The organism is Clavibacter capsici, assembly GCF_001280205.1.
Classification (GTDB): Bacteria; Actinomycetota; Actinomycetes; order Actinomycetales; family Microbacteriaceae; genus Clavibacter; species Clavibacter capsici.
In genome coordinates, this window is sequence record NZ_CP012573.1 from 2,717,975 (window position 1) to 2,940,774 (window position 222,800).

A 222,800-nucleotide genomic window follows, 5' to 3' on the forward strand; every position below is an offset into this window, starting at 1 on the left:
CGCGGGCGTCGGGCCGCTCGGCGAGGGCGGGCTGCTGGGGATCGCGACGCGCCAGGCGGACGGCGGCACCCAGCTCTACGCGTACCTCACGAGCGACACCGACAACCGCATCGTGCGCATGGACGTGACGGGCGAGCCGGGGTCGCTCGGGCTCGGGCCGGCGGAGGACGTCGTGACGGGGATCCCGCGCGACGCGAACCACAACGGCGGCCGCATCGCGTTCGGCCCCGACGGCATGCTCTACGCCACCACCGGCGACGCGAACCTGCGCGACGCCGCGCAGGACCCGATCTCGCTCGCCGGCAAGATCCTGCGCCTCACGCCCGACGGCCAGGGCCCCTCGGACAACCCGACGCCCGGGTCGCCCGTCTACTCGATGGGCCACCGGAACCCGCAGGGCATCGCGTGGGACGCCGAGGGGAACCTGTGGTCGTCGGAGTTCGGCCAGGACACCTGGGACGAGCTCAACCTCATCGAGCCGGGCGGGAACTACGGCTGGCCGGTCGTGGAGGGCGCGACCGACGACGCCGCGGACGACGCGTACATCGACCCCGTGCGCCAGTGGCGGACCGACGACGCGAGCCCCAGCGGCCTCGCGGTCTCCGGCGACACGATCTTCATGGCGGGCCTCGGCGGCCAGCGCCTCTGGGTGATCCGGCCGGGCGCCGTGGTCACCGACCCCATCCCCGACGACCGCGTCACCGAGTTCTACACGCGCGAGTTCGGGCGGATCCGCGACGTGCAGGCCGCGCCGGACGGCTCGCTGCGCATGCTCACGAACAACACCGACGGCCGCGGGACGCCGCGGGACGGCGACGACAAGCTGCTCCGGGTCGAGCTCATGCCGATCCAGGCGGGATAATCTCTACCTCGTGACAGGCACCGCGATCATCATCGGCTACGACAGGGACACCCTCCGGGAGAAGGTGGACCTGCGGGCGGCCGGCGAGCGCCTGGACGAGCTGGAGGCCCTCCGCAGCCTCTCCGCGATCACCGAGAAGGTGGCGCTCCTGCGCATGCTCGGCCGGCTCGACGAGGCGTGGGACATGGCGAACGCGGCCGTCCGCCAGGCGCGCTTCACGGGCGACCGGGAGACGCTGCTCGCGTGCCGCATCCGCCGCGCGCAGGTGCAGCAGTACCAGGGCAAGCTCGACATCGCGCTGCAGGACCTGGGCGGCTGCGTCGACGAGGCCCGCGCGCACGAGTGGTACGCGCTGGAGGCGTTCGCGCTGCAGCACCGCGGCAAGGTGCACTTCGACCGGGGCGAGTACCGCCTCGCGCTCGGCGACTTCGAGGACGCGTACACGCTGCGCACGCGCGAGGGCCTGCCGAGCGACCAGCTCGAGAGCTCGGCGCTCGCCATCGACGTGGCCAAGGAGCGCATCGCCGCCCAGCCCGCGTGATGGGCGCGCTCCCTCCCCGGCCTCGGACCGCCGGCCGTGGCTGACCTCGCCCGCGTGCGCGTCTGGGCCGAGGCCCTCATCGCGCTGCACCTGGATCCCTCGTGGACCTTCGCGTTCGACCACGCCCGCACGCGCGCCGGCGCGTGCCACTACGGCGACAGGCGGATCACGGTCTCGCGGCACCTCGCCGGGCGGTTCGAGGACGACGAGATCCACCAGGTGCTGCTGCACGAGGTCGCGCACGCGCTCGCCGGATCCCGCGCCGGGCACGGGCCGAGGTGGAAGCGGACGGCCGCCGAGCTCGGCTACGAGGGGTCGCGGCTGCACTCCGGCCAGGTCGCCGAGGAGCTCGCGCCCTGGGTGGGCGCCTGCCCCGCCGGCCACGCGCACTTCCGCTACCGGAAGCCCACCCGGCCGCTGGCCTGCGGGCTGTGCTCGAGGCGGTTCGACGCCGCGCACCTGATCGCGTGGACGAGGCGCGAGGTGCCGTCGGGCGCGGTCGCGTCCGGCCGGACGGACGGCAGTCGCGAGGGAGCCGCGTGAGCCGGGCGCCCGGATCCGAGCGGTCGACCGGCCAGTGGATCGACGACCCCGACGGCCTGCGCTGGTTCCTCGACACGGGAGCCGTGAGCCTCGACCTCGCGTACACGGGCGCGCTCGGGGATCCGGAGCCGCGCGAGACCCTGCCCGACGCGGCGGCCCTCGGGGCCTGGCTGAGCGAGCACCTGTCGCCCGTCTCGGAGCCGACGGAGCGCGACCTCGCGGACGCGCGCACGCTCCGGCAGGCCATCGGCGACATCGCGGCGGCCATCGCGGACGGCCACGAGCCCAGCCCGCGCGACGTCGACGTGCTGAACCTCTACGCGGCGACCCCCGACCTGCCGCCCGCGCTCGGCGGCGGATCCCGCCAGGCCGGCCGCGCGCTCGCCCGGCCCGCGCAGGCGCTGGCGTCCGCCGCGCGCGACGCGGTGGCGGTGTTCGGGGCGGGATCCGAGCGGATCCACCGCTGCTCGGCCGACGACTGCACCGTGCTCTACCTCGACACGACCCGCTCGGGCACGCGCCGCTGGTGCTCCATGCGCCGCTGCGGCAACCGCGCGAAGGTGCGCGCCCACCGCGCCCGGCAGCTGCGGGAGCGGCGGACGGGGATCCCGGCGCGCGTGGCCCCCGTGCGTCCCGCGGTCGCGCCGGCGCCGACCCCCGGACACGACGACGGCCCGGGAGCCGCAGCCCCCGAGCCGTCGTGACGGATCCGCGTCACTCGCCGACGCGGACCTCCTTCCAGAACGCGACGTAGCCGCTGTAGTCCCGGCCGACGCGGTCGAACGACGACGGGATGGGCGTCGGGTACGACCAGGCGCGGTCCTGGAGCACGGTGTCGCCGTCCTTGACGGAGTAGTACTGCGTGTCGCCCTTCCACGGGCAGTGGTACGGCGTGCTCGTCTCGGCGAGGAGCGACATGTCGACGCTCTGCGGCGGGAAGTACCAGTTGCCCTCGATCTCGATGAGCTCGTCCTGGGGGGCCTCGGCGACGGTGACGCCGTTGATGACTGCCTTCATGTGATGACCTTCCGGTTCCGTGGCGTCGTGACGGTGCGGCGCCTGATGCCCAGGGGAACACGCGCCCCTGGGCGCCCATTCCGGGCGGACGGCGAGCGGATGGCCGGCGGACCCGAGGCGGCCTCAGGCGTCGCGGTGGAGGCGGTGCACGACGACGTCGGCGGGACCGGCGGCGAGCGCCTCCGCCACGAGCCCGTCGTGCCCGGCGGCGTCCAGGCGACGGGCCGAGACGCTCGCCGTGAGCAGGTGCCCGACGGCCGGCTCCAGCTGCTGGTACGCGGCGCACGCGACGGCGGCCTCGGGCGAGGTGGCGTCGATCCCCAGGGCGGCGAGCGCGTCGACCACGGCGCCGGCGGCGAGCTGGTCCTCGGCGCACGCGCGCCAGGTTCCGTCGGCCTCGACCGCCCCGGCGGCGACGACGGCCACGTACGCGCGGCGGCCGAGCGCCTCCTGGAGGGCGAGGATCCACGCGGCGACCGCGGGCGCGTCCCGGAGGCCGGCGCTCACGACGGCCGGGCGCGCGGGCAGGGTCGCGAGGACCTCGTCGCGGCGGGCGGCCGTGGGCGGCGGGACGGAGGGCAGGGCGTCGACCCAGACGATGACGTCGGCGCCGGTCGCTATCCGGCGCGCGCCGGCGATGCCGCCGTCGAGCCGGACCTGGTAGCGGGCCTGCGTCGACGGGTCGGGGTGCGCGGCGTCAGCGGAGGAGGTCACGATCCGATGCTACGGGCGTCCACGGGCCCGCCCCTCCGCGGATGACGCGGCGCGACGGCTCGGGCGCCCCGCGGCGCATCGCCTGGCGGATCACCTCGAAGTCGTCGCGCGTGATCTCGAGGAGCCCGGGCGCCAGCTTCCTGCCCCACTCGAGGGAGTCGCGCGTGAAGTCGAGCACGGGGACGAGCGGGCGGATCGGGGCGTCGACCGCGCCGAGGTCCCAGTCCATCCGGCGCCGCCACGGCCGCCACTCGCCCACGCGGCCCTGGTACGGCGCGGCGTCGGCGACCCGGCCGATCGCGGTGAACGCGCGGAGGAGCTGCCCGTCGGGGTACGACTCGCGCGGCGAGTAGTAGACGAAGCCGTCGGCCTCGCCCAGCCGCTCGACCGGCTCGCGGGCGCCGCGGTTCACCTGCGCGATGCCGAGGTCCAGGCCGTCGAGCACGCGGTCGCGCGAGACGACGCCCACCCAGTACCTGATCATGTCCGTCCCATCCTGTCCCCCGGCGGCCGGACGCCGGGCACGCCCAGCCGCGCGGAGCATGCTGGGGGCATGCGCGTGCTGCTGAAGACCATCCTCGACTGCGATCCCGACGCCGCCTGGCGCGCGCTCCACTCGCCCACCGTGATGCGGGAGGTCGCGGGCCCGCTCGTCGACTTCGTGCCGCTGGAGGACGGCGGCTTCCCCACCAGCTGGGACGGTCGCGAGCACGTCGCCGTGATGCAGGCCGGGCCGTTCGCCGCCGGGCGCCAGGGCATCCGGCTGCGCGACATGAAGCCGCGCGTCGAGGGCGTGCGCATCGTGCGCGACGACGGCCACGGGCTCTCCGGGCTCATGGCGATCCCGACGAGCATGCGGCACAGCATGGCCGTCTCGGCGGATCCCGCGGGCCCCGACGCGGACGGCCGCGTGAAGACGCTCTTCCGCGACCAGCTCGAGTACGAGGCCGGCCTCCTCGGCCCCGCCATGTGGCCGACCTTCTGGGCCTTCTGGCAGTGGCGCGCGTTCCGGCTGCGCCAGCTCGCGCCGACGTGGGCGTACGACTGGGAGCCGGCGGCGGCGGACGACGCGGACGGCGCCCCGGCCGACGACGCGGGGCTGTCCGCCCGCTGACGGCCCGCGCCCCACGCGGGCGCCCGGCGTCGGCCGACGCGTACGGTGGCTGCATGCCCTCCGCCGAGACCGCCCTCCACGTCGCCGACTGGCGCCGCCGCACGCACGAGATGTACGCGGAGGTGCGCTGGGTCGCGCAGACGGATCCCGCGGCCGCGCACGCGCTCTGGCGCCGGACCCGCGACGACATGTTCCGCAGCCACCCGGCGACGCCGCTCCTCCCCGAGCACCGCGCGGACTTCGACCGGCTCGACGTCGCGGAGTACGACCCGGCCTGGCGGTTCGAGCTGGAGATCCACGACGACCGCGGCGACGAGCGCCACGAGGTCGAGACGGGCACCGACGGCGTCGTGCCGTTCGAGCTGCTCGGATCCGTGCACATCCCCGCCGCCGACGGACGCGAGGCCGGCACCCTCGACGTCTGGCGCCTCGCCAGCTACGGCGGCGGCCTGCACCTGCCCGTCAAGGACGCCTCGCACCGCCGCGCGGGCGGCACCTACGGAGGCGGCCGCTACCTGCTCGACACGGTGAAGGGATCCGACCTCGGCTCCCCCGCGCCGGGGTCGATCGTGGTCGACCTCAACTTCGCCTACAACCCCTCCTGCGCCTACGACCCGGAGTGGGCCTGCCCCCTCGCCCCGGCCGGGAACGTGCTCGACTTCGAGGTCCCCGTCGGCGAGATGGGCTTCTCCCCGGCCTGACCTGCTACGGTGGCACCACTTGCGAGCACATCTCCGTGCTCCCTGCGTCGAGAGAACGCGTTCCCTCCTCGCCCCGATCAGATCGCCGAACAGGCCGACGGGTGCGAGTGACATCTTTCTTACGGCGAACGGATGCGCCCATCGGCGCCTTCGCCATCATCCGCTTCCGCGCTGCACCGGCACACCGCCGCGTCAGCGCGTCGGGGCGGAGCCCCTGCCTGGAAGGCAACTCCCCCGCATGACCACTGACACCTTCGGCGCGCTCGGCGTGCCCGCACCCCTCGTCTCCGCCCTCACGGCGAACGGCATCACCACGCCGTTCCCCATCCAGGTGGACACGCTGCCCGACACCCTGAAGGGCCGCGACGTCCTCGGCCGCGGCAAGACCGGCTCCGGCAAGACGCTGGCGTTCGCCATCCCGATGATCGCGCGCCTCGGCGGCGGCCTCGCCGGCGGCCGTCGTCGCCCGGGCCGCCCGCTCGGCCTCATCCTCGCGCCGACCCGCGAGCTCGCCACGCAGATCACCGCCGCGATGGCTCCGCTCGCCGAGGCGTACGACCTCACCACCACGACGATCTTCGGCGGCGTCTCGCAGCAGCGCCAGGTCGCGGCCCTCAAGGCCGGCGTCGACGTGGTCGTGGCCTGCCCCGGCCGCCTCGAGGACCTCATGAAGCAGGGCTTCGTGAACCTCGACGCCGTGGAGATCACCGTCCTCGACGAGGCCGACCACATGGCCGACCTGGGCTTCCTGCCCGTCGTCACGCGGATCCTCGACAAGACCCCGAACACCGGCCAGCGCATGCTGTTCTCCGCCACGCTCGACAACGGCGTGGACAAGCTGGTCCGCCGCTACCTGCACGACCAGGTGCTGCACTCCGTCGACGAGGCGAACTCGCCCGTCGCGGCCATGACGCACCACGTGTTCGAGGCGTCCGACGTCGAGGCCAAGCGCCTCCTCGTGCAGAAGCTCGCGTCCGGCTCCGGCCGCCGCATCCTCTTCATGCGCACGAAGCACCACGCCAAGAAGCTCGCGAAGCAGCTCACCGACTCCGGCATCCCGTCGGTGGACCTGCACGGCAACCTCTCGCAGGTCGCCCGCGACCGCAACCTCGCGGCCTTCGCGGCGGGCGACGTCAAGGTCCTCGTGGCCACCGACGTCGCGGCGCGCGGCGTGCACGTGGACGACATCGAGCTCGTGATCCACGTCGACCCGCCGGCCGAGCACAAGGCCTACCTGCACCGCTCGGGCCGCACGGCGCGCGCGGGCTCCGCGGGCGACGTCGTCACGATCATGCTGCCGGCGCAGCGCAAGGACGTGCAGCTCCTGATGCGCAAGGCCGACATCCACGTCACGCCGCAGCAGGTCACCGAGTCCTCCCCCGCCGTGGCCGAGCTGACGGGCGCCGTCGCGGCGTACGTGAAGCCCGCGCCGCGCGAGACGAAGTCGGTCCGCGAGACCGCCCAGCGCCAGTCGCAGGGCGGCCGCGCGAACGGCGGCGGACGCTCGCAGGGCGCCAACGCGCAGCGCAAGCGCGCGGCCCGCGACGGCGCGCCCGTCGGCGGCGGTCGCCGCGAGGGCGCCGGCTCCGGTCGTCGCGACGGCGCCGCCTCGGGCGGACAGCGCGGCGGCACGCCCCGCACGTTCAGCACCTCCTCCGAGGGCTTCGGCGGCGGCTCGTCCGCCGCTCCCTCGCGTCCCCGCCAGGACCGCCCCGCGGCCTCCGGCGGCGCCGCGGCCGGCGGCCGCGCGCGCACGCACCGCCGCGTCTCCAGCGGACGCTAGACCGCCCGGCGCGCACCCCGCGCCGGCGTGACACCGAGGGCCCCCGTCATCGACGGGGGCCCTCCGTCGTCCCCGTGGGGGCCGGCGACGACGCGTCCGTGCCCCGACCGTCCACAGTCGAGGCGCGACCTGGGGACGGTCGCGCGAACCCGCTGGCGCATCCGGATACGGTGTGCGGATGACACGCGCCGCCCTCGCCACCCGTGGCCCGTACCGCAAGGGCCTGGAGCGCAGGGAGCTCCTCATCCGCACCGCCATCGAGGTGTTCGCCGAGCAGGGCTACCGCGGCAGCTCGCTCCGCGAGATCGCCTCGCGGGCCGAGATCACGCCGGCCGGCCTGCTGCACCACTTCGCCGGCAAGGAGGAGCTGCTGCTCGCCGTGCTGGAGCGCCGCGAGGAGCGCGTCGCCGCGGCCATCGAGCTGCACCGGCCCCGGAGCGTCGCCGAGCACGCGGCCGTCGTCATCGCCGACGGCGAGCAGAGCGCGTGCCTCACGCGCGTCATCGCGGTCGTGTCCTCGGAGGCGTCCGCCGCCGGGCATCCGCTGCACGCGCTGTTCCGCGAGCGGCGGGCACGCGAGCTGGAGCGCATCACGTCGGGCGTCATCGTCGACCAGGCACGCGGCCTCATCGACCCGCACCTCGACCCGGAGGCCGCGGCCGCCGTGATCCTCTCCGCCATGGACGGCCTGCACGTGCAGCGCTGCTACGGCGTCGGGGCGGGCGCGAGCGAGGCCTTCGAGGACCTGCGCCGCCACTACCTCGAGCCCCCCGAGTTCGCCGAGCGCACGGCGGCCGTCTGAGCCGGGCCGGCGCGAGCCGGGCCGACCCGAGCCCGGGCGGCCCGAGCCCCGGTCGCCGGATGCCGGGCCCTCGGATGCCGGGCGACCGGACGCACGGCTAGGGCAGGACGCCCACCGACGCGAGGGCCGCACGCAGCAGCGCGCCGCGGCCGCCCTCCATGTCGGCGGAGACGGCGTCGGACGCGGCCTCCTCGGGCGTCATCCACGTGATCTCGAGGGCGTCCTGGCGCGGATCGCACGTGCCGGTGACGGGCACGACGTACGCGAGCGAGACGGCGTGCTGCCGGTCGTCCGTGTACGGGCTCGCGCCGGGGAACGGGAAGTACTCCGCGACCGAGAAGGGCGTCGGGTTCGCGGGCAGCTGCGGGAACGCCATCGGCCCGAGGTCCTTCTCGAGGTGGCGGAAGAGCGCGTCGCGCAGGGTCTCGCCGTACATCACGCGGCCGGAGACGAGCATGCGGGTCATCTGCCCGGTGACCGTCGCGCGCAGCAGCACGCCGATGTCCTTCACGCGGCCCATGCCGTCCACCCGCACGGGCACGGCCTCCACGTAGAGGAGCGGCAGCCGCTGCCGGATCTGCGCCAGCTCCACGTCCGACAGCCAGCCGGAGTTCGGGTCGGGGATGTTCGGGTCCGGGGTGCGAACGGTCATGGTCCATTGTGACCCACGGCCGGAGCCCGGCGACCACCCGGCGCGATCCCGTCCAGGGGCAGATGCGAGGATGGGCGCGCCGGTCGGCCCCGCGACCGCGCATCCGCCCCGCCGGCCCGTCGAAGAGGACCCCGTGACCGCTCTCCCGCTGGATCCCGACGCCGTCCTCTGGTCGGCCTCCGCCGCCGAGCTCGCCGACCGCCCGCTGCTCGTGCTGCTGCACGGCTACGGATCCCACGAGGGCGACCTGTTCGGGCTGTCGCCGTACCTGCCGCTCGGGCCCGTGGTCGCGTCGGTGCGCGCGCCGATCGCGCTGCAGGGCGGGTTCGCGTGGTTCCCGATCGTGCCCGGGTCCACCGGCGACCCGGATCCGGACGCCGCCGACGCCGCCGCGCAGGGCGTGCTGGACTGGCTCGACGCGCTGCCCGTGCCGCCGCGCTCGGTGGGTCTCCTCGGCTTCAGCCAGGGCGGCGCGACCGCGCTCCAGCTGCTGCGGCTCGCGCCGGGCCGGTTCGCGTACGCGGTGCAGCTCAGCGGGTTCTCCGTGCGCGGCGAGCACGCCGGCGACCCGGCGCTCGCGGCCGCGCCGACGCCGGTCTTCTGGGGCCGCGGCACGGCCGACCAGGTGATCCCGGACGCCGCCGTCGCCCGCACGCGCGGCTGGATCGGCGACCACACCGCCCTCACCGAGCGCATCTACGAGGACCTGCCGCACTCGGTCTCCGCGCCCGAGCTGCGGGACGTCTCCGCGTTCATCCGGGAGCACGCGGGCTGACGCGCGTGCCGGCGATCCGGCGAGCGCCCCGCCCGGCCCGTTGTCGGCGGTCCGGAGGAGGATGAGCAGATGGATCCCGTCCTCGCGCGCTTCTCCCCGGCCACCCGGGAGTGGTTCCAGGGCGCGTTCCCCGGCCCCACCGCGGCGCAGACCGGCGCGTGGGAGGCCGTGCAGAAGGGGTCGCACGCGCTCGTCGTGGCGCCCACCGGATCCGGCAAGACGCTCGCGGCGTTCCTCTGGTCCATCGACCGGCTCGCGTCGCGGCCCGCGCCGGAGGACCCGATGCGGCGCACGCGCGTCCTCTACATCTCGCCGCTCAAGGCGCTCGCGGTCGACGTGGAGCGCAACCTGCGCTCGCCGCTCGTGGGCATCGTGCAGACGGCCAAGCGGCTGGGCGCCGAGCCGCCCGAGGTCACCGTGGGCGTGCGCTCCGGCGACACCCCCGCGGCCGACCGGCGCTCGCTCGCGAAGACGCCGCCGGACATCCTCATCACCACGCCCGAGTCGCTGTTCCTCATGCTCACCTCGGCCGCGCGCGAGACGCTCGCGGGCGTCGAGACCGTCATCGTCGACGAGGTGCACGCGGTCGCGGCCACCAAGCGCGGCAGCCACCTCGCGCTCTCGCTCGAGCGGCTCGATGCGCTGCTCGAGAGGCCGGCCCAGCGGATCGGGCTGTCGGCCACCGTGCGGCCGCCCGAGGAGGTGGCGCGGTTCCTCGGCGGGCGCTCGCCGGTGAGCATCGTCTCGCCGAAGAACACCAAGGAGTTCGACCTGCGGGTCATCGTGCCGGTCGACGACATGACCGAGCTCGGAACGACGGCGCCGCTCGAGGGGTCGGCGGCGCAGGGCGACGCGCCGCAGCAGGGGTCCATCTGGCCGCACGTGGAGGAGGGCATCGTCGACCTCGTGCTGCAGCACACGTCGTCCATCGTCTTCACGAACAGCAGGCGGCTGGCCGAGCGGCTCACGGCCCGGCTCAACGAGATCTACACGGGACGCATCGAGGAGGGGCGGATCGACGCCCAGGGGCGGGCGATCGCGGGCGGTTCCGCGGAGGCCGACGCGGCCGTGCCCGTGCTGGCGGGCGCCGCGGCCGGCGCCGTCGCGGCCGGCGCCGTCGCGTCACGGCCCGTCGACGCCACCGCGTTCTCCGCCACGCGCCGCACCGCGTCGCGGCCGCCCGCCGAGGTCATGGCGCAGGCGGGGAGCACCGAGGGCGCGGATCCGGTGCTCGCCAAGGCGCACCACGGATCCGTCTCGAAGGAGCAGCGCGCGCTCATCGAGGACGACCTCAAGTCCGGCCGCCTGCGCTGCGTGGTCGCCACCTCCAGCCTCGAGCTCGGCATCGACATGGGCGACGTCGACCTCGTGGTGCAGGTCGAGGCGCCGCCGTCGGTCGCGAGCGGCCTGCAGCGCGTCGGCCGCGCCGGGCACCAGGTGGGCGAGGTCTCGCGCGGCGTCATCTTCCCCAAGCACCGGGCCGACCTCATCCACTCGGCCGTCGCCGCCGAGCGCATGGCGAGCGGGCAGATCGAGTCGCTTCGGGTGCCCGCCAACCCGCTCGACGTGCTCGCGCAGCAGACCGTGGCAGCCGTCGCGCTCGAGTCGGTGGGCGTCGAGGAGTGGTTCGACATCGTGCGGCGGAGCGCGCCCTTCGCCACCCTGCCGCGCTCCGCCTACGAGGCCACGCTCGACCTGCTGAGCGGCCGCTACCCGTCCGACGAGTTCGCGGAGCTGCGGCCCCGCATCGTGTGGGACCGCGACGAGGGCACCATCGAGGGGCGGCCGGGCGCGCAGCGGCTCGCGGTCACCTCCGGCGGCACCATCCCCGACCGCGGCCTCTTCGGCGTGTTCATGGTGGGCGAGAAGGCGTCGCGCGTGGGCGAGCTCGACGAGGAGATGGTCTACGAATTGCGCGTGGGCGACGTGTTCGCGCTGGGGGCCACGAGCTGGCGCATCCAGGAGATCACGCACGACCGCGTGCTCGTCACTCCCGCGTTCGGCGAGCCCGGCAAGCTGCCGTTCTGGAAGGGCGACGGGCTCGGCCGGCCGCTGGAGCTCGGCCGCGCCATCGGGGCGTTCGTGCGCGAGCTGTCCGGATCCGCGGTGGACGACGCCCGGGCGAGGGCCGGCCGCGTGGGCCTCGACGACCGCGCCGTGAACAACCTGCTCGCCTTCCTCGACGACCAGAAGAAGGCCACCGGCCACGTGCCGAACGACCGCACCCTCGTGGTCGAGCGGTTCCGCGACGAGCTGGGCGACTGGCGCGTGGTGCTCCACTCCCCGTACGGGATGCAGGTGCACGCGCCGTGGGCGCTCGCGGTGGGTGCCCGGGTCACCGAGCTGTACGGCATCGACGGCGCGACCATGGCCAACGACGACGGCATCGTCGTGCGCATCCCCGAGACCGACGGCGAGCCGCCGGGGGCCGACCTCTTCGTCTTCGAGCCGGACGAGCTCGATGCCATCGTCACGCGCGAGGTCGGCGGATCCGCCCTGTTCGCGTCGCGCTTCCGGGAGTGCGCCGCCCGCGCGCTCCTGCTGCCGCGCTACAACCCGGGCCGCCGCTCGCCGCTCTGGCAGCAGCGCCAGCGCGCGTCGCAGCTGCTCGACGTCGCGCGGAAGTTCCCCGCGTTCCCCATCGTGCTGGAGACCGTGCGCGAGGTGCTGCAGGACGTCTACGACCTGCCCGCGCTCACGTCGCTCGCGAAGGACATCGAGGCCCGGCGGATCAAGATCTTCGAGACCACCACGGAGGACGCGTCGCCGTTCGCGCGCAGCCTCCTGTTCAGCTACGTCGGCGCGTTCATGTACGAGGGCGACAGCCCGCTGGCCGAGCGCCGGGCCGCCGCGCTCTCGCTCGACGCGGGGCTGCTGTCCGAGCTGCTGGGGCGGGCGGAGCTGCGCGAGCTGCTGGATCCGGCGGTCATCGCGCGCACCGAGCTCGAGCTGCAGCGCCTCGCCCCCGACCGGCGGGCGAAGGGACTGGAGGGCGTGGCCGACCTGCTGCGGATCCTCGGCCCGCTCGACGCCGAGGAGGTCGCCGCGCGGCTCGAGCCCGAGGAGTCCGCCGCCGCGTCCGAGCACCTCGACGCGCTCGTCGCCGGCAAGCGCGCGCTCCGCGTCTCCTTCGGAGGCCGCGCGCGCGTCGCCGCCATCGAGGACGCGAGCCGCCTCCGCGACGCCCTCGGGGTGCCGCTGCCCATCGGCACGCCGCTCGCGTTCGTCGAGCCCGTGGCCGATCCGCTCGGCGACCTCGTCGGCCGGTACGCGCGCACGCACGGCCCCTTCACCATCGCGGACGCGGCCACCGCCATCGGCCTCGGATCCGCCGTCATCGCCGACACGCTCGCCCGGCTCGGCGCCCAGCGGCGCGTGGTCGAGGGCGAGTTCCGGCCGGGCGCCTCGGGCAGCGAGTGGTGCGACGTCGAGGTGCTGCGGCGCCTGCGCAGCCGCTCGCTGGCGGCGCTCCGCAGCGAGGTGGAGCCGGTCGAGCGATCCGCGTACGCGCGCTTCCTCCCCGCGTGGCAGCACGTCGCGGGCGCGGAGCGCGAGCGCGGGCTCCGCGGGGTCGACGGCGTGCTCCAGGTCATCGAGCAGCTCGCGGGCGCGCCCGTGCCCGCCTCCGCGTGGGAGACGCTCGTGCTGCCGGCGCGCGTGCGCGACTACACGCCGGCCTTCCTCGACGAGCTCACGTCCACGGGCGAGGTCATCTGGTCGGGCGCCGGCACGCTCGCGGGCGCCGACGGCTGGGTCAGCCTGCACCTCGCCGACCAGGTCGCGCTCACCCTGCCCGAGCCCGACGCGCACGACACCGACGAGCTGCAGCGCGAGGTCCTCACGACGCTCGGCACGGGCGGCGGCTACTTCTTCCGGCAGCTGAGCGACGCCGTCGGGTCCACGGACGACAAGGCGCTCGTCACCGCGCTGTGGGACCTCGTGTGGGCGGGCCTCGTCACGAACGACACGCTGTCGCCGCTGCGGGCGCTGCTCGCGGGCGGATCCACGGCGCACAAGACGCCGCAGCGGGCGCCGCGCGGGCGCATGTACCGGGGCGGGCGCATGCCGCGGCCCGACATGCCCACGCGCACCGGCCCGTCGACGGCCGCCGGGCGGTGGTCCATCGTGCCGCTCGCCGAGACCGACGCCACCGTGCGAGCCGCGGGCACGGCCGAGCTGCTGCTCGAGCGGTACGGAGTCGTCACGCGCGGATCCGTCATGACCGAGCGCGTGCCCGGCGGCTTCGCGCTCACCTACAAGGTGCTCGCGGGCTTCGAGGACACGGGACGCGCGCGCCGCGGGTACTTCATCGAGACGCTGGGCGCGGCGCAGTTCTCGACCGGCGGCACGGTGGACCGGCTGCGCGGCTTCACGCGCGACCCCGACGCGGGCGAGCGGCCGCTGAACGCGCTGACGCTCGCGGCCACGGATCCGGCCAACGCGTACGGGGCGGCGCTGCCGTGGCCGCGGCTCGACGGGTCGGCGGAGGGCGACGACGCGGATCCGGCGGCGGACGGCGGCGGCAGCAGCAGCAGCGACAGCGCGTCCTCGGCCGTCGCGGCGGCCGGCAGCGTCGACGCGCGCGGCGAGCGGCCCACCGGGCACCGTGCCGGTCGGAAGGCGGGCGCGCTCGTCGTCCTGGTCGACGGCGAGCTCGTGCTCTACGTGGAGCGCGGCGGCAAGACCGTGCTGCAGTTCGACGACGACGAGGCCGTGCTGCGGGCGGCGGCCGAGTCGCTCGGCGGCATCGTGCGGCGCGGCGGCGTCGCGAAGCTCGCGATCGAGAAGGTCAACGGCGCGTTCATCCTCGGCACGCCGCTGGGATCCGCGCTGCAGGAGCACGGGTTCTCGGCGACGCCGCGCGGGCTGCGGATGCGCTCGTGAGCGGCGCCCGACAGACGGGATCCGCCCGTGCCTGAGGGCGACACCGTCTACCGCACCGCCGCGCACCTGCACGAGGCGATCGGCGGCCAGGTGCTCACGCGCAGCGACTTCCGCGTGCCCGCGTTCGCGACCCTCGACCTCACAGGCCAGGAGGTCGACGAGGTGGTCAGCGTCGGGAAGCACATCCTGCACCGCGTCGGCGACCTCACCATCCACAGCCACCTGAAGATGGAGGGCTCCTGGCACATCTACCAGCACGGCACCGCGTGGCGGCGGCCGGCGTTCGAGGCCCGGGTCGTGCTCGAGACGGCGGAGCGCGTCACGGTGGGGTTCTCGCTGGGGGTGCTCGAGGTGATCCCGCGCGACCAGGAGCACACGCTCGTGGGTCACCTAGGACCGGACATCCTCGGGCCGGACTGGGGCGACGAGGCGGCCGCGGAGGTCGTGCGGCGCATCGAGGCGCAGCCCGACCGGGCCATCGGCCTGGCGCTCCTCGACCAGCGGAACGCGGCCGGCATCGGCAACGTCTACCGGGCCGAGCTCTGCTTCCTGCGCGGCGTGCTGCCCACGCGGCCGGTGCGCGAGGTGCCGGACCTGCCCGCGATGGTCGCCCTCGCGCGCCGCACCATGCGCGCCAACCGCGACCGCATCGAGCGCACCACCACGGGTGACCTCCGGCGCGGCCGCACCGACTGGGTCTACGGGCGCAAGGGGAAGCCGTGCCTGCGGTGCGGGACGCGCATCCAGCAGGGCCAGCTCGGCGACCCCGTGCGTCCCGGCATGGGCGCGCAGGACCGGGTCACCTACTGGTGCCCGCGCTGCCAGACCTGACGCGCGGGCACCGGGCGGATCAGTCCCGCGGCGTCGACGCCGACGGCAGCTCGGGCGCGGGCTCGCCGCCCGCCGCGATCCGCGCCTCCTCCTGGCCGAGCACCGAGTGGCGGCGGCCGTAGAGGAAGTAGATCGCGAAGCCGAGCACGAGCCACACGAGGAAGCGCACCCAGGTGAGCGTCGTGAGGTTGAGCATCAGCCACACGCACAGCACGGCCGAGAGGATCGGCAGCCACGGCATGAACGGCACGCGGAACGACGCGCGGATGTCCGGCCGCTTCTTCCGCAGCACGATCACGCCGATGCTCACCAGCACGAAGGCGGAGAGCGTGCCGATGTTGATCATCTCCTCGAGCACGCCCACGTCCGTGAACCCGGCGAGGGCCGCGACCACGACGCCCGCGATGATCTGCACCCGCACCGGCGTGCGGCGCTTGGCGCTCGTGCGGCTGAGGCCACGCGGCAGCAGACCGTCGCGGCTCATCGCGAAGACCACCCGGGCGAGGCCGAGCAGCAGCACCATGAGCACGGTGGTGAGCCCGAGCAGCGTGCCGATGGAGATGACCTGCGCCGCCCATCCGGCGCCCACCGCGGTGAACGCGGTCGTGAGCGACGGGTCCTCCGCGTCGGCGAGCACCGTGTAGGGCACCATGCCGGTGAGCACGAGGGTCACGAGCACGTAGAGCACGGTGACGACCGCGAGCCCGGCGAAGATGCCGCGCGGCAGGGTGCGCTGCGGGTCCTTGACCTCCTCGGCGCTCGTGGCGACGACGTCGAAGCCGATGAACGCGAAGAACACGAGCGAGGCGCCGGCGAGCAGTCCGTAGAGGCCGTACTGCGTGGGCTCCTGGCCGCTCGCCCAGGAGAAGAGGGACTGGGTCCAGACGTCGGCGGACGCGCCCTCGGCGGGACGCTGCGGCGGGATGAAGGGCGTGTAGTTCTCGGCCTTCACGTAGAAGGCGCCCACGACGATCACGAAGAGGACGACCGCGACCTTCAGCACGGTGAAGACGCTCGACACGCGGCTGGAGAGCTTGGTGCCGAGCACGAGGAGCACGGTGAAGATCGCGGTGATGAGCACGGCGCCCCAGCTGATCCCGAGGCCGAGGACCGTGATGGTGGAGGGGATGTCGAGCCCCGCGAGCTCGAGCGCCGACTCCAGGTAGATGCCCCAGTACTTCGCGATGACCGCGGCGGCCGTGAGCATCTCGAGGATGAGGTCCCAGCCGATGATCCACGCGAGCAGCTCGCCCATGGTCGCGTAGGTGAACGTGTACGCGCTGCCCGCCACGGGCACGGCGGAGGCGAACTCGGCGTAGCACATGATCGCGAGGCCGCACGTGACGGCGGCGAGCACGAACGCGAGCGTCACCGACGGACCCGCGTAGTTGCCCGCGGCCTTCGCGCCGACCGAGAAGATGCCGGCGCCGACCGCGACGGCGACGCCCATCAGCATGAGGTCCCAGGTGCCGAGCGACCGGGTGAGGCTGCGTTCGCCTCCCGCGGCGTCGGCGAGCGACGACTCGATGCTCTTGGTGCGGAACAGGCTCATGGGATGTCCGTTCGGGGTCGGGCGGCGGGGAACGGGGATCGAGCCTACCGGCGTGGGGCCCGCGCCCCCGGACGGGGGCGCTGCTCCGAGCTGGTGCGGATGCGCGGGGCATCGACACGCCCGGCCGACGGAGAAGTCGGAGAAGCGCCGAGGAGAAGTGCTCGCCCGACCTAGGCACCCCCGAGAAGCAGTGCTTCTCTGGAGGAGCGGTCAAGCAGCGTGCCGCATCCGTCCCGATCCGGAGGGTCCCGAGTGACCGACACGCTGCGCTCCCGCGCCCTCGCCGCCGCGCCCCCGCCTCCCGCGGGACCGCCTCGACGCGCCCGCCCGCGACCCTGCCGCGCACGGCCGCCGTGCCGTCCGGCCTCGCCGCCGCGCGGGAGGAGAAGCGCCGGGTGACCCACGACCGGTTCGTGCGCGCGGCCGCCGCGACCGAGGATCCGACGGGCGAGGCCGAGCGCCGCCGCCTGCACGACCAGATCGTGCTCGACCACCTCGAGCTCGCCGACCAGCTCGCGCGCCAGCACTCCGGCCGCGCCCACGACTGGAGCGACCTGCGCCAGGTCGGCTACCTCGGCCTGGTCAAGGCCGCGCGCCGCTACGACCCGGGCTTCGGCGCGCCCTTCGTGTCGTTCGCGATCCCCACCATCTCCGGCGAGATCAAGCGCCACCTGCGCGACAACGGCTGGGTGATCCGCCCGCCGCGGCAGGTGCAGGAGCTGCGGCACGCGCTGCTGGCCGTCGTGCCCGCGCTCACGCAGCGGCTCGGCCGCACGCCCACCGACGCCGAGCTCGCGGCCCACACCGGGCACACGCGCGACGAGGTGGCCGAGGCGCTCGCCGCGCACACCAGCCTCCGGCCCGCCTCGCTCGACTTCACGGTGCACGAGGAGGAGGGGACCTCGCTCGCCGAGACCCTCGGCGACGACGACCCCGGCTACGCGCGCGCCGAGCGCACCGTGCTGCTGGACGCGGCCCGCGGGATCCTCAGCGACCGCGACCGGCGCATCCTCCACCTGCGCTTCGTCGACGAGTGCAGCCAGAGCGAGATCGCGGCCGAGCTCGGCGTGACGCAGATGCAGGTGTCGCGGCTGCTCGCGCGGATCCTCGGGGCGTTGCGCGCAGAGCTCACGCGCGGCGAGCCCGAGGCGCTGCCGGAGGCCGCGCCGCTCGCCGCGGTGTCGCCGATCCGCGCGCGCGTGGCGGACCGGCGCTCGGCCTGAGGTCCGGCGGTCGCCGCCCGGCGACCGAGGCGCCCCTAGGACGTGGGCAGCGCGCCCGTCTCGATGACGCGGCGCGCGACCTCGACGAGCTTCACGTTGCCGTCCTGCGAGTGGCGGCGGAGCACCTGGAACGCGCGGTCGGCGTCGAGGGAGAAGCGCTCCATGAGGATCCCCTGCGCCTGCCCGATGACGGAGCGCGACGCGAGGCCGCGGGCCAGGTCGTCGGCGGAGTCCCACGCGGCGAGCGCGACGCGCGCGTGCACGGCGACCTCCTCGGCGACGGCCAGGTCGCCCTCGCCGAGGGCGGCGGATCCGCGGTGCAGCGCGACGGCGCCGGCGGCGTCCGGGCGCGCGGCCGGGTCGTCGCCCATGCCCACGACCAGGAGGCCGGATCCGACGGCCGGCGCGGGCGACCGCAGCAGCTCGGCGAGCGCGGGCCCGGTCTCCCCCGCCACCGCGACGCCGGCCCCACGCGGCAGGACGACGGCGGCCCCCGTCGCGGACGTCGCGTCGAGGAGCGCGGCGAGCAGGAGGTCGACCCCGGCGGACCGGCTCGGGGCGGAGTGGAACGCGGCGACGACGCGGGCGGGCAGGGCGGACCGGCGCTGCTCCATCCCGTTCCTCCCGCGGGTCAGGGGGCGTGGCGGCTCGGCGGGCGCCTGGGCGACCGCGACCCGCGGCATCGCGAGGAGACGCCGAGCCCCGGCTCGACCGTTCGAGTATCGCACCATGGCTTTGCGCCCTAACCGACCGCCGGGAGAACTCACGGGGAGCCGTTCGCTCGGTCCGACGGGAGCCGCCCACCCGCGCCTGCCATGCTCGATGCATGGCCACCCTCATGCGTCCCCGTCGCGGGAAGATCATCGCCGGCGTCTGCGCCGCCCTCGCCGACCGCTTCGGCATCAGCCGCTTCCTCGTCCGCCTGCTCTTCGTGATCTCGATCGTGCTGCCGGGCCCGCAGGTGCTGCTGTACCTGATCCTCTGGATCGTCTTCCCCAAGCAGCGCTGACCCGGCAGGTGGGCACACCGCCCGCGGGCCGGCCGTCGCGCGACGCCGGATCGTCCCGCGCCCGAAACGCCGCCGCAACACCCGGTTCCCAGACTGGGGAGACGCCTCTCCCCCGTCCGGAGGAACCCGCATGCCCGCACGCCGACGTCCCCGCGCGCGGATCCGCCGCGCATCCCGCCGCCTCGCCGGCGCCCTCGCGACCGGAGCGCTCGCGGCCGCGCTCGCGCTGGGCGGGGTCGGGGTCGGCGTCGCGTCGCCGGCCCGGGCGTCCGTCGACGGCTCGGCCGCGGATGACGTCGCGGCGGGCGCGCCCGTGACCGCCCCCGCCGTCGTCGACCTCGGCGTCGCCGACGCGCTCGCGCTGCTCGCCTCCGGCGCCACCACGTCCGTCGAGCTCACCCGCGCCTACCTCGCGCGCATCGAGGCGTACGACGACCGGCGCGGCGACCGGAAGGGCCTCCAGGCCGTCATCACCACGAACGAGGACGCGCTCGCGACCGCCGCGGAGCTCGACGCGGAGCGCGCGGCCGGCACGATCCGCGGCCCGCTGCACGGCGTCCCGATCGTCGTCAAGGACAACCTCGCCACCGCCGACATGCCCACCACCGCGGGCAGCGCGGCGCTCCGCGAGTACCGCACGGCCGACGACGCGACCGCCGTGGCGCGGCTGCGGGCGGCCGGCGCGATCATCCTCGCGAAGACGAACATGTCGGAGTTCGCGTGGCACGGCACCTACACGCTGAGCTCCGCGCGCGGCCGCACGGCGAACCCCTACGACCTGTCGTGGAGCGCGAGCGGATCCAGCGGCGGCACGGGCGCGGCGGTCGCGGCCGCGTACGCGCCGGCGGGCCTCGGCACCGACTCGTGCGGATCCGTCCTCGGGCCCGCCGCGCACCAGAGCCTCGTGGGCTTCCGGCCCACCCTCGGGCTCGTGAGCACGGCCGGCGTCGTGCCGCTCTCGCCCCGGCAGGACGTCGTCGGGCCGCTCACCACCACGGTCGCCGACGCGGCGCTGCTGATGGAGGTGCTCGCGGGGCGCGACCCCGCGGATCCGCTCACCGCCGTCGCCGACGACCAGGTCACCGACGCGTACGTGGCGGGCCTTGGCCCCGACGCGCTCGCGGGGAAGCGGATCGGCGTGGTGCGCTGGTCGTTCGAGGAGGATCCCGAGAAGCCCGGCCTCGCGGAGACGACCGCGCTGATCGAGCAGGCCGTGCGCGACCTCGAGGCGCAGGGCGCCGAGGTGGTGGACGTGCCGTTGACCCGCGAGTTCGTGGAGGGGACGCTGCAGAGCGGCGGCTGGATGGACATGCGGCCGTCCATCGACCGCTTCCTCGCCGAGACGCCCGCCACGTGGCCGGCGCGCGTCGCCGCCCGTACCGCGCCCGAGGACGTGCTCTCGTTCGCCGACGTGATGGCCGACCGTCCAAGTGCGCTCACCGACGGCGACATCGCCCACTTCCTCGGCCAGCGCGACGTGCCGAACCCCGAGTACGACGCGGCGATCGCCGAGCAGGACGCGGGGAGGGCCGCGATGGATGCGTTCTTCGTCGAGCACGGCGTCGACGCGCTCGCGATGCCGACGAGCGCCACCAGCGCCACGCCCACCTGGGCCGGCACCACCTTCTGCGACATCGGCGCGAACACCGGCATCCCCACGATCTCCGTGCCGGCCGGCTTCACGTCGGCGGGCGCGCCCGTGGGGCTCGAGCTCGCCGCCCCGCGCAGCCGCGACGGCGACCTGCTCGCCATGGCCCACGCGTACGAGCAGGCGACGCGGCACCGGGTCGCGCCCGCGGCGACGCCGGAGCTGACGGCGGTCGAGGAGCCGGCCGCGGACGACGTCCCCGCGGCGACCGACGAGGTGGGCCAGGCCAGCGCCGCCGGATCCCCCCTCCCGGCGGCCGGTGCCGCGCGGATCGCGGGCGTCGGCGTGAACACGCTCGGGCAGAACGCGGCCATCGCCGCGGTGCTCGCGCTCGTCGGCGGGATCACGGTCGCGGTCGGCGTCCTCCGTCGCCGCCGCCCGCACGCCGGCTGAGGCGACGGGACCCGCACCCGTCCGCATCCACTGGGAGTCGCCGCGCGGCCCTGGGCGTGTCGTCCGCGCGTCGGCAGGGTGGGGGGACGACGACGAAAGGACGCACCATGACCGACGTCTCCTCCCAGGGCCCCGCCGACGGCGACGACCGCGAGGTCCTCACCAACCGCCAGGGCCACCCCGTCCACGACAACCAGAACTCCCGCACCGTGGGCGACCGCGGCCCCGCGACGCTCGAGAACTACCAGTTCCTCGAGAAGATCAGCCACTTCGACCGCGAGCGGATCCCGGAGCGCGTCGTGCACGCGCGCGGCGCCGTCGCGTTCGGCTACTTCGAGGCCACCGGCACGTGGGGCGACGAGCCCGTCTCCCGGTACACGCGCGCGAAGCTCTTCCAGGAGGCCGGCAGGCGCACCGACGTCGCGATCCGCTTCTCCACCGTGATCGGCGGCCGCGACTCCTCCGAGGCCGTCCGCGACCCGCGCGGCTTCGCCGTGAAGTTCTACACGGAGGACGGCAACTGGGACCTCGTCGGCAACGACCTCGGCGTCTTCTTCGTCCGCGACGCGATCAAGTTCCCCGACGTGATCCACGCGTTCAAGCCCGACCCCGTGACGTTCCGCCAGGACCCGGGCCGCATCTTCGACTTCATCTCGCAGACGCCCGAGTCGATGCACCTGATCGTCAACCTGTTCAGCCCGCGCGGCATCCCGGCGGACTACCGCCACATGCAGGGCTTCGGCGTGAACACCTACAAGTGGGTGGACGCCGAGGGCGGCACGAAGCTCGTGAAGTACCACTGGATCCCGAAGGTCGGCGTGAGCAGCATGACGGCGGCCGACGCGGCCGTGGTGCAGGGCGGCGACCTCGGCCACGCCTCCAAGGACCTCTACGACGCCATCGAGCGCGGCGACCTCCCCGAGTGGGAGCTGCGCGTGCAGCTGATGGACGACCACGACCACCCGGAGCTCGACTTCGACCCGCTCGACGACACGAAGCTCTGGCCCGAGAACGACTTCCCGCCGAAGACGGTCGGGAGGATGGTGCTCGACCGGAACGTGACCAACCACTTCGCCGAGAACGAGCAGCTCTCCTTCGGCACCGGCGTGCTCGTGGACGGCCTCGACTTCTCCGACGACAAGATGCTCGTCGGCCGCACGTTCTCCTACTCGGACGCGCAGCGCTACCGCGTGGGCCCGAACTACCTCCAGCTGCCGGTGAACGCGCCGCAGCACGCGAAGGTGGCGACGAACCAGCGCGACGGGCAGATGACGTTCCACCAGGATCACGGGGGTCAGAACCCTCACGTGAACTACGAGCCCTCCCTCGACGGCGGGCTGCGCGAGGGCCAGTACGCGACGGTGGACGAGCAGGGTCCGGAGATCACCGGTCGCCTCACGCGGAAGCGGATCGCCCGCACCGACGACTACACGCAGGCCGGCCAGCGGTACCTGCTCATGGAGCAGTGGGAGCGCGACGACCTCGTCGCCAACCTCGTGGAGCTCATCGGGCAGGCCTCGCGCGGCGTGCAGGAGCGCATGGTCTGGCACCTCTACCTGGTGGAGGACGAGCTCGGGCAGCGCGTGGGCGGCGGCCTCGGGATCGCGCTCGACGAGGTGAAGGACCTGCCGCCGCTGCAGTCGCAGACGCTCTCCGAGGACGAGCTGGCACGCCTGGCGAACCTCGGGCACAACGGGCCGCGCGACGTCACGGGCTTGGTGCTGACGCACTGCGTGCCGGACGCGCGGCGGAACCTGGTCGACGCGGCCTAGCCTCCGCGACCGACGCGAGACGCCGAGAGGGGCGGGTGGCCATGCGGCCGCCCGCCCCTCTCGCGTGCGCGCATCCGGATCCGGTCAGCGCTTCCCGTGCTTGACGAGCGAGACCGTGCCGTCGGCCGTCACGACCACCTTCGCGGCCATGGCCGCCGGGAGGTCGATGCGCTGCCAGCTGCCCTGGGTGCCCGCGTCAAGCGGCTCGCCCGAGTCGATCGCGGTGAGGGCGAGCACCTGGCGGCGCTGCTCGGGCGTGAGGTCGGGGTGGCTGGTGATGAGGAGCGACTCGGCGCCGGTGGGGACCGTGATCGGCTGGCCCGTGTCGCCCACGCGCGGGAAGTCGTAGCTCATGCGCTGCTCGTAGACCTTCAGCGCCTGCTTCGTGGTCAGGTACGGCTTGTCCTTCGCGATGCAGACGGCGAGCGCTGCGCCGCACTTGGCCTCGAGCACCGTGCGCAGCTCGGTCGACGCCTGCTCGAAGAGCGTGCGGAACTCCGGGTCGGACCAGCGGCGCTCGACGATCTTCTGGCCCATCATGCGGCCGGCCATCACGTCGAGCGGGTAGTGGGCGCCCATGATGATGCGGTTGTTGCCGGCGTCGGAGGCGCGGGCGAGGATCTGCGGCGCGAGCTCCGGCAGCATCGTCGCGAGCGCCGTGCCCTGCCAGAACGCCTGCGAGGTGTGCCCGCTGGGGTACGAGCCGTCCTGACCCGCCCACGCGTTGCCGCCCGGCTTGTCGCGGTACTTCAGCTTCAGCGGGAACGCGACGTAGGGCCGCGGGTTCGCGAAGTGCGTCTTCACCGGGTTGGTGGACGAGTACTTGCCGACGAGGCCGCCGTTCTTCGCGAGGAGCGCGTCGGTCTTCGGGAGCTGGCCCGCCTCGCGCGCCGTGCGGTAGATCGCGCCCAGGTTCCTGCCGAGGCCGTCGCTCATGGTGATCGACATGTCGGCGTACTGGTCGATGATCGCCCGGGCCGACTGCGCCTTCGTGGCGGCCTGGTTGATCCTCACGGTCTTCTTGTCGTTCAGCTTCAGGATGTCGGGGCGGTTCGCCTTGAGCGCCGTGAAGGAGTCGAGCATCGGCACGAAGTCGTAGGTGCTGTTCGACGGGTAGGGCGCGTCGAGCGTGGCCTGGTCGAAGGGGGCGACGGCCGGGGCGGTCGCGGTGCCGGTGGCGGTCGGTGCGTCCGCGGCGGTCGCGGCGGTGACGCCGGTGCCGGTGATCAGGAGGCCGAGGATCGCGGTGGTCGACAGCAGCGTCGCGGTGCGGGCGCGGGACGCCGGGACGGGGTGGGGATGATGATGGTGCCTCTCGTCGGGAGCGGGCGGCCGTGCGGCCTCCGGCACCGTAGGCATCGCGCGTGACGCGGGTCCCTCGGGGAGGTGGAGCGGAGGTGGCCGGGCGGTGCGCGCCGGCCACCCGTCGGATCAGCCGCGCGACCTCGGGACCCACGCGCGCGTCTCGGGCTCCAGCGTCATGCCGCCGCCGCCGCGCAGCCGGTCGACCGATCCGTCCGCCGCCCGGTCGGCCGTGACCTCCTCGCCGACCGATCCGAACCCCTCGCCCTCGACGATGCGCGCCGAGGAGTCGCCCGTGGCCTCGAGCACGTCCACCGACTCGAGCGGGTGCTCGGCCGTCGGGTCGATGCGGAGGAAGCGGTCGCCGACGACCTGGAAGTCCTGCAGGCCCCACATGTTGCCGAAGCGTCCGGTGAAGGGCGCCTTGACGGCGGCGCGCTCGGCGTCGTTCGCGGCGGAGTCGGCGAGGAGCAGCTCGAGTATGCCCGTGCTGAGCGCGCTCGCCGGGCCGTCGATGGCGTTCGTGAGCACGGTGACGGCCCAGCCGCTCGCGGGATCCACCGCCGTGCGCGTGATGTGGCCGGGGTACCCGCCCGAGTGGCCGAGGACGGTGGCCTCGTGCGCGCCGGATCCCACGCGCTCGACGATGAGGCCGTAGCCGTAGCGGCGGGTGCCGGCCGGATCCGCGCTCGTCCCGTACCGCGGCCGCTGCTGGAGGCGCTTGGACGCCGCCGACAGCAGCCGCTCGTCCTCGGGCAGCACCAGCGCGGAGAAGAAGGAGACGAGCTCGGACGCGGTGCTCGTGACGCCGGTGGCCGCCGCCATCGCGCGGGTGTCGACGTGCGGGAGGACGGTGCGCTCGCGCGAGGTGCGGAGCGAGGTGGAGGCCGCCGCGTACTCGGCCGCGCGCGCCGGCACGTACTCCGCGGTGGTGTCGCGGAGGCCGAGCGGCGCGACGATCCGCTCGGCGAGGTAGTCCGCGAAGGAGAGGCCGGACGCCGCCTCGACCACGAGGCCGAGCAGCGCGTACCCGACGTTCGAGTAGTTGAACGCGGTGTCGGGCGCGACCTTGGCGACGCCGGGCGTCGTCGCGATGGCGAGGAGGTGGCGCCGGTCGGGGAAGGGGCCGGAGTGCTGCCAGTGGTCGCCGTCGAACCCGTCGCGCAGCACGCCCGCGCCGTGCTCGAGGAGCGCGGCGATCGTGACGTCGGCCAGCTCGGATCCGCCCTCGGCCAGCTCGGGCACGTGCTGGCCGAGCCGGTCGTCGAGGCGGAGGGCACCCCGCTCGGCGAGCTGGAGGATGGCGGTGGCGGTGAACGTCTTCGAGTGCGACGCGACCCGGAACAGATGGTCGGGGGTGAGTGGCGCGTCGGTCGTGGGATCCGCGACGCCGAACGCCTCCGACAGCACGACCTGGCCGTGCCGGGCGATGGCGACCTGGGCGCCGGGGACGCGGGTCTGCCAGACGCGGAGGTCGAGCCAGGTGCGGACGTAGTCGAGGATCTCGGTCATGGCGGGGCTCCGGCTCGTGTCGGTGTCGGTGTCGTCGTTCGCGGGCATGCGCGACCGGCAGTCGCGGGCGGCGGGTGGACGCCCGGATCCGGGTCGCGCGTGCCGGACTCTACGCGAGCGGCGCCGGCCCGCGTCCGTCCCACCCCGGGCCGGGCCGGCCCGCTCCGGACGCACGAGCGGCCGCCGACCCGGAGGTCGACGGCCGCGGGCGTGCGGGTGGGACTACTCCCGGACGAGCACCAGCTCGGAGAGCGGCAGGCGCGAGCGCGGCGCGGTCTCGCGCTCGGCGAGCGGGCCCTCGAGCGCGTCGGCGGGCGCGACCGTGCCCACGGCGGTGACGGTGAGGGGCTGGAGGTTCTCGGGCAGGTCGAACGCGGCGGACAGCTTGTCGAACTCCACGCCGGCCATCTGGTGCGTGTGGAGGCCCTCGGCCTGCGCCTGCACGGAGAGGTGGGCGACGGCCTGGCCGAGGTCGTACGCGGCGTAGGGGCGCTTCTCGCCCTCGACCGTGGAGGTCTCGGCGATCGCGACGACGAGCGCGGAGGCGTTCACGGCCCAGGCGGCGTTGAAGCCGACGAGCGCGTCGACGATCGTGTCGAACGCGTGCGTGCCGCGGCGGGCGACGATGAAGCGGCGCGGCTGCTGGTTGCTGCCGGACGGCGCCCAGCGCGCGGCCTCGAGGAGGGCGTCGAGCTGCTGGTCGGAGACGGTGGCGTCCCGGTCGAAGGAGCGCGGGCTCCAGCGGGCGTCGAGCTCGCGCACGATCGGCACGGACGTGTCGGCGGTGCGGACGGTGGATGCGGGGGTGGCGGTGTCCTCGGTGAGGGTCATGGCGGTTCCTTCGGTCGATGTCGGGGATGCGGCACTCCGTCGGGCCTCGCGGATCACAATGCGGGACGCCGTCCGGCTATTCCTGGGTGACGTGCGCCCCGAGCGGGGGCCTGGCGCTGCCCGGGCCCGCCCCCGAGACTGGGCCCATGAGATCCGGATCCGCGATGCTCGCACTGGCGGGTTCCGCGCTCCTCCTCGCGGGCTGCTCCCCCGTCGCCCTCACAGGGCCCACGATGCCGCCCGCGGACGAGCTGACCGCGACGGCGACCGTCCTCCAGCGCACCGCCGACGAGAGCCCGATGCTCTGCGCAGGCGCGATCGCCGAGTCCCTGCCCCCGCTCTGCGGCGGCCCGGTCATCGCCGGATGGGACTGGGACGCGGTCGACGACGAGGAGACCGAGAACGGCGTCACGTGGGGCGAGTACGACGTCGTCGGCACCTGGGACGGGACGACGTTCACGCTCACCCGGGGTCCCGTGCCGACGCCGGAGCCGACGGGGAACCCGGCGCTCCCGACGCCGTGGCCGAATGCCGCCGACGCGGAGACGATGGCCCGCGCGACGGCCGACTACGCCGAGGCGATGAGCGCGCAGCTGCAGGATCCGGACGCCGCAGGCACGGGGATCTTCGGCATGGGCGACGCGGGCGGCCGTCTGGTCGTCGACGTCCTCCACGACGACGGCGCGATGCAGGCCGAGGCGGACGCGCTCTACGGCGAGGATGTGGTGGTCATCGAGTCGGCGCTGCGGCCGGTCGGCGAGGAGCGGTGATGACCCGGCGCATCGGATCCGGCGCGGGTCGCGCAGCGGCTCCGGCCGTCAGCGCCCTCGTCGCCGTGCTCGCCCTCGCGGGGTGCGCCGCGGCATCGGGAGCCGAGTCGCCGTTGAGCCCCGACGAGCTGACCGCGACCGCCCTCGTCCGCGAGGAGCCCGGTACGAGCGGGCCGACGATGTGCGTCGGCGTCATCGACACGTCCTTCCCGCCGCAGTGCGGGGGAGCGCCGCTCGTCGGATGGGACTGGGACGCGGTCGACGACGAGGAATCCGCCGTCGGCGTGATCTGGGGCGAGTACGACCTCGTCGGCACCTGGGACGGGACCGACTTCACCCTGACGCGTGCGCCCGCGGCCCCCACCCGTCCCGAGGTCGCCGACGGGTACACGCCGTGGCCGGATCCCGCGGACCAGGCCACGGTGGACCGCGCGCTGGCGGACTACGACGCGCGCGGGATGAGCGTCACGGGCGTCTTCGAGATGGGCGACGGAGCCGGCCGCGCGATGGTCTCCGTCTTCCACGACGATGGATCCATGCAGGCCGAGGCGGACGCGCGCTACGGCGAGGACGTCGTGGTGATCGAGTCGGCGCTGCGGCCGGTCGGGTCGCCGCGCGACTGAGCTGCACGGAGCGGCGGCCGGGATCCGCGCCGTATCCCCGCGCGTCGCGTGGGGATGCGGCGGGGGCCTACCCCGCCAGCGGGTCGCGCACGTCCTCGAAGCGGCCCGACTCCGCCGAGCGGCCCGCGGCCTCCATGAGCGCGAGGCTGCCGAGGTTGTCGCGGCCGCTGGTCTCGGGCGGCGGGCCGCCGAGGATCGAGAGGGCGAAGGCGCGGAGGCCGGCGGCGCGGCCCTTCAGCGGCAGCGTCTCGAGGTCGAGCTCGCGCTCGGTGCCGTCGGCGTCGCGGATCCCGACCCGGTCGGCCGAGACGCCCTCGCCGCGGCTCGTGAAGGTCAGCTCGCCGTCCTCTCCGGAGATGCGCCACTCGCCCGCCCACGGCGTCGCCGGCCCGCGGTGCAGCCAGCTGCCGCGGTAGTCGACGACGAGGCCGCCCTCCAGCTCGATCACCATGCTCGCGACCGCGGGGTCGCGGTAGTGGCTGAACGACGGGTTGCTCGTGCGCGCGAACACCCGGACGGCCTCGCGGCCCGTGACCATGCGGATCAGGTCGAAGTGGTGGATCGCCATGTCGTTGATGATCGGCTGCGGGAACCGGTAGTGCGGGTAGTCGTCGGGCTCGTCGTTGTCCCACTGGCGGAAGTCGATCTCGATGGTCGCGACCTCGCCGAGCGCGTCGGCCGCGAGCAGCTCGCGCACGCGCCGCGGCGCCGGGTACCAGCGGTAGTTCTGGCTGACCTGCACGATGAGGCCGAGCTCCTCGCCCCGGCGGACGACGGCCGCGGCCTCGGCGGTCGAGTTCGCGAACGGCTTCTCGACGATCACGTGCTTGCCCGCCTCGAGCGCCTCGAGCGCGAGCGGCGCGTGCGTGACGGCCGGTGCGGTGACGATGACGGCGTCCGCGTCCACCGCCGCGAGCGCGTCGGCGAGCGAGGCGAACGCGGCGGACTCCGGGAGGCCGAGCAGCGCGCGGACCCTCTCGCGGGTGGGCTCGCTCGGATCCACGATCGCGGCCACCTCGATCTCGGCGACCTGGGGCACGGCGTTGCGCGCCCAGTCGCCTCCCCAGCCGCCGAGGCCGACGTGGATCACGCGCACGCGGCGGCCGGCGGAGGCGGGAGCAGCGGGCGCAGCGGATGCGGCGGACGCGGCCGGCTTCTTCGCGGCGCTCATCGGGCGAGGAACCAGTCGCGCGGGTGCTGGTCGGCCGTGAGGTCGGCGCGGCCGTCCGTGGGCGCGACCCAGCGGGCGGCGTTCGCGAGCACGCGGCGGATGTCGGGGTGGTGGTACACGGGGTACTCCTGATCGCCCGGCGAGAAGTAGAAGACCCGGCCGCGCCCGCGGTGGTACGCGACGCCGGAGCGGAAGACCTCGCCGCCCGCGAAGGTGGAGAGGAACACCTCCTCGTCGGGGCGCGGGATGTCGAACTGCTCGCCGTACATCTCCTGCCGGTCGATGACGATCGGGTGCGGGATCCCCTCCGCGATGGGGTGCTGCGGCGCGATCGTCCAGACCAGCTCGCGCTCGCCGTCGTTGCGCCACTTCAGCGAGCACGTCGTGCCCATGAGGCGCGTGAACACCTTCGAGTAGTGGCCGGAGTGCAGGACGACGAGGCCCATGCCGGCGTGCACGTGGCGGATCACGCGCTCGACGACCTCGTCGGACACCTCACCGTGCGCGACGTGCCCCCACCAGCACAGGACGTCGGTGGCGGCGAGGCGCTCCTCGGTGAGGCCGTGCTGGTCCTCCTGGAGGGTCGCGGTGCTCACGCGCGCGTCGTCGCCGAGCAGCTCGCGGAGGCCGTCGGCGACCACGGCGTGGATCCCGTCCGGGTAGTGCGACAGGACCGTCGCATCCCCCCGGCTCTCGTGCACGTTCTCGTTCCAGACGACGATGTCCATGGCGCTCCTCGTTCCGCGATGATCGGGGGATCGGGCGCGTGCCGCGGGGGTCGGGCCCGAGATCGGCCGTGACGACGCGGCGTGCCCGCGCCTACGATCGTACGCATGCCCCGCGCCGATGCGGGCGACCCGGGAGGCCGCATGAACGCCATCGCCCACGACCGCGGAGCGATCCGGTGACCGGCCCGACCGGCACCACGCGCCCCACCGACAAGGCCGTCCACGCCTGGTCCCTCGACGGCACGCTCGGGCATCCGCGCGTCCCCGGGCCCGACGGATCCGGCTCCCCCACCCGCGCGGACGGCGCCCTCGACCTCCTCGACCTGCCCGCCGAGCTCGCGCGCCGCGGCTACGTCGCCGTGCAGCTCGCCCACTTCCAGCTGCCCACGCGCGACGCGTCGTACCTCGAGGAGCTGCGGTCGTCGCTCGAGTCGTCGGGAATCGTGCTCGACGCGTTCCTCGTCGACGACGGCGACCTCGTGCACCCCGCCGACGCCGACCTGCACGAGCGGTGGATCTCCGACCGGCTCGACGACGCCCTCGCCCTCGGCGCGCACCACGCCCGCGTCGGCGCCGGCCGCAGCGCGCCCACCCCGGAGCTGATCGCGGCGAGCGCCCGGCGGCTGTCGCGGCTCGCGGACGGGCACCCGGGCGTCCAGGTCGTCGTCGAGAACTGGCGCGAGATGATGCCCGACGCCGACTCCGTGCTCGCCCTGCTGGCCGACGCGGGCGACATCCGCCTCCTCATCGACCTCGGCAACTGGACCATGCCCGACAAGCACGAGCAGCTCGCCCGCATCGCCCCGCACGCGGTCACCTGCCACGCCAAGGCGCACCGCCACGAGGACGGCCGCCTCGACGACGTCGACTACGCGCGCTCCCTCCGCGTGCTGCAGGACGCCGGCTTCGCGGGCGCGCTCGCGATGGTGAACGAGTCGAGCCGGCCGGACGGATCCGACGAGTGGGACGGCCTCGAGCAGGAGCACGAGGTGGTGCGGCGGGTCTTCGGCTGAGGCGAGCCGGGGTCAGCCCAGCGACGCCTCATCGGCCGCGACGGCCTTCCGCACCGCGAACTGCGTGCGGTGCAGCTCCTCGTACCGGCCGCCCGCGGCCAGCAGCTCGTCGTGCGTGCCGCGCTCGACGATCGCGCCGTCCTCGACCACGAGGATCATGTCCGCGCTGCGGATGGTGGAGAGGCGGTGGGCGATCACCAGGGCCGTCCGCCCCTCGAGCGCCTCGCTGAGGGCGGCCTGCACCGCGGCCTCCGACGTGGAGTCGAGCGCGGCCGTGGCCTCGTCGAGGATGACGACGCGCGGCTGGGCGAGCAGGAGCCGGGCGATGGTCATCCGCTGGCGCTCGCCGCCGGACAGCCGGTAGCCGCGCTCCCCCACCATGGTGTCGAGCTGGTCGGGCAGGGAGCGGACGAGCGGCTCGAGCCGGGCACGGCGGACCGCGTCCCACACCTCGTCGTCGGTAGCGTCCGGCCTGGCCAGGCGCAGGTTGGACAGGATCGTCTCGTGGAACAGGTGGCCGTCCTGCGTCACCATGCCGAGGGTGTGCCGCATGGAGGCGAAGGTGACGTCGCGCACGTCCGTCCCCGCGAGGCGCACGGCGCCGCTGTCGACGTCGTACAGGCGCGACAGCAGCTGCGCGATCGTGGACTTGCCGGCCCCGGACGTGCCGACGAGGGCCACGGTCTGCCCCGCCTCGATGCGGAAGGACACGCCGTGCAGCACCTCCTCGCCGCCGCGGGTGTCGAGCGTCGAGACCTCCTCGAGGGAGGCGAGTGAGACCTTGTCGGCGGACGGGTAGGCGAAGCGCACGTCGTCGAACTCGACGGCCACCGGGCCCGCCGGGACGGCGACCGCGTCGGGCTTCTCCTGGATGAGCGGCTCGAGGTCCAGCACCTCGAAGACGCGCTCGAAGCTGACCACCGCGCTCATGATCTCGACCCGCGCGTTCGCGAGGCTGGTCAGCGGCGCGTAGAGGCGCGTCAGGAGGAGCGCGAGGGTGACCACCTCGCCGGTGTCGAGCTGCCCGGCCAGCGCGAGGAAGCCGCCGAGCCCGTACACGAGCGCCAGCGCGAGGGCGGAGACGAGCATCAGCGCGGTGACGAAGACGAACTGCAGCATCGCGGTGCGGACCCCGATGTCGCGGACGCGGGCGGCGCGGACGCGGAACTCCGCGGACTCCTCGTCGGGCCGGCCGAACAGCTTGACGAGGGTCGCGCCCGGCGCCGAGAAGCGCTCGGTCATCTGCGTGCTCATGGCCGAGTTGTGGTCGGCGGCCTCGCGGCGGAGCGCGGCGAGGCGACCGCCCATGCGGCGCGCGGGCACGAGGAACAGGGGCAGCATGATCACCGCGAGGACCGTCACGAGCCACGACGTGCTGAGCATGACGGCCAGGGTGAGGATCAGCGCCACGAGGTTCGTGACCACGCCCGACAGCGTGCCGCTGAAGGCCTGCTGCGCGCCGATCACGTCGTTGTTGAGGCGGCTCACGAGCGCGCCCGTGCGCGTGCGGGTGAAGAACGCGATCGGCATCCTCTGCACGTGGTCGAAGACGGCGGTGCGGAGGTCGAGGATCACGCCCTCGCCGATGCGCGCGGAGTACCAGCGCGTCACGAGCGACACCCCAGCGTCGGCCACGGCCACGAGGGCGATGACGACGGCGAGCCGGACGATCGTGCCGACCTCGCCCCGGGCCACGATGACGTCGACCACCTGGCCGGCGAGCACCGGCGTCGCGACCGCGAGGAACGCGCCCACGACGGACAGCGCGATGAAGAGCAGCAGCTTCGCCCGGTACGGCACCGCGAAGGTCAGGATCCGCTTCACGGACTCGCGGGAGATGCCGCGCGACCCGTTCCGCGCGCTCGAGATCTTGTAGAGCGAGCTCCAGGCGACGCCTTCCATGCTCATGGTGGTTCCTCTCGTGGGCGCCCGGATCGATGCGGGCGGGTTGCGCCCGGGGTCGGACGTCCCGGCGTCGAGCCGGGCGGTGCCCGGGTCGATGCTCCGACGGCGGCGTCGTGCCCGGATCCCGACGGGCGTGGACGGGTCGTCCTGCCGGTGGGCGCATGCCCATCATGAGCCACGGACGGCGCGATCACGTCCTCGGTCAGGGAGCCGACACCGGTCGCGGCCGGAGCGGGTGCGGGAGGCCCGTGTCCCTCGCACCCCCGCGCACGCCGGAGGGGCGGGCCGCCTCCTCGGCGACCCGCCCCTCGGCGGCTCCACTACCGGCGATCCTCCGGGGCGCGCCAGCGCGTCCAGGGCTCGCCCGGCCGTGTTCAGCGGCGCACGGACTTGCGGCCGCCGACCTTCACGTAGATGAGCAGCACGATGATCGAGCCGATGATCGAGCCGATGATGCCGGCGGGCTGGAAGAAGCCCTCCATGGCGTCGTGCTGGAAGAGCAGGAAGCCGAGGAAGCCGCCGACGAACGAGCCGACGATGCCGAGCACGATGGTCATGAGGATGCCGATGTTCTGGCGGCCGGGCACGACCGCGCGGGCGATGAAGCCCGCGATGAGGCCGACGACGATGAGGCTGATGATGAGTCCGAGCATGGTGTCCTTCTCTCTGCTGAGCGCGTGTTCGCGCTGCGGTGCCCGGTGGGGCGATGACTTCAACCAACCACCCTCCGGGGTGTGGGAGCACACCCCTGGGGGTGGGATCCTGGATCCATGCCCGCCACCCGCACCCGCCCCGTCACGATCGCGCTCGTCGACGACTACGACGTGGTGCTGAAGGGCCTCGCCCACATGTTCGACGACTACCGCGACCGCGTGGTCGTCGCCGAGATCGACGCGAACGCGGCCCTCTCCGACGAGATCGACATCGTGCTCTACGACTCGTTCGCGCAGCCGGAGTCCGACCACCACGAGATCGCGGAGCTGGTGCGGAACCCGCGCGCACGCCGCGTGGTCGTCTACACCTGGAACTTCCAGCCCGAGCTGATCGCCGACGCGCGCCGGCAGGGCGTGCAGGGCTACCTCTCGAAGGCGCTGCCGGCGAGGGAGCTCGTGGAGGCGCTCGAGCGGATCCACTCCGGCGAGGAGCTCTTCAACGAGGCGCCGCTGCGGGCCGCGAGCGCGCCGTCGCTCGACTGGCCGGGCAAGCGCGAGGGGATCACGGACCGCGAGTCGGAGATCCTCGCGCTCATCACGCAGGGCAAGAGCAACCAGGAGGTCGCGGCGCTCACGTACCTCTCCCCCAACACGGTGAAGAGCTACATCCGCTCGATCTACCGGAAGATCCAGGTGCAGAGCCGCACCCAGGCGGTCATCTGGGGCGTGGGGCACGGGTTCAGCCCGGACCACCACCGGATCGACCACTGGCTGGGTGGGCCGTAGGGGCGACATCTTTTGATATGGGGACAAATACAGTCTTGCAAACTGCGCTTTTCTCTAGCGATGCCTACTGAGCGGCTCCCGAAATGTCGCACCTACATGGCACAGTGGATGCTCCTAGACCAAACGTTACGCCGTTCGCATTCCCCTACAAGGGCCTAGATCATCATCACAATTTATATCTGCCTTTATCAGCATCTCGCGGCTCATTTCGGGCGTTACTAGCTGGTCGACATCAAGCGTCATTCGAACTATTCGCGCTTGGGGATACCTCGGTCTACTTACAAGCGACACTTCATGAAGCACAGCATTTTTTACCTCCTGCGTTGCTACAACGGAGTAAGACGCTCCTTCTTCGTGATGGCACTCAACGGCTCCGCATATGGTACAGCCGAGTTCTTCGTTTCGTGATGCCGTCTTCTCATATGCGATGCCCGGTACATGCTCGCAGTCTTCGATCGCCTTGCCGCAGAACGTACATACAAATTCGCTAATCATTCCCACCGACAGGCCCCGACGGATATGTCCCAATCTGCATCGACAAGATGTCCAAAATCGATCTTGCTCAAATTCAATCTGACACCCAAAGAGGCCGCGTTTTAGAAACGAGGCATCATGAAGCGCCGCATGCGCCTCTTCTGCCCGCGGATGATCTTCAAGGTAGTTAAATGCTGCAAGCGCGGCTTTCTCTGACGCCATAACCGCTTCGTGCAACTCAGCTAGATCCTGGTCGCCTAGGCTGAGCCGCGCGTTGTACCTCTTCCACTCCTCGACCTTGAACAACTGGATGGCTCTAACGGCATTCTCATCATAATTTTCTGCGACGGCCTCTCGTTTCGGCAAAGAGGTCGGCTCCCGCCCAAGCACCATAACGGCATTATCGTAGGTTTCCTTGGCCTCACGCAGGGCATGAAGCCCATTCGCCTCAAGCCAATCGCTCCTGGCAGGTCCCCCCGAAGGAGGAACGTCGCCGTAAGTCAGAATCTGAGCGGTAATCCGCATCCCATTATCAGAGGTTTCCTCACCCATGGTCTCTCGGTCTTCCCTCTTGCTCAAGCCTAAGAGCTTCTAGAACGTCTTTGCCAGCTCCCTTGATCTGAACACTGCGCTCGGTCTCGTTCTCGTATATAGATATCTCTAAAGGAAGATCCAACGCCTCCTCCGGCGTCCACCTCTGCAACTCAGCCCGTAGCAGGACGTACTGTTGCACAGTATGCAATAGCCAGTCATTGGCCAAGGTAAGACAAGTCAGTCCCAGAGCCCAAATATCAGGGTCAATGCTGTACTCCTGTAAGAACTCCCGTTTTCCCTCCGGCAAGGAAAATTGCACAGGCAGGCCGGCGGCTCGTGCGGTCTTGGCCAGATACCTGACGTGCTCTGTGTAACGAGGCGCACCGGCTGAATCAGCGTCCTTGCTCCCATTGCGAGTCGGCAAGATATAGACTACGTTTTCCTCCAGGACGTCGGGAATGCTATTCGCCAATGGGAACCACTTGTCGTACTCAACACTTGCTACCATGCGCAAATGGTACCGCGGATGTGACACAAGAGCGATGGCGGCGCCTGAAATAGCTGGCCCTATTGCAACTCATGCGGACGCCGTAGACCCCCAACTTGGTAGCCATGCGACTTAGACTGGTTCTGGCGCGTGATGTTCGCGACTCCTTCAGCGCGGATCGACAACTGGCTGGGCGGGCCGTAGGGGGACCCCGGCCGCCTCTGGGAGCATGACCCGCATGATCCCCTCCACCTCCTCCCGGTTCCGCAAGTCCGTGCCCAAGGCGAAGGCGGGAGATCGGGTGGCCGTGCTGAGCCCCGCGTTCGCCGCGCCGGGCATGGCGCCCGAGGTGCACGAGCAGGCGATGCGGCGGCTGCAGGAGGCGACCGGGCTGATCCCCGTCGAGTACCCGACCACGCGACGCCTCGGCGCGAGCGCCCGCGACCGCGCCGCCGACATCACGGCCGCGTTCGCCGACGACTCCATCCGCGCGATCGTCTCGACCATCGGCGGCGACGACCAGGTCACGGTGATCCCGCACGTCGACATCGAGGAGCTGGCCCGGAACCCCAAGCCCTTCCTCGGCTACAGCGACAACACGAACCTGCACAACCTGCTCGCGGGGCTCGGCATCCCCTCCTTCTACGGCGGATCCACGCAGGTCCACATCGGAGCCGGGCCCGGCATCGACGACGTGCACCTGCGGTCGCTGCGGGCGGCGCTGATCGAGGGCGGCACGCTCGAGATCACCGAGCCCGGGGAGTCGGAGGACTTCGGGATCGACTGGACGGATCCTCGCGCGCTCACCGAGCACGGCGAGCGGTCGGCGACCGAGCCGTGGAAGTGGGCCGGCCCCGCGACGACGGTGGAGGGGCCGACGTGGGGCGGCTGCATCGAGGTGATCGACCAGATCGCGATGGCCGGGCGCATGCCCGAGGTCGCGAAGCTCGAGGGCGGGATCCTGCTGCTGGAGACGAGCGAGGAGGTGCCGTCGGCCGACAGCGTGCGCCGCTGGGTGCGCGGGCTCGGCGAGCGCGGGATCCTCGACGTCGTCGCCGGCGTGCTCGTCGCCCGGCCGGTGACCACCGTGATGGGTGCGCCGGTGCCGCCGCCCGAGGAGCGCGCGCGGCTGCGGGCGGAGCAGCGCGACACCGTCATCGAGCAGGTCGCCCGCTACAACCCGGGCGCCGTGGTGTGCGTGGGCGTGCCGTTCGGGCACACGCGTCCGCAGTGGATCCTGCCCCACGGCGGGACGGTGCGGCTCGACGGGGCGGCGCGGACGGTGCACGCGGACTACAGCTGAGGCGTCGTGGCCCCCGATGCGGGCGGTGGCGCGGATCCGACCGCTGGCTAGGCTCGCAGGGTGACGCTCCAGAACCACCCCGGCGATGCCGAGTTCCCCGTCCGGATGCGGAACCGGCACGCCCGCGCCGCCGACGCCGCGCGGCGCTCGTCGCCCGCGGCCCTCCGGAAGCGCGCCCTGCTGATCACCGCGTGGTCGGCGCCCTTCGCCATCGTCGCGCTCGTGATCGCGGTGCCGCTCGCCGACCGGCAGGACATGACCGGGCCGCCCGTGGTGGCGGCGCTCGCGTTCATGCTCGGCGTCACGATCGTGAGCGTGGCGTTCCACCTCCGCGACGCCCGCGCGCCGCTGACGCACCAGCGCGCCTACATCGCCGCCGCCGGCCGCTCGGCGTTGACGCTCGAGCAGCAGCAGATCCTGGCGCTGGACGCGGTGAGCGACTTCTCCTACCGGCTCTGGAACTCCTCGCTCGCCTTCCAGCCCACCTTCGCCGAGCTCCCCGCGGAGCATCGCACCCGGCATGCCGACGGCGCCGAGGGGACGGGTCGCTGGGCGGCCCTGCCCATCGCGTCGCTCGCCCAGCAGCGCGCGGCCCTCGACTCCCAGTTCCGGATCGCGTCGCGCGTCGACCTCGAGCTGTTCGTCGCGGATGCGCTCGCGCAGGGCCTCATCTCGGAGCGGTTCGCGGAGGTCGCGGCCGGCCCGGACGCCGAGCGGATGCTCTCGCGGATGGCCGCGCTCACCGGGCGGAGCGAGTTCGAGATCATCGAGCGCACCCGGCCCACCGGCGACCGTCCGCCCGTGCTGCTGCTCGCGGGCGACAGCGAGCGGACGATCGGCGCGATCCGGTTCGCGTACCTCGCGGGCTATCTCCCGGCGGACGACGCGTGGACGCTCCTCCGCCAGGTGGCCGCGCGCGTGTTCGCCGCGTACGACGGCTGGGACGCGTACTGGGCGGACGTCGCGCTCACCCTCGCCTTCCGCACCGACAGCCTGGAGACCGTGCAGGCGGCGCAGCGCGTGCACGAGGGCCTGCGCACATCGGGCTGGCCGGCGGCGAAGGTGCCGTGGCCGGGGACGGACGCGCGGGTCGGCTGACCCGGCCGGATCAGTCGCGCGGCTCGCCCGTGAGGTGCACGCGGACTACAGTTGGCGGCCGTGGAGCACTCGAACCTGCCAAGTGGCGCGACTTTTCGCGGCAACCTGTTGTCCAGATTGACACTCGTTGAGCGCTCTCAACCAGAGGGTGCGTACATAGTCGACGGTATCCTTTTCGAGCAGGACTTCACTCGCTTGACAACAACAGCCGGACGCGACGTTTCTGTACCCGCGTGGTCGACGCCTGAAGAGACCCATCGAGCGATTAGCACGGTGATGCACCTGGCGCCCCTGAACCCCAATTCGTGGACAAGCTTCCCTCCGAAGATGACACCGTGGGCTATATGGCTAACGCTTCACTACGACCTCGCTTCAGCCGAGCGAGATCTCGATCTCAACGTGGCGGGGCTGCACCTTCGCGAAATTCGCAAGCACGGACAAACGGCACAAGTTGTAACCGCTTTGGGCGTGGATTGCTATCACCACACGGTGCCCCTGAACGAACAGCCACTAGCAGTAACGGTTGACCTCGCTTTCGAGGTGATGCGACAGCGGCGAGGTAGATAGTCCGGTGGCCCACCAGGCCATAGGCCTATGGAGTCCTCACATCTTATCTCGGCCACGACCCCAATAGCTGTTTAGTCAAGCCACCTGAATCTGCGGCCACCATGGCCCTCGCGACACTTTCGCCAACTCAACAGACGTCGAATCTCTTCCGAAAGCAGTACATAACCCACACACCAATGGCCCCATTTGGTCAGAAAACCAAGATATTGTCGGCCGAAATGCTCATATATTAATATCTCGCATTCGCAACTCATGCGTTCTACTCGGATGCCGGTGCCGTCACTCAGAACCGGAAACGGCGCAAGGAAGAAACTGGGTCGCGCACCGACTATGGGGTCCGGGTACCGGGTGCCAGCATCCACCGGAGTAAGAGCTTTGTCATCGACTTCTCGCCTCAACGTTCGCGTCCTGGCGGAGCGGCGGAGGAACTCATCAATGCCTGTGGACAAAACTCGTTCTCGATTCATATTGCTGAGTATCCTGCCAGCGTTCTCGCATACCCCCTCCAGCGAATGACTGGTTCATGCAACACGCACGAAAGGCACCAATATGCCAAGGAAGCTCACCATCATTGCGAACCTCGCCATTGCGATGGCCGTCACAGCAGGTGCACCAACTGCCGCCTACGCATCCACGGCCGCTTCGAACCAAAATGCCCCCCATCACTACGTCGTAGTAACAGCAGCTATGCCCAAGAATATGGTCGACGCAGCATTGCGACATGAGGTCATTTCACATCCCGACGAGGCCAGCCAGGTCAGTACTCGCTGGCAGGACTACATGGACCGGCTCGTCGTCATGAGAATTGCGGCACAGTCAAAGATCTACTTCAAGCATAACTTGAACTACACAGCAGTTCGCGTCGCGACCCAACAGCCTGACACTGGTCGCCAGGAGTACGGATCCACGTGGGAGTACATCACCACTTTTGAAAAAATAGAAGAGAACGGGGAAATCTCTGACTCTCAGCAGGTCAGGACACTAGTGGACTTTCGGAATGTGGACGGCGACCCACAGGGGGTAGTCACGTCGTATTGCCTCGGAATTGACGGAGCATGTCCCTCTTGGATAAATGAAACCGTAGGCTAGGACTGTCTCCCCTAAAGACCTTGGTCGTTAGGGCAGATCCGACCCAGCACGACTTTGATACACCTTCGCACACGCTGGCGCCACCCGCTCACCCCGCTTCACGACCCTGACCGAGTAATTACAAAGCCACGCACGTCGCACGATGCTGCCCGGGGCGGCAGCGAAAGCGCGATCTGCGCGGCCTGTCGACAGCTGGCGACTGACCTGAGCGATACATGATGCCGTCGCCACACACCGACCGCCGGATCAGTCGCGCGGCTCGCCCGTGAGGGGGCGGATCACGCGGTGGCCGTCGAGACCGCGCGCAGCCTCGAGGACGTGGGCCGGGGTGATCGCGAGGAGCGCCGGATCCGGGACGCTCGAGAACGTGTCGCCGAGGCGCTGCGACGCGTCGGTCAGCACGATGTGCGGGCCGGAGGCGGGCGGGCCCCACTCCTCGGGCGGGGCCGGGCCGAAGATCACGACCGACGGGATGCCGTAGGCGGTCGCGAGGTGGGCGGCGCCGGTGTCGGCGGAGATCACGAGGTCGGCGGCCGCGATGATCCCGGCGAAGGCGTCGAGGGCCAGCTCGCCCGCGAGCACGGTCTCCGTGGGCATGCCGGCGAGGGCGGCGACCTCGAGCGCGCGGTCGCGCTCTTTGTCGGATCCGGTGAAGACGACCGTGCGGCCCTCGTCGGCGAGCGCGCGGGCGACCTCGGCGAAGCGGTCGACGGGCCACTGGCGGGATCCGTAGGCGGCGCCCACGTGGATCACGACGGCGTGCTCGGCGACGGGCGGCGCGTCGGGCACGAGGATGCCGACGTCCTCGGGATCCGCGGGCATGCCGTGCCAGGAGACGAGCCGGGCCCAGCGGTAGCGCTCGAGGACGTGGTCCTCCCACGCGGGGCCGTCGGCGGCGGGCATCCCGTCGAGCTCGGGCGCCGCGTGGCCGAGCGTGCGGTGCGCGCGCAGCTCGTGGAGGAGGGTGCGGCTCTCGATGCCCGCGCCGTGCAGGTTGATCGCGAGGTCGACCGTGCCGGGCTCGCGCGCGATCGGGTGGTCGAAGCCCTGCTGCGGGAGGTGCTCGTCGACCATGCCGAGGAGCTTGACGACCGGCGCGAGCCAGCCGGTGGTGGCGAGCGCGATGCGGGCGTCGGGGTGCGCGCGGCGGATGGCGCGGAGCGCGGGGACGGCCACGAGGATGTCGCCGAGCTTGATGGCGCGGAGGACGAGGATCTCTTCCGGGTGCGGGGCGTCGTCGGTGCCGGTCGCGGGGCGGGCGTCGTCGGGGAGGGCGGCGGGGTCGCCGGGGGTCTGCATGGGTTCCAGCCTGGCAGAGGGGAGGCGCGACGGTCGGGCGGCGGCGTCAGGCCGCCCGCACCCGCCGGATCAGCCGCGACACCACGAACCACAGCACGAGCAGCGCGATGACGCCGACGGCCGCGTACGAGATCAGTCCGCTCCACTCCTCCAGCACCGGGCGGATCGCCGGGCCGAACGCGAAGCCGAGGCCCACCCAGATGGCGTTCCAGGCGCCGGATCCGATGACCGTGTAGAGCGAGAAGCGCCAGATCGGCATGCGCTCGATGCCCGCCGGGATGGAGATGAAGGAGCGCACGAGCGGCACGCACCGGCCGACGAGCACGGCGGTGCCGCCCCAGCGCTGGAAGAAGGCCTCGGCCTTGTCGAAGTCGGCGTGGTCGAGCAGCGGGATCCGGCCGACGAGGCGGCGCGTGCGATCCCGGCCGAGCGCGGCGCCGATCGCGTACCAGATGAGCGCTCCCAGGAGCGCGCCGACGGTGGCCGCGGCCCACGCGCCCCACGCGCTCATCCGGCCCTCGTAGGCGAGGAAGCCGGCGACGGGGAGGATCGCCTCGGAGGGGATCGGCGGCACGAACGTCTCGATGAGGACCGCGAGGCCCACGCCCACCTCCCCCAGCGTCTCGATGAGCGAGAGGACCCAGCCGACGAAGCCGTCGTACCCCTCGCTCGGATGGATCTCGCCGGGGGTCACTGCCTGGATGGCGCTCATGCGGCCTCTCGTTCGGTCGGGGGGTCGGGCGTCGTGGTGCGGCGGCAGGTGGATCAGGTCACCGCCGCGGATCCCCGCGAGCCTAGGGAACGGATTTCCACAACCGCTGAATCGGTGGCGTCGTCCGAGCGGCGGACGGACGTCGACCCCGCGGGGGACGACGGATGGGCGCGGTCGCGGGAGGCTGGATGCGCGAGCGCGCACCGTGCACATCCCCGTGCCCGCACCTCGCATCCCCCGCACCCGCCGTCTCCCGAGGAACCCCGCCGTGATCCACCCCGCCGCCCGCGCCGTCTCCTCGCGCCCCGCCCGCCCCGCCCGCCTCGCCCTCGCCCTCGCCGCAACCCTCTCCACGACCCTCCTCGCCGGATGCGCGGCCCCCGCCGCCGAGGCCCCGACCGCCCCGCCCGCCTCCGCCGCGCCCTCTGCATCCGCCGCCCCGGAGGTCGACCAGGCGGCCGCCGACGCCGCCTTCGCCGCCCTCGAGGAGCGCTTCGGCGCCCGCCTCGGCGTCCACGCCGTCGACACCGGCTCGGGCGCGGAGGTCTCCTGGCGGGCGGACGAGCGCTTCGCGTACGCCTCCACCATCAAGGCGCCGCTCGCGGCCGCGCTGCTCGACCGCGTCGGCATCGCGGGGATGGAGCGCGCCGTGCCGATCGAGGCGGCCGACATCCTCTCCTACGCGCCCGTCACCGAGACCCGCGTCGGCGGCACGATGACCCTCCGCGAGCTGGCCGACGCCGCCATGACCCGCAGCGACAACACCGCCGCGAACCTCCTGCTCGAGGCGCTCGGCGGCCCTGCCGAGCTGGATGCGGCGCTCGCGGCCCTCGGCGACGACACGACCGTCGTCTCCCGCACCGAGCCCGACCTCAACGAGGCGACGCCCGGCGACGACCGCGACACCACGACCCCGCGCGCGGCCGCCGCGTACCTGCGCGCCTACGCGCTCGGCGATCCGGGCGCCCTCGCGGATCCCCTCGACGCCGACGAGCGCGCCCTGTTCACCGGCTGGCTGAAGGCGACGCAGACGGGCGGCACCCTCGTGCGCGCCGAGCTGCCGGCGGACTGGACGGTCGGCGACAAGTCCGGCAGCGGCGCCTACGCGAGCCGCGGCGACATCGCCGTCATCTGGCGGCCCGACGCCGCGCCCCTCGTGATCGCCGTCCACTCGTCGAAGGACCAGCAGGACGCGGACGCCGACGACGCCCTCATCTCGGGAGCGGCGAAGGCCGCGGTCGAGGCGCTCGGCGCGCTGGGCTGACGGACGCGGGGGCGGGCGATCAGGACGGCGGGATCAGCGCCCGCCGTCCTCCGCGAGCAGCGCCAGCGCCCGGGACAGGTCGTCGACCGCCCGCTCGGCCGCCGCATCCGCTCCCGCGTCGCGGCGCGCGAGCCACGCGCCGACGATCCCCTGCATGCCCGCCACCGCGAGCGCCGCGCAGCGACCGGCGCGCGCGGCGTCGAGGCCGGCCGCGGCGAAGCGGCGACGGGTCTCCTCGACGTAGCGGCCGTGCTCCCAGGCGGGCAGGTCGGCGAGCGCCGGGATCCGCTGCACGGTCGCGGCGAGGTCGAGCAGCACCCGCTGGCGGTCGGGCTCGCGGCGCACCCGGTCGAGCTCGGCGCGGAGGGTCGCGGCGACGACCTCCCCGAGCGGCGCGCCCGCGGGATCCTCGGCGGCCTCCAGCTGCGCGACGACCGCGTCGACCTCCTGCCGCAGCAGCGCGCCGAGCAGCTCCTCCCGCACGCCGAAGCAGTAGTGGAAGGCGCCGTGCGCGAGGCCCGCCTCCGCCGTGATCGCGCGCGTGCTCGCTCCGGCGACGCCCACGACGGCCATCACCCGCACCGCCGCGTCCAGCAGCTCGGCCCGCCGGGCGTCCCGCGAGCCGTACGCGCGGGTGCTCTCGGAGGCGGCCTTCATGGGAGAAAGCTACCAAGCGAGGTGAATTGGGCCAGGTGGCCGAATGTTGGCCGTACCGTCGGAGCATGAGCACCGATCGCCCCTCCTCCCCCGCCATCCGCACGGCCCGTGCCGCCGATCTCGAGGACGTGACCCGCGTGCTCGCCGAGGCGTTCGCCGAGGATCCCGTGATGACCGCCTTCGTGCCCGCAGGTCCTGGGCGGCGCGAGCGCCTGGCGCTGCTGTTCGCCGCGCTCCTCCGCAGCGGCCCGCTCCCCGCGGGCACGGTCGACGTCGCGGTCGACGCCCGCGGGCGGATCCTCGGCGCGGCCGTCTGGGAGGCCCCCGGCGGCATCGCGGCGCACCGCACCCTCGCGCAGGCGCCGACGTTCCTCCGCGCGCTCGGCGTCACCGGCGCGATCCGCGCGGCCGGCCGCCTCCGGGACCTCGACCGCGCGCGGCCCGGCCTCGCGCACTGGCGCCTCGCCGAGGTCGGCGTGGGCGCGGCGGCACGCGGCCTCGGCGTCGGATCCGCGCTCCTCGACCACGGCCTCGCGCGGGTCGACGCCGACGGATCCGCGGCGTACCTGGAGTCGTCGACGGAGCGAAACCGCGCGCTCTACCGGCGGAACGGCTTCGTCGAGCTGGGCATCCTGCCGGGCGTCACGGGGGCGCGACCGGCGGCGATGTGGCGGCCGGCGCCGATGGAGGCGCTCACGCCCTGACGCGCCGGCGCGGATCCCCGGATCAGACGGGGCAGTGCACCTGCGTGCGCGCGCCCGACCGGTCGATGTCGTGGTCGGGCATGGGCTTGCCGCACATGGGGCAGAGGCGCGACTGCGGCTCGGGCACCGGGTCGTCGGTGTACGGACCGAGCGGGGGCGCACCGAGGTAGGGGCGGAGCCGCTGGTTGAACCGCTCGACGGCCGCTCCGAAGCCGCGCTCGCGGCGCGGGCCGTCCGCCTCACCTTTACCTCGTGTCATAGTATTCAGTGTACGCGGTAATTCCCCGGGCGGCGAGGAGCAGAGCATGGCACACGAGCACGCGACGCGCACGGATCCGCTGGCGCTCGAGAGCCAGGTCTGCTTCGCGGCCGTGCTGGCGGCGCGATCCGTGGTCGCGCTGTACCGGCCGATCCTCGAGCCCCTGGGCCTCACGCATCCGCAGTACCTCGTGATGCTCGCCCTGTGGGAGCGCGACGGCCGGTCGATCTCCGACCTCGGCGGCGCGCTCGCGCTGGAGCCCGCGACCGTGACGCCGCTGCTCAAGCGCCTCCAGTCGGCCGGCCTCCTCGAGCGGTCGCGCAGCGACGAGGACGAGCGCGTCGTGCGCGTCACCCTCACCGACGCGGGCCGGGCGCTCCGGCGCGAGGCCGAGCGCGTGCCCGCCCGGGTGGCCGAGCGGACCGGCATGACCCCGTCGGAGCTCGGCCGGATCCGCGACGACCTGCACGCGTTCCTCGCGCGCATCGACGCGGCCCCGGATAGTGCGTCGGAGACCGCTTCGGCATGACCGTCGCGCCGGACCGCTTTCCCGCCGGAAGCGTCGACACGCCATAGCGACCGCGCCGGCACTCAGTCCGAGATGGTCGCGAACGTGACCTTGAAGGGAAGAGAACCGACGAGCACGCTGTCGAGCCGCACTTCCACCACCAGGTCGCCGGGGACCATGATCTGCGGGGCGACCTGGAATTGGAACGTCGAGGGCATCAAGCCCTCCGGGTGGTGTTCATGACCGCCCCTCACCGGCGGGGCGAGTTCGTGACGCGCATTGTTCCGTCGGGGCGGATTCATCGAACCCGGGTCTCGCGGGACAACGGAAATCGCGAGCACATGGCCATAAACCATGTCCTCCTCGCGCCAGTGGATCTTGCCGCAAACGAACACCGGTTCGGCATACGGGGGTTTGGCCCCTCGGGGATCGACCACTTTGCCTGCGATGCCAACGCCGTACCAGTCGGTCAGGAATCCGTGCTCCTCAACATGCCCGACGAGCATCAGGTACTCGATCCTCGGATCCACCGCGCTCCCCCGCTGGCGTCGCTCGTGCACACTGCGGAACCACTCGGCGACGCGAGACGTCTCGACGGCCCCCGCGGCGACTGCGAGCGTGAACACCTCCGCCTCGACCGGCTCGACGACCCCGAGGACGACCCCATTGAGCTCCAGGAACGCGACCGCGGAGAGGAAGGCGGTCCGCTTGTTCCCGTCGTGGAAGTACTGCGTCGTCGCCAACCCGTGCATCAGGGCGGCGGCCTTGTCGAACGTGCTGGGATAGGGATCGACGCCGCCGAATCCGTTGAACGCCCTGCCGACTGCCGCATGCACGCCGTTGGCATCCCGAACCCCGGCCCCACGCCCGCCGAACTCCAGGTTGATCTGGACGACCGCCTCGAAGGAGAGGGCGACGACCATCAGGCCAGGCGGCGGAGCAGCTCTGCGTGTCGCTTCGCGAGGATGCGGGCGACCCTCATGGTCTCCTCGACCGACGCGACACGGTCGTCGCGAGGGGAGTCGACCGCGGAGTCAGGCTGGCTGAAGCCGACCACCTGCTGCTCGCTCTCCCGGACATCCATGGCATCAACGGTAGTCGACCGAGGTAGGGAGGTCCATGGATCTGATCGCACCCGCGGACGAACGGCAGGCTGGTACGTTCTCCGCGTGTGCCCCAGGACCATTCGGCCACGCCGGACTCCTGGGGCGATCGTATTCTCCGGCCTCCGGGAGCGAGCAACCGCACCGTGACGGTTCCCCGGCAGCCGCGGTCGCGGTCCGCGCGCTGGGGGACGATGGATCCATGACCATGCGCGCCGACGGCACCCTCCAGGACGGACGGGCGCTCGTCGGCCCGGTCGACGCCCCCGAGCTGCACGTGATGACGTACAACATCCGGCGCCTGTTCCGTCGCTACCGGCCGGGCAGCCCCGACCGCTGGGCCGACCGCGCGCCGCTCATCGCCGAGGTCCTCCGGCGCGAGCAGCCCGCGCTCCTCGGCACGCAGGAGGCGATGCCCACGCAGGGGCGCGCGCTGTCGCACGCGCTCGGGCGGCACTACCGGCGGATCGGGCACGGCCGCAACGCCGACGGCCACGGCGAGGGCTGCCCCACCTTCTACGACACGCGCCGCCTCGAGCTCACGAGCTGGCGGCAGGTCGCGCTGTCGGACACGCCCGCGGTCGCCGGATCCCGCAGCTGGGGCAACATGGTGCCGCGGATCGCCGTGGTCGCCGACTTCACGGATCGCGCCACGGGCCTGCCGCTCCGGCACGTGAACACGCACTTCGACCACCTCTCGCGCCGGTCGCGCGAGGAGTCGGCGCGGATGATGCTCGAGATCGTCGCCGAGGCGCAGGTGCCCACGATCGTCTCCGGCGACACGAACGCGGGCGTCGACACGGAGCCGCACCGGCTGCTCGTGGAGTCGGGCGCACTCGTCGACGCGTGGGACGGCGCCCGCGAGCGCCTCACGCCCGAGTGGGGCACGTGGTCGAACTACAAGGCGCCGAAGCGCACCACCCGCCGCATCGACTGGATGCTGGTGACGCCCGACATCGAGGTGGAGCGGGTCGGCATCAACACGACGCGCATCGGCGGGCGCGCGCCCAGCGACCACGAGGCGCTGCAGGCGGTGGTGCGGTGCTGACGGATCCCACCGCGCCCACCCCGCCGGACGCGCCGGCGCCGCCCGAGGACGTCGCGGCCTTCGCCGGGCTGGCCGGGCTCACCTTCCTGCAGCCGCCCCGCGGGATCACGGCGGTGCTCGCCGACGCCGTACGGGTGATCGGGTTGCTCACGTTCCTCTTCTCCGTGTTCGCGTGGACGGGCACGACGTCGGCGATGTTCGCGCTCGCGCTGCTCGGCCTCGTCGCGCCGCGCGGCCTCGGGGCGCGGCCGGGGCTCGACCTCGGCATCGGGATCACGACGCTCGTCTCCGCCGCGAGCAACCGGCTCGACCTGTACGAGACGCTGCCGTGGTGGGACATCCCCGCGCACCTCGTCACGACGGCGGCGCTCGCCGCGCTCGTGATCCTGCTGGCCGACCGCGCGGGCGTCATGGTCGACCGGCGGCCGCTGCCCCTCGGGATCCTCAGCCTCACCGTCGGCCTCGCGCTCTCGGCGCTGTGGGAGCTCGGCGAGTGGGCGGGGCAGACGTGGCTGGATCCGGAGATCCTCACCGGGTACTCGGACACCATCGGCGACATGGCGGTCGGCGGGCTGGGCGCTCTGCTCATCGCGCCGCTCATGCCGATGCTGCTGGCCAGGTCGCGGTGGATCACGGAGGCGCCCCGGCGCTGACGGCGCGCGCGGTCCCGCCGTCGCGCCCCCATCCGAGGGCGCTGCTCCCCCAGCGCGCGGAGAAGTGTGACGCCCCGAGGAGAAGTGCTCCGGGGCGGGTTTGGGAGGAGGAGCAGTCGGGTACTGGCCGATCATGCGCTCGCCCGGGAACGACCTCGAGGCCGTCCTGTTCGACCGGGACGGGACGCTCGTCGTCGACGTGCCGTACAACGGCGACCCCGACCTCGTCACGCTCATGCCCGGCGCCCGCGAGGCGATCGACGCCGTGCGCGCCGCCGGCCTCCGCGTCGGGATGGTGACCAACCAGTCCGGCATCGCGCGGGGCCTCATCACCCGGGAGCAAGCCGACGCCGTCAACGCGCGCGTGCAGGAGCTGCTCGGCGCGTTCGACCTCGTGCTGCTGTGCCCGCACGGATCCGACGACGGCTGCGACTGCCGGAAGCCGCAGCCCGGCATGGTGCTCGAGGCCTGCCGGACATGGGGCGTGGATCCGTCGCGCGTCGCGGTCGTGGGCGACATCGCCGCCGACATGGGCGCCGCACGGGCCGCGGGCGCGCGCGGCGTGCTCGTGCCGACGCCCGTCACACGCGAGGAGGAGGTGGCCGAGGCGGAGCTCGTCGCCCCGACGATCCTCGACGCCGTGCACCTCCTCATCCACGACCCCGCGCCCCGCCGCGTGCTCGTCGTGCGGCTCGACTCCGTGGGCGACGTGCTCATCTCGGGGCCCGCGGTGCGCGCCGTCGCCGCCGATCCGCGCGTCGAGGTCCACCTGCTCTGCGGCCCGCGCGGCGCGTCCGCCGGCCGGCTGCTGCCCGGCGTCCACGCGGTGCACGTGTGGGACGCGCCGTGGATCTCCTCCCCCGCGCCCGCCGCCGACGCCGCCGCGGTGGACGCCCTGCACGCGATCCTCGCGGAGGTCGACGCCGACGAGGCTGTCATCCTCACCTCCTTCCACCAGTCGCCGCTCCCGCTCGCGCTGCTGCTGCGGCTCGCCGGTGTGCGGCGGATCACGGGTGCCAGCGTCGACTACGCCGGCTCCCTCCTCGACGTGCGGCTGAAGCCGGGCGAGGACCTCGACGAGGACCAGCCCGAGCCCGAGCGCGCCCTCCGGATCGCGGCCGCGGCCGGCCACGCGCTGCCCGCCGACGACGACGGCCGGCTCGCCGTGCGCGACGCCGAGCTGCCGTCCGACGTGGACGCGCTCCTCCCCGACGGCCCGTTCGCGCTCGTGCACCCGGGCGCCGCGGTCGGCGCGCGCTCGTACCCGGCCGACCAGCACCGGGATGCCGTCGCGCTCCTCGCCGCGCGCGGGATCCCCGTGGTCGTCACCGGCGGGCCGGACGAGCGCGAGCTCACGGCGCACGTCGCCGGATCCGCCGGCATCGACCTCGGCGGACGCACCGACCTCGCCGGCCTCGGCGCGCTCATGCGCCGCGCGGCCGTGCTCGTGAGCGGCAACACCGGGCCCGCGCACCTCGCCGCGGCGGTCGGCCTCCCCGTCGTCAGCCTGTTCTCGCCCGTGGTGCCGCCGATCCGCTGGGCGCCGTACCGGGTGCCCGTGATCCTGCTCGGCGACCAGGACGCGGCATGCAGGCTCAGCCGCGCGCGCGACTGCCCGGTCCCCGGCCACCCGTGCCTCGCCGGCGTCTCCCCCGCGGAGGTCGCCGACGCCGTCGAGCGCCTGCTCGCGACCACCGGCGGCACGGGCGGCACCGGCTCGCGATCGACCTCGGAGGTGCCCGCATGAGGATCCTGATGTGGCACGTCCACGGCGGCTGGACCGACTCGTTCGTCCTCGGGTCGCACGAGATCCTGTTCCCCACCACCCCCGCGCGCGACGCGTGGGGCCTCGGCCGCGGCGGCCGCGCCTGGCCCGCGAGCGCCCGCGAGGTGGATCCGTCGTCCCTGCACGACGCCGACGTCGACCTCGTGCTGCTCCAGCGCGTCGCCGAGATCGAGGAGGCGGAGCGCCTGCTCGGCCGCCGCCTCGGGTCCGACGTGCCCGCCGTCTTCCTCGAGCACAACACCCCGCGCGGCGCCCCGACCGAGACCGTGCACGCGCTGGCCGACCGCGACGACATCCCCGTGATCCACGTCACGCGCTTCAACGCGCTCATGTGGGACACCGGCGTCGCGCCCACGACGGTCGTCGAGCACGGCGTGCCCGACCCCGGCGCGCTGTACACGGGCGCCTCGCGGTCGTTCGGCGCGGTGATCAACGAGCCCGTGCGCCGCGGCCGCATCACCGGCACCGACCTGCTGCCCGCGTTCGCGGCGGTCGCGCCCGTCGAGGTGTTCGGCATGGGCACGGACCTGCTGCCCGGCGCCTTCCCGACGCTCGGCGACCGGATCGTCCCGCGCGGCGACCTGCCGACCTTGGCGCTGCACCCCGAGCTCGCGCAGCTCCGCGCCTACATCCACCCGCACCGCTGGACCTCGCTCGGCCTGTCGCTGCTCGAGGCGATGCACATGGCGATGCCCGTGCTCGTGCTCGACGCGACCGAGGCGTCGCGCGCGGTGCCGGCGGACGCGGGCGCGATCTCCTCCGACCCGGCCGACCTCGTGCGCGTCGCCCGGCTGCTGCTCGAGTATCCCGACGAGGCCGCCCGCCGCGGACGCGTCGCCCGCGAGGCCGCGCTCGCCCGGTACTCGCTCGGCCGCTTCCTCGCCGACATGGACGCCGCGCTGCACGACGCGGTGGACGCCGCCGCCGCGCGCCGCTCCCGTCGCGCACCCGCCGGATCCAGCCCCACGCACTCCCCGCACCACCCGCTCGACGAGAGGACGACACGATGAGGATCGCGATGATCTCGGAGCACGCCAGCCCGCTGGCGACGCTCGGCGGCGTGGACGCCGGCGGCCAGAACGTGCACGTCGCCGCGCTGTCGGCCGCGCTCGCGGACGAGGGCCACACCGTCACCGTCTACACGCGCCGCGACGACGCGTCGCTGCCCGCCCGGGTCGCCTTCGCGCCCGGCGTGGAGGTCGTGCACCTCGACGCCGGACCCGCGCGCGCCGTGCCCAAGGACGAGCTGCTGCCGCACATGGGCGAGCTCGCCGACGGCCTCCTCGCCGACTGGCGCACCAACCGGCCCGACGTCGTGCACAGCCACTTCTGGATGTCGGGCGTCGCGGCCCTCGACGCCGCCGCCCGCCTCGCGTCCTCCCCGGTCGGCGCCGCCGCGGCCCCGCCCGTGCTGCACACCTTCCACGCGCTCGGATCCGTGAAGCGCCGCCACCTCGGCGCCGAGGACACGAGCCCCGCCGAGCGCGCCGAGCTGGAGCCCGGCGTGGGCCGCCGCGCCGACGCCGTCGTCGCGACCTGCTCCGACGAGGCCGCGGAGCTCGTGCGCGCGGGCGTCGACGCGGCCCGCATCACCGTGATCCCCTGCGGCGTCGACATCGAGCACTTCACGCCGCGTTCGTACGCGGACACGGACGCCGACACGGACGCCGGCTCCGGCGCCCCGATGCGCGTCATGGTCGTCGGCCGCCTGGTGCCGCGCAAGGGCGTGGACCTCGCGATCACGGCCCTCGGGATCCTCGCCGACCGCGGCCAGCGGGACGTCGAGCTCGTGATCGTCGGCGGATCCGGCGACGCCGCGGGCGCCACCGAGGACGCCGAGGCCCGCCGCCTGATGGACGCCGCCCGCGCCGCCGGGGTCGCCGACCGCGTGCGCCTGCACGGCCGCGTCTCCCAGGCCGACATGCCCGCCGTGATGCGCTCGGCCGACGTCGTGGTGTGCGCGCCCTGGTACGAGCCGTTCGGCATCGTGCCGCTCGAGGCGATGGCCTCCGGCGTGCCCGTCGTCGCGTCGGCCGTGGGCGGCCTCACCGACAGCGTGGTCGACGGCGTGACGGGGATCCTCGTCCCGCCGCGCGACCCCGCCGCCATCGCGGACGCCCTCGGGATGCTCCTCGCGGATCCCGCCCGCCGCCGCGCGCTCGGCCGCGCCGGCCGCGACCGCATGGAGCACGGCTACTCGTGGGCCACCGTCGCGGCCCGCACAGCAGACGCCTACCGCTCCGCGATCCAGTCCGCCGCGATCGACGACCTCCCCGACGACCCGACCGTGGTCGACGCGCACCTCGACGCGCTCGGCCCGGTGCTCGACGCCCTCCGCACGCACGCGCCGCGCCTCACCGCGTGGGGCAACGAGATGGCCGACCGCCTCAGCCACGGCGCGCGCCTCATCGCGGCGGGCAACGGCGGATCCGCGGCCGAGGCCCAGCACCTCACGAGCGAGCTGGTGGGCCGGTTCGACGGCGACCGCCGCCCGTTCTCCGCCATCGCGCTGCACTCGGAGTCGTCCGCGGTCACCGCGATCGGCAACGACTACGGCTTCGACGAGGTCTTCGCCCGGCAGGTGCACGCGCATGCGCGATCGGGCGACATCGTCGTGCTGCTCTCCACGAGCGGACGCAGCGCCAACCTGCTCCGGGCCGCCGCTGCCGCGCGCGCCGCCGGCGCCACGACCTGGGCGATGACGGGACCCGGCCCGAACCCGCTGGTGGAGGCGTGCGACGAGTCCATCGCCCTCGACGGGCCGTCGGCCAACGTGCAGGAGGCGCAGCTCGTCGCCGTGCACGCGATCTGCCGCTCCTTCGAGAGCAGGTTGCAGGCGAACGACCGGGCCGCCGCGCGCGCGTCGGCGACGGCATCGCCCGGATCCGCCGCCTCCGTCCCCGTGACGGTCGCGCCCGCGACCACCACGACCGCTCCCGCGGAGGTGCCGGCATGAGGATCGTCGTGGTCGGCGACGTCCTGCTCGACGTCGACATGACCGGAGCCGCGCACCGCCTCAGCCCCGACGCGCCCGTGCCCGTCATCGAGGTCGAGGAGTCGCTGCCCCGCGCGGGCGGCGCCGGCCTCGTCGCGACGATGCTCGCGCGCGACGGCCACGACGTGCGCCTCGTCACCGTGCTCTCCGACGACCATCACTCCGCGACCCTCCGCGCGTGCCTCGACCGGATCGAGGTCGTCGCCGGCCCGTCCGGCGCACCCACGCCCGTGAAGACCCGCGTCCGCGCCGACGGCCACGCCATCGCCCGCATCGACGAGGGCTGCGCGCCGCCGCCCACGCCCGTCGCGACCGACGCGATGCTCGACGCGATCGCCACGGCCGACGCCATCGTCGTCGCCGACTACGGCCGCGGCGTCACGCGCGACCCGCGCCTCCGCGCCGCCCTCGACGCGCGCGCCGCCGACGTGCCGCTCGTGTGGGATCCGCACCCCGCGGGCGAGCCGCCCGTCCCGAACACGACGCTCGCCACCCCGAACCTCGCCGAGGCGCGCGCGTTCTCCGGGCTAGCCGGCCGCGACGTCGCCGCGGCCGCCGACGCCGCCCGCCTCCTCCAGGAGCGGTGGGGCGTGGGCACGGTCGCCGTCACGATGAGCGAGCGCGGCGCGCTGCTCGTCTCGGCGCCGTCGGGTGGATCCCCGTCCATGCCCGTCATCGTCCCCGCCCCGCTCGTCGCGACCGGCGACCCGTGCGGCGCCGGCGACCGCCTCGCCGCCACGGCACTCGCGGCCCTCGCCGGCGGATCCGCGGTGGACGACGCCATGCGCGACGCCGTCGCCTCCGCCGCCGAGTACGTGGACGCGGGCGGCGTCGCCACCCTCACGGGTCCGCCCGCCGCGCGCCCCATCGGCGGGCACGCGGCGAGCGCCCTCCAGGTGGTCCGCGCGACCCGGGCCGCCGGCGGCACCGTCGTCGCGACCGGCGGCTGCTTCGACCTCGTGCACGCCGGCCACGCCCGCACGCTGGCCGCGGCCCGCGCGCTCGGCGACTGCCTCGTCGTGCTCCTCAACTCGGACGACTCGGTGCGCCGCCTCAAGGGACCCGAGCGCCCGATCATGACCGAGGAGGACCGCGTCGACCTCCTCATGTCGCTCGGCGTGGTGGACGCGGTCGTGCTCTTCTCCGAGGACACCCCCGAGGAGGCGCTCCGCTCCATCAAGCCCGACCTCTGGGTCAAGGGCGGCGACTACCGCGCCGAGGACCTCCCCGAGTCGGCGGTCATCGCCGAGTGGGGCGGCCAGGCCGTGACCGTCCCGTACCACCCCGGCCGCTCGACCACGAAGCTCGCGGGCGCCCTCGCCCGCGTCGGCTGAGCCCGCTGATCCGCACCACTCCCCTGAACCACCGCGCCCACCAGGCGCGATCCGCTCCACGGAAGGAACACCCATGACCGACTCCCCCCGCCCCAGCACCGGCCGCGTCCTCATCACCGGAGGCGCGTCCGGGCTCGGCGCCGCGGTCGCGCAGGCGGTCCTCGCGGCCGGCGGCGAGCCCATCGTGCTCGACCTCGACACCTCGAGCGTCACCGGCATGGAGGCGCACCGCATCGACGTCTCCGACACCCGCGCCACCGAGGCGCTCGTCACCGAGATCGCGCAGAAGCACGGCGGGCTGGATGCCGTCGTCACCGCCGCGGGCATCGACCGCTGCGGCCGCCTCGTCGACGTCGCCCCCACCGAGTGGGAGAAGGTCATCGGCGTGAACCTCATGGGCACGGTCGCCGTCGTCCGCGCGGCGCTGCCGTTCCTCACCGAGTCGCACGGCCGCGTCGTGACCGTCGCGTCGTCGCTCGCCATCAAGGCCGTCTCCGACGCGACCGCCTACTGCGCCTCCAAGTTCGGCGTGCTCGGCTTCACGCGTGCCCTCGCCGCCGAGACGAAGGGCGAGGTCGGCGTGACCACGCTGATCCCCTCGGGCATGAAGACGCACTTCTTCGACGACCGCGACCCGAAGTACAAGCCCGGCTCCGACGCGAACCTCAACGACCCGGCCGCCGTCGCCGACTCGGTGATGTTCATCCTCGGCCAGCCCCGCGGCTGCGAGATCCGCGAGCTCGTCATCACCCACGAGCTCGAGGACAGCTGGCCGTGAGTCGCGGCTGATCCGCGCCACCCGCGCATGAGACGAGCCCGGCCCCGCATCACACGGAGGCCGGGCTCGTCTCGTCTGTCGGGGACCCGTCAGTGCATCGTCGCGAACCTCGTCATGATCTGCGCCGCCACGTTGATCCCGACGATCAGCCCGATGCCCGTCGCCGGCGCCCACCACGCGTCCACGCGTCGCGTGCGGCAGACGACCGTCGCGATGATCGAGAGGACGAGGACGCCGATCGTGCCCATCACCCAGAGCCGCGACGCCAGCTCGCCGAGGGGGTAGTCGCAGCCGGGCACAGCGCAGACAGCGGGGGTCCAGCTCGCGACCACCATCGCGATGAGACCCGCGAAGGCGAGCACCCCCTCGATCACGAGCAGGATCATGGCGAGCCGCGCGTCGTACGGCGGACGGATCGGGTCGGGCCCCGCGAGGCTCGGGCGCTGCGCGGTCTGCTGCTGGCTCATGGTGTCCCCCATCGGTCTCGATGCCCGCGCGTCGGCGGGTGTGCGCGACGCTAGCGGTCCGGCGTCCCGCGCGGAAGGGCCTTGCGACGCGGTCGGTCCCGGCGGCGGGCCCGATCAGACCGGCCGGCCCAGCGCCACGGCCGCTCGGGGCACCGGATCTCCGACGACGCCGGCACCTCCGCACCCGATCATCGCCTGACCATCCGGCCGTGAGCGGACATCGGGCGACGGATCGCGACGAGCGTCGCCTAGCTTCCAGGGAGCGGACATCCGCAGGAACCTGGACACCATGCAGCACCACCCCCGCCCCATCCGCCTCGCGACCACCCTCCTCCTGGGCGCCGCCCTCACCGCCGGGATCATCACCGTGGCATCTCCCGCCAGCGCCGCGACCACCGGCACGGCCTCCACCGTCGCGGGCGCCGCCCCGGCCGTCTCCGACGCCCGGCTCCGCTTCGGCGTCGCGACGCCCGGCGGGCTGACCGCGGGCGGCGAGCTCGACCAGGTCGCCGCGCAGGTCGGCGAGAGCCCGAGCATCGTGCTCTCCTACGCCGACTTCCCGCAGGCGCCGCCCATCCCGGCCCTCGACTCCGTCGCCGCCCGCGGCGCCGAGACGCTGCTCACCTGGGAGCCGTGGAAGGCGGGCGCCGGCACCGACCAGCCCGCGTACTCCAACGCGAGCATCGCCGCGGGCGACCACGACGCGCACCTCCGCCAGTGGGGATCCGAGCTGGCCGCGTGGGGCGGTCCGGTCTTCCTCCGCTACGCGCACGAGATGAACGGCGACTGGTACCCGTGGGCCGAGGGCGTGAACGGCAACGCGCCGGGCTCCTACGCGGCCGCCTGGCGTCACGTGCACGACGTGGTCGTGGGCCAGGGCGCCAGCAACGTGCGCTGGGCGTGGACGCCGAACGTGCCCTACACCGGATCCACCCCGCTCGCGGGCCTCTACCCGGGCGACGCGTACGTCGACGTCGTCGGGCTCGACGGCTACAACTGGGGCACCGGCGTCGCCGGCCATGCCTGGGTGTCGCCCTCCGACCTCTTCGCCCCCGGGCTCGAGCGGCTGCGCGCCGTCGCGCCGGGCAAGCCGATCATCATCGCGGAGACCGCGTCGTCCGAGATCGGCGGATCCAAGGCCGACTGGGACCGCGACCTCGTCGCGTTCCTGCAGGCCCAGCCCGACGTCGTCGCCTTCGTCTGGTTCGACATGGACAAGGAGGCGGACTGGCGCATCGGCAGCTCCGCGTCGTCCGCCACCGCCGTCCGCGACGCGCTCGCCGCCCGTCGCGTCTGATGTCCGCTCAGCCCTCGCCATCGGATCCCGTCGCCAGACGGACATCCGATGGACGGAGGGCGCCGAAGAACATACGCTTGCATACATCCATCGGGGGAAGGACCCAATCACCATGCCCACTCGTCGCCGCCTGAAATGCGCAGTCGTGAACGCCGTCGCCCCTGCGGTCGTCACCGCCACCGTCCTCGCCGCACCCGCGGCCGGCGCGCGCGCCGCCTCGGCGCAGGCCGTGCCCGCGGCGCCCGCGGCGATCGTCCTCTCCGTCGCCTCCGGACCGGTCGGCACGGCCGTGACCGTCACCGGCACGGGCTTCCCCGCGAAGAAGGCCGCGGTCGTCGCCGCCGGATCCGCCGCGAAGCGCATCACGACCACCGCGACCGGGCGCTTCACCACCGCGATCACGATCCCCCGCACCTCGCTCTCCACCGTCCGCATCACCGCGACGGCCGGCACCCGCTCGGCCGCGGCGCCGTTCACCGTCACCGCGGCGAAGTCGAACGGATCCGCGCGCCTGGGCGCGCCCGCACCGGCCCCCACGACGGCACCGGCCCCGACACCGGCCCCCGCTCCCACGAGCGCGCCCACGTCCACCGCCGCTCCGGCCCCCACGACCTCCTCGCCCGAGCCCGCCGCATCCGCCGCTCCCGCCATCAGCTCCGCCCGCCTCCGCCTCGGCCTCTCGACCCCCGGCGGCCCGACCGCGAACGGGGAGCTCGACGCCGCGTCGTCGACCCTCGGCGAGAGCCCCTCCATCGTCATGAGCCACGTCGACTTCACGCACCCGGCGCCCATCGCGGGGATCCAGAGCGTCGCCGCGCGCGGCGCCGACAGCCTCATCACCTGGGAGCCGTGGCAGGGCGGCGCGGGCGTCGACCAGCCCGCCTACGCCAACGCGCGCATCATCGCGGGCGACCAGGACGCCTACATCCGCTCGTGGGGCGCCGACCTCGCGAAGTACGGCAAGCCCGTCTACCTCCGCTTCGCCCACGAGATGAACGGCAACTGGTACCCGTGGTCGGACGGCGTCAACGGCAACGCGCCCGGCTCCTACGTCCAGGCGTGGAAGCACGTGCACGACCTCGTCGCCGCCCAGGGCGCGACCAACGTGAAGTGGGTGTGGAGCCCGAACGTGCCCTACCCGGGATCCACCGACCTCGCCTCCCTCTACCCCGGCGCCGACTCCGTCGACGTCGTGGCGCTCGACGGCTACAACTGGGGATCCGCGCCCGGCCAGCGGTGGACCGAGCCCGCCGCCCTGTTCGGCCCCGGCATCGACCGGCTCCGTGCGATCGCGCCCGGCAAGCCGCTCATCGTGGGCGAGGTCGCGTCGAGCGAGGACGGCGGATCCAAGTCCGCCTGGAACCTGGACCTCGTCTCGTACCTGCAGGCGCAGCCCGACGTGCTCGGCTTCGTCTGGTTCGACTTCCGGAAGGAGGAGGACTGGCGGATCGACAGCTCGGCCACCTCCGCCGCCTCCCTCCGCGACGCGCTCGCCCTCCGGCGGGGCTGACGCTCCCCGAGGTCCGCGTGCGCGCACCCGGCCGGCGCTCAGCCCGCGCACGGGCGGCGTCCGAGGAGCGGGCCCTACGATCTGATGCGCCCCGGGCCCGACCGGCGGCACGCGGCAGGAGGAGGCGGCGGTGACCCGAGCCCACCGGCGGCGCGAGACCGCGCTCGCGCTGGCCGCCGTGCTCGTCGGCCTCGTGATCCTGCCCGCCCCGCCCGGCTCCGGCGTCGAGGGCGGGTTCGCCCAGCTCGACCGCTACGCCGCCCTCACCCCGGTGCAGGCCGAGCGCATGATCGCCGCCCATCCCGCCCTCGAGCTGCAGGTGATGGACGCGTCGCCCGAGCGCGTCGTCACCTGGTGGGCGGCCAAGGACCGGAAGCGCCAGCGCACGCTGATCCGCACCTCGCCCGAGCTCATCGGCAACCTCGACGGGGTGGACTACGCGTCGCGCGACGCCGCCAACCGGCGCCAGCTGCACGCGGAGATCCGCACCGAGCGGGCCGCGGTCGCCGCGCGCCCCGACGACGCGGATGCGCGGAACCGCCTCACCGCCCTCACCGCGATCCGCGCCGCCCTGCACCCGAAGCCGCGCGCGGGCGCCGGCGCCCAGCCGAGGCGGACGCTCGTGTCGCTCAGCCACCGGGATCCGCCGCTCGCCGCCATCGCCGTGGGCGACCTCGACACCGCGCGCCAGGTGACGTTCACGGTGCCCGGCATGGGCACCTACACGGACGACATGCAGCTCTGGACCGAGACCGCGCAGAACGTCTACGACGCGCAGGCGTCGGTCGGCGCGCCGGCCGCGCACGCCGTGGTCGCGTGGATCGGCTACCGCACGCCGCCGCCCGGCGTGGACGCGACCCTCGGCGACTACGCGGAGCGCGGCGCCCCGCTGCTGGCCAGCGAGCTCGCCGGCCTCCGGGCGGCTCGGGCGGGCGGCGACCTCTCGACGGTCAGCGTCATCGCGCACTCGTACGGATCCACCATGGCCGCCGACGCCCTCGCGGCCCGCGACCTCGGGGTCGACGCGTTCGTCATGCTCGGCTCGGCCGGCATCGAGGACGGCATCGACGACGCCCGCGACCTGCACGCCCGGCACGTCTACGCGGGCGAGGCGGCCGACGACGACGAGGCCGCGTGGGGGCGGCTCTCCCGGCAGGATCCGCGCGCGCCCGGCTTCGGCGCCACCGTGATCCAGGTGGACGGCGATCCCGCGCGCGGCCTCCTGCCCGTCACCGGCCACGCGCCCGTGCTGCACTCCCCCTGGAACGACGACCCGGACTCGCGCGCCTGGACGACCATCCGCGACAAGGCCGAGCGCGCCGCCGAGTTCCGGGCGCACGAGAAGACCTACGGCTACCTCGACGCGGGCACCGAGTCGCTGCTCAACGCGTCGATCGCGACGACGCCGCACGCGACGTCCCCGCTCGTCACCGCCGGCTGAGCGGGCGTCAGGCGGAGACGCGCTCCCCGAGCGACGCCCGCCGCAGCTGCTCGACGTCCGCGTGCACGTCGTCGACGCGCACCTCGGCGACGTGGGACGGGTCGTGCGCGCAGCGCTCCGCGGTCCAGCCGACCTGGGTCACGTCGACGCCGCAGACGGGGCAGCGCGTGGTCCAGCCGATGTGGATCCGGTGCCGCGTGCGCCCGAACGCCGCCGCGTTCACGACGTTGCCGAACCAGAAGACGCCGACCGTGCGCGCGCCGACGGCCTGCGCGAGGTGGCGCGGGCCGCTGTCGTTGCCGAGCACGACGTCGGCGTGGGTGAAGAGGCCGGCGAGCTCGCCGAGCGTCAAGGAGTCGGCGAGCGAGGTGATCCGCTCGGCCCGCTCCGCCGGGAGCCCCTCGCGACCCAGCGCGACGATGCGGTCCGCGTCGGCCGCGTCCGTCGCGTCGCCCACGACGACCACCTGCGCGTCGTCCGCGGCGGCCCGACGCGCGACCTCCGCGAACGACTCGACCGGCCAGCGGCGGCGCGGGTCGGTGGCGCCCGGGTGGATCACAACGAGCCCGCCCGGCGCGCCCGTCACGCGCCCGGCCGCCGCGGCGCGCTCCGCGTCGGTCACCTCGACGACCGGCTCCAGGTCCGCGACGGGCGCGCCCGCGAGCCCCGCGACCTCGAGCCCGCGCAGCACCTCGTGCTGGTAGTAGACGTAGGGGATCACGCGCTCGAGCCGCTCGGCGTCGTCGGTCGCGGTGCCCACGGTGTGCCGCGCGCCGAGCCGCAGCAGGAACGGGTTGGAGTTGCGGCCGCCGCCGTGCACCTGCACGGCGAGGTCGAAGCGGCGCTCGCGCATGCGGGCGGCGAAGGCCTCGATCTCGTCGGGGTCGGGATCCGTGCCCGGCACGTCCCGCACGCCGTGCGCCACCGGCAGCACCTCGATCTCGTCGGGCCCGCCGGGCCGCCCGCCGAGGAGCGCGCGGTGCAGGGGCGTGCCGAGCAGCGTGATCCGGGCGCCCGGGTACGCGGCCCGCAGCGCCGCCATCGCGGGCAGCGCGAAGACCAGGTCGCCGAGCCCACCGCCGCGCAGCACGGCGATGGAGCGGACGTCGGGGAATCTCTCGTGGAGCGGGGCGACGACGGGCACGGGGCGGCCTCCAGTTCGGGCGGTCGGGTCCCCCCTCCCGTTCCCCGCGGCGGCCGGGTCGAAACGCCGTCCGCGGATCAGCGCGCGTCGGCCCGCGGCGCCCCCGCGCTCTGGCGCACCACGAGCCGCGTCGGCACGATGCGGTCGCCCGACGGCTCGCGGCCGTCGAGCATCTCCAGCAGCACCTGCATGGAGCGGCGGCCGATCTCGGTGAAGTCCTGGTGCACGGTGGTGAGCGGCGGCCAGAACGAGCTCGACTCCTCGGTGTCGTCGAACCCGACCACGCTGATGTCGCCCGGCACGTCGCGGCCGAGCTCGTGCAGCGCGTGCATGATCCCGAGGGCCATCTGGTCGTTCGCGGCGACGATGCCGGTGATGTCGGCGCGCTGCCCGAGCTCCTTCCCGATGCGGTAGCCGGACGCCGTGGTCCAGTCGCCCTGCGCGGGATCCTCCGGGTCGAGCCCCGCGTCGAGCATGGTCGCCCGCCACTCGGCCGCGCGCCGGGCCGCGGAGTACGAGGTGGAGGGGCCGGCGACGTGCACGATCGCGGTGTGCCCGAGATCCAGCAGGTGCTGGGTGGCGAGGCGCGTGCCCTGCTCCTGGTCCGTGTCGACGACCACGAACGGGTCGCCCGCGTCGGAGTCGATGATCACCACGGGCAGTCCCGCGGGGATGATCACGTCGGCCCGGTCGAGCATGTGCGCCTCGATGATGATGACGACGCCGTCGACCGCCTCCTCCTGCAGCCGGCTGAACGCGCCGGCCACCTCGCCCTCGGTCGGATGCGGCACCGGCATGAGCGTGATCGTGTACCCGGCGCCGGACGCGGCCGTCACGATCGCGTCGAGCGTGCGCATGTTCCCGAGGGTCGAGAGCGTGAACATGATGATCCCGATGCTGCGGAACCGCCCGGTCTTCAGCGCCCGGGCCGCGCTGTTGGGCCGGTACCCGAGCTCGGCCATCGCGTCCATCACCCGCTGCCGGGTCGAGGCCTCCACGTTCTGCGCGCCGTTGGAGACGCGGGAGACGGTCTGGGCGGACACGCCGGCGTGCGCCGCGACGTCCGCCATCGACACGGTGCGGCCGCCGGGCGTGCGCCGGCCACCCGACTTGACGGCCGACGGTGGAGATGTCATGGTTGCGAGCATCACAGATGTTTGCGCAAACACCCAATCCTCTCGAGCGGGTGGCAGCCCCTCCCCCTGGGCTGATCGCGCCGCGATCCCCCGACGAAGTGGAAGCACATGACGACGATGTCACCCTCGGCCGCCCGGCCGAAGGCGCCCGACGCGGGCCGCCCGAGCGGTCCCCCGATGCGACGCGACAAGCGACGCTGGACCGGGCTGGGCTTCGTCGCCCCGTTCCTCGTGGTCTTCCTCGTCGTCCTCATCGCGCCCGTCGGCTACTCGATCTACCTCAGCCTGTTCCAGGAGCGGATGATCGGCGGCAACTCGTTCGTCGGCATCGCCAACTACACGCGGGCGTTGCAGGACGCGCAGTTCTGGGAGGCGCTCGGCCGCGTCGCGCTGTTCCTCGTGGTGCAGGTGCCGATCATGCTCCTCATCGCCCTGTTCGCGGCGCTCGCGCTCGACTCCGCCCGCCTGCACCTCACGGCGTTCTTCCGCATCTCGATCTTCCTGCCGTACGCCGTCCCCGCGGTGGTCGCGGCCCTCATGTGGGGCTTCATCTACGGCAACCGCTTCGGCCTCGTCGGCAACGTCGAGCAGGCCACCGGCTGGGACCTCCCCGACCTGCTCTCGCAGAGCTGGATCCTCGCGTCGATCGGCAACATCGTCACGTGGGAGTTCGTCGGCTACAACATGCTGCTGTTCTACGCGGCCCTCCGGGTCATCTCGCCCGACCTCTACGAGGCCGCCGAGCTCGACGGCGCCGGGCCCTTCCGCATCGTCACCGGCATCAAGCTGCCCGCCATCCGCGGCGCGCTCGTCATCGGCGTGATCTTCTCCATCATCGGCAGCTTCCAGCTCTTCAACGAGCCGAACATCCTGCAGACCCTGGCGCCGAACGGGATCAGCTCGTTCTTCACGCCGAACATGTACGCCTACAACCTGTCCTTCGCGGGACAGGAGTTCAACTACTCCGCCGCCATCGCGATCATCATGGGCGTCCTGACGATGGTGGTCGCCTACGTGGTGCAGCTCGTCGGCACCCGGAAGGACAGCTGACCGTGTCGACCCTCACCGGTACCCCCCTCGCCGCGCCCGACGCCGGCACGCCCGTCCGGGACGCTCCGGCGGACCGCTCCCCGAAGCGCCGCAAGAGCGCCGGCGCACCCCGCGAGCGCCGCAGCATCGTGCTCACGCTCGTCATGGCGCTGCTGCTCATCTACTCCGTGCTCCCCCTGTTCTGGCTCCTGGTCAACTCGACCAAGACGCAGGACGCGCTGTTCAGCTCGTTCGGCCTCTGGTTCGCGGGCGACTTCGCGCTGTGGGACAACATCCAGGGCGTGCTGACGTACGGCAACGGCGAGTTCGTCCGCTGGCTCGGCAACACGCTGATCTACGTGGTCGTCGGAGCGGGCGGCGCCACGCTGCTCGCCACGCTCGCGGGCTACGGCCTGGCGAAGTTCGACTTCCCCGGCAAGAAGATCGTGTTCGCGGTGGTGCTCGGCGCCGTCGCGATCCCCGGCACGGCCCTCGCGGTGCCGACCTTCCTGCTGTTCAGCCAGATGGGCCTCACGAACACGCCGTGGGCGATCATCCTGCCGTCGCTCATCAGCCCGTTCGGCCTGTACCTCATCTGGACCTACGCGGTCGACTCGGTGCCCACCGAGATCCTCGAGGCGGCCCGCATGGACGGCTCGAGCGAGATCCGCACCTTCTTCACGATCAGCCTGCGGCTCCTGTCGCCCGGCCTCATCACGGTGCTGCTGTTCTCGATCGTCGCCACCTGGAACAACTACTTCCTGCCCCTGATCATGCTGAGCGACTCCCGCTGGTACCCCCTCACGGTGGGCCTCAACCAGTGGAACGCGCAGTCCACCACCGTGGGCGGCCAGCCGATCTACAACCTCGTCATCACGGGCTCGTTCCTCGCGATCATCCCGATCGTGATCGCGTTCCTCTTCCTCCAGCGCTACTGGCAGTCCGGCCTCTCGGCCGGCGGCGTCAAGGCGTAGCGCCCTCCGACAGCTCCACCCGCACCTCCCCTCACCACCACGAAGAAGTGAAAGGCACCACCATGTCCCTCTCGTTCCCCCGCAGGGCGAAGCGCGTCGTCGCGCTCGGCCTCGGCCTCGTCCTCGCGGGCTCGCTCGCGGCCTGCTCCTCGGGATCCGGCGGCGCCAGCGGCGACACCGCCTCGGCCGACGACCTCGCGAAGGCGCTCGACACGCAGTCCTCCATCACCGTCTGGGGCTGGGCCCCGGCCATCGAGCCGATCGCGGAGGCGTTCGAGAAGGAGCACCCGAAGATCACGGTCGACGTGCAGAACGTCGGCACCGGCGCCGACCAGTACACGAAGCTCCAGAACGCCATCAAGGCGGGCAAGGGCGCTCCCGACGTGGCGCAGATCGAGTACTTCGCGATCCCGCAGTTCGCGCTCGGCAAGTCCCTCGCCGACCTCTCGGGCTACGGCTACACGGACCTCGAGGACCAGTTCACGGCGTCCACCTGGAACGCCGTCACCGAGGGCGACGCCCTCTACGCGCTGCCGCAGGACTCGGGCCCCATGGCGATGTTCTACCGCCAGGACGTCTTCGACAAGTACGGCATCGCGGTCCCCACCACGTGGGACGAGTACGTGGCCGCCGCGGAGAAGATGCACGCCGCCGACCCGAACCAGTACATCACCAGCGACTCCGGCGACGCCGGCTTCACCACGAGCATGATCTGGCAGGCCGGCGGCCACCCGTACAAGGTCGACGGCGACAAGGTCACCATCGACATGCAGGACGCGGGCGCCAAGAAGTACACGGCCATGTGGAACCAGCTCGTCGCGAACGGCTCGCTCGCCCAGACCCCCGGCTGGACCGACGAGTGGTTCCGCGGCCTCGGCGACGGATCCATCGCGACCCTGATCACCGGCGCCTGGATGCCCGGCAACCTCACCGCGCAGGCCACCGAGGGCTCGGGCAAGTGGCGCGTCGCCCCCATGCCGCAGTACACCGCGGGTGACACCGCGACCGCGGAGAGCGGCGGATCCTCCATCGCCGTCATGCAGCAGTCGGAGAACAAGCTCGTCGCGGCGGAGTTCGCGAAGTTCACCACGGCCGACGAGCAGGGTCGCCAGATCTCGTTCGACGCCGGCGGATTCCCCTCCACCACGGCGGACCTGGACAGCCCCGAGTTCCTCGCCGAGGCCCCCGAGTACTTCGGCGGCCAGAAGATCAACGAGGTGCTCAGCGCCGCCTCGAAGGAGGTCGTGCCGGACTGGCAGTACCTGCCCTTCCAGGTCTACACGAACAGCGTCTTCAGCGACTCGGCTTCGTCCGCGTACTCCAACGGCACCTCGCTCGACCCCGTCCTCGAGGCATGGGGCCAGGCGGCTGCCAAGTACGGCACGCAGCAGGGCTTCACCGTCGACGTGAAGTAGCGACACCCGTACGACGAGGGGAGGTGCGACGCGAGTCGCGCCTCCCCTCTCCCATGCCCCGCCCTCACGCAAGGACACGACATGCCCGGCCTCCCCGACACCCGCACCCGCTTCCGCATCGGCGCCGACGACTTCGAGCTCGACGGTCGCCCGCACCGCGTCATCGCGGGCGCGCTCCACTACTTCCGCGTCCACCCCGACCAGTGGGCCGACCGGATCCGCAAGGCCCGCCTCATGGGGCTCGACACCATCGAGACGTACGTCGCCTGGAACGCGCACTCGCCCGAGCGCGGCGCCTTCGACATGAGCGCCGGGCTCGACCTCGGCCGCTTCCTCGACCTCGTCCACGCGGAGGGCATGCACGCGATCGTGCGCCCCGGCCCCTACATCTGCGCCGAGTGGGACGGCGGCGGTCTGCCCGGCTGGTTGTTCGAGGATCCCGCGGTGGGCGTCCGCCGCAGCGAGCCGCTGTACCTCGCCGCGGTCGACGAGTTCCTCCGCCGCGTGTACGAGATCGTCGCGCCGCGGCAGATCGACCACGGCGGGCCCGTGATCCTCGTGCAGATCGAGAACGAGTACGGCGCGTACGGCGACGACGCCGACTACCTCCGCCACCTCGTCGACCTCACGCGCGAGTCCGGCATCATCGTGCCGCTCACGACCGTCGACCAGCCGACCGAGGAGATGCTCTCCCGCGGCAGCCTCGACGAGCTGCACCGCACCGGATCCTTCGGGTCGCGCGCCACCGAGCGCCTCGCGACCCTGCGCCGTCACCAGCCGACCGGCCCGCTCATGTGCAGCGAGTTCTGGGACGGCTGGTTCGACCACTGGGGCGAGCACCACCACACGACCTCCGCGGCCGACGCCGCCGCCGAGCTCGACGCGCTGCTCGCCGCGGGCGCGTCCGTGAACATCTACATGTTCCACGGCGGCACGAACTTCGGCTTCACGAACGGCGCCAACCACAAGGGCACGTACCAGTCGCACGTCACCTCGTACGACTACGACGCCCCGCTCGACGAGACCGGATCCCCGACGGAGAAGTACTTCGCCTTCCGCGACGTGATCGCGCGGTACCGCGCGGTGCCCGACGAGGTGCCCGCGCAGCGCGGCGACGCGCCCGCCTTCCGGGTGGCCTTCGACGCGGTCGCCCCGCTCGCGGAGCTCGTCGCGGGCGCCGGCTCCGACGCCTTCCGCACGACGGAGACGGTGCCGTCGATGGACGCGCTCGGCGCCTTCCGCGGCTTCGCGCTGCACCGCGTCGCGCTGCCCGCGTCCGACCGCACGCGCGTGCTGTCCTTCGGCGAGGTGCGCGACCGGGCCGTGGTGTCGGTGGACGGCGTGCGGGTCGGCGTGATCCAGCGCGACCAGCACGAGACCGCGATCGCCGTGCCGCCCGGGCGGATCCTCGAGGTGCTCGTGGAGGACCAGGGGCGCGTGAACTACGGCGTGCGGATCGGCGAGGCCAAGGGCCTCATCGGGCCGGCGACCCTCGACGGCGTCGAGCTCACGGGCTGGGAGAGCATGCCGCTCGACCTCGTCGCGATGGCCGCCGCCGTCTCCTCGGCCGCGTCCTCCGCCGAGGCGGCCGACCCGGTCGCGTCCCTCGACGGGCCCGTGCTCGCGCACGCGTCCTTCGACATGGACGCGCCCGCCGACCTCTTCCTCGACACGCGCTCCTGGGGCAAGGGCGTCGCGTTCGTCAACGGGTTCGCGCTCGGCCGCTACTGGACCCGCGGGCCGCAGCACACGCTCTACGTGCCGGGCGCGCAGCTCCGCGCAGGCCGGAACGACCTGGTGGTGTTCGAGACGGGGGCGGCGGCCGATCCGGTCGTGTCGTTCCTGGCGCAGCCGGAGCTGGGGCACCTGGAGTCGTAGGGGCGGCGGGCGGGGGCGCTCAGCTGACGAGCTTCTCGGCGACGAGGAGCTCGTGCACAGCGCGACGCACCAGCTCCGCCTGCTCCAGACCGCTGCGCCGTTCCAGCTCGCGGAAGGCGGCGAAGTCGGCGGCGGGGATGACGGCGTGGACGACCGGCTCGGAGGCGGGGATCGCGTCCGGGTCCAGGTCCGCGTCCGTGTCCGCTGTCGCGCGCTTCCCGGCCTCGTAGCGCCGGGCGTCCTCGATCGCCTGCTCGATGGCCTCCATGGAGCCGTACTCGCGGAGCATGAACGCCCGCCCGTGGGCGGCGGCGGCCTCGCCCGTGAGGATCGGGCCGACGCCGAGGACCGGCGTGTCAGGATCTGTCAGACGCCGCGCCAGTTCCTCGTACTCGTCCTCGGTCATGTCAGTCACCGGGGTGCTCCTCTCGATATCGGCGGTACTTCGGCCCGAGCGGCATCGCGTGGAACACGATCGCCTCCCGCGTGGTCCCCGGGAAGGTCCTCACCAGGATCTCCACCTCACGGTCGGTCTGTCCATGCGGATGGCCGATGTACAGGGTGATGCACTCGCGGGCCGCATCCTCGACATGCAGATCCCTCCTGTACGTCGGATGCAGCAGCACGTGGATCTGATCGTCCCGGGGGACCCCGTGCTTGTCCGAGGAATGCGCCCATCGCGGTGTCATGCGGGCATCGTGCGGATCGATGCGCGATCAATGTAGCCGAGCGATGGATCCGTGGACCAGAGGTGGCGGCGATCATCCAGGAAGAGACGTCGCCCCGTGTGGGAAGCCCGGGAAGTGGGTACGGGCCGGGTGGCGCGCGAGCGCCCCCGCCCGCGCCGCACCGCGCGGGCCGCCGACCCGCACGAGGAGACCTGTGACCACGGACACCGCACTCGACCTGGACGCCCTGATCGACCCCGAGGAGCCCGAGGCCGGACCCGGGACGCTGCGGATCACGGATCCGCGCGACGGCTCGCCCGTGGGCGACATCGACGCGTCCAGCCCCGACGAGGTCGACGCCGCGGTGCGCCGCTCGGTCGCCGCGTCCGCCGCCTGGGCCGCGATGCCGCCCGCCCAGCGCGGCCAGGCCGTGCGCCGCGCCGCCCACGCGCTCACCGAGCACGCGGAGGAGCTCGCCGAGCTGAACGAGCGCGAGACCGGCAAGCCCCACGGCGACGCGCTCGGCGGCGTCGGCGCGGGCGTCGACACGCTGCTGCAGTACTCCGAGCTCGGGCCCGTCCACCGCGGGAAGAGCCTGCTCGGCACGCTCCCGAACGTCGACTTCTCGGTGCCGCGGCCGCGCGGCGTCACGGTCGCGCTCACGCCGTGGAACGACCCGGTCGCGGTCGCAGCCGGCATCATCGGCGCGGCGCTCGTGATGGGCAACACCGTGGTCCACAAGCCGAGCGAGCGCTGCCCGCACACGGGCGAGCTGCTCGGCAGGGTCCTCGCGGACGCGCTACCCGAGGGCGTGCTCGTCTCCGTGGTCGGCGGCGGCGACGTCGGCGACCGGCTGGTCGCGCACGAGGACACGCGCGTGGTCGCGCACGTCGGATCCACCGCCGCGGGCGAGGCCATCGCACGCCGCGCCGCCGGTACCCCCACCCACGTGATCCGCGAGAACGGCGGCAACGACCCGCTCCTCGTCGACGCCGGCGTCGACCCGGAGTGGGCCGCCGCGCAGGCCGCCCTCGGCTCCTTCGCCAACGCCGGCCAGATCTGCACCTCGGTCGAGCGGATCTACGTGCACCGCGACATCGCCGACCGCTTCACCGCCGCGCTCGTCGCGGAGGCCGAGCGCTGGAACTCCTCCGGCGACCTCGGCCCGCTGGTCGACGAGCGCATGCGCGACGCCGTGCACGAGCAGGTGTCCGAGGCGCTCACCGAGGGCGCCCGCGCGCTCGTCGGCGGGCACGTGCCCGACGGCCCCGGATCCCGCTACCCCGCCACCGTGCTCGTCGACTGCACCGACGACATGACGGTGATGACGGCCGAGACGTTCGGCCCGGTCGCGGCCGTGCGCGTGGTCGAGGACTTCGACGAGGCGCTCGCCCGCGCCGCCGACGACCGCTACGGCCTCGCCGCGAGCGTGCTCACGGCGTCGATGGAGCACGCGCAGCGCGCGGCGGCCGAGCTGCCCGTCGGCACGATCAAGGTCAACGGCGTCTTCGGCGGCGCTCCCGGCGGCGCCGCGCAGCCCCGCGGCCGCAGCGGATCCGGCTTCGGCTACGGCCCCGAGCTCCTCGACGAGATGAGCACCACGACCGTCGTGCACCTCGGGCTCCCCGTGCTCGACGCGGGCGCGGCCACCCCGGCCGAGGACGCCTCCGGCTCCGTCAGCACCGACGCGGGCGACGCCCGATGACCAGCGAGCTGCGCGGGATCATCGGCCTCCTCGCCGAGCGCCGGCCCACGATCACGGTCATCGGCGACGTCATCCTCGACGAGTGGTGGCGCGGCCACAGCGACCGGATGACCCGCGAGGCCCCGGCGCCCGTCGTGGACGTGACCGAGCGGATCCAGTCGCTCGGCGGCGCCGCGAACACCGCCGTGAACCTCGCGAGCCTCGGCGGCACCGTGCGGATGGTCGGCCTCGTCGGCCAGGACGCCGCGGGCGACCGCGTGCGCGACCTGCTCCTCGCGGCCGGCGTCGACGTCACCGGCCTCGTGCACTCGCCGCGCCTGCGCACGACCACCAAGACGCGCATCGTGGGCGACGACCAGGTGATCGTGCGGGTCGACGACGTGCACCGCGGATCCGTGCACCGGGACGACGCGCGGGCCCTCGCCCGCGCCGCGCTCGAGGCCACCGCGGGCGTCGACGCCGAGATCGTCTCCGACTACGGCACCGGGACGCTGCACGGCGTGGTGCTCGAGTCGCTCGCCGCGCGCACCAGCCGGCCCGGCCTCACCGTGGTGGACGCGCACGACCCCGCCATGTGGGCGCCGCTGCGCCCCGACCTCATCACCCCGAACGCCGGGGAGACCGGCCGCCTCATCGACCGGCCGCTCGGCCGCGACGAGGACCGCGCCGCCGTCGTCGCCGGGCTCGCCGACCGCGTGCTCGCCGCCTCCGGATCCGCGACCGCCGTCGTCACGCTCGACCGCGACGGCACCGTGGTGCTCGGCGCGGGCGAGCCGTACCGCACGCGCGCGCACCCGGTGCCCGAGAAGCAGGCGTCCGGCGCGGGCGACACCTTCGTCGCCGCCCTCACGCTCGCGCGCGCCGTCGGCCTCCCGCTCGCCGTGAGCGCCGACTTCGCGCAGGCCGCGGCCGACGTGGTCGTGCGCCTGCCCGGCACCTCCGTCTGCTCGGCCGCGACCCTCGCCGACCACCTCGGCGAGACGCGCTCGCGCACCGTCAGCCAGGCCGAGCTCGTCGACCTCGTGGCCGCCGAGCGCGACAGGGGCCGCCGGATCGTCTTCACGAACGGCTGCTTCGACGTGCTGCACCGCGGCCACACCACCTACCTCCGCCAGGCCAAGCGGCTCGGCGACGTGCTCGTGGTGGCGCTCAACAGCGACGACTCCGTGCGGCGGCTCAAGGGATCCGACCGCCCGGTGAACACCGCCGAGGACCGCGCGGGCGTGCTCGCTGAGCTGTCGTGCGTCGACGTGATCACCGTGTTCGACACCGACACCCCGATCCCGCTGCTCGAGGCGGTGCAGCCCGACGTGTACGCGAAGGGCGGCGACTACACGCCCGAGATGCTCGACGAGACCGCGGTCGTGCGGGGGTACGGCGGCGAGGTGTCGATCCTCGGCTACGTGCCGTCGCAGTCGACGAGCTCGATGGTCGACCGGATCCGCGCCTCGGCGCCCGACCCCGGGTTCACGCGGCCGGCCGGCACGGCGACGTCCGCGCCCGCCCCGGGCCCCACGACCCCGGAGACGGAACCGGAGCCCGCTCCGGGCGGCCCCTGATGCCCGCCGGTGCAGGCGCGGGAGCGAGCCCGAGCGCCGGCGCCGGCCGCCGCAGCCGCCGCTGGTCCGGCGAATGGGGAGCCCGCCGCGCCCCGGACGCCCCGCGGATCGACGTGCTGATCCCGAGCGCCGGCCGCGCGGCCGAGCTCGCCGTGACGCTCTCGGGCCTCGCCGGGCAGGACGACCCGCCGTTCCGGGTGATCGTCAGCGACCAGTCCCCCGGCTTCCGCGCGTCCGTCGAACCCAGCGTGCAGGGCATGGTCCGCGTGCTCCGAGCGCAGGGCCGCGAGGTCGAGGTGGTGGCGCACCTCCCGCGCCGCGGGATCGCCGAGCACCGGGCGTCGCTGCTCGCGCGCGCCACCGCCGACGCCGTGCTGTTCCTCGACGACGACGTGTGGCTCGAGCCCGGCATGCTGCGCCGGATGCACGACGCCCTCGTGACGCTCGACATCGGCTTCGTGGGCGCCGCCGTGCAGGGCCTCAGCTACCTCGACGACCGCCGGGTGCACGAGGCCGCCGCCTTCACGCCGTGGGGCGACGCGGTCGAACCGGAGCGCATCCGCCGCGGCACCCCGGGCTTCGACCGATGGCCGCTGCACAACGCCGCGAACCTGGCCCACATCGCGGCGGACCTCGACCTCGAGGTCGACACCTGGCTCGCCTACCGGATCGCGTGGGTCGGCGGCTGCGTGCTCTACCGCCGCGACGCGCTCGTGGGCACCGGCGGCTTCGACTTCTGGGAGCGGCTGCCCGAGCGGCACTCCGGCGAGGACGTCGCGGCGCAGTGGCGGGTGATGGAGCGCTTCGGCGGCGCGGGCATCGTCCCGAGCGGTGCCGTGCACCTCGAGGCGCCGACCACGCTTCCCGTCCGCGAGGTCGACGCGTTCGACGTGCTGTTCGCCGAGGAGCAGCCGGAGCCGCCCGTGGCGCACGAGTCGTCGGATCCCCAGGAAGAGCACCTAGGCGACGTGCCGCCGGAGGAGTCGACTCGATACGTGGGCGGTGCGGACCTCCGCGCCGACCGCTCCTGATCACCGACGAGAGGACACCCCCATGGCCATCAACCCCATCGAGCTCCAGAAGCACCTCAGCGGCCTCGACTACCCGGCGTCCAAGGACGCGATCGTGACGAAGGCGGAGGAGTCGGGCGCCGACTCCGACACCCTCGACGCTCTCCGCGGCATCGCCGACAAGGAGTACGACGCTCCCACGGCGATCAACTCGGCGGTCTCCGACGCGAGCTGATCCACCGCATCACGCCGACGGCCCCGGTCCTCCTCGCGAGGACCGGGGCCGTCCGGCTGCGCGGCGCGCGGCGCACGGCGCACGGCAGGGCTACACGGCGAGCGCGTGGCGCTCCGCCTGCTGCTCGGCCATCTCCTCCGACACGGTCGCGAGCGCGTCGTCGACGGAGCCGAACCAGTCGCAGAGGCCCGGCACCGGCCGCATCCGCATGAGCTCGACCCGGTCTCCGTGCTGCTGCACGTAGGCGAGGAGGCGGCTCGCGTCGGACTGGGGGATGCGCGCGTCGCACACCCGCCACTCCGTGCCGCTGAGCGCGACGACCTCGAGGCGTCCGTCGGTGTGATGCATGAGGCCCCCCTCTTCTCCGCACGGGGAAACCCCCGTGCGGACGACCGTAGGCCGGACGACCGACGGCGACCACGCCCGCGACATGAACCGTCAGTTGCCGGGATGCGGCGAGTCCGTGGAGGAGGGGCGGGATCCGGCGCTCAGGGCCGGTGGTCCCGAGGCCTCGCGAACCCCATCGGGTCGCCGTTCGCGGGGTTCTGCCCGTCACTCGTCATGCGGACCTTGCCGAGCACGTGCAGGATGCGGGCCAGGGCGCGGCCGAGGAGGCGGAGGGCGGTCATGTCCCGACCGTATCCACGCGGTGCGCGCCGACGCCAGGCGCGCGGGCGGACGGGGGCGCAGCGCGCAGGCCGGACGCCCCTCGACGAGGGACGGCCCCGGCCCTCGCGATGAGGGTCGGGGCCGTCCGTCCGTGATGCGGGACTACTGGCCGAGCTTCTGGTCGGCGACGTCGCCGGCCTTCTCCGCGGCGCCGTCGGACTTGCCGCCGGTCGCGTCGCTGGCGGCGTCCTGGCCCTTGTCGATGGCCGCGTCCGTCGCCTTCTCGCCCTTGTCGCTGTCGATGAGTCCCTTGGCCTCGTCGGTGAGATCCGCCATGTGCGCCTCCTGTCGTCTGCGTCGCGCCCCGCTGCTGCGGCGCGAACCTCCACCCTGCTCCCCTCCCGGGCGCGAGACCGGATCCTCGGGGATGCGGGAGGCTGGGGGCATGGACCTGATCGACCCCCGACGCCTCGCCGGCGTCCTCGCCGACCCGGAGATGCGCGCCGCGTACGCGCGCGTCGTGCTCGGATCCGATCTCGACGACGCCCTCGCCCACCTCTCCCCCGCTCGCCGGAGGAAGGCGCAGGCCGCGCTCACCGGCTCGGGCCTCGTCGCGGTCGACGCCGACGGCACCGCGTCCGCACCCGACGCCGTCTTCCGCGCGATCCTCGCCCAGCAGCCCGCGACCCCGCCCGCCCAGGGCGTCGAGCGCTTCCTCCGCGACGGCCGCATCGCGCAGTGGCCGGCTGGCCCCGCCGACCTCGACGCACTGCTCCGGCACGTCGTCGCCCAGGTGCTGGATCCGCACGAGGTGCTCGACGAGAAGGCCCTGACCGAGCGCCTGCTGCGCATCACCGACGACCACGCGCTGCTCCGCCGCCACCTCGTGGACGCGGGCCTCGTGCTGCGGACGCGATCGGGATCCGAGTACGCGCGGCCGGCGGACGAGCCGGCCTAGCGCCCGCGATCGACGCGCACCGGTCCGGCCCGACCCGGTGCTGTCCTGCCCGCTCGCGTGATCCCGGGCAGCGGCCTCGCCTGCGGCACGTCCGCCGCCGGCACCGACCGCGTCGGCACCAGCGGCCCACCCCGGATCGCCCGCGTCATGTCCGTCTCCAGGGTCGCCGGCGCACGCGGATCCTCCCGCTCCTGCTCCGCCGTCTTCCAGTACACGCGGTACCGCGACACCGCCGGCGACTCCTCCGCCACCATCCGCGCGTTCGCCTCCGGCCGCGACCTGCCACCCGGCTCCCCGTACACCCACGCCCCGAACTCGCTCGGCACCCACCGACCCCCGAGCCCCTCGCCCATGTCCGCGCGCTCGTTGCCCTCGCGCCACCGCTTCCGGATCCGCTCCTCCGACACCTCCCGCGGCACCTCCACGTCGATGACCTGGACGTCGTACCCGGCCCGCTCCAACTCGCCCATGATCCGGCGCGCCTTCGTGTCCGAGCTCAAGACGGTGTCGATGACGACGTTCTTCCCCGCTCTCAGGGCTCGTGCCCTCTGCTCGTCCGCGAGGTACGAGGACTCCGCATGGACGAGCGAGGACAACTCCATCGGGTGGAAGCGCTCGCCCGCCGCCTCGCGCTCTCGCACGGCGGCCGGCTTGATCCACGACTCGTAGCTCCCATCCGCGATCGCCTCCCTCAGCAGCCGCCCCTTGAACTCATCCGCATCGACGACCAGGAAGCGCGTGGCCTCATGCCCCAGCGCGCGCTCCCGCGTCGAGGTCTTCCCCGCACCGGGCGGCCCCGCCAGGACGACCGCCCGTCTGTCCGTCCCCAGCTCCGGCATCGAAGCCTCGGCGTCCGACATCAGGCGCTCGTGCATGACCGCGCGCGTAGCCGTCGGCCGGCCCGCCCGGTACCACGCCGGGTTCTCCGTCGACGCGCTTCTCGCGTCCGGCGCGAGCGGGCCGCCCTCCCGGGAGAGCTGCCGCAGGACGGTCAGGTGATCGATGCCGCCAACGGCGTGCATCGTTCAGTCGCCTGACGTGTCGACGCGATCGAGGACCTCGCCGTACACGTCCATGCCGATCAACTTCTCGCCGCGGGCTATCGACAGGTCCATCCACGTCCCCGGGGGATTGACGACGAGGTCATCCCAACCGTCCGGCTTGTCCATCGGCACATACGGGAACCGCGTGAGCTCATCCACCAGCTGCTCCCGATCGAGGAGTCCCACCGCGTACCGCTCGCAGATCTCCAACGGCGTCGCCCCGGAGAACCCCTCGACGGGCATCGCCACGTCACGGGCGCCGTCGAGCTGCCGCAGGTCATCCCCGCCGAAGAGGCGGAGGCCCTTCGCCAACTCGTCACGGTGGGCTCCGGCGTCCAGCAGCCGCCGGACCTCCCGCTGCAGATCGAGCTCCGCCAATCGCCAGCGCATCACCGACCGGACAGCCGACTCCCGCTCCGCGGGCGCGTCCCATATCCCCATCAATTCCTCCTCATCGAAGTGCCCCGCACGGGCGGGATCACGAAGATCCACCTGCCGATGTCGACGCCCGTGTCCTGCGCACGGCGAAACGAGCCGATCGCGCTGCCAGTCCTCGGATGCCGGACCCGGATGCGGGAAGCAGCCAGGCTAGGGCACCCGCCGACGCCCAGGTCGCCGGGTCCGCCGGCCCGCACCGCGCGCGTCAGCTCGCGGCGCGGCCGCCCTTCGGGACGAAGTCGGCCCGCTGGTTGCTCGTCTCCTCGAGGAGCCGGCGGACGGCCGCCTTCTCGATCAGCCAGCGTCCGCCGGGGCGCATGGCCGGGATCACGCCGTCGCGCAGCCAGCCGAGGATCGCCGGCCGGCTCTTCTGGAACAGCTCCATGAGGTGGCGGTGGGTGAGGTGGTCCGGGTACGCGTCGAGCGGATGCGGGTACGGCTCGTGCGGCGGCACCGGCACGGTCGACGTCGACTCGAGCCACTCGCGCACCTCGGAGCGGAACGCGATCCAGGAGTGCGAGATGCGGTGCCCGGGGATGGTGCCCTTCGCGAACCAGAGGCTCACGGTCGTCTGCCCGATGCCGAGCAGGCGTTGCAGGTCGGCGGAGCGCAGCGTCGCCGGGAGGTCGTCCCAGGGGTCTCGGTCTGCCATGCGCGCGTGCTGCTCCGGTCGGGTGCGGCGCGGGATGCTCGGATTTACCCGCCTGCGCAATTATCGCCTGGCGTCCGGGGTGCGCTGCAACCCGCGTGTCCTCACGCGGTCGCATGCCGGCACTCCCCGCCGCAGAGCGTCACGCCGAACACGCCGAAGAAGGCCTCCGGATCCACGTACCCGCTCACGGGCGCGCCCTGCGTCTGCGACTGCGGCAGCGCGCTGACCCGGGCGTCGGTGGATCCGCGCGCGTCGATCCGGATGTCGAGGTGGCAGCCCGTGGACGGCCCGTTCGACCCCACCTTGCCGATCTCCTGGCCGGCGGTCACCGTGTCGCCGACGTGCACCTCCATGTCCGGCTCGTACATGTGCAGGTAGCTGATCGTGTAGCCCGCCGCCGACCGGATCGACATCGTGTAGCCGCCCGCCGTGGTGACGCTGCCGGCCTGGGCGGCGAGCACGGGCGACCCGCAGGAGTAGCCGGAGCGGCCTGACGCGGATCCGCTCTCCCGCGTCTGGTAGTCGTTCGCCGGGTGCCAGGAGGACGCGCCCGCCGTCGGGCTGACGCGCGGGCCGTAGCCGGAGGTCTGGTCGAAGGGCGCCTTCAGCGGCAGCACGGTACCGCCCGCCGAGCAGCCGCCGGCGGGCGCGGCGGTCGCGGGCGTGGCCGAGGGATCCGGCGTCCCGGTCGCGGCGGGGCTCGCCGCCGGCGCTGCCGCCGCGGCGCCGGACAGCTGCGCGACCACGTCCTCGGCCGGCTGCTGGAACCTGCGGTAGTGGTACGGGTCCTTGTTGATCTGCACCTCGTGGATCGCGAGGGTCGGCTCGAGCGACTCCCACCCCTTCACGGTCTGCAGCCGGGTGAGGAACAGCTTCGCGCTCGTCGGCGGATCGAGCCGCTCCTGAACCGTGCCCCAGGACGACTGCTGCTGGAACAGGCCGATCGAGTCGGCGATGGATCCGTCGGGGTTCCGCGCGCCGTCGCCGTAGGAGATGTTCCGCAGCGACGACTCCCCCATCGCGGCCATGACCCCCAGCACCTGCGCCTGCCGGGACAGGCCGAGTCCGGCGGCGGCGTCCATGATCGCGGCGGCGTTGTCGAGCTGGTCCCCGGCGTAGCCGTCGACGGGCGTGCGCGGCCCGGTCGACGAGGACGCCGCGCCCTGCGTCGTGCAGGCGGACGCGTCGTCGCCGCCGAAGCCGAAGAGCACGAGGAAGACGATCATCCCCATCAGCGCGGCGGGCGTGCCGATGAGGACGAGGACCCCCTTGCCGCCGCCGTTCACTTGTCGCGGACGGCCTGGATCTCGTCCGCCAGCCACGGAGCCGTGGGCGACGAGCGGACGAGCGCGACGTCGTAGTCGCCGTCGTCGGTGGGCACCCGCACGATGAGCGCGTACGCGGTGGGCGCGGGCATGATCGTGCCGGCGCCGGTGACCGCGTGGGCCGTGAGCCGCGACGGGATCGTGGGCACGAAGGCGACCGCGCCCCGCTGCGACAGGAGCGGCGTCATCTGCCGCTCCCACTCGGCCTCGGCGATGCCCGGCTGCGCGTAGGTGCGCATGACCCGGTCGGCTGCCGCGAGCGCCGACCCCTGCGACGCCGCGTCGGCCGTGGGCTCGGGCTCCGCGACCGCGCCGTCGTCCATCGCGCCCGGGGAGGAGGTGCCGGCGTCCGCGCCGCCGCCGTCGGTCGTGCCCGCGGCCCCCGCGGCGCCCGGCGAGGCGGCGGGATCCGCGGCGCTCCCGCCGTCGTGCACGGTGACGCTCGCGCAACCGGCGGTCCCGAGGGCGAGGCCCGCGGCGAGCGCCAGGGCACCCGCCCCGCGCACGACGGCCGTGCGTGCGACGGCCGCCCGCATCAGAGGCCCCGGGCCACGGCCGCCCCCGCGCGGAGCCAGGCCCGCTGCGTGGACGCCCGGAGCGCGCCGTAGTTGAGGACGTCCGCGCCGAGCGCCGGGTCGTAGGGCACCGTGACCACGTCCCGGGCGAGCGGCGCGAAGCCGTCGGAGATCTTGGCGAGCTCGGCGGGGGCCAGGTCGTGCTTGTGCGCGCTGACCACCACGACCGCGCGCTCCGCGAGGTCCGCGAAGTGCCCGCCGCGCTCCGCGAGCCCCTCGATGAGCAGCGCCGCCGACTCCGCCGCCTTCGCCTCGCCGATGGTGGGCACCACGATCTGGTCGGCGCGCTCGATGGCGCGCAGCCACATCGGGTCGGTCTCGTCGTTGCCCGAGTCGATGAGCACCAGGCGGTAGAACTTGGCGGCGACCGCGTGGATCAGGTCGACCGTGGTGTCGTCGAACCGCTGCTGGGTGGCGAGCACCTCGGGCTTGGAGCGGAGCACGTCGTAGCGGTCGCGGGTCTGGTGGTGGACGAAGTGCGCGAGGTCCGCGGACTGCGCGCCCGTGCCGAGGAGCCGGTCGACCTGCGGCAGGAGGTCGAGGATGCTCGCGTCGTGCGGCCCCTGCTCCGTGCTCCAGCCGAGGGTGCCGCGCGTCTGGTTGTTGTCCCAGGCGAGGACGCCCGCTCCGCCGTGGCGCGCGAACACCGAGGCGAGGCAGATCGTGGACATGGTCTTGCCCACGCCGCCCTTGCCGTTGACGACCGCGACCGTGCGGGGGCCGGGCCAGTGCTGGCTGACGAGACGGGTCCACTCGCGCTCGCGGCGCTCGGCCTCGGACGGCGACATGCGGATCCCGAGCCGCGTGAGGGTGCCGCGCATGCCCTGCGTGGCCGGCTCCTCCACCTCCTCGCGCGTGAGGAAGGACTGGCGGGCGGCGCGGCGGGTGAGCGGCGGATACGCGGGCGCGGCCGGGGCCGGCGCGACCGGGGCGGGGCGGGGCGGCCGACGCGGCGGGGACGGCGGCCACCGGCGCGGCGGGGGCGCCGGGCGCCGCGGCACCGGCGTGCGAGGCCGCGGTCGGCGTCACGACCGCGGGCTCCGCGATCGCGTCCGTCCGGTCGAGCTCGCTGAGCGCCTCGACCGTGCCGTCCGGCCCGACGGCGAGCGCCTGGGATCCGAAGCGGTCGCGCGTCGTGAGGCGCACCGCCCGCTGCATCTGCTCGGCGATGCCGCGCACGCTCGTCACGATGCCGCGGCGGATGTCGTCCTCCGCCGCCTCCGCGAACGGCGTCGCGACGCCGTTGACCGTGAGCACCCCGGTGGCCCGGCCGCCGACGGTGGGCGTGATGGTGGCGTCGATGCGGGGGAAGGCGGGCACGGTCGGGGCGTCGGTCATCTGCGGCTCTCGGTGAAGGGGCGTCGGGCGGGTGGCGCGGGTGCGGCTGCCGGTGCCGGAGCTCGCCGGGCATCCCGTGTGGAGAGCCGGCCCGCGCGAGCGGTGGTGCCCGCCAGGATCGACGTCGGCGAGACAGTCTCATGGAAAATGCGAGCAGGGGCAAGCACTTGCGTCTGCGCAAGCACTTTGACAGCATCACCGTGCAGCGTCCTGTCGACATCCCCCACCCGGTGGATCACGCGTGAGGCGAGCACGAGACCAGGCGGGTGGGATGGGCGGGGCATGAGCGACAGCGGGAATCCATGGGTCGTCGGCGCGCCCGCGGTCGTCGACGCACCCGGATCCGACGCCCCGCCCCTCACCCGCCGTGAGCGCCTCCGCGGCCCACGCGCACCCCAGCCGGCCACCGTCGCCGCCCCGGCCGCGGCCGACCGCCTCCCCGTCCGGCGCACGGACGAGACCGCCGGTCTCTGGTGGGTCGGTGCCCACGGCGGCGCCGGCGAGACGACGCTCGCGCGCCTCGCCGCCGGATCCCGCGCCGCCGACCACGCCTGGCCCGCGCCTGCCGCCGGATCCCCCGCATCGCGCGTGGTCGTCGTCGCCCGCACCGACCACTCCGGCCTGCTGGCTGCGCAGCGGGTCGCCCGCGAGTGGGCGTCGGGCCAGGTCGCGGGCCTCGTCGAGCTGGTCGGCCTCGTGCTCGTGGCGGATGCGCCGGGCCGCCGCCCCAAGGAGCTGCGGCAGCTCGAGCAGCTGGTCGCCGGCGGGTACCCGCGCGCATGGACCCTGCCGTGGATCGACGCGTGGCGCCTCGGTCCCGCGGATCCCGCCGACATGGGCCGCGAGCACCAGCGGCTCCTCGCCGACCTGCAGCTCACCGCTTCCCCCCGCTAGCCCCCCCTTCCACGAGAGGCCCTCATGTCCCCCACGCTCCTCGCGCTCGACGCCGTCCACCAGGCTTCCGCGCACATCCACCACGCCATGGACGCCGTCGCCATCGACGTGCCCAACGGCGACGCCCAGGCCCCCGCCGACTGGACCGAGAAGTTCGGCCGCATCATCGGCATCGCCAAGTGGGTGCTGCTCCCGCTGGCGGTGCTCTCGCTCATCGCGACCGGCGCGATGCTGTTCCGCAACAACCGGCACGAGGGCGGCGAGATCCAGGAGCGCCTCATCAAGATCGGCTTCGGCCTCTTCCTCGGCCTGGGCGCCGCGTCGCTCGTGAGCTTCGTCATCGCGTAGCGCGACCGCCCGCTCCCCCGCCCCGCCTGCCCGCGCCGCCCGCTCCCTCGAGAGGATCCTCATGAGCACCCCCGCCACGCCCGCCCGCACGCGCCCGCTCCTGATCGCGATCGTCGTGCTCCTCGCGCTGATCCTGGTGGGCGGCGGCATCGCGACGGCGACGGGCGCGTTCTCGGGCGGCGGGGCGCCGGTCGCGGTGCCGACGGGCGACGCGGTCGCTGCAACGGAGGCAGGCGCCTCGACGAGCGCACCTGCGCTCCCGGACGGCGCCGTATCCATCTGCGGCCTCCCGGGATACGAGGAGACGAGCTCGCTCGAAACGGCTCCGCAAGCGCATTGGGAGATCATCGGCACCACGGCGGTCCCCCAGGACACGACCACGACGGGACCGGGGAAGATCGAAGACGACGGCAGGTTCACGACCTGCTTCGCGCACACGGCTGCGGGTGCCCTCTTCGCGAGCATCAACTTCCTCGCCTCGGGCACCGACTCCCGCAACTACCCGCGCATCTACGAGCTCCTGGCCGACGGTGATGCCCGTGACCTGGCGAAGTCGGTCGGCCCGACCAGGAAGGCGCAGGACTCGTCGGGCGACTCCCGGGCGCAGGTGTCCGGATTCAAGATCGACCGATACTCCGCGGACGAGGCCACGGTCGATCTCGCGCTCTCCTACTCGGGCAACCAACCGCAGCTGGTGAGCATGCCGGTCGTCCTCCGGTGGGAGCACGGCGACTGGAAGGTCGTCTTCGCGCAGGATGGACCGCCCATCAAGCCATCCGCGCTCACGAGCCTCGGGGGCTACATCCCGTTCGCGGGGGTCTGACGCCATGGCCGACCGCACCAGCGAGATGCCCCTCACCGCGACCGTCCAGCAGCCCCTTCCCGCCCTCCCGAGAGGATCCTCATGAGCACCCCCGCCACGCCCTTCCACAAGCGCCAGCTCTGGATCGTCATCGCGGCCTTCCTGGCCCTCGTGCTCGTGGGCGGCGGCATCGCGGCGGCGACGGGCGCGTTCTCGGGCGGCCGGACGTCGGTCGCGGCGCCGACGGTCGAAGCAACGCCGGCAGGCACCGGCGACGTGGCTACAGACGCCGGTTCCGCATGCGGCCTCACGGCTTACCAACCGTCAGGGACACTCGAGAGCGCGCCGTCGGCGACATGGCGACTCGTCGGAACCACGGCGGTGCCGACCTCACCAGAAGCCGGGCCGGGCAAGACCAGCGAGGATGGGACGTTCTCAACCTGCTTCGCACACACGCCGACCGGCGCCCTCTTCGCGGCGATCAACTACTACGCCTCGGCGACGGACGGTCGGAACACCTCGCGGCTCTACCAGCTCTTCGCGGCCGGACCGGCCAAAGACGAGCTGGCGAAGCAATCCGCCACAGCGACTCCTGATCCGGACGCCACCCGGGCGCAGGTCGCAGGTTTCAAGATCAATCAGTACTCCGCCGCGTCCGCCACGGTCGACGTCGCCACGAGGGTCCCCGACGGAGCGACGGGAGGATCGGAGCTGATAAGCCTTCCCACCGTGCTCAATTGGGAGGACGGGGACTGGAAGATCGTCTACACGATGAGCGGCCCCCCGCTTCCGGCGGCATCGCTCTCCAGCCTCGGTGGATACGTCCCGTTCAGCGGCGTCTGACGCATGGCGGATCAGCTCGACTGCGATTTCCTCCACCGGTGGCAGCATCCGATCGCATGCCCGAAGCAAGATGTCGCAAACGCCGTCTCAGGAACGGTATCCAAAGTGGCTGGAGACACCCTCCAGCAGCTCGTGCACGACGCCGTGACGACCTACGGGAACGTCGTCGCCTCGCTCGGCACGATGTGGGTGCACGTGCCGAGCCCGCAGTTCACGAAGGGCGACTCCTCGACCGACGGCTACACGCCCAACTCGACCGTCACGAGCGACTTCGACACGCTGCTCGGGTACATCGCGTGGATCGGGCTCATCGTGGCCGTCCTCTCGATCATCGGATTCGCGATGCTCTACATGCGCGCCCGGTCGGAGGACACCGGGATGGACAGCCTGGGCCGGCTCGGCGTCGTGCTCGCCGGGGTGTTCCTCATCACCAGCGCCTCCTCGCTCGTCGCGTGGGTCATCCCGCACTCCGCTCCCGACGGATCCAGCTCGACCGTGGGCTTCCTGCAGAACTCGACCTGGTACATCGTGCTCGCCATGGCGGTGGGATCCGTGGTGCTCGCGGGCATCCGCCTCGCGTGGACGCAGCGCACGCAGCCCATCGGCGAGCTGGTCCGCTCGCTGGTCACGCTCGTGATGGTCTCGACCATCGGGCTCACGGTGATCCAGCTCGCCGTCCAGATCGGCGACGTGTTCTCGGTCGGCGTGCTCAACGCCGCCACCAGCTGCGACGTCAGCGTCGTCGAGGGCAACTGCTTCGGCCGCAACATCGCCGCGCTCATCTTCCTCACGGACCAGTCGCCGCTCGGCGCCATCGGGATCCTCATCCTCGCGCTCATCGCCGTCCTCATCACGTACGTGCAGATCGCGATGATGGTGGTCCGGTCCGCGATGCTGGTGCTGCTCGCGGGGATCCTGCCGCTCACCGCGAGCTTCACGAACACGCCGACCGGGAACCAGTGGTTCCGCAAGTCCCTCGGATGGCTCACCGCGTTCATCCTCTACAAGCCCGCCGCCGCGCTCGTCTACGCGGCCGCGTTCCGGCTCATCGGCACCGATCTGTTCGCGAAGGACGACCAGGGACCGTGGTCGATCCTCACCGGGATGGCGCTGATGCTCATCGCGCTCATCGCGCTGCCCGCGCTCATGCGGTTCATCGCGCCGATGGTCGCGCCGGCCGGCGGGGTGTCGGGCGCGGCGGTCGCGGGAGCCGTGATGGGCGGGGCCGGCGAGGCTGCCTCCGGAGCGATCAAGCAGGCCGGATCCATGGCGAGCAGGTCCAACGGCGGGGGCGGCGGCGCGGGCGGCGGAGCCGCGTCCGGACCCTCCGGCGCCGCCAACGCGAGCGCCGGCGCACGCAGCGGCACCGCGGCCAAGGGCGCGGCGGCCGGAGCCAAGGCCGGCGCCGGCGCCGGCGCGAGCGGCGCGGCAGCGGGCGGCGCAGCAGGCGGAGCGGCCGCCGCGGGAGCAGCCGTCGCGGGCCCCGTCGGGCTCGCCGCGCTCGGCGTCGCGAAGCTCGCCGAGGGCGCCAAGAAGGCCGCGCACGCCACCAAGGGCGCCGTCGAGGACGCCGCGGGAGAGGGCCCCTCGGGGGCCAGGTAGGGACACGGATCCATGAGCGCCATCGAGGGCCGCGCCACCGCGCGCACGTACGGCAACTGGCGGAAGCCGCGCACCCGCGGCGTCGGCGGGCTCGGCATGTTCCCGACGATGTTCGGGTTCGCCGGGGCCGTGATGGTCATCATCGTCGCCACCAACAAGGGACTCGTCGCCGGGGTGATCACGGCGGCGGTGTTCGCCGGCGTGCTCGCGGCGGTCGCGGTCAAGGACAAGCACGGGGAGTCGGGGATGATCCGGATCATGAACCGCGCGGGCTGGCTGTTCGCCCGCAACCGCGGCGCGCACCTCTACCGCTCGGGGCCGCTGGGCTTCGCGGAGTGGGGCACGGCGCAGCTGCCGGGCCTCGCCGCGGGATCCCGCCTCACCGAGTGGAAGGACTCCTACGGCCGGCCGTTCGCGCTGATCGAGGTGCCCTCGACGAACGACTTCACGGTCGTGCTGGGCGCGGAGCCCGACGGATCCGCGCTCGTGGACCAGGAGCAGGTCGACATCTGGGTCGCCGAGTGGGGCTCCTGGCTCGAGGCGCTCGCCGACGAGCCCGGCCTCGTCGCCGCGTCCGTCACCCTCGAGACCGCGCCGGACACCGGCACGCGGCTGGCGTCGGAGGTGCTCGGGCGCATCGACGACCGCGGATCCGAGTTCTCCAAGAGCGTGCTGCGGAAGATCGTCGCCACCTACCCGGCCGGCGCCGCGACCATCAAGGCGTACGTCGCCATCACCTTCGCGGGCGCCGCGCGCTCCGGCACCGCCCGGCGGAGCCCCGAGGAGATGGGCCGCGAGCTCGCCTACCGGCTGCCCGGCCTCACCTCGGGCCTCTCCTCCACCGGCGCGGGCGCCGCCCGGCCGCTCACGGCGCAGGACCTGTGCGAGGTGGTGCGGATCGCGTACGACCCCGCCGCCGCGATCCTCATCGACCAGGCGAACTCCGCCGGCCAGGCCACCGAGCTGTACTGGCCGGAGGTCGGGCCGACCGCGCACCAGGCCGCGTGGGACTACTACCGCCACGACTCGGCGCTCTCGGTGTCGTGGATGATGTCGCAGGCGCCGCGCGGGAACGTGGGCGAGTCGATCCTGTCGCGGCTGCTCGCGCCGCACCGGCACATCGCCCGCAAGCGCGTCACGATGCTCTACCGGCCCATCGACCCGGCGCGCGCCGCCGCCATCGTCGAGGCCGACAAGCGCGACGCCGAGTTCCTCGTGGGCTCCACCCGGAACCCCACCGGCCGGTCGCGCAAGGACGTCATCGCGGCCTTCGCCAACGAGTCCGAGGAGTCGGGCGGCGCGGGGCTCGTCAACTTCGGCATGGTCGTGACCGCGACCGTGCAGGATCCGGCCACCATCGAGGACGCGCGCGCCGCCGTCGACAGCCTCTCCGCGCAGGCCCGCATCCGCCTCCGTGTCGTGCACGGCTCGCAGGACTCCGCGTTCGCCGCGGGCCTGCCGCTCGGCCTGGTGCTGCCGCGGCACCTGGCCATCCCCCACGACATCCGGGACCAGCTGTGATCCGCCGGGCCGCCGCCCACGCCGCCGCCCCCGCCGCCGCCCGCCCGGCACCCCACCCCGAGAGGAGCCGCCGTGCCCGCGCTTGACCAGGGCTCCCGCAAGGTCGCCACCCGCCGCACCCGCAAGCTGGCGGCCGACGCGGCCCGCGCGGCATCGGAGGCGGAGGCGCGCCCCGAGGCGCCGCGCCCGACGAGGGCCGAGCGCCGCGCCCTCCGCACGACCGCCCGCGCCGAGCGGCGCCCGTCCCCGCGCGGCTGGCTCGGCCGGGCCCGCGGCGAGACCGTGCTCGTGCAGCCGGCGCCCGAGTGGCGCGGCACCACCGTGCAGGTGTGCGGCCTGTGGCCGTACGCCGTGGGATCCAGCAGCCCCATCAGCGGCGTGCCCCTCGGGCTGCACCTCGACACCGGCGCCACCGTCTGCGCCGACCCCATCTCCTGGTTCCAGTCGGGGATCATCTCGAACCCGTCGATCTTCGCCCTGGGCCTCCCCGGCCTCGGCAAGTCGACCCTCATCCGCAGGATGTGCGTCGGCGGCGACGGCATGGGCTACCTGCCGCTCGTGCTCGGCGACCTCAAGCCCGACTACGTCGACATGGTGCACGCGCTCGACGGCCAGGTCATCACGCTCGGCCGCGGCCGCGGGCACCTCAACGTGCTGGATCCGGGCGGCGCGATCGAGGCGGCCGAGCAGCTGCGCGCCGCGGGCTTCGAGCAGGAGCGGCAGCGCCTCATCGCCGACGCGCACGGGCGCCGCAACACGATGGTCTCGGCGCTGCTCACCATCCTCCGCAAGCAGGCGCCCGACGACGTGGAGGAGTCGATCATCGACGCGGCCCTCCGCGTGCTCGACGCGGAGTTCCCGGGCGTGCCCGTGCTCGCCGACCTGCTGCGCGTGATCCAGGACGCCCACCCCGCCGTGCGCGACGTGGCCGTCGACCGCGGCGACCTCGCGCGGTACCAGGAGATCACCCGCGGGCTCGAGGCGAGCCTCATCAGCCTCACGCGCGGCGGCCGGCTGGGCGAGATCTTCGCGCAGCAGACCGACGTGGCCATGCGGCACGACCGGCCGGTGGTCTACGACGTGTCGTCCATCGACGAGTCCGACACCGACCTCCAGGCCGCCGTGCTCCTCGCCTGCTGGTCGCAGGGCTTCGGCACGGTGAACGTCGCGACCGCGCTGGCCGACGCGGGGCTCCAGCCCCGCCGGCACTACCTCATCGTGATGGACGAGCTGTGGCGCGCGCTCCGCGTCGGCACGGGCATCGTCGACCGCATCGACTCGCTCACCCGCCTCAACCGGCAGCGGGGCGTGGGCCTCGCGATGATCACGCACACCATGTCCGACCTGCTGGCGCTCGCCGACGAGCAGGACCGGATGAAGGCGCGCGGCTTCGTCGAGCGCGCCGGCATGGTCGTCGCCGGCGGGCTGCCGCGCGCGGAGATGTCGATGCTCACCCAGGCGGTCGCGCTGTCGCACTCGGAGCAGGACCTCGTCATGTCGTGGCAGAACCCGCCCGGCTGGTCGCCCGACCAGGAGCCGCCGGGGCGCGGGCGGTTCCTCATCAAGGTCGGCGGGCACCCGGGGATCCCCGTGCACGTCGAGCTCACCGAGGAGGAGCGGCACATCAACGACACGAACAAGGCCTGGCACGCGACCGAGTCGTTCCCCGAGCCGGACGAGACGTCGGCCCGCCCGTCCGAGCAGCCCGCGAAGGCCGTCGACGAGGCGCTCGAGGCCGTGGAGGCGGGCGCCGCATGAGGGCCGAGCAGACGAACCGCCGCGCCGAGCCGGGGCGCGCGAACCCGGGCACGGTCATCGCGACCTGGGCGATCGGCATCGCGGCCGGGCTCCTCGCGTCGGCGTGGGCGGGGCTCGCCGCGGCGCACGCCCTCACCGGGGCGGGGGCGCCGCTGCCCGCGGATCCGCTCGCCGTCGCCATCGCGCTGAAGAAGGGCGAGGTCGCGTGGACCCCGCTCGCCGTGGTGATCGCCGTGGTCGTCGCCGCCCTGCTCACCGCCCTCGTGGTCGTCGTCGCCCGCGCGCTCCGCGGGCTCGGCCGCGGCCGCACGCGCGTCGACCGCAGCGCCCGCTACCTCGCGTCCGCGTCCGACCTCGGCGGCCTGCGCGAGCGCGCGGCCCTCGCGACGGCGGCGCGCCTCGGCGTCCCGGGCCGCCCGGGCGTGCCGCTCGGCCGCGACCTCCGCGGCGGCGGCATGCTCTACGCGTCGTGGGAGGACGTGTCCATCGGCATCGCCGGCCCGCGCGTGGGCAAGACCACCTCGCTCGTGGTGCCGGCGATCCTCGCGGCGCCCGGCGCGCTCGTCACCACGTCGAACAAGCCCGACGTCGTCCACGCCACCCGCGACCTCCGGGCGGGCGTCGGCACCACGTGGGTGTTCGACCCCCAGCAGGTCGCGGGCGAGGAGCCGACCTGGTGGTGGGATCCGCTCTCCTCCGTCGTCGACGACCAGTCCGCCGCGAAGCTCGCGGGCCACTTCGCCGCCGGATCCCGCGAGGCCGACGACCGCGGCGACGCCTTCTTCGACGCGGCCGGCAAGGACCTCCTCACGGGCCTGCTGCTCGCGGCGGCGCTCGACCGCCGTCCCATCACGGACGTGCTCGGCTGGCTCACGGATCCGGACGAGCGCGAGATGGTGGCCGTGCTCCGCCGGGGCGGCTACCCCCTCGTCGCCGACGACGTGGAGAGCGCGTCGCGCACCTCGCCCCGGCAGCGCGACGGCGTGTACGCGACCGCCCGCAAGATGGCGGCGTGCGTCCGCAGCTCGCGCGTGAACCGCTGGGTCACGCCGACGGGCGGCGACGCGGCCGCGGATCCCCGTCCCCGCCTCGACCCCGACGCCTTCGTGCGCGGCACCGACACCCTCTACTCGCTGTCGATGGAGGGCGAGGGCACGGCGGCTCCCCTGGTGACGGCGCTCACGGTCGCGATCGTCGAGGCCGGCGAGCGCCTCGCGCGCACGCAGCCGGGCGGGCGCCTCGCGACGCCGCTCCTGTGCGTGCTCGACGAGGCCGCGAACGTGTGCCGGTGGAAGGACCTGCCCGACCTGTACTCGCACCTGGGCTCCCGTGGGATCCCGGTCATGTCGATCTTCCAGTCGTACGCGCAGGGCGTCGACGTGTTCGGCCGCGAGGGCATGCGCAAGCTCTTCAGCGCCGCGAACGAGGTCGTGTACCTCGGCGGCGTGAAGGAGGCGGAGTGGCTGCGGGAGCTGTCCGAGCTCATCGGCGACTACGACCACGAGACGGTCTCCAGCTCCACGACCCGCGGCGTCCGGTCCACCAGCGTGCAGAACGACCGGCGGCGGATCCTCGACACCTCCGAGCTCGCGGAGCTGCCCCGGGGCCGCGCCGTCCTGCTCGCGTCCGGGGTGCGCGCCTCCATGATCGCGACCGTGCCCTGGATGGACGGCCCCGAGGCGCCCGTGATCCGCGCCTCCCTCGCCGCCGCCGACGCACGTGCCGTCTCCGGGTCGCGGGCGGCGTCGTGACGGAGGCGTTCGGCTGGGGCGCCGACGTCGACGCCGTCGCGTCCGCGGATCCCGTCCACGCCGACCTCGACGCGTTCGTGCGCGGGTTCCTCGCGCCCGCCTACCGCCGGGAGGTGAGCCCGCGCGGCGAGAGCCGGTGGGATCCCGAGTGGTGGCGCCACCCCGAGGCCGTCGCGCGGCTCAAGGCGCTGTGGCTCGCGTGGGAGGCGCTGCGCCTCGAGGGGGCGACCGGCATGAGCGTGTGGTGGCGGGATCACGCCGACTACCACCTCGCCGTCCTCATGGGCCCGACCGGCCCGTTCGCGCGCACGTCGGCCACAACGGAGGCCGGGGAGCCGCTGCCGTGCGCGCCGCTGCCCGTCGGGTCCCTGCCCGGCGGGTCCCGGGATCCGCTCGACCCCGCGGCGGGAGCGGCCTCGTGAAGCGCGAGGTGCCGGCCTGGTTCCGGCTGCTGCTCTGCTGGCCGGCGCTGCTCGTGCTCGGCATAGGGCTGCTCGGGCTCCTCACCGTGATCGCGCGTCCTGAGCTGCTCACCCGACCCGAGACCCTCATCCCCGGGCTCGTGCTCCTGCTCCTCTGCGTCTCGGCCGTGCGGACCCTGATCCGCGGCGCCCGTGTGCTCGCGGGCATGGTCCGCGGCGCCCGGCACGAGCTGGCCCGCCCGGCCCGCGAGGCCGCCGCAGCCGAGGACCTCGCCGCCCGGAGCGCCGCGGGGTGGGCGGAGGCGTGCCGCCTGCGGACGTCGCTGCTGCGCGGTCAGGCCCCGCCCGGGATCGCCGTCTGGGACGTCGTCGCCGAGCCCGGCGAGGTGTTCCTCTACGACGTGCAGGCCGACTACGAGCGCTACTACGGGCAGGACGTCACCTACCAGCGCTCCAGCGGCTTCCTCGTCGGGAGCCCCGCCTTCGTGGTCGCCGGGATTGCGGTCGCGGCCATCGGCGACGCGTCCCGGCGGAGCGCGGCCGAGGCGCAGGCCGCCGCGCAGTGGCGCGAGCTGCAGCCCGTCCGCCTCGTGATCTCCGACCGCCGTCTCCTCTGCCAGGCCGGCGGGCACTGGCTCTCCTTCTGGTACGCGGGCATGACCGCGGTCTACCCGGAGGTGGCCGAGTGGGCGCTCGTCTGCCAGTTCCCGGACGTCGAGCCGCTGCGCCTCCGCGGCGTCGACGCGCCCCTCGCCGCCGTGATCACGGTGCTCGGCACGCAGGGCCTCGACGCGCTGCGCGACCACCCGAGCCTGCAGGCGCTGGGGCCGGTCCCGCCGGACGCGTGAGCGCCGGGCCGGCGACTGCTCAGGCGCCGCCCGCGTAGCGCACGCACACCGCCGACACGTCGTCGCCGAGCACGCCGCGCGCGGCGGCGTCGGCAGCCGCGTCCATGATGCGGCCGACCGTCTCCGCGGCGTCCGCGGCGGTGCGCACGAGGTCGACGAGCGGGGCGACCGAGTCGAGGGATCCGTCGAAGAGGTCGAGCGCGCCGTCGGTGAAGGCGAGCAGGCGGTCGCCGGGCCGCAGCTCGCCGGACGCGGACGCCCAGGTCGCGCCGGGCACGACGCCGAGCGGCAGGCCGAGCGCCGGCAGCAGCTCGTGCGTGCCGTCCGCGCGCAGGAGCACGGTGAGCCCGTGGCCGCCGTCCACGTACGCGAACCGGCCGGTGGATCCGTCGACCCGGCAGTGCAGGAACGTCGCGAACGTCTCCGTCGCGTCGAGGTCGGACTGGAGCTGCGCCTGCACCGCGGTCACCGTGCGGGCGGCGTCCGGCCCGCGATGCGCCTGGAAGCCGGAGCGCACGGCCGACGCGAGGATCGCGGCGCCCGCGCCCTTGCCCATGACGTCGGCGATGGTGACGTGCAGCCCGTCGGCGTCCTCGCCCCAGGAGTAGAAGTCGCCGCCCACGCCGCGGGACGGGCGGCTGATGCCGGCGAGGTCGTAGTCGGGCCAGAGCGGCCGGTCCACGGGCAGGAGCCGCCGCTGGACGTCGCCCGCGAGCTCCTCGTCCCGGCTGTCGCGGAGCTCGCGCTCGACCCACGCGCCCATCTCGTCGAGGAGCGTCTCCTGCTCGGGCGCGAGCTCGCGCGGCTCGGTGTCCACGAGGCAGAGGGTGCCGACGGTCTGCCCGCCGGAGAGGAGCGGGCGGCCGGCGTAGAAGCGGATGTGGCGCGGGCCGGTGACGGTGGTGCGGTGGGCGAACCGCTCGTCCTTGGTCGCATCGGGCACCACGAGGATCTCGGGCGCGCGGATCGCGACGTCGCAGAACGACTGCGACCGGTCGGACAGCAGCGCGACGCCCGCGGGCTGCGGCGACTTCGTGAACTGCTCGGTGTCGTCGACGAGGTTGATCTCCGCGATGGGCACGTCGAACAGCTCGCGCGCGATGCGGGTGACGCGGTCGAAGCGCTCCTCCGCGGTGGATCCGACGAGCCGCAGGTCGTGCACGGCGCGCAGCCGGGCCGCCTCGGCCTCGCCGCGTGGCGGATGGGCGTCGACCGTGGCGCCGCCCGCGGGATCCGAGCCGCCCTGCCGCGCGACGGGTTCCTGCATGGCCATGTGCTTCCCCCCTGCGGATCGGGCGCCGTGCGAGTCGGACGGGGACCCGTCCGCCTCGCGATCCCCCCGGATCGCGGCGCCTGCTTCGAGTGTATGCGCCTGGTTCGGAGCCCTCCCCGGATCAGGCGGGCGCGACCGCCCGGCCCGCGTCGGACGACCGCGCGCCCCGCGCCGCCGCCCTCACGCCTCGCGGCGCAGCACCAGCACGGTCACGTCGTCCGGGTTCGCCTGCTCGGCGGCGAGCCCGGTGATCCGCTCCACCAGCTCGTCCGCCGACGACGACGCCCGCGCCAGTTCCGCCACGTGGTCCACGGCGCGGAGCGTGCCGTCGAAGAGGTCGAGCACGCCGTCGCTGAAGGTGACGATGAGGTCGCCCGGCCCGAGCGCCAGCTCGTGCGCGCCCCAGCCGCCGCCCGGGACCCCGACCGGCAGGTCCGTGGACTCGAGCCGCTCGTGCGTGCCGTCCGCGCGCACCAGCGCGGAGAGGCCGTGGCCCGCGTCCGCGTAGAGCACGGTGTGGTCCTCGGCGCGCACGCGCGCGTGGAACACCGTCGCGAAGGACGCGGCCGCGCTGAGCTCGGCGGTGAAGCAGTCGGCGGTGCGCTCGATGGCGGCGACCGGATCCGGCACGTTCTTGGCGCTGCGGACGACCGCGCGCGCGGTGGCCGCGATGATCCCGGCGCCCACGCCCTTGCCCATCACGTCGCCGAGGGTGAAGGCGAGGCCCTCCTTCACCGGGTACCAGTCGAAGAAGTCGCCGCCCACGGCCTTCGACGGCAGGCAGGCGCCCGCGACCTGGTAGCCCGGCAGCGGCACGCTGGTCGTCGGCAGGAGCGCCTGCTGCACGATGGACGCGCGGGTCATCTCCTCCTCGCTCAGCCGCTCGCGGGCGCGGGACGCCTCGAGGCTGAGCCGCGTGCGGCGGGACAGCTCGTTGACCACGAGCGCCGCGACCCCGAAGGCCAGCGCGCTGAAGAAGCCCCGCCACAGCTCGTTCGCGTTCTGCTTCCCGAGCCCCAGCAGGAGCGGGAGGCCGAGGGTGATGTAGACGCCGACGAACGCGACGAGCACGTTCCACCGGCCCGGGTTCATGCTCAGCCAGACCACGGGGAGGATCACGAGGGACCCGAACACGGACGTGTTCTCGCCCGTCCCGATCCGCAGCAGGCCGACGGCGAGGAAGTCGAGCGCGGGCACGGCGACGACGAAGCGCGCGAGGTCGCGGCGCAGGGAGACGAGGACCGCCAGGGCGGTGGCGACCGCGAGGATCCCGCAGGAGATGACGAGCGCGCGCGGCGCCGTGACCCCGAGCGACGGCACGGCGAGGCTGGTGAGCACCGCCAGCACGAACAGCACCAGCATGGGCAGCTGCTTGAGGATGGGAGTGGGTCCGGCCGCGCCGGACGTCCCCGTGCGGGCGACGGACTCCGGGATCCAGACCGCTCGGATGACCCACTCGGGCAGCGCGGGGAGGGCCAGCCGGGGGGCACGCGCGGGCGGGGTCATCAGGACGCCTCGGGCTCGATCCGGGTCCGGCGCACGCTCCACACGTTCTCGCCGTCCACCCGCTCGTAGGTCAGCTCGTCGCAGAGCATCTGCACCATGGCCAGGCCGCGGCCCGACTCGGCGTCGACGCCCGGCATCTCGCGCGGGGAGAGGCGGAAGTCGCCGGGCTCGGATCCGTCGCTCAGCCGGGCGCTCATGACGCCGTCGTCGACCGTGACGCTCACGACGCACGTGACGCCCTGCCCGTGGTCGGCGTGCTCGATCACGTTGGACGCGAGCTCGACCAGCGCGGTCTCGAAGGCCATCCGGTCGAGCGCGCCCACGTCGGGGCGGTCGTCCCAGAGTCCGGCGACGAGGTCGTGCACCGCGTCGACGTCGTCGGGCGGGGACTGGAGCCGGAGGCTGCGGGTCGTCTCAGTCACGGTAGGCCGCCTCGGCCGTGGGGGTGGAGACCAGGACGCGGTCGAGGTTGGAGAGCTGCAGCACCATCACGACCTGCGGGCCGGGCGCCGCGATGCGGAGGTCGCCGCCGGCGTCGCGCGCGGCGCGGAGGCCCGCGATGAGGGCGCCGAGCCCGGAGGAGTCGATGAACTCGACGCCGGCGAGGTCGACGAGGATCCGCGGCGGGCCCGCGTCCAGCGCGTCGTGGATGGCCTGTCTCAGCTCGGGAGCTGCGGCCATGTTGAGCAGGCCGGATGCGGTGACGACGGTGACGTCGTCCTCGCGTCGTGCGGTGGCGGTCGTGAGCGCCATGGGTCCCCCTCGGTGATGCGGTGCGGCGACGTCGACATCCCCCGATGCGGCCGTCGGACGGCGCCGGTCCCGGCGGTGCCCCGCCCGGATCCCCTGCATCCGCCGCCGACATCCTCTCATCCAACGGGCGAGGAAATACGATGGTGTCCGGGTACCGCGGCATGTCCGCGCGGCGCACCCGCCTGGCGACCGGATCGGCGTCCCGGCAGGATGCGTCTGACCCGAACCACGAGCGCGGCCGGAGCGGCCGAACGAGGAGAGAACGTGTCCACCGCACCCGAGCACCTCCCGACCGAGCGCCGGATCACGCGCCAGGCGATCGAGACCTCCGTCGCGCTCGCCTGGAACGCGGAGGGCGAGATCCGCGGGCTGCCGCCGCTCGCCTGGCAGCTCGGCGGACCGTGGGAGGGCGTGCACTTCTCCGGCGACGCGGACGCCTACGCGCCGGAGCTGCGACGCGAGGTGATCGAGGCGTGGATCGCGGGGCTCGGCCTCGCCGACGCCATCGACCCCACCGACGGCCCCCTCACGCGCCGCGGCGACGACATGGTCTGGACGGGCGCGCTCGACGAGGTCGTGTTCGAGCTGCGGTACCCGGCGGGCCCCGCCGGCGACGACGCCTAGGCGCCGGCAGCCGGCTGCTCCCGCTCGCGCCACCCGGATCCGTCGCGCTCCAGCTCGATGAGCTGCCCGTTCGCCCACACGAGCGAGCGCGTGAGCGCGGGCGACCGCCCGAGGGCCGTGAGGTAGAGCACGCGCAGCAGGTAGCCGTGGGCGACCACGAGGGTGGTGCGCGGATCCGCCGCCACGTCGTCGAGGACCGCGCGCGCCCGCACGGCCGCCGCCGCCCACGTCTCGCCGCCGCCGGGCGCCGCGGGCTCGCCGTCGTCGCCCGTGAGCCACGCCGCGAACGCCGCGCCGTGCACGGGCCCGCGCAGCTCGTCGCGCGTGATCCCCTCGAAGCCGCCGAAGTCGAGCTCCACCAGCTCGGCGCGCGGCTCGGGCACGACGCCCGGCGCGACGCCCTGCTCCTGCAGGATCCGCGCGGTGCTGCGGGCGCGCACGAGCGTGCTCACGAGGATCCGCTCCACGCCCTCCCCGCGCAGCCGCGCCGCGAGAGGCGCCAGCTGCTCGGCCGCGTCGTCGCCCACGTCGACGTCGGTGCGGGAGTTGTACCGGTACTCCCGGTTCCAGGGCGTCTGCGCGTGCCGGGTGAGGAGCAGGCGCGCGGGCGCGGCCGGGGGTGTCTGCATGCGTCCATCCAACCCGGATCTCACCCGCGGCTGTGCGGCGTCGCCGCGGGCCGTCCGTCGCGCCGCACCCCGGACTAGCGTCGCAGGGGATGACCAGGAGCCGGACCCGCGCCGCCCCGCCCGCCGTCCGCGTCGCCCTCGCCGCGGCGAGCGCGGCGTACCTCGTGAACTGCGCCATCGGGATCGCGGCGGCCACGCGGATCCTCCCGCCCCGGCCCGAGCTGCGCCTCCACCACCGCGCCTACGTGCTGACGAGCGCCCTCACCGCCGTCGCGCTCGCGTCGCCGCTCTGGGCCGGAGCCGCCGCGCGCCCCGCCGCCGTCCGTGCCGCCCTCCGGCTCGCCCCCGCCCTGATCCCGCTCGCCGCGCTCCCCGCGTCGGCACCCGCACCCGCCGGCATCCCGCCGTCGCCCTGACCGCCGCCCCCTGGTACGCCTGGGGCACCCTCACCGCCTGGAGAGACCCATGGAGTTCCTCGACGTCCTGCGCGCCCGCAAGACCACCAACGGGGCGTTCCTGCCCGACCCGGTGAGCGAGGAGCACCAGCGGCTCCTCATGGAGGTCGCCGGCCGCGCGCCCTCGCAGCTCAACAGCCAGCCGTGGCGCTTCGTCCTCGTGGAGGAGCGCGACACCATCGAGCGGATCGCCGACATCAGCGGCGAGAGCATGACCGAGACGATGTCGAACGGCACCTTCTTCGAGCGCTACAAGCACCACTTCCGCTTCTCGCAGGAGGAGATGGACCGGCGCCGCGACGGGATGCTCTTCGACAAGCTGCCCGCGCCGCTGCGGCCGTTCACCAAGCAGGCGTTCACGCCGCGCGGGCAGGGCCTCATGAACGCGCTGCGGGTCCCGCAGACCCTCGGCCGCGAGAACCGCCGGCTCGTCGCGGGCAGCCCGCTGCTCGTCGGCGTGATGCTCGACCGCGCGGAGGAGCGGCCCGAGTCCCTCGCGTCGTTCTACTCGACGTTCTCGATGGGCGCCGCGATGGAGAACCTGTGGCTCACGACGGGCGCGATCGGCATGGGGATCCAGTTCATCTCGTTCCCCATGGAGATCCGCGCGCAGTGGGCCCGCGTCGAGGAGCTGCTGCGCGTGCCGCCGGAGCTCCAGCTCATGGCCGTGTACCGGCTCGGCTACCTGCCGCCCGAGGCCCGCCGCCCCGCGATCGACTGGTCGAGTCGCGAGCGCAAGCGCCCGTCGCAGTACGTCTTCCGCGGCACGTGCGACACCCCGCAGGAGGGGTGGGACGAGCCGGCGCCGAGCTGATCCGTCCGCCCGCGCGCCTCGTTCTGGGGGCGGGCGCCGGCGCCGAGCGGGGCAGCGGCGGGATCCGCGCCCGTAGGGTCGGAGCATGGCCAGCGGCGCGTGGGTGCGCATCCCGTCCCCGAGCACGCGGCAGCGCTGGCTCCTCACGTTCGGATCGCTCGCGATCGTCTCCCTCTTCCTCTGGACACCCGTGGGCGGCCTGACGCGCGTCGTCGACGAAGCCGTGGGCCCGTCGCCGGTCATCCGGGTGGGCCTGCCGATCCTGCTGGCACTCGCGGTCCTCGGCATCGCGTACCTCATCGTCGCCGAGCGCACGCAGCCGCCCGCGATCGACGTGGCGCGCGGCGTCCTCCGCATTGGTCGCAAGGAGTGGGGTTTCCCGGAGATCACGGGCGCCCGGATCGAGCTGACCGGCGGGGAGGGGGACGACACCCTCGTGCTGCGCTTCACCACGACCGGTGGAGAGAGCTGCAGCGTCGTGGTCTCCACGCGAGAGGGCGTGCGGCTCGCCGACGACCAGCGGGACGCTCTCCTCGCCGCCATCCACGGATCCCGCATCGCACCGCCCCGCTCGAAGGACGACCCGCACGGCCGCTTCGCGCACGTCGAGTTCCCCGGCCACCTGACTCTCGAGGACGCCGCCGCGCTCGTCGACGGCAGCGGGACCGCGGACCCGACAGCCGCCCTCGCCGGGCGGGGGCTCGGGTCGGGCTCGCGCAACGTCCACCGTGCCGGGACGACGCCCCGCATCCCGCGGCAGAGCGCCCGATCCCAGTACGTCATCGCCGCCTTCGCGATCCTCCTCGGGCTCGGTGCGACCGTCGTCTCGGTGTTCCATCCGGACGTGCTCTTCGGCCGCCAGGACATCCCGGTGCTCGGCATCGCCCTGGTCATGCTGCCGGGCGGGATCGCGTACGCGTTCATCATCCGCCGCGACGCCCGCCGTGCGGCCGCGCAGCGCGCCGCCGTCGACGCGGCCCGCGCGGAGGCCGAGCGCGAGGGGTCCGCCGAGTCCGCCGAAGCGCGCGACCCCGCCCGCCCCGCCGACGGGAGCTGACGCGTGGCCGACGACGGGTGGGTGCGGATCCCGCCGCCGACCTACCGGCAGCGCCTGGTCATCGGCGGCTTCTGGACGCTCGCCGTCGCGTACGTCGGCGGCAACCTCTTCGTCACGCTCGGCCGACACCTCGAGGATGCGCTCGGCGGCGGCATCCTCACGGTCATCGCCACGGTGGCTGTCGGCCTCGTGATCGCCCAGTCGCTGGTGATCCTGCTCGTCACGCGCGCGTCACCCGCGCTGGACATCCACGCGACTCGCGGCGTCATCCGCCCGCGCGGTCGGGTGCGGCCGTTCGCGGACCTCGTCGGAGCGCTCGTGGAGCAGCCCGCGATCCCCCCGGAATCCCGCTACGACAAGCCGCGCACGCGCCCGGCCCGCGACCCGCTCTCCCTCCGCCTCGACCTCGCCGGGGGCGGCCGATTCCGCGTCGTGCTCGCGATCGGCCCCACCACGACCATCACGCCCGAGCGCGCCGAGGCGCTGATCGCGGCCGTCCGCGGCTCCCGCATCCAGCCGCCCACGGCGTCCTACGACCCCGACGGCCGCTTCACCCACCTCAACTTCCCCGGGCGCCTCGACATCCCCGACACGATCCGCCTGATCGAGGACCCGCAGCGCGCCCGCGCCCAGCTCCGCTGACCGGAGCGCCGATCCGTCACACTCGCCGCGAGAACGCCGCCAGCCCCTGCTCCGCGTGCGGCGCGAAGCCGAGGGATCGGTAGAAGGGGTGCGAGCGGTCGCCGTCCTCGGTGCCGCCCGCGTCGGTGGTGAGCACGAGGAGCACGCCCGCGGGCTGGCTCGCGCGCACGTGCTCGAGGAGGGCGCGGCCGATCCCGGCGCGCTGCCGGTCGGGCCGCACGAGGAGGTCCTGCACGTAGCAGATCGAGACGCCGTCGCCCACGGCGCGCACCAGGCCGACGAGCCGGCCGTCGTCGTCGCGTGCGGTGGCGACGAGGGCGGATCCGGCGAGCGCGCGCTCGAGCCGCTCCGGGTCCCCCGTGTAGACGGTCCAGCCCACGGACTCGTAGAGGTCGAGCAGCTCGTCGCGGGCGGGGATCTCGGAGGCGACGGGGATCACCCCGACACCGTATCGGCCTGTGCACTCGGCGCACGGGCGATGACCGCGCGTCGATACGGTCGCGGTTCCACCCGCCATCCCCTCCGACGAGAGCAGTCCATGCACCAGTCGCGCCATGCCCGCACGTCCTCGTCCTCGTCCTCGTCCCGCCGGAGCCGATCCGGATCCCTCGCGGTCGCCTCGCTCGCCGTCGCCGCCATCGCCACCGGCGGCCTCGGCGCCGCCCTCCTCGCTCCGGCCAGCGCCTTCGCCGCCACGGCCACGGTCGGCCTCGGCACCGCCGCCTCGTACTCGGTGCTCGCCGGCCAGGGCGTCACCAACACCGGCCCCACCACCCTCGCGGCCGACCTCGGCACCAGCCCGTCCGCCGCCATCTCGGGCTTCCCGCCGGGCGTCGTGAGCGGGGCCACGCACGCGGCCGACGCCGCAGCCGGCCAGGCACAGGCCGACCTCACCACCGCGTACGACGACGCCGCCGGCCGGCCCACGACCGCGGCCGTGCCCGCCGACCTCGTCGGATCCACCCTCACGCCGGGCGTCTACACGGCAGCCGGCCCGCTCGGCCTCACCGGCACCGTCACGCTCGACGCGCAGGGCGACCCGGCGGCCGTCTTCGTCATCCAGGCCCCGTCGTCGCTCACCACCGGCTCCGGCAGCCGGGTGTCGCTCGTCAACGGCGCCCAGGCCTGCAACGTGTTCTGGCAGGTCTCCAGCTCGGCCACGATCGGCACGGGCTCCGGCTTCGCGGGCACGATCCTCGCGCTCACCTCGGTGTCCGTCGGCACGGGCGCCACGGTCGACGGCCGCGCGCTCGCCCGCAACGGGGCCGTCACCCTCGACGACGACGCGTTCATCGCCTCCACCTGCGGCACCACCACGTCGCCCGTCGGCTCCGGCACCACGCCCGTCGTCACCCCGACGCCGGCGCCCTCGGCATCGCCCGCCCCTCGCCCACCCCGCCCGCGGGATCCACGCCCGCCCCGTCGCCGACGCCGCCCGCGGGATCCACGCCGTCGCCGACGCCCACCGCGGACGTCCCCGGCGGCACCACGCCGCCCGGCAGCACGCCTCCCGGTGACGTGCCGCCCGCGCACCCCCGCCTCCCGCGCACGGGCGGCGACGGCGCGCGCCTCGTCATCGAGCTCGCCCTCGGCGCGGCGGCCCTCGCGGCCGGCGTCGTCGCGGTCATCGCGGTGCGCACCCGACGACGACGCCGCTGATCCCCCTGCACCCCCGGACGCCCGCGCTCCTCGAGCGCGGGCGTCCGTGCGTCCGGGCCCGCCGCCGACGCCCGCCGGACAGGCGCCGGATCCGGCCCCGGACGCGGAGGAGAAGCGGTTGTAGGGTCGGCACGAGGAGCGAGGACGCTCCCCTCCCGAGTCGACGAGGACCCGAATGACCACGACGAGCCGCCCGCCGCGCAGCGCCTCCGCCCCCGCCCCCGCCGGTCGGCCGCCGCGTCCCCGCCGCTCCCGCATGGCCCGCCGCGAGGCCGTGGCCGGCTACCTCTTCATCAGCCCGTGGATCATCGGCTTCCTCGTCTTCACGCTCGGCGCGATGGTCTACAGCCTCGTGGTGTCGTTCAGCGACTACAACCTCGCCACCGACGTGGCCACCCCGGTGGGCACGGAGAACTACGAGCGCCTGTTCTCGGATCCGCGCGTCGCCCTGAGCCTCGGCAACACGCTCTTCTACGCGATCCTCGCCGTGCCGTTCGAGGTCTGCCTCGCGCTCCTGCTCGCGATCCTCCTCGCCCGTCTCGGCCGAGCCGCCGGCATCTTCCGCACGCTCTACTACCTGCCGAAGATGACCCCCACGGTCGCCACCGCGAGCGTCTTCCTGCTGCTCCTCAACGGCAACACGGGCGCGGTCAACAAGGGGCTCGAGGCGATCGGCATCGACGGCCCGCAGTGGCTCATCGACCCCGACTGGGTGAAGCCCTCCATCGTCCTCATGACGCTGTGGGGCGTGAGCGGCACCATGGTGATCTTCCTCGCGGCCCTCAAGGACGTCCCGCGCGAGCTCTACGAGGTCTCCTCCCTCGACGGCGCCGGCCCCGTGCGGCAGTTCTTCGCGATCACCGTGCCGATGATCTCCGGCGCGATCTTCTTCAACGTCGTCGTGCTCACCATCGCCGCGCTGCAGGTCTTCGACCAGGCCTACCTGCTGTTCTGGCGCGACCAGACGAACGCGTCCCCGGACTCGTCGCTGTTCTACGGCGTGTACCTGTTCCAGCAGGCGTTCCGCTCGTTCGACTTCGGGTTCGCGGCCGCGATGGCCTGGCTGCTGTTCGTGATCGTGCTGCTCATCACCCTCGTGCAGGTGAAGCTGAGCAACCGGTTCGTCTACTACGAGGGGGACCGCTGATGGCCGTCACCGACCGCACGCCGGACGCCGCCGCGACGCCCGCCGCCGCCACCGGGGATCCGCGCCTCGCGGCCGCCCTCACGCCGCTGCCGTCGCGGGATCCGTCGCCCGGGCGCCGCGACCCCGACCGCACCCGCCGGGTCCGCTCCCGCATCGGCCGCGCCCTCATCACGGCGCTGCTCGTCGGCTTCGCGCTCCTGTTCCTCTACCCGTTCGCCTGGCTGTTCGCCGCGAGCCTCAAGCCGCGCGGCGAGGTCTTCGACAACTCGCTCTGGCCGCGCACCTTCACGCCGCAGAACTACGTGGAGGTGTGGGAGCAGCTGCCGCTCCTCGGCTGGATGGGCAACAGCCTCGCCATCGCGCTGCTCTCCGCGGCGCTCGTCTCGATCTCGAGCGCGCTGGTGGCGTTCGGGTTCGCGTACTTCCGGTTCCCGGGGCGCCGGATCCTGTTCGGCCTGGTGCTCGCGACGATGATGCTGCCGGGCGCCGTCACGATGGTGCCGCAGTTCCTCATCTGGAAGAACCTCGGGCTCATCGGCACGTGGATCCCGCTGTTCGGCATGAACCTGTTCGGCTCGGCCTTCTACATCTTCCTGCAGCGCCAGTTCTTCCTCGGGCTGCCCAGGGAGCTGTTCGAGGCGGCCCGGCTCGACGGCGCCAGCTACTTCGGGATGTTCCGGCGGATCGCGCTGCCGCTGTCGATCCCGTCGTTCGTCATCATCTTCATCTTCGAGTTCCAGGCCAGCTGGAACAACCTGCAGGCGTCGCTCATCTACCTGAACGCCGGCAGCGTCGAGGGCTTCACCGTCCCGCTCGGCCTCTCCTACGCGATGACCGCGTTCAGCCCGACCAACGGCGGCCAGGGCGACTACCAGCTCGTGATGGTCGCGGCGCTCCTCGTGACCCTGCCGATGCTCGTGCTCTTCGCGTTCGGCCAGCGCTACTTCGTGGAGGGCATCGCGACGCAGGGGCGGAAGGGCTGATCCGGCCGGGCCGAGCCGCTCGGGCTCAGTGCCCGGTGTCGACGAGCTTCAGGCCGATGACGCAGCCGACGAGGCCGAGCAGCAGCAGGATCTTCACGACGCTCGCGGGCTCGGATCCGGTGACGATGGCGTAGGTCACGGTGAGCGACGCGCCGATGCCGACCCACACGGCGTAGGCGGTGCCGGTGCTGATCTCGCGCATGGCGTAGGCGAGCCCGACCATGCTCGCGACGACGGCGACGCCGAAGACGATCGACGGCCCGAGCTTGGTGAACCCGGCGGACTTCCCGAGCGCGGTGGCCCAGACGGCCTCGAGCACCCCGGACACGATGAGGACGATCCACGACATGGCGACTTCTCCTGGCCAGTCTTGTCGCGTTCCGGGTACTGATCCGTCGTCCGGGAGCGCGGGAGGGCGCTCGGGTACCACGGTACCCGAGCGCCCTGCGCACCGCCTGCGCGGTTCAGCCGCGGATCAGCGCGCGGCCTGCTCGTACGCCCGCGTGGCCGCGGTCTGCGCGTCGCCGAGCGCCTGCTCGGGCGTCTTGTCGCCGAGGAGCGTCGAGGCGACCGCGTTCTGGAGCTCGCTCTGGATCTGCTGCCCCGCGGGCGATCCGCCGATCGAGCGGCCCGCGTCCACCACGTCGTAGTACGTCGCGATGGCCTGGTCGATGCCGTCGTCGCCGCTCGGGACGACGTGGGCGTCGCGGACGGCCTGGTCGGCGGCCGGGGATCCCGTGAAGAGGCCCGTGTAGATGCCGCCGTTCTCGGCGACGGTCTCGGCGCGGACGTCGCCCGCCGCCTCCCACGACTCCCGGCTGGTGAGGTCGAGCATCCACGCGCACGCGGCGTCCTTGTTCGCGGCGCCCGCGGGGATCACGAACGCGGATCCGCCGGCCACCGAGAAGGGCTCGCCGTCGCGGTCGCGGAAGGGCACCGCCGAGATGTCGATGTCGTCGCGGTAGGGCGCGACCACGTTGAGGTACCACTGGGCGTCGATCTGCGCGCCCACCTGGTCCTTCACGAACTGGTTGCCGTCGCCGAACGTGTCGAACGCGTCGCTGAAGCTCTTGCCCTTGGCGTAGCCGCCCTGCGCGTCGGACAGCCGCTTCAGGAACTCGAGGCCGGGGAGGTTGGACGCGTCGTCGAGCGTGGGCTTCCCCTCGTCGTCGACGAGCTGGCCGCCGAAGCCGAGCATCCAGAGCGCGGCCTGGCTGGTGGGCACGGCGTCGAGGCCGAGCACGGCGGGATCGCCGCCGGACTCGCGGTAGACCTTGCCGACCGCATCGAGCAGCTGGTCGGGCTTCGAGGTGTCGAACTGGTCGGCCGTGACGCCGGCCGCGGAGAGCACGCGCTCGTTGAGCAGGATCGCCGGCGGCTGGAAGAACTGCGGCACGGCCCAGATCGCGTCGTCGTAGCGGATGTCGTTCGTGACGGACTCGTAGAAGCGCTCATCCGGGTCCACGCCGTTGACGGAGTAGCACTCGTCGAGCGGCAGGATCAGGTCCTGCGCCGCGTAGGTGGCCACGAACTGGCGGTCCATCTGCACGACGTCGGGCGTCTGGCCGCTCGCGACGCGGGTGGTGAACTTCTGCGCGTCGAACGCGGTGGAGTCGAGGTCGATCGTGACGCCGGAGAGCGCGTCCGCCGCGTGCTGCAGGCGGGCCTTGCCCACGTCGTCCGCGCCGTCGAACGCCCAGGCCCGGAGCGTCCCCGTGGCCTCCTTCGTGAAGGAGGCGTCGGCGGCGCCCGAGCCGCCGGATCCGCATCCCGCGAGGAGCGTGGCCGTGGCCGCCGCCGCGATCACCGCGAGCGTCCTGTGTGTCCTGGTCATGGGGGTCCCTCCGCGAGCACCGGGCCTCGTCGCCCGTCCCTCGAACGTACGCCGGTTCTCCTCCCGCGATCCGGGCGGCGGCGCGGGACGCGTCAGGCGACGAGCAGCTCCACCATCGCGTCGCGCGCGCGGGCGCCCTCGGGGATGGGCATGAGCGCGTACACGTGCAGGAGGTTCGGCTCGACGTGGATCCGCACCGGGTGCCCGACCGCGGCCGCCTTCCGCTCGAGGGCGCGCGCGTCCGCGAAGAGGATGTCGTGCGTGCCGGTGAACACCGTGATGCGGCCGAGGCCCGCGAGCGAGCCGTGGATCGGGCTGACCCGCGGATCCTCCACGGGCAGGTCGCCGCGCCACGACCCCACGGCGGCGCGCATGCCGTCGACCGCGAGCCACGGGTCGGTCGGCTGGATGCGCGCGATGAGCGGATCCGTGAACGACAGGTCGAGCGCGGGCGAGAGGAGCACCACGTCGCGGGGCGCGGGCACGCCGCGGTCGCGCAGCTCCATGGCCGTCGACAGCGCGATCTGGCCGCCGGCCGAGTCGCCCATCAGCGTGACGTTCCCCGCGCCCGCCTCGGCGACGAGCGCCTCCGCGAGGTCCGCCGTGCGCGCGACGACGTCGGCCGCCGTGCCGCTCGGGACCAGCGGGTAGATGGGCACCGTGAACCGCGTGCCGGTGCGGCGGGCGAGCCCCGCGACGAGCCACCAGTGGAACGGCGAGATCTCGTGGGTCCAGCCGCCGCCGTGCGCGTACAGGGCGCGGCGGCGAGTGGCGGGGCCCGCGGGCGCGACCTCGTAGACGTGCCAGCCGCCCTCGATCCGGGCGGTCACGCGCACGCCGCGGAGCAGCGGCGGCGGCGCGAACCCGCCCGGGCGCAGCAGGCGCCGCCCGGCGCGCCGCATCGTGCGGTCGGGCGACGAGAACTCGCCCTGCCCGCCGACGAGCCCGATCACCGGCGGGGCGAGGCGGGAGAGGAGGCTGCGGCGGGTGCGCGTCATGGCGGAGGAGGAGCGGATCGGGTCAGGCCGCGGGGCTGTACCACTTGGAGACGAGGTGGTCGGCCTCGACGCGGCGGATGGTGCCGGAGTGGGAGCGGAGCACGATGCTCGAGGTGCGGATCATGCCGCGGTGGCGGGTGACGCCCGCGACGAGCGCGCCGTCGGTGACGCCGGTCGCGACGAAGTACGCGTTGTCGCCGGTGACGAGGTCGTCCTGGTCGAGGATCCGGTCGAGGTCGTGGCCCGCGTCGATCGCCCGCTGCCTCTCGGCGTCGTCCTTGGGGGCGAGGCGCGAGAGGAGCACGCCGCCGAGCGCCTTGATCGCGCACGCCGTGATGATGCCCTCGGGGGTGCCGCCGATGCCGACGCACATGTCGATGCGCGAGTCGGGACGGGCCGCGTTGATGCCGCCGGCGACGTCGCCGTCGAGGAGCAGCCGGGTGGAGGCGCCGGCCGCGCGGATCTGCGCGATGAGTTCGGCGTGACGCGGCCGGTCGAGCACGGCGACCTGCATGTCCTCGACCGCGAGGCCCTTGGCCTCGGCGAGCGCGCGGATGTTGTCGCCGATGGGGCGGTCGAGGTCGACCACGCCGCGGCCCTCGGGGCCGGTGACGAGCTTGTCCATGTAGAAGACGGCGGACGGGTCGAACATGCTGCCGCGGTCGCTCACCGCGATGACCGAGAGGGCGTTCATGCGGCCGGCGGCGGTGAGGCTCGTGCCGTCGATGGGATCCACCGCGATGTCGCACGCGGGGCCGAAGCCGTTGCCGACGTGCTCGCCGTTGAAGAGCATGGGCGCCTCGTCCTTCTCGCCCTCGCCGATGACGACGAGGCCGTCGAAGGCGACGGTGCCGAGGAACTTGCGCATCGCGTCGACCGCGGCGCCGTCGGCGGCGTTCTTGTCGCCCTTGCCGATGAAGGGGGCGGAGCGGATGGCCGCGGCCTCGGTGGCTCGGACGAGCTCCATCCCGAGGTTGCGATCCGGATTCGAGTAGTTCTCCTCGGTCATGTGGGGTCCTCCCGTAGAGACGTGCGCGGGCGGCTCCATCGACTCCGCAGGTGCGTCCCTCCGATCCTACGGCGGGGTGCTGGCCTTCCAGCTGCCGCCCGCGATGTACCGCACCATCACGTTGAGGGTGGCGACGAAGGGCACCGCGAACAGGGCGCCCGCGACGCCGCCGACGTACGAGCCGGCCGCCACGGCGAGCACGACCGCGAGCGGGTGCACGTGCACGGCCCCGCCCATCACGAGCGGCTGCAGCACGTGCGACTCGAGCAGGTGCACGCCGATGACGGCGACCAGCATGATGACGGCCTGCAGCGGCCCCACGAACACCAGCGCGATGACGACCGCGAACGCACCCGACACGATGGCGCCCACGACCGGGATGAAGGACGCGAGGAACACGACGACCGCGATGGGGATGGCGAGCGGCAGGCCGAGGAGCCACGCGGCGATGCCGATGCCGACGGCGTTGCCCGCCGCGACGAAGATCTGCACACGCGTGAACGCGGAGAGCGTGCCCCAGCCGGCGCGGCCCGCGCCGTCGATCGCCGGGCGCGCGCGCCGCGGGAAGACCCGGACGACGAACCGCCAGATGCCGCGCCCGTCGATGAGCACGATGACGATGGTGAAGAACGCGAGCAGCGCGCCCGTGACGAGGTGGCCGACGCCGAGCCCCGCGTCGAGCGCGCCGGTGAGCAGGGCCTCCCGGCTGTTCTCGAGCGCCTTGCCCGCCGAGGCGAGCAGCGCGTCGTAGTCGGCCGGCACCACGTTGAAGGGCGGCTGCGCGAGGAGGTCGCGCACGTCCTCGAAGCGCGCCATGGCCTCGCGCTGCAGGGTGGGGATGCCCGTGCGGATCTGCGTGACGACCAGCAGCAGGAGCCCCGCGATGACGACGGCGGTGCCGAGCAGGGTCGAGGTGATGGCGATCCACGCGGGCCACCTGCGCCTCCGCAGCGCTCCCACGAGCGGCTCCAGCAGCGCGCAGATGAGGAGGCCGATGAGGAACGGGATGACCACCTCCTTGACCGCGACGAGGATCCACACGAATGCGGCCACCGCGATGCCGATGACCACCAGGCGCCACGCCCACTCGGACGCGAGCAGGACCCCGGGGGTGACGCCGCGCGCGGCTGCGCGGTCGGCGTGCGGGGTGGCGTCGGCGGGCGGCGCGGGGGTTCCCGGCGAGGGCTCGACGTCGTGGGACATGGCGGTGCTCCGATCTCGATGCGCGAGGAGGACGGTCCCTCGATGCGAGGTGGGCCCGGCGCCCATCATGGCCGGGCCCGACGGACGCGCGGGCGACGGCGCCTGATGCGTGTGCATGAGGATCCTCCGCGTCGCTGTGGGGGATCCGTGCGGCATCCCCCAGGCGTCGGCGGATCGGCAGGGCTATGTGAGAATGATTCTCGACAACAGGAGGACGCCCGATGGATCCGCTCGTCGAGCACCCCGACACCCCCGCGCCGGTCGCGCCCGTCGCGCCCGCCCCGGCCCTCGGCTCCCCGGCCGCCGCCGTCACCGCGGTCCTCCGTCGCGCCCGTCGCCGCGGCCGCACCACCGTCGGCGTGCTGGCGCTCCTCCTCGCGCTGGTCGTCGTCGCCGCGCTCGCGATCGGCCCCGTGCCGCTGCCGCCGGCGACCGTCGCGGGGATCCTCGGCGAGCGCCTGCTCGGCATGCCGCGCGGCGACTGGACCGACTCCGCCGCGCAGATCGTCATCGGCACCCGGGCTCCGCGCGTCGCGATGGCCGTCGTCGCGGGCGCCGTGCTCGCGGCGGCCGGCGCGCTCCTCCAGGCGCTCGTGCGCAACGCCCTCGCGGATCCGTACCTCCTCGGCCTCAACTCCGGCGCGTCCACGGGCGTGGCCTTCGTCGTGCTCGTCGCGGGCGGCGGCAGCGCGCTCCTCTTCTCCGGCGCCGCGCTCGCGGGCGCGATCGGCGCGGTGCTGCTCGTGACCCTGCTCGCGGGCGCCGCCGACCGCCGCGGCCCGCTGCGCCTGGTGCTCGCCGGGCTCGCCGTCGGCTACGCGCTGAACGCGGCGACGAGCTTCCTCGTGTTCTCGAGCGACTCGCCCGAGGCCGCGCGGTCCGTGCTGTTCTGGCTGCTCGGATCCCTCGCCAGCGTGCAGCCGCTGGCGCTCGCGGGCGCGGCGGTCGCGGCGGCGGTCGGGCTCACGGCGCTGATCATCGTCGCGCCGCTCGTGGACGCGCTCGCCTCGGGCGACGACTCCGCGCGCTCCGCGGGCCTCGACCCCGAGCGCGCGCGGATCGGCCTCATGGTGGGCGTCTCGGCCATGGTCGGCGTGATCGTCGCGGGCGTCGGCGGCGTCGGGTTCGTCGGCCTCGTGGTGCCGCACCTCGCGCGACGGCTCGTCGGCGGGCGTCACCGGCTCGTGCTCCCGGCCGCCGCCCCGCTCGGCGCGATGCTGCTCGTCGGCGCCGACACGGTCGCGCGCACGGCGCTCGCGCCGCAGGAGATCCCGGTGGGCGTCGTCACCGGGATCCTCGGCGCGCCCTTCCTCCTCGTCCTCCTCCGCCGCGGCGGGATCCGCGCGGCCTGAGCCGCCGATCCGCCGCACCCCTCCCACCCCGAACCAGGAAGCCCCATGACCCGATCCCCCGCGCTCCCGCGCCCGCTCCGCCGCCCGCTCGCCGCGCTCGCCTCCGCCGCCCTCCTCGTCGGGCTCGCCGCCTGCGCGCCCGCGACCGCCACCGCTCCCGGTGCCGCGGATCCGACCGCCGGCTCCTCCTTCCCGCTCACGATCACCAACTGCGGCTCGTCCGTGACGCTCCCGGCGCCGCCGGAGCGGATCGTGCTGGTGAACGCCGACGAGATCCCGAACCTGGAGGCGCTCGGCGCGGTCGACCGCGTCGTCGCGCTCACCGGCGCGCTCCAGCCCGACCTCTACGACCCGGCCACGTACGACGCGCTCGCGAAGGCCGACGTGCTGTCGACCGAGACGAACGCGACCGGCGGATCCGTGGTGTCGCAGGAGAGCCTCATCGGCATGCGGCCCGACCTCGTGATCGCGCCCGAGAAGGCCGTCGACCGCGCCGCCCTCGCGGCCAGCGGCATCCCGCTCTACACGCCGAGCGCGTACTGCGCCGATCCCGCCCCCGAGCTGCGCGCGACCGCCACCTTCGACCGCGTCTGGGACGAGCTGCGCTCCCTCGGCGCGGTGCTCGGTGCGGGCGACCGGGCGGAGCAGGCGATCGCCGACGCCCAGGCGGGGCTCGGCTCGCCCGTCTCCGACGCGGGGACGGCCGCCGCGCTCTACGTCTCCTCCGGAGGCAGCGTGCTCTCCCCCTACGGCGGCCCGAGCATGGTGACGCCGGTCTTCGAGGCGGCCGGCCTCCGCAACGTCTACGCCGACTCCGACCAGCGCGTGTTCGACGCCAACGTGGAGGACATCGTCGCCCGGGATCCGCGCACCGTCGTGCTGCTCTACTCCAGCGGCTCGGCGGAGGACGCGGTGGCCGCGTTCCGCGGCGCGCCGGGCGTCTCCGGGCTCTCGGCCGTGCGCGACGGCCGCGTGGTGGCGCTGCGGTTCCCGTTCACGGATCCGCCGAGCATGCTCTCCGTGAAGGGCCCGGCCGAGCTCGCCGGGCTGCTCGCCGCGCTGCCGTGATCCGCGCCGAGGCCGTGCGCGTGGTCGCGGGCGGGCGCGTCCTGCTCGACGACGTGTCGTTCGAGGCGCCGACCGGATCCGTGACCGGCGTCGTCGGCCCGAACGGCGGCGGCAAGACCACGCTGCTGCGGGCGCTCGTGCGCGCGGTGCCGCTCGCGGGCGGGCGCGTGACCATCGACGGCCAGGACGTGCGCACGCGCTCCCGCCGCTGGATCGCCCGGCGGGTCGCCGAGGTCGGCCAGCGGCAGGATCCCGACGAGTCGCTCACCGTGGCCGACGAGGTCGCGCTCGGCGGGCTCGCCGAGCACGGCGTGCTGCGGGCGGGCGGATCCGGCCGGGACGCCCGCGTCGCCGACGCGCTGGGGACCGTCGGCCTCGCGCACCTCGCCGGCGACCGGCTCGCGACGCTCTCGGGCGGCGAGCTCCAGCGCGTCGCCCTCGCCCGGGCGCTCGCCCAGGGCGCCGGCCACGTGCTGCTCGACGAGCCCACCAACCACCTCGACATCCGGCACCGGCTCGAGGTCGTGGGGCTGATGCGGCGCATCGCCCCGACCGTGGTCGTGGTGCTGCACGACCTCGAGGCGGCCGCCGCCAGCTGCGACCACGTCGTCGTGCTCGACCGCGGCCCCGTGGCCGGCGCCGGAGCCCCGCGCGACGTGCTCCGCCCCGAGCTGCTCGACCGGGTCTACGGCGTGCGCACCACCGTGGTCCCGGGCGCCGACGGGCACCCCCACCTCCGCTTCGCCCTCCCCGCGCCGGGCGACCCGCTCGGCGCGCCCATCCCCCTCGAGAGGAACCGCCCATGACCGACACCCTCCCCGCCGCCCCCGCGCTCGGATCCGCCGACGCCGCCGCCCTCGCGGACGCCCGCTCCCTCGCCGCCCGCTGGGACGCGCAGCAGACCGGCTACATCCGCCACCGCGCCGAGCGGTTCGCGACCATCGCGCGCGTCGTGCGGCACGTGGCCGCGGGATCCGCCGAGCCGCGGATCCTCGACCTGGCCGGCGGCACCGGATCCCTCGCGCTCGAGGTGCTCGCCGCCGTCCCGGGCGCCACCGCCGTCGTCGCCGACAAGGACCCGGCGCTGCTCGCCATCGCGGCCGACCTCGCGCTCGGCGAGCCGCGGCTCGAGATCGCGGAGGTGGACCTCGCGCACGCCGGCTGGGCGGATCACCCGCTCATCGCCCGGGGCGGCTTCGACGCCGTCGTCTCCTCCACGGCCCTGCACTGGCTGCAGCCGGCCGCGCTCGTCGACGTGTACCGCGCGCTGCCGGCGCTCGTGCGCCCCGGCGGGATCGTGCTGGACGGGGACCACCTCTCCTACGACGCGCACCAGGAGGGCACGCTCGCGCGCATCGCCCTCGCGGACGACCGGGAGGTGCAGGACGCGGCGTTCGCGTCCGGCGGCGTCGACACCTGGGACGCGTGGTGGCAGGCCGTCGCCGACACCCCGCGCTACGCCGACGCGCTCGCCCGGCGCGACGAGGTCTGGGGCGAGGAGCTCCACGTCGCGCCCCCGAAGGTCACGCTCGGCTTCCACCTGGAGGCGCTCCGCAGCGCGGGCTTCCGGGAGACGGGCACGCTGTGGCGCTACCTCGACGACGTGGTGCTGTACGCGGTGCGCGGGAACGGCTGAGCCGGCTCCTCCTCGTCGACGCGCGTGATCCGCCCGTCCACCACCGTGACGAGCCGGTCGAGCGCATCGCGGTGCACGAGGTCATGGGTCACGAGCAGGGTCGCCGTGCTCTGCTCGTGGCTGAGCTGGGCGATGAGGTCCATGATCTCCGCGCCGCGCTCCTGGTCGAGCGCGCTCGTGGGCTCGTCGACGAGGAGCACGGACGGGGCGTGCACGAGCGCGCGGGCGATGGCGACGCGCTGGCGCTGCCCGCCGGAGAGCTGCGCGGGGCGCTTGCCCGCGTGGGCGGCGAGGCCGACCGCGTCGAGGAGCTCGTCGGCGCGGACGCGGACGGCGCGACGCCGCGCGGATCCACCGCCGCCGAGCTCCGCCATCACGAGCAGCTGCTCGCGGGCGGTGAGCGACGGCACGAGGTTCGACTGCTGGAACACGATGCCGATGCTCTCCCGCCGCAGCGCCGCCGCCTCCTTCCGCCCGAGGGTCGCGGCGTCGACGTCGCCGACGAGCACGCGCCCGGAGTCGGGGCGGATCAGCGTGGCCGCGACCGCGAGGATCGAGGACTTGCCGGAGCCCGACGGCCCTGTGATGCCGGTGACGACCCCCGCGGGCGCCGTGAGGGTGACGTGGTCGACCGCGGTGAGGCGGGAGTCCCCGTCGGGGAAGGTGAGGGTGACGTCGTCGAGGTGGATCATCGGTTGCTCCCGAGTGCGGTGAGGGGGTCGGCGTGGGTGACGGTGCGGAGCGCGACGGCGGCGCCGGCGAGCCCCAGGACGGCCATGACGGCCGCCGGGAGGACGGTGGTGAGCGGGCTGAGCAGGAACGGGATGGTGCCGCTCGCGAGGGCGCCGAGGCCGGCGACCACGGCGATCCCGACGCCGATCCCGAGCACCAGCACCACGAGCGCCTGCCCGAGCGCGTCGCGGATGAGGGACGCGTCGGAGGCGCCGAGGGCCTTGAGCACGGCGATGTCGCCCGCGCGCTGCATGGTCCAGACCGTGAAGAAGGCGCCGACCACGAGCGCGGAGACGCCGAAGAGCATCGCGATCATGAGCCCGAGCGACCCGACCTCGGACTTGAACGTCTCGAGCGCGCCGAGGCTGGTGAGCGCCGGGGAGGCGGAGGTGCCGGTGGCGGTCGCGGCGGCGTCCCAGTCGGGGGATCCGGAGACGGCGAGCACGGTCGCGTCGCCGTGGCCGCCGAGCCGCTGGTCGGCCGCGGCCCAGGCGGCTGGGGTCAGCGCGACGACGGGCGTGTGGCTGTAGGAGGCGTCGCCGCCGATCGACGCGACGCGGTAGTCGGTGCCGGCGATCGCGATCCGGTCGCCGACGGCCGCGTGCAGCGAGCGGGCGGCAGCCGAGGACAGGCCCACCGCGTCGTCCGCGTCGGGGGCGAGGTCGGTCACGGTCGACGCCGGGGCGCCGTGCGGGACCCCGAACAGCGCGACCGCGACCGCGGATGCCGCGTCGCCGTCGGCCGTCGCCCGGCCCTGGACTATGCCGACCGGCGTGACCGCCGTGACGCCGGCGGTGCCCCGCCAGGCGGCGACCGTCGCGTCGTCGAGCGACGACCGCGCGAACGACGGCTGGCCCGCATCCGGCTGCGCGAGCACGAGCCGGTCGCCGGGGAGCCCGAGGACGGCGGAGACGTCCTGCTCCGCGAGCCCGCCGGTGAGCCCGGCGAGGAACCCCACGAGCAGGGTGATGAGGGCGACGACCGCGCCGATGAGCGCGAACCGGCCCCGGGCGAATCGGAGGTCTCGACGGGCGACGAACACGTTGGGTCCTTCCGGCGCCGGGACCCTCCCTGACGCCGGGACGAGCCTCGCCGCCCGGGCGCGCGGGTCCATCGGGGAGGAGTACGGTCCCTCGATCGAACTTCCGGTTGATCCGCTCACCGCCCTGCGCCCGTAGCCTTCAGGGGCCATGGCCGCCCACAGCACCCTCACCCCCGTCTTCGTGGGGCTCCGCACGGGGTTGCACGTGCTCTCCGCGTCGCTGCTCACGCTCGTCGTGGTGCGCGTGCTCGTCGTCGAGGGCCCGCGGATGCCGACCGCGCTCGCGCTCTCCGCTGCCTTCGCGGCCGTCTACCTCCTCGGCGCGCGCGTGCCGGCCGCCCGTCCGTCGCGGAGGGCCGCCGCCGGCGCCGCGTGGATCACCGCGCTCACCGCCGCGTGGCTGGCGCTCCTCGTGCTGGTGCCGGACGCGGCGTACCTCGTCTTCCCCCTCTTCTTCCTCTACCTGCACGTGCTGCCGCGGGTCGTCGGGCCGGTCGCGGTGGTCGTCGCGACGCTCGTGGCCGTCGTGGCGCTGGGGCTGCACGGCGGGTTCACGGTCGGCGGCGTGATCGGGCCGCTCGTCGGCGCGGGCGTCGCGCTCCTCATCGGGCTCGGCTACCGGGCGCTCGCGCGGGAGTCGGCCGAGCGGGAGGCGCTCGTCGCCGAGCTGATCGCGACGCGCGACCTGCTCGCCGCGACCGAGCGCGAGCAGGGGGTGCTGACGGAGCGCGCGCGGCTCGCGCGGGAGATCCACGACACGGTCGCGCAGGGGCTCACGAGCATCCAGATGCTGCTGCACGCGGCCGAGGCGGCGGACGGCGACCGGCCGGGCCTCGAGCACATCCGCCTGGCCCGCAGCACGGCGGCCGACGGCCTGGCCGACGCGCGCCGCTTCATCCGGGAGCTGGCGCCGCCGTCGCTCGACGCCGGCCTCGGCGCCGCGCTCGGGCGCCTGGCCGCGCAGTGGCGCCGGGAGGGGCTCCGGATCGACGTGACGGTGCCGCCGCTCGACCGGCCGCTGCCGATGGCCGTGCAGACCGCGCTGCTCCGGATCGCCCAGGGCGCCGTGGCGAACGTCGCGCAGCACGCGGACGCGAGCGTCGTCGAGATCGGCGTCGCGGTCACGGCCGCGCACGCGACGCTCACCGTGCGCGACGACGGCGCGGGCTTCGACCCGGCGCGCGTGGGCGACGACGCCGGCACGACCGACTCGTTCGGGCTCCGCGCCATGGCGCAGCGGGTGGACCAGCTCGGCGGCCGCCTCGTCGTGGACAGCGCGCCCGGCCGGGGCACCACCATCACCGCGATCCTGGAGGTCGACCCGTCGTGATCCGCATCGTCATCGCCGACGACCACCCCGTCGTCCGCGCGGGCCTCCGCGCCGTGCTCGACGTGGCCGGCGACATCGACGTGGTCGGGGAGGCTTCGACCCCCGACGAGGCCGTCGCGCTCGCCGCCTCCCTCGACCCGGACCTCGTGCTCATGGACCTGCAGTTCGGGCAGGAGCGCACGGGCGCGGACGCGACCCGGCAGATCCGGCAGGCGGAGGCGGCGCCCTACGTGCTGGTGCTCACCAACTACGACAGCGACGGCGACATCCTCGGCGCGGTCGAGGCCGGCGCGAGCGGCTACCTGCTCAAGGACGCGCCGCCGGCGGAGCTGCTCGCGGCCGTGCGCGCGGCGGCGGCCGGCGAGAGCGCCCTCGCGCCCGCGGTCGCGAGCCGACTCCTGGCCCGGATGCGCGCGCCACGCGTCAGCCTGTCCGCCCGCGAGATCGAGGTGCTCCGGCTCGTCGCCGACGGCGCCTCCAACACGGAGGTGGGCGCGCGCCTGCACATCACCGACGCGACCGTGAAGTCGCACCTCGTGCACGTCTTCTCGAAGCTCGGCGTGAGCTCGCGGACGGCCGCGGTGGCGGAGGCGCGGGGGTTGGGGATCCTGCGCTGAGGGCGCCCCGACGCCGGGCGGACGACGAAGGGCCCCGGTCTCCCGGGGCCCTTCGCGCGGATCGGGCTGCTCGCGAGGCGAGCCGCCGGGATCCATCTGGCGGTGGCGGTGGGATTTGAACCCACGGTGGAGTCTCCCCCACACACGCTTTCGAGGCGTGCTCCTTAGGCCGCTCGGACACGCCACCGGGATCGAGTGTAGTACAGGCCCGGCACCCGATCGCACGGCCCGGGCGGCGGCGGATCAGCGCGCGGAGGCCAGCGCGCGCACCGTCACGGGCGCCTCGACGCGCACCGGGACCGTCGCGAGGCGGGCCGCGCGCGGGGCTACGACGGGTGCCGACGCGTCGACCAGGCGGATCCCCCGCACCTCGACGACGGCCGGGACGGGCACCGCGAGGAGGTCGCCGGCCGCGACGTCGGCGGGCAGCCGCACGGACGCGCCGCCGACCGTCGCGGGGCGCGCGGCGGCGGTGGACGCGCGGCCGATCAGCCGCAGCTCCGACCACGTGCAGGCGAGGCCCGCGATGTCGGCGTCGAGGAGGAGGGCGCGCGGGGCGTCGTCGGTCGCGGGCGCGACGGCGAGGATGCGCAGGACGACCGCCGAGGCCGACGCCGTCCGCGACGCGCGGCCGCTGCTGCCGCGCTCCACCGCCGGGCCGGTGACGACGCCGGGCGTGCCGCGCTCGGCGGCGAGCGCGACGAGGGAGACGTCGCCGACCCGCAGGTCGGTCGTGGTGGCGACGGTGCCCGCGGGCCAGAGGGCGGCGGCGAGCGGATCCGGGATGCTGCGGCGGAGCGACGGGAGGATCGCGGTGAGGGTCATGGCTGCAGGTCTACCGCCGCGCAGGGCGGCGGGGAGCGGCCCTCACGGAAGCCGTGCGCCGGGCGCGGCGACCCTCACGGGATCCGCACGGCGCGGGACGACGCGCGCCCCGGCCCGCGAGCGGCCATGCTCGAGGGGACCCGTCCGCCCGTCCCGAAGGAGACCCGTGCCCGAGAACCGCGACCCCGCCCTCCCCTGGCTCCTCTTCGACATCGGCGGGGTGCTCATCACCCGGCCGGACGACATCGGCGCGATCAGCCGCGCCCTCGATCCCGACGCCCCCGGCGGCGAGGACGCCGAGGAGCGCGTCCGCGAGGCGTTCGACGCGCACCGTGAGCCGTACGACCGCGGCGGCAGCGCGCGGGAGTTCTGGGACGCCGTCGCCCGCGATCTCGGCCTGCCCGCGCCCGGCGAGGACGACCTGGCGGAGCTCGTCGCGATCGAGCGCCGCCGCTGGGCATCGCCCGACGACGAGACGCTCGCTGCCCTGGACCGCGCCGTCGCCGCCGGGTACCCGCTCGCGATCCTCTCCAACGCGCCGCACGAGCTCGCCGACGTGCTCGAGGATCCCGCGGGCTGGGGCGCGCGCTTCGAGGTGGTGCTCGTCAGCGCGCGGATCGGCATGGCGAAGCCCGACGCGGACGTGTGGCCGCTCGCCGTGGAGCGCCTCGGCAGCCCGGCCGAGCGGATCGTGTTCGTCGACGACAAGCCCGCGAACGTCGACGCCGCCCGCGAGGCCGGCATCCACGCGCACGTCTGGGAGGGCCTCGGCACGCTCGACCGGATCCTCGCCGGCACGCTCTCCTGACGCCGCCGCTAGGCCCGCGGGGCCGCCGTCAGCTTCACGCGGCCCGCGACGATCGCCGCCGCGACCTCCGGCATCGTCGTGCTCGTGCTGCGGGCGTGGTCGCGGATCAGGCGGAACGCCTCGTCCATGTCGACGCCGTGCGTGTGGGCGACGAAGCCCTTGGCCTGCTCGATGACGATGCGGCTGTCGAGCGCGTGCCGGAGCTGGTCGCGCACCATGGTGCTGTCGCGGATGGCGCGCTCCTGCAGGACGCTGATGGTCGCCACGTCGGCGAGCGCCTGCGCCGCGATGGCGTCGGCCTCGTTGAGGGCGCCCTCCTGCTCGCGGAACAGGTTGAGGGATCCGATGACCTGCCCGCGCAGCCGCAGCGGGATCGCGTGCACCGACACGTACCCGGCGCCCGCGGCCTGCGCGGCGAAGGCCGGCCAGCGGTGGCCGATCTCGCGCACGTCCGCGACGGACACCACCTGCCCCGTGGTCACGGCCTCGACGCACGGGCCCTCGCCGACCTCGAGCTGCATGAGCCCGACGAGGCGGCTCTTCTCGCTCGTGGAGGCGACGACCTCGAGGTGCGCGTCGTCCGGCCCGATGATGATGCCGGACGCGCTCGCGTCGAACAGCATCGTGGCGTGGTCGACCAGCGTCTGGAGCAGCTCGAGCACGTCGAAGTCGCTCACGAGCGAGTCGGCGAGGCTCACGAAGGTGTGGACGAGCAGCTCTTCCCGGGTCTCCGGCATCGTCGTGGTCCTCTGGGTAGATCGGGCGGTCAGCGGTCAGGGGTGAAGTCGAGGACGCGGCCCAGGACGTCCTCGGCCACGTCGCGCAGCGGGCGCCCCGTGGCGAAGGCGTGGCCGCGGAGCACGAGGAGCGCGTCCGCCGCGGGGAGCCCCGTCTGCGCGACGACCATGCCGGTGGCCTGGTGCACCTCGCGACGGGAGTAGCGGCCCGCCCACGCCCCATCCTCCTCCTGCGGGCCCTCCGAGGCCAGGAGGGCGCGGCGGAGGACCTGGCGCGCGACGATGCGGGTCAGGGCGGTCGCGTCGGTCACCTCGCGGTCGGAGATGTCGCGCGGGACGCGGGAGTAGAGGTCCACCGCCCCGAGGCTGAGGCCCCCGACGACGAGCGGGAACGCGAAGACCGCGCCGAGGCCGGTCGCGTGCATCGCGTGGCGGGCCAGCGGCCAGGTCGTGGCGCCGGATCCCTGCACGTCGGGCTCGAGCACGGGCCGGCGCGTGGTCATCGCCTCCCAGCACGGGCCCTCGCCGAGGTCGAGCTGGATCTCGTCGAGCCGGGCCGCGCGCTCGTCCGACGCGCAGACGGTCTCGCTGCCGAGCGGATCCCCGAGCGTGGAGACGGCGGCGCCGGTCATGCCGATGGCGGCGACGAGGGGGCCGCACAGGTCGGATCCCGCCGCCGTCGCGTGCTCGAGCGCCTCGGCGGCGTCGGCCACCAGGCCGCGGCTAGGCACGCGCCGCCGCCGCACGAGGGGGGATGACCGTGATCACGAATGCCTCCATTGCCCGTCGGTTCCGCGGCGGGGCGCGGAGCGCGAGGACGGGGTACCGACCGCAGCGCCACACTACCGCCGCCGGCGGCCCGACGAGGGGCGGAGCGGGACCGCGGAGAATGGATCCCATGACGCATCCCGACGACACCTCCGCCCGACCCGACGACGAGCGGACGGAGGCGGCGCGGTCCGTCACCGTCGGGATCCTCGGCGCCGGCAAGGTCGGCACCGTCCTCGCCCGCCGCGCGATCGCCGCCGGGCACCCGGTCCTCATCTCGGGCTCGGGGGATCCGTCGCGCATCTCCCTCATCGTCGACGTGCTCGCGCCCGGCGCCGTCGCCACCACCTCGGCCGACGCGGCGGCCCGCGCCGACGTCGTGATCCTCGCCCTCCCCCTCGGCAAGCTGGCGTCCGTGCCCGTCGCGGAGCTGGGCGGCAAGCTCGTGGTCGACGCCATGAACTACTGGTGGGAGGTCGACGGCCACCGCGACGACCTCGCGCACCCCGCCTCCTCCACGAGCGAGCTCGTGCAGGAGCACCTCCCCGCGTCCACCGTCGTGAAGGCCTTCAACCACATGGGGTACCACGACCTCGACGAGGGTCCCCGGCCCGCGGGCGCCGCCGGCCGCAAGGGCATCGCGGTCGCGGGCGACGACGACGCGGCGCGCGCGACCGTCGCGGCCCTCGTGGACGCGTTCGGCTTCGACCCGGTCGACATCGGCCCGCTCGCCGCCGGCCGCGTGCTCGAGCCCGGCCGCTCGCTCTTCGGCGTGAACATGGACGCGGACGAGGTCCGCCGCCTGGTCGCGCTCGAGACGGCGGATGCGGAGGCCGGCCCCGCCGCGTCCTGACCCTCAGGCGGCGCGGCTCGCGGCCGGCGCCCGGCGCGGCCAGACCGTGTACGAGATCGCCCAGAGCAGGTCGATCGCCGAGATGAGCGCGAGCAGCGCGAAGGTGTCGGTGAGGGGCGCGGTGCGCTCCGCGTCGCCGACCACGAGGATCAGCAGGCCGATGACGGCCGCCGCGATGGCCGACGCGAGCAGGGTGCGCGCGACGCCGCCCCAACAGAGGCGCGTGTACGCGGCCCCGTAGGGCTTCACCGGCGCGGGCCCGTGGGCGAAACGGTGGGCGAAGCGCACGTCGGCCCACCGGATCAGCCGGTGCCCGTACGCGACGGAGAACCCGACGTAGAGCGCCGCGAGCGAGTGCTCCCACGAGGCCTCGGCGCCCGACCGCAGGTGCACGGCCGTCGCGCCGAGGAGCACGAGGTCGAGCAGCGGCGCGCACACGAGCAGGGCGGCGCCGAGGCGCGGCCGTCGGAGCACGTAGCGCACGGCGAGGCCGGAGACGATGGCGACCCAGAAGCCGATCTCGCAGGCGATGATGACGGTCAGGATCACGGCGGGCCTCTTTCTCGTACGGGTGTGCGGAAACACTCTCGCACAGTCGTGCGAAAATGGCGAGGTGCCGAGGAGCCTGGATCACGACGCCCGCGAGACCGCCGTCGGCGAGGCCGCGTGGCGGGTGCTCGTGCGCGACGGGATCACCGCGCTCTCGGTGCGGAACGTCGCCGCCGAGGCCGGGCTCGCCGCGAGCTCGCTCCGCTACACCTTCCCCACGCAGGCGTCGCTGCGGGTCTTCGCGCTCGAGCTCGTCGCGCGGCGGGCCGAGGCGCGGATCCGGGCGCTGCCGCCGGGCGCCACCGTGCGCGCGTCGGTCGAGGAGCGACTCCGGCACCTCCTCCCGCTCGACGCCGAGCGCCGCCTCGAGATGGAGGTCTTCCTGGTGATCGGCACCGTCGCCCTCACCGACCCGGCGCTCCGGCCCGTCTACGACCGCGCGTCGGAGGACCTGCGCGCGGGCTGCGCCGACCTGCTCACGGCGCTCGCCACGGATCCGGCGTACGCGGGCCTCGACGTCGCGGCCGAGACGCCTCGGCTGCACGCGCTCGTCGACGGGCTGGCGCTGCACCTCGTCTACCAGGGGCCGCGGGACCCCACGGGCTGGGCCACCGACGCCCTCGCCCGGCACCTGGACTCGCTCGCCGCCGTCTGACGCGACCGCGGTCCCGCCGCGTGGAAGGCTGGTCGAGCGCGCGCCGCCCGGCCGCCGGTGACGTGAGGACTCGGATGGACATCGGCGGATCCCTCGGCGAGATCACGCTCGAGGTCGCGCTGCTCATGATCCTGGCGGCGCTCGCGGCCGGCTGGATCGACGCCGTGGTGGGCGGCGGCGGACTCCTGCAGCTGCCGGCGCTGCTGCTCGTGCCGGGGATCACGCCGGTGGAGGCGCTCGCGACGAACAAGCTCGCGTCCCTGTTCGGCACCACGACGAGCGCGGTCACCTGGTACCGGCGCACGCACCCGGACCTCCGCACGGCGCTGCCCATGGCCGCGGTGGCGCTGGTCGGCGCGTACGGCGGCGCGAGCCTCGCGGCGCTCCTGCCGGCGTCGGTGTTCAAGCCGCTCGTGGTGGTCGCGCTGATCGTCGTGGCCGTCGTGACGATCGCCCGCCCGCAGCTCGGCGACGTCGCCGCGCTCCGCCACACCGGTCGGAAGCACCACGGGATCGCGGCGCTGCTCGGCGTGGTGATCGGCTTCTACGACGGCCTCATCGGACCCGGCACCGGCACGTTCCTGATCATCGCGCTCATCACCGCGCTCGGCTACGACTTCGTGCTCGCGAGCGCCAAGGCGAAGATCGTGAACGTCGCGACGAACCTCGGCGCGCTCGCCTTCTTCATCCCGCAGGGCCACGTGCTCTGGGCGCTCGCGCTGGGCATGGGCGTCGCGAACATGGTGGGCGGCTACGCGGGATCCCGCATGGCCGTCGCCCGCGGCAGCCGCTTCATCCGCGTCGCGTTCATCGTGGTGGTGGCGGTGCTGATCGTGAAGGTCGGGTCGGACGTGGTGGCGGAGTGGACGGCGTGATCGATCGGTCACCCTTGACGTCGTGATCGATCGATCACATACTCGTACGTGATCGATCGATCACCCGAGGAGACGAGATGGCCAGGACCACGCGCACGCTCGCCGCTGAGCTGCGTCACCGGCGGGAGGAGCGGGGGCTCACCCAGGCCGGCGTCGCCGGGCTCGCGGGGGTGTCGCGGGAGTACGTCGTGCGGCTCGAGAGCGGGAAGCCCGGGTCGGAGATCGGATCGATGATGCGCGTCGTCCGCGCGCTCGGCTGCGAGCTGAGCCTCACCGTCGACCCGCGGGCCGCGGATGCGAGCTCCCCCTCGCCGTTCGACCGGCCGTGGGAGGTCGACGATGAGTGAGGCCCTGAGCGTCTACCTCGACGGTCGCTACGCCGGTCGCTACGAACGGACGACCGCGGGCCGCGTCGGCTTCACCTACGACGCCGCCTATGCCGAGAGGCGCGGAGCGACGCCGCTGTCCATGTCGCTCCCGTTCGGCGCGCGCCTGCCGCCTCGGGCGGTGGACGCCTACTTCTCGGGGCTCATCCCGGAGGGGGCCGACGCGCTGGAGCAGATCCGACGGACGCACGGTCTCCGGACGAGCGCCGACGCGTTCTCCGTCCTCCGCCACATCGGCCGCGACGCCCCGGGGGCCGTGCAGGTCCTGCCCGAGTCGGAGGAGGCGGACGACGACGCCCGCGCGCAGGGCGACGTCACGGAGCTCTCGGCCGAGGAGCTCCGCGGCCTCATGTCCGACCTGGGATCCGGCACCGGCACCACGCCCGCGGCCCTGCAGGGGAGGTGGTCGCTGCCCGGCGCGCAGCGGAAGGCGGCGCTGCACCGGCTGGCCTCGGGCGCCTGGGGGATCCCGCGCGACTCCACCCCCACGACGCACATCCTGAAGCCGGCCATCCCGGGCTTCGCGCATCACGACGTGAACGAGTTCCTGACGATGCGGGCGGCCGCCGCGCTGGGACTCGACGCAGCGCGCACCGATGTGCTCGACCTGGGAGACGACCTGTCCGTGCTGGTGTCGCACCGCTACGACCGGCTCGAGGTCGACGGCCGCTGGCGCCGGCTCCACCAGGAGGACCTCTGCCAGGCGCTCTCCGTCATGCCCGCCCGCAAGTACCAGGACCAGGGCGGTCCGGGGATCGCGCAGGCCGCCGACCTCCTCAGCGAGTTCGAGTACCCCGCGGAGGCCGCAGCCGCTCGATCGCGCTTCTTCGACGCGGTCGTCTTCAACGTGGCGGCGTGGGCGACGGATGCGCATGCCAAGAACTTCTCCGTCATGCTGCGCGGGAACGGCCAGCAGCTCGCACCGCTCTACGACCTCGCCACCTACGCGCCCTACGGCGGAGGGCCGCAGGCCGAGCGTTCCGCGATGAAGGTCGGGGACGAGTACCGGCTGTCGGCCATCGGGCGGCGTCACCTGCAGAAGGCGGCGCGGCGCCTGCAGGTCGACGCGGATCTCGCGGATGCGCGGATCGATCGCATCCGCGATGGGATCACGGCCGCGTACGACGCGGCGGCGGCGGAGCTCGCGGACCATCCGACGCTCGTCGCAGCGGCGCACGGCATCGTGGACGCGGTGCACGTGAAGGCCGTCGAACGCGGGTGGGCGACCGCGAGGACGCGGATCGACCTCAGCGGGCCGGACGACACGTCGACCTGACGCCGGCGCCTCAGCGCACGGGCACGGGGAGGGCGGTGGGCGGTGGGGAGCGGCGGGCTCAGCCCGGCAGGCCGTCGCGGGCGTGCACGCGGTAGCTGGCGTAGTACACGACGGCGAGGGCGCCTAAGGCGACCGCGGCGAGCGCCTGGCAGATCCGTCCCCACACCGGGGCCTCCACGAACGCGACCGCGAGGACGGCGGCGAGCAGGGCGAGCACGCCCCAGAGCACGTCGAGCCGGGCGCAGCGCCTCGCGGGGCCGGGTTGGAGCCAGGGGGATCGGTTCGCCATGCCTCCCACGCTAGGGGTGGTCGGCGGCGCTGCCCGGCCATGATCGCGCCCCAGAAGGAGGCACGGCGACGCTCGCGCTGCGCAGCCCGCCCATGGGAGGGTCGGGGACGACCGGCCGAGCGAGAGGATCCCGCATGCCCATCCTCCCGAAGGACCGCGACCCCGCCCTCATCACCGTCCGCCGCGGCGGCGCCCTGACCGACGACGACCACCGGGCGCTCGCCCTGTGGGCGGTCGCCTGCGCGGAGCACGTGCTGCCGCTGTTCGAGGCGGAGCGGCCCGACGACCCGATCCTGCGCGAGACGTTCGAGGTGGCGCGCGGCTGGGTGCGCGGCGACGTGCCGATGAAGGAGGCGCACCAGCAGTCGTTCCGGGCGAACGCGGCCGGTCGCGGGTCGCCGGATCCGGCCCGCTTCTCCGCGCTCGCCGCCGGGCAGGCCGTGGCGGTCGCGCACGTCGCGGCGCATGACCTCGGCGCCGCGGCCTACGCGATCCGCGCGGCGAGCGCCGCCGCCCCTCCTGCCGAGCGCGACGCCGCACGCGACGCCGAGCGCGCCTGGCAGCGCGAGCGGATCCCGGCGCGCCTCCGCGCCGCCGTCCTCGCCGACCAGCGCGCCCGGTCGAGCATCTGCTGGGGCGTCTTCGACGACCTCGCCTGACTCCCGTCGAGCTGCCCATCCCCGGCTGACGCGCGCCCTGCCGACCCCCGCGTAGGAGTGTCGTGAGGTTCCCCGCGCCGCCGTGAGGGAACCGTATGGATGCGTGAGGACGCCCGATCGCGAGGTGTCTACTCGTCCTCCGTGCCCCCGACGGGCACCCGCGTCCGACCGGCCGCGGCACCCCTCACCGGAGGATCCCCCGTGCTCGACCTCGTGTACATCGCAGGCGCCATCGTCCTGTTCGCCCTCGTCGGCCTCGTCGGCCGGGGGGTGGAGAAGCTGTGATCACCTCGTTCGCCGACGCCGCCGGCCTCGCCGCCGCCGTGCTCGGCATCGCCTCCGTCGTGTACCTCGTGTACGCCCTGATCCGCCCCGAGAGGTTCTGATGGACACGCTCGCCGGGATCCTCCAGGTCGCGTCCGTCGTCCTGGTCCTCGTCCTCGTCCACCGCCCGCTGGGCGACCTCATGGCGCGCATGTACGAGTCGCGCCACGACCTGCGCGTCGAGCGCGGCATCTACCGCCTCATCGGCGTGGATCCCCGCTCCGAGCAGACCTGGCCCGCCTACCTCCGCGCGGTGCTCGCCTTCTCGCTCGTCGGCGTCCTGATCGTCTACGGGATGCAGCGCCTCCAGGCCTTCCTCCCCTACGCGCTCGGCCTCCCCGCCGTGCCCGAGGGCATCTCCTTCAACACGGCCGTCTCGTTCGTCACCAACACGAACTGGCAGTCGTACTCGCCCGAGGCGACCATGGGCTACACGGTCCAGCTCGCCGGCCTCGCGGTGCAGAACTTCGTCTCGGCGGCGGTCGGCATCGCGGTGGCGATCGCGCTCGTCCGCGGCTTCGCCCGCACGCGCAGCGGCACCATCGGCAACCTCTGGGTCGACCTGATCCGCGGGTCGCTCCGCCTGCTCCTCCCCCTCTCGCTCGTCACGGCCGTGGTCCTCATCGCCGGCGGCGTCATCCAGAACTTCGCCGGGTTCCAGGACGTGGCGACCATCACGGGCGGCACGCAGACGATCCCGGGCGGGCCGGTGGCCTCGCAGGAGGCGATCAAGATGCTCGGCACGAACGGCGGCGGGTTCTTCAACGCGAACTCCGCGCACCCGTTCGAGGACCCGACCGCCTGGACCAGCGCGTTCCAGGTGCTCCTGATGCTCGTGATCCCGTTCTCGCTCCCCCGCACGTTCGGGAGGATGGTCGGCGACACCCGCCAGGGCACCGCGATCGCGGCCGTCATGGCGACGATCTTCCTAGCCTCCTTCACCGCCCTCACGCTGTTCGAGCTGAACGGCGCAGGCACGGCCCCGATGGCCGCGGGCGGCGCGATGGAGGGCAAGGAGCAGCGCTTCGGCGTCATCGCCTCGACGCTGTTCGGATCCACCTCCACGCTCACCTCGACCGGTGCGGTCAACTCGATGCACGACTCGTACACGGCGCTCGGCGGCATGATGCCGATGCTCAACATGATGCTCGGCGAGGTCGCCCCCGGCGGCGTCGGATCCGGCCTCTACGGCATGCTCGTGCTGGCCGTCATCTCGGTGTTCGTCGCGGGCCTGCTCGTCGGCCGGACGCCCGAGTACCTCGGCAAGAAGATCGGGCCGCGCGAGATCAAGCTCGCGAGCCTCTACATCCTCGTCACGCCGATCCTCGTGCTCGTCGGCACCGCGCTGAGCTTCGCGATCCCCGCCGTCCGCGAGGACGTCGAGGGCACCTCGATCCTCAACGGCGGGCTGCACGGCCTGTCCGAGGTCGTCTACGCGTTCACCTCGGCGTCCAACAACAACGGATCCGCGTTCGCCGGCCTCACCGCCTCGACGCCGTGGTTCAACACGGCGCTCGGCGTCGCGATGCTGCTCGGCCGGTTCGTGCCGATCGTGCTCGTGCTGGCGCTCGCCGGATCCCTCGCGGCGCAGGACCGCATCCCCACCACCTCGGGGACCCTGCCCACCCACCGGCCGCAGTTCGTCGGCCTCCTCATCGGGGTGACGGTCATCGTGACCGCTCTCACCTACTTCCCCGTTCTCGCGCTGGGTCCCCTGGCGGAAGGGCTGCAGTCATGACCACCATCACCCCCGAGGCCGAGCCGCGCGAGGCGGCATCGCCCGCGTCCGAGGCGAAGCCGTCGCGCGCCCGCGCCATCGACGCGAAGCAGCTCGCCGAGGCGCTCCCCGGCGCCTTCCGGAAGCTCGACCCGCGCCTGATGTGGCGGAACCCCGTGATGCTGATCGTCGAGGTCGGCGCCGCGTTCACCACCGTGCTCGCGATCGCCGAGCCCTTCACGGGCGGATCCGGGTCCTCCGGCGGCAGCGTCGTGCCCGCGACCTTCACGGCCGGGATCGCCCTGTGGCTCTGGCTCACGGTCGTCTTCGCGAACCTCGCGGAGTCGGTGGCCGAGGGCCGCGGCAAGGCGCAGGCCGACAGCCTGCGGAAGACCCGCACGAGCACGATGGCGCACGTCGTCGCGGCATACGACGCGTCCGGCGACCCGGGCGCCCAGCGCGCGGAGCTCCGCGAGGTGTCGAGCGCCGACCTCACGCTCGGCGACATGGTCGTCGTGGTCGCCGGGGAGTCGATCCCGGGCGACGGCGACGTGGTGTGGGGCATCGCCTCCATCGACGAGTCCGCCATCACGGGCGAGTCCGCCCCCGTCGTCCGCGAGTCCGGCGGCGACCGCAGCGCGGTGACCGGCGGCACGCGGGTGCTGAGCGACCGCATCGTCGTGCGCATCACCTCGAAGCCCGGCGAGACCTTCGTCGACCGCATGATCGGCCTCGTCGAGGGCGCGTCGCGCCAGCGCACGCCGAACGAGATCGCGCTGAACATCCTGCTGGCGAGCCTCACGATCGTGTTCGTGATCGTGGCGCTCACGCTCAACCCCATCGCGTCCTACTCGGCGGCGACCGTGAGCGTGCCGGTGCTCATCGCGCTGCTCGTCTGCCTGATCCCCACCACCATCGGCGCGCTGCTCTCGGCCATCGGCATCGCCGGCATGGACCGGCTCGTGCAGCGCAACGTGCTCGCCATGTCGGGCCGCGCGGTCGAGGCCGCCGGCGACGTCACCACGCTGCTGCTCGACAAGACCGGCACCATCACCTACGGCAACCGCCGCGCCAGCGCGCTCGTGGCCGTCGACGGCGTCGGCGCCGAGGAGCTCGCCCGGGCCGCGGCCATGTCCTCGCTCGCGGACCCGACGCCCGAGGGATCCAGCGTCGTCGACCTCGCGGTCGCGCAGGGCCTCGACACCGCGACGCTGCCCCGCGGCGTGGACGTGCCCTTCACCGCGCAGACCCGCATGTCGGGCGTCGACCTGCCCGACGGCACGGTCGTCCGCAAGGGCGCCTCGTCGGCCGTCATCGCGTGGCTCGAGGAGGGCGGCCGGCCGCTGCCGTCGTCCCTGCACGCCGAGCTGACCGAGGTCGTCGAGTCCGTCTCGAACGGCGGCGGCACCCCGCTCGTCGTCGCGACGAAGGACGCGAGCGGCGCCGGCCGCGTGCTCGGCGTCGTGCACCTCAAGGACGTCGTGAAGGACGGCCTGAAGGAGCGCTTCGCGGAGCTGCGGGCGATGGGGATCCGGACGGTGATGATCACGGGCGACAACCCGCTCACCGCCCGCGCCATCGCCGCCGAGGCCGGGGTCGACGACCACCTCGCCGAGGCGACGCCCGAGGACAAGCTCGCGCTCATCCGCAAGGAGCAGGAGGGCGGCCGCCTGGTCGCCATGACCGGCGACGGCACCAACGACGCGCCCGCGCTCGCGCAGGCCGACGTCGGCGTCGCGATGAACACGGGCACGTCGGCCGCGAAGGAGGCCGGCAACATGGTCGACCTCGACTCGGACCCGACGAAGCTCATCGACATCGTGCGGATCGGCAAGCAGCTGCTCATCACCCGCGGCGCGCTCACCACGTTCTCCATCGCGAACGACGTGGCCAAGTACTTCGCGATCATCCCCGCGATGTTCACGGGCGTCTTCCCGCAGCTCGCGGTGCTCAACGTGATGCAGCTGCACTCGCCGGCGTCCGCGATCCTCTCCGCGATCGTCTTCAACGCGCTGATCATCGTGGCGCTCATCCCGCTGGCCCTCCGCGGGGTGAAGTACCGGCCGCTCAGCGCCTCGAAGGTGCTCAGCCGGAACCTGCTGGTCTACGGGGTCGGCGGCGTCATCGCGCCGTTCCTCGGCATCAAGGTCGTCGACCTCGTCGTCAGCCTGATCCCCGGCTTCTGACCCCCACCTCCCCGAACAGCCCCGAGCACGAGAAGCACAGAGAAGGAAGCGCATGTCCTCCCCCCGCCAGTCCCTCCGCACCGCCGGCGTCGCCGTCCGCGCGATGGCCGTCCTCACCGTCGTCCTCGGCGTCGGCTACACGGCCGTCGTCACGGGCATCGGCCAGCTCGCGCTCCCCGCGCAGGCGGACGGCTCGCTCGTCTCCGTCGACGGGAAGGTCGTCGGATCCTCGCTGATCGGCCAGTCCTTCCAGGACTCCGACGGCGCCGCCCTCCCGGAGTGGTTCCAGTCCCGGCCGTCGGCCGCGGGCGACGGCTACGACGCCTCCGCGTCCAGCGGCTCGAACCTCGGCCCCGAGAACGAGGACCTGGTGTCCTCCATCGAGGACCGCAAGGCCGCCATCGCGGAGTCCGACGGCGTGGATCCCGCCGCCATCCCGGCCGACGCGCTCACGGCGTCCGCGTCGGGGCTCGATCCGCACATCAGCCCGGAATACGCTCGACTCCAGGTGGCCCGCGTCGCCGAGGCCCGGGGCATCCCCGAGCAGCGCGTCGCGGACCTCGTCGAGCAGCACGTGCAGGCGCGTGACCTCGGCTACCTCGGGGAGCCGACCGTCAACGTGCTCGAGCTGAACATCGCGCTCGCCGGCCTCGGCGGCTGACGCCCGCACCACGCGGGCAAGGAAGAGGAGACATGAAGCGCGGTCGGCTGCGGGTGCTGCTGGGAGCGGCGCCCGGCGTGGGCAAGACCTACGCGATGCTCGAGGAGGGCAAGCGGCTGCGCGAGGAGGGCGCCGACGTGGTGGTCGCAGTCGTGGAGACCCACGGCCGCGCCGCCACGGCGGCGATGCTCGAGGGGCTGGAGATCCTGCCGCGGCGCGAGGTCTCGCACCGCGGCGTGGAGATCACCGACCTCGACGTGGACGCGGTCATCGCCCGCCGCCCCACCATCGCGCTCGTCGACGAGCTCGCCCACACGAACGCGCCGGGCGGCCGCAGCGAGAAGCGCTGGCAGGACGTGGACCTCATCCGCGACGCCGGCATCGACGTGATCTCCACCGTCAACATCCAGCACATCGCCTCGCTCAACGACGTGGTCGAGAAGATCACGGGCGTGCCGCAGCGCGAGACGATCCCCGACCGCGTGCTCCGCGAGGCGCACCAGATCGAGGTCATCGACCTGGCGCCCGAGGCCCTGCGCGACCGGCTCGCCGGCGGGCGCGTGTACCCGGCCGAGCGGATCGACGCGGCCCTCTCCCACTACTTCCGGCTCGGCAACCTGACCGCGCTCCGCGAGCTCGCGCTCCTCTGGCTCGCCGACGAGGTCGACACCGCGCTCGCCGCCTACCGCGACGAGAAGGGGATCGACGCGAGGTGGGAGGCCCGCGAGCGCGTGGTCGTGGCGCTCACCGGCGGCCCCGAGGGCGAGACGCTGCTGCGCCGCGGCGCCCGGATCGCCGCCCGCTCGGCCGGCGGCGAGCTGATGGCCGTGCACGTCTCCAGCCAGGACGGCCTCCGCTCCGGCAGCCCCGAGGCGCTCGCGGCGCAGCGCGCCCTCGTCGACTCGCTCGGCGGCAGCTACCACCAGGTCGTCGGCGACGACATCCCGCGCGCGCTCGTGGAGTTCGCGCGCGCCTCCAACGCGACGCAGCTCGTGCTCGGCGTCAGCCGCCGCAGCCGCCTGGCCGCCGCCGCGACCGGGCCCGGCATCGGCGCCACGGTGATCCGCGAGTCCGGCGACATCGACGTGCACATCGTCACGCACGCGGCGGCTGGCGGGCGCTTCCGCCTCCCGCGGATCCGGGGCGGCGCGCTCAGCATGCGCCGCCGGATCCTGGGCGCGCTGCTCGCCCTCGGCGGCGGACCGCTGCTCACCTGGTTCCTCTCGGCCACGCGCTCCGACGACTCCATCACCAGCGACGTGCTCTCCTACCAGCTGCTCGTGGTTCTGGTGGCGCTCGTCGGCGGCATCTGGCCAGCGCTGTTCGCGGCCGTGCTCTCCGGCTTCACGCTCGACTACTTCTTCATCGACCCGCTCTACACGATCACCGTCGACGAGCCGCTGCACCTGCTCGCGCTCGTGCTCTACGTGGTCATCGCGCTGCTCGTCAGCTGGATCGTGGACCAGGCCGCCCGCCGCACCCGCCTCGCCCGTCGCGCGGCCGCCGAGGCCGAGCTGCTGGCGACCGTGTCGGGATCCGTGCTCCGCGGCGAGGGCGCGGTGCACGCGCTCGTCAGCCGCGCCCGCGAGGCGTTCGGCCTGCAGGGCGTGAAGCTCGTGGACCGCGGCGAGACGATCGCGTGGGACGGCGTCGTCACCGGCGCCGCCGCGACCGACGTGGCCGTGGGATCCCGCGGCGTCCTCACGCTCTACGGCGACGACCTCGAGGCGTCCGGCCGCCGCCTCCTCCGCGTCATCGCCGCGCAGCTCGACGCCGCGCTCGAGCACCGCGACCTCTCCGACACCGCCCGCGAGGTCGGCCCGCTCGCCCAGACCGACCGCGTGCGCACCGCCCTCCTCTCCGCCGTCAGCCACGACCTGCGCCGCCCGCTCAGCGCCGCGACCGCCGCCGTCACCGCGCTCCGCTCCCCCGGCCTGACCTGGGCCGACGGCGACCGCGAGGAGCTGCTCGCCACCGCCGAGGAGAGCCTCGGCACGCTCGCCGACCTCGTCACCGACCTCCTCGACGTCAGCCGCGTGCAGGCCGGCGTCCTCGGCGTGCGGCTCATGGACGTCGACCTCGACGACGTCGTGCTCGCCGCCCTCGACGAGCTCGACCTCGGGCCCGCCGACGCCGTCCTCGACCTCGCGCCCGCGCTGCCCGGCGCCGTCGCGGATCCGGGCCTCCTCCAGCGCGTGGTCGTCAACCTGCTGAGCAACGCCGTGCGGCATGCTCCCGAGGGCGTGCCCGTGCGGCTCAGCACGAGCGCGTTCGCCGAGTCCGTGGAGATCCGCGTGGTGGATCACGGCCCCGGCGTCGCGCCCGAGCGCCGCGACGACATGTTCGTGCCGTTCCAGCGCCTCGGCGACACCGACAACGCGTCCGGTCTCGGTCTCGGCCTCGCGCTCTCGAAGGGCTTCACCGAGGGGATGGGCGGCACGCTCACCGCGGAGGACACCCCGGGCGGCGGGCTGACGATGGTGGTCGCGCTGCCGGTGTGCCGTGCGGGTGCCGAGCCGGTCGCCGAGGCGCCCGCGGACGAGCCCTCCGCCGCCGCGTCCTCGGAGGTGTCCGCGTGAAGATCCTCATCGCCGACGACGACCAGCAGATCCTGCGGGCCCTCCGCATCACCCTCACGAGCCTCGGCTACGACATCGTCACCGCGGACGACGGCGCCGCCGCCATCCGCGCGGCCGTGGCCGAGAAGCCCGACCTCTACATGATCGACCTCGGCATGCCGCGGCTCGACGGCGTCGAGGTGATCCAGGCGCTCCGCCTCTGGTCGACCGCGCCGATCCTGGTGGTCTCCGGTCGCTCCGGTGCCGCCGACAAGGTGGAGGCGCTCGACGCGGGCGCCGACGACTACGTCACCAAGCCGTTCTCCATCGACGAGCTGCTCGCCCGGATCCGCGCCCTCGGCCGCCGTGCCGCCGCCGACGAGGACCGCTCGGCCGTCGTCGCCTTCGCCGACGTGACGGTCGACCTCGCCGCCCGCGTCGTCACCCGAGCCGACCAGCGCGTGCGCCTCACCCCCACCGAGTGGCAGGTGCTCGAGCTGCTCGTGCGGAACCCCGACCGGCTCGTCTCGCGCCAGACGCTCCTCACCGAGATCTGGGGCCCGACCCACGTCAACGACAGCGGCTACCTCCGCCTCTACGTGGCGCAGCTCCGCAAGAAGCTCGAGCCGGATCCGTCGCACCCGCGGCACCTGCTCACCGATCCCGGGATGGGGTACCGGTTCGTGCCGGCGGGGGCGGGGCGGGCGCCGGGCGAGGAGTAGCGGCGGGCCGGCGGCCGACCAGCCGGCACCCGGATCCGCGAGCGTAGGCTCCCGTGGTGCCCACGAGATCCACCCGCGCAGCCCGCCCCGCCGCCGTCATCGCCTCCGTCGCCGCCGCGCTCGGCGGCCTCACCGCCGCCGCCCTCGTCGTGCCGCGCCGGTTCGAGGCCGGCCGCCGCGAGCGGGCCGTGGTCCTCAACGAGACGCTCCCCGTGAACTCCGCCTGGTGGCGCGAGCACGCGAAGACCGAGGGCGACCTCCTCTACGTGGCGCTCGGCGACTCGACCGCGCAGGGCATCGGCGCGAGCCGCCCCGGCAACGGGTACGTCGGGATCCTCGCCGACCGGATCCGCGCCTTGAGCGGCCGCACGGTCCGCACCGTCAACCTCAGCGTCTCGGGCGCCCGCGTCGCCGACCTCGTCGAGTACCAGCTCCCCCGCCTCGCGAAGCTGCAGCCCGACGTCGTGACCCTCGCGATCGGCGCCAACGACATCGCCGCCTTCGAGCCGGTCGCCTTCGAGCGCGACCTCGGCCGGATCCTCGACGCCGTCCCGCCGACCACCGTCGTCGCCGACCTGCCGTGCTTCCACTTCCCCGCGAGCGAGCGCAAGGTGCGGGTCGCCAACGAGATCGTCCGCCGCCTCGCCACCGACCGCGGCCTCCGCCTCGCCCCGCTGCACCGCATCACCCGCCGCCAGACCGCGATCCTCGCGCTCACCCAGGCGGCCGGCGACCTCTTCCACCCGAACGACCGCGGCTACCGCGTCTGGGCGAGCGCGTTCCTGCCCTTCCTCCCGGCGACTGTCCGCGCGCTGGAGGTGTCGGGGCGCTGAGGCGCGCGCGCCTGATCCGCCCCCGTCCGTAGGGTGGATCCATGGCCGACGACAGCCCCGACGCCCGCCCCACCGGCACGCTCTGGCTGAATGTCGGCCTCGTCGCGGGCGCGCTGCTCGTGACGGGTGCCGTCCACCCGCAGCGGATCCCGGCCGCCGTCTTCGCCCTCGCCGTCGTCATGTACATCCGCGCGCACAGCCGGGTTCGCGCATCCCGCGCCTACGACGACGAGGGTGTCGGCGGCCGCCGGTAGAGTCCCCCGCATGGCCCGCACCCACTCGACGTACCGCTGCTCGGAGTGCGGGTGGACGACCCCGAAGTGGGTCGGCCGGTGCGCCGAGTGCCAGAGTTGGAACACCGTCGCCGAGGTGTCGCAGACGCCCGCGGCGGCCGGCCGCGTCACCACGCTCACGCCCGCGGGATCCAGCCAGGCGCGATCGATCATGCACGTCGGCACCGCGTCCGCCAGCCACATGCCGAGCGGCGTCGGCGAGCTCGACCGGGTGCTCGGCGGCGGCATCGTCCCCGGCGCGGCTATCCTCATGAGCGGCGAGCCCGGCGTCGGCAAGTCCACGCTGCTGCTCGAGGTCGCCGCGCGCGCCGCCGCGAAGGGCGCGAAGGTCCTCTACGTCACGGCGGAGGAGTCGGTCGCGCAGGTGCGCATGCGCGCCGAGCGCACGGGCGGGCTGCAGGAGTCGCTCATGATCGCGGCCGAGACCGACCTCGGCACGATCCTCGGCCACATCGAGCAGGTCGCGCCCGACCTCCTCATCGTCGACTCGGTGCAGACGGTGTCGAGCAGCACGTCCGACGGCCTGCCCGGCCACCCCGGCCAGGTGCGCGAGGTCGCCGTCACCCTCATCCGCGTCTGCAAGGAGCGCGACCTGCCGCTCCTGCTCGTCGGCCACGTCACGAAGGACGGCTCCATCGCCGGCCCGCGGCTCCTCGAGCACCTGGTCGACGTCGTCTGCCAGTTCGAGGGCGACCGGCAGACGTCGCTGCGCTTCATCCGCGCGCTCAAGAACCGCTTCGGCCCCACCGACGAGGTCGGCTGCTTCGAGATGGCGGGCGACGGCATCGTCGAGGTGCCGGATCCGAGCGGCATGTTCCTCTCGCGCGGCATCCACTCGGTGAGCGGCACGTGCGTCACCGTCGCGATGGAGGGCCGCCGAGCCCTGCCCGTGGAGGTGCAGGCGCTCGTCGTCGACACGAAGGCGCCGCAGCCGCGCCGGGTCGTCAACGGGGTGGACGCCTCCCGCGTCGCGATGCTCCTCGCGGTGCTGGAGAAGCGCGCCAACGTGCGGCTCTCGGACCGCGACGTCTACGTCTCCACGGTCGGCGGCGTGCGCCTCACCGAGCCCGCGGCCGATCTCGCCATCGCCGTCGCGCTCGTCTCCGCCGTCAACGGCAAGGCCATGCCGCACGACCTCGCGGCGTTCGGCGAGATCAGCCTCGCGGGCGAGATCCGCGGCGTCACGTCGGCGCCGCAGCGCGCGGCGGAGGCCCGGCGACTCGGCTTCACCCAGATCGTCGACGCCGAGTGGGGGCCGCTGTTCTCCGCGCTCGGCCGCGCGTTCTCCCTCGCGAAGAGCGAGCGGGAGAAGGAGCTCGACGAGGCGTTCTGAGCGGAGCGCCCGGGAACGGAGCGGAGCGGCAACGGCGGCGCTGGGGTCAGCTCGCGTCGGCGTGCCCGGCCGCATGCTCCCGCACATGCGCGACGGCGTCGTCCACCACGTGCGTCACGTGCGTGTCCGCCACCTCGTAGCGGGCGATGCGCCCGGTGCGCTCCACGGTCACGAGCCCGGACGACCGCAGCACGCGCAGGTGCTGCGAGACGAGCGGCTGCGTCATCCCCGACTCCTCGACGAGCTCGGTGACGGTCATCTGCCGGGTGGAGAGCAGACCCAGGAGGCCGAGCCGCGACGACGACGACAGCACCTTGAAGAGGTCGGCTGCCTGCTCGAAGCCGGCGGGTGGGTAGGTCACCTGATCGATCCTATGGCGGCGGGTGCCCGGAGACGACGACGGGGACCGGCCTCCATGGCCGGTCCCCGTGTCGATCCTCGCGCTCCGCCGCGCGACGGGATCAGTGCTCGTCGTAGTGGTCGCCGTGCTCGGCGTGCTTGTGGCCGTCGTGGACGAAGTCCACGTGGTCCTCGTGCGTGACGGTCTCGTGACCGCAGTCGGCGCCGTGCTGGTGCTCGGCGACGGTGTGCTCGGCGTGCTTCTCGGTGGTGTCGGTCATGGTGCGTCCTTCCGTGGGTGGAGCACCAGGATGACAGACGCATGCATGGATTGCAATGGATGCATCCAATCGAGAACCGTGGTCATGTGCGCACGGCCTCGCGGGTCAGTACAGCAGGAACGACTTCGACTGCGTGCTCTTCACCCCGGCGACCTCGACCGACAGCGTGTAGGTCGCGCCGCCCGCGGGGACGGCCGGGCGCTCCTTCTCCTGGCACGTGGTGGTGGACGAGCGCTGGCGCGACCACGCGAAGGGCGACGACGTCTGCGGCGTGCGGGCGGCGAGCTCGACCTGCGCGTCCTCGGCGCCCGTCTGGCAGTCGGTCGACTTCCAGTAGACGTCGGATCCGCTCGAGATGGTGAACACCTGCGTGGTCGTCCCGAGGTTCGCGGTGCAGGGCTCCATCCCCGTGTTCGTCACGGTGAACGAGAGCTTCGGCAGCACGCCGGCCTTGTAGGACGCGGCGTCCGTGACGGGCGTGACGGTGAGCTGGCCCGCGGCGCAGGATCCGTCGGCGTTCGTCTCGGTGCCGGCGCTCGCGCTCGGCGTGGGCGTCGGGGTCGCCTCGGGGGCGGCGGCGCCCGCGTCGTCGACGGCGTCCGCGGTCGGGGTCGCGCCCGGGTCGGCGGTCGGGGTCGAGCCGCGGCCGAGGTTGGAGACGATGATCACGACGACCGCGATCACCGCCACCACGACGAGCAGGGCGAGCAGACGGCGACGGCGGTACACGGCCGCGGACGGGCGGCCTCCGGGCGAGGTCGAGGACATGACGACAGGGTACGGTCGCCCGCGCGCGCGGCCCGGTCGCCGCGCCCGCCGGTCAGAGGGCCTTGAGCATGCGCGTGTTGCCGAGGGTGTTCGGCTTCACGCGGGAGAGGTCGAGGAACTCGGCGATGCCCTCGTCGTGCGAGCGGAGCATCTCGTAGTAGATCTCCTGCGCGATGATCGACTCGGCGACCTCGTGGTAGCCGTGGCGGGAGAAGAAGCCGACCTCGAAGGTCAGGCAGAAGAGGCGGCTGAGGCCGAGCTCGCGGGCGTCGTCCTCGAGGCGCTCGAGCAGCGCGTGGCCGACGCCCGTGCCGCGCGTGTGCGGGGCGGTGGCGAGGGTGCGGATCTCGCCGAGGTCCTCCCACATCACGTGCAGCGCGCCGCAGCCGACGACCTCGCCGGACGCGTCGACCGCGACCCGGAACTCCTGCACGTTCTCGTAGAGCACCACGAGGTCCTTGCCGAGGAGGATCCCCTCCATCACGAGCGGCTCGACGAGCTGCTGGATCCGGGGCACGTCGCCGGTGCGCGCACGTCGCACGGTGACGCCGCCTGCGGGCTCCGCGGACTCGACGACGACCTGCTCTGCGCTCACGATGACGACCTCTCGACCCGCGGCTCGGGCGCCCGGATCAGGGGTCCAGCCTAGCGACGGGCGGCTCGGGCGTCCGGGGCGGGTCTGGCTCCCCGTCCGCACCCAGCCGCGCGATCATCCGCGGCGCGATCCACACGATCGCCACCACGCCGACCACCGCGCGCAGCCCGGCGAACACGAGCACCCACCAGCCGACCCCGTCGCCGCCCACGAGCAGCGCGATCCCGATGACGACGAGCGCCGCGTCCGCGACGAACGGCACGCGCAGCCAGAATATGAGACGGCGGACGGGATCCATCTCAGGCGCCCGCACGCGGACCCGGACGCCCCACGACGGGCGCGCCGGACGGCGGAGCCCAGCGGTCGGATCCGGCGCCGGCGGCATCCCGCGCCTCCCCCGCCCGCCGCGCCACCGGCAGCCGCACGCCGAAGACCGTGCGGCCCGGCTCCGACTCGACCCACACCGCGCCCTGGTGCGCGGACACGATCGCCTGCGCGATGGCCAGGCCGAGGCCGGTGCCGCCGGTGGAGCGGGCGCGGGATCCGTCGCCGCGCACGAACCGCTCGAACAGCGAGGCCTGCAGCTCGGGCGGGATCCCGGGGCCGTCGTCGGTCACGCGGATGACCGCGTGCGCATCCGGGCCCACGCCCTCGACGGCGAGCGACGCGACGACGCGCGTGCCCGCCGGCGTGTGGGTGCGCGCGTTCGCGAGCAGGTTGACGACCACCTGGCGGAGCCGCGCGTCGTCGCCGGGGACGGACACGGAGTCCTCCGGCAGGTCGAGGTCCCAGTCGTGATCCGGGCCCGCGGCGCTCGCGTCGCCGACCGTGTCGAGGAGGATCCGGGTGAGATCGACCGGATCCGACTCCAGCTCGCGCCCCTCGTCGAGGCGCGCGAGGAGCAGCAGGTCCTCGACGATCGTGGTCATGCGCACCGACTCCGACTCGATGCGGGACAGCGAGTGCGTCACGTCCTCGGGCAGGGCGTGGGGCCCGCGCCGGGTGAGCTCGGCGTAGCCGCGGATGGAGGCGAGCGGCGTCCGCAGCTCGTGGCTCGCATCGGACACGAACCGCCGCACCTTCGCCTCGCTCGCCTGCCGCGACGACAGCGCCGCCGCGACGTGCCCGAGCAGGCCGTTGAGCGCGGCGCCCACGCGGCCGACCTCGGTGCGCTCGTCGGTGTCGGATGCGGGCACGCGCGCCTCGAGGGCGACGTCGCCGCGATCCAGCTCCAGCGCCGCCACGTGGGTCGCCGTGTCGACGACCCGGTCGAGCGGCCGAAGCGCGCGCCGCACGATGAGCGCGCCCACGAGCGCGGCGAGCGCGAGCGTGATCGCCGCGACCACCGAGATCACGACGATGAGCTGCTCCACCACGTCGTCGGCCGGCTTCAGCGGCAGGCCCGTGACGATGGTCGCGCCCGTCGTGGAGGTGTCGCCCACCAGGCGGTAGCGGCCGAGCGCGCCGCCGAGGTCGACCGTGCGGGGGATCCCGTCGGTGCGCACGCTCTGCAGCTGCTGGCTCTGCCGCTGGGTGAGCTCCACCGCGCCCGCGCCTCCCGGTTCGCCCTCGGCGGCGTCGCGGTCGGCGATGTACCCGCCCGAGACGACGCCGTCGACGATGGTGGCGCTGATCGTGCCGACCTGCTGCCCGAATGCGCCGAGCCCGCCGGGAGGGGCGCCGGGGAAGCTGCCGTAGTCGCCCGGATCGCGGTCGACGAAGCTCTGCGAGCGCGCCGCCGTGGCCTGCAGCTGCTGGTCGACCTGCTGCACGAGCGAGGCCCGCAGCGCGAGGATGCTGACCGCGCCGATGAGGACGCTCGCGAGCGCCAGCAGGCCCACGACGCTGAGGACCAGGCGGCGGCGCAGGGTCATGCCCCGCGCGGCGGCCGCCAGCCGGTCCCGCAGCGGCTGCGTCCCCGGCGGTCGGGTCACTCCGCGGCCTTGAGCATGTAGCCGGATCCGCGCACCGTGTGGATCATCGGGGCCCGCCCGGCGTCGATCTTGCGGCGCAGGTAGGAGATGTAGATCTCGACCACGCTCGACTTGCCGCCGAAGTCGTAGCTCCACACCCGGTCGAGGATCTGCAGCTTGCTCAGCACGCGCCGCGGGTTCCGCATCAGGTAGCGCAGCAGCTCGAACTCGGTGGCGGTCAGCTCGATCGGGTCGCCCGCCCGGGAGACCTCGTGGCTGTCCTCGTCGAGGGAGAGGTCGCCGACGCGGATCACGGGGTCGACGGTGTCGCTGACCACGAGCGTCGAGCGGCGGATGAGGCCGCGCAGCCGGGCCACCACCTCCTCCAGGCTGAACGGCTTGGTGACGTAGTCGTCGCCGCCCGCGGTGAGGCCGGCGAGCCGGTCGTCGAGCGAGTCCTTGGCGGTGAGGAAGAGGACGGGGATGTCCTCGGCGTCGGCCCGCAGCCGCGACAGCACCTGGAGGCCGTCGAGGTCGGGGAGCATGATGTCGAGCACCACGGCGTCGGGCTTGAACTCGCGCGCGGCGGCGAGCGCCTGGTGCCCGTTCTCGGCCGTGCGGATCTGCCAGCCCTCGTAGCGCAGCGCCATCTGGAGCAGGTCGGTGAGGGACGCCTCGTCGTCGACGACGAGCACCCGGATGGGCGACCCGTCGGCGCGGGTGAGGCGGGGCTGCTGTGCGGCGGCGGGCTGGAAGCCGGAGGGCGTTGCGGTGGTCACGGGATCCATCATCCGCAAGTTCCTATGAACCGACCATGAGCGGGCCATGGAGCGACCTCGACGTGGATCCTGGACGACGACGGGCCCGGCGCGTGGTGCGCCGGGCCCGGATCGTGCGGAGGTGCGGGAGGCTAGTGCTTGTCCTCCGTCGCGCGCGTGACGGGCTCGCCCTCGACCGTCTTCCGGTCCTCCTTCTGCTTGTCGCCGCGGGTCTTCGCGAGGCTCGCGACCGTGGCGACCGTGATGGTCGCGCCGATGAAGAGGAGCGAGAACCAGATCGGGATCTCGGGCGCCCAGAGCATCGGCTCGCCGCCGTTGATGAAGGGCAGCTCGTTGACGTGCATCGCGTGCAGCACGAGCTTCGCGCCGATGAACGCGAGGATGACCGCGAGGCCCTGCGACAGGTACACGAGGCGCTCGAGCAGCCCGCCGATGAGGAAGTACAGCTGGCGGAGGCCCATCAGGGCGAAGGCGTTCGCGGTGAACACGATGTACGCCTCGTTCGTCAGGCCGTAGATGGCGGGGATCGAGTCGAGCGCGAACACCAGGTCGACGAAGCCGATCGCGATGACGCAGAGCAGCAGCGGGGTGACGAAGCGCTTGCCGTCGATCTTCGTGGTGAAGCGGTCGCCGACGAAGTCGTCGTGCACGGGGAGGATCCGGCGGGCGATGCGCACGAACATGTTGTCCGCCGCGTTGCCGCCGTGGTCGCCCTTGAGCTGCTGGTACGCGAGCACGAACAGCAGCGCGCCGAAGATGTAGAAGACCCAGGAGAAGTTCTCGATGAGGGCGGCGCCGAGGGCGATGAAGCCGGCGCGCATGATCAGCGCGATGACGATGCCGATCATCAGCACCTTCTGCTGGTACTTCCGCGGCACGGCGAACCCGGTCATGATCAGCAGGAACACGAAGAGGTTGTCGATCGACAGGGCCTTCTCGGTGAGGTAGCCGGCGAAGTACTCGCCGCCGTAGCCCCAGCCGCTGGTGAAGCCGATGCCGACGCCGAAGATCAGGGCGAGGCCGATGTAGAAGGCCGACCAGCGGGCGGACTCGCCGATGCTCGGCTCGTGCGGCTTGCGCACGTGGGTGAAGAACTCGTAGACGAAGAACGCGATGGTGACCGCGATCGTGATGAGCCAGGTGGTCGTGGTGATGTTCACGGGGGTCTCCGGAAGTGAGGCCGACGGGAATCGGGACGGCGGGTGGCGCGGATCCCCATGATCCCATGCGGGATCTCCCCAGACCGGGGAAATGCCTGCGCCTACGCTCCCCGGATCGTGCGTGCCGCGGCCGGTCGCCCTCCTGGCGGGCCGACCGGCCGGCGTCAGGTCAGGCTCGGCGCCTCGAAGGGGTACGCGACGTAGGCGAACCGGCGGGAGTCCGGCGCCCAGCTCGTGACGTTGATGGTGCCCTGGCCACCGGGGAACGACGCGAGGTCGCGCGTGCGGTGGCTCTGCCGGTCGATGACGCGGAGGATCACGTCGCGGTCGGCCGGGTGCCCGAGCGTGCCGGGCGGGAAGGACAGGTACACGATGTGCTCGCCGTCGGGCGACGGGTGCGGGAACCAGTTGACGCGCTCGTCCGAGGTGAACTGGTGGGTGTCGGTGCCGTCGACGCGCATCGTGAAGAGCTGCGCGTGGCCCGGCAGGTCGGATCCGCGCTCCGAGTTGAAGTAGAGCCAGCCGCCGTCGGGCGAGAACTCGGCGCCGTCGTCGGGGAAGCCGTCGTCGGTGAGCTGCGTGGTGGGGCCGCCGTCGACGGGCACGAGGTGGATGTTGGTGGTCCACTCGCCGCGCGCGTCGAGCTGGCCGCCGATCACGCTGAGCGTCGAGCCGTCGGGCGAGACGCCGTGGAGGTAGTTCTTGAAGCCGAGCGCCGGATCCCGGTCGGCGGTGATGCGCCGGCCCTCGCCGCCCGCGCCGTCGTTCCAGAGGACGCTGTAGAGGTGGCCGTCGCGGCCCGAGACGTACACGTGCGCGCCGTCGGGCGACATGACGTGGTCGTTGTTGATGGGCGGGACGCCGCCGAGGTCGACCGCCTGGAAGTCGGCCGCGGGCTCGGGGAGGTCCGGATCCGGCTCCTCGGCGAGAGGCGCGGGCAGCCGCCAGAGGCCGCCCTCCGCGTTCACGACCAGCCAGCGGCCGTCGGGCGTCCAGTTCGGCGCCTCGATGTGCAGCACGGCCGACTCGGCGACCATGCGCTCGACGCCCGTCTCCACGTCGACGACGAGGAGACGGGCGAGCTGGCCGTCGCGCAGCGTCACGCGGCCGGGCCGGCGGGCGCGTCGTCCCGGTTGTTGGCGAAGGCCGAGTCGAACAGGCTGTCGGGCGTCGGCCAGAGGAGGGAGCGCACCTGCGCGAGGGCGTCGGGGGCGCCGTGGAGTCGGTCCATCCCCGCATCCTCCCACTCGACCGAGACCGGGCCGTCGTAGCCGATGCTGCGGAGGGCGCGGAAGGCGCGCTCGAACGGCACGTCGCCGTGCCCGACCGAGACGAAGTCCCAGCCGCGGCGCGGGTTGCCCCAGCCGAGGTGCGACCCGAGCCGGCCGCCGCGACCGTCGGACGTGCTCACCTTCGTGTCCTTGGCGTGCACGTGGTAGATGCGGTCGGCGAAGTCGAGGAGGAAGCCCACGGGGTCGATGTCCTGCCACATCATGTGGCTCGGATCCCAGTTGAGGCCGAAGCCGGGGCGGTGCCCGATGGCCTCCAGCGTGCGGCGGGTGGTCCAGTAGTCGTAGGCGATCTCGCTCGGGTGCACCTCGAGCGCGTACCGCACGCCCTCGTCGTCGAACACGTCGATGATCGGGTTCCAGCGGTCGGCGAAGTCCTGGTACCCGGCGTCGATGACCGACTCGGGCACGGGCGGGAACATGGCGACGTACGGCCAGATGCGGGATCCGGTGAAGCCCGTGACGCGCGTGACCCCGAGCCCGGCGGCCGCCTTCGCGGTGAGCTTCAGCTCCTCGGCGGCGCGCTGGCGGACGCCCTCCGCCTGGCCGTCGCCCCACACCTTGGAGCGGAGGATCGCCTGGTGGCGGAAGTCGATCGGGTCGTCGCACACGGCCTGGCCGGTGAGGTGCTGCGAGAGCGCGTGCACCTGGAGGCCGTGGCGCTCGAGGATCTCGCGACGGCCGCGCAGGTACTCGGGGTCCTCGGCCGCGCGCCACACGTCGAGGTGCTCGGCGGAGCAGGCGATCTCGAGGGCGTCGAACCCCCAGCCGCTCGCGAGCCGGGCCACCTCCTCCAGCGGCAGGTCGGCCCACTGGCCGGTGAAGAGCGCTACGGGGTTGGTGATCTGGGGCATGGTTCCCTCTCGTCGACGGTGACGGGTGACGGTGCGGCGGCCCGGTGACGGCGCGCGGGATCCACGCTACACACCGGGCCGCGGCCTCTCACGGGTCCGCGTCAGCGAAAGTTCGCCGACTGCGTGCGCTGGTAACCCGCCAGGGTGATGCCGCCGAGCAGGACCGCCCACGCCGCGAGGATCACCAGCGGGAGGCTCATGACCGCGGCGTCCTGACGGGCAGCCGCGCTCGTGAGCGTGCTCCACGCGCCCGTCGGCAGCAGCACCGTGAGGGACTCCCACGGGGTGCCGCTCGTGTCGCCGCCCGTGAACAGGCCGCCCGCGAACGAGAGCGGCAGGTACACGAGGTTGGCGAGGCCGAGCGCGCCGCGGGCGGGGAACCAGTAGCCCATCGCGAGCCCGAGCAGCGCCATGGGCACGGCGCCGGCCAGCACGGCGAGCGCGACGGCGCCGAGGGTCACCGCGTCGGCCCGCACCCCGCCGGCGGTGATGCCGACGAGGGCGACGGGGATCACGAAGACCACCCCGAACACGCACGCGACCGTGAGCTTGGCCGCCAGCCGGATCCACGCGGGCACCGGCGCCGTGAACAGCCACCGCTCCCACGGCGACTCGCGCGCGGATGCGACGCCCACGCCGAACTGGAACGTCACCGTCCCGAGCACCGAGAACAGCACGTAGCCGAGCAGGACGCCGAGCCGGGCGCTCGGCGACCCACCCTGCGGCAGCCCGACCACCGCGTAGATGAGCACGGGGTACGCGAGCAGCGGCAGCACGAAGGCGGGCATGCGGGCGTTCTGGGCGAGCTCGCTGACGACGTGGGCGCGGTAGATCGCCAGCCGACGACGGGCCGGGGATCGCGCGGGAGGGGCGGCGTGCAGGTCAGCGCTGGTCATCGGCGGGGCTCCTCGGGTGCGGTGGGGCGGTCGGGTCGGGGAGGGCGGATCCCGCGCCGCCCGCGAGCACGCGCTCGACGATCTCGCCGAGGCCGGGCTCCGTGACGGTGAGCTCGGGCTCGGAGACGCCGGCGAGCACCAGACCCGCGAGGGCGTCGGAGCGGTCGGTGTCGATGATCCAGCGCACCCGCTCGCCGGGGAGCGGCTCGGCGAGCTGCTCGGGCCGGGCGCCGCAGGGCAGGAACGGGCGGGCCTCGTGCGGGGTCGCGTGGAACGCGACGCGGCGGACGCCGGCCAGCCCGCGGAAGTCGGCCGCCGTCCAGTGGCCGACGACGCACCCGTGGTCGAGGCAGACGACGGTGTCGGCGAGCGCGGCGACCTCCTCCATGTCGTGGGACGCGAGGAGGACGGTGCGCCCGGAGTCGCGGACCGCGGCGATGGCGTCGCGCACCGCCGCGCGGCCCGGGATGTCGAGCGCGGCGGACGGCTCGTCGAGCACCACGACGGGCGTGCCCGCGCCGACCACGCAGGCGAGCGCGACCCGGCGCCGCTCGCCGCCGCTGAGCCCGCCGGTCTGGCGCGACGCGAGGCGGTCGAGGTCGAAGCGGTCGACGGCGGCGGCCGGCGTGAGCGCGCCGGCGTGCGGCACCAGCGCGAGGGCCAGCACCTCGCGCACCGTGAGGTACTCGGGGAACGCGAGCGCCTGCGGCATCACCGCGACCAGCGCCGCCGTGGGGCCGCCCCGCCGCACGTCGTGGCCCAGCACGCGCGCCCGTCCGGCGTCGGGGCGGCGGGTCGCGGTGAGCACGTCGATGGCCGTGGTCTTGCCGGATCCGTTCGGCCCGAGCAGCGCGTGCACGAGCCCCGGCGCGAGCGAGAAGGACGCGGCGTCGAGGGCGCGCGTGCGCCCGAAGGTGCGGGTGATCCCCTCGAGCTCCACCGCGTCAGTCATGCGACGCCTCCTCCTCGGCGAACCGGCGGGCACCCGGATCCGCCCCGCCGAACGAGATCGCGTAGAGGGACGACTGCGTCACCCCGTCGAGCCCGAGCACCGCGTCGAGCTCGTGGTCGACGAAGCCGACCCAGCCGAGCACCGGCAGCCCCAGCGCGGTCGCGACGAGGAGCGCGTTCTGCCCCACGTGCCCCGCCTCGAGCAGGGTGAGCCGGTAGCCGCGCAGCCCGTACTTGCAGCGCGAGCGCTCGAAGCTGCCCGTGATGACCACCGTGACCGCCGCCGTCTCCGGGATCGGCGCCATGAGCGACGGCGCCGCCCGGCGGAAGCGCGCCAGCCGCGACGCCCGCTCGAGCCCGGACACGTCGACGAGCGTCTCCTCCAGCGGGTCGAGCTGGTGGATCCCCGGCTCGAGCCCCGTGACGGACCGTGCGACCACGTGCAGGTCGAGCGGGTACAGCCCGCCGCCCGAGGGCACGTACCGCCCCGGCGTGCCGTCGCCGCGCGGGCCGTACGCGAGGCGCAGCACCGTCGCGAGCTCGGCCAGGTCGACCGGACGCCCGAGCGTGCGCGGCTCCGCCGACCGGCGCGCGGCCAGCGTCGCGCCCAGCTCGTGCCGCAGCGGCAGCGCGCGCGGCAGGGGCGTCGCCGGGAGCAGCCGCGGCGCGGAGGTGGCGCCTCCCGGCCCGGCGTCCGCCTTGCCCTGCGCCTCCTGCGCCATCTGGTGCGCGTACCGCACGTCGGTCCAGCCGGGGTGGGTGATGCGCGTGATCTTCGACGCCTCGTGGAAGTCCTCCGCGGGGTCGCCCGCCGGGCGGTCCACCGCGCCTCCGACGCTGTAGATGGGGCCGACGCTGCCGAGGGAGCGCGCGGGCGCGGCACGATCCGCGGGCGCGGACGGGTCGCGCTGCCCGCCCACCCGGTCGGCGGCGGCGTCGGTCTCGATGGTGCTCATGGGATCCTCCTGGTGCGGCGGGCGGGGGGACGGGCGGTGCCGGCCGTCACGGGAACGGGTGCGGGGTGGGGACGAGGTCCTCCGGCCCGGCGAGCGCGGGCCCGTCGCGCCAGAGCCGGTACAGGCGCGGGTGCCCGAGGAACCGCGCGGCGTGCACCACGTCGAGCGCCACGAGGTCCGGGCTCAGCGCGCGCACCACGTGGAAGCCGGCGGCGCGCACCTCGGGCGCGGTGATGTCGGCGAGCAGCACGTCGATCCCCTCGCGGTCGAGCCCCTGGACCACCTCCCCCCAGCTGGCCGGGCCGCCGACGGCCGCGACCCGCTCGTCCGAGGCGTCGAGCGCAGCCGTGAGCGGGCGCGCCGACGGGCGGCAGTGCAGCCGGATGTGGTCCTCGAACTCGACCACGTCCGCCGGCTCGATCATCGGCTCGGCCAGCAGCCGCAGGCACCAGTTGTGCGTGTGCAGCGCCTCGCGGACCGCGTTGAGGACGGCCCGGTCGAGCCGGAAGTCGGCCGCGCAGCCGACCGCGACCCCGATCCGGTCGCTCCGCATGACCGCGAGCAGCACGGGCACGTCGGCCGCGGCGTCGAGCACGCGCACGGTGAACGACGCCTCGTACCGGCCGCACAGCTCCTCCAGGCGCTCGAGCTCGCGGAGGGTCGCGGCGGTCAGCCGCGGGCTGGCGCGCCAGTCGAAGGCCGGGGGCGTGGATCCGCGGAGCCACGCGCGCTGGAACGCGTCCCGCTCGATGAGCTCGAGCACCGCGCGCCCGGCGGCGAACCCGAAGTGCGGCCCCGCCGCGACCCCCGACGAGGTCGCCGGCTCCACGTGCGGCTCGCGGTGCCCGTCCGCCCGATGCGGGTCGTCGAACACCACCATCTGCGCGGGCACGTGCACCGCCTCGCCCCGGTGCAGCGAGCGGGCCGGCATCCACGTGAGGAGGTCGCCCTGCCGGGCGCGCTCGTAGTGGAAGGACGGATCGTCGAGCTGCGTCGGGTGGAAGCGCTGGAAGGCCTCCGGCGCCACCTGGCGGACGTCGGCACCGAGGGGTGCGCGGAAGCCGCCGGGCGCGCCCGCCAGGGACATGCGCTCGACCGCCTCGCCGATGCAGGAGCGGCGGGCCTCCATCCGCGAGCCGCCCGGCCCCATGCTGAAGCGCTCGGAGTCCGTGCCGGTGAGGAACCCCGTGTCCGCCGAGCGCCCCGAGTAGAGCGCGTCCGGGATGGCGTCGGGCGTGAACGCCATGGGGTGCGCGTGCTCCACGAGCCCCGTGTACGGGCTGACGACGCCCGGGCCGCCGCGGCTCACGCGCGCCACGGCGAGACGATGCCCGCGTAGGGGCGGGGGCCGCACGTGCCGCAGCGGGCGACGCGGTACACGGCGTGCGCCTCCGCCTCCATCACCTTGGGCTCGACCACGAGCACCGTGCTGGCGACGAGCCAGTCGTGGGCGTGGATCCACCGGGCGGCGTAGCGGGCGGCGAACCCGGCGGCGATGGCGTCGAGGCTGGGGTCGCGCGGCACGACGGCGACCGCGTCGGCCGCCGCGGCGTGATCCGCGGCGAACGGCGTGGTCGACGCCCAGCGCAGCGCGACGCACTCGAGGCACGGCCCCTCCCCGGGCACGACCACCGGCCCGACGAGCTGGAACCGGCCGTCGAACGGGTGCACGGGGAGCCACGCGCGCCCGGCGGCGTGCATGCGCGCGCCGACGTCGCGGAGGACGGACCGGGATCCGGCCGCGATGACGAGGTCGGCGTCGGCCTCGTCGCCGAGCTCCGCCGAGGGCAGCGCCTCCGCGAGGCCCGTGAGGAGCGACGGGATCATGTCGCCCACGAGCGCGACCCGGGCGGGCGTCGCGGGATCGACGACGGGCCCGAGCCCGGTGCGGTCGCCGCCGTTGCGGCGCGCCTCGTCGAGGACGTGCGCGAGCTCGTCGGGCACGGATCCCGCGGAGCCGTCGGTCGGCGCGCCGACCACGACGTCGCGCAGCACGAGCTCATCGACCAGGCGCGCGACGGCGTCGGCATGCGAGGGGAAGGCCCGCTCGAGGTCGGCGCGGGTGAAGGGACGGGAGAGGAGCTGCGACACCGCGGTGACGGCGTCGCCCGAGGGCAGCTGCAGGGAGACCAGCTCGCGACCCCCGAGGAGGTGGAGGGTGTCCTCCACCTCCCCGAGGGCGTAGCGGGGACTCACCGAGTACGTGGTCGACGGGTCCATGCGCGGGCGATCAGCGAGGCTGCTGCCGGCCGCCGCCGCTCGACGAGCACGTCGTGCTGCAGCACAGGGTGACGTCGCCCATCACGAGCTCCTCCTCCGCGCCGCGGTGCGTGATGGTGAAGCCGAAGGCCTCCGCCAGCAGCGCGTCGGACGCGTCGTCGGCTCCGGGCGCGGACCCGGGTGCGGTGGTGGTCGACGGAGCCTGGGCCGCCGTCTCCATGAGCAGTGACATTGCCGTTCCTTCCTCTCAGGTGGGTGGGACGACGCCTTTCTAGTACGATCCTCCGTGCCCTGGGCGGATACGATATGCCTGTTGACAAGCGGCTCCCGGGGCAGCATGATCCGCCCGCGTCGCGGCGTCCCGCGTCGGATCCGGCGCGTACCCTGGAGCCCGTGACGGACGAGATGCTGGCCTTCCCCTGGGAGGACGACCTCGCCCCCGCGGCCCCCGCGCCGCCTCCTCCCCCGCCGCACCTGACGCGGATCGTCGCCCACTCGTCGGACCGGGTCGCCTGGCTCCGCGCGCGGAGCTTCGGGATCACCGCCACCGACGTCGCGCGCCTCGCGACCGACGCCTCGCTGCAGGCCGTCGCCATCGAGAAGCTCCACGGATCCGGCTTCGGCGGCAACCGCTACACCGACCACGGGCGGGAGCGGGAGCCCGAGATCGCGCGCTGGGTCGAGGCCGAGCACGGCATCGTCCCGAGCGCGCACCTGTTCCACGCGGAGGGCCAGCGCCGCCACCTCGCGACCCCCGACGGCGTGGGCCTCCGCGCCGACGGCCGGCTCGAGCTCGCCGAGATCAAGACCACCGCGAAGCCCTGGCGGAGCATCCCGCGCAACTACCTGCGGCAGATCTGGTGGCAGCAGTACGTGCTGGGCGCCGAGCGCTCGCTCATCGTGTGGGAGCAGCACGTCGACTTCGTGCCGGTGCACGACATCCCGAAGTGGAAGTGGATCGACCGCGACGAGGCCGAGATCGCGGCGCTCGTGGCGCGCGCGAACGACCTCATCGCGCTGATCGTGCGCATGGCCAACGCGCCGGCGGGAGCCCGCGGGCTGGCCTGAGCCGCGGACGCGCCGGCCCCGCCGTCCTCAGCGGACGTGCCCGATCCGCAGCCGCATCCGCTCCGCCGCGCGCCGCCACGGCCCCGTCGGATCCGGCCCGATCCGCACGCCCGCCACCAGCGCGACCGCCTCCACCACCTGCGCGTGCGTCAGCCCGTCCGTGTCCACGTGGTCGGCGAACCGCGGCCCCTGCAGCGCGGCGGTCCGCGGGAGCTGCGCGGCCGCCCAGCCGTCCGGCCCCTCGAGCCGCGTGCGCAGGCGCCGGAGCACCGTCGCCTCGGACGCGAGGAGCGTCACGTGCCGCACGTCGTGCCCCGCCTCGCGGAGCGCGCCGAGGATCCGCGCGTGCCGCCCCTCGTCCACGAGCGCCATCGGCACGATCACGTCGCCCGGGTGCCGCGCGAGGAGGTCGAGCAGGATCCCCGTCACGGTCGGCTCCCACCACGGCGTGTCCTGGAAGTCCCCGCGGAGCGCGCGCGGCTGCATCCGGTGGATCCCGAAGCCCACCTCCTCCGGGTCCGCCACGACCGATCCCGGCAGTCGCCGCCGGAGCGACGCGGCGGCCTGGGTCTTGCCGACGCCGAAGGTCCCGTTGAGACAGATGAGCACCCGCGAGCCTGCCAGCCGCGGGCCCCCGCCGCATTCTTCTCGCCCGGGGAACACCGCGGAAACACGCCCGACTCACACGCCGACTTCACTGGAGGAGCGGGGGCGCGAGGGGATCCACCACGCCGCCGCGTCCGAGGAGGGGTCGCACGATGAGCCAGGTCATCCAGTCCAGAGCCGGCGTCGCCGCCCAGGCCCAGCGGGATCGGGCGGCCGCGGCCGTCGCGCTCGCGCCGCACGGCGCGACCATGCGCGCGGTCGTGGTCACGGAGACGGGCGGGCCGGAGGTGCTGCACGTGGCGGACGTGCCGGTGCCGCACCGCCAGGACTCGGAGGTGCTCGTGAAGGTCGTCGCGGCGGGCGTCAACCCCATCGACCTGCGGCTCCGCGCAGGCGAGCCCGGCGGGCCGACGCTCGGCAGCCTGCCCGCGGTGCTCGGCCGCGACTTCAGCGGCGTCGTCGTCGAGTCGCCCTACGAGGACCACGCGCTGCATCCGGGCGACGAGGTGTTCGGCCTCGCGATGGTGCCGCGGATGCCCGGCAGCTACGCCCCCTACATCGCCGTCCCCAGCGTCAGCCTCGCCCGGAAGCCCGCCCGGCTCTCGCACGTCGAGGCCGCGGCGACGCCCGTGAGCGCCCTCACCGCGTGGGGCATGGTGGTCGACATCGGCCGGGCGCACGAGGGCCAGGTCGTGCTGGTGCACGCGGCCGCCGGCGGCGTCGGCCACTTCGCGGTCCAGTTCGCGCGGCACTTCGGCGCCCGCGTGATCGCGACCGGCTCGCCCCGCAACGTCGACTGGCTGGCGGAGCTCGGCGCCGACGAGGTCATCGACCGCACGCAGGGGCGCTTCGAGGACGTGCTCGCCGACGTCGACGTGGTGATCGACCTGGTCGGCAACTGCACCGACGACACCGGCACCCGCTCCCTGAGGGTGCTCCGGCCGGGCGGTCTGCTGGTGAGCTCGCCCACGCGCGGCTGGCCGACGCTCGTGCAGGACGCCGCCGCCGTGGGCGTGCGCGCCACGCACTACGAGGTCGCGCCCGAGGGCCAGACGCTCTCCGTCATCTCCCGGCTGCTCGAGTCGGGGGACATCCGGGTCTACGTCGACGAGGTGTTCGACCTGGAGGACGCGGCCGAGGCGCACCGCCACATGGAGAGCGGCCACGCCCGCGGCAAGGTCGTGCTCAACGTCGCGCGGGGCTGAGCCGCGGGCGGACGATCAGCCCTCCGCCTGCTCGGCGAGCGGCCGCTCCATCACGTGGTCCGTCTCCACGGCGTCCGAGAGCCGGAACGACCGCGTGCCCACGATGCGGAAGCCGCTGCGCTCGTAGAAGCGGATGGCGCGCGCGTTGTGCTCGTTGACGCCGAGCCAGATGCCCGCGTCCGCGTCCCGTCCCGCCTCCCCCGCCAGCCCGCGGGCGATGCGCAGGGTCTCCGCCATGAGGGGCCGTGCGACCCCGACGCCGTGCGAGCCCGCCTCCACGTACACCTTGCTCAGCTCGATGACGGGCACGAGCCGCAGCGCACCCGCCACGTCGGGATCCGCGGGCGGCGCCGCCACGACCATGGTGTAGCCGACCGCGCGCCCGTCGACCTCGGCGAGCACGACCCGGTGCGCGGGATCCTCGAGGTGCGCCCGGAAGCGCGCCGGCGACAGGACCGTGCGGATGTGCTCCGCGATCGCCTCGGCCGTCGTGGACGGCGGGCACGCGAGGGCGAAGGTGCGGGCGGCGACGGCGGCCACCTCGTCGGCGTCGGCGGGCGTCGCGACGCGGAAGGACGGGACGGTGGGATCGGGGGTGCTCACCCGACGAGCCTAGGCACGCGCGCGCCCCGGATACGACGGAAGGGCCCGCCGAGCCATGCGTCCACCCCCCCCGGATACGACGGAAGGGCCCGCCGAGGCGGGCCCTTCCTGTCCTGCATGTCGTGCGTGCGCTCGTCGCGCGGTGGGGCTAGATGGAGTTGACGTCCACCGGGATGCCGGGGCCGAAGGTCGTGGAGACCGTGGCCTTCTGCACGTAGCGGCCCTTGGAGGAGGACGGCTTGAGGCGGACGATCTCCTCGAGCGCGGCGCCGACGTTCTCGGAGAGCTGCTCGGGCGAGAAGCTCGCCTTGCCGACCACGAAGTGGACGTTGGCGTGCTTGTCGACGCGGAACTCGATCTTGCCGCCCTTGATGTCGGACACCGCGCGCGCGACGTCCGGGGTGACCGTGCCGGTCTTCGGGTTGGGCATGAGGCCGCGCGGGCCGAGCACCTTGCCGAGACGACCGACCTTGCCCATGAGCTCGGGCGTCGAGACGGCGGAGTCGAACGACGTGTAGCCGCCCGCCACCTTCTCGATGAGCTCGTCGCCGCCGACCTCGTCGGCTCCGGCGGCGATGGCCGCCTCGGCCGCGGGGCCCGTCGCGAAGACGATGACGCGAGCGGTCTTGCCGGTACCGTGAGGAAGGATGACGGTGCCGCGGACCATCTGGTCTGCCTTGCGGGGGTCGACGCCGAGCTTGAGCGCGACCTCGACGGTGCTGTCGAACTTGCTGGATCCGGTCTCGCGCGCGAGCTCGACGGCCTCGGCGGCGGTGTACGCCTTCGTCGCGTCGATCTTCTCGGCTGCGGCCCGGTAGGCCTTTGACTTCGCCATTCGTGTCTCCTGTTTCGAGAGTGCGGTGGATGTGAGCCTGGCTGGCTCTCCCGCGTGTTGCTGGGAGCGGATCCCGGACGGGCTCCGCGGGGGTGGTGGAGGCTAGGCCTCGACCGTGATGCCCATGGAGCGGGCGGTGCCGGCGATGATCTTCGCCGCGGCGTCGATGTCGTTGGCGTTGAGGTCGGCCTGCTTCTGCTCGGCGATCTCGCGGACCTGGTCCATCGTGAGCTTCGCGACCTTGACCGTGTGCGGCGTGCCCGAGCCCTTGGCGACTCCGGCGGCCTTCTTGATGAGCTCCGCAGCCGGGGGCGTCTTGAGGATGAACGTGAACGTCCGGTCCTCGTAGACGGTGATCTCGACGGGGATGACGTTCCCGCGCTGAGCCTCGGTCTGGGCGTTGTACGCCTTGCAGAACTCCATGATGTTGACGCCGTGCTGGCCCAGCGCCGGCCCGATGGGCGGTGCGGGGTTGGCGGCGCCGGCCTTGATCTGCAGCTTGATCAGACCCGTGACCTTCTTCTTCGGTGCCATTTCTCTTCCTTCTTCTTGATTGCTAGATCGAGCGGGCCGCGCGGCCCGACCGCCTAGAGCTTGGTGACCTGGTCGAAGCTGAGCTCGACCGGGGTCTCGCGCTCGAACAGGGAGACGAGGACCGTGAGCTTGCCGCTCTCGGGCTTGATCTCGCTGATGGAGCCGGGGAGGCCCGCGAACGAGCCCTCCTTGATCGTGATGGTCTCGCCGATCTCGAAGTCGACCTCGGCCGCGACGACGCGCTGGGCCTGTCCGCCGCCCTTGGTGGGCTGGCCCTTGACCTGCGCCACCTCCTTGATCTCGACGAGGCTCTTCAGCATGGAGAAGGCCTCCTCGAAGCGGAGGGGCGTGGGGTTGTGGGCGTTGCCCACGAAGCCCGTGACGCCGGGGGTGTGGCGGACGACCGACCAGCTGTCCTCGTTGAGGCTCATGCGCACCAGCACGTAGCCGGGGATGCGCACGCGGTTGACCATCTTGCGCTGGCCGTTCTTGATCTCGACGACGTCCTCCATCGGGACCTCGATCTGGTAGATGTCGTCCTCCATGTTGAGCGACACCATGCGGTTCTCGATGTTGCTCTTCACGCGGCGCTCGAAGCCCGCGTAGGAGTGGATGACGTACCACTTGCCCGGCTTGGAGCGGAGCTCCTTGCGGAAGTCCTCGTAGGGGTCGACGTCGGGGTCGCCCTCGGCGGACGCGTCCTCGTCGGGCACCAGGTCGGCCTCGGCCTGGGCGACGTCCTCGGCGGTGGCGGGCGTGACGTCGGCGGGCTCCAGCGCCTCCTCGGCGGCCTCCTCCTCGGCCTCGTCGTCGGTCGCCTCGACGGCGGCCTCGGCCTCGTCGGCGGAGTCGATGTCGAGCGCGTCCTCGACGATGGCGTCGGCCTCGGGGTCCTCGACGGACTCCATCGCGTCGAGCGCGGCGGTCAGGTCGGTCTCGACCGAGTCGCCCTCGACGTGCAGGGCGGTGTGCTCCGCCGCGTCCGAGCTCTCCTCGGAGGACTCGATGGCGTGGCCCTCCTGGACCTCGTCCACCTCGGAGGACTGCTCCGCCGCGGGGGCGAGGTCGACGTCGTCGCGCTTGCTCTCAGCCAATGGATCTACTTCCCTCGTTCTTCGTCGTGCGTTGCCGTGTGCGTGCCGTGCTGATCCGGGCGCCGGGCCGCGTGGACGCGGACCCGTCGGGATCCGCCGCGCTCCGGCCGTCCGTGCTCCGCGGCGCATCGGATCCGTGGATCCCGTGCGCAGCCCGCCGTCCGGCCCGTGCCGCCTCCGGAGGAGGCCCTGGTGCTAGGCGCCGTTGCCGAACACCACGATGGCGAGGTACCCGAACAGCTGGTCGAGGAGCGAGACGATCACCATCATGACGATGACGAAGGCCAGCACCACTCCCGTGAACGTGAGCAGCTCCTTGCGGGTGGGCGTGACCACCTTCTTGAGCTCCTGCACGACCTGCTTGATGAAGAGCACCAGCCGGGCGAAGGGGTTGCGTCGTGCGTCCCGCTGCTCGCGAGCGTGCGCGACGATCTCCTCGCTCGGCTCGTCGACGATCTTCCGCGCCACGCGTGGGTCCCTTCCTGCATTGCTCGGCTGCGCCCGGAGTTCGGGCCAGCCGCGATGTCACGCGCCCGGGGACCCGTTCCATCTAGCAGGGCGGACAGGACTCGAACCTGCAACCTGCGGTTTTGGAGACCGCTGCTCTACCAATTGAGCCACCACCCTCTGCGTCGACCACCGCCTGCCCCTGCGCCCTCCGGCCGTGCGAGCACGGGGGGAAGAAGGCGCGGAATAGCATGGCGGAGATACCGACCCGGACGAGTGTACCAGCATCCGCGCCCGCCCGGTCGGGCCGGTCGCCGAAGCCCCTGCGCGGGCCCGCGTGGCGCCCCGCGCGGATCCCTATGCTCGGGGCATGGCCGAACCGCAGAGCACCGTCCCCCTCAGCCGCGTCTCCACCCGCATCGGATCCATCGCCGAGTCCGCGACCCTCAAGGTCGACGGCAAGGCCAAGGCCCTGCAGGCCGCCGGGCGCCCCGTCATCAGCTTCGCCGCGGGCGAGCCCGACTTCCCGACGCCCGACTACGTCGTCGAGGCCGCGGTCGAGGCGGCGCGCGATCCCCGCAACCACCGCTACACCGCGGCCGCCGGCCTCCCCGACCTGCGCGAGGCCATCGCCGAGAGGACGCGCACGTCCTCGGGCCTCGACGTCGGCATCGACCGGATCATCGTCACCAACGGCGGCAAGCAGGCCGTCTACCAGGCGTTCCAGACGCTGCTCGACCAGGGCGACGAGGTCCTCGTGCCCACGCCCTACTGGACCACCTACCCCGAGGCCATCCGCCTCGCGGGCGGCGTGCCCGTCGACGTCTTCGCGGGCGCCGACCAGGGCTACCTCGTCACCGTCGAGCAGCTCGAGGCCGCGTGGACCCCGCGCACCAAGGTGCTGCTGTTCGTCTCCCCCTCGAACCCCACCGGCGCCGTGTACTCGCGCGAGCAGACCCGCGAGATCGGCGAGTGGGCCGAGGCGAAGGGCCTCTGGGTCATCAGCGACGAGATCTACCAGGACCTCGTCTACGACGGCGCGGAGGCCGCGAGCATCGTCGACGTGGTGCCGGCGCTGGCCGACCGCACGATCCTCGTCAACGGCGTCGCCAAGACGTACGCCATGACCGGCTGGCGCGTGGGGTGGATGGTCGGCCCGGCCGACGCCATCACGGCCGCGGGCAACCTGCAGTCGCACCTCTCCTCCAACGTCTCCAACGTCTCGCAGCGCGCGGCCATCGCGGCGCTGCGCGGACCGCGCGACACCGTCGACCGGATGCGCGAGGCCTTCGACCGCCGCCGCCGCACGATCGTGGCCGAGCTCGACGCCATCCCCGGCTTCGTCACGCCCACGCCGCAGGGAGCGTTCTACGTCTACCCCGACGTGACCGGCCTCTTCGGCCGCGACATCGACGGCGTCACGCCGACCACGTCGCTCGAGGTGGCCGACGTGCTCCTGGAGAAGGCGGAGATCGCCGCGGTCCCCGGCGAGGCGTTCGGCCCGAGCGGCTTCCTGCGCTTCAGCTACGCGCTCGGCGACGAGGCGCTGCTCGAGGGCGTGCGCCGGATCCGCGACCTGCTGGCCTGATCCGCCGCCCGGCCCCGGCTGGCCGGCCCGCTCCTAGAGGGAGAGGCCGACCAGCACGGGCTCGGGCTGCAGGATCACGCCGTGCTCGCTCATCACGCGGCCCTGCACGTAGCGCGCGAGGGCGGCGACGTCCTCGGCGGTCGCGGTGCCGCGGTTGGTGAGCGCGAGCGTGTGCTTCGAGGAGACGGCCGCGCCGGATCCCGGCAGCCGGAAGCCGCGACGCACCCCGGAGTGCTCGATGAGCCACGCGGCGCTGAGCTTCACGCCCGCGGGCTCGCGGCGGCGGCGCGCGGCGGCCTCCCGCTCGATCGCCTCGGCCACCTCCCACTGGTCGCCGAGCGGCACGACGAGGTCCTCGGGCGGATCCTCCTGCGGCCAGCGCGGGGCGTCGGCCGGCAGCGTGCGCGCGAACGCGGCGCTGACGATGGGGTTGGTGAAGAAGGACCCCGCGCTCCAGGTGTCGTGGTCCGCGTCGTCGAGCACCATGCCCTTGGACCCGCGCAGCGCGAGCACGGTCTCGCGCACCCGGGCGACGGGCACGCGGTCGCCGAGCTCCACGCCGAGCGCGCCGGCGAGCTGCGGGTAGGCGACCGGCAGGCCGAGCGCGTCGGGCCCCTCGCCGCGGGTGAGCGCGAAGTCGACCGACAGCACGACGCCGACGCGACCGCGCTTGAGGGCCGAGGTGCGATAGCCGAGGCCGAGGTCGGCGGCCGTCAGGCGCTCCACCTCCCCCGTCTCGTAGTCGAGGAACTCGACGCCCTCGAGGACGTCGGCGACCTCCTGGCCGTACGCCCCGATGTTCTGCACGGGCGACGCTCCGGTGGATCCGGGGATGCCCGAGAGCGCCTCCAGGCCGGCCAGCCCGTCGGCCACGGTGCGCGCGACGAGCGCGTCCCACGGCTCGCCGGCCTGCACGCGCACGAGGACGGTGCCGTCGGCGCGCGCGTCGCCCACCTCGACGCCGCGGGTCGCGATGCGGATGACGGTGCCCTCGACGCCCGCGTCGGAGATGAGCGAGTTGGAGCCGCCGCCGAGGACCATCCAGTCCTCCCCCACGGCCCAGAGGCCGGTGAGGGTGTCGACGAGCTCGTCGCGCGCGCTCACGGTCACGAGCTCCTCGGCGGGCCCGCCGACGCGCAGCGTCGTGAGGTCGGCGAGCGGGGCGTCGCGGTGGGTCTCGATCGTCACGGGGGCCCTACGCCAGCCGGACCTGCGCCTGCGCGCGGCCGAGGACGGTCTTGCCGTCGACGGACACGGCGAGGTCGACGCGGACCGTGCCGGCCTCGGCGTCGATCGCCCCGACCTTGGCGACGATCGTCAGCTCCTGGCCGTCGGCCGGATCCACGACCACGGGCCGCGTGAACCGCACGCCGTAGGAGACGATGCGCGAGGGATCCCCCGCCCAGTCGGCGACGGGCTGCACGGCCTGGCCCATGGTGAGCATGCCGTGCGCGAGCACGCCCGGCAGCCCCACCGACGCGGCCACGTCGTCGCGGTAGTGGATGGGGTTGAAGTCGCCCGAGGCGCCCGCGTAGCGGACGAGCGAGTCGCGCGTGAGGCGGATCGAGCGCTCGGCGACGACGTCGCCCACGGCGAGGTCGGCGAGCACCGGCACGGCGCCGGCCGCGGCTGCGGCGCTCACGCGTCGTCCCCGCGGACCACGAGGGTGGAGACGGCGGTCACCACGTGCGCGCCGGAGGCGTCGACCATCGCGGACTCGGCCGTCACCATCGCGTTGCCGCCGAGCGAGGCGACCTTCGTGACGGTGAGCGTGGCGGTGAGCTCGTCGCCCGCGACCACGGGCCGCGAGTACGTGAAGGCCTGGTCGCCGTGGACGACGCGGCTGAAGTCGATGCCCGCGTCCGGCTCCGCGAGCAGCTGCGCGAGGGTCGCCTCCTGCACGACCACGGGGAACGTGCTCGGCGCGACCACGTCGGCGTGGCCCGCGGCGCGCGCCGCCTCGGGGTCGAGGTGGACGGGGTGGGTGGCGCCGACGGCGCGGGCGAACTCGCGCACCTTCTCGCGTCCCACCAGGTACGGGGCGGCGGCGGGGAGCACGCGGCCCTGGATCTCTGCATTCACTGGCACCGGTCGATCCTACGCGGCGGGCCCGCGGGACCCCGGGCGCCGACCGCGCGGCAACGCCAGAGCCCCGGCCCCCACTTCTCGTGGGGACCGGGGCCCGGGTTCGCGATGCCGCTCGTGCGGCGTCAGATGCCTACTGGCAGGAGTCGCACTGCAGGAGCTCCATGGGGTCGACGGGGATCGCGTAGCCGCCGACGGTGTCGTTGTTGTCGTAGTCCATGGGTGCCTCCCGTTGTGTCGTGTCGGGAGCCGCCGGTGCGGCTCCTCAGGTCTCGTGGCTCTCGCCCCGATGGCCTCCGGATCCGCGTCTTCGCGAGGATCCGGTGTGCTCGGCCACCCGGTGGGGCGGTGAGGTTCTCCACTATATAACCCGAACTACAGACCTGTCATTCCACTACATCTAGTGGTTCGGCGTGTCGCGGCGGCTTCCGCGTCGTCATGCGGATCCGGCCGCCCGGACCGCCGCTCGGCTCCGTGGAGGACGGGCGTGTCGCGCGGAGACGGGGGCGTCCGGACGCGCGGAGGGCCGCCGCGATCGCGTCGCGTCGGCCCTCGTGCGCTCGGTGCGCGGGATGCGGATCAGGACTCGCGCGCCTCGCGCGCCTCCTTCTCCTCCTCCGACTCGCTCGCGGTGTAGTCGCCGCCGGCGGGGGCCTCGCGGCGCTCCTCGTCGTGCGCGTCGGGGACGGGGTTGCCCTGGGTCTTGTAGAGCACGTCGTCGTGCTCGGCGCCCGAGGCGTGGTCGTGGTTCGCGTGGTCCGTGGACTCGTGGTGGGTCATGCCCGGAGGCTACGCCGTGGCGGAGGGCGCCGGAAGGCCGGGCGCCGCGGGAGGACATGCGGCCGGCGGATGCGCGGGCAGGGGAAAGGCCCCGGAACCTGGCGAGAGGTGTCCGGGGCCTATCGAGGAGGACGGACCCCGAGGGATCCGCGCTTCCGTAGCGGGAGCGGGACTTGAACCCGCGACACCACGATTATGAGCCGTGTGCTCTAACCACCTGAGCTACCCCGCCATGACCCTCGACGCCGACCGTGGCCGGCCGAGGGATCGAGCCCCCAGTGAGGATTGAACTCACTACCTCTTCCTTACCAAGGAAGTGCTCTACCAATGAGCTATGGGGGCGTGCCCGGGCGCGTCGGAGACGCGCTGGAACCATACGACGATAGCAGGTCCGGGACCGCCCGCGAGACGCGTGACGGCCCCGGACCGGGGCACGGCCGGACGGCGCGGGCTCAGACCGCGGAGAGGTCCCGGATCTCGTCGGCCGTCAGCTCGAGCTCCACGGAGGCGAGGAGGTCGGGCAGCTGCGTGAGGTCGCGCGCGCTGGCGATGGGCGCGGTGACCGACGGCTGGGCTCGGAGCCAGGCCAGCGAGACCGTCGTGACGGAGACGCCGTGCGCCTCGGCGACGCGGTCGAGCACCTCGAGGAGGGCGCGGCCGTGGTCGTCGTGGTACTTGGACGCGGTGCCGGCGCGGGGGCTGTCGACGTCGCCGCCGCGGTACTTGCCCGTGAGGAAGCCGCTGGCGAGGCTCGAGTACGGGGCGGAGGCGATGCCCTCGCGCACCAGGAGGTCGGTGAGCCCGCCCTCGTAGGCGCCGCGCTCGACGAGGTTGTAGCGGTTCTGCAGCACCTCGAAGCGGGCGATCCCCTCGCGGGCGGAGACGTCGAGCGCGGCCTGCAGGCGCTCGGCGGTGAAGTTGGAGGCGCCGATCGCGCGGACCTTGCCCTCCGTCACGAGCTCGGCGAGCGCGGTGACGGTCTCCTCGATCGGGGTCTCCTGGTCGTCCACGTGCGCGTAGTAGAGGTCGATCGCGTCGACGCCCAGGCGGCGGAGGCTGGCCTCGACGCCGCGACGCACGCTGTCGCGCGACGTGCCCTTCGCGGCCTCGTGGGCGCCGACCTTGGTCGCGATGACGAGGTCGTCGGGGCGCCCGCGCGCGGCGAGCCAGCGGCCGATGATCTCCTCGGACTCGCCGCCGGAGTTGCCGGGCTTCCACGCGGAGTAGACGTCGGCGGTGTCGACGAAGTTGCCGCCGGCCTCGACGTAGGCGTCGAGCAGCTGGAACGAGGTCGCCTCGTCGGCGGTCCAGCCGAAGACGTTGCCGCCGAAGGACAGGGGGAACACGTCCAGGCCGCTGGATCCGAGGGGCACGCGTGCGGGGTCCGTCATTGCTGATCTCCTTCGTCCGGTGGCGGCCGCCGTGGCCGCCACCCTCCCCAGCGCAGGCGGGTCGCCCGCTATTCCCTCCCGTCCCCCGCGTCGGGAGCGCTCCCGACCCGTCGCCTAGGCTCGACGCATGACTCCGGCATCCCCCACAGCCCCCGCCCCGGCTGCCCGGGACGACATCCTGGCCCGCCCCGACGGCGACGACGCGCACGGCACCGGATCCGAGTGGTGGCGCACCGCCGTGATCTACCAGATCTACCCCCGCTCGTTCGCCGACTCGGACGGCGACGGCATCGGCGACCTCCCCGGCATCACCGAGCGGCTCCCCGCGCTCCGCGAGCTGGGGGTCGACGCCGTGTGGCTCTCCCCCTTCTTCCTGTCCCCGCAGAACGACGCCGGCTACGACGTCGCCGACTACTGCCAGGTGGATCCGCTGTTCGGCACCCTCGACGACTTCGAGCGGATGCAGCGCCGCGCGCACGAGCTCGGCCTCCGCGTCATCGTCGACATCGTCCCGAACCACACGTCCTCCGCGCACCGCTGGTTCCAGGAGGCCGTCGCCTCCCCCGCGGGCAGCGAGGAGCGGGCCCGCTACATGTTCCGCGACGGGAAGGGCGCCGACGGCGAGCTCCCGCCGAACAACTGGGAGTCGATCTTCGGCGGCCCGGCCTGGTCGCGCCTCACCGAGCCCGACGGCTCGCCCGGCCAGTGGTACCTGCACCTGTTCGACTCCTCGCAGCCCGACCTCGACTGGACGAACCCGTGGGTGCGGGAGCGCTTCCGCGAGATCCTCCGCTTCTGGCTCGACCGCGGCGTCGACGGCTTCCGCGTGGACGTCGCGCACGGCATGGTCAAGGCGCCCGGCCTGCCCGACTACACGCCGCCCGAGGGCCAGGGCAGCATGGGCGGCGCCGGCGGCGTGGACGACCAGCCCGCTCCCCCGCCGCCGTACTTCGCGCAGGAGGGCGTGCACGAGATCTACCGCGAGTGGCGCGAGATCTTCGACTCGTACGACGGCGACCGCGCGATGGTGGCCGAGGCGTGGGTCGAGCCGCTCGCGAAGCTCGCCGACTGGGTCCGCCCGGACGAGATGCACCAGGCCTTCAACTTCAGCTACCTCGAGACGCCGTGGGACGCGGCGGCGCTCCGCCGCACCATCGACGCGTCGCTGGCGACCTTCTCCTCCGTGGGCGCGCCGAGCACGTGGGTGCTCTCGAACCACGACGTCGTGCGGCACGCGAGCCGGCTCGCGCTCTCGGGCGAGAACCCGCAGGGCGTCGGCATCGGGCCGAAGTCGACCGTGACGGTGGACGAGGAGCTCGGCCTGCGCCGCGCCCGCGCCGCCAGCGCGCTCATGCTGGCGCTCCCGGGCAGCGCGTACATCTACCAGGGCGAGGAGCTCGGCCTGCCCGAGGACACCCGCCTGCCCGACGAGGCGCGCCAGGATCCGACGTTCCACCGCACCGCGGGCGAGCGCTACGGCCGCGACGGCTGCCGCGTGCCGATCCCGTGGGAGGCCGGGAAGCCGTCGTACGGCTTCAGCGACGGCGACGCCAGCTGGCTGCCGCAGCCCGGCGACTGGGACCGGTTCGCGCGCGACGCCGAGCAGGCCGATCCCGCCTCCACCCTCTCGCTCTACACGGAGGCGCTGCTGCTGCGCCGCGAGCACGGCCTCGCGCTGGGCGACCTCGCGTGGATCACCGCCGAGGGCGACGACGTCATCGCGTTCGAGAGCGCGGGCGTCACCGTCATCGCGAACCTCGGCGCCGCGTCGGTGCCGCTGCCCGAGGGTCGCGTGCTGCTCGCGAGCCGTCCGCTCGACGGCGACGCCGTGCCGTCGGACACCACCGTGTGGATGGTCCGCGACTAGGGCCGACCCTGCGGACGTGACGACGCCCCCTCGCCTTCGGGCGAGGGGGCGTCGTCATGCGGGGCGCAGGGCCCGGCGCGTGGGCTAGTTGGCGTGCTCCTGGAGCCAGGCGAAGGGATCCACCGCGGTGCCGTCCGCCATGCGGATCTCGAGGTGGAGGTGCGGGCCGGTGGACGCGCCCGTGTTGCCGACCTGGCCGATCTGCTGGCCGACCTTGACCGGGTCGCCCGCCTTGACGCGCATGGATCCCGGCAGCATGTGGCCGTAGACGCTCGTGACGAGCTGGCCGTCGATGACGTGGTCGATGACGAGGTGCACGCCGAGGCCGGTGTCGCTGTTGACGGACTCGCGGACGACGCCGTCGGTGATCGCCTGGATCGGCGCGCCCATGCCCGGCGCGAAGTCGACGCCCTGGTGGTTGCTCGAGCAGCCGTTGGAGCAGGGCGCGATGCGCTTGCCGAAGACGCCGCTGATGGGCACGCCCGAGGCGAAGGGCCACTGGATCGTGCCGTTGATGTCGTTCGTGAAGGCGGCCGCGCCCTTGGAGGTCTGCGCGAGCATGATCTGCTGCGGCGTCGTGGCCGTGAAGGCGTCGTCCGTGCCGCCGACGACGACGGCCTCGGGGGCGGCCGAGAGCGCGATGCTCTGGCTCGGGGCCGAGGTGGCCGGCGCGTCCGTGACGACGTTCGCCTGGGCGATGTCCTGGCCGGTGAGGAACGCCGAGGACGGCAGCGAGGTGGCGATGGTGACCGTGGCGACGAAGGCCATGGTGAGGAGCGTGAGGCCGCGCGACGCGTTCGAGCGGCGACGGCCGGCAGCCGCCTCGGGGGACGGCGCGGCGAGCGCCGGGCGCGCGGAGACGGGGACGCGGCGCCCGCGGACCCGGACGTGCGGGGCGGCGGCGGGGACGCTGGCGCGCTTCGCGGGCACGAAGGACGAGCGGCGCGAGTCGGGGGCGGCGGCCGCCGCGGTGCGGAGGCGGCGGGCGCGGGTCGACAGCGGCACGGCGTCGACGGACGCGGACGCGGAGGCGGGCTCGGCGGATGCGGGCAGGTGGGTCGTGGGGACGGCGGGGGCCTCGACCGCGACGGGGACGGTGCGGGCGGGCGACACGGCCGGGGCATCCGGCGCGGAGGCGGCGGGCTGCTCGACGGCGTCCGCGGTGGGCTCGGCCTCGGTGGATGCCTGCTCGTCGATCACCTGGGGCGCGGATCCACCCGATGTCGCCTCGGCCGCACGGCGCTCGGCCTCGCGTCGCTCGCGTCGCGTCGGGTACACGACCCCTGCGGTCTCGTCGGGGGTCAGCACGAGGGCCGCCGGACGGAGGGCTGGGGGGCACGCGAGGCGTGGAGGACGGACAGGATCTGAGGACTCCTCGTGCAGGGGACAGGTGCTGCGCGGTGCCGGCCGACGTGCGTCGGGGCGTGCGCGTGCGACCGGTTCGAGGCCGGCCGCAAGGTAACGGATCGGTAAAGGCTAACCGGAGGAAGGGATTCGCGCCACCCGGGGGATGCGCGACGAGGCGCTGAGGGGCTATGCGCCGGGGCGCGCCAGGCGCTCCTCGAGGGCGCGCGCGAGCTCCGGATCCGCCGCGATGAGCAGCTCGGCGGATGCGGGTCCGCCGCCGATCCCGGTCACGCGCGCACCCGCCTCGGCGGCGATGAGCGCGCCCGCCGCGTGGTCCCAGGGCTTGAGCCCGCGCTCGAAGTAGGCGTCGGCGCGGCCCGCCGCCACGTTGCAGAGGTCGAGCGACGCGGCGCCGATGCGGCGGATGTCGCGCACCTCGCCGAGCAGGTCGGTGACCACGCGGCCCTGCTCCATCCGCTTCGCCGCCCCGTAGGAGAAGCCCGTCCCGACGAGCGCGAGGGACAGGGGCACGCCCGCGTTCACGGCGAGCGGGCGGCCGTCCAGCGTGGATCCGCCGCCCGCGGTGGCCGCGTACACCTCGCCGAGCGTGGGGTTCACGACGCAGCCGGCGCGCGCGGTCCAGGTCAGCGGATCCGCCTCGCCCTCGACGACGGCGATGCTCACCGCCCACGCGGGGATCCCGTAGAGGAAGTTGACGGTGCCGTCGATGGGGTCGACGACCCAGGTGAGGCCCGAGCTGCCCGTCGTGCCCTCGGACTCCTCGCCGAGGAAGCCGTCGTCGGGGCGCACCTCCTGGAGCGCCTGCCGGATGAGGTCCTCGGTCTCGCGGTCGGTGTGGGTGACGATGTCCTCGGGGCTGGACTTCGACGCGGCCACCTCGACCCCCTCCCGGCGGCGGCGGAGCGCGAGCTCCCCGGCGCGGGTGGCGATGTCGCGGGCGATGGTCAGGAGCGCGGCGTCGCCGGGGGAGGTCATGCTCCCACCCTGCCAGAGGTGCCGCGGGCGGCGGCGCGGCAGCACCCGGGCGGTGCGCCGCGGATCAGGCGGGCGCGACGCCCGTGCGCTCGTCGACCACGGGGGCCGCCGTCGCGTCCTCGCGGAGGCCCTTCCGCTCGACGCGGCGCGCGTTCCACAGCAGTGCGACGCCCAGGACCATCAGCACGCCCGCCGCGAGCAGCGCCCACGCGCCGCCCGCATGCGTCGTGATGAGCGCGGCCACGAGCGCGCCGAGCCCCATGCAGACGATCGCGCCGATGCGGCGGGCCCACGCGGCGCCCGTGCCGCCCGCCACGCGGCTGTCGGAGGAGAGGTTCACCATCGTCATGGTCACGACCACGGTGGAGAGGTCGCGCAGCCCGATGCTCTTCACGGCCGCCGCCTGCGCGCCGAGCAGCAGCGCGAGGAAGCCCGTGATCGCGATCATGACCCCGGTCTCGAGCACGCCGACCGCGAGCCAGACCACGGCGAGCGCGAGGGTCAGCAGCGTGCCCGTGACGAGGATCCAGACGGAGGAGCGCGGCAGGTGCACGTCGGTGGGCGCGCGGCGGGTGATGCGGGACGCGATGACCGCGCCGAGCATGAAGGCCACGAGCGCCACGAGGTTGTTGAGCACGGGGATGTCGGCGACGCCCGCGAGGCCGAAGCCGATGAAGAGGACGTTGCCGGTCATGTTGCCGGTGAACACGCGGTCGAGCGCGAGGTAGCTCACGCCGTCGATGGCGCCGGTCGCGGTGGTCATCACGAGCAGGGCGGCGATGTACGAGCCCTCGGGCCAGGGACGGGACACGGGCGGATCTCCTCGGCGGTCGGGCGGCGGATCCCCTCACCCTAGAGCCGGCCGACCGCCGCGGACGTCACGCGCCGGCGGCGTCCGGAGTCCCGTGCCGCCGCTCGAGGCGGCGCGCGTCCACCAGCATGCCGACCCCGGCCGCCATGAGCGTGCCCGCCACGAGCAGCGCCCACGGGGCGCCGATGCGCGTGGTGATGAGCGCCGAGACCAGCGCGCCGATCGCCATGCTCGCGATCGCGCCGAAGCGGCGGGCCCATGCGGCGCCCGAGCCGCCGGCGATGCGGCTGTCCGCGGACAGGCTCACGGCGGTCATCGTCACGACCACGGTGGAGAGGTCGGGCAGGCCGATGCTCTTCACGGAGGCCGCCTGCGCGCCGAGCAGCAGCGAGAAGAGGCCGGTGATGAGGATCATCACGCCCTTGTCGAGCGTGCCGACCGCGAACCAGACCCCCGCGAGCGCGAAGGTGGCCACGGTGCCCGTGACGAGGATCCCGACGGCGGACCGCGGCAGGCGCAGGTCCGTGGGCGCGCGGCAGGTGATGCGGGCCGCGAGGACCGCGCCGGCCATGAACGCGAGCAGCGCGACGACGTTGTTGAGCACGGGGACGCCGGCGACGCCCACCAGGCCGAAGCCGATGAAGATGACGTTGCCGGTCATGTTGCCGGTGAACACGCGGTCGAGGGCGAGGTAGCTGACGCCGTCGATCGCTCCGGTGGCGGCGGTCAGGACGAGCAGGGCGGCGATGTACGCGCCATGGGGCCGGTCTCGGGGCATGGGAGATCTCCTCGATGTCGGGACGGATGGCGCCCCAAATTAGGGGGCGTCCCTCCGTGGCCCCTGGATCAGGTCGTCTCGTCCCGCACCGCGCGCGCCGCCGCCGACGCGAGCCGCGACACCTCGTCGTCGTCGAGCACGAGCTGCCCGGCAGGCATCAGCTGCCGGATCTGCCGCACCGTGCGCGCGCCGACCAGCGCGCTCGCGATCCCCGGCCGCCCGAGCACCCAGGCGATGGCGACCTCGGCCACCGTGACGCCGCGCGACCGCGCGACCTCCTCGGCGGCCCGCACCGTGGCGTGCCCGCCGGGCGACATGTACTGCTCCGCGTCGAGCGCGCGGGCCGACGGCACCGCGGGCGCGCCCGGCAGGTACTTGCCCGTGAGGAAGCCCTTCGCCAGCACGCTGTGGGCGACGAGGCCGACGCCCTCCTGACGGACGACCGCCTGCAGCCGCCCCTCGGTGCGCTCGCGCGCCAGCAGGCTGTACTCCTCCTGCACCACGCCCACCGGCACCGCGCCGGATCCGTGGGCGAGCGCGAGCGCCTCCTCCAGCCGCTCGGGCGTGAAGCCCGAGACGCCCACGACCCGCGCCTTGCCGCCCTTCACGAGGTCGGACAGCGCGGCGACGGTCTCCTCGAGCGGCGTGCGGGTGTCGTCGAGGTGGGCGTGCACGATGTCCACGTGGTCCGTGCCGAGCCGGCGGAGCGACGCGTCGACCCCGCGGCGGATGGAGGCGGCCGAGGTGCCCGGCGCGTCCCTGCTCTTGCCGACCTTGGTGCCCACGACGACCGCGTCGCGGCAGCCGCGCGCGGCCAGCCAGCCGCCGATGATCGTCTCGGACTCGCCGCCCGCGTGGCCCGGCACCCACTGCGAGTACGACGACGCGGTGTCGACGAAGGTGCCGCCCTCCTCGCGGTAGGCGTCGAGGATGGCCCACGCCGCCTCGCGGTCGGCGGTCCAGCCGAAGCCGCTCGTGCCGAGGCCGAGGGTGGAGACGACGACGCCGGACGTGCCGAGGGCGCGCGTGGAAGGGCCGGGGGCGGCGGGGAACTGCACTCAGGGATCCAGGTCGTCGGGCGCGCGGGCGACGGTGCCGGCACGGGCGGGCCCCGACGGATGCGGCGGGGCAGACGAACGGCCCCGCGATCGCGGGGCCGTTCCGTTCGGTGGCGAGTGAGGGATTCGAACCCCCGAAGGCTGAGCCGTCTGATTTACAGTCAGATCCCTTTGGCCGCTAGGGTAACTCGCCATGCGCACCCGACCTGTGTGATCACGGACCGGAGACGCTCGTCGATGATAGCGGTCGCCGGCCCGCGAACCGAAATCGCGCGGATCCGCCCGCCTCGTCCGCCGGTCCCTCCCACCGCGCGTCCCTTAACATGGTCGGCATGGCAGATTCCTCGTTCGACGTCGTCAGCAAGGTCGACCGCATGGAGGCGGACAACGCCGTCCACCAGACCCAGAAGGAGGTGGAGCAGCGCTACGACTTCAAGAACGTGGGCGCCTCCATCGAGTGGAGCGGCGACACCATCCTCATGAAGGCCTCGAGCGAGGAGCGCGTGAAGGCGATCCTCGACGTGCTGCAGTCGAAGATGATCAAGCGCGGCATCGGCCTCAAGAGCCTCGAGGAGGGCGAGCCCTTCGCCTCGGGCAAGGCGCACCGGATCGAGGTCACCCTCAAGCAGGGCATCGACCAGGCGAACGCGAAGAAGCTCGGCAAGATCATCCGCGACGAGGGCCCGAAGAGCATCAAGAGCCGCGTCGAGGGCGACGAGCTCCGCGTCTCGAGCAAGAGCCGCGACGACCTGCAGCAGACCATCGCGCTGCTCAAGGGCGCCGACGTGGACCTCGACCTGCAGTTCGTCAACTTCCGCTGATCCCGCCGGGCGGGCGACCCGCCCGCCCGGGCGCCTGTCCGGCCCGCCCCGCGCCCCGTCGGCGCCCGCGGGCCGCCGGATAGACTCCGGCTGATGGACCCCTCGATGACCACCCTGATCCTGGCGGGTCTGGCGATCGTCGTCGACTTCGTCGTCCGCGTGACGGCCCTGCTGGTCATCCCCCGGAACCGCCGGCCGTCCACCGCCGTGGCCTGGCTCATGGCCGTGTTCTTCCTGCCGTACCTCGGCATCCTCCTCTTCCTCCTCATCGGCTCGACCCGGCTGCCGAAGCGGCGCCGGGAGAAGCAGCAGGAGATCAACCGGTTCATCATCGAGTCGACCGAGGGCATCGAGCGCGTCACGCGCGAGCACTCGTGGCCCGCGTGGCTCGACTCCGTGGTGGAGCTCAACCGGACCCTCGGATCCATGCCCCTCGTCGGCGGCAACCGGGCGAAGCTCTACAGCCACTACGACGAGTCCATCGCGGCCATGACCGCGGAGGTCGAGAAGGCGACGCGCTACGTGCACGTCGAGTTCTACATCCTCGCGTGGGACGTGACGAGCGCGCCGTTCTTCGACGCCCTCGAGCGTGCGGTGCAGCGCGGCGTCACCGTGCGCGTGCTCCTCGACCACATCGCCTCGCTGCGCGCGCCCGGCTACAAGCGCACGACGCGCAAGCTCACGGCGATCGGCGCCGAGTGGCAGCTCATGCTGCCCGTGCAGCCGCTGCGCGGGCGCTACCAGCGACCCGACCTCCGCAACCACCGCAAGGTGCTCGTGGTCGACGGGCGCGTGGGCTTCATGGGATCCCAGAACATGGTCCACCGCAGCTACAACAAGGTCGTCAACCGCAAGCGCGGCCTCAAGTGGCAGGACCTCATGACCCGGCTCGAGGGCCCCATCGTCAGCGGCCTCAACGCGATCTTCATCACCGACTGGTACGCGGAGACCGACCAGCTGCTGGTGCGCGAGACGGAGCCCATCGAGATCGCGGCGTCCGACGACGACGAGGAGCTCGACTGCCAGGTCGTGCCGTCCGGCCCCGGGTTCCCCGGCGAGAACAACCTGCGGCTGTTCAACGCGCTGCTCTACTACGCGCAGGAGCGCATCGTCATCACGTCGCCGTACTTCGTGCCGGACGACTCGATGCGGTACGCCATCACGACGGCCGTGCAGCGCGGCCTGTCGGTGGAGCTCTTCGTCAGCGAGATCGGCGACCAGCCCGTCGTCTACCACGCGCAGCGCTCCTACTACGAGGAGCTGCTGAACGCGGGCGTGCGGATCTGGATGTACCGGGCGCCGTACATCCTGCACAGCAAGCACTTCACGATCGACGACGACGTGGCCGTCATCGGATCCAGCAACATGGACATGCGCTCGTTCAGCCTCAACATGGAGGTGTCGCTGATGGTGCGCGGACCCCGCTTCGTGCGCGAGATGCGCCGCGTCGAGGACGGCTACCGGGCGCGCAGCCGCGAGCTCACGATCGACGAGTGGAGCCACCGGTCCCGCTTCAGCACCGTGCTCGACAACCTCGCGCGACTGACCTCGGGCGTGCAGTAGGTCGGGAGCCGTCCGCGAGGGACGGGCGCGGATCCGGCCGCGTCAGTCCTCGACATCGGCGGGCTGGGCGGCCGCATCGGCCTGCTCGCGCGCCGTGACCCGGTCGAGCACGTCGTGCAGGAGCTCGCGCAGCTCGGATCCGTACGGCTCCTCCCCCGCGATGTCCTGGCGCACCCGGTCGCCCACGCGCCAGATGACGGGCAGCATGTCGCGGCCCGCCTCGGTGAGGCCGACCGACAGGCGGCGCTCGTCGGAGGCGTCGCGGAACCGGGTGACGTAGCCGAAGACCTCGAGGCGCTTGAGCAGCGGCGACAGCGTGCCGGGCGTGAGGTGCAGCTTCTCGGCCAGGTCGACGACGGCCTGCGGGTCCTCCTCGTCGAGCGCGAGGAGCACGAGGTACTGGGGATGCGTGAGGTTCAGCGGCTGCAGCAGCGGCCGGTAGAGGGAGACCACCGCGCGCGAGGCGGCGGCGAGGAGCACGCCCGTCTCGTCCTGCAGCAGTGCGAGGGATCTCTCCGTCATGTCTCTTTTCCTCTGGCTCGTCAGTACGTCGATGCCGGGGTCTTGGACACTGTCTCCACCGTACGCCCCTCGGGGCGCGAGGGTATCCACGCACAGGCGATCATCGGCCGGGATCGTCGTGCGCTCACGCGAGCGTAGTGGGAGCGGCCGCCACGAGGAGCGCGCCGAGCAGGAGCCACGGGCCGAACGGGACGGCCGTCGACGCGCGCGCCCGTCCGCCGACCAGCATGGCCGTCGCCGCGACGCCGCCGAGGAGCGTGCCGGCGGCGAGGCCGAGCGCGACCTGCCCGGGCCCGAGCTGCCCGAGCGCCAGGCCGAGGACGCCCGCCAGCTTCACGTCGCCGGTGCCGAGGCCGCCGGCGGTCGCGGCCTGCAGGAGCGCGAGCACGAGGGCGGCGGCGGCTCCGCACGCGGCCGCCTGCGCCAGGAGGCCGGATCCGCCCACGGCCAGCGCGAGGGCCGCCGCCATCACCGCGGCGGGGGCCGTCGCGCGGTCGGGCAGGCGGTGCGCGGCGAGGTCGGCGAGCACGAGGACCGGTCCGACGACCACGAGGAGCAGCGCGACCGGGACGCGGGCCGCCGGGGTCTCCGCGACGACCGCGGCCGCGAGGATCCCCGTCACGAGCGCGGCCACGACGGCGGCCGGGCGGCCGAGGGCGGGGAGCGGATGCAGCGGGCGGGCGTCGAGGCCTCCCGCGCGGCGTCCGCCGGCGAGCGCGATGCGGGCGAGGCGCGGGGACGCGGCGCCCACGGCGGCACCTGCGAGGCCGGCACCCGCGACGACGAGCGCGGGGACGGGGGCGGGGATCACGCGGCGACCCTAGGGGCTGCGATGCGACGAGCGGGCGGGTCGGGACCCACCTGGGGACGGACGACGGACGGGCGCCCGCGGGAGGACCGCGGGCGCCCGTCGGCGTCGATCAGGGGGTGCGGATCAGGCGGACTGCCGGGGCTTCGACGCCTCGAGCATCTCGTCGCGCTCGACCACCTTGATGCGGGCACGGCCGTGCGGCTCGCCGAGGGCGATCTCGTGCTCGTCCAGCGCGTGCCAGCCGTCGAGGTCGGTGTACTCGATGCCCCGCTCGGTGAGGAGGTCGACGATCGCCTGCTCCTCCGGCGCCTCGGGGGTCCACCAGTCGCCCTGGTCGTTGAGCACGTGCGAGACGGTCTCCATGGCGTCGGACTTGGTGTGGCCGATGAGGCCGATGGGCCCGCGCTTGATCCAGCCCGTGGCGTAGACGCCGGGGATGCGCGTGTTGTCGAGGTCGAGGACCTGGCCCTCGTGGTTCGGGATCACGCCGCGGACCTCGTCGAACGGGATGCCGTCGACGGGCGAGCCGAAGTAGCCGACCGCGCGGTAGATCGCCTGCACGGGCACGTCGCGGAACTCGCCCGTGCCCTCGACGCCGCCGTGGCCGTCCGGGCGCGTGCGCTCGATGCGCAAGGCCGCGACGCGCGGCTCGGCGTCGTCGGACGCGAGCACCTCCGCCGGGCGCGAGTAGAAGTGCAGGTGCAGGCGGCGGGATGCGGTGCCGGCCTCGCGCGTGCGCCACTTCTCCAGCACGCGGCTGATGACCATGACCTGCTTGTTCGTCCTCGCGGCCTCCTCGGCGGCGGGATCCACGCCGAAGTCCTCGTCGTAGACGATGACGTCGACGTCGGGCACCTCGCCGAGCTCGCGGAGCTCGAGCGGCGTGAACTTCACCTGCGCGGGTCCGCGGCGGCCGAAGACGTGCACGTCGGTGACGGGCGAGCGCTTGAGCCCCGTGTAGACGTTGTCCGGGATCTCGGTGGGCAGGAGGTCGTCGGCGTGCTTCGACAGCATGCGCGCGACGTCCAGCGCGACGTTGCCGTTGCCGATGACGGCGACCTCGCGCGCGTCGAGCGGCCAGTCGCGCGGGAAGTCCGGGTGGCCGTCGAACCAGTTGACGAAGTCGGCCGCGCCGTAGGAGCCCGGCAGGTCGATGCCGGGGATGTCGAGCTCGGCGTCGCGGATCGCGCCCGTGGAGAAGATGACGGCGTTGTAGTGCTTCTGCAGGTCGGCGAGCGTGATGTCGCGGCCGTAGTCGACATTGCCGAAGATGCGGATGTCGCCGCGGTCGAGCACGTCGCGGAGCGCGCCGATGATGCCCTTGATGCGCGGGTGGTCGGGCGCGACGCCGTAGCGGACGAGGCCGTACGGCGCGGGGAGGCGCTCGAAGAGGTCGATGGAGACGTCGAACTGCTTCTCGGCCTTCAGGATGATGTCGGCCGCGTAGATGCCCGCGGGCCCTGCGCCCACGATGGCCAGCCTGAGCTTGGTCACTGGTGTCCTCGGTTCGTCGTCGTCCCCGTGCCGGCCGTCGGGGGCGTGGTGATGCGGATCCCCGCGAGAGCCGGCGGGGACGAGCGGCAGCTAGCGCGTGCGCTCGACGATGGTGTCGGCGAAGCGCGTGAGCGCCTTCTTCACCGGGCCCTCCGGGAGGGGAGCCAGCGCGTCGACCGCCTCGGCGGCCCAGCGGTGGGCCTCCGCGATGGTGCGCGCCGTGACCTCGTGGTCGCGGAGCTCCGCGATGGCGGCGGTGAGGTCGGCCTCGGACTCGGGCGTCTCCTCGTGCTCCACGTCGCGCTGGATGCGGGCGAGCAGCGCCGCCGCGTCCGGGTCGGTGGCCGCGAGGCGGGTCAGGTAGAGCAGCGGCAGCGTCGAGACGCCGGCGCGGAGGTCGGTGCCGGCGAGCTTGCCGGTCTCCTCGGGCTGGTCGGCGAGGTCGAGCACGTCGTCGACGAGCTGGAAGGCCACGCCCGTGCGCTCGCCGAACGCCAGCACGGCGGGCTCGAGCTCGGGATCCGCGCCGGAGTAGATGACGCCCATCTGCGCGGCGCACGCGATGAGGGAGCCGGTCTTGTCGGCGAGGACGTCGAGGTAGTGCTCGATCGGGTCCTGGTCCTCGCGCGGGCCGATGGTCTCGTGCAGCTGGCCGAGCACGAGGCGCTCGAACGTGGCGGCCTGGAGGCGGATGGCGCGCGGGCCGAGGTCGGCGACGATCTTGCTGGCGCGCGCGAAGAGGAGGTCGCCCGCGAGGATGGCGATGGAGTTGCCCCACACGGCCTGCGCGCTCGGGACGCCGCGGCGCATGTCCGCCTCGTCCATGACGTCGTCGTGGTACAGCGATGCGAGGTGCGTGATCTCGATGGCGACGGCGGCGTCCACCACCTGCTGCGTGTTGCCCTCGCCGAGCTGCGCGATGAGGAGAGCGAGCATGGGGCGCACGCGCTTGCCGCCCGCATCCAGCAGGTAGCGCGTGGTGACGTCGGCCACGTCGTCGGCGAAGCGCACCTCGCGGAGGAGCTGCTCCTCGACGAGCGCGAGCCCGTCGTCGATGCTGCGGGCCATGCGCCGGTCGCCCGAGGACGAGAAGAGGCGCTCGGTGAGGCTGGCGTGGGAGGCGACGGAGGTGCCGCGGCGGGCGAGCGGGATGCTCGGACTCATGGTCGGCGTCCTTGTCTGTCGGGTTTCAGGCGCGGTCAGGACGCGGCGGGACGGGGAGCGGCGTGACGGCCGGCGGGCTTGACGCCGCGGTGCAGCGCCACGATCCCGGCGGTGAGGTCGCGGTGCTCGACCGACGCGAACCCGGCCTCGCGGAGCCACGAGCTCAGCGTCGCCTGGTCGGGCCAGGCCTGGATCGACTCGTTGAGGTACTCGTACGCGCTGGCGTTGGAGCTCACGAGCTTCGTGAGCGCCGGCGCGACCGTCCTCATGTAGAGGTCGTAGCCGCGGCGCACGAGCGGGACGGGCGGGGTGCTGAACTCGCAGATGACGATGCGGCCGCCGGGCTTCAGCACCCGGAGCAGCTCGTCGAGGCCCTTCCGCGGCTCGACGACGTTGCGGAGGCCGAAGGAGATGGTGACGGCGTCGAACGAGTCGTCGTCGAAGGGGAGGTCGGTGGCGTCGGCGTGCACGAACTCGATGCGCGGGTTGCCGGCGTGCCGGCGGCGGCCGACCTCGAGCATCCCCTCGGAGAAGTCGGCCGCGACCACGTGCGCGCCCGACGCGGCGAGCGCCGCGCTCGAGGTGCCCGTGCCGGCCGCGAGGTCGAGGATCCGCTCGCCCGCGACGGGCGCGACGGCCCGCGTGGTGGCGACGCGCCAGAGCTGGTCGTTCCCTACCGAGAGGAAGGTGTTCGTGCGGTCGTAGGCGCTCGAGACCTCGTCGAACATGGCCGACACCTGGCCGGGCTTCTTGCTGAGGTCTGCTCGCATCACGCGGTCAGTCTATTCGGGCGCGCTGGGCTCGCGGTGGGCGGGGGCCGGATGCCCAGGGGGCCATCAGAGGACGGGGGCGGAGGGGCGGCGCCGGGCGGTGCGCGCGGCTCCCCGGGCTCCCCGGGAGGCCCGGATCCCCGGCGGTAGGCTGGCGTCCGTGACCGCCACCCGCGTCCGAGCGCTCCTCGTCGACACCACCCCCGTCGACTCCATCGCCCGGCTCGTCCCCCTCCTCGACGCCCGCCACCCGCTCCTGTGGCTGCGGCACGGATCCGGGATGGGGGGCATCGGCGAGGCGCTGCGGCTGGAGTTCCGCGGGCCGGACCGCGTGCGCGACGCCGCCGCCGCGTGGCGCGAGGTCGCGGCCGCCGCCCGCGTCACGGATCCGCTCGGGATCCCCGGCACCGGCCTCATCGCGTTCGGCGCCTTCGCGTTCGCCGACGACTCCGCGGCCGCCAGCGTGCTCGTCGTGCCGCGCATCGTCGTCGGGCGTCGCGACGGGGTGTCGTGGGTGACGCGGATCCGGCTGGCCGACCAGGAGGACGGCGACGTCGCCTCCCCGCTCGACGCGCTGGCGGCCGGCGCCCTCCCCGTGCCCGAGCGCACCGGCGCCGAGTACCGGCTGCACCTGCGGCCGGGCTCCATGGGCCCCGACGACTACGAGGCCGCCGTCGCGAGCGCCGTCGCGACCATCCAGGCGGGCGACGTGCAGAAGGTCGTGCTCGCGCGCGACCTCGTGGGCCGCCTGCCCCTCGGCGGCGACCTCCGCCTCGCCCTCAGCCGCTTCGCGCTCGGCTACCCCGACTGCTGGACCTACGCGGTCGACGGCCTCATCGGCGCGAGCCCCGAGACGCTCGTGCGCGTCGGCGGCGGACGGGTCGGTGCGCGCGTCCTCGCGGGCACGGTCTCGCGCGGCACGGACGCGCAGGCCGACGCCGCCGCGGCCGCCGGCCTCGCCGCCAGCCCCAAGGACAACGAGGAGCACGCGTTCGCCCGCGACAGCGTCCTCGACGCGCTCCGCCCGCACAGCCGCGACCTCTCCACCACGGACGCGCCCTTCACCCTCAAGCTGCCGAACCTGTGGCACCTGGCGAGCGACGTCACGGGCACGCTGGGCGACGGATCCTCGTCGCTCGACCTCGTGGGCGCCCTGCACCCGACCGCCGCGGTCGCCGGGCACCCGACCGCCGCGTCGCTCGAGCTGATCGCCGAGCTCGAGCCCACCGACCGGGGGCGGTACGCCGGACCGGTCGGCTGGGTCGCTGCCGACGGCGACGGCGAGTGGGCCATCGCGCTGCGCGGCGCCCAGGTGGATCCGTCGGGCGCCATCGTCGCGCACGCGGGCGCCGGCATCGTCGCGGGATCCGACCCGGAGCGCGAGCGCGCCGAGACCGCGATGAAGTTCCGGCCGGTCGTGGAGGCGCTGGGCTAGGAGCATCGGAGGTCGCGGATCACTCTCGCGGCGGACGTCAGCCTGCGAGTCGGCGTGCTCGACTCGACCGATGACCGCATCCGACCGCACCCTCCCGATCGACGGCCTCGTGAACGCCCGCGACCTCGGCGGCATCCGCCTCCGCACCGGCGGCACCACCCCGACGGGCGTGCTCGCCCGCTCGGAGGACGCCGACCTCATCACCGACGCCGGATGGGAGCGCCTCCGCGAGCTCGGCTTCCGCACGGTGCTCGACCTCCGCCAGCCCGCCGAGCGCGCCCGCGACAGGCATCCGCGGCCCGAGTGGATCCACTCCGCGCACGTCGACCTCGACGGCCTCGACGACCACCCCGCGTTCTGGGTGCCGTACTGGGACACGGGCCTCGTCGGCACGCCGCTCTACTACCTGCCGCACCTCGCCGCGCTGCCGGAGCGCGCCGGAGCCGCGCTGCGGACGATCGCCCACGCCCCGGCGGGCGGCGTGCTGTTCCACTGCGGCGCCGGACGCGACCGCACGGGCCTCGTCGCCCTGCTGCTGCTCCTCGCGGTGGGCGCCGAGCCGGACGACGTCGTCGACGACTACCTGGAGTCGATGCGCCGGGGGTCGGAGCGCGCGGCGAACACCGGCCAGCCCGACATGGAGCCGGCGATCGAGGCGTTCCTCGCCGAGCGCGGCACCACGAGCGAGGCGGCGTTCCGCGAGGCGATGGCGGGGATCGACCTCGACATGTTCTTCGACGCGGCCGCCCTCATCGACTCCGAGCGCGAGGCGCTGCGGACGTGGCGCGGGGCGATCCCGGCGTGAGCCCGACTTCGCGCACCTGACCCGGCGGACCGGCCTACCGGACCAGCGGCACCTCGATGAGCAGCGGCGCCTCGGACGCGGTGGTGAGCGCCGCCTCCAGCTCGCCGTGGGTCGACGCGCGCAGGTGCGTCCAGCCGTAGGCCGCGGCGAGGCTCGCGAGATCCACCCGCTGCGGCGTGAACATGACGCGGTCGATGGCGTCGGGTGCGGCCGTGCGCGACACCTCGAGGCCGTCGAAGATGGTGCCGCCGCCGTCGTTGCCGACGATGACCTGGATCCGCGGCACCCGCTCCCCGGTGCCGAGCAGCAGCGAGCCGACGTCGTGCAGGAGCGTGAGGTCGCCGACGAGCACGCGGGTGACGCCCGCGGCGGAGGTGCCTGGCCCCGCCTGCGACGCGAGCGCGATGCCGAGGCCGGTGGAGATCGTGCCGTCGATGCCCGCGAGCCCGCGGTTGGCGTGCACGCGCACGCGCTTGCCGGGCAGCGCCCGGTCGGCCTCGCGGATGAGGCGCGACGCCCCGAGCACGAGGCGGTCGTGCGGCCAGGTGGCCTGCCAGACGGCGCGGACCAGGCTGCGACGGGTGACGTCGGCGCGCACGGCGGCGAGCTCCGCGCGCGCGAACTCGCGGCGCTCGGCGGGCGTGGTGCCGGAGGGGACGCGCGGCGCGGCCTCGGCGGCGGCGGCCTCGTCGAGGATCGCGCGGCTCTCCCGCACCCAGGTGCCGAGCCAGCGGCGGGCCTCGGTCGGATCCGCGGGCTCGCCCACCACGCGCACGGCGGCCGGGTGGGCGGTGACGCGGTGGCGCGGGTCGTAGTCCTCGCCGCCGGTGGATCCCACGACGATCGCCTCCACGTCGTCGCGCCCCACGAGCAGCGGCACCTCGCGCGTGAGCGTGGGGTGGCCGAACACGACGACGCGCTCGACGCGGTCGCCGAAGCCCGGGCGGGCGAGGAGCTCGCGGAAGGAGACGACGAGGTTCGGGCCGAAGTGGGATCCGCTGGAGATCTCGGCGGCGAGCGGCCAGCCGCCTGCGCGCGCCAGCTCCTCGGCGGCCTCGCCCGCGGCGTGGCCGGCGACGACGAGGGTGCGCGGGCCGTGCGGGAGGTCGAGGACGTCGGCGGGCTCGGCGGCTGCCGACGGGGACCCGGCGGCCTCGGCGCCCGCGCGCGCCTCCGCGGCGGCGTCGGCGAGGTCGGGCACGGCGACGGAGAGCGGATCCCGGAACGCCACGTTCACGTGCACGGGCGTCCGCTCGTCGCGCGCCCGGCGATACGAGTCACGCGCGATGGCGGCGTCCCGCGCGAGGTCGTCGTCGGTCTCCTCGGGTGCCGGCACGTCGACGACGGCGACCCGGTCCCCGAACATCCCGGGCTGCCGCGTGGTCTGGTTGCTGGCGATGCCGCGGAGCTCCGCCGGACGGTCGCCCGTGAGCAGCAGCATCGGGACGCCCGAGTGCCAGCCCTCGAGGACGGCCGGATGCAGGTTGGCGACGGCCGTGCCGGAGGTCGTGATGACGAGCGCGGGCCGGCCGGACTCGACGCCGAGGCCGAGCGCGAGGAAGCCGGCGGCGCGCTCGTCGATGCGCACGTGCAGGCGCACGCCGTCGACGCGCTCCAGCTCCGCCGCGACGAGCGCGAGGGCCTGGGAGCGGGATCCGGGGCAGAGCACCACGTCGGTGACCCCCTCCGCGACCAGCGCGAGCAGCATCGCGATGGCGCGGTCGGTGGACGGGTTGCCGGTGCGGGGGGAGGCGGCGGACGGGCGGACGGGGTGGGGCGGGGTCTGCGTCACCGGCGGTCAGGCGTCCCGGCGGCCCGGCGCGCGGTCGTCGTCGTCGCGGTTCGGCCGCGTGGGGCCGCCCGCGGTGCCGGGGGCCTGCGGGTCGTCGGGACCCGCGCCGTCGCTGTCGAGGTCGGCGAGCTCCTGCTCGAGGCGGCGGATCCGCTCCTCCTCCGAGCGCGTGCGACCGAGGCCGGAGAGGAAGTCGGGGTCGTCGTCGGGGCCGAGGCGGCGGCCGGACGCGCGGGCGAGGTCGGTGCGGTCCTTGCCGATCGTGAGCCAGAGGATGCCGCCGATGACGGGCACCAGGACGACCACCGCGATCCAGGCGGGCTTCGGGAGGCCGCGCATGCGGGTCCGCGGCGTCAGGGAGGTGTCCACGATGACGAAGACCGTGAAGAACACGATCACGACGGCGAGACCGATCAACAGGCGGGGCATCTCCCGATGGTAGCTCCGCAACCGGGGAGGACGCCGGGCGTCCAGCGAGCGGGAAGGGGGCGCGCGCCGGGCCGCGGCTGGATGCAGCGGCGTGCACGGTCGGGGCCCCGCCCAGCCGCCCGACCTATGCTGACCCGGTGAGTTCCCGTCGCTACTGGCTCGTCTACACCGTCGTCCGCATCCTCCTCTTCGCCGTGCCGTTCGGCCTGGTGGTCGCGGTGAGCCCGGACTTCTGGCCGCTGGCCGCGGTCATCGGCGCGGTCGTGTCGTTCTGCGGGTCCTACATCTTCCTGCGCAAGCAGCGCGAGGCCATGGCGGCGGATCTCGCGGCGATCGCCGCCGGCCGCAAGGCGCCCGTGGAGGACGACGACTCCGAGGACGCCGCGGTGGACGCGGCCGAGCGCCGGGCCCGCGCGGCCGGATCCGCCGACGTCGCGACCGGCTCCCAGGGCACGCCGGACGCAGGCACCCCGGACACCGCCGCGGCCGCTCCGCGCGTCGACGGCGAGGCCGAGCGCAGCTGAGCCGCGCGCGTCAGGACGGGTCCGCGGATCCGTCGCGCTCGATCGGCACGTAGGCGACCCATCGGCCGGTCGTGGGCGGGGTCGCGTCGCGCACCGCGGGCGGCGTCGCGCGCGTGGACGGCGTGAGGCGCCCGCCGTCGAGCACGAGGTACCGCTCCCCCGGTCGCGCCTCCGCCATCGCCCGGGAGACGTACGCAGCGAGCGCGGCGCCCGCCCGCCCGGGATCCGCGGCCCAGCGCTCCGCCCACCACGTGCGGAGCGACGCGTCGACCACGAGCACCGCCCGTCGACGCGCGCCCGCCCGCTCGCGGATCGCGAGGAGCCGCGGATCGTCGGTCGGCCACGTCTCGTGGTCGGCGTCGAGCGCCGCGACGAGCGCGGGATCCATCCCGCTCAGAACGCGAACGCCGCCCCGAGCCCCAGGCCGAACGTGAGCGCGGCCATGCTCGTGAGCTGCAGCGAGAGGATCAGCTCCTTCGGGGTGCGGCCGGTGCACGCGATGATCGCGGCAGGCAGCGCCAGCACGAGCGTGAACAGCACCAGCAGCGCCTTCGGGTAGAAGAGGAAGAAGAAGACCACGACCCCGTAGGCGATCGCGACCTCGATGCAGTAGACGATGCGCGAACCGCGCGGGCCGAGCCGCACCGCGAGGGTGCGCTTGCCGACCTTGCCGTCCTGCTCGATGTCACGGATGTTGTTGACCATGAGCACCGCGCACGCGAAGCCGCCCGCCGCGACGCCGCCCAGCCAGCCCTCGCCCGTGATCATGCCGATGAGGATGAACTGCGTGCCCGCCGTCGCGACCAGGCCGAAGAACACGAAGACGACCACGTCGCCGAGTCCGGCGTAGCCGTAGGGGCGCTTGCCGCCCGTGTAGGAGTAGGCCGCGACGATGGCCACCGCGCCGACCGCGAGCAGCCACCAGTGGCCGGTGATCAGCACGATCGCGAGGCCCGCGACCGCGGCCAGGCCGAAGAACGTGAGCGCGACGGTGAGCACCGTGCGGGGCTTCGCGGCGCCGGATCCCGTGAGGCGGGCGGGGCCGACGCGCACGTCGTCGGTGCCGCGCACGCCGTCGGAGTAGTCGTTCGCGTAGTTCACGCCGATCTGCAGCAGCACGGCGACGGCGAGGCAGAGGAGCGCGAGGCCGAGGGAGACGCCCTCGTCCGGACCGAGCGCGCGGGCAGCGCCGGCGCCGATCGCGACGGGGGCGACGGCCAGCGGGAGGGTGCGGATGCGGGCGCCGGAGATCCAGTCGCGCGCGGTCGCCTTCGGGGCCTTCGCCGGGTTGCCCGAGCGCGCCTTCGCGGGCGACGCCGGCCGGGTGCGTGCTGCGGACGAGGGGGCCTGCCGGGTGCGCTTCTTCTTCTGTGCCACGAGGGGCGATCCTACGCGGCGGGGTGCCCGGCGACCGCGCCGGACAGGGCCCGAGCTAGCGGCTGCCGCCCACGGGCGACGGCGCCCAGCCGTCGGCCGGGCAGTTCCAGCGCATGATCGCGTGGCGGCCGTGCTCGAAGCCGAGCTCGCTGAGCGTGGAGGTGGAGAGCGTGAGGATCCCGCCGGCCTCCGCGGGCAGGCCGACCCACGCGACGGCGAGCGCCCGGATCACGTGCGCGTGGGCGACGAGCAGCACGTCCTGGCCGGACTCGAGCACGGGCAGCACGCGCTCGAGCACCTGGAGGACGCGGTCGCGGACCTGCTGGGACGTCTCGCCGGGGGTGTCGCCCGCGGGGACGCCGTCGGTCCAGAGGTCCCAGTGGCCGCGCTCGGACTGGATGTCGGCGGTGGTGCGGCCCTCGTACGCGCCGTAGTCGAACTCGACGAGCCGGTCGTCGACCTCGGCCTGGTCGCCGTAGCCGATGAGCTCGGCCGTGCGCTGCGCGCGCGAGCGGGGGCTCGCGAGCACCAGGCCGAACTGCGTGCCGCCGAGCACGGCGCCGACCGCACGGGCCTGCTCCTCGCCGGTGGCGGTGAGCGGGATGTCTGTCGTCCCGGTGTGGCGCCCGTTGACGCTCCACTCGGTCTGCCCGTGGCGCACCATGACGATGCGGCCGCGCACCTTCTCCTGCCACTCCGGGGTGCCGGGGATCTCCGCGCGCGCGATGGCGGCATCCACCTCCGCGTACATCGGGGCGACGTCGTCGCGGGCGAGGCGCTTGGCGGTGGCGGGGTTCATGCCGGTCATGCGGGGTCTCCTCCGTCGTCCGGGCGGGTGGCGGGCGACATCCGACTCTACGCCCGGGCGGATCCGCGGCCGGTGGGCGGCGGGATCCACCGGGCTCAGTGCACGTGCTCCAGCAGGTCGAGCCCGACCACGCCCAGGGCGTCGCGCACCGCCAGGCGCGCGCGGAGGTCGGCGTCGTCGAAGTGGACCATGACGGCGTACGCGACCGCACCGCGCGGCCCGCGGAGCACGCCCGCCTCGGCCCGCACGCCCGCGTCGACGCCCGTGCAGTCGACGAGCGCCATGCCGTGCTCGGTGCCGCGGCCGACGGGCGCGTCCAGCCCGAAGGACGCCGCGACCATCGACCGGTCGGTGTTGAGCGCGAGCCAGCCGACGACGCGCGTGCTCGTCTCCTCGTCCACGACCTCGCCGTGCACGAGGGAGGCGAACAGCGACGCGAGCTCGCGGGCGGATCCGACGGAGAGCTGCGGGGCGTCGTCCGGCCCGCGGGTGCCGCGCGCCACGTCGAGGAGCGCCGTGCGGCGGAGGCCGAGCGACTCGGCGCGCGAGCGCACCGCGTCGAGGCCGACGAGGCCGAGGAGCGCGTTCGTCGCGGCGGCGTCGCCGGTCGCGCCGACGAGCGAGGCGAGGTCCGTGACGGGCAGCGACGGCACCACGAGGTGGCGCCAGAGGCCCGCGGTGCCGCCCTCGTCGTGGGCCCCGCGATCCACGAGGTGCAGCGGCGAGAGGTCGCCGCCCGTCATGCGCGCGGAGAGCTCCACGAGGAGCAGCACGCGGCCGAGGCCGGCGGCCGGCAGCGCGACGTGGTCGTCCACCGCGAGCACCACGCCGCCCGAGTCGAGGTCGGTCGCGCGGGCCGCGACGCGCATCCCGTCGAGGGCGAGGCCGCCGAGCGCGCGGAAGGCGGAGCGGAAGCCGTCGGTCGGCTCCTGCCCCGCGTGGCGCGCGGGCCCGCCCCCGGTGTGCCGGGGGCGGCGGTCGGCGTCGGGCGCGTGCCTCGGATCCGTCATCGCCGGACGCGCGTCACCAGATGGTGACGCGGGCCTCCTCGTCGAGCCAGAGGCCGTCGCCCGGCTTCACGTCGAACGTGTCGTAGAACGCGTCGATGTTGCGGACGATCTGGTTGCAGCGGAACTCGTTCGGCGCGTGCGGGTCGATGGCGAGCAGCCGCATCACCTCGGCGTCGCGGCCCTTCTGCTGCCAGGCCTGCGCCCAGGAGAGGAAGAAGCGCTCCGCGCCCGTGAGCCCGTCGACCACGGGCGGCTCGGCGCCCTCGAGCGAGAGGAGGTACGCCTTCCACGCGATGGAGAGGCCGCCCAGGTCGCCGATGTTCTCGCCGATCGTGAGCGCGCCGTTGACGTGCGGGGCGTCGTCGGCCGTCAGCTGCGCGGGCACGAGGGCGTCGTACTGCTGGATGAGCGACGCCGTCCGCTCCTCGAACGCGGCGCGGTCGGCCGGGGTCCACCAGTCGGTGAGACGGCCGTCGCCGTCGTAGCGCGAGCCCTGGTCGTCGAAGCCGTGGCCGATCTCGTGGCCGATGACCGCGCCGATGGCGCCGTAGTTCGCGGCCGGGTCGCGCGCCTCGTCGAAGAACGGGAACTGCAGGATCGCGGCCGGGAACACGATCTCGTTGAAGCCCGGGTTGTAGTACGCGTTGATGGTCTGCGGCGTCATGAACCACTCGTCGCGGTCCAGCGGGGCGCCGATCTTCGCGAGCTCGCGCCGCGTCTCGAACCGGGCGGTCGCGCGCACGTTGCCCACGAGGTCCGTCGGGTCGATCTCGAGCGCCGAGTAGTCGCGCCACCGGTCGGGGAAGCCGATCTTCGGGGTGAACCTCTCGAGCTTCTCCAGCGCCCGGCCGCGCGTCTCCGCCGTCATCCAGTCGAGGCCGGAGATGGAGTCGCGGTACGCCTGCACGAGGTACCCGACGAGCACGTCCATCTCGGCCTTCGCGGTGCGGCTGAAGTGGCGGTCGACGTAGACGCGGCCGATGGCCTCGCCCATGGCTCCCTCGACCAGCGAGACGCCGCGCTTCCACCGCACGCGCTGCTCGGGCGCGCCCGTGAGCGTGCGGCCGTAGAAGTCGAAGGACGCCTCGGAGAACGCCCTCGGCAGGAGCGCCGCGTTCGAGCGGATGACCTGCCAGGTCAGCCAGTCGCGGAGGGCCGGGACCTCGGCGTCGGCCAGCAGCGCGCCGAGGCCCTCGGCGAAGGACGGCTCGCGGAGCACGACCTCGTCGAGCGCGGCCGCGGGCGGCTGGAAGGCGTCGCGCCACACGTCGAGGTCGGCGCCGGCGGCCGTCGCGACCAGCTCGCGGAGCTCCGCCCACGTGACGAGGTTGTAGGTGGCCTGGCTGTCGCGCGTGCGGACGTTGTCCCAGTGGGCGGCGGCGACGCGGGTCTCGAGGTCGAGGATCCGGTCGGCGCGGCCCGCGGGGTCGTCGAGCTCCGCGAGGCCGAGCATGCGCTCGACGAAGGCCCGGTAGGCGTCGCGGATGGCGGCGTGGCCCTCCTCGCGGTAGTAGCTCTCGTCGGGGAGGCCGATGCCGCCCTGCTCGACCTGCACGACGTAGCGCTCGGGATCCCCCGGGTCGTTGTCGACGAAGAGGCCGAGCAGGCCGCTCACGTTGGTCTGCTCGAGGGTGCCCAGCGTCCGCAGGAAGGACGGCACGTCGGTGACGGCGGCCGCCGCGTCCAGCTGGTCGCGGATGGGCTCGACGCCGAGCCGCTCGACGCGCTCCTCGTCCATGAAGCTCGTGAACAGGTCGCCGGCCTTGCGCTCCTCGGTGCCGGGCTCGGCGTCGACGGCCTCCTCGATGATCACCCGCACGGCCTCCTCGGCCGCCTCGGCGAGCTGGTGGAACGAGCCCCAGCGGGCCTTGTCGTCGGGAATCTCTGTGCGCTCGAGCCAGCGGCCGTTCACGTGGAGGTAGAGGTCGTCCTGCGGGCGCACCCCCTGGTCCAGCTCGTCGGTGCGGATCCCGGTCGGAGGTGTCTCGGCGCTCATGGGGTCGAGCCTAGGGGCGTCGTCCGCGCGCGTCCCGGGAGGTTCCGGACCGGACCGGCGGTCGAGCCGGCCTCCCGCGGGAAGCGCCGGATCCGCTCCCGGAAACGCCACCGCAACACGGCCTCGGTACGCTCGCGGATCGGGGCGTCTCCCCACACACCCGCGCGGAAGCAGGCGATCATGGCCCGACAGATCTGGACCCTCCACGGCGACGGCAAGGCGGTCGACGCCTCCGCGGTCGTCGGCCCCGGCGAGCGCCTCACCTGGCCGCGCACGATCGGGCTCGGGATGCAGCACGTCGTCGCGATGTTCGGCGCGACGTTCCTCGTGCCGGTGCTCACGGGCTTCCCGCCCACGACGACGCTGTTCTTCTCCGGGATCGGGACCCTGCTGTTCCTCCTGATCACCAGGAACCGGCTGCCCAGCTACCTCGGGTCGTCGTTCGCGTTCATCGCGCCGATCACCGCGGCCAACGCGGCGACGGCCACGGGCGGCGGCGGCATCGGGGCGGCGCTCGCGGGCATCGTGGCGGTCGGCGTGATGCTCGCGGTCGTCGGCGGCATCGTGCAGCTCACGGGCACCGGCTGGATCGACGCCCTCCTCCCGCCCGTCGTCGCCGGCGCGATCGTGGCGCTCATCGGCTTCAACCTGGCGTCGGCCGCGCGCGACAACTTCGTCCTGGCGCCCGTGACGGCGACCATCACGCTCGCCGCCGTGATCCTCTCCACCGTGCTGTTCCGGGGGATCCTCGGCCGGCTCTCGATCGTGCTCGGCGTGGTCGTCGGCTACGTCGTCGCGGTCATCCGCAGCGAGGTGGACTTCTCGAAGATCGAGGCGGCCGCGTGGATCGGCCTGCCCGAGTTCCACGCGCCCGAGATCACGCCGCAGTTCTGGGCGCTGCTGCCCGCGTTCCTGCCCGTCGTGCTCGTGCTCGTCGCGGAGAACGTGGGGCACATCCGCGGCGTCGCGCAGATGACCGACGGCAGCGTCAACAAGCTCACCGGCCGGGCGCTCCTCGCCGACGGCCTGGCGACCGTGCTCGCGGGCCTCGGCGGCGGATCCGGCACCACGACCTACGGCGAGAACATCGGCGTGATGGCCGCGACCCGCGTCTACTCGACCGCGGCGTACTGGGTGGCCGGCGCCTTCGCCGTGCTGCTCGGCCTCTCGCCCAAGGTCGGCGCCGTGATCAACACGATCCCGCCGGGCGTGCTCGGCGGCGTGACGACCGCGCTCTACGGGCTCATCGGGATCATCGGCGTGAAGATCTGGATGGACAACCGGGTGGACTTCGCGAAGCCCGTCAACCAGCTCACGGCGGCGACCGCGCTCATCGTCGCGATCGCGCCGTTCACCTTCACGCTCGGCACGGTCTCCTTCAACGGCATCGCGCTCGGCACGGTCGCGGCCATCGTCGTCTACCACGTGATGCACACGGTCGCCCGGCTGCGCGGCACCGACTAGGCCGGGCGCGCGGCCCGTCTGCTCACGGCGGGCCGCCGACCGCGTGTCCTACCATCGCGGGAGCACCGCCCGCACGACGGGCGTCCGCGAGCCGGGCCCGGCCCCGCGGGTCGCGTCCCCGTCCGTCCCGACCGCAGGAGTACCACCCGACATGCACCCGCCTGCGCGCCGAGAGGGCGCCGCCCGGTGACCGCGGACGCGTCCCTCGCCGGGCACGCCGTCCGCCCGCCGGCCCGCGGCATCATGGCGCGCCCGTGGCTGGCCTTCGCGCTCTGCCACCTCTGGCTCATCACGCTCAACCTGATCGGCCCCACCTCCGCGCTCGGCGACGTGACGGGCATCTACCGCACCTGGATGCAGCAGGGGATGGCGGGCGGCGGCTGGGTGGGCGTCGACCTGCCGTGGGTGTACCCGATCCTCGCGGCCGTGCCGATGCTCCTCTCGCTCGCCGGCGGCACCGTCTTCTTCGGCACGGTCTGGCTCGCGCTGATCACGCTGCTCGACGCCGCCGCGTTCGCCCTGCTCCTCCGGATCCGCCGCGGCCGCGGCCAGGCGCCCGCCGCCTGGTGGCTCGGCTTCCTGGTGGCGCTCGGGCCGATCTCCCTCGGCCGGATCGACGCGGTCACCGTGCCCCTCGCCCTCGCCGGCCTGCTGGTGCTCGCGACGCGGCCGGCCCTCGCCTCCGCGCTCCTCACCGTCGGCGCCTGGGTGAAGGTGTGGCCGGCCGCGCTCCTGCTCACGGCCGTGATCGCCCGCCGCGGCCTCGCGCGCGGGACGGTCGTCGCCACCGCGCTCGGCACGACGGCCGTGGTGGTCGCCGGATCCCTCGCCCTCGGCAGCGGCGCGAACGTGCTGGGCTTCGTGGGCCAGCAGACCGGCCGCGGGCTGCAGGTCGAGTCGACCGCCGCGCTGTACCACCTGTGGCGCATCGTCGCGGGCGACGACCGCTACCGCGTGTACGACGACCTGGGCATCATCACGTTCCAGGTCGCCGGTCCCGGGGTGGACGCCGTCGCGGCGGCGCTCACGCCGATCATGGTCGGCGTCGTGCTCGTCATCACGCTGCTCGGGATCCGCGCGCACCACCGCGGCGCCTCGCCCGCCGCGCTGATCGGGCCGCTGTCGCTCGCGCTCGTCGCCGCCCTCATCGTGACGAACAAGGTCGGCTCGCCGCAGTACGTGTCGTGGTTCGCCGTGCCGATCATCGTGATGCTCGTGCACGACCGCCATTCCCCCGGCACGGCCCACGTGGCGCGCCTCGGGCTCGTGGTGGCCGCGCTCACGCAGCTCGTCTACCCGTACGCGTACCTGCTGCTGCTCGAGGCGGTGCCGGTGATGGTCGGGGTGATCACGCTGCGCGACCTCGGCGAGATCGCGCTCCTGGGCGTCGCCGTGGTGCAGCTCGTGCGGCTGCGCGGGACGGCGGCGGACGGGCCGGCGCGCGTGCGGGCGGGACGCGCGGCGCGGGCGGCGGGCGCATCCCCCGGCACGGGTGCGTCGCGCGCCCCCGGCACGACGCCGACCGCGACCCCCGCCGGCGCGCACGAGCTGAGCCCGTGGCGGCCGTCGTCCGCGGATCAGGGGACCGGGACGGCCTGACCGCCGGACGCCAGGTAGCGCAGCCACCCGCCGTGCGCGCTGATGTCCGGCGCATCCGCCGTGTCGGTGCAGAGGAACCCGATCGCCTCCGTGCCGTCGTCGAGCGCGACCGGCCCGAGGGCCATCGGCCGGACCATGCCGGCGAGGAACGCCGCGAGGCCGGCGCGCGTCAGGGTCCACGCCTCGCCCGCGAGCGGGACGCCGTCGCCGTCGGGCGCGGGGGTGACGCCGGGCCTCGCGGGTACGCCCGGGAGGTGCGCCATCCGGTAGGCGGCGCTCGTCCGCACCTCGCGGGAGGCGCGCGCGCCCAGCTCGCTGAGCTGGCGGTGCAGCGGCTGCCCGCCGAGATGCGCGCCGAACACGACCACGTCGACCGCGTCGGTCGGCAGGAGCGCGGGCCGCGCGGGATCGCCCGTGATGCGGCCGGCGAGGTCCAGCACCACCTGGTCGGCGAAGGCGGGCGCGACGAGGCTGACGCCGAACGGGGATCCGTCGGCCTCGCCCGCGGGCACCGCGACGGCGCACAGGTCGAAGAGGTTCACGAAGTTCGTGTACGTGCCGAGGCGCGCGTTCACGGCGACCGGCTCGGCGGCGACCTCGGCGAGCGTGGGGTGCTCGGTGGTGGTCGGCAGGAGCAGGGCGTCGATCCCGCGGCGCGCGTCGCCGGGGGCGTCGAACACCGCGCAGGCCGTGACGCGGAGGCGCTCGAGGAGGGCGCGGTCCTCCACGAGCCGGTGCGCGGGGATCCCCAGCGCCGCCCGGACGATGCCCGCGACGGTGGGATCGAGGTCCGGCGCGTCCGCGAGCACCGACGGCCCCGCCGCCTCGCAGCGCTCGGCCACGAGCGCGCCCTCGTAGAGGAGGAGCGCGGCGCGGAGGAACGGCCCCAGCTCGACCGTCTCGACGACGGCACCGGAGCCGCGCATCCGCTCGACCGCCGCGCGGAAGGCCGCGCGGGCGCCGGGCGACAGCGGCGCGAGGTCGTGGTCGGCGGGCACGCCGATCACGGGCGCCCCGCGCGGGGCGAGCCGGGTGGTCGACGGCCAGTCGCGGCTCGCGGGATCCGCCGGGTCGGGCCCGACCATCACGGCGAGCGCGCGCTGCGCGGTGGCGAGGTCGGCGGCGAGCACGCTCACCGTGTCGTAGGAGCGGCAGGCGGGGACGACGCCCGTGGTCGGCACGAGGCCGAGCGTCGGCTTGATCCCCACCAGCCCGTGCAGCGCGGCGGGGACCCGTCCGGATCCGGCCGTGTCCGTGCCGAGCGCCACGTCGACCAGGCCGAGCGCCACGGCGACCGCCGAGCCCGAGCTGGATCCGCCGGAGATGCGGTCGGGCCGGGTCGCGTGCCGCACGGCGCCGTAGGGGCTGCGCGTGCCGACGAGGCCGGTGGCGAACTGGTCGAGGTTGGTCTTCCCGACGACGAGCGCACCGGCTTCCCGGAGCCGGGCGACGGCGGGCGCGTCGACCTCGGGCGACGTCGCGGCGGATGGGCAGGCGGCGGTCGTGGGCATGCCGGCGACGTCGACGTTGTCCTTCACGGCGACGAGCCAGCCGGCCAGCGGCAGCGACCCGTCGGGCGACCGGGCGATGCGCCGGTCGAGCTCGGCGGCGCGCTCCCGGGCCTCCTCGAGGTCGAGCAGCGTGATCCACACCTCGGGCCGGTCGACCTCGGCGATGCGCGCGTACGCGGCCTCGACGCGGTCGACGACGGACGCGGATCCGACGGGAGGCAGCCCGGTGCCCGGCACGGCCGCGACCGCGACGCCGCTCACGCGCGGATCCCCGCCCCTGCGAGCGCCGCGAGCACGTCGTCCGACGTGGCGACGGCACCGAACACGCCGCCCTGCATCGTGACCATGCGGAGGGCCGCGTCGTGGTTCGCCGGATCCGTGGCACCCGTGCAGTCGGAGAGCACGAGGCACTCGTACCCGCGGTCGTTCGCCTCGCGCATGGTCGTGGAGACGCAGACGTCGGTCGTGATGCCCGTGAGGATCAGCCGGTCGATGCCGCGCGCCCGCAGCACCAGGTCGAGGTCGGTCGCGTAGAAGGCGCCCTTGCCCGGCTTGTCGATGACGGGCTCGCCGGGGAGCGGGGCCACCTCGGGGACGATCTCCCAGCCGGGTTCGCCGCGCACGAGGATCCGCCCGCACGGGCCGACGCTGCCGATCTCGGCGCCCGCCCGCTCGGACCGCCAGCGCTTGTTCGCGGGCAGGTCGGAGAGGTCGGGGCGGTGGCCCTCGCGGGTGTGGATCACGGTCATGCCGAGCGCGCGCACGCGCTCGAGCAGCCGGGCCGTGGGCGCGAGACCGGCGCGGGTGAGGGCGAGGTCGTAGCCCATGCGGTCGACGTAGCCGCCGACGCCGCAGAAGTCGACCTGCCAGTCGATGCAGACGACGGCGGTGCGCGCGACGTCGACGGCGCCGTCGTAGGGCCAGGCGTACGGATCCGCCGCGACGGCCGTGGTGCCGGAGACCGGCGCGGTGAACGGCGCGATGCTCACGAGCGCGCCTCCCCCGCCTCGACGGCGGCGCCGAGCGGGGCGCGCACGCGTCCCATCGCGTCGGCGGCGACGAGCGCGACCGCCGCGACGACCAGGCCGACCACCGCGGTGGAGAGGAAGTCGGCGTAGGCGTGCGCCACGAGCGCCGCCACGGCGCCGACGGCCCAGGCGACGAACGCGGGCGCGCGCCACGGTCCTCGGGCGACGGGCTCCGATGCGGCGGCGCGGCGGGGCGCGAGCAGCAGCTGGTCGACGATGAGCACGGCGCCGATGGGCGGCACGATGACGCCGAGCAGGTTCAACCAGGTCTCGAAGTACGACCAGATGCCGGCCACCGCGAGCACCACGCCGACCGCGCCGAGCACGAGCGTGGTGCGGCGCATGCGCATCCCGGTGAGCTGGCTCCAGCCGACCGCGCCGTTGTAGAGGCAGTGCGCGCACACGGATCCGAGGTTCACCACCACGAACAGCACGGCGAGCGGCACGAGCGCGCCGCCCTGAGCGACGAGGATCCCGAGGAAGTCGCCGCCCGCCGTGCCCGGGTCGGCCGCCCCGCCGAGCGCGACGACGAGGCCGCCGACCACGAGCGCGACGGCGTTGCCGAACGGGAACGCGGCGAGCGACGCGAGCACGGCCTGCCGGCCCGAGCGCGCCCAGCGCGTGAAGTCGGCGGTCATGGTGCCCGAGTCGGCGAAGAGCGCGACGACGAGGGTGACGGCGGCGCCGAAGCTCAGCGCGCCGGCGCCCGCGGAGGGCGCCGCCTGCAGGTCCGCGCCGCCGGGGCGCGTCGCGACGATCACGATGGCGACCGCCCCGAGCACGAGGTAGAGGGGAGCGGCGATCACGCCGATCCAGGACAGGGCGCGGATGCCGAGCAGCGTGACCGCGACGAACAGGATCCCGGCGACGAGCGTGGTGCCCGTCTGGTCCCAGCCGAGGGAGCCGTGCAGCGTGGATCCGGTGAGCCCGGTCTGGAACGCGAACCAGCCGATGACCACCGTGGCGAGGAAGGCCGCCGGCACGACGTACCCCTTCGCGCCGAACGTGCGCATCGCCATGAGCGCGAAGCTCTCGCCGCTGCGGCCGGCCAGGTAGCTGAGCGCGCCCACGTAGAGCATGAGCACGAGCGTGCCGACCGCGATGGCGCCCATGCCCGGCCAGAAGCCGAGCGAGTGGACGACGAGGCCGCCGAACACGGCGCAGGTGAGGATCATCGGGAAGCCGAGCCACACGGCGGCGACCGACGAGGTGCGGCGGCGCGCGTGCGGCGGGACGGGCTCCGACTCGTACTCCGAGAAGACGGGGCGGTCGACGGGATCCGCGGCGGCGGGGAGCGGCATGGGTTCTCCAGGGGTCGGGTGGCACCGGCGGGGATCCGGCTGCGTCCTATAGGAGCAGCCCGGCCGCACACCTGCGTTTCGCCGGTGTTTCCAGGATGTGAAACACGTCTGGGTGGCCGTCCGCGGGCGGATCCTATAATCGGGTCATGCCCGCGGCCTCCCTCGTCCCCACCCGTCTCGGCGCCGCGGAGCGCGTGCGCGTGCTGCTCGAGGAGGAGATCCTCGGCGGCGTCATCGCCCCCGGATCCCGCGTGAAGGCCGACGAGGTCGCCCTGCGCATGGGCACGAGCCACATCCCGGTGCGCGAGGCGCTGCGGGCGCTCGAGGCCGACGGCTGGGTCGTGCACCGCGCGCACGAGGGCATGTCGGTGAGGCCGCGCGCGCTGTCCGAGCTGGTGGACCTCTTCGAGGCGCGCGCCCTGGTGGAGCCGCGCGCGGTGGAGCTCGCCGCCGGACGCCGCACGGCCGACGACCTGCGCGAGCTGGAGCGGGTGATCCGCCTGCAGGAGCGCACCGAGGATCCCGCCGACCTCGCGCGCCTCAACTACGACTTCCACGTGGCCCTGGCGACCGCCGCGCACAACAGCACGCTGGCCCAGGTCGTCGAGTCGATGTCGAAGCGCGTGCGCTTCCACTACCTGCCCACGGCGAGCGCGCGCCGGCCCGACTCGCTCGCCGACCACCGGGAGCTGCTCGCCCTCGCGGAGCGGCGGGAGGGCGAGCGGGCGGCGGATCTCGCGCGCCGGCACATCGACGCCACGCGCGTCGACGCGTGCGCGGCCCTCGAGGCGCTCCTGCGCGCGGAGGCCGAGGAGGCCGCCGAGGCCTCAGGGGACGAGGCCGCGGGCTAGGCGCTCACAACCCGAGCAGCCGCTCCAGCGCCGGGTCCTCGAGCGAGTCGATCACGAGGTCGGCGCCCGCGTCGCGCAGCTCGTCGGCCGAGTAGTGGCCGCTCGCGACGCCGACGGCGGTGGCGCCCGCGTCGTGCGCGGAGGTGATGTCGTTCGGGGTGTCGCCGACGACGAGCACCTCGTCGCGCGCGGGCTCGGCGCCGCGGAGGGTGCCGGCGGTCGCGATGGCGCGGCGGACGACGTCGACGCGGTCGGGCGAGTCGGATCCGTAGGCGCCGAAGACGAAGAACCGGCCGAGCCGGGCGGGCTCCATCTTCGTGCGGGCCGCGCCCTCCATCGCGCCGGAGACGACCCCGAGCACGACGCCCGCGTCGGCCAGGCGGTCGAGCAGCGCCTCGGCGCCGTCGAGCACGCGGTAGCCCTCGGAGACGCGGATGTCGTCGGCGAGGTGGCGGAGGTAGGAGGCGTAGAGGCGCGCGAGCTCGGCGGGCTCCGGATCGCGGCCCATCACGCCGCGGAACGTCGCGGTGCCGACCTGCGGGTCCGTCTCCCCCGCCGACGAGTGCTCGCCGATGTCGGCCTCCACGTCGTGCAGGTCGCGGAAGGCCATCGCCCAGCTGCGGGCGCCGGAGCCGCCCGTGTGGATCAGGGTCTCGTCGATGTCGAAGAGGACGGCGGGCGGGGTGGATGCGATGTCGGCCATGCATCCATCGTGCTCCGCCGCGCCTCCGTGCGACCCGGACGGGGCGCCCGGGCGTCAGCCGCGGCGGGCGCGCATCCGCTCGGTCGTGCGCGCGATGATGCGGAGGCTGTCGATGAGCGTCGCGATCTGCTCGCGGCTGAGGTCGGCGAGCACCTCGTCCTCGTCGGCGACGAGGCGGCGCATCGCCCGGTCGACGCGCTCGATGCCGAACGGCGTGAGCACCACGAGCCGGCTGCGGCCGCCCGCGGGATCCTCCTCGCGCGTGATGAAGGAGCGCGCGGTCAGACGGTTCACCCGGTGCACGAGGCTGCCGGTGTCGGTGCCGAGGCGCTCGGCCAGGCCGGCGCGCGTGAGGCCCGCGTCGCCCTGCTGGCGCAGGATGGAGAGGAACTCGAACTCGCTCGTGGTGAGGCCCTCCGCGGCGAACGCGCCCTCGCGGATCCGCTGCATCTGCGGCAGCAGGCGCCGGAGCCTCGACACCACGTCGAGCGGCGCGAAGTCGACGTCGGGCATGGCGGCGCCCCACGCGTCGATCACCAGGTCGACGTCGTCGTCATCCTTCATCGGGACTCCCCACCGTCGCGTCCACGGTACCCGGGCCGACGGCGGCTCGCGGGCGGCTGGGCACTCGGCGGAGGGGGCGACGTCGCGGGGCGTCGCGGACCGCGGATCCGCCGCCCGGCTCCGGCAGGATGTCCGCATGACCCGGCCGCTCCCCCTCCCCGACCGCCCCCTGGTGCTCGACGGCGGCCTCGGCACGCTGCTGGAGGCGCGCGGGCACGACCTGTCGGATCCGCTGTGGAGCGCCCGCGTGCTCGCCGACGAGCCCGACGCGATCCGCGCCGCGCACGCCGAGTACTTCCGCGCGGGCGCGGACGTCGCGATCACGGCCTCGTACCAGGTGGGCTTCGACGCCTTCGCGGCGCGCGGCCTCAGCGCCGCCGACACCGAGGAGCTGCTGCGCGCGAGCGTGCGGCTCGCGGCCGAGGCGCGGGACGAGGTCGCGCGCGACGACGAGGCGCCGCGCGACCGGTGGATCGCCGCGTCCGTCGGCCCCTACGGCGCCACCCTCGGCGACGGCTCCGAGTACGCGGGATCCAGCGGCCGCACGCGCGCGGAGCTCCGCCGCTGGCACGCCCCGCGGTTCGCCGTGCTCGCCGACGCGGGCGCCGACCTCCTCGCCTGCGAGACCATCCCGAGCCTCGACGAGGGCCGGGCGCTCGTGGACCTCGCGCGCGGCTCGGGCGCGTCCGCCTGGCTCGCGTTCACGGTCACGGACGGCCGGCTGCGCTCCGGCGAGCCGATGGCCGAGGGGTTCCGGCTCGCGGAGGGCGCCGACGAGATCGTGGCCGTGGGGATCAACTGCGCGCACCCCGACGAGGTGCCCGACGCGATCGCCGCGGCCCGGAGCGTCACCGACCGGCCGGTGGTCGTCTACCCGAACTCCGGCGAGCGCTGGGACGCCGTCGCGCGCGGCTGGGGCGGCGACCCGGCGCTGCCGTCCGTCGACGCGTGGATCCGGGCGGGCGCGTCGCTCGTGGGCGGCTGCTGCCGGGTCGGGCCCGACGGGATCCGGCGCATGCGGGACGCGGTGGGCTGACCGCGGCGCGCACGGGTGCGCACCCTGCCGCGCGGACGCGGATCGCGCAACGGGAAGCGCCCCAACCGCGCGCCGCCCTCCGCCGCGCCGTCGCCCATGGCCGCGGGCATCGCGGACGACGACCGTCGCAGGAGCTCCCAGGGGATGCGGAGGCTTCCCACCGGGCGCCCAGGGACGCGGAGCGGGATGGATCCATCACATCGAACCGATGACCGGGTTCCGCTGGGGAGCCCCGACAGGAGGACGATCCGCATGACCATCACCCGCAGCACCGCCCGCCGCCTCGGATCCGTCGGGGCCGCCGCCGCCCTCGTCGCCGTGGGCCTCGCCGTCCCGACCGCCGCCAACGCCGCACCCACCGAGTGCGAGCCGGGCACCGTGACCAACTCGCTCACCAAGGACTCCAGCGAGCGCATCGTGGCGGGGTCGCAGACGGCGACCACCACGACCGGCGGACCGCTGTCGGCCACGGTCGCGAGCTCCGCCACCCGCGGATCCGAGTTCTCCGCCGGAGCGTCGGCCAGCCTCCTGATGGGGTCCATCACCGCGCAGGTCAGCGCGACCGCCACCGAGTCGCAGTCCTGGGACGCGGGATCCACGCTCGGCCCCATCGAGGTCCCCGCCGGAGGCACGCTCACCTCCACCTACGGCTTCGAGGACATCTCGTGGTCGGGCACCACGCGGACCTGCACGAGCGCCGGCCAGCTCGGTGCGCCGACCACCGTGTACGGCACGGTGCAGGGCGCGACCTGGGTCGAGTACACGGTCAGCTGACCGACCCGCGCGCACGACACGACGGCCCGTCCCCCTCGAGGGGACGGGCCGTCGTCATGCGCGGATGCGCCTCGGGCGCGGATCCGGGCGGGATCAGGCGCCGGCGACCGCCTGGCGCAGGCCCTCGGCGAGCGACGCGGTGAGACGGCCGAGGAGGCGCGACAGGTCGCCCGTCTCGTCGTCGAGCTGGCCGGCGCGCGTGGCGGCGTCGAGGCCCACGAGGAAGCCGATCGTGCCCTCGTCGAGGCCGGCGTCGCCGAGGATCCGCGCGTGCTCGTCGCCCGACACCTGCGAGACGGGGACGGGCTGGCCGACGATGCCGGAGACCGCCTGGGCGAGGTCGTCCTGCGTCCAGCGCTCGTCGCCCGCGAGCTCGAACGTCTGCCCGGCGAGCGAGTCGTCGAGGGCGGCGACCGCGGCGGCCTCCGCGAACTCGGCGATGGTGGCGCTCGCGACCCGCCCGTCGCCCGCGCTCGTGAGGAGCGCGCCGGACTGCTTCACGGAGTCGACCGTGCCCGCGTAGTTCTCGGTGTACCAGCCGTTGCGGAGGAGCGTGACGGGCACGCCCGAGGCGGCGAGCACCTCCTCGGTGGCCTTATGCTCGCCCGCGATGAAGAGCTCGGTGGTGGAGGCGCGGAGGACGCTCGTGTAGAGGATCCGGCCGACGCCCGCGGCCTTGGCGGCCTCGATGACGGTGGTGTGCTGCGGCACGCGCTGGCCGACCTCGCTGCCCGAGACGAGGACGAGGGTGTCGCCGGGCTGGATCGCGGCGGCGACGCTGTCGGCGTCGGTGTACTCGAGGCGCGCGGTGCGGACGCCCTGCGCGGCGAGGTCCGCGAGGGCCTCGGGGCGGCGCGCGGTGGCGAGCACGTCGGAGGCGGCGGCGCCGCGGGCGAGGAGGGACGCGACGATGCGCGATCCGAGGCGGCCGGTGGCGGCGGTGACGACGATGGTCATGGGATGCCTTTCGAGTCGGGAGGTGCGGTACGCCGGGGTCAACGACTCCGTCGCCGAATAACTTCCCACAGGGAGGTACCCACTTTCCGGTAAGTTGGTCCGTGTGACGCAGATGAGCTTCCGGGTGACCCGCGACCGACCCGGCGTGACCGAGGGGCGCTACCCCGCCAACTGCCCGTCGCGCACGCTGCTCGACCACGTGACGAGCAAGTGGGGCGTGCTCGTCCTGCTCGCGCTCGGCCAGGGATCGCACCGCTGGGGCGAGCTGCGCCGCGAGATCGAGGGCATCAGCGAGAAGATGCTCGCCTCCACGCTGCGCACGCTCGCCGACGACGGGCTCGTCCTCCGCGAGGCGCAGCCCACCATCCCGCCGCGGGTCGACTACCGGCTCACCGAGCTCGGCCACGAGGTGAGCGCCCGGCTCGTCCCGCTCATGGACCTCGTGATGGACATCACCGAGGACACGTCCCCGCTGGCGTCGCGCCGACCCTAGGCTGGATCCGGCAGCCGGGGGATCCGGCGCCGACCGCCCGCGCCACGGCGCCACCCGGCCAGAGAGAGACCGACGATGCCCTCCCCGTCCGCGCCGACGCTGTCGCGCACGCCCGCCCCGACCCGCGACGTCCGCCGCGCGCGCGTCGCCGTCGGCGTCCTCTTCTTCACGAACGGCGCGATCTTCGCGAACCTGCTGCCGCGCTACCCGTCGATCAAGGCGGAGCTCGGGCTCGCCAACGTCGAGTTCGGGGCCGCGGTCGCCGCCTCGCCGCTCGGGGCGCTCATCGCGGGGCTCGCGGCGGGCGTGCTCATCCGCCGGTTCCGCTCGGCGCGAGTGGCGGTCGCCGCGACCGTGGTGGCCTCCCTCGGGATCCTGCTGGCCGGCCTCGCGCCCGGCTGGCTCGTGCTCGCGATGGCCCTGTTCCTCGCGGGCGCCATGGACGCGATCACCGACGTGGCGCAGAACTCGCACGCGCTGCGCGTGCAGCGGCTCTACGGCCGGTCGATCAACAACTCGTTCCACGCGGTCTGGTCGATCGGCGCGGTCGCCGGCGGGATCATGGGCGCGGCCGCGGCGCAGATCCGGCTGCCGCTCGTCGTGCACCTCTCCATCTCGGCCGTCGTGTTCAGCGCGCTGGCCGTGCTGTCGCTGCTGTGGCTGCTGAAGGGCCCGGAGCCGGAGCCCGGCGAGGGCGGGGCCGCGCACGCGCACGCGCCGGATCCCGAGGGCGACGTCGCGCGCGCCGCCTCCCCGCGCGCGCTCGGCCTCGTCGCCAAGTACGGCGTGCTGCTCGCGCTCGTGATCATCGCGTCCGGCGGCGCGATCGTCGAGGACGCCGGCAGCACCTGGTCGGCCATCTACCTCTCGCGCGACCTCAGCGCCAGCGCCTTCGTCGCCGGGCTCGGCTTCATCTCGCTGCAGGGGATGCAGTTCATCGGCCGGATGCTCGGCGACCGCATGGTCGACCGCTTCGGCCAGCGCGCCATAGCCCGCCTCGGCGGCGTCCTGGTGCTCGTCGGCATGGGCGCGGCGCTCGCGTTCCCCAGCGTCGTCGGCACGATCGTCGGCTTCGGCGTGGCCGGGTTCGGCGTCGCGACCCTCATCCCGGCCGCCATGCAGGCCGCGGACGAGCTGCCCGGCTTCAAGCCCGGCACCGGCCTCACGATCGTCGGCTGGCTGCTGCGGCTCGGCTTCCTCGTCTCGCCACCCGTCGTCGGGGCTATCGCGGACGCCTCGTCGCTCCGCTTCGGCCTGATCTTCATCCCCGCCGCCGGCCTCCTCGTGCTCGTGTTCTCGCGCGTGCTGGCGACCCGGCGCGCGCACCCGGCGGCGCAGTCCCTGCCTGCCGCGACCGCCTCCTCCTAGGGGGCGCGCGGGGCGGATCCCCTCACGGGCTCCTGCGAGTGCCGCCGCGCGCGTCGCCGCCCGCGGGAGGGTGGACGCGCACCCGCCAGCCGAGAGGATCCCCATGTCCACCGACCTGCCCGGAGGGCTGTTCCCCCTCGCCCACGACCTCACCGTCACGCGCTTCGGCTACGGCGCCATGCAGCTCGCGGGGCCGCGCGTGTTCGGGCCGCCCGCGGATCCCGACGCCGCCCGCGCCGTGCTGCGCGAGGCGGTCGCGCTCGGGATCACGCACATCGACACCGCCGACTTCTACGGCCCCGGCCACACGAACGCGCTCATCGAGGAGGCGCTCTTCCCGTACCCGGAGCGGCTGCACATCGTGACCAAGGTCGGATCCCTGCGCGACGCGAAGGGCCGCTGGCCGCAGGCGCTCTCCGCCGCCGAGCTCCGCCAGGCCGTCTACGACAACCTCACGCACCTCACCCTCGACGTGCTCGACGTCGTGAACCTCCGCGTCGGCGCGTTCGACAGCCCGACCGACGGATCCATCGAGGAGCCGTTCACCGCCCTGGCCGAGCTGCAGCAGGAGGGGCTGATCCGGCACCTCGGCGTGAGCAACGTCAGCCCCGCGCAGGTGGCGGAGGCCCGCGGGATCGCGCCGATCGTGAGCGTGCAGAACCACTACAACCTCGCCCGCCGCGACGACGACGCGCTCATCGACGAGCTCGCCGCCGACGGCATCGCCTACGTGCCGTACTTCCCGCTCGGCGGGTTCTCGCCGCTGCAGTCGGAGACGCTCGCGCGCGTGGCCGCCGACCTCGGATCCGCCCCGCTGCCCGTCGCGCTCGCCTGGCTCCTGCAGCGGTCGCCGAACGTGCTCGTCATCGCGGGCACGTCGTCGGTCGAGCACCTGCGCGAGAACGTGGCGGGCGCGCGGATCCGGCTGCCCGAGGACGCGCTCGCGGAGCTGGAGGGGATCGGCGGCTGACGGCCGGCCGCGCCCCCGGGCCGCGCACGGCAGGATGGCCGCATGACCGCCCCCGACCGCCGCTTCCCGCGGAGCGTCTACCGCGAGGGCACCGAGCCCGACGTCAGGTTCTCGCTCGCCAACGAGCGCACGTTCCTCGCCTGGATCCGCACCTCGCTCGCCCTTCTCGCCGGCGGCGTCGCGCTCGAGGCGCTCGCCCTCGGGCTGCAGCCGGGCTTCCGGCTCGCGGCCTCGATCGTGCTGATCGTCACCGGGATCGCCGCGCCCGCGCAGGCCTGGATCGGCTGGATGCGCACCGAGCGCGCCCTCCGTCGGGACCGCCCGCTGCCGTCCGCCGCGCTGTCGCTGCCGCTCGGGATCGCGGTGGTCGCCGCCGGCGTGCTCGTGCTGCTGGGCGTGCTGACGGCGTGAGCGCTCCGGATCCGGCCGCCGATCCCGCCGGGCGCCCCTCCGACCCCGGCCTCCAGCCCGAGCGCACGGCCCTCGCCTGGCGGCGCACGGCGCTGGCGCTCGTCGTCGGATCCCTGCTGGGGCTCCGCGTGCTGCCGGCCCTCCTCGGCGCGGCCGGCCTGGTCGTCGCCGCGGCGGGCGTGATCGCCGCCCTCGCCGTGCTCGCGTCCGCGCACCGTCGCTACCGCCGGGTGCACCGGGTCCTCACCTCGGGATCCGCCGACCCCGGCACCGCGGGCCTCCCCGGCGGCGCGCTCCCGGCCCTCGTGGCCGCGCTCACCGCGTGCGCCGGCCTGGCCGCGCTGGCCCTCGCGCTCGCCCGCTGAGCCGACGGTGGATCCGGACCGCACCGCCCTACGAGGCGGGCACCAGCACCTCGCGCACGAAGTCCTCGTAGGAGCGGGGCGCGTGCCCGAGGATGCCGGTGAGACGGGCGATGGCCTCGGGGCTCCCGATCAGGCCGTCCCGCTGGAACCCGGAGTACATGCGCTCGTAGTCGTACACGAGCCAGGAGGGCATGGACGCGAGGGACGACGCGCGCCACGCCGCCAGGTCGTCTCCCCCGTACGTCACCGTCCTCACGAGCGCCTCGGACAGGGCCGCGGCCGTCGCCTCGCCGGTCCACGCGGTCGGGCCGGCCACGTCGACGGGACCGACGACCTCCGACCCCGGCGTCAGGGCGCTCACCGCGACCTCCGCGATGTCGCGCACATCCACCCGGGAGACGCCCGTCCCGCCGAGGGGCTGCGGGTACACGCCGTCGCGGATCGCGTCGAGGTACCAGACGTCGTTCTGGAAGAAGTTGTTGACCCGGAGGAAGCAGGCCTCGACGCCGCTGTGCTCGAGGAGGGACTCGACCGCGAGCTTCGCGGAGTTGTGGGGCACCTGCGGCGCCCGGTCGAGGTCCTGGACGGACAGGTACACGATCCGGCGGACCCCCGCCGCGACGGCGTGGTCCACCGCGACGGTCGTCTCGTACAGCTCGGTGGGCGTCCCCGTCAGGGCCAGGAACACCTGCTCGACGCCGTCGAACGCCGGCCTCGCGTCGAAGGGGTCGCCCAGGTCGCCCACCACGCCGTCGACGCCGTGGGGGAGGTCCGCGAGCCGTCGCGCGTCGCGGCTCATGGCCCTCAGTCCGGTCATCCCGCGGCGGAGGGCCTCGGCGATGACGGCCGAGCCGACCGTCCCGGTCCCGCCGATGATCAGGGTCCGTGCGTCGTCCATGGTGATCCTCCTCGTCTGCTCCATCGGTGCCGGGCGCAGGGCCCGCAGCCGTCCGCCGAGGAAGGTGTCGTCGGCAGACGCGTCACGGAGGACGGCGATGACCTGCTCGAGCACCGCCGCCGAGGGGTCCCTCGGCGGTTCGATCGATTCGTTCGCGGCGACGCTACGCCCCACGCGGGCGTCGGGCCACGGCCTTCCGCTCGCGCCGCACGGCTGGTAGGGCGCTCGGGCGCGTGGTGGTCCGGCGCGCGGGGACCCGCGCCGACGTCAGGCGGTCGGCATGCGCAGCAGCGCGCCCTGCTCGCGGCACGTGGCCGCGGCGATCGCCATGCAGGTGCGCAGCATCGCCTCGCCCTCCGCGGGCGTGCGCGGCGCTCCCCGGCGCGCGATGGCGTCGGCCGCCGCGGCGAGGCAGGCGTCGCCGGCGCCCATGGTGTCGACGATCGGGCGCGGATCCGGCGCGATGCCCGCCTGCACCACCTCGCCGCCCTCGAGCTGCACGGACGCGCCGCGCGCGCCGTCGGTGGCCAGCACGAGGCGGCTGCCCGCGGCGTGCAGGGCCGCCCGCGCGTCGGCGAGCGCACCCAGGCCGAGCAGCCCGGTGTCGTCGTCGCCGATCTTCACCAGCAGCGACTCCGCGGCCGCGCGCGCGAAGCCGTCGCGGAACCGGCCCGCGTCGTGCAGCATGCCGGCGCGCGGGTTCGGGTCGACGAGGAGCCGCTCGCGGGGATCCCGCACGGCGGCCAGCAGCTCGTCGGCCTGCGCGTGGTCGTCGTACGGGAAGCAGCTGACGACCACGAGCGACGCCGCGTCCAGCGCCGCCCGCTCCGCCTCGCCGATGCGCACGCGCCGGTTCCACGCGGCCTCGTTGAACGTGTACCGCGGCTCGCCGTCGACGCGCTCGCTCACCGCGACGGAGGACCCGGACGGGCCGACGGTGGCGATGAGCTCGACCCCGTGCGCCTCGAGCTCGGCCCGGATGCGGCGGCCGTGCTCGTCGTCGCCGACCATCGCGACGAGCTGGACCCGGTGGCCGAGGATCGCGAGGCCGACGGCGACGTTGAGCGCCGCGCCGCCGACGAAGGGGGTCTCCTCGCCGTCCTCGCGGATCAGGTCGATGAGGGCGTCGCCGACGACGACGATGGGCTGGTCATGCATGGCGGGGGACCTCTCCGGAGCCTCGGACGATGAGCGTGGTGGGGACGACGACGGTCTGCGCGGGACCCCGGTCGCCGTCGAGCCGCGCGAAGACGCGCTCGGCGGCGGCGTGGCCGATGGCCGACGGATCCTGCGCGACGACGGTGACGGCCGGATCCAGCAGCGCGGCCATCGGCAGGTCGTCGAAGCCGACGAGCGCGATGCGGCGGTGGGCGTCGTGCCGCCGGAGGGCCGTGATGACGCCGATGGTGATGAGGTTCTGCCCGCTGACGATCGCGGTCGGCGGCTCCGGCAGGGCGAGCAGGCGCTCGGCGAGCGCGTCGGCGACGTGCTCGTCCGACGCGCCGTCGAGCACGTGGCCGGGCAGCACGGGGAGGCCGCGCCGGGCCATCTCCTCGAGGAAGCCGCGCTCGCGCTCGCGCGCCGTGAAGATCTCCGGCCGGTCGCCGAGGAACGCGATGCGCCGGTGGCCCCGGTCGGCGAGGTGCGCCACGGCGCGCGAGACGCCGGCCGCGTTGTCGACGACCACCGCGTCCGCCGCGAGCCCCACGGGCACGCGGTCGACGAACACGACGGGCGTGCCGCGGGCGGTCTCGACCCCGAGGTACGACTGGCTGGGCGCGATGGTGGTGAGGATGAGCCCGTCGACCCGGCGGGCGAGGAACGCGTCGACGGAGGAGCGCTCGCGGTCGGGGTCGTCGTCGAGGCTGGAGGCGAAGACGGCGACGCGGCGCTCCTTCGCCACGTCCTCCACCGCGCGGTGCAGCGCGCCCGAGAACGGGTTGGCCACGCTGCCCACGAGGAGGCCGAGCGTGTCGCTGCGCCGGTCGGCACGGCGGAGGCTGCCCGCGTGGAGGTCCGGCTGGTACTGCAGCTGCGCCACGGCGGCGCGCACGCGCTCGGTCATCGCGGCGGAGACGTTCGGCTCGCCGTTGATCACGCGCGACACCGTCTTGACGCCCACGCCCGCGAGCCGGGCGACGTGCTTCATCGTGGGGCGCCGCGCGCCGGAGGGCGAGCCCTCGGGGGATGACATCGGTGTCACGAATGGATCTCGCTCTCTGTGCGATGGGTTGACCATACCGGTTCGCACCCGATAGACCTCTCCCTGACAACGTTGTCGGGAGCGTGCTCCCACCGAAGGACAGGATCCATCAATGACGAACCGATCCCCGCGTCTCACGCGCACCATCGCCCTCGGCTCGGCGGCCCTCATCGCCGCGGTCGGGCTCACCGGCTGCTCCAGCTCCGGCTCGGGCGGCGGCGCCGGCTCCTCCGGCGACGTGGGCGTCTCGCTCATCGTGAAGACGACCACCAACCCGTTCTTCGTCGCGATGCAGGACGGCGCGAAGGACGCCGCCGCATCCTCCGGCATCGCCCTCACGCTGGCGGCCGGCAAGGAGGACGGCGACGAGGACACCCAGATCCAGGCCATCGAGAACGCCATCTCCAAGGGCGACAAGGGCATCCTCATCACCCCGAACGGCCCCTCGGTGGTCGACGCCATCCAGAAGGCGCGCGACGCCGGCCTCTTCGTCATCGCGCTGGACACGGCACCCGACCCGGCCGACTCCGTCGACATCACGTTCGCCACCGACAACTTCGCCGCGGGCGAGTCCATCGGCAAGTGGGCCGCGGCGCAGCTCGGCGGGAAGAAGGCGACCATCGCCCTCCTCGACCTCTACGACGACAAGGCCGTGTCGGTCGACTACGACCGGGACCAGGGCTTCCTCACCGGCATGGGCATCGACGTCGCGGACAAGGCCAAGAACGGCGACGAGGCGAAGACCGGCGACTACAGCGGCGGCGATTACGAGATCGTCGGCAACGAGGCCACGCAGGGCGCCGAGGACGGCGGCCGCACGGCGATGGAGACGCTGCTGTCGAAGGACCCCGACATCAACGTCGTCTACACGATCAACGAGCCCGCCGCGTTCGGCGCGTACCAGGCGCTGCAGGCGGCCGGCAAGGAGAAGGACGTGGTCCTCGTCTCGGTCGACGGCGGCTGCGCGGGCGTGAAGAACGTGGAGGAGGGCGTCATCGGCGCCACCGCCCAGCAGTACCCCGTGAAGATGGCGCAGCTCGGCGTCGAGGCCATCGCCCAGCTCGCGAAGGACGGCACCAAGCCCTCCACCAGCAGCGGCCTCGACTTCTTCGACACCGGATCCGCGCTCGTCACCGACACCCCCGTCGACGGCCTCGAGAGCATCACGGCCGACGACGCCGCGACGAAGTGCTGGGGCGAGTGACCGTGAGCCAGCGGACAGCCGACCCGAACCCGCCCACCTCGTCGCTCGACCTCGCGAACGAGTTCCTCGACCGCCGCACGCCGGTCGACCGCATCCGCGGCGTGCTCCACCGCTACCCCGCCGTGAGCCCGGCCGTCGTGCTGGTCCTCGCGATCATCGTGTTCGGCCTGCTCAACGACCGCTTCCTCGACCCCGCCAACCTGTCGCTCGTGACGCAGCAGGTCGCCGTGGTCGGCACGCTCGCGGTGGCACAGACGCTCATCATCCTCACCGCGGGCATCGACCTGTCGGTGGGCGCGGTGATGGTGCTGACGTCGATGGTGATCGCGCAGACCGCCAGCCAGAACGGCCTGCCCGCGCCCGCCGCGCTCCTCGCCGGGCTCGTCGTGGGCCTCGCGGCCGGGGCGTTCAACGGCCTGCTCGTCACGCGGCTGCGGCTCCCCCCGTTCATCGTCACCCTCGGGACGCTCAACATCTTCGTGGCGCTCACGCTCCTCTACTCCAACGGCGCGACCGTCCGCGGCGTGGACATGCCGGCGGCGCTCTCGTGGACCGGCCGGACGTTCGACCTCGCGGGCGTGAAGATCAGCTTCGGCGTGGTGCTCATGCTCGTGCTCTACGTGGTGGTCGCCTTCATCCTCGGCAAGACCGCCTGGGGCCGGCACGTGTACGCGGTCGGCGACGACAAGGAGGCCGCGCGCCTCGCGGGCATCAGCGTGAACCGCGTGCTCATGAGCGTGTACCTCGCGGCCGGGGCGATCCTCGCGGTCGGCGCGTGGATCCAGATCGGCCGCAGCAACGCGGCCAGCCCGAACGCGGGCGCCGACCTCAACCTCGACTCCATCACCGCGGTGGTCATCGGCGGCACGAGCCTCTTCGGCGGCCGCGGCACCGTGTGGGGCACGCTGCTCGGCGCGCTCATCGTGGGCGTGTTCCGCAACGGGCTCTCGCTCGCGGGGCTGGACGTGCTTTACCAGACGCTCGCGGTGGGCGTCCTCATCATCGTCGCCGTCTCGGTCGACCAGTGGATCCGGAAGGTGCGCAAGTGACCCTCATCGACCCCGCGGGGAGCAGCCCCGCCGCGACCCGCACCCCCGTCCTCGAGGCGAAGCGGCTCGTGAAGACCTTCGGCCGCGTCGTCGGCCTCGACGGGGTGAGCCTCGAGCTCTTCCCGGGCGAGGTGCTCGCCATCATCGGCGACAACGGCGCCGGCAAGTCGACCCTCATCAAGTGCCTCACGGGGGCGGAGACGCCCGACGAGGGCGAGCTGTTCCTCGACGGGAAGCCGGTGTCGTTCAAGCGGCCGCAGGACGCCCGAGCCGCGGGCATCGAGACGGTGTACCAGAACCTCGCCGTCTCCCCCGCGCTCGACGTGGCCTCGAACCTCTACCTCGGGCGGGAGAAGCGGAAGAAGGGGATCCTCGGATCCGTCTTCCGCATGCTCGACACCGCCGGCATGCGCCGCGAGGCCAAGGCGGAGCTGACCGAGCTCGGCATCTCGACGCTGCAGGACGTGACCGTGCCGGTCGAGAACCTCTCCGGCGGGCAGCGGCAGGCGGTCGCCGTGGCGCGCGCCGCCGCGTTCGGGTCGAAGGTCGTGGTGCTCGACGAGCCCACCGCGGCGCTCGGTGTGCGCGAGTCGAACCAGGTGCTGGAGCTGGTGCGGAACCTGCGCGACCGGGGCATCCCGGTGATCCTCATCAGCCACAACATGCCGCAGGTGTTCGAGGTCGCCGACCGGATCCACATCCAGCGCCTCGGCAAGAAGGCCGCGACCATCACGCCGCAGTCGCACTCCATGACCGACGCGGTCGCGATCATGACGGGCGCGGCCACCGCATGACGGCCACGGTGCTGTACGCGGAGTTCACGGCGCTGCCGGGGAACGAGGAGCAGGTCGCACGGATGATGGCGGGCCTCGCGGAGCTCGTGCGCGCGGAGCCCGGCAACGTCGTGTTCGAGCCCTACCGGCGGGTGGAGGATCCGGCGCGGTTCGTCGTGCACGAGGTGTACCTCGACGAGGCCGCGTTCCAGGCGCACATCGGGGCCCCGTACGGAGCCGAGTTCAACGCGGCGCTCGGGCCGCTGATCGTGGAGGACGGGTCGCAGCTCACGTTCCTCGCGCCCGTCTGACGGGCGGGATCACGACCCCGCGGCCGCCCGGCGTCTCGACGCGCCGGGTGGCCGCGGATCAGCGCGCCGAGTACCCGCCGTCCACGAGGTGGTAGCTGCCCGAGATGAAGGACGCGTCGTCGCTGAGGAGGAAGAGCACGAGGGCCGCGACCTCCTGGTCGGTGCCGAGGCGGCCGGTCGCGTGCTGGCCCTCGAGGTGGGCGAGCGACTCGGGCGAGAGCGACGAGCGCACGAGCGGGGTGTCGATGAAGCCGGGGCCGACCGCGTTCGTGCGGACGCCGCGGGCCGTGTACTCGAGCGCCGCGACCTTGGTGAGGCCGACGAGGGCGTGCTTGCTCGCGACGTAGGCCGCGTTCTGGGCGATGCCGACGGATCCGAGGACGGAGCTCATGTTGACGATCGCGCCGCCGCCCGCCTCCACCATGGCGGGGAGCTGGTAGCGGAGGCCGTAGAAGACGCCGTCGAGGTCGACCGCGCGCGTGCGGTCCCACGCGGCGATGTCGTAGTCGCCGATGTCGGCCGCGGGCGCGCTGATGCCGGCGTTGTTCACGGCGAGGTGCAGGGCGCCGTAGGTGGCGACCGCGTGCGCGACGGCGGCCTCGGAGTCCTCCGCCCTCGAGGTGTCCTGGCGGAACGCGACGGCGGCGCCGCCCGCGGCCTCGATCTCGGCGACGACGCGCTCGGCCGCCTCCAGCTGGATGTCGGTGACGACGACCGACGCGCCCTCCGCGGCGAGCGCGCGGGAGATCGCGGCGCCGATGCCGCTGCCTCCGCCTGTCACGAGCGCGGTCTTCGTGTCGAACCTGGCCATGGGGATCCTCCTCGGGTCGCTGCGACGCGGATCCACGCCGCAGCTCGACGGTACGCCCGCACGATCCGGCCATCCCGGGTTAACCCGGCGTCCACCCGGGCGTCGGGGGCGCGCTCGGGGGCGCGAATACCTTTCGGGTGTGATGCGTCCGCCGGTACCCGGAGCAGACGCCCGAGATCGATGGAGACCCCACATGACCCTCACCCGTGAGACCCACCACCGGCTGCTGCCGGTCCTGTCGCGCGACCCCCACGCCCGCGGCAAGCGCAGCACCGTCACGTGCCACCTCAAGTGCGACGACGCGTGCACGAAGCCCGTCCCCAACATCACCGACAACTCCTACTTCCGCGACATCGCGGGCCGTGCCCTCTCGCGCCGCACGCTGCTCGGCGGCGCGGGCGCCGGTGCCCTCGCGATCCTCGTGGCGCAGAACGCCGCCGCCCCCGGCGCCGAGGCCGCCGCCGCGCAGGCCGCGTCGAACCTGCCGTTCACCGCGATCACGCCCGTCGACGCGTCCGTCGACCAGTTCACCGTGCCGACCGGCTACCGCTGGCAGCCGATCATCCGCTGGGGCGACCCGCTCTTCAGCTACGCGGACGACTTCGACGCCGACAACCAGACCGCGAAGCTCGCCGCGCGCCAGTTCGGCTACAACAACGACTACCTCGACATCATCCCGATCAACTCGCGGAACAAGGAGGCGCTCCTCGTCGCCAACCACGAGTACACGAACGAGAACATCATGTTCCCGCCCGCCGCGGACGCCGCCGAGCTCGACGAGCAGCGCCGCATCGGCAAGGCCTCCCACGGCATGTCGGTCGTCGCTCTCCGCCGCAAGACGGTCGGCCAGCCGTGGACGTACACGGTCGGCCACCACCGCAACCGCCGCATCACCGCGGACACGCCCTTCACCGTGTCGGGCCCCGCCGCCGGATCCGCGTCGCTGCGCACCAAGGACGACCCGAAGGGCACCCGGATCCTCGGCACCCTCGGCAACTGCGCCGGCGGCACCACCCCCTGGGGCACCGTGCTCTCCGGCGAGGAGAACTTCAACGGCTACTTCCGCTCCGCGGGCACCGCAGCCGCCGACAAGCGCTACGGCCTCGCCGACAAGGCGACGACCCGCGGCTGGGAGGCCATCGACCCCCGCTTCGACGCGCGCACCCCCGGCTACGAGAACGAGCCGAACCGCTTCGGCTGGATCGTCGAGGTCGACCCGTTCGAGCCCGGCGAGGCGCCCGTCAAGCACACCGCGCTCGGCCGCTTCAAGCACGAGGGCGCGAACGTGATCCTCGGCAAGAGCGGCCACGTCGCCGCGTACATGGGCGACGACGAGCGCTTCGACTACCTCTACAAGTTCGTCTCGCACGACACGATGGTCGTGGGCACCTCGCGCCAGGACCGCCGCAAGAACAAGCAGCTGCTCACGCGCGGCGCGCTCTACGTGGCGCGCTTCACGGGCGACTCGCCCGTCGCGGAGATCACGGGCACCGGCCAGCTCCCCTCCGACGGCCAGTTCGACGGCATCGGCGAGTGGATCCCGCTGGTGGTCGACGGCGTCTGCCAGGTGCCCGGCTTCACGACCGAGGAGGCGCTCGTGCACACGCGCCTCGTCGCCGACGCCGCGGGCGCCACGAAGATGGACCGCTGCGAGGACGTGCAGCCGAGCCCCGTCACGGGCAAGGTCTACGTCGCCTGCACCAACAACACCGACCGCGGCAAGGCCGGCAAGGAGGGCGCCACGGAGATGAACCCGCGGACGACCAACCGCGACGGCCACATCGTGGAGATCACCGAGGACGGCGGCGACGCCCGCTCCACGACCTTCACGTGGAACCTGCTCCTCGTCGCGGGCGACCCGGCGAAGAACGGCTCGACCTACTTCGCGGGCTTCCCGAAGGAGAAGGTCTCGCCCATCAGCTGCCCGGACAACGTCGCGTTCGACTCCGAGGGCAACCTCTGGATCTCCACCGACGGCGCCCCGAGCACCATCGGCCTCAACGACGGCCTGTTCAAGGTCCCCGTCGAGGGCGCCGAGCGCGGCCACGTGCAGCAGTTCCTCTCGGTGCCCACCGAGGCGGAGACCTGCGGCCCGGTCGTGCACGACACCGAGGGCATGGTGTTCGTCGCGGTGCAGCACCCGGGCGAGGACGGCACCTTCGCCGAGCAGCACTCGTTCTTCCCGGACTACGTGCCCGCCGGCGTCACCCCGCCGAAGGGCGCCTGGCGCGGACCGCGTCCGTCGGTCATCCAGGTGTTCCGCGGCTGATCCGCGGAGAGCCGCTCGCGGGGTGACCCGCTGAGCTGATCGGGGGGGCCGATCGGAGGGCCGGGGCGTGCGTGCGCCCCGGCCCTCGTGCGTGCGGGGGATCGGGATGAGGTACCTTCCCCCGGTGCCCGAGGCAGATGACGCAACCGCCGCGAGGGCCCACTCGTGAGCACGCTCTTCGTGGACGAGTCGAAGGCCAAGGGATACACGATGGTCGCGGTCGCCGTGGCGGCGCACGACGCCCCCGCCCTGCGGCAGCAGGTGCGTGCGCTCGTCCTGCCCGGGCAACGACGCATCCACTTCACCAATGAGAGCGACTCTCGCCGAAGGGCCGTGCTGGCGAGGCTTCGCGACCTCGGCATACGAGCCGACGTCGTCCATTCCGATGACCGCAGCGAGCTGGCGGCCCGGCTGTCGTGCCTCGCCGCCGTCGTGGACCTGGCTGCATACCGGCGGGACGCGCGCATCGTGTTGGAGCGCGATGACTCCATCGAGCAGATCGACCGGCGCTTCCTCTTCGACCAGGTCCACCGGCGAGGCCTCCGAGGAGCCCTGTCGTACACCCACGAGACGGCTCACCAGGAGCCGCTCCTCTGGGCGGCCGATGCGCTGGCGTGGAGTTGGACGAAGGGCGGGGACTGGCGGCGACGGATAGCGCCGATGCTGGAGGCGGCAGACGATCCGACGCGTTAAAGCGCGAAGCCCGGCTCACCGACCGTCCGGAAGGCTGCCGAGCTCACTTCGAGCCGCTATTGCGACGCGCACGGGCAAAGTAGCAGATCCGCGGGTCCTCGTCACTGCTCTTCTGACGACCGGGGGCGGGCGCCCCGGCCCTCGTGCATGCGCCTGCGACGGGGGCAGGCGGGGCTAGCGTCGAGGCATGAGCGAGCGGCCCGCGGATCCCGACGACGCGGGCGACCGCCCCGGCGACGCCTCCACCGACGACGAGCGCTGGCTGGTCTTGGGCGGGCGGCGCTGGCCGCGCACGGATCCGTCGCTCCCGGCAGACGTGGTGGACGCGCTGAAGTCGCACCTCGGGCGCGGCCGGTCGGGTGTCGGCGCCGCGAAGCGGCGGGGCGATGACGACGCGGTGGCCGCGGCCCGGCAGCGCGTGGGCCTCGCGAAGCACGGCCTCGGCGAGCGCGGCCCGCGCTGGTGGGACGAGCCGGAGGACGCGCGGCTCGAGCGGGCGCACGCGGCGCTGCGGGAGCTCGACGCGCTCGACCACCCCGCGACCTGACGCGCGCTGCCCACCCGCCCGCGGGCCAGGCTGGACGCATGCAGCTCTACTCCGCGCTCCCCCTCGTCCGCGCCCGGCAGATCGCGGCCGACACCGCGGCGCTCGCCGGCATCGTCGTGTCGGTGCTGGTGGGGATCGCGATGGCCGCGCTCATCCGTCCGCTCGGCGACCTCGGCCGCAGCATGGAGCGGTCGGGCACGCAGCTCAGCGGATCCATGACCGACGCCGCCGACGCCCTCGGCCGCCTGCCGCTCGTGGGCGATGCCGCGCGCGGGCCGTTCGAGGACGCGAGCGGGATCGGATCCGGCCTCGTGCAGGCCGGCCGCGACCAGCAGGCGCTCGTCGGCACGATCGCGCTCGTGCTCGGGCTGCTCGTGGCGCTCGTGCCGATCGCGTTCATCGTGCGGCACTGGCTGCTGCGCCGCGTCTCGTTCGTGCGCCGCGCGGCCGCTGCGCGCTCGCTCGCGTCGACGCCCGGCGGCACCGAGCTGCTCGCGCTGCGGGCCCTCTCCTCGCGGAAGCCCGCGGCGCTGCTCACGGCGCACCCGGATCCGGTCGCGGCCTGGCGCGCGGGCGACCCGCGCGTCGTGCGCCAGCTCGCCGACCTCGCGCTGCGCGACGCGGGGGTGTCGGCGGGGCGCTGATCGCGAGCGCCCGGCCGAGGTGACGGACGCGGCGCGGAGGGAGCATCCTCGGAGGCATGTCGCCTCTCCTCCTGGCCGGTCTCGCCGGTCTGCTCTCCGGGCTGTCGCTCGTCGTCGGATCCCTCGTCGCCTGGTTCGTGAAGGTGCCGCGCGAGGTCGTGGCGCTCGTGATGGCGTTCGGCGCCGGGGTGCTCATCTCGGCGCTGTCGTTCGACCTGGTCGACGAGGCGTCGGCGAGCGGCGGCGTGATCCCCACGCTCGGCGGCTTCGTCGCGGGCGCGGTCGTGTACGTGGTGCTCGACCAGATCCTCGAGCACGGCGGGTTCCGGAGGAAGCACCACGGGAAGTCGGGCGGCGGGGGCGGCACCGGCGTGGGCATCGCGCTCGGCGCCCTCCTCGACGGCGTGCCCGAGACGGCCGTGCAGGGCCTCAGCCTCACCGGCGGCGGGGCGCTCAGCATCGGCGTGCTGGTGGCGGTGGTCATCTCGAACTTCCCCGAGGGCATGTCGAGCACGGCCGATCTCAAGCAGTCCGGGCGGAGCGCGCGCTACGTCTTCGGGCTCTGGACCTCCATCGCCGTGATCTGCGCGCTCTCGTCCCTCGGCGGGTACGCGCTGCTCGGCGGCCTGCCCGAGAGCGGCCAGTCGGTCGTGATGGCCTTCGCGGCCGGCGCGATCCTCGCGATGATCTGCGACACGATGATCCCCGAGGCGTTCCGCAAGGCGCAGGCGCTCACCGGGCTCGTGACCGTGCTCGGATTCGTGGCGAGCTACGCGGTGCACCAGGCGGGGTGATCGGCCCGCTTCGGATCAGGCGTCGGCGGGCTTGTCGCGCGGCGACACGTTGAAGCGGTGCAGCAGGCCCGCGAGCTGCTCGACCTCGGCGGTGTCCCACGCGTGGAGGCGGTTCTGCAGGCGCTCGCGCGTGCCCGCCCGCACCTGCTCGAGGCGCTCCTCGGCGAGCGGCGTGAGGGTGAGGATGGTGGAGCGGCGGTCCTCGGGATCCGGCTCGTCCTGCACGTAGCCGGCCTCGCGCAGCACGCGGAGGTGCCGGCTCACCGAGCTCTTGTCCATGAGGAGGCCGGCCGCGACGGCGCCGGCGGAGGCGGGCCCGTCGGTGCGGATCCAGCGCGCGACCGCGAAGGCGCCGGGCTGGAGACCCGGGTGGAAGACGGCTGCCTCCTCGATGCGCAGCGAGCGGATCGACATGAGGAGGGCGGCGAGCTCGGACGCGACGGAGGACACCGCTGCCGAGCGGTCGTCGGCGGGCGCGGGCACGTCGGCGGTTCCGGACATCACGGGGAGACCCTAACCGACCCCGATCCGCGCACCCGTCACGCGGAGGCGCCACGGGCGGGGAGTGGGGGCGTCGCGACGGGGGCGCCGGGCGGGCGACGACCCGCGGGATCCGGGCGCGGCGGCACCCCCTGGTAGCCTCGTCCGCGCAGGCGGGGACGATGAAGGCGAGCCACATGACCGACGACACGCACGACACCGGCCACCGAGAGGGTGGGGCGTCGGAGCCTCCCCTCCTCAGCCGCCGCGAGCTGCGCCGCCGCCAGCAGGAGATGGAGAGGGACCGCTCGACCGACGCGTCGGGCGACGCGCACCGGTGGGTGGATCCCTTCCCCGCCGTCCCCCGCACCTCCGAGGGCGGCCTGTTCGGCCCCGACCGCGTGCGCCCGGGCAGCGCGGCACCCGCGCCGACCGCGCCCGAGGGCGAGCCGGCGGAAGCGGAGCCCGCCGAGGGCGACCCCGAGGTCGAGGTCGTCGGCACGCGCGCCTTCGACGAGCTCTTCGACGACGCCGAGGACGACGACGTCGATCCCGAGGACCGCGTCCCGGACGCCGCGACGCCCGCCGCCGCGCAGCCCGCCGCCGACGCGGACGACGACGCCCGGCCCTCGTCCGCCGCAGCGACCCCGTTCGACGCGGTCGTCTCCGCCGAGGCCGGATCCGCGTGGAGCGTGCCCACCCCGCACGTCGTCAACGCCCACCCCTTCCGCATGCCGCTGCGCCCGAGCACGGAGCCGACGGACGCCGACGCGCGGCCCGTCGACGACGCGCAGCCGGCCGCCGACGCGTCCGCGCTCCCCTCCCCCGCCTTCCCCGAGCCTGCCGCCACCGCCCCGCAGCCGACGCCGGTCGCCTCGCTGCCCGCGGCGCCCGACGAGGTCGAGGAGCCCGCCGACGCGCGCCGCCCCGGCACCGACCTCACGGCGTTCCCCGACGCGGATCCGCAGCGCTACGTCATGCGCACCCCGCGCGCCGACCAGACCTCCAGCACCCTCAGCCTCTTCCCCGAGCAGACCGGCCAGCGCCCGCCGCGCGGCCCCGTCGTCGCGCGCACCGGGTTCCGCGGCTTCGTGAACACGGTCACGGGCGGCGTCTTCAAGATCGGCCCCGGCGCCGAGGAGGCCGCTGCGAACGCCGAGGTCGCCCGCCGCGAGGGCGACGAGCGCGTGATCCGCCAGGCCACCTGGTCGCGCGCGGTCAGCGTGCTGGTCGCGAACCGCAAGGGCGGCGTCGGCAAGACGCCCACCTCCCTCATCCTGGGCGGCGTTCTCGGCTCCATCCGCGGCGGATCCGTCGCCGTGGTCGAGGTCACCGACGACCCCGGAGCGCTCGGCTACCGCGCCGAGGGCCAGCCGACCCGCGGTCTGGGCGAGCTCGTGCGCGATCGCGACGAGATCCACAGCGCCGGCCAGCTCGCCGGCTACACGGCGCCGCAGACGAGCTTCGCCTCCGTCGTCGCGTCGGTCGGGCCGCGCCGCGAGCTCACGGGCGACGACGTCATCGGCGTCTCCCGCCTCATCGACGAGTACTACGCGGTGCGCGTGATGGACTCCGGCAACCAGCCGTCGTCGTCCGCCTTCCGCGGTGCCATCGAGGTCACCGACGTGCTCGTCGTCCCCGTGCTCAACGCGGGCGACGCGGTGCTCGAGGCGGTCGCGCTGCTCGACTTCCTGCGCGAGCTCGGCGGGCACGCGGCGATGCTGGCGGACAACGCCGTCATCATCCGCCTGCACGACGGGCGCCCGGAGGACCCGGCGGTCGTCGCGCGCATCGACCGGATCCTCGACGACGCCCGCCCGGCGCAGATCTTCACGGTGCCGTACGACGCGCACATCGCGGAGCGCGGGCCGATCTCGCTCGCCTCGCTCGACCCCGAGGTCGCGCGCGCCTTCACGGCCGCGACCGCGGGCGTCGTGCAGCGCCTGGCGCACGCGGTCCGCTGACGGGCGCGCCCGAGCCCGGTGCGGCGGGCGGATCCACCGGGCGACGCCCGCGGATCCGCCGCCCGCTCGACCGCGAGATCCTCGCGCTGGCCGTGCCCGCGCTCGGGGCGCTCGTGGCCGAGCCGCTGTTCCTCCTCACCGACACGGCGCTCGTCGGCCACCTCGGCAGCGCGCCGCTCGCGGGCCTCGGCATCGCGAGCGTGATCCTGCAGACGATCGTCGGCCTCCTGGTCTTCCTCGCGTACGCGACCACGCCCACCGTCGCGCGGCGCCTCGGCGCGGGTGACCGGCCGGGCGCGATCCGCGCGGGCATCGACGGCCTGTGGCTCGCGCTGGCGCTCGGCGCGGTGGTGCTGGTCGTCGGGCTCGTGGTCGCGGATCCGCTCGTGCGCGCCCTCGCGGACACCGGCGGCGCCGACGCGGACCCGGCCGCGACCGCCGCCGTGGTCGACGCCGCGCGCACCTACCTCGGCATCTCGCTCGCCGGGGTGCCCGCGATGCTCCTCGTCATCGCCGCGACCGGCCTCCTCCGCGGCCTCCAGGACACACGCACCCCGCTCGTCGTCGCCGTCTCCGGCTTCGCGGCGAACGCGGCGCTCAACGCGTTCCTCATCTACGGGCTCGGGTTCGGCATCGCCGGATCCGCGTGGGGCACCGTCCTCGCGCAGTGGGGCATGGCGGCGGTCTTCGTCCTGATCGCCGTGCGCGCCGCCCGCGAGACGGGCACCACCCTGCGGCCCGGCCTCCGCGGGGTCGCGCGCTCGGCGGCGTCGGGCGGCTGGCTGCTCGTGCGCACGGCGTCGCTCCGCGCGGCGATCCTCGCGACGGTCGCCGTGGGCGCGGGCCTCGGGGTGACCGGGCTCGCGACCCTGCAGATCGCGCTCACGCTCTTCTCGACCGTGGCGTTCGTGCTCGACGCGCTCGCGATCGCCGGCCAGGCGCTCGTCGGCCACGGCCTCGGCGCCGACGACGTGCCGCGCGTCCGCGCCGTCGCCCGGCGCCTCGTGCAGTGGGGCGTGGGGCTCGGCGCGATCCTCGGCCTCGTGCTCGCGGCCCTCTCGCCGCTGCTCGGGCCGGTCTTCACGGGCGATGCGGGGATCCACCGCATGCTCGCCGCCGTGACCCTCGTGCTCGCGGTGGGCCTGCCGGTCGCCGGGTACGTGTTCGTCCTCGACGGCGTGCTCATCGGCGCCGGCGACGCCCGCTACCTCGCGCTCGCGGGCCTCGTGAACCTCGCGATCTACGCGCCCGCGCTGATCCTCGTGGCCTGGCTCACCGAGACCGGCCGCGTCGCCGGCACGCCCGCCCTCCTCGCGCTGTGGGCGGCCTTCGGCCTCGTCTACATCGGCGCGCGGGCGCTCACGCTGGGCCTGCGGGCGCGCGGCGACCGGTGGATCGTGACGGGGGTCGCGCGGGCCTGACGTCCGCGGCCGATGCGCCCGGTGCCTCAGCGCCCGAGGCGGCGGCGCAGCCGGGCCCGACGGAGGGCCCACGCATCGGGGGCGTCGGCCACGCGGACCCATCCGGCGTCCACCTCGCCGTCGACGTCGACGACGACGTACCGCCCTTCGCCCGGGTCGAAGTAGACGCTCTTGCCGAAGCGGCGGAGGTTCTCCGCGGCGTGGGCGGCGAGCCGGTGCGCCCTGCGCTGGGCCTCGGCGCTGTAGGGCGTCATGCGGGCCACCATCTCCTCCGGTTCCTCCTGCCCACGACTCCTGCCGGCGCGGCGGGCTCCCGCACATGATCGACGATGACGTTGCTCATCGCCAGTGCCATCTCGTGATCGGCGGCCGACGCCCAGGGCACGGCGATGAGGGCGTCCAGCACGGAGGCGCCCACCTCCGACGCCCCCGGTTCTCGACTGATGCACTTCTCGCAGGCCCAGGTGAAGCGCTGCCACCACTGCTCGCGCTGCGTCCACCGACCGGAGCGGTGGGCGGCCACCGCGGACAGCACGGCCGAGAGGAGGGCCGCCCCGCCGGCGATGACCGCGGCCCAGAGCGTGGCCGCGCTCTGGACCGCAGCCGTCACCGCCTCGGCATGGATCACGGGCACCTCGTCTCCTCGCGGGCGGGCGGACCTCCGCCCGCGTCGGCGGCGCAGCTGCCACGCGACAGCGCACCCTGACACGCGGGAGCGGCATCCTCACCCGCGAGGTCGAGGAGGAGCGGTGCCGGGATCGGGACGACCTGGGGAGGGAGAGCGGCCGCGGCGCGCCTCAGTACATCGCGAGCGGCCCCGCGCCCGTCGGCGCCGGGAAGGCCCGGTCGAGCTCGGCGATCGTCTCGTCCGGGATCACGAGGTCGAGCGCGGCGCGGTTGTCGGCGACGTGGGCGGGCGTCGCGGCCTTGGCGGTCGCGAAGACGTGCGGCGCCTGGCGGACGACCCAGGCGAGCGCGAGCTGGCCGGCGCTGACGCCGAGCGGCTCCGCGAGGGCGGCGAGCGTCGGATCCGACGCGAGCCGGCCCTGGTCGAGCGGCGAGTAGGCCATGACGGGCATGCGGCGGCGGCCGGCCCACGGGATCACGTCGACCTCGGGCCCGCGCTGGGCGAGGTTGTAGAGCACCTGGTCGGTCTGCGCGGCGTCGCCGCCGGGGATCGCGGCGAGCTCGTCGAGGTCGTCGGCGTCGAGGTTGCTGACGCCCCACGCGCGGACGAGGCCCTCCTCGACGAGCTCCTGCATCGCGGCGACCGTGTCGGCGAGCGGGTGGGATCCGCGCCAGTGCAGCAGGTAGAGGTCCAGCCGGTCGGTGCCGAGGCGCTGGAGGCTGCGCCGCGCGGCCTCGCCGGTGCCGCGGCGGGACGCGTTCGACGGGAGCACCTTGCTGATGAGGAACACCTCGTCGCGGCGGCCGGCGATCGCCTCGCCGACGAGCTCCTCGGATCGCCCGCTGCCGTACATCTCGGCGGTGTCGATCGCGGTGAGGCCCGCGTCGATCCCGGCGCGCAGGGCGTCGAGCTCGGTCGCGCGGGCGCCGCGGTCGTCGCCCATGTTCCAGGTGCCCTGCGCGAGGGCGACCGTGCTGCGGCCGTCGGGGAAGGTGGTCGTGGGGATCTCGGTGTCAGCCATCGCGTCCATCCTGCGCTGATCGGGCCGGGGTGTCAGCGCGGCGTCGCCTCGACGCCCGGGAACGTCGGCACCCAGCAGCGCACGGCGGCGCGGTAGCGGCGGAACGGATCGCCGAAGCGGGCCTCGAGGTCGGCCTCCTCGCCCGGCCGCACGACGTGGTTCCACAGCGACGAGCCGATGACGGCGTACGCCACGACGAGCCACGATCCGAGGATCAGCCCGACGGCCGCCGCCTGCGTGACGCCCGCGAGGGCCATGGGGTTGCGGACGAAGCGGTAGGGGCCGGCGATCACGAGGCGCGTGGCGGTCGCGGCTGGGAGCGGGGTGCCGCCGCCGCGGGTCGACATGGCGGCGGCCGACCAGATCCCGAGCGCACTCGCGAGCACCAGCACGACGATCCCGACGGGCAGCGCGGCCGACGGGAGCGGCACCGCGACCCGCCAGCGCAGCTCGAGCCACCGGATCGCGAGCGGCGCGACGCCGAGGAAGGAGCCCCAGAAGACGACGATCTGCAGGGCCGTCGCGAGCACGTGCCGCGAGGTGGCGGCGGTCGCGTCGGCGGGGCGCGCCGCGAACGGGCCGATCAGCGCCCAGCGGGTCGGCAGCCGGCCGACCAGCAGCAGGGCGCAGGCGACGAGGGATCCGAGGGCGGCGACCGCCATGATCACGACCCCGATCCCGGCCTCGGTCGTCACGGTCGCGTACGCCGCGAGCGCGACGGCGACGAGGAGCGTCCACGCGGAGGCGACGGCGGCGGCCCATCGGATCCCGGCCGCGGCGAGCGCCGACCCGACCACGAAGAGCGGGACGTCGAGCAGGGCGACGGGCAGCGGATCCAGCGACCCGAGCGTCGCGACGCGCACCGCGGGGATCGTCGGCACGGCGATCCACCACGCGGCGCCGCCCGCCGCCTGCGCGGCGAACCACAGGCGGGCGGCGGTGCGCGCGGAGAGGAGATGCGCCGGCCGCGTCACCGCGGGTCCGCGTGCTCCGGCGGCCAGACCACAGCGAAGCGCTCGAACACGATCTCGTCGTCCTCCGACCAGGCCGCGCCGCGGGCCGCGCTCACGCGCTCCCAGTAGATGCGGTGCTGCGTGCGCCAGCTCTCGAGGGAGAGGTCGTCCTCGCCCTCGTCGCGCGCGAACGCGGCGTCGGCGCTGGTGAACGGGCCGACGCGGAGCTCGGTGCTGCGGATCACGATGCGCGGCGCCCCGGTGCTGTCGCACGCGATCCAGTGGGATCCGATCCGCGGCACCTCGTCGCCGCGCGCGAGGAAGTCGGCGACGAGCTCGGCGGTGGCGCGCTTCCGACCCGAGAGCACGATCCCGAGCAGCTCGTCGGCGAGGCGGGCGTGATCCCCGAAGTGCTCCACCGTGTGCTCGGGCCCGGCCGCGACGGCCTGCGGGTGCGCGTCGGCGTACGCGGCCCACATCCGCGCGGCCGCCGCGAGGTCGGGCGGGGAGACGGGCGCGGTCGCATCGCTCATGGATCCGATGCTCCCACGCGGGCGGGCCGCGGCCGACGTCGCCCTAGCCTGATCCCGTGACCGACGATCCCCACCAGCCGCCCGCCCGAGACGCCCGCGGCCGCCGCATCCCCGACGCCGAGCAGCGGTCCGAGGCGCTGAAGGAGCGGATCTACGTCACCTTCACCGCCCTCGCGGTCACCATCGCGACCGTGCGCGAGGCGGAGCACGCGACCGTCGGCGGCACCGCGCTCACCCTCCTGCTCACGGTCGTCGGCACGCTGCTCGCCGTGTCGGTGGCGGAGTACATCGCGCAGATGGTGCGCGACGGCGAGGTGCCGGACCGGCGCGACGTCGGCCACATCCTCTACGTGTGCGCGAGCTCGCTCGCCGTGCTGCCCGTGCCCATGGCGATCCTCGGCCTCGCCGCGCTCGGCGCGCTCGACCTCGCGGCGGCCCTGCGGATCATCTCGATCGTGCTCGTGGCGACGCTCGTGCTCGTGACGCTGATCGCCGTCCGCCGGCTTCGCGTCCGGCTCGGCGTGAAGCTCCTGGTGCTGGCGGGCGTCGCGGTGCTGGGCGTCGCGGTGCTCGCGGTGGAGCTGGCCGTCCACTGATCCGGTCGGCGACCGATCCCGTCGCTCCCGGGGCGACCCCCGTAGCGTGAGGCCATGACCGCGTCCCCGCTGCCCGCGCGCCTCGAGACCGCCCGCCTCCGGCTGCGGCCTCTGGGGCCGCCGGACGTCGACGTCGTGCAGCGCCTCTGGGCCGAGCGGGATCCCCGCCACCCCGCGAGCCGCCGCGTGGACGACGAGGGCCACCCGTCGCGCGACGAGGTGCGCGACCGGCTGACGGTGCAGGCGGAGGAGTCGCTCCGCACCGGGATCGGGCTGCTCGCGATCGAGCGCCGCGACGCGCCGGGCGTCGTCGGGTACTGCGGCCTCATCGTCGGCAGCGCCTCGGTCGAGGAGCCCGAGATGGCCTTCGAGCTGCTGCGGGAGGTGCACGGGCAGGGCATCGCGACGGAGGCGGCGCGCGCCGTGGTCGACGCCGCCCGGGAGACGGGCCGCGTCCGGCTCTGGTCGACGGTGCGCCGGTGGAACGCCGCGTCCGCCCGCGTGCTGGAGAAGGCCGGCTTCACGGACAGCGGCCGGGTCACCCCGGATCCCGAGCACGGCGACACCGTCTGGATGACGTGCGACCTCCGGGATCCGTCGAGCGCCGACGCCTAGCCCGCGCCCAGCTCCCAGCGCACCTCGCCGTCGACGCGCGCGTCCGTCGGCGCGAGCCCCAGCCGCCGCGCCACGGCCTCCGACGCCGCGTGATCCGGGTGGATGTGCGCGCGCACGATGTCGACGCCGTCCTCCCGCAGCCACGCGACCATCGCGGCCGCGCACTCGGCCGCCGCGCCGGATCCCTGCGCCGCGGTCCCGACGAGCCACGCGACCTCCGCCACGCGCGCCGGCGCCTCGCCCGTCACGGTCGCCTGCACGAACCCCGCCGCGCGTCCCGACGCGCGCTCGCGGAGGATCCACACCAGCCACCGCGCGGATCCGTCCGGCGACCGCCCCGCCGCCTGCCGCGCGAACCGCACCTCGAGCGCGGCGGCCGACGGCGGCTCGCCCCCGGTGAAGCGGTACAGCGCCGGATCCGCCAGCACCCCGACCATCTCCCTCGCGTGCGCCACCACCAGCGGCTCGAGCGCGAACCGCGCCGTGGCGAGCACGGGGGCCGGCGTCGTCGTCATCGCCCGAGCCTCCCATGCATCGAGCCGGGAGACCGCGTCCGACGGCGCCGTCGCACCCCGCCGATACAGTGACGACGTGACACCCCCCGGCGCCCCGACGCCCTCCGCAGCCGCCACCTCCGCCGCGCTCCCCGGCGGCCGCCGCATCGCCGTCCAGTTCGCCGCCATGGGCACCGTCTGGGGCGCGAGCTTCCTCTTCATGAAGGTGGCGCTCGAGGGCGTCTCGTTCGGCCAGGTCTCGTGGACGCGGCTGGTGCTCGGCGCCCTCGCGCTCGGCCTCATCGTCGCCGGGCGCCGCCTCCCGCTGCCGAAGGAGCGGGTCGTCTGGCTGCACTTCGCGGTGGTCGGCGTCGTGGGATCCGCCATCCCGTACTCGCTGTTCGCGTGGGCCGAGCAGCACGTCACCTCGGGCGTCGCGAGCATCTACAACGCGACCACGCCGATCATGACCGCGCTCCTCGCGACCCTCGCGTTCCGCGTCGAGAAGCTGGGCCGTCGGCAGCTCGCGGGGATCGCGCTGGGCATCGTCGGCGTCGTCGTGATCATCGGGCCGTGGCGCCTCACCCCGAGCGCCGAGGCGTCCGCGTCCGGCCAGCCGCTCCTCGAGCTCGCCGGCCAGCTCGCCTGCCTCGGCGCAGCCGTCTGCTACGGGATCACGTTCAGCTACCTCCGCCGCTTCCTCACCCACCGCGGCATCCCCGGCGTCGTCACCGCCTTCATGCAGATCGGCATGGGCGCCGCCGCGATGGTCCTCGCCACCCCGTTCCTCGCGACCGGCCCGGTGTCGCTCGACCTCCCCGTGGTGCTCAGCCTCGTCGTGCTGGGCGTGGTCGGCACCGGCCTCGCCTACCTCTGGAACATGAACGTGCTGCTCGCCTGGGGGCCCACCGCCACCTCGACCGTCACGTACATCACGCCGGTCGTGGGCGTCGCGCTCGGGATCCTCGTGCTCGGCGAGTCCCTGCACTGGAACGAGCCCGCGGGCGCCGTCCTCGTGCTGCTCGGCGTGCTCCTCTCCCAGGGGCTGCGGCGCGGCGGACGCGCATCCGCCGCCCACGCCGCCGCGACCGCCGCATGGGCCGCGGCGGCTCCCGGCACGGCACCCGGCGCGACGCGCACCCCTCCGACGCCCGGCTAGGCTCGCCGGGTGCGTCTCGTCATCGCCCGCTGCTCCGTCGACTACGCCGGCCGCCTCAGCGCGCATCTCCCCCTCGCCACCCGCCTCCTCATGGTCAAGGCCGACGGGAGCCTCCTCGTCCACTCGGACGGCGGCTCCTACAAGCCCCTCAACTGGATGAGCCCGCCCTGCACGATCGTCGAGGTCGAGCCCGACGACGACCAGGCGCTCGCGGGCGTCCGCGAGATCTGGCGCGTCGTGCAGCCGAAGACGGCGGACATGCTCGTCGTCTCGATCCACGAGGTGCTGCACGACTCCGCGCACGACCTCGGCGTCGACCCGGGCCTCGTCAAGGACGGCGTGGAGGCGCACCTGCAGAAGCTGCTGGCCGAGCAGATCCACCTCCTGGGCGACGGCCACGAGCTCGTCCGCCGCGAGTACATGACTGCCATCGGGCCGGTCGACATCCTCGCGCGCGACGCCGACGGGAGGTCCGTCGCGGTCGAGCTCAAGCGCCGCGGCGACATCGACGGCGTCGAGCAGCTCACGCGCTACCTCGAGCTGATGAACCGGGATCCGCACCTCGCGCCGGTCACGGGCGTCTACGCCGCGCAGGAGATCAAGCCCCAGGCCCGCACGCTCGCCGAGGACCGCGGCATCCGCTGCCTCCTCCTCGACTACGACGCCATGCGCGGCATGGACGACGGGCACGCCCGCCTCTTCTGACCGGCCCTCGGGAGGCTCCCGGACGCCTCCCGCGCGAGGCTCGTAGGGTGGGCGGGTGACCGCACCCGACACGTCCGCACCCGACACGTCCCCCGGATCCGGCTCCGCGCCCTGGAGCTGCGTCCTCTTCGACCTCGACGGCACCATCACCGACTCGGCCCCGGGGATCACGGCGCAGCTCGCGAGGACGCTGGTCTTCATGGGCCTGCCGGTCCCCGGCCCCGCCCAGCTGCTCGAGTACGTGGGTCCGCCCATCCTCGAGTCCTTCCGCGACCTCGCGGGCATGGACGACGAGGCCCAGCAGCGCGCGCTCGCCCACTACCGCGAGGGCTACGCGGGCGGCGGCGTCTTCGACAGCTCGGTCTACGACGGCGTGCCCGACGTGCTGCGCGCGATCCACGCGGCCGGCATCCCGATCTCCCTCGCCACCAGCAAGCCCGAGTCCCAGGCCCGCCGCGTGCTCGACCACTACGGCCTCACGGGGCTCTTCGTCGAGATCTGCGGCGCCAGCGAGGACGAGGTGCGCTCCGCGAAGGCCGACGTCATCGAGGAGGCGCTCCGGCGGCTGCGCGCCGCGGGCGTCGACCTCGGCAACGTGGTGATGGTGGGCGACCGCGAGCACGACGTGCTCGGGGCCGCGGCCCACGGGATCCCGACGGTCATGGTGGGGTGGGGCTACGGCAGCCCGGCGGAGGCCGCGGGCACCATCGCGGTGGTCGACACGGCCGCCGAGCTGGAGGCGATCCTGACGCCCGAGGCCGCTCGACCCGCCGCCTGAGGCGCCCGCTCCGAATCCCTCACAAGCAGGAGCCTTTCCACAGATCCGGCCGCTGACCCCCGTTCGCCCAGGGGTTAGCAACACGGAGTGACAGAATGACCGGCGGAGGAACCATGTCAACACCGCAGGACCTGCAGGACCCGCTCGCGCTCGACAAGCAGGTCAGCTACTCGCTGGTCGTCGCCGCGCGCAGCGTGACCGCCCTCTACCGACCCATCCTCGATCCGCTGGGGCTCACCCACCCCCAGTACCTCGTGCTCCTCGCGCTCTGGGCCCGCGGGCCCCGCTCCGTCAAGGACCTGAGCCACGAGCTCCAGCTCGACAGCGCCACGCTCTCGCCGCTGCTGAAGCGGCTCGAGGCCATGGGGCACGTGTGGCGGGTGCGTCGCGCGACGGACGAGCGCGTGCTCGAGATCGGGCTCACCGACCAGGGCCGCGCCCTGCGCGAGAGGGCCGTCTCCATCCCGCAGCAGATCCGCGACCGCCTCTCCATGACGGAGGAGCAGCTCGAGGGCCTCAAGACCGTCCTGAGCCAGGTCATCGACAACGCGAAGGCGCTGCCCGAGACCATCTGACCGGTCACCCGCACCACCCGCGCCGCCCGAGCGCGTCCCCGCACCCGCACCACCCGATCGGAGCGCGACCAGTGAGCGACACGGTCCGCGCGGTGCTCCTGCTGGAGTGCTACGTCACGGTCACGCTCCTCGCGCCGCTGCTCCTCGGGCGCCTGCAGCTCGTCGCCCAGCGCCCCGTCGCGATGCTCGCGGCCTGGCACGGCTTCCTCGTGACCGCGGTGCTGAGCCTCGGGTCGGGCCTCGGC

Annotated in this window: 235 protein-coding genes, 5 tRNA genes, 2 pseudogenes and 1 riboswitch (2 of these 243 running past the window's edge); of the genes and pseudogenes, 123 read left to right on the plus strand and 119 right to left on the minus strand. The window is 74.1% G+C overall.

All coding sequences use genetic code 11. The annotated features are described in order from the left end of the window. The 4 genes in view from AES38_RS12710 to AES38_RS12725 are tightly spaced (at most 36 nt apart) and all read left to right on the plus strand, a layout consistent with a single transcriptional unit that may run on beyond the window. Positions 1–862: the 3' portion of a PQQ-dependent sugar dehydrogenase gene (locus AES38_RS12710; RefSeq protein ID WP_053775272.1), read on the plus strand. It extends 323 nt beyond the left edge of the window; only the last 862 of its 1,185 coding nucleotides appear in the window; its start codon lies beyond the left edge, outside the window; its stop codon occupies positions 860–862. Between the two features lie 10 nt (positions 863–872). After that, positions 873–1,403: a hypothetical protein gene (locus tag AES38_RS12715; RefSeq protein WP_043668753.1), complete on the plus strand. Its 531-nt coding sequence runs from the start codon at positions 873–875 to the stop codon at positions 1,401–1,403. A gap of 36 nt (positions 1,404–1,439) precedes the next feature. Further along, entirely contained in the window at positions 1,440–1,946 is a 507-nt protein-coding gene (locus AES38_RS12720) for a SprT-like domain-containing protein (RefSeq protein ID WP_053775273.1), read from the plus strand. After that, positions 1,943–2,650: a CGNR zinc finger domain-containing protein gene (locus AES38_RS12725; RefSeq protein ID WP_053775274.1), complete on the plus strand. Its 708-nt coding sequence runs from the start codon at positions 1,943–1,945 to the stop codon at positions 2,648–2,650. Before AES38_RS12720 ends, AES38_RS12725 begins: the two co-directional genes overlap by 4 nt. Positions 2,651–2,660: 10 nt before the next feature. Here AES38_RS12725 and AES38_RS12730 read toward each other — a convergent pair. The 3 genes and pseudogenes from AES38_RS12730 to AES38_RS12740 all read right to left on the minus strand — a co-directional run. After that, a pseudogene (locus AES38_RS12730) lies at positions 2,661–2,969 on the minus strand (DUF427 domain-containing protein); the annotation flags it as partial. A gap of 117 nt (positions 2,970–3,086) precedes the next feature. Then, positions 3,087–3,677: a 2-phosphosulfolactate phosphatase gene (locus AES38_RS12735; RefSeq protein ID WP_053775276.1), complete on the minus strand. Its 591-nt coding sequence runs from the start codon at positions 3,675–3,677 to the stop codon at positions 3,087–3,089. Then, positions 3,661–4,161: an EVE domain-containing protein gene (locus AES38_RS12740; RefSeq protein ID WP_053775277.1), complete on the minus strand. Its 501-nt coding sequence runs from the start codon at positions 4,159–4,161 to the stop codon at positions 3,661–3,663. Before AES38_RS12740 ends, AES38_RS12735 begins: the two co-directional genes overlap by 17 nt. Positions 4,162–4,230: 69 nt before the next feature. On the opposite strand from AES38_RS12740, the gene AES38_RS12745 reads away from it, so the two are divergent. The 4 genes from AES38_RS12745 (at position 4,231) to AES38_RS12760 (ending at position 8,077) form a co-directional block, all read left to right on the plus strand. Beyond that, positions 4,231–4,791, plus strand: a complete 561-nt coding sequence (locus tag AES38_RS12745) for a hypothetical protein (RefSeq protein ID WP_053775278.1) — start codon at positions 4,231–4,233, stop codon at positions 4,789–4,791. A gap of 53 nt (positions 4,792–4,844) precedes the next feature. Then, on the plus strand, positions 4,845–5,492 hold the full coding sequence (locus tag AES38_RS12750; RefSeq protein ID WP_053775279.1) for a DUF1684 domain-containing protein: 648 nt from the start codon (positions 4,845–4,847) through the stop codon (positions 5,490–5,492). Between the two features lie 238 nt (positions 5,493–5,730). Then, positions 5,731–7,275 carry a DEAD/DEAH box helicase gene (locus AES38_RS12755; RefSeq protein WP_053775280.1) on the plus strand — a complete coding sequence of 515 codons (1,545 nt, stop codon included), beginning with the start codon at positions 5,731–5,733 and terminating at the stop codon, positions 7,273–7,275. A gap of 178 nt (positions 7,276–7,453) precedes the next feature. After that, positions 7,454–8,077 (plus strand): TetR/AcrR family transcriptional regulator, encoded by a 624-nt coding sequence (locus tag AES38_RS12760; protein ID WP_053775281.1) that lies wholly within the window; start codon positions 7,454–7,456, stop codon positions 8,075–8,077. A gap of 97 nt (positions 8,078–8,174) precedes the next feature. Here the strand turns inward: AES38_RS12760 and AES38_RS12765 are convergent, their stop codons facing one another. Next, a complete protein-coding gene (locus tag AES38_RS12765; protein WP_043668722.1) occupies positions 8,175–8,729 on the minus strand; it encodes an NUDIX hydrolase family protein in 555 nt (184 codons plus the stop codon). A 133-nt stretch (positions 8,730–8,862) separates the two neighbouring features. On the opposite strand from AES38_RS12765, the gene AES38_RS12770 reads away from it, so the two are divergent. The 3 genes from AES38_RS12770 to AES38_RS12780 all read left to right on the plus strand — a co-directional run bounded on the left by AES38_RS12770 (position 8,863) and on the right by AES38_RS12780 (position 15,219). Continuing rightward, entirely contained in the window at positions 8,863–9,504 is a 642-nt protein-coding gene (locus AES38_RS12770; RefSeq protein WP_053775812.1) for an alpha/beta hydrolase, read from the plus strand. A gap of 69 nt (positions 9,505–9,573) precedes the next feature. Beyond that, entirely contained in the window at positions 9,574–14,388 is a 4,815-nt protein-coding gene (locus tag AES38_RS12775) for an Lhr family ATP-dependent helicase (protein WP_053775282.1), read from the plus strand. 27 nt (positions 14,389–14,415) lie between these two features. Further along, positions 14,416–15,219: a DNA-formamidopyrimidine glycosylase family protein gene (locus AES38_RS12780; protein ID WP_053775283.1), complete on the plus strand. Its 804-nt coding sequence runs from the start codon at positions 14,416–14,418 to the stop codon at positions 15,217–15,219. Between the two features lie 19 nt (positions 15,220–15,238). On the opposite strand, the gene AES38_RS12785 is transcribed toward AES38_RS12780, so the two are convergent. Then, positions 15,239–16,771, minus strand: a complete 1,533-nt coding sequence (locus AES38_RS12785) for an amino acid permease (protein ID WP_053775284.1) — start codon at positions 16,769–16,771, stop codon at positions 15,239–15,241. Between the two features lie 395 nt (positions 16,772–17,166). Between AES38_RS12785 and AES38_RS12790 the strand changes: the two genes are divergently transcribed. After that, positions 17,167–17,994 (plus strand): sigma-70 family RNA polymerase sigma factor, encoded by an 828-nt coding sequence (locus AES38_RS12790; protein ID WP_256998818.1) that lies wholly within the window; start codon positions 17,167–17,169, stop codon positions 17,992–17,994. Between the two features lie 35 nt (positions 17,995–18,029). On the opposite strand, the gene AES38_RS12795 is transcribed toward AES38_RS12790, so the two are convergent. Next, complete coding sequence (locus AES38_RS12795; RefSeq protein WP_053775285.1) at positions 18,030–18,608, minus strand: ANTAR domain-containing protein; 579 nt, start codon at positions 18,606–18,608, stop codon at positions 18,030–18,032. A 212-nt stretch (positions 18,609–18,820) separates the two neighbouring features. On the opposite strand from AES38_RS12795, the gene AES38_RS12800 reads away from it, so the two are divergent. The 3 genes from AES38_RS12800 (at position 18,821) to AES38_RS12810 (ending at position 22,816) form a co-directional block, all read left to right on the plus strand. Beyond that, entirely contained in the window at positions 18,821–19,003 is a 183-nt protein-coding gene (locus AES38_RS12800; protein WP_015491222.1) for a PspC domain-containing protein, read from the plus strand. A 130-nt stretch (positions 19,004–19,133) separates the two neighbouring features. After that, positions 19,134–21,044, plus strand: a complete 1,911-nt coding sequence (locus AES38_RS12805; RefSeq protein ID WP_053775286.1) for an amidase — start codon at positions 19,134–19,136, stop codon at positions 21,042–21,044. A 107-nt stretch (positions 21,045–21,151) separates the two neighbouring features. After that, a complete protein-coding gene (locus AES38_RS12810) occupies positions 21,152–22,816 on the plus strand; it encodes a catalase (protein WP_053775287.1) in 1,665 nt (554 codons plus the stop codon). Between the two features lie 84 nt (positions 22,817–22,900). Here AES38_RS12810 and AES38_RS12815 read toward each other — a convergent pair whose 3' ends face one another. The 3 genes from AES38_RS12815 to AES38_RS12825 all read right to left on the minus strand — a co-directional run bounded on the left by AES38_RS12815 (position 22,901) and on the right by AES38_RS12825 (position 26,461). Further along, the gene (locus AES38_RS12815; protein ID WP_371259384.1) at positions 22,901–24,166 is read right to left on the minus strand and encodes an acid phosphatase; all 1,266 of its coding nucleotides are present in this window, start codon (positions 24,164–24,166) and stop codon (positions 22,901–22,903) included. Positions 24,167–24,247: 81 nt separating this feature from the next. Then, positions 24,248–25,678: a serine hydrolase domain-containing protein gene (locus AES38_RS12820; protein WP_244629177.1), complete on the minus strand. Its 1,431-nt coding sequence runs from the start codon at positions 25,676–25,678 to the stop codon at positions 24,248–24,250. A 174-nt stretch (positions 25,679–25,852) separates the two neighbouring features. Further along, the gene (locus AES38_RS12825) at positions 25,853–26,461 is read right to left on the minus strand and encodes a nitroreductase family protein (RefSeq protein ID WP_053775288.1); all 609 of its coding nucleotides are present in this window, start codon (positions 26,459–26,461) and stop codon (positions 25,853–25,855) included. A gap of 146 nt (positions 26,462–26,607) precedes the next feature. Here AES38_RS12825 and AES38_RS12830 point away from each other — a divergent pair, with 146 nt between their 5' ends. Further along, a complete protein-coding gene (locus tag AES38_RS12830) occupies positions 26,608–27,231 on the plus strand; it encodes a hypothetical protein (RefSeq protein ID WP_157883537.1) in 624 nt (207 codons plus the stop codon). Next, positions 27,231–27,854 (plus strand): hypothetical protein, encoded by a 624-nt coding sequence (locus AES38_RS12835; RefSeq protein WP_053775290.1) that lies wholly within the window; start codon positions 27,231–27,233, stop codon positions 27,852–27,854. Before AES38_RS12830 ends, AES38_RS12835 begins: the two co-directional genes overlap by 1 nt. A gap of 67 nt (positions 27,855–27,921) precedes the next feature. Here AES38_RS12835 and AES38_RS12840 read toward each other — a convergent pair whose 3' ends face one another. After that, the gene (locus AES38_RS12840; RefSeq protein ID WP_244629178.1) at positions 27,922–29,025 is read right to left on the minus strand and encodes a Gfo/Idh/MocA family protein; all 1,104 of its coding nucleotides are present in this window, start codon (positions 29,023–29,025) and stop codon (positions 27,922–27,924) included. Continuing rightward, positions 29,022–29,753: a ThuA domain-containing protein gene (locus tag AES38_RS12845; protein ID WP_053775291.1), complete on the minus strand. Its 732-nt coding sequence runs from the start codon at positions 29,751–29,753 to the stop codon at positions 29,022–29,024. The genes AES38_RS12840 and AES38_RS12845 overlap by 4 nt, the downstream gene beginning before the upstream one ends. Before the next feature lie 176 nt (positions 29,754–29,929). Here AES38_RS12845 and AES38_RS12850 point away from each other — a divergent pair, with 176 nt between their 5' ends. Continuing rightward, positions 29,930–30,766, plus strand: a complete 837-nt coding sequence (locus AES38_RS12850) for a sugar phosphate isomerase/epimerase family protein (protein WP_053775292.1) — start codon at positions 29,930–29,932, stop codon at positions 30,764–30,766. A 12-nt stretch (positions 30,767–30,778) separates the two neighbouring features. Here the strand turns inward: AES38_RS12850 and AES38_RS12855 are convergent, their stop codons facing one another. Together AES38_RS12855 and AES38_RS12860 are read right to left on the minus strand one after the other, a co-directional pair. Then, positions 30,779–32,674: an ABC transporter ATP-binding protein gene (locus tag AES38_RS12855; RefSeq protein ID WP_053775293.1), complete on the minus strand. Its 1,896-nt coding sequence runs from the start codon at positions 32,672–32,674 to the stop codon at positions 30,779–30,781. A 371-nt stretch (positions 32,675–33,045) separates the two neighbouring features. Then, complete coding sequence (locus AES38_RS12860) at positions 33,046–33,324, minus strand: GlsB/YeaQ/YmgE family stress response membrane protein (RefSeq protein ID WP_053775294.1); 279 nt, start codon at positions 33,322–33,324, stop codon at positions 33,046–33,048. A 117-nt stretch (positions 33,325–33,441) separates the two neighbouring features. Here AES38_RS12860 and AES38_RS12865 point away from each other — a divergent pair, with 117 nt between their 5' ends. Further along, complete coding sequence (locus tag AES38_RS12865) at positions 33,442–34,110, plus strand: response regulator transcription factor (protein ID WP_053775295.1); 669 nt, start codon at positions 33,442–33,444, stop codon at positions 34,108–34,110. Positions 34,111–34,236: 126 nt separating this feature from the next. On the opposite strand, the gene AES38_RS15885 is transcribed toward AES38_RS12865, so the two are convergent. Together AES38_RS15885 and AES38_RS15890 are read right to left on the minus strand one after the other, a co-directional pair. Beyond that, positions 34,237–35,163 carry a hypothetical protein gene (locus AES38_RS15885; RefSeq protein ID WP_162232638.1) on the minus strand — a complete coding sequence of 309 codons (927 nt, stop codon included), beginning with the start codon at positions 35,161–35,163 and terminating at the stop codon, positions 34,237–34,239. Further along, entirely contained in the window at positions 35,129–35,626 is a 498-nt protein-coding gene (locus AES38_RS15890; RefSeq protein ID WP_157883539.1) for a hypothetical protein, read from the minus strand. The genes AES38_RS15885 and AES38_RS15890 overlap by 35 nt, the downstream gene beginning before the upstream one ends. A gap of 217 nt (positions 35,627–35,843) precedes the next feature. Here AES38_RS15890 and AES38_RS12870 point away from each other — a divergent pair, with 217 nt between their 5' ends. From AES38_RS12870 to AES38_RS15895, 3 genes are all read left to right on the plus strand, one after another. Next, positions 35,844–36,908, plus strand: a complete 1,065-nt coding sequence (locus tag AES38_RS12870; protein ID WP_053775296.1) for a S66 family peptidase — start codon at positions 35,844–35,846, stop codon at positions 36,906–36,908. Between the two features lie 60 nt (positions 36,909–36,968). Then, entirely contained in the window at positions 36,969–38,006 is a 1,038-nt protein-coding gene (locus tag AES38_RS12875) for a DUF1266 domain-containing protein (RefSeq protein WP_053775297.1), read from the plus strand. Positions 38,007–39,122: 1,116 nt separating this feature from the next. Beyond that, positions 39,123–39,662: a hypothetical protein gene (locus AES38_RS15895; RefSeq protein WP_157883540.1), complete on the plus strand. Its 540-nt coding sequence runs from the start codon at positions 39,123–39,125 to the stop codon at positions 39,660–39,662. Between the two features lie 246 nt (positions 39,663–39,908). On the opposite strand, the gene AES38_RS12880 is transcribed toward AES38_RS15895, so the two are convergent. Together AES38_RS12880 and AES38_RS12885 are read right to left on the minus strand one after the other, a co-directional pair. Beyond that, positions 39,909–40,961 (minus strand): glycosyltransferase family 9 protein, encoded by a 1,053-nt coding sequence (locus AES38_RS12880; protein WP_053775298.1) that lies wholly within the window; start codon positions 40,959–40,961, stop codon positions 39,909–39,911. A gap of 46 nt (positions 40,962–41,007) precedes the next feature. Beyond that, positions 41,008–41,673, minus strand: coding sequence for a DedA family protein (locus AES38_RS12885; protein ID WP_053775299.1), 666 nt, complete (start codon positions 41,671–41,673; stop codon positions 41,008–41,010). 268 nt (positions 41,674–41,941) lie between these two features. Between AES38_RS12885 and bla the strand changes: the two genes are divergently transcribed. Next, a complete protein-coding gene (gene bla, locus AES38_RS12890) occupies positions 41,942–42,937 on the plus strand; it encodes a class A beta-lactamase (protein WP_244629179.1) in 996 nt (331 codons plus the stop codon). Between the two features lie 33 nt (positions 42,938–42,970). On the opposite strand, the gene AES38_RS12895 is transcribed toward bla, so the two are convergent. Continuing rightward, entirely contained in the window at positions 42,971–43,594 is a 624-nt protein-coding gene (locus AES38_RS12895; RefSeq protein ID WP_053775300.1) for a TetR/AcrR family transcriptional regulator, read from the minus strand. 65 nt (positions 43,595–43,659) lie between these two features. Here AES38_RS12895 and AES38_RS12900 point away from each other — a divergent pair, with 65 nt between their 5' ends. Continuing rightward, positions 43,660–44,298 (plus strand): GNAT family N-acetyltransferase, encoded by a 639-nt coding sequence (locus AES38_RS12900; protein ID WP_053775301.1) that lies wholly within the window; start codon positions 43,660–43,662, stop codon positions 44,296–44,298. Positions 44,299–44,320: 22 nt separating this feature from the next. On the opposite strand, the gene AES38_RS12905 is transcribed toward AES38_RS12900, so the two are convergent. Continuing rightward, positions 44,321–44,557 (minus strand): hypothetical protein, encoded by a 237-nt coding sequence (locus tag AES38_RS12905; protein WP_053775302.1) that lies wholly within the window; start codon positions 44,555–44,557, stop codon positions 44,321–44,323. Positions 44,558–44,603: 46 nt separating this feature from the next. Between AES38_RS12905 and AES38_RS12910 the strand changes: the two genes are divergently transcribed. Next, positions 44,604–45,086: a MarR family winged helix-turn-helix transcriptional regulator gene (locus AES38_RS12910; RefSeq protein ID WP_053775303.1), complete on the plus strand. Its 483-nt coding sequence runs from the start codon at positions 44,604–44,606 to the stop codon at positions 45,084–45,086. Positions 45,087–45,148: 62 nt separating this feature from the next. Here the strand turns inward: AES38_RS12910 and AES38_RS12915 are convergent, their stop codons facing one another. After that, positions 45,149–45,988, minus strand: coding sequence for a type II toxin-antitoxin system death-on-curing family toxin (locus AES38_RS12915; RefSeq protein ID WP_053775304.1), 840 nt, complete (start codon positions 45,986–45,988; stop codon positions 45,149–45,151). Continuing rightward, entirely contained in the window at positions 45,988–46,149 is a 162-nt protein-coding gene (locus AES38_RS15900) for a hypothetical protein (RefSeq protein ID WP_157883541.1), read from the minus strand. The genes AES38_RS12915 and AES38_RS15900 overlap by 1 nt, the downstream gene beginning before the upstream one ends. 221 nt (positions 46,150–46,370) lie before the next feature. Between AES38_RS15900 and AES38_RS12920 the strand changes: the two genes are divergently transcribed. The 8 genes and pseudogenes from AES38_RS12920 (at position 46,371) to AES38_RS12950 (ending at position 54,762) form a co-directional block, all read left to right on the plus strand. Next, positions 46,371–47,216 (plus strand): endonuclease/exonuclease/phosphatase family protein, encoded by an 846-nt coding sequence (locus AES38_RS12920; RefSeq protein ID WP_053775305.1) that lies wholly within the window; start codon positions 46,371–46,373, stop codon positions 47,214–47,216. Continuing rightward, entirely contained in the window at positions 47,210–47,869 is a 660-nt protein-coding gene (locus AES38_RS12925) for a DUF2238 domain-containing protein (RefSeq protein ID WP_053775306.1), read from the plus strand. Before AES38_RS12920 ends, AES38_RS12925 begins: the two co-directional genes overlap by 7 nt. 133 nt (positions 47,870–48,002) lie before the next feature. Further along, positions 48,003–48,443 (plus strand): annotated as a pseudogene (locus AES38_RS16380) (D-glycero-alpha-D-manno-heptose-1,7-bisphosphate 7-phosphatase); the annotation flags it as partial. A 78-nt stretch (positions 48,444–48,521) separates the two neighbouring features. Further along, a complete protein-coding gene (locus AES38_RS12930) occupies positions 48,522–49,616 on the plus strand; it encodes a glycosyltransferase family 9 protein (protein WP_244629273.1) in 1,095 nt (364 codons plus the stop codon). Beyond that, entirely contained in the window at positions 49,613–50,665 is a 1,053-nt protein-coding gene (locus AES38_RS12935) for a glycosyltransferase (RefSeq protein ID WP_053775308.1), read from the plus strand. Before AES38_RS12930 ends, AES38_RS12935 begins: the two co-directional genes overlap by 4 nt. After that, the gene (locus AES38_RS16505) at positions 50,662–52,611 is read left to right on the plus strand and encodes a glycosyltransferase (RefSeq protein ID WP_053775309.1); all 1,950 of its coding nucleotides are present in this window, start codon (positions 50,662–50,664) and stop codon (positions 52,609–52,611) included. The genes AES38_RS12935 and AES38_RS16505 overlap by 4 nt, the downstream gene beginning before the upstream one ends. Beyond that, on the plus strand, positions 52,608–53,984 hold the full coding sequence (locus AES38_RS12945; protein ID WP_053775310.1) for a PfkB family carbohydrate kinase: 1,377 nt from the start codon (positions 52,608–52,610) through the stop codon (positions 53,982–53,984). Before AES38_RS16505 ends, AES38_RS12945 begins: the two co-directional genes overlap by 4 nt. A gap of 73 nt (positions 53,985–54,057) precedes the next feature. Then, positions 54,058–54,762 (plus strand): SDR family oxidoreductase, encoded by a 705-nt coding sequence (locus AES38_RS12950; protein ID WP_053775311.1) that lies wholly within the window; start codon positions 54,058–54,060, stop codon positions 54,760–54,762. A gap of 89 nt (positions 54,763–54,851) precedes the next feature. Here the strand turns inward: AES38_RS12950 and AES38_RS12955 are convergent, their stop codons facing one another. Next, entirely contained in the window at positions 54,852–55,229 is a 378-nt protein-coding gene (locus AES38_RS12955; protein ID WP_157883542.1) for a hypothetical protein, read from the minus strand. Between the two features lie 289 nt (positions 55,230–55,518). Between AES38_RS12955 and AES38_RS12960 the strand changes: the two genes are divergently transcribed. The 3 genes from AES38_RS12960 to AES38_RS12970 all read left to right on the plus strand — a co-directional run bounded on the left by AES38_RS12960 (position 55,519) and on the right by AES38_RS12970 (position 59,477). Continuing rightward, positions 55,519–56,526, plus strand: a complete 1,008-nt coding sequence (locus AES38_RS12960; protein ID WP_053775313.1) for a glycoside hydrolase family 26 protein — start codon at positions 55,519–55,521, stop codon at positions 56,524–56,526. Between the two features lie 112 nt (positions 56,527–56,638). Continuing rightward, positions 56,639–58,036 carry a glycoside hydrolase family 26 protein gene (locus tag AES38_RS12965; protein ID WP_053775314.1) on the plus strand — a complete coding sequence of 466 codons (1,398 nt, stop codon included), beginning with the start codon at positions 56,639–56,641 and terminating at the stop codon, positions 58,034–58,036. 130 nt (positions 58,037–58,166) lie between these two features. Beyond that, a complete protein-coding gene (locus AES38_RS12970; RefSeq protein WP_053775315.1) occupies positions 58,167–59,477 on the plus strand; it encodes an alpha/beta hydrolase in 1,311 nt (436 codons plus the stop codon). Between the two features lie 7 nt (positions 59,478–59,484). Here the strand turns inward: AES38_RS12970 and AES38_RS12975 are convergent, their stop codons facing one another. Next, positions 59,485–60,621, minus strand: coding sequence for a glycosyltransferase family 9 protein (locus AES38_RS12975; protein ID WP_053775316.1), 1,137 nt, complete (start codon positions 60,619–60,621; stop codon positions 59,485–59,487). A 77-nt stretch (positions 60,622–60,698) separates the two neighbouring features. After that, the gene (locus tag AES38_RS12980; RefSeq protein WP_244629181.1) at positions 60,699–61,757 is read right to left on the minus strand and encodes a LacI family DNA-binding transcriptional regulator; all 1,059 of its coding nucleotides are present in this window, start codon (positions 61,755–61,757) and stop codon (positions 60,699–60,701) included. A 108-nt stretch (positions 61,758–61,865) separates the two neighbouring features. Here AES38_RS12980 and AES38_RS12985 point away from each other — a divergent pair, with 108 nt between their 5' ends. From AES38_RS12985 to AES38_RS13000, 4 genes are all read left to right on the plus strand, one after another. Then, the gene (locus AES38_RS12985) at positions 61,866–62,807 is read left to right on the plus strand and encodes a carbohydrate ABC transporter permease (protein WP_053775318.1); all 942 of its coding nucleotides are present in this window, start codon (positions 61,866–61,868) and stop codon (positions 62,805–62,807) included. Positions 62,808–62,809: 2 nt separating this feature from the next. Further along, a complete protein-coding gene (locus AES38_RS12990) occupies positions 62,810–63,760 on the plus strand; it encodes a carbohydrate ABC transporter permease (RefSeq protein ID WP_053775319.1) in 951 nt (316 codons plus the stop codon). A gap of 62 nt (positions 63,761–63,822) precedes the next feature. After that, positions 63,823–65,175: an ABC transporter substrate-binding protein gene (locus tag AES38_RS12995; protein ID WP_053775320.1), complete on the plus strand. Its 1,353-nt coding sequence runs from the start codon at positions 63,823–63,825 to the stop codon at positions 65,173–65,175. Positions 65,176–65,256: 81 nt separating this feature from the next. Beyond that, the gene (locus AES38_RS13000) at positions 65,257–67,053 is read left to right on the plus strand and encodes a glycoside hydrolase family 35 protein (RefSeq protein ID WP_053775321.1); all 1,797 of its coding nucleotides are present in this window, start codon (positions 65,257–65,259) and stop codon (positions 67,051–67,053) included. 19 nt (positions 67,054–67,072) lie between these two features. On the opposite strand, the gene AES38_RS13005 is transcribed toward AES38_RS13000, so the two are convergent. Together AES38_RS13005 and AES38_RS13010 are read right to left on the minus strand one after the other, a co-directional pair. Next, complete coding sequence (locus tag AES38_RS13005) at positions 67,073–67,468, minus strand: hypothetical protein (RefSeq protein ID WP_157883543.1); 396 nt, start codon at positions 67,466–67,468, stop codon at positions 67,073–67,075. Continuing rightward, the gene (locus tag AES38_RS13010) at positions 67,461–67,679 is read right to left on the minus strand and encodes a hypothetical protein (protein ID WP_162232639.1); all 219 of its coding nucleotides are present in this window, start codon (positions 67,677–67,679) and stop codon (positions 67,461–67,463) included. Before AES38_RS13010 ends, AES38_RS13005 begins: the two co-directional genes overlap by 8 nt. Before the next feature lie 256 nt (positions 67,680–67,935). On the opposite strand from AES38_RS13010, the gene AES38_RS13015 reads away from it, so the two are divergent. The 4 genes from AES38_RS13015 (at position 67,936) to AES38_RS13030 (ending at position 72,230) form a co-directional block, all read left to right on the plus strand. Beyond that, positions 67,936–69,426 carry an aldehyde dehydrogenase family protein gene (locus AES38_RS13015; protein WP_053775324.1) on the plus strand — a complete coding sequence of 497 codons (1,491 nt, stop codon included), beginning with the start codon at positions 67,936–67,938 and terminating at the stop codon, positions 69,424–69,426. Then, positions 69,423–70,985, plus strand: coding sequence for a D-glycero-beta-D-manno-heptose 1-phosphate adenylyltransferase (rfaE2, locus tag AES38_RS13020; protein WP_053775325.1), 1,563 nt, complete (start codon positions 69,423–69,425; stop codon positions 70,983–70,985). Before AES38_RS13015 ends, rfaE2 begins: the two co-directional genes overlap by 4 nt. A 113-nt stretch (positions 70,986–71,098) precedes the next feature. Beyond that, positions 71,099–72,016 (plus strand): glycosyltransferase family 2 protein, encoded by a 918-nt coding sequence (locus tag AES38_RS13025; protein WP_072174648.1) that lies wholly within the window; start codon positions 71,099–71,101, stop codon positions 72,014–72,016. Positions 72,017–72,038: 22 nt separating this feature from the next. Next, positions 72,039–72,230, plus strand: a complete 192-nt coding sequence (locus AES38_RS13030; protein ID WP_053775326.1) for a DUF2795 domain-containing protein — start codon at positions 72,039–72,041, stop codon at positions 72,228–72,230. A gap of 90 nt (positions 72,231–72,320) precedes the next feature. Here AES38_RS13030 and AES38_RS13035 read toward each other — a convergent pair whose 3' ends face one another. The 3 genes from AES38_RS13035 to AES38_RS13040 form a co-directional block, all read right to left on the minus strand. After that, on the minus strand, positions 72,321–72,578 hold the full coding sequence (locus tag AES38_RS13035; RefSeq protein ID WP_053775327.1) for a hypothetical protein: 258 nt from the start codon (positions 72,576–72,578) through the stop codon (positions 72,321–72,323). Between the two features lie 140 nt (positions 72,579–72,718). Next, positions 72,719–72,859, minus strand: a complete 141-nt coding sequence (locus AES38_RS16060; RefSeq protein ID WP_167440191.1) for a hypothetical protein — start codon at positions 72,857–72,859, stop codon at positions 72,719–72,721. Positions 72,860–73,001: 142 nt separating this feature from the next. Beyond that, positions 73,002–73,175: a hypothetical protein gene (locus AES38_RS13040; RefSeq protein ID WP_053775328.1), complete on the minus strand. Its 174-nt coding sequence runs from the start codon at positions 73,173–73,175 to the stop codon at positions 73,002–73,004. A 109-nt stretch (positions 73,176–73,284) separates the two neighbouring features. On the opposite strand from AES38_RS13040, the gene AES38_RS13045 reads away from it, so the two are divergent. Beyond that, complete coding sequence (locus AES38_RS13045; protein ID WP_072174649.1) at positions 73,285–73,797, plus strand: DUF2087 domain-containing protein; 513 nt, start codon at positions 73,285–73,287, stop codon at positions 73,795–73,797. Here the strand turns inward: AES38_RS13045 and AES38_RS13050 are convergent. The 6 genes from AES38_RS13050 to AES38_RS16395 all read right to left on the minus strand — a co-directional run bounded on the left by AES38_RS13050 (position 73,794) and on the right by AES38_RS16395 (position 78,651). Further along, on the minus strand, positions 73,794–74,819 hold the full coding sequence (locus AES38_RS13050) for a zeta toxin family protein (RefSeq protein ID WP_053775330.1): 1,026 nt from the start codon (positions 74,817–74,819) through the stop codon (positions 73,794–73,796). The genes AES38_RS13045 and AES38_RS13050 overlap by 4 nt on opposite strands. Before the next feature lie 3 nt (positions 74,820–74,822). After that, entirely contained in the window at positions 74,823–75,281 is a 459-nt protein-coding gene (locus tag AES38_RS13055) for a hypothetical protein (protein WP_053775331.1), read from the minus strand. A gap of 202 nt (positions 75,282–75,483) precedes the next feature. Continuing rightward, positions 75,484–75,930 carry a helix-turn-helix domain-containing protein gene (locus AES38_RS13060; protein ID WP_053775332.1) on the minus strand — a complete coding sequence of 149 codons (447 nt, stop codon included), beginning with the start codon at positions 75,928–75,930 and terminating at the stop codon, positions 75,484–75,486. A gap of 101 nt (positions 75,931–76,031) precedes the next feature. Continuing rightward, complete coding sequence (locus AES38_RS13065; RefSeq protein WP_053775333.1) at positions 76,032–77,216, minus strand: M23 family metallopeptidase; 1,185 nt, start codon at positions 77,214–77,216, stop codon at positions 76,032–76,034. Beyond that, positions 77,213–77,791, minus strand: coding sequence for a hypothetical protein (locus tag AES38_RS13070; RefSeq protein WP_053775334.1), 579 nt, complete (start codon positions 77,789–77,791; stop codon positions 77,213–77,215). Before AES38_RS13070 ends, AES38_RS13065 begins: the two co-directional genes overlap by 4 nt. After that, complete coding sequence (locus AES38_RS16395) at positions 77,791–78,651, minus strand: MinD/ParA family ATP-binding protein (RefSeq protein WP_256998819.1); 861 nt, start codon at positions 78,649–78,651, stop codon at positions 77,791–77,793. Before AES38_RS16395 ends, AES38_RS13070 begins: the two co-directional genes overlap by 1 nt. 799 nt (positions 78,652–79,450) lie before the next feature. Between AES38_RS16395 and AES38_RS13080 the strand changes: the two genes are divergently transcribed. The 10 genes from AES38_RS13080 (at position 79,451) to AES38_RS13125 (ending at position 89,957) form a co-directional block, all read left to right on the plus strand. Further along, the gene (locus tag AES38_RS13080) at positions 79,451–80,062 is read left to right on the plus strand and encodes a DUF6668 family protein (protein ID WP_053775335.1); all 612 of its coding nucleotides are present in this window, start codon (positions 79,451–79,453) and stop codon (positions 80,060–80,062) included. Positions 80,063–80,086: 24 nt separating this feature from the next. Continuing rightward, entirely contained in the window at positions 80,087–80,410 is a 324-nt protein-coding gene (locus AES38_RS13085; RefSeq protein ID WP_053775336.1) for a hypothetical protein, read from the plus strand. 61 nt (positions 80,411–80,471) lie between these two features. Next, positions 80,472–81,233: a DUF8175 domain-containg protein gene (locus AES38_RS13090; RefSeq protein WP_053775337.1), complete on the plus strand. Its 762-nt coding sequence runs from the start codon at positions 80,472–80,474 to the stop codon at positions 81,231–81,233. Positions 81,234–81,314: 81 nt separating this feature from the next. After that, complete coding sequence (locus AES38_RS13095) at positions 81,315–82,055, plus strand: DUF8175 domain-containg protein (protein ID WP_053775338.1); 741 nt, start codon at positions 81,315–81,317, stop codon at positions 82,053–82,055. 105 nt (positions 82,056–82,160) lie between these two features. Then, positions 82,161–83,657 carry a TrbL/VirB6 family protein gene (locus AES38_RS13100; RefSeq protein ID WP_157883544.1) on the plus strand — a complete coding sequence of 499 codons (1,497 nt, stop codon included), beginning with the start codon at positions 82,161–82,163 and terminating at the stop codon, positions 83,655–83,657. 12 nt (positions 83,658–83,669) lie between these two features. Then, positions 83,670–85,178 carry an SCO6880 family protein gene (locus tag AES38_RS13105; protein ID WP_157883545.1) on the plus strand — a complete coding sequence of 503 codons (1,509 nt, stop codon included), beginning with the start codon at positions 83,670–83,672 and terminating at the stop codon, positions 85,176–85,178. Positions 85,179–85,250: 72 nt separating this feature from the next. Further along, positions 85,251–86,936: a putative type IV secretion/conjugal transfer ATPase gene (locus AES38_RS13110; protein ID WP_053775339.1), complete on the plus strand. Its 1,686-nt coding sequence runs from the start codon at positions 85,251–85,253 to the stop codon at positions 86,934–86,936. Beyond that, entirely contained in the window at positions 86,933–88,687 is a 1,755-nt protein-coding gene (locus AES38_RS13115) for a type IV secretory system conjugative DNA transfer family protein (protein ID WP_053775340.1), read from the plus strand. Before AES38_RS13110 ends, AES38_RS13115 begins: the two co-directional genes overlap by 4 nt. After that, positions 88,684–89,109 (plus strand): DUF4913 domain-containing protein, encoded by a 426-nt coding sequence (locus AES38_RS13120; RefSeq protein WP_053775341.1) that lies wholly within the window; start codon positions 88,684–88,686, stop codon positions 89,107–89,109. The genes AES38_RS13115 and AES38_RS13120 overlap by 4 nt, the downstream gene beginning before the upstream one ends. Beyond that, on the plus strand, positions 89,106–89,957 hold the full coding sequence (locus AES38_RS13125; RefSeq protein WP_053775342.1) for a hypothetical protein: 852 nt from the start codon (positions 89,106–89,108) through the stop codon (positions 89,955–89,957). The genes AES38_RS13120 and AES38_RS13125 overlap by 4 nt, the downstream gene beginning before the upstream one ends. A gap of 19 nt (positions 89,958–89,976) precedes the next feature. Here AES38_RS13125 and AES38_RS13130 read toward each other — a convergent pair whose 3' ends face one another. The 4 genes from AES38_RS13130 to AES38_RS13145 all read right to left on the minus strand — a co-directional run bounded on the left by AES38_RS13130 (position 89,977) and on the right by AES38_RS13145 (position 93,489). Continuing rightward, on the minus strand, positions 89,977–91,224 hold the full coding sequence (locus AES38_RS13130) for a PP2C family protein-serine/threonine phosphatase (RefSeq protein WP_072174707.1): 1,248 nt from the start codon (positions 91,222–91,224) through the stop codon (positions 89,977–89,979). 186 nt (positions 91,225–91,410) lie between these two features. Then, entirely contained in the window at positions 91,411–92,736 is a 1,326-nt protein-coding gene (locus AES38_RS13135; protein ID WP_053775344.1) for a PP2C family protein-serine/threonine phosphatase, read from the minus strand. Further along, the gene (locus tag AES38_RS13140; RefSeq protein ID WP_053775345.1) at positions 92,736–93,158 is read right to left on the minus strand and encodes an ATP-binding protein; all 423 of its coding nucleotides are present in this window, start codon (positions 93,156–93,158) and stop codon (positions 92,736–92,738) included. The genes AES38_RS13135 and AES38_RS13140 overlap by 1 nt, the downstream gene beginning before the upstream one ends. Next, positions 93,151–93,489 (minus strand): STAS domain-containing protein, encoded by a 339-nt coding sequence (locus AES38_RS13145; protein ID WP_053775346.1) that lies wholly within the window; start codon positions 93,487–93,489, stop codon positions 93,151–93,153. The genes AES38_RS13140 and AES38_RS13145 overlap by 8 nt, the downstream gene beginning before the upstream one ends. Before the next feature lie 264 nt (positions 93,490–93,753). Between AES38_RS13145 and AES38_RS13150 the strand changes: the two genes are divergently transcribed. Then, positions 93,754–94,113, plus strand: coding sequence for a hypothetical protein (locus AES38_RS13150; protein ID WP_053775347.1), 360 nt, complete (start codon positions 93,754–93,756; stop codon positions 94,111–94,113). Here the strand turns inward: AES38_RS13150 and AES38_RS13155 are convergent. Next, positions 94,110–94,742 carry a histidine phosphatase family protein gene (locus AES38_RS13155; RefSeq protein ID WP_053775348.1) on the minus strand — a complete coding sequence of 211 codons (633 nt, stop codon included), beginning with the start codon at positions 94,740–94,742 and terminating at the stop codon, positions 94,110–94,112. The genes AES38_RS13150 and AES38_RS13155 overlap by 4 nt on opposite strands. Before the next feature lie 89 nt (positions 94,743–94,831). Between AES38_RS13155 and AES38_RS13160 the strand changes: the two genes are divergently transcribed. The 4 genes from AES38_RS13160 to AES38_RS13175 all read left to right on the plus strand — a co-directional run bounded on the left by AES38_RS13160 (position 94,832) and on the right by AES38_RS13175 (position 97,710). Next, on the plus strand, positions 94,832–95,158 hold the full coding sequence (locus AES38_RS13160) for a hypothetical protein (protein ID WP_256998820.1): 327 nt from the start codon (positions 94,832–94,834) through the stop codon (positions 95,156–95,158). Positions 95,159–95,207: 49 nt separating this feature from the next. Beyond that, complete coding sequence (locus AES38_RS13165) at positions 95,208–96,011, plus strand: nitroreductase family protein (RefSeq protein WP_053775349.1); 804 nt, start codon at positions 95,208–95,210, stop codon at positions 96,009–96,011. Between the two features lie 85 nt (positions 96,012–96,096). Continuing rightward, positions 96,097–97,068, plus strand: a complete 972-nt coding sequence (locus AES38_RS13170) for a hypothetical protein (protein ID WP_053775350.1) — start codon at positions 96,097–96,099, stop codon at positions 97,066–97,068. A gap of 3 nt (positions 97,069–97,071) precedes the next feature. Beyond that, the gene (locus AES38_RS13175; protein ID WP_157883546.1) at positions 97,072–97,710 is read left to right on the plus strand and encodes a hypothetical protein; all 639 of its coding nucleotides are present in this window, start codon (positions 97,072–97,074) and stop codon (positions 97,708–97,710) included. A 16-nt stretch (positions 97,711–97,726) separates the two neighbouring features. Here the strand turns inward: AES38_RS13175 and AES38_RS13180 are convergent, their stop codons facing one another. Further along, positions 97,727–98,149 carry a GNAT family N-acetyltransferase gene (locus tag AES38_RS13180; RefSeq protein WP_053775351.1) on the minus strand — a complete coding sequence of 141 codons (423 nt, stop codon included), beginning with the start codon at positions 98,147–98,149 and terminating at the stop codon, positions 97,727–97,729. A 99-nt stretch (positions 98,150–98,248) separates the two neighbouring features. Between AES38_RS13180 and AES38_RS13185 the strand changes: the two genes are divergently transcribed. The 3 genes from AES38_RS13185 to AES38_RS13195 are packed head-to-tail and all read left to right on the plus strand — an operon-like array spanning position 98,249 to position 101,499. After that, on the plus strand, positions 98,249–99,493 hold the full coding sequence (locus tag AES38_RS13185; RefSeq protein ID WP_256998821.1) for an ice-binding family protein: 1,245 nt from the start codon (positions 98,249–98,251) through the stop codon (positions 99,491–99,493). Positions 99,494–99,544: 51 nt separating this feature from the next. Further along, complete coding sequence (locus AES38_RS13190) at positions 99,545–100,516, plus strand: carbohydrate ABC transporter permease (RefSeq protein ID WP_053775352.1); 972 nt, start codon at positions 99,545–99,547, stop codon at positions 100,514–100,516. Beyond that, positions 100,516–101,499 carry a carbohydrate ABC transporter permease gene (locus AES38_RS13195; RefSeq protein WP_053775353.1) on the plus strand — a complete coding sequence of 328 codons (984 nt, stop codon included), beginning with the start codon at positions 100,516–100,518 and terminating at the stop codon, positions 101,497–101,499. The genes AES38_RS13190 and AES38_RS13195 overlap by 1 nt, the downstream gene beginning before the upstream one ends. Before the next feature lie 25 nt (positions 101,500–101,524). Here the strand turns inward: AES38_RS13195 and AES38_RS13200 are convergent, their stop codons facing one another. From AES38_RS13200 to AES38_RS13220, 5 genes are all read right to left on the minus strand, one after another. Further along, entirely contained in the window at positions 101,525–101,848 is a 324-nt protein-coding gene (locus tag AES38_RS13200) for a DMT family transporter (protein ID WP_043668354.1), read from the minus strand. A 10-nt stretch (positions 101,849–101,858) separates the two neighbouring features. Next, a riboswitch (guanidine-III (ykkC-III) riboswitch) is annotated at positions 101,859–101,923 on the minus strand. Between the two features lie 51 nt (positions 101,924–101,974). Continuing rightward, complete coding sequence (locus tag AES38_RS13205) at positions 101,975–103,333, minus strand: ABC transporter substrate-binding protein (RefSeq protein ID WP_053775354.1); 1,359 nt, start codon at positions 103,331–103,333, stop codon at positions 101,975–101,977. 92 nt (positions 103,334–103,425) lie between these two features. Beyond that, positions 103,426–104,331, minus strand: coding sequence for an alpha/beta hydrolase fold domain-containing protein (locus AES38_RS13210; protein ID WP_053775355.1), 906 nt, complete (start codon positions 104,329–104,331; stop codon positions 103,426–103,428). 22 nt (positions 104,332–104,353) lie between these two features. After that, positions 104,354–105,340, minus strand: a complete 987-nt coding sequence (gene glpX, locus AES38_RS13215) for a class II fructose-bisphosphatase (protein ID WP_053775356.1) — start codon at positions 105,338–105,340, stop codon at positions 104,354–104,356. 66 nt (positions 105,341–105,406) lie between these two features. Next, positions 105,407–106,543, minus strand: coding sequence for an AI-2E family transporter (locus AES38_RS13220; protein ID WP_053775357.1), 1,137 nt, complete (start codon positions 106,541–106,543; stop codon positions 105,407–105,409). Between the two features lie 221 nt (positions 106,544–106,764). Between AES38_RS13220 and AES38_RS13225 the strand changes: the two genes are divergently transcribed. The 4 genes from AES38_RS13225 to AES38_RS13240 are packed head-to-tail and all read left to right on the plus strand — an operon-like array spanning position 106,765 to position 110,599. Further along, the gene (locus tag AES38_RS13225) at positions 106,765–107,895 is read left to right on the plus strand and encodes a FecCD family ABC transporter permease (RefSeq protein ID WP_081001904.1); all 1,131 of its coding nucleotides are present in this window, start codon (positions 106,765–106,767) and stop codon (positions 107,893–107,895) included. A 45-nt stretch (positions 107,896–107,940) separates the two neighbouring features. Further along, positions 107,941–108,963: an ABC transporter substrate-binding protein gene (locus AES38_RS13230; protein ID WP_053775358.1), complete on the plus strand. Its 1,023-nt coding sequence runs from the start codon at positions 107,941–107,943 to the stop codon at positions 108,961–108,963. After that, complete coding sequence (locus AES38_RS13235) at positions 108,960–109,769, plus strand: ABC transporter ATP-binding protein (protein ID WP_053775359.1); 810 nt, start codon at positions 108,960–108,962, stop codon at positions 109,767–109,769. The genes AES38_RS13230 and AES38_RS13235 overlap by 4 nt, the downstream gene beginning before the upstream one ends. After that, a complete protein-coding gene (locus AES38_RS13240; protein WP_053775360.1) occupies positions 109,766–110,599 on the plus strand; it encodes a class I SAM-dependent methyltransferase in 834 nt (277 codons plus the stop codon). Before AES38_RS13235 ends, AES38_RS13240 begins: the two co-directional genes overlap by 4 nt. Here the strand turns inward: AES38_RS13240 and AES38_RS13245 are convergent. Next, positions 110,554–111,291 (minus strand): ABC transporter ATP-binding protein, encoded by a 738-nt coding sequence (locus AES38_RS13245; RefSeq protein ID WP_053775361.1) that lies wholly within the window; start codon positions 111,289–111,291, stop codon positions 110,554–110,556. The two genes, AES38_RS13240 and AES38_RS13245, sit on opposite strands and share 46 nt — an antisense overlap. Beyond that, positions 111,288–112,373 carry an ABC transporter permease gene (locus AES38_RS13250; RefSeq protein WP_053775362.1) on the minus strand — a complete coding sequence of 362 codons (1,086 nt, stop codon included), beginning with the start codon at positions 112,371–112,373 and terminating at the stop codon, positions 111,288–111,290. The genes AES38_RS13245 and AES38_RS13250 overlap by 4 nt, the downstream gene beginning before the upstream one ends. A 148-nt stretch (positions 112,374–112,521) precedes the next feature. Here AES38_RS13250 and AES38_RS13255 point away from each other — a divergent pair, with 148 nt between their 5' ends. Beyond that, a complete protein-coding gene (locus tag AES38_RS13255; RefSeq protein ID WP_053775363.1) occupies positions 112,522–113,703 on the plus strand; it encodes a sensor histidine kinase in 1,182 nt (393 codons plus the stop codon). Then, positions 113,700–114,320, plus strand: a complete 621-nt coding sequence (locus AES38_RS13260) for a response regulator (protein WP_053775364.1) — start codon at positions 113,700–113,702, stop codon at positions 114,318–114,320. The genes AES38_RS13255 and AES38_RS13260 overlap by 4 nt, the downstream gene beginning before the upstream one ends. A gap of 97 nt (positions 114,321–114,417) precedes the next feature. Here AES38_RS13260 and AES38_RS13265 read toward each other — a convergent pair. Both AES38_RS13265 and AES38_RS13270 read right to left on the minus strand, forming a co-directional pair. Beyond that, positions 114,418–114,507, minus strand: a tRNA-Ser gene (locus AES38_RS13265). A 56-nt stretch (positions 114,508–114,563) separates the two neighbouring features. Then, entirely contained in the window at positions 114,564–115,145 is a 582-nt protein-coding gene (locus AES38_RS13270) for a hypothetical protein (protein WP_053775365.1), read from the minus strand. A gap of 166 nt (positions 115,146–115,311) precedes the next feature. Here AES38_RS13270 and AES38_RS13275 point away from each other — a divergent pair, with 166 nt between their 5' ends. Further along, the gene (locus tag AES38_RS13275; protein WP_053775366.1) at positions 115,312–115,953 is read left to right on the plus strand and encodes an HAD family hydrolase; all 642 of its coding nucleotides are present in this window, start codon (positions 115,312–115,314) and stop codon (positions 115,951–115,953) included. Between the two features lie 8 nt (positions 115,954–115,961). Here the strand turns inward: AES38_RS13275 and AES38_RS13280 are convergent, their stop codons facing one another. Further along, positions 115,962–116,690, minus strand: a complete 729-nt coding sequence (locus AES38_RS13280) for a GAF and ANTAR domain-containing protein (RefSeq protein ID WP_053775367.1) — start codon at positions 116,688–116,690, stop codon at positions 115,962–115,964. A gap of 29 nt (positions 116,691–116,719) precedes the next feature. Next, positions 116,720–117,403, minus strand: a complete 684-nt coding sequence (locus AES38_RS13285) for a GAF and ANTAR domain-containing protein (RefSeq protein ID WP_072174650.1) — start codon at positions 117,401–117,403, stop codon at positions 116,720–116,722. A gap of 185 nt (positions 117,404–117,588) precedes the next feature. On the opposite strand from AES38_RS13285, the gene AES38_RS13290 reads away from it, so the two are divergent. Next, entirely contained in the window at positions 117,589–118,311 is a 723-nt protein-coding gene (locus tag AES38_RS13290) for an NADPH-dependent F420 reductase (protein ID WP_053775368.1), read from the plus strand. A 3-nt stretch (positions 118,312–118,314) separates the two neighbouring features. Here AES38_RS13290 and AES38_RS13295 read toward each other — a convergent pair whose 3' ends face one another. Then, positions 118,315–118,860: a hypothetical protein gene (locus AES38_RS13295; protein WP_053775369.1), complete on the minus strand. Its 546-nt coding sequence runs from the start codon at positions 118,858–118,860 to the stop codon at positions 118,315–118,317. Positions 118,861–118,924: 64 nt separating this feature from the next. Here AES38_RS13295 and AES38_RS13300 point away from each other — a divergent pair, with 64 nt between their 5' ends. From AES38_RS13300 to AES38_RS13315, 4 genes are all read left to right on the plus strand, one after another. Further along, positions 118,925–119,515, plus strand: coding sequence for a TetR/AcrR family transcriptional regulator (locus tag AES38_RS13300; RefSeq protein ID WP_072174651.1), 591 nt, complete (start codon positions 118,925–118,927; stop codon positions 119,513–119,515). Positions 119,516–119,589: 74 nt separating this feature from the next. Continuing rightward, positions 119,590–120,390, plus strand: coding sequence for a sulfite exporter TauE/SafE family protein (locus AES38_RS13305; RefSeq protein WP_053775370.1), 801 nt, complete (start codon positions 119,590–119,592; stop codon positions 120,388–120,390). Positions 120,391–120,467: 77 nt separating this feature from the next. Continuing rightward, positions 120,468–120,737 (plus strand): helix-turn-helix domain-containing protein, encoded by a 270-nt coding sequence (locus AES38_RS13310; protein WP_053775371.1) that lies wholly within the window; start codon positions 120,468–120,470, stop codon positions 120,735–120,737. Further along, positions 120,730–122,052, plus strand: a complete 1,323-nt coding sequence (locus AES38_RS13315; RefSeq protein ID WP_053775372.1) for a HipA domain-containing protein — start codon at positions 120,730–120,732, stop codon at positions 122,050–122,052. The genes AES38_RS13310 and AES38_RS13315 overlap by 8 nt, the downstream gene beginning before the upstream one ends. Positions 122,053–122,110: 58 nt before the next feature. Here AES38_RS13315 and AES38_RS13320 read toward each other — a convergent pair whose 3' ends face one another. Continuing rightward, complete coding sequence (locus AES38_RS13320) at positions 122,111–122,341, minus strand: hypothetical protein (RefSeq protein WP_053775373.1); 231 nt, start codon at positions 122,339–122,341, stop codon at positions 122,111–122,113. Between the two features lie 134 nt (positions 122,342–122,475). On the opposite strand from AES38_RS13320, the gene AES38_RS13325 reads away from it, so the two are divergent. The 11 genes from AES38_RS13325 to radA all read left to right on the plus strand — a co-directional run bounded on the left by AES38_RS13325 (position 122,476) and on the right by radA (position 133,627). Then, on the plus strand, positions 122,476–123,000 hold the full coding sequence (locus tag AES38_RS13325) for a putative immunity protein (protein WP_053775374.1): 525 nt from the start codon (positions 122,476–122,478) through the stop codon (positions 122,998–123,000). 141 nt (positions 123,001–123,141) lie between these two features. Next, positions 123,142–123,285 (plus strand): hypothetical protein, encoded by a 144-nt coding sequence (locus AES38_RS15675; RefSeq protein ID WP_242431032.1) that lies wholly within the window; start codon positions 123,142–123,144, stop codon positions 123,283–123,285. Continuing rightward, positions 123,282–123,386 carry a K(+)-transporting ATPase subunit F gene (gene kdpF, locus AES38_RS13330; RefSeq protein WP_043668301.1) on the plus strand — a complete coding sequence of 35 codons (105 nt, stop codon included), beginning with the start codon at positions 123,282–123,284 and terminating at the stop codon, positions 123,384–123,386. Before AES38_RS15675 ends, kdpF begins: the two co-directional genes overlap by 4 nt. Next, complete coding sequence (gene kdpA, locus AES38_RS13335; protein ID WP_053775375.1) at positions 123,386–125,062, plus strand: potassium-transporting ATPase subunit KdpA; 1,677 nt, start codon at positions 123,386–123,388, stop codon at positions 125,060–125,062. The genes kdpF and kdpA overlap by 1 nt, the downstream gene beginning before the upstream one ends. Continuing rightward, positions 125,059–127,227 carry a potassium-transporting ATPase subunit KdpB gene (kdpB, locus tag AES38_RS13340; RefSeq protein ID WP_053775376.1) on the plus strand — a complete coding sequence of 723 codons (2,169 nt, stop codon included), beginning with the start codon at positions 125,059–125,061 and terminating at the stop codon, positions 127,225–127,227. Before kdpA ends, kdpB begins: the two co-directional genes overlap by 4 nt. A gap of 52 nt (positions 127,228–127,279) precedes the next feature. Next, positions 127,280–127,888 (plus strand): potassium-transporting ATPase subunit KdpC, encoded by a 609-nt coding sequence (kdpC, locus tag AES38_RS13345; RefSeq protein ID WP_053775377.1) that lies wholly within the window; start codon positions 127,280–127,282, stop codon positions 127,886–127,888. A 32-nt stretch (positions 127,889–127,920) separates the two neighbouring features. Then, on the plus strand, positions 127,921–130,467 hold the full coding sequence (locus tag AES38_RS13350) for a DUF4118 domain-containing protein (RefSeq protein WP_053775378.1): 2,547 nt from the start codon (positions 127,921–127,923) through the stop codon (positions 130,465–130,467). After that, a complete protein-coding gene (locus AES38_RS13355) occupies positions 130,464–131,168 on the plus strand; it encodes a response regulator (RefSeq protein WP_053775379.1) in 705 nt (234 codons plus the stop codon). Before AES38_RS13350 ends, AES38_RS13355 begins: the two co-directional genes overlap by 4 nt. Positions 131,169–131,224: 56 nt before the next feature. Continuing rightward, entirely contained in the window at positions 131,225–132,001 is a 777-nt protein-coding gene (locus AES38_RS13360) for an SGNH/GDSL hydrolase family protein (RefSeq protein ID WP_244629182.1), read from the plus strand. A gap of 41 nt (positions 132,002–132,042) precedes the next feature. Continuing rightward, positions 132,043–132,255, plus strand: a complete 213-nt coding sequence (locus tag AES38_RS13365; RefSeq protein WP_053775381.1) for a hypothetical protein — start codon at positions 132,043–132,045, stop codon at positions 132,253–132,255. Between the two features lie 10 nt (positions 132,256–132,265). After that, positions 132,266–133,627 (plus strand): DNA repair protein RadA, encoded by a 1,362-nt coding sequence (gene radA, locus AES38_RS13370; protein WP_045929333.1) that lies wholly within the window; start codon positions 132,266–132,268, stop codon positions 133,625–133,627. Positions 133,628–133,673: 46 nt separating this feature from the next. Here radA and AES38_RS13375 read toward each other — a convergent pair whose 3' ends face one another. The 16 genes from AES38_RS13375 to AES38_RS13450 all read right to left on the minus strand — a co-directional run bounded on the left by AES38_RS13375 (position 133,674) and on the right by AES38_RS13450 (position 146,860). Further along, positions 133,674–133,988, minus strand: coding sequence for an ArsR/SmtB family transcription factor (locus tag AES38_RS13375; protein ID WP_053775382.1), 315 nt, complete (start codon positions 133,986–133,988; stop codon positions 133,674–133,676). Between the two features lie 100 nt (positions 133,989–134,088). Beyond that, entirely contained in the window at positions 134,089–134,247 is a 159-nt protein-coding gene (locus AES38_RS13380) for a hypothetical protein (protein WP_043668269.1), read from the minus strand. A gap of 105 nt (positions 134,248–134,352) precedes the next feature. Beyond that, on the minus strand, positions 134,353–135,015 hold the full coding sequence (locus tag AES38_RS13385; protein ID WP_053775383.1) for a hypothetical protein: 663 nt from the start codon (positions 135,013–135,015) through the stop codon (positions 134,353–134,355). Between the two features lie 52 nt (positions 135,016–135,067). After that, a complete protein-coding gene (locus tag AES38_RS13390) occupies positions 135,068–135,610 on the minus strand; it encodes an amino-acid N-acetyltransferase (protein WP_053775384.1) in 543 nt (180 codons plus the stop codon). Between the two features lie 37 nt (positions 135,611–135,647). After that, a complete protein-coding gene (locus tag AES38_RS13395) occupies positions 135,648–135,908 on the minus strand; it encodes a hypothetical protein (protein ID WP_053775385.1) in 261 nt (86 codons plus the stop codon). 1 nt (position 135,909) lies between these two features. Beyond that, positions 135,910–137,484, minus strand: a complete 1,575-nt coding sequence (locus tag AES38_RS13400) for a sensor histidine kinase (RefSeq protein ID WP_053775822.1) — start codon at positions 137,482–137,484, stop codon at positions 135,910–135,912. A 56-nt stretch (positions 137,485–137,540) separates the two neighbouring features. Further along, a complete protein-coding gene (locus AES38_RS13405) occupies positions 137,541–138,314 on the minus strand; it encodes a response regulator transcription factor (RefSeq protein WP_053775386.1) in 774 nt (257 codons plus the stop codon). Positions 138,315–138,433: 119 nt separating this feature from the next. Then, positions 138,434–139,462 carry a TerC family protein gene (locus AES38_RS13410; protein ID WP_053775387.1) on the minus strand — a complete coding sequence of 343 codons (1,029 nt, stop codon included), beginning with the start codon at positions 139,460–139,462 and terminating at the stop codon, positions 138,434–138,436. A 164-nt stretch (positions 139,463–139,626) separates the two neighbouring features. Beyond that, a complete protein-coding gene (locus tag AES38_RS13415) occupies positions 139,627–140,565 on the minus strand; it encodes a TolB family protein (protein WP_053775388.1) in 939 nt (312 codons plus the stop codon). Then, positions 140,562–141,605, minus strand: a complete 1,044-nt coding sequence (locus AES38_RS13420) for a sugar phosphate isomerase/epimerase family protein (RefSeq protein WP_053775389.1) — start codon at positions 141,603–141,605, stop codon at positions 140,562–140,564. The genes AES38_RS13415 and AES38_RS13420 overlap by 4 nt, the downstream gene beginning before the upstream one ends. A gap of 101 nt (positions 141,606–141,706) precedes the next feature. Continuing rightward, on the minus strand, positions 141,707–142,501 hold the full coding sequence (locus AES38_RS13425) for an ABC transporter permease (protein WP_053775390.1): 795 nt from the start codon (positions 142,499–142,501) through the stop codon (positions 141,707–141,709). Beyond that, on the minus strand, positions 142,488–143,453 hold the full coding sequence (locus AES38_RS13430) for an ABC transporter ATP-binding protein (protein ID WP_053775391.1): 966 nt from the start codon (positions 143,451–143,453) through the stop codon (positions 142,488–142,490). Before AES38_RS13430 ends, AES38_RS13425 begins: the two co-directional genes overlap by 14 nt. Then, positions 143,446–144,408, minus strand: coding sequence for a SagB/ThcOx family dehydrogenase (locus AES38_RS13435; RefSeq protein WP_053775392.1), 963 nt, complete (start codon positions 144,406–144,408; stop codon positions 143,446–143,448). The genes AES38_RS13430 and AES38_RS13435 overlap by 8 nt, the downstream gene beginning before the upstream one ends. 46 nt (positions 144,409–144,454) lie before the next feature. Further along, positions 144,455–145,726, minus strand: a complete 1,272-nt coding sequence (locus AES38_RS13440) for a YcaO-like family protein (protein WP_244629184.1) — start codon at positions 145,724–145,726, stop codon at positions 144,455–144,457. After that, positions 145,714–146,628 carry a TOMM precursor leader peptide-binding protein gene (locus AES38_RS13445; protein ID WP_053775393.1) on the minus strand — a complete coding sequence of 305 codons (915 nt, stop codon included), beginning with the start codon at positions 146,626–146,628 and terminating at the stop codon, positions 145,714–145,716. Before AES38_RS13445 ends, AES38_RS13440 begins: the two co-directional genes overlap by 13 nt. A 10-nt stretch (positions 146,629–146,638) precedes the next feature. Next, positions 146,639–146,860: a hypothetical protein gene (locus AES38_RS13450; protein WP_053775394.1), complete on the minus strand. Its 222-nt coding sequence runs from the start codon at positions 146,858–146,860 to the stop codon at positions 146,639–146,641. 173 nt (positions 146,861–147,033) lie between these two features. Between AES38_RS13450 and AES38_RS13455 the strand changes: the two genes are divergently transcribed. Beyond that, positions 147,034–147,696, plus strand: a complete 663-nt coding sequence (locus tag AES38_RS13455; protein WP_053775824.1) for a YqaJ viral recombinase family protein — start codon at positions 147,034–147,036, stop codon at positions 147,694–147,696. A gap of 27 nt (positions 147,697–147,723) precedes the next feature. Here the strand turns inward: AES38_RS13455 and AES38_RS13460 are convergent, their stop codons facing one another. Further along, a complete protein-coding gene (locus AES38_RS13460) occupies positions 147,724–148,305 on the minus strand; it encodes an AAA family ATPase (protein ID WP_053775395.1) in 582 nt (193 codons plus the stop codon). Between the two features lie 149 nt (positions 148,306–148,454). Between AES38_RS13460 and AES38_RS13465 the strand changes: the two genes are divergently transcribed. Continuing rightward, on the plus strand, positions 148,455–149,507 hold the full coding sequence (locus AES38_RS13465) for an NADP-dependent oxidoreductase (RefSeq protein ID WP_371259385.1): 1,053 nt from the start codon (positions 148,455–148,457) through the stop codon (positions 149,505–149,507). Between the two features lie 15 nt (positions 149,508–149,522). Here the strand turns inward: AES38_RS13465 and AES38_RS13470 are convergent, their stop codons facing one another. The 6 genes from AES38_RS13470 to AES38_RS13495 form a co-directional block, all read right to left on the minus strand. Then, positions 149,523–150,110, minus strand: a complete 588-nt coding sequence (locus AES38_RS13470; RefSeq protein WP_053775396.1) for a GNAT family N-acetyltransferase — start codon at positions 150,108–150,110, stop codon at positions 149,523–149,525. A gap of 148 nt (positions 150,111–150,258) precedes the next feature. After that, positions 150,259–150,945: a 50S ribosomal protein L1 gene (rplA, locus tag AES38_RS13475; RefSeq protein ID WP_053775397.1), complete on the minus strand. Its 687-nt coding sequence runs from the start codon at positions 150,943–150,945 to the stop codon at positions 150,259–150,261. Between the two features lie 102 nt (positions 150,946–151,047). Continuing rightward, positions 151,048–151,479, minus strand: coding sequence for a 50S ribosomal protein L11 (gene rplK / locus AES38_RS13480; protein ID WP_012039476.1), 432 nt, complete (start codon positions 151,477–151,479; stop codon positions 151,048–151,050). Between the two features lie 53 nt (positions 151,480–151,532). Then, positions 151,533–152,573: a transcription termination/antitermination protein NusG gene (nusG, locus tag AES38_RS13485; protein ID WP_053775398.1), complete on the minus strand. Its 1,041-nt coding sequence runs from the start codon at positions 152,571–152,573 to the stop codon at positions 151,533–151,535. A 195-nt stretch (positions 152,574–152,768) separates the two neighbouring features. Then, complete coding sequence (gene secE / locus AES38_RS13490; protein WP_053775399.1) at positions 152,769–153,041, minus strand: preprotein translocase subunit SecE; 273 nt, start codon at positions 153,039–153,041, stop codon at positions 152,769–152,771. Positions 153,042–153,127: 86 nt separating this feature from the next. Then, positions 153,128–153,200: transfer RNA gene (locus AES38_RS13495), tRNA-Trp, on the minus strand. A 190-nt stretch (positions 153,201–153,390) separates the two neighbouring features. Between AES38_RS13495 and AES38_RS13500 the strand changes: the two genes are divergently transcribed. After that, on the plus strand, positions 153,391–154,608 hold the full coding sequence (locus AES38_RS13500; protein WP_053775400.1) for a pyridoxal phosphate-dependent aminotransferase: 1,218 nt from the start codon (positions 153,391–153,393) through the stop codon (positions 154,606–154,608). Positions 154,609–154,641: 33 nt separating this feature from the next. Here AES38_RS13500 and AES38_RS13505 read toward each other — a convergent pair whose 3' ends face one another. From AES38_RS13505 to AES38_RS13540, 7 genes are all read right to left on the minus strand, one after another. Further along, on the minus strand, positions 154,642–155,796 hold the full coding sequence (locus AES38_RS13505) for a UDP-N-acetylmuramate dehydrogenase (protein ID WP_053775401.1): 1,155 nt from the start codon (positions 155,794–155,796) through the stop codon (positions 154,642–154,644). Positions 155,797–155,803: 7 nt separating this feature from the next. Continuing rightward, positions 155,804–156,250 carry a MaoC family dehydratase gene (locus AES38_RS13510; RefSeq protein WP_081001907.1) on the minus strand — a complete coding sequence of 149 codons (447 nt, stop codon included), beginning with the start codon at positions 156,248–156,250 and terminating at the stop codon, positions 155,804–155,806. Beyond that, positions 156,247–156,696: an FAS1-like dehydratase domain-containing protein gene (locus tag AES38_RS13515; protein WP_053775402.1), complete on the minus strand. Its 450-nt coding sequence runs from the start codon at positions 156,694–156,696 to the stop codon at positions 156,247–156,249. The genes AES38_RS13510 and AES38_RS13515 overlap by 4 nt, the downstream gene beginning before the upstream one ends. Before the next feature lie 576 nt (positions 156,697–157,272). Continuing rightward, on the minus strand, positions 157,273–157,473 hold the full coding sequence (locus tag AES38_RS13525) for a hypothetical protein (protein ID WP_053775403.1): 201 nt from the start codon (positions 157,471–157,473) through the stop codon (positions 157,273–157,275). Between the two features lie 158 nt (positions 157,474–157,631). Continuing rightward, positions 157,632–157,705, minus strand: a tRNA-Met gene (locus AES38_RS13530). A gap of 38 nt (positions 157,706–157,743) precedes the next feature. Then, positions 157,744–157,815: transfer RNA gene (locus tag AES38_RS13535), tRNA-Thr, on the minus strand. A gap of 110 nt (positions 157,816–157,925) precedes the next feature. Beyond that, a complete protein-coding gene (locus tag AES38_RS13540) occupies positions 157,926–158,864 on the minus strand; it encodes an aldo/keto reductase (protein ID WP_053775404.1) in 939 nt (312 codons plus the stop codon). A gap of 127 nt (positions 158,865–158,991) precedes the next feature. Here AES38_RS13540 and AES38_RS13545 point away from each other — a divergent pair, with 127 nt between their 5' ends. Then, a complete protein-coding gene (locus AES38_RS13545) occupies positions 158,992–160,731 on the plus strand; it encodes a glycoside hydrolase family 13 protein (RefSeq protein WP_157883548.1) in 1,740 nt (579 codons plus the stop codon). An 84-nt stretch (positions 160,732–160,815) separates the two neighbouring features. On the opposite strand, the gene AES38_RS16510 is transcribed toward AES38_RS13545, so the two are convergent. The 6 genes from AES38_RS16510 to AES38_RS13575 form a co-directional block, all read right to left on the minus strand. Next, positions 160,816–162,039: a M23 family metallopeptidase gene (locus AES38_RS16510; protein ID WP_053775405.1), complete on the minus strand. Its 1,224-nt coding sequence runs from the start codon at positions 162,037–162,039 to the stop codon at positions 160,816–160,818. A 225-nt stretch (positions 162,040–162,264) separates the two neighbouring features. Continuing rightward, the gene (locus tag AES38_RS13555) at positions 162,265–163,074 is read right to left on the minus strand and encodes an inositol monophosphatase family protein (RefSeq protein WP_053775406.1); all 810 of its coding nucleotides are present in this window, start codon (positions 163,072–163,074) and stop codon (positions 162,265–162,267) included. 64 nt (positions 163,075–163,138) lie between these two features. Beyond that, positions 163,139–163,885, minus strand: coding sequence for a YoaK family protein (locus tag AES38_RS13560; protein WP_053775407.1), 747 nt, complete (start codon positions 163,883–163,885; stop codon positions 163,139–163,141). 67 nt (positions 163,886–163,952) lie between these two features. Then, positions 163,953–164,663 (minus strand): YoaK family protein, encoded by a 711-nt coding sequence (locus tag AES38_RS13565; protein WP_053775408.1) that lies wholly within the window; start codon positions 164,661–164,663, stop codon positions 163,953–163,955. 68 nt (positions 164,664–164,731) lie between these two features. Continuing rightward, the gene (locus tag AES38_RS13570; RefSeq protein ID WP_053775409.1) at positions 164,732–165,721 is read right to left on the minus strand and encodes an aldo/keto reductase; all 990 of its coding nucleotides are present in this window, start codon (positions 165,719–165,721) and stop codon (positions 164,732–164,734) included. 111 nt (positions 165,722–165,832) lie between these two features. Further along, positions 165,833–165,914: transfer RNA gene (locus AES38_RS13575), tRNA-Tyr, on the minus strand. A 139-nt stretch (positions 165,915–166,053) separates the two neighbouring features. Between AES38_RS13575 and AES38_RS13580 the strand changes: the two genes are divergently transcribed. Together AES38_RS13580 and cls are read left to right on the plus strand one after the other, a co-directional pair. After that, positions 166,054–166,542 carry a YajQ family cyclic di-GMP-binding protein gene (locus AES38_RS13580; RefSeq protein ID WP_053775410.1) on the plus strand — a complete coding sequence of 163 codons (489 nt, stop codon included), beginning with the start codon at positions 166,054–166,056 and terminating at the stop codon, positions 166,540–166,542. Positions 166,543–166,635: 93 nt separating this feature from the next. Beyond that, positions 166,636–168,105, plus strand: a complete 1,470-nt coding sequence (gene cls, locus AES38_RS13585; RefSeq protein ID WP_053775411.1) for a cardiolipin synthase — start codon at positions 166,636–166,638, stop codon at positions 168,103–168,105. Positions 168,106–168,147: 42 nt separating this feature from the next. Here cls and AES38_RS13590 read toward each other — a convergent pair whose 3' ends face one another. The 5 genes from AES38_RS13590 to ubiE form a co-directional block, all read right to left on the minus strand. Continuing rightward, the gene (locus tag AES38_RS13590; RefSeq protein ID WP_053775412.1) at positions 168,148–168,627 is read right to left on the minus strand and encodes a MarR family winged helix-turn-helix transcriptional regulator; all 480 of its coding nucleotides are present in this window, start codon (positions 168,625–168,627) and stop codon (positions 168,148–168,150) included. A 124-nt stretch (positions 168,628–168,751) separates the two neighbouring features. Continuing rightward, entirely contained in the window at positions 168,752–169,438 is a 687-nt protein-coding gene (locus AES38_RS13595; protein ID WP_053775413.1) for a prepilin peptidase, read from the minus strand. A 123-nt stretch (positions 169,439–169,561) separates the two neighbouring features. After that, a complete protein-coding gene (locus tag AES38_RS13600; RefSeq protein ID WP_053775414.1) occupies positions 169,562–170,932 on the minus strand; it encodes an FAD-dependent oxidoreductase in 1,371 nt (456 codons plus the stop codon). A 90-nt stretch (positions 170,933–171,022) separates the two neighbouring features. Beyond that, the gene (locus AES38_RS13605; protein WP_053775415.1) at positions 171,023–172,096 is read right to left on the minus strand and encodes a polyprenyl synthetase family protein; all 1,074 of its coding nucleotides are present in this window, start codon (positions 172,094–172,096) and stop codon (positions 171,023–171,025) included. A 35-nt stretch (positions 172,097–172,131) separates the two neighbouring features. Further along, positions 172,132–172,866: a bifunctional demethylmenaquinone methyltransferase/2-methoxy-6-polyprenyl-1,4-benzoquinol methylase UbiE gene (gene ubiE / locus AES38_RS13610; RefSeq protein WP_053775416.1), complete on the minus strand. Its 735-nt coding sequence runs from the start codon at positions 172,864–172,866 to the stop codon at positions 172,132–172,134. A 160-nt stretch (positions 172,867–173,026) separates the two neighbouring features. Between ubiE and AES38_RS13615 the strand changes: the two genes are divergently transcribed. Both AES38_RS13615 and AES38_RS13620 read left to right on the plus strand, forming a co-directional pair. Next, positions 173,027–174,301: an isochorismate synthase gene (locus AES38_RS13615; RefSeq protein ID WP_053775417.1), complete on the plus strand. Its 1,275-nt coding sequence runs from the start codon at positions 173,027–173,029 to the stop codon at positions 174,299–174,301. A 70-nt stretch (positions 174,302–174,371) separates the two neighbouring features. Then, entirely contained in the window at positions 174,372–175,106 is a 735-nt protein-coding gene (locus tag AES38_RS13620) for a tyrosine-protein phosphatase (protein WP_053775418.1), read from the plus strand. Between the two features lie 34 nt (positions 175,107–175,140). Here AES38_RS13620 and menD read toward each other — a convergent pair whose 3' ends face one another. Continuing rightward, positions 175,141–176,814: a 2-succinyl-5-enolpyruvyl-6-hydroxy-3-cyclohexene-1-carboxylic-acid synthase gene (gene menD / locus AES38_RS13625; RefSeq protein WP_167441276.1), complete on the minus strand. Its 1,674-nt coding sequence runs from the start codon at positions 176,812–176,814 to the stop codon at positions 175,141–175,143. 90 nt (positions 176,815–176,904) lie between these two features. After that, complete coding sequence (locus AES38_RS13630) at positions 176,905–177,327, minus strand: PLD nuclease N-terminal domain-containing protein (protein ID WP_043668167.1); 423 nt, start codon at positions 177,325–177,327, stop codon at positions 176,905–176,907. A gap of 137 nt (positions 177,328–177,464) precedes the next feature. Here AES38_RS13630 and AES38_RS13635 point away from each other — a divergent pair, with 137 nt between their 5' ends. Continuing rightward, a complete protein-coding gene (locus AES38_RS13635; protein ID WP_053775420.1) occupies positions 177,465–177,851 on the plus strand; it encodes a DUF4229 domain-containing protein in 387 nt (128 codons plus the stop codon). A 10-nt stretch (positions 177,852–177,861) separates the two neighbouring features. Here the strand turns inward: AES38_RS13635 and AES38_RS13640 are convergent, their stop codons facing one another. The 5 genes from AES38_RS13640 to AES38_RS13660 form a co-directional block, all read right to left on the minus strand. Beyond that, positions 177,862–178,239 (minus strand): hypothetical protein, encoded by a 378-nt coding sequence (locus tag AES38_RS13640; protein ID WP_053775421.1) that lies wholly within the window; start codon positions 178,237–178,239, stop codon positions 177,862–177,864. A gap of 5 nt (positions 178,240–178,244) precedes the next feature. After that, a complete protein-coding gene (locus AES38_RS13645; protein WP_053775422.1) occupies positions 178,245–179,228 on the minus strand; it encodes a 1,4-dihydroxy-2-naphthoate polyprenyltransferase in 984 nt (327 codons plus the stop codon). Between the two features lie 55 nt (positions 179,229–179,283). Continuing rightward, on the minus strand, positions 179,284–180,036 hold the full coding sequence (locus tag AES38_RS13650) for a histidine phosphatase family protein (protein WP_053775423.1): 753 nt from the start codon (positions 180,034–180,036) through the stop codon (positions 179,284–179,286). Between the two features lie 95 nt (positions 180,037–180,131). After that, on the minus strand, positions 180,132–181,046 hold the full coding sequence (locus AES38_RS13655) for a serine hydrolase (RefSeq protein ID WP_053775424.1): 915 nt from the start codon (positions 181,044–181,046) through the stop codon (positions 180,132–180,134). 13 nt (positions 181,047–181,059) lie between these two features. After that, positions 181,060–183,042, minus strand: a complete 1,983-nt coding sequence (locus AES38_RS13660; protein WP_053775425.1) for a M13 family metallopeptidase — start codon at positions 183,040–183,042, stop codon at positions 181,060–181,062. A 180-nt stretch (positions 183,043–183,222) separates the two neighbouring features. Here AES38_RS13660 and AES38_RS13665 point away from each other — a divergent pair, with 180 nt between their 5' ends. Both AES38_RS13665 and AES38_RS13670 read left to right on the plus strand, forming a co-directional pair. Then, positions 183,223–184,506, plus strand: a complete 1,284-nt coding sequence (locus AES38_RS13665) for a uracil-xanthine permease family protein (RefSeq protein ID WP_053775426.1) — start codon at positions 183,223–183,225, stop codon at positions 184,504–184,506. Positions 184,507–184,692: 186 nt separating this feature from the next. Continuing rightward, positions 184,693–186,105 (plus strand): glycosyltransferase family protein, encoded by a 1,413-nt coding sequence (locus AES38_RS13670; protein ID WP_053775427.1) that lies wholly within the window; start codon positions 184,693–184,695, stop codon positions 186,103–186,105. Here AES38_RS13670 and atzF read toward each other — a convergent pair. Genes atzF through AES38_RS13685 form a run of 3 tightly spaced genes read right to left on the minus strand, consistent with a single transcriptional unit; the run spans position 186,084 to position 189,945 of the window. Continuing rightward, complete coding sequence (gene atzF / locus AES38_RS13675) at positions 186,084–187,877, minus strand: allophanate hydrolase (protein WP_244629186.1); 1,794 nt, start codon at positions 187,875–187,877, stop codon at positions 186,084–186,086. The two genes, AES38_RS13670 and atzF, sit on opposite strands and share 22 nt — an antisense overlap. Next, the gene (gene biuH / locus AES38_RS13680) at positions 187,874–188,605 is read right to left on the minus strand and encodes a biuret amidohydrolase (RefSeq protein ID WP_053775428.1); all 732 of its coding nucleotides are present in this window, start codon (positions 188,603–188,605) and stop codon (positions 187,874–187,876) included. The genes atzF and biuH overlap by 4 nt, the downstream gene beginning before the upstream one ends. Then, complete coding sequence (locus AES38_RS13685; RefSeq protein WP_053775429.1) at positions 188,602–189,945, minus strand: cytosine permease; 1,344 nt, start codon at positions 189,943–189,945, stop codon at positions 188,602–188,604. The genes biuH and AES38_RS13685 overlap by 4 nt, the downstream gene beginning before the upstream one ends. A gap of 146 nt (positions 189,946–190,091) precedes the next feature. Between AES38_RS13685 and AES38_RS13690 the strand changes: the two genes are divergently transcribed. Beyond that, complete coding sequence (locus AES38_RS13690) at positions 190,092–190,796, plus strand: GntR family transcriptional regulator (protein WP_053775430.1); 705 nt, start codon at positions 190,092–190,094, stop codon at positions 190,794–190,796. 4 nt (positions 190,797–190,800) lie between these two features. Here the strand turns inward: AES38_RS13690 and AES38_RS13695 are convergent, their stop codons facing one another. Together AES38_RS13695 and AES38_RS13700 are read right to left on the minus strand one after the other, a co-directional pair. After that, positions 190,801–191,499: an HAD family hydrolase gene (locus AES38_RS13695; RefSeq protein ID WP_053775431.1), complete on the minus strand. Its 699-nt coding sequence runs from the start codon at positions 191,497–191,499 to the stop codon at positions 190,801–190,803. Positions 191,500–191,553: 54 nt separating this feature from the next. Continuing rightward, entirely contained in the window at positions 191,554–192,063 is a 510-nt protein-coding gene (locus AES38_RS13700; protein WP_053775432.1) for a MarR family winged helix-turn-helix transcriptional regulator, read from the minus strand. 136 nt (positions 192,064–192,199) lie between these two features. Here AES38_RS13700 and mmuM point away from each other — a divergent pair, with 136 nt between their 5' ends. Together mmuM and AES38_RS13710 are read left to right on the plus strand one after the other, a co-directional pair. Then, complete coding sequence (gene mmuM, locus AES38_RS13705; protein WP_053775433.1) at positions 192,200–193,099, plus strand: homocysteine S-methyltransferase; 900 nt, start codon at positions 192,200–192,202, stop codon at positions 193,097–193,099. Between the two features lie 252 nt (positions 193,100–193,351). Then, a complete protein-coding gene (locus AES38_RS13710) occupies positions 193,352–193,873 on the plus strand; it encodes a hypothetical protein (RefSeq protein ID WP_053775434.1) in 522 nt (173 codons plus the stop codon). A 93-nt stretch (positions 193,874–193,966) separates the two neighbouring features. Here the strand turns inward: AES38_RS13710 and AES38_RS13715 are convergent, their stop codons facing one another. Beyond that, the gene (locus AES38_RS13715; RefSeq protein WP_053775435.1) at positions 193,967–194,830 is read right to left on the minus strand and encodes an NAD(P)H-binding protein; all 864 of its coding nucleotides are present in this window, start codon (positions 194,828–194,830) and stop codon (positions 193,967–193,969) included. A 112-nt stretch (positions 194,831–194,942) separates the two neighbouring features. Here AES38_RS13715 and AES38_RS13720 point away from each other — a divergent pair, with 112 nt between their 5' ends. From AES38_RS13720 to AES38_RS13740, 5 genes are all read left to right on the plus strand, one after another. Continuing rightward, entirely contained in the window at positions 194,943–195,323 is a 381-nt protein-coding gene (locus tag AES38_RS13720; protein WP_053775829.1) for a winged helix-turn-helix transcriptional regulator, read from the plus strand. Positions 195,324–195,398: 75 nt separating this feature from the next. After that, entirely contained in the window at positions 195,399–196,691 is a 1,293-nt protein-coding gene (locus tag AES38_RS13725; protein WP_053775436.1) for an MFS transporter, read from the plus strand. A gap of 103 nt (positions 196,692–196,794) precedes the next feature. Further along, complete coding sequence (locus AES38_RS13730) at positions 196,795–197,661, plus strand: aldo/keto reductase family oxidoreductase (RefSeq protein WP_053775437.1); 867 nt, start codon at positions 196,795–196,797, stop codon at positions 197,659–197,661. 42 nt (positions 197,662–197,703) lie between these two features. Then, positions 197,704–198,072, plus strand: coding sequence for a YidH family protein (locus AES38_RS13735; protein ID WP_053775438.1), 369 nt, complete (start codon positions 197,704–197,706; stop codon positions 198,070–198,072). Then, complete coding sequence (locus AES38_RS13740) at positions 198,069–198,437, plus strand: DUF202 domain-containing protein (protein ID WP_053775439.1); 369 nt, start codon at positions 198,069–198,071, stop codon at positions 198,435–198,437. The genes AES38_RS13735 and AES38_RS13740 overlap by 4 nt, the downstream gene beginning before the upstream one ends. Positions 198,438–198,465: 28 nt before the next feature. Here AES38_RS13740 and AES38_RS13745 read toward each other — a convergent pair whose 3' ends face one another. From AES38_RS13745 to AES38_RS13755, 3 genes are all read right to left on the minus strand, one after another. Further along, positions 198,466–199,335 carry an SDR family oxidoreductase gene (locus AES38_RS13745; protein WP_053775830.1) on the minus strand — a complete coding sequence of 290 codons (870 nt, stop codon included), beginning with the start codon at positions 199,333–199,335 and terminating at the stop codon, positions 198,466–198,468. Between the two features lie 267 nt (positions 199,336–199,602). Next, positions 199,603–200,493 carry a PfkB family carbohydrate kinase gene (locus tag AES38_RS13750; protein ID WP_053775440.1) on the minus strand — a complete coding sequence of 297 codons (891 nt, stop codon included), beginning with the start codon at positions 200,491–200,493 and terminating at the stop codon, positions 199,603–199,605. Further along, positions 200,486–201,538, minus strand: coding sequence for a LacI family DNA-binding transcriptional regulator (locus AES38_RS13755; protein ID WP_081001908.1), 1,053 nt, complete (start codon positions 201,536–201,538; stop codon positions 200,486–200,488). The genes AES38_RS13750 and AES38_RS13755 overlap by 8 nt, the downstream gene beginning before the upstream one ends. Before the next feature lie 112 nt (positions 201,539–201,650). Here AES38_RS13755 and AES38_RS13760 point away from each other — a divergent pair, with 112 nt between their 5' ends. From AES38_RS13760 to AES38_RS13775, 4 genes are read left to right on the plus strand one after another with little or no spacing between them, the layout of a single operon-like run. Beyond that, complete coding sequence (locus AES38_RS13760) at positions 201,651–202,742, plus strand: substrate-binding domain-containing protein (RefSeq protein ID WP_053775442.1); 1,092 nt, start codon at positions 201,651–201,653, stop codon at positions 202,740–202,742. A gap of 2 nt (positions 202,743–202,744) precedes the next feature. Continuing rightward, a complete protein-coding gene (locus AES38_RS13765) occupies positions 202,745–203,791 on the plus strand; it encodes an ABC transporter permease (protein ID WP_053775831.1) in 1,047 nt (348 codons plus the stop codon). After that, positions 203,788–204,585, plus strand: coding sequence for an ATP-binding cassette domain-containing protein (locus AES38_RS13770; protein WP_053775443.1), 798 nt, complete (start codon positions 203,788–203,790; stop codon positions 204,583–204,585). Before AES38_RS13765 ends, AES38_RS13770 begins: the two co-directional genes overlap by 4 nt. Beyond that, entirely contained in the window at positions 204,582–204,875 is a 294-nt protein-coding gene (locus tag AES38_RS13775; protein WP_053775444.1) for a putative quinol monooxygenase, read from the plus strand. Before AES38_RS13770 ends, AES38_RS13775 begins: the two co-directional genes overlap by 4 nt. Before the next feature lie 58 nt (positions 204,876–204,933). On the opposite strand, the gene AES38_RS13780 is transcribed toward AES38_RS13775, so the two are convergent. Further along, positions 204,934–205,686: an SDR family NAD(P)-dependent oxidoreductase gene (locus AES38_RS13780; protein WP_053775445.1), complete on the minus strand. Its 753-nt coding sequence runs from the start codon at positions 205,684–205,686 to the stop codon at positions 204,934–204,936. A 193-nt stretch (positions 205,687–205,879) separates the two neighbouring features. On the opposite strand from AES38_RS13780, the gene AES38_RS13785 reads away from it, so the two are divergent. The 5 genes from AES38_RS13785 (at position 205,880) to AES38_RS13805 (ending at position 210,633) form a co-directional block, all read left to right on the plus strand. Then, entirely contained in the window at positions 205,880–207,955 is a 2,076-nt protein-coding gene (locus tag AES38_RS13785) for a PhoX family protein (protein WP_053775446.1), read from the plus strand. Between the two features lie 165 nt (positions 207,956–208,120). Then, complete coding sequence (locus AES38_RS13790) at positions 208,121–208,648, plus strand: hypothetical protein (protein WP_081001909.1); 528 nt, start codon at positions 208,121–208,123, stop codon at positions 208,646–208,648. Positions 208,649–208,835: 187 nt separating this feature from the next. After that, positions 208,836–209,195 carry a hypothetical protein gene (locus AES38_RS13795; RefSeq protein WP_053775447.1) on the plus strand — a complete coding sequence of 120 codons (360 nt, stop codon included), beginning with the start codon at positions 208,836–208,838 and terminating at the stop codon, positions 209,193–209,195. 38 nt (positions 209,196–209,233) lie between these two features. Continuing rightward, positions 209,234–209,839: a hypothetical protein gene (locus AES38_RS13800; RefSeq protein ID WP_053775448.1), complete on the plus strand. Its 606-nt coding sequence runs from the start codon at positions 209,234–209,236 to the stop codon at positions 209,837–209,839. 56 nt (positions 209,840–209,895) lie between these two features. Then, on the plus strand, positions 209,896–210,633 hold the full coding sequence (locus AES38_RS13805) for a ZIP family metal transporter (RefSeq protein ID WP_045529925.1): 738 nt from the start codon (positions 209,896–209,898) through the stop codon (positions 210,631–210,633). Positions 210,634–210,648: 15 nt separating this feature from the next. Here the strand turns inward: AES38_RS13805 and AES38_RS13810 are convergent, their stop codons facing one another. Next, entirely contained in the window at positions 210,649–211,134 is a 486-nt protein-coding gene (locus AES38_RS13810; RefSeq protein ID WP_072174652.1) for a MarR family winged helix-turn-helix transcriptional regulator, read from the minus strand. A 176-nt stretch (positions 211,135–211,310) separates the two neighbouring features. Between AES38_RS13810 and AES38_RS13815 the strand changes: the two genes are divergently transcribed. Both AES38_RS13815 and AES38_RS13820 read left to right on the plus strand, forming a co-directional pair. Then, a complete protein-coding gene (locus tag AES38_RS13815) occupies positions 211,311–213,077 on the plus strand; it encodes a MinD/ParA family ATP-binding protein (RefSeq protein ID WP_053775450.1) in 1,767 nt (588 codons plus the stop codon). Positions 213,078–213,163: 86 nt separating this feature from the next. Further along, positions 213,164–214,498 (plus strand): MATE family efflux transporter, encoded by a 1,335-nt coding sequence (locus AES38_RS13820; RefSeq protein ID WP_157883571.1) that lies wholly within the window; start codon positions 213,164–213,166, stop codon positions 214,496–214,498. A gap of 26 nt (positions 214,499–214,524) precedes the next feature. Here AES38_RS13820 and AES38_RS13825 read toward each other — a convergent pair whose 3' ends face one another. From AES38_RS13825 to AES38_RS13845, 5 genes are all read right to left on the minus strand, one after another. Beyond that, entirely contained in the window at positions 214,525–214,752 is a 228-nt protein-coding gene (locus tag AES38_RS13825; protein ID WP_157883549.1) for a hypothetical protein, read from the minus strand. Then, the gene (locus AES38_RS13830) at positions 214,749–215,126 is read right to left on the minus strand and encodes a hypothetical protein (RefSeq protein ID WP_157883550.1); all 378 of its coding nucleotides are present in this window, start codon (positions 215,124–215,126) and stop codon (positions 214,749–214,751) included. The genes AES38_RS13825 and AES38_RS13830 overlap by 4 nt, the downstream gene beginning before the upstream one ends. Before the next feature lie 169 nt (positions 215,127–215,295). Then, positions 215,296–216,156 (minus strand): aldo/keto reductase, encoded by an 861-nt coding sequence (locus AES38_RS13835; protein WP_081001910.1) that lies wholly within the window; start codon positions 216,154–216,156, stop codon positions 215,296–215,298. 23 nt (positions 216,157–216,179) lie between these two features. Then, on the minus strand, positions 216,180–217,121 hold the full coding sequence (locus AES38_RS13840; protein WP_053775454.1) for a methyltransferase family protein: 942 nt from the start codon (positions 217,119–217,121) through the stop codon (positions 216,180–216,182). Continuing rightward, the gene (locus AES38_RS13845; RefSeq protein WP_053775455.1) at positions 217,118–217,633 is read right to left on the minus strand and encodes an ASCH domain-containing protein; all 516 of its coding nucleotides are present in this window, start codon (positions 217,631–217,633) and stop codon (positions 217,118–217,120) included. The genes AES38_RS13840 and AES38_RS13845 overlap by 4 nt, the downstream gene beginning before the upstream one ends. Positions 217,634–217,689: 56 nt before the next feature. On the opposite strand from AES38_RS13845, the gene AES38_RS13850 reads away from it, so the two are divergent. Then, entirely contained in the window at positions 217,690–218,229 is a 540-nt protein-coding gene (locus AES38_RS13850; protein ID WP_053775456.1) for a hypothetical protein, read from the plus strand. A gap of 54 nt (positions 218,230–218,283) precedes the next feature. Continuing rightward, positions 218,284–218,844: a GNAT family N-acetyltransferase gene (locus AES38_RS13855; RefSeq protein ID WP_053775457.1), complete on the plus strand. Its 561-nt coding sequence runs from the start codon at positions 218,284–218,286 to the stop codon at positions 218,842–218,844. Here the strand turns inward: AES38_RS13855 and AES38_RS13860 are convergent. Continuing rightward, positions 218,841–219,359, minus strand: coding sequence for a GNAT family N-acetyltransferase (locus AES38_RS13860; protein ID WP_053775458.1), 519 nt, complete (start codon positions 219,357–219,359; stop codon positions 218,841–218,843). The genes AES38_RS13855 and AES38_RS13860 overlap by 4 nt on opposite strands. Positions 219,360–219,525: 166 nt before the next feature. Here AES38_RS13860 and AES38_RS13865 point away from each other — a divergent pair, with 166 nt between their 5' ends. The 5 genes from AES38_RS13865 to AES38_RS13885 form a co-directional block, all read left to right on the plus strand. Beyond that, on the plus strand, positions 219,526–220,497 hold the full coding sequence (locus AES38_RS13865) for a DMT family transporter (protein ID WP_244629274.1): 972 nt from the start codon (positions 219,526–219,528) through the stop codon (positions 220,495–220,497). Positions 220,498–220,506: 9 nt separating this feature from the next. After that, positions 220,507–221,202, plus strand: coding sequence for an endonuclease NucS (gene nucS / locus AES38_RS13870; RefSeq protein WP_053775460.1), 696 nt, complete (start codon positions 220,507–220,509; stop codon positions 221,200–221,202). Positions 221,203–221,257: 55 nt separating this feature from the next. After that, positions 221,258–221,980 carry an HAD family hydrolase gene (locus AES38_RS13875; protein ID WP_053775461.1) on the plus strand — a complete coding sequence of 241 codons (723 nt, stop codon included), beginning with the start codon at positions 221,258–221,260 and terminating at the stop codon, positions 221,978–221,980. A gap of 113 nt (positions 221,981–222,093) precedes the next feature. Then, positions 222,094–222,555: a MarR family winged helix-turn-helix transcriptional regulator gene (locus AES38_RS13880; protein WP_053775462.1), complete on the plus strand. Its 462-nt coding sequence runs from the start codon at positions 222,094–222,096 to the stop codon at positions 222,553–222,555. Between the two features lie 71 nt (positions 222,556–222,626). Beyond that, positions 222,627–222,800: the start of a M56 family metallopeptidase gene (locus AES38_RS13885; protein WP_053775463.1), read on the plus strand. It continues 684 nt past the right edge of the window; only the first 174 of its 858 coding nucleotides appear in the window; its start codon is at positions 222,627–222,629; its stop codon lies beyond the right edge, outside the window.

Coding starts and splice junctions, on each gene's coding strand:
- AES38_RS12740 (WP_053775277.1), bottom strand. CDS start 4,161: ATGATCAGGTACTGGGTGGGCGTCGTCTCGCGCGACCGCGTGCTCGAC.
- AES38_RS12745 (WP_053775278.1), top strand. CDS start 4,231: ATGCGCGTGCTGCTGAAGACCATCCTCGACTGCGATCCCGACGCCGCC.
- AES38_RS12750 (WP_053775279.1), top strand. CDS start 4,845: ATGCCCTCCGCCGAGACCGCCCTCCACGTCGCCGACTGGCGCCGCCGC.
- AES38_RS12755 (WP_053775280.1), top strand. CDS start 5,731: ATGACCACTGACACCTTCGGCGCGCTCGGCGTGCCCGCACCCCTCGTC.
- AES38_RS12760 (WP_053775281.1), top strand. CDS start 7,454: ATGACACGCGCCGCCCTCGCCACCCGTGGCCCGTACCGCAAGGGCCTG.
- AES38_RS12765 (WP_043668722.1), bottom strand. CDS start 8,729: ATGACCGTTCGCACCCCGGACCCGAACATCCCCGACCCGAACTCCGGC.
- AES38_RS12775 (WP_053775282.1), top strand. CDS start 9,574: ATGGATCCCGTCCTCGCGCGCTTCTCCCCGGCCACCCGGGAGTGGTTC.
- AES38_RS12785 (WP_053775284.1), bottom strand. CDS start 16,771: ATGAGCCTGTTCCGCACCAAGAGCATCGAGTCGTCGCTCGCCGACGCC.
- AES38_RS12795 (WP_053775285.1), bottom strand. CDS start 18,608: ATGGAGCAGCGCCGGTCCGCCCTGCCCGCCCGCGTCGTCGCCGCGTTC.
- AES38_RS12800 (WP_015491222.1), top strand. CDS start 18,821: ATGGCCACCCTCATGCGTCCCCGTCGCGGGAAGATCATCGCCGGCGTC.
- AES38_RS12805 (WP_053775286.1), top strand. CDS start 19,134: ATGCCCGCACGCCGACGTCCCCGCGCGCGGATCCGCCGCGCATCCCGC.
- AES38_RS12810 (WP_053775287.1), top strand. CDS start 21,152: ATGACCGACGTCTCCTCCCAGGGCCCCGCCGACGGCGACGACCGCGAG.
- AES38_RS12820 (WP_244629177.1), bottom strand. CDS start 25,678: ATGCCCGCGAACGACGACACCGACACCGACACGAGCCGGAGCCCCGCC.
- AES38_RS12825 (WP_053775288.1), bottom strand. CDS start 26,461: ATGACCCTCACCGAGGACACCGCCACCCCCGCATCCACCGTCCGCACC.
- AES38_RS12830 (WP_157883537.1), top strand. CDS start 26,608: ATGAGATCCGGATCCGCGATGCTCGCACTGGCGGGTTCCGCGCTCCTC.
- AES38_RS12835 (WP_053775290.1), top strand. CDS start 27,231: ATGACCCGGCGCATCGGATCCGGCGCGGGTCGCGCAGCGGCTCCGGCC.
- AES38_RS12840 (WP_244629178.1), bottom strand. CDS start 29,025: ATGAGCGCCGCGAAGAAGCCGGCCGCGTCCGCCGCATCCGCTGCGCCC.
- AES38_RS12845 (WP_053775291.1), bottom strand. CDS start 29,753: ATGGACATCGTCGTCTGGAACGAGAACGTGCACGAGAGCCGGGGGGAT.
- AES38_RS12855 (WP_053775293.1), bottom strand. CDS start 32,674: ATGAGCATGGAAGGCGTCGCCTGGAGCTCGCTCTACAAGATCTCGAGC.
- AES38_RS12860 (WP_053775294.1), bottom strand. CDS start 33,324: ATGCTCGGACTCATCATCAGCCTCATCGTCGTCGGCCTCATCGCGGGC.
- AES38_RS12865 (WP_053775295.1), top strand. CDS start 33,442: ATGCCCGCCACCCGCACCCGCCCCGTCACGATCGCGCTCGTCGACGAC.
- AES38_RS15890 (WP_157883539.1), bottom strand. CDS start 35,626: ATGGTAGCAAGTGTTGAGTACGACAAGTGGTTCCCATTGGCGAATAGC.
- AES38_RS12870 (WP_053775296.1), top strand. CDS start 35,844: ATGATCCCCTCCACCTCCTCCCGGTTCCGCAAGTCCGTGCCCAAGGCG.
- AES38_RS15895 (WP_157883540.1), top strand. CDS start 39,123: ATGCCAAGGAAGCTCACCATCATTGCGAACCTCGCCATTGCGATGGCC.
- AES38_RS12880 (WP_053775298.1), bottom strand. CDS start 40,961: ATGCAGACCCCCGGCGACCCCGCCGCCCTCCCCGACGACGCCCGCCCC.
- AES38_RS12885 (WP_053775299.1), bottom strand. CDS start 41,673: ATGAGCGCCATCCAGGCAGTGACCCCCGGCGAGATCCATCCGAGCGAG.
- AES38_RS12895 (WP_053775300.1), bottom strand. CDS start 43,594: ATGAAGGCCGCCTCCGAGAGCACCCGCGCGTACGGCTCGCGGGACGCC.
- AES38_RS12900 (WP_053775301.1), top strand. CDS start 43,660: ATGAGCACCGATCGCCCCTCCTCCCCCGCCATCCGCACGGCCCGTGCC.
- AES38_RS12905 (WP_053775302.1), bottom strand. CDS start 44,557: ATGACACGAGGTAAAGGTGAGGCGGACGGCCCGCGCCGCGAGCGCGGC.
- AES38_RS12910 (WP_053775303.1), top strand. CDS start 44,604: ATGGCACACGAGCACGCGACGCGCACGGATCCGCTGGCGCTCGAGAGC.
- AES38_RS12915 (WP_053775304.1), bottom strand. CDS start 45,988: ATGGTCGTCGCCCTCTCCTTCGAGGCGGTCGTCCAGATCAACCTGGAG.
- AES38_RS15900 (WP_157883541.1), bottom strand. CDS start 46,149: ATGGATGTCCGGGAGAGCGAGCAGCAGGTGGTCGGCTTCAGCCAGCCT.
- AES38_RS12920 (WP_053775305.1), top strand. CDS start 46,371: ATGACCATGCGCGCCGACGGCACCCTCCAGGACGGACGGGCGCTCGTC.
- AES38_RS12935 (WP_053775308.1), top strand. CDS start 49,613: ATGAGGATCCTGATGTGGCACGTCCACGGCGGCTGGACCGACTCGTTC.
- AES38_RS16505 (WP_053775309.1), top strand. CDS start 50,662: ATGAGGATCGCGATGATCTCGGAGCACGCCAGCCCGCTGGCGACGCTC.
- AES38_RS12945 (WP_053775310.1), top strand. CDS start 52,608: ATGAGGATCGTCGTGGTCGGCGACGTCCTGCTCGACGTCGACATGACC.
- AES38_RS12950 (WP_053775311.1), top strand. CDS start 54,058: ATGACCGACTCCCCCCGCCCCAGCACCGGCCGCGTCCTCATCACCGGA.
- AES38_RS12955 (WP_157883542.1), bottom strand. CDS start 55,229: ATGAGCCAGCAGCAGACCGCGCAGCGCCCGAGCCTCGCGGGGCCCGAC.
- AES38_RS12960 (WP_053775313.1), top strand. CDS start 55,519: ATGCAGCACCACCCCCGCCCCATCCGCCTCGCGACCACCCTCCTCCTG.
- AES38_RS12965 (WP_053775314.1), top strand. CDS start 56,639: ATGCCCACTCGTCGCCGCCTGAAATGCGCAGTCGTGAACGCCGTCGCC.
- AES38_RS12980 (WP_244629181.1), bottom strand. CDS start 61,757: ATGACATCTCCACCGTCGGCCGTCAAGTCGGGTGGCCGGCGCACGCCC.
- AES38_RS12985 (WP_053775318.1), top strand. CDS start 61,866: ATGACGACGATGTCACCCTCGGCCGCCCGGCCGAAGGCGCCCGACGCG.
- AES38_RS12995 (WP_053775320.1), top strand. CDS start 63,823: ATGTCCCTCTCGTTCCCCCGCAGGGCGAAGCGCGTCGTCGCGCTCGGC.
- AES38_RS13000 (WP_053775321.1), top strand. CDS start 65,257: ATGCCCGGCCTCCCCGACACCCGCACCCGCTTCCGCATCGGCGCCGAC.
- rfaE2 (WP_053775325.1), top strand. CDS start 69,423: ATGACCAGCGAGCTGCGCGGGATCATCGGCCTCCTCGCCGAGCGCCGG.
- AES38_RS13030 (WP_053775326.1), top strand. CDS start 72,039: ATGGCCATCAACCCCATCGAGCTCCAGAAGCACCTCAGCGGCCTCGAC.
- AES38_RS13035 (WP_053775327.1), bottom strand. CDS start 72,578: ATGCATCACACCGACGGACGCCTCGAGGTCGTCGCGCTCAGCGGCACG.
- AES38_RS16060 (WP_167440191.1), bottom strand. CDS start 72,859: ATGACCGCCCTCCGCCTCCTCGGCCGCGCCCTGGCCCGCATCCTGCAC.
- AES38_RS13040 (WP_053775328.1), bottom strand. CDS start 73,175: ATGGCGGATCTCACCGACGAGGCCAAGGGACTCATCGACAGCGACAAG.
- AES38_RS13045 (WP_072174649.1), top strand. CDS start 73,285: ATGGACCTGATCGACCCCCGACGCCTCGCCGGCGTCCTCGCCGACCCG.
- AES38_RS13050 (WP_053775330.1), bottom strand. CDS start 74,819: ATGCACGCCGTTGGCGGCATCGATCACCTGACCGTCCTGCGGCAGCTC.
- AES38_RS13055 (WP_053775331.1), bottom strand. CDS start 75,281: ATGGGGATATGGGACGCGCCCGCGGAGCGGGAGTCGGCTGTCCGGTCG.
- AES38_RS13060 (WP_053775332.1), bottom strand. CDS start 75,930: ATGGCAGACCGAGACCCCTGGGACGACCTCCCGGCGACGCTGCGCTCC.
- AES38_RS13070 (WP_053775334.1), bottom strand. CDS start 77,791: ATGCGGGCGGCCGTCGCACGCACGGCCGTCGTGCGCGGGGCGGGTGCC.
- AES38_RS16395 (WP_256998819.1), bottom strand. CDS start 78,651: ATGCGCGGCACCCTCACGCGGCTCGGGATCCGCATGTCGCCGTCCGAG.
- AES38_RS13080 (WP_053775335.1), top strand. CDS start 79,451: ATGAGCGACAGCGGGAATCCATGGGTCGTCGGCGCGCCCGCGGTCGTC.
- AES38_RS13085 (WP_053775336.1), top strand. CDS start 80,087: ATGTCCCCCACGCTCCTCGCGCTCGACGCCGTCCACCAGGCTTCCGCG.
- AES38_RS13090 (WP_053775337.1), top strand. CDS start 80,472: ATGAGCACCCCCGCCACGCCCGCCCGCACGCGCCCGCTCCTGATCGCG.
- AES38_RS13095 (WP_053775338.1), top strand. CDS start 81,315: ATGAGCACCCCCGCCACGCCCTTCCACAAGCGCCAGCTCTGGATCGTC.
- AES38_RS13105 (WP_157883545.1), top strand. CDS start 83,670: ATGAGCGCCATCGAGGGCCGCGCCACCGCGCGCACGTACGGCAACTGG.
- AES38_RS13115 (WP_053775340.1), top strand. CDS start 86,933: ATGAGGGCCGAGCAGACGAACCGCCGCGCCGAGCCGGGGCGCGCGAAC.
- AES38_RS13130 (WP_072174707.1), bottom strand. CDS start 91,224: ATGCAGGAACCCGTCGCGCGGCAGGGCGGCTCGGATCCCGCGGGCGGC.
- AES38_RS13135 (WP_053775344.1), bottom strand. CDS start 92,736: ATGACCCCGCCCGCGCGTGCCCCCCGGCTGGCCCTCCCCGCGCTGCCC.
- AES38_RS13145 (WP_053775346.1), bottom strand. CDS start 93,489: ATGGCGCTCACGACCGCCACCGCACGACGCGAGGACGACGTCACCGTC.
- AES38_RS13155 (WP_053775348.1), bottom strand. CDS start 94,742: ATGCAGACACCCCCGGCCGCGCCCGCGCGCCTGCTCCTCACCCGGCAC.
- AES38_RS13160 (WP_256998820.1), top strand. CDS start 94,832: ATGACCAGGAGCCGGACCCGCGCCGCCCCGCCCGCCGTCCGCGTCGCC.
- AES38_RS13165 (WP_053775349.1), top strand. CDS start 95,208: ATGGAGTTCCTCGACGTCCTGCGCGCCCGCAAGACCACCAACGGGGCG.
- AES38_RS13170 (WP_053775350.1), top strand. CDS start 96,097: ATGGCCAGCGGCGCGTGGGTGCGCATCCCGTCCCCGAGCACGCGGCAG.
- AES38_RS13185 (WP_256998821.1), top strand. CDS start 98,249: ATGCACCAGTCGCGCCATGCCCGCACGTCCTCGTCCTCGTCCTCGTCC.
- AES38_RS13190 (WP_053775352.1), top strand. CDS start 99,545: ATGACCACGACGAGCCGCCCGCCGCGCAGCGCCTCCGCCCCCGCCCCC.
- AES38_RS13195 (WP_053775353.1), top strand. CDS start 100,516: ATGGCCGTCACCGACCGCACGCCGGACGCCGCCGCGACGCCCGCCGCC.
- AES38_RS13200 (WP_043668354.1), bottom strand. CDS start 101,848: ATGTCGTGGATCGTCCTCATCGTGTCCGGGGTGCTCGAGGCCGTCTGG.
- AES38_RS13205 (WP_053775354.1), bottom strand. CDS start 103,333: ATGACCAGGACACACAGGACGCTCGCGGTGATCGCGGCGGCGGCCACG.
- AES38_RS13210 (WP_053775355.1), bottom strand. CDS start 104,331: ATGACGCGCACCCGCCGCAGCCTCCTCTCCCGCCTCGCCCCGCCGGTG.
- glpX (WP_053775356.1), bottom strand. CDS start 105,340: ATGACCGAGGAGAACTACTCGAATCCGGATCGCAACCTCGGGATGGAG.
- AES38_RS13220 (WP_053775357.1), bottom strand. CDS start 106,543: ATGTCCCACGACGTCGAGCCCTCGCCGGGAACCCCCGCGCCGCCCGCC.
- AES38_RS13225 (WP_081001904.1), top strand. CDS start 106,765: ATGGATCCGCTCGTCGAGCACCCCGACACCCCCGCGCCGGTCGCGCCC.
- AES38_RS13230 (WP_053775358.1), top strand. CDS start 107,941: ATGACCCGATCCCCCGCGCTCCCGCGCCCGCTCCGCCGCCCGCTCGCC.
- AES38_RS13240 (WP_053775360.1), top strand. CDS start 109,766: ATGACCGACACCCTCCCCGCCGCCCCCGCGCTCGGATCCGCCGACGCC.
- AES38_RS13245 (WP_053775361.1), bottom strand. CDS start 111,291: ATGATCCACCTCGACGACGTCACCCTCACCTTCCCCGACGGGGACTCC.
- AES38_RS13255 (WP_053775363.1), top strand. CDS start 112,522: ATGGCCGCCCACAGCACCCTCACCCCCGTCTTCGTGGGGCTCCGCACG.
- AES38_RS13270 (WP_053775365.1), bottom strand. CDS start 115,145: ATGACCCTCACCGCGATCCTCCCGTCGCTCCGCCGCAGCATCCCGGAT.
- AES38_RS13280 (WP_053775367.1), bottom strand. CDS start 116,690: ATGCCGGAGACCCGGGAAGAGCTGCTCGTCCACACCTTCGTGAGCCTC.
- AES38_RS13290 (WP_053775368.1), top strand. CDS start 117,589: ATGACGCATCCCGACGACACCTCCGCCCGACCCGACGACGAGCGGACG.
- AES38_RS13305 (WP_053775370.1), top strand. CDS start 119,590: ATGGACATCGGCGGATCCCTCGGCGAGATCACGCTCGAGGTCGCGCTG.
- AES38_RS13310 (WP_053775371.1), top strand. CDS start 120,468: ATGGCCAGGACCACGCGCACGCTCGCCGCTGAGCTGCGTCACCGGCGG.
- AES38_RS13315 (WP_053775372.1), top strand. CDS start 120,730: ATGAGTGAGGCCCTGAGCGTCTACCTCGACGGTCGCTACGCCGGTCGC.
- AES38_RS13320 (WP_053775373.1), bottom strand. CDS start 122,341: ATGGCGAACCGATCCCCCTGGCTCCAACCCGGCCCCGCGAGGCGCTGC.
- AES38_RS13325 (WP_053775374.1), top strand. CDS start 122,476: ATGCCCATCCTCCCGAAGGACCGCGACCCCGCCCTCATCACCGTCCGC.
- kdpA (WP_053775375.1), top strand. CDS start 123,386: ATGGACACGCTCGCCGGGATCCTCCAGGTCGCGTCCGTCGTCCTGGTC.
- kdpB (WP_053775376.1), top strand. CDS start 125,059: ATGACCACCATCACCCCCGAGGCCGAGCCGCGCGAGGCGGCATCGCCC.
- kdpC (WP_053775377.1), top strand. CDS start 127,280: ATGTCCTCCCCCCGCCAGTCCCTCCGCACCGCCGGCGTCGCCGTCCGC.
- AES38_RS13350 (WP_053775378.1), top strand. CDS start 127,921: ATGAAGCGCGGTCGGCTGCGGGTGCTGCTGGGAGCGGCGCCCGGCGTG.
- AES38_RS13365 (WP_053775381.1), top strand. CDS start 132,043: ATGGCCGACGACAGCCCCGACGCCCGCCCCACCGGCACGCTCTGGCTG.
- radA (WP_045929333.1), top strand. CDS start 132,266: ATGGCCCGCACCCACTCGACGTACCGCTGCTCGGAGTGCGGGTGGACG.
- AES38_RS13380 (WP_043668269.1), bottom strand. CDS start 134,247: ATGACCGACACCACCGAGAAGCACGCCGAGCACACCGTCGCCGAGCAC.
- AES38_RS13385 (WP_053775383.1), bottom strand. CDS start 135,015: ATGTCCTCGACCTCGCCCGGAGGCCGCCCGTCCGCGGCCGTGTACCGC.
- AES38_RS13395 (WP_053775385.1), bottom strand. CDS start 135,908: ATGGATCCCGTCCGCCGTCTCATATTCTGGCTGCGCGTGCCGTTCGTC.
- AES38_RS13400 (WP_053775822.1), bottom strand. CDS start 137,484: ATGACCCTGCGCCGCCGCCTGGTCCTCAGCGTCGTGGGCCTGCTGGCG.
- AES38_RS13405 (WP_053775386.1), bottom strand. CDS start 138,314: ATGATGGATCCCGTGACCACCGCAACGCCCTCCGGCTTCCAGCCCGCC.
- AES38_RS13420 (WP_053775389.1), bottom strand. CDS start 141,605: ATGCCCCAGATCACCAACCCCGTAGCGCTCTTCACCGGCCAGTGGGCC.
- AES38_RS13425 (WP_053775390.1), bottom strand. CDS start 142,501: ATGACCAGCGCTGACCTGCACGCCGCCCCTCCCGCGCGATCCCCGGCC.
- AES38_RS13430 (WP_053775391.1), bottom strand. CDS start 143,453: ATGACTGACGCGGTGGAGCTCGAGGGGATCACCCGCACCTTCGGGCGC.
- AES38_RS13435 (WP_053775392.1), bottom strand. CDS start 144,408: ATGAGCACCATCGAGACCGACGCCGCCGCCGACCGGGTGGGCGGGCAG.
- AES38_RS13445 (WP_053775393.1), bottom strand. CDS start 146,628: ATGGACCCGTCGACCACGTACTCGGTGAGTCCCCGCTACGCCCTCGGG.
- AES38_RS13450 (WP_053775394.1), bottom strand. CDS start 146,860: ATGTCACTGCTCATGGAGACGGCGGCCCAGGCTCCGTCGACCACCACC.
- AES38_RS13455 (WP_053775824.1), top strand. CDS start 147,034: ATGCTGGCCTTCCCCTGGGAGGACGACCTCGCCCCCGCGGCCCCCGCG.
- AES38_RS13465 (WP_371259385.1), top strand. CDS start 148,455: ATGAGCCAGGTCATCCAGTCCAGAGCCGGCGTCGCCGCCCAGGCCCAG.
- rplA (WP_053775397.1), bottom strand. CDS start 150,945: ATGGCGAAGTCAAAGGCCTACCGGGCCGCAGCCGAGAAGATCGACGCG.
- rplK (WP_012039476.1), bottom strand. CDS start 151,479: ATGGCACCGAAGAAGAAGGTCACGGGTCTGATCAAGCTGCAGATCAAG.
- AES38_RS13500 (WP_053775400.1), top strand. CDS start 153,391: ATGGCCGAACCGCAGAGCACCGTCCCCCTCAGCCGCGTCTCCACCCGC.
- AES38_RS13525 (WP_053775403.1), bottom strand. CDS start 157,473: ATGACCCACCACGAGTCCACGGACCACGCGAACCACGACCACGCCTCG.
- AES38_RS13540 (WP_053775404.1), bottom strand. CDS start 158,864: ATGACGGACCCCGCACGCGTGCCCCTCGGATCCAGCGGCCTGGACGTG.
- AES38_RS13545 (WP_157883548.1), top strand. CDS start 158,992: ATGACTCCGGCATCCCCCACAGCCCCCGCCCCGGCTGCCCGGGACGAC.
- AES38_RS13555 (WP_053775406.1), bottom strand. CDS start 163,074: ATGACCTCCCCCGGCGACGCCGCGCTCCTGACCATCGCCCGCGACATC.
- AES38_RS13565 (WP_053775408.1), bottom strand. CDS start 164,663: ATGCCCCGAGACCGGCCCCATGGCGCGTACATCGCCGCCCTGCTCGTC.
- AES38_RS13580 (WP_053775410.1), top strand. CDS start 166,054: ATGGCAGATTCCTCGTTCGACGTCGTCAGCAAGGTCGACCGCATGGAG.
- cls (WP_053775411.1), top strand. CDS start 166,636: ATGGACCCCTCGATGACCACCCTGATCCTGGCGGGTCTGGCGATCGTC.
- AES38_RS13590 (WP_053775412.1), bottom strand. CDS start 168,627: ATGACGGAGAGATCCCTCGCACTGCTGCAGGACGAGACGGGCGTGCTC.
- AES38_RS13605 (WP_053775415.1), bottom strand. CDS start 172,096: ATGAGTCCGAGCATCCCGCTCGCCCGCCGCGGCACCTCCGTCGCCTCC.
- ubiE (WP_053775416.1), bottom strand. CDS start 172,866: ATGCGAGCAGACCTCAGCAAGAAGCCCGGCCAGGTGTCGGCCATGTTC.
- AES38_RS13620 (WP_053775418.1), top strand. CDS start 174,372: ATGACCGCATCCGACCGCACCCTCCCGATCGACGGCCTCGTGAACGCC.
- menD (WP_167441276.1), bottom strand. CDS start 176,814: ATGCTGCTCGCGCTGGTCGCGGAGGGGGTCACCGACGTGGTGCTCTGC.
- AES38_RS13630 (WP_043668167.1), bottom strand. CDS start 177,327: ATGCCCCGCCTGTTGATCGGTCTCGCCGTCGTGATCGTGTTCTTCACG.
- AES38_RS13640 (WP_053775421.1), bottom strand. CDS start 178,239: ATGGATCCCGCGCTCGTCGCGGCGCTCGACGCCGACCACGAGACGTGG.
- AES38_RS13650 (WP_053775423.1), bottom strand. CDS start 180,036: ATGACCGGCATGAACCCCGCCACCGCCAAGCGCCTCGCCCGCGACGAC.
- AES38_RS13655 (WP_053775424.1), bottom strand. CDS start 181,046: ATGACGGATCCGAGGCACGCGCCCGACGCCGACCGCCGCCCCCGGCAC.
- AES38_RS13660 (WP_053775425.1), bottom strand. CDS start 183,042: ATGAGCGCCGAGACACCTCCGACCGGGATCCGCACCGACGAGCTGGAC.
- AES38_RS13665 (WP_053775426.1), top strand. CDS start 183,223: ATGGCCCGACAGATCTGGACCCTCCACGGCGACGGCAAGGCGGTCGAC.
- AES38_RS13685 (WP_053775429.1), bottom strand. CDS start 189,945: ATGCCGCTCCCCGCCGCCGCGGATCCCGTCGACCGCCCCGTCTTCTCG.
- AES38_RS13690 (WP_053775430.1), top strand. CDS start 190,092: ATGCCCGCGGCCTCCCTCGTCCCCACCCGTCTCGGCGCCGCGGAGCGC.
- AES38_RS13695 (WP_053775431.1), bottom strand. CDS start 191,499: ATGGCCGACATCGCATCCACCCCGCCCGCCGTCCTCTTCGACATCGAC.
- AES38_RS13700 (WP_053775432.1), bottom strand. CDS start 192,063: ATGAAGGATGACGACGACGTCGACCTGGTGATCGACGCGTGGGGCGCC.
- mmuM (WP_053775433.1), top strand. CDS start 192,200: ATGACCCGGCCGCTCCCCCTCCCCGACCGCCCCCTGGTGCTCGACGGC.
- AES38_RS13710 (WP_053775434.1), top strand. CDS start 193,352: ATGACCATCACCCGCAGCACCGCCCGCCGCCTCGGATCCGTCGGGGCC.
- AES38_RS13715 (WP_053775435.1), bottom strand. CDS start 194,830: ATGACCATCGTCGTCACCGCCGCCACCGGCCGCCTCGGATCGCGCATC.
- AES38_RS13720 (WP_053775829.1), top strand. CDS start 194,943: ATGAGCTTCCGGGTGACCCGCGACCGACCCGGCGTGACCGAGGGGCGC.
- AES38_RS13725 (WP_053775436.1), top strand. CDS start 195,399: ATGCCCTCCCCGTCCGCGCCGACGCTGTCGCGCACGCCCGCCCCGACC.
- AES38_RS13730 (WP_053775437.1), top strand. CDS start 196,795: ATGTCCACCGACCTGCCCGGAGGGCTGTTCCCCCTCGCCCACGACCTC.
- AES38_RS13735 (WP_053775438.1), top strand. CDS start 197,704: ATGACCGCCCCCGACCGCCGCTTCCCGCGGAGCGTCTACCGCGAGGGC.
- AES38_RS13745 (WP_053775830.1), bottom strand. CDS start 199,335: ATGGACGACGCACGGACCCTGATCATCGGCGGGACCGGGACGGTCGGC.
- AES38_RS13750 (WP_053775440.1), bottom strand. CDS start 200,493: ATGCATGACCAGCCCATCGTCGTCGTCGGCGACGCCCTCATCGACCTG.
- AES38_RS13760 (WP_053775442.1), top strand. CDS start 201,651: ATGACGAACCGATCCCCGCGTCTCACGCGCACCATCGCCCTCGGCTCG.
- AES38_RS13775 (WP_053775444.1), top strand. CDS start 204,582: ATGACGGCCACGGTGCTGTACGCGGAGTTCACGGCGCTGCCGGGGAAC.
- AES38_RS13780 (WP_053775445.1), bottom strand. CDS start 205,686: ATGGCCAGGTTCGACACGAAGACCGCGCTCGTGACAGGCGGAGGCAGC.
- AES38_RS13785 (WP_053775446.1), top strand. CDS start 205,880: ATGACCCTCACCCGTGAGACCCACCACCGGCTGCTGCCGGTCCTGTCG.
- AES38_RS13795 (WP_053775447.1), top strand. CDS start 208,836: ATGAGCGAGCGGCCCGCGGATCCCGACGACGCGGGCGACCGCCCCGGC.
- AES38_RS13800 (WP_053775448.1), top strand. CDS start 209,234: ATGCAGCTCTACTCCGCGCTCCCCCTCGTCCGCGCCCGGCAGATCGCG.
- AES38_RS13805 (WP_045529925.1), top strand. CDS start 209,896: ATGTCGCCTCTCCTCCTGGCCGGTCTCGCCGGTCTGCTCTCCGGGCTG.
- AES38_RS13810 (WP_072174652.1), bottom strand. CDS start 211,134: ATGTCCGGAACCGCCGACGTGCCCGCGCCCGCCGACGACCGCTCGGCA.
- AES38_RS13815 (WP_053775450.1), top strand. CDS start 211,311: ATGACCGACGACACGCACGACACCGGCCACCGAGAGGGTGGGGCGTCG.
- AES38_RS13825 (WP_157883549.1), bottom strand. CDS start 214,752: ATGACGCCCTACAGCGCCGAGGCCCAGCGCAGGGCGCACCGGCTCGCC.
- AES38_RS13835 (WP_081001910.1), bottom strand. CDS start 216,156: ATGGACGCGATGGCTGACACCGAGATCCCCACGACCACCTTCCCCGAC.
- AES38_RS13845 (WP_053775455.1), bottom strand. CDS start 217,633: ATGAGCGATGCGACCGCGCCCGTCTCCCCGCCCGACCTCGCGGCGGCC.
- AES38_RS13855 (WP_053775457.1), top strand. CDS start 218,284: ATGACCGCGTCCCCGCTGCCCGCGCGCCTCGAGACCGCCCGCCTCCGG.
- AES38_RS13860 (WP_053775458.1), bottom strand. CDS start 219,359: ATGACGACGACGCCGGCCCCCGTGCTCGCCACGGCGCGGTTCGCGCTC.
- AES38_RS13865 (WP_244629274.1), top strand. CDS start 219,526: ATGGGCACCGTCTGGGGCGCGAGCTTCCTCTTCATGAAGGTGGCGCTC.
- AES38_RS13880 (WP_053775462.1), top strand. CDS start 222,094: ATGTCAACACCGCAGGACCTGCAGGACCCGCTCGCGCTCGACAAGCAG.